Source organism: Pantoea sp. NSTU24, assembly GCF_050157905.1.
Classification (GTDB): Bacteria; Pseudomonadota; Gammaproteobacteria; order Enterobacterales; family Enterobacteriaceae; genus Pantoea.
In genome coordinates this window covers 2169802-2400487 of the sequence record NZ_JBKIWZ010000001.1, presented here as the reverse complement: position 1 = coordinate 2400487, position 230686 = coordinate 2169802, and the positions used below count along the sequence as shown (strand labels likewise).

Sequence of the window (230686 nt, the reverse complement as noted above, 5' to 3'; positions counted from 1 at the left end):
CGATAAAGTCTGCACTTTTTCGTTTTTCATTCGTCTGACTAAACAGAGGTCTCTGATAACCTGGCGAGAGGTCATGATGAAAGAGTGGGATCCCGTGCTGTATCGTAAATTTGAAGCGGAACGAACCCGTCCGGCCCGTGAGCTACTGGCGCGTATCGCGATGGAGCAGGTTGAGCAGGTGACCGATCTGGGATGCGGGCCGGGTAACAGCACGGAGCTGCTCACTGACGCCTGGCCACTGGCACAGGTCACCGGGCTCGACAATTCAGCAACGATGCTGACGCAGGCCAGAGAGCGCCTGCCGCAATGTCGCTTTGTTCAGGCTGATATCCGCAGCTGGCAAGCGGACGCCCCGCAGCAGGTGGTTTACGCCAACGCTTCGCTGCAATGGCTGGATAATCACACCACGCTGTTTCCTCATCTGGTCGCTCAGCTGGCGCCCAGTGGCGTGCTGGCCGTACAGATGCCGGATAATCTGCAGGAGCCGTCGCATCGGCTGATGCGCGAGGTGGCGGCCTCAGCGCGCTGGCGATTACAGATCAACGCAGAGACGGCTGAACGCACGCAGCTGCTTTCCACCGGAGACTATTACGATTTGCTGACGCAGGCGGGTTGTGAGGTCGATATCTGGCGTACGACTTATTATCACGTCATGGCCGATGCGCAGGCAATCATCAGCTGGCTGCGGGCAACCGGTCTCAGGCCGTTTCTGGCAGCCCTGGATGAAACCGGAAAGAGTGACTTTCTGGCCGACTATCATCAGCGCCTCGTCACCGCCTATCCTGCTCAGGCGGATGGGCAGGTTCTGCTCGCCTTTCCGCGTCTTTTTATGATTGCCGTGAAAAAACGGTAAATATGGTGGAAAGTCTGCCGCAAAATTAGCGCAATCGTGGCGAATAACCTTGAAAAAGTGCGCTTTCTGCACCACCTTCAACCCACAGCAAAATGGAGAGAGGCAATGGACGATCAGCAATTGCAGGCGCTCAGCGCCCGGATAGGGGAGCAGCTGAAGCAGCGCAATGCCACTGTCACCTGTGCAGAGTCCTGCACGGGCGGGTGGATTGCCAAGGTGTTTACCGATATCAGTGGCAGTTCCGCCTGGTTCGAACGCGGGTTTGTGACCTACAGTAATGAGGCGAAACAGCAGCTGGTAAACGTTCAGGCGGCGTCGCTGGAACAGGCTGGCGCGGTCAGTGAAGTGGTGGTGCGCGAGATGGCGCTGGGAGCACGCGAGGCCGCCCGGGCCGACTATGCTATCTCGGTCAGCGGCATTGCCGGTCCGGATGGCGGCACCGCAGAAAAGCCGGTTGGTACGGTGTGGTTTGGCTTTGCCGGACCACAGGATAACGTATTGACTTTTCAGCGGCATTTTAGCGGCGATCGCGATGCCGTCCGCCGCCAGTCGGTGGCATGGGCCCTGCAGACACTCTATGGCGAATTTCTGACAAATTAAACTTGATACTGTATGACTATACAGTATAATTACCGGCAACAGAAAGAGTGCAGGCACCCTGAGTGCGTGTTTACCCGGCTTGATTAGGAGTTGAAATGGCGATTGATGAAAACAAACAGAAGGCTTTAGCTGCCGCGCTGGGCCAGATTGAGAAACAATTTGGTAAAGGTTCCATCATGCGCTTGGGTGAAGACCGCTCAATGGATGTGGAAACGATCTCGACCGGTTCGCTGTCGCTGGACATCGCGTTAGGTGCAGGCGGTTTGCCGATGGGACGTATCGTTGAGATCTACGGACCTGAGTCTTCCGGTAAAACCACGCTGACCCTGCAGGTTATTGCAGCTGCACAGCGTAAGGGCAAAACCTGTGCCTTTATCGATGCGGAACATGCGCTGGATCCGGTCTACGCTAAGAAGCTGGGCGTGGATATTGAAAACCTGCTCTGCTCACAGCCCGATACCGGTGAGCAGGCGCTGGAAATCTGTGATGCGCTGGCACGTTCCGGTGCTGTTGACGTCATCATCGTCGACTCCGTTGCTGCGCTGACGCCGAAAGCGGAAATCGAAGGTGAAATCGGTGACTCACACATGGGCCTCGCGGCACGTATGATGAGCCAGGCGATGCGTAAACTGGCAGGTAACCTGAAACAGTCAAACACCCTGCTGATTTTCATCAACCAGATCCGTATGAAAATTGGTGTGATGTTCGGTAACCCGGAAACCACGACCGGCGGTAACGCACTGAAGTTCTACGCCTCTGTCCGTCTTGATATCCGCCGTATCGGCGCGATTAAAGAGGGCGACAACGTGGTCGGCAGTGAAACCCGCGTGAAAGTCGTGAAAAACAAAATTGCTGCGCCATTCAAACAGGCTGAGTTCCAGATCATGTATGGCGAAGGGATCAACACCTACGGCGAGCTGGTTGACCTGGGCGTCAAGCACAAGCTGATCGAAAAAGCCGGTGCGTGGTACAGCTATAACGGCGATAAAATTGGTCAGGGTAAATCGAATGCGGGCAACTTCCTGAAAGAGAATCCTGCCGTGGCAAACGAGATTGATATGAAGCTGCGTGAGATGCTGCTCAACGGCGCGGAAGAAAGTGTGGCAGCGGACAAATCCGCTGACAACGAAAACGCCGAAAGCGAAGCGAACGAAGACTTCTAATCACGATGCGGGAGGGGCGAAAGCCTCTCCCGCTGTTTTTGCCCCCTCAGTTTCCTTTCCCGCCTTTCCTCTGTCCCGTTCTGTCGCCATAATCCCCTCTCTGTTTGTACAAGGTGCGCAGTATGACTGAATCCTCACAGCCTAAGGCTCAACCTAACGTTGTCTCTTACTCACGCCTGCTTGACCGTGCGATGCGTATTCTGGGTCAGCGCGATCATAGCCGTGCCGAACTGGCGCGTAAGCTGCAGCAGTCTGCTCAGCGTGCCGCGTGGGCGCAGAAAAAAGAGCCCGAAATCATCCCGGAAGAGCTGCTGGAGCAGGTGCTGGACTGGTGTCAGGAAAGTGGCTGGCTGAACGACGAGCGTTTTACCGAACGCTTTATTCAGAGCCGAAGCCGCAAAGGTCTGGGATCGCAGCGCGTGCGTCTTGAGCTGGCTCAAAAAGGCATCGACCGTGAGGCTATCGACATTGCGATGGAGGAAACGGAAGTAGACTGGGCGGCGAGAGCGGCACAGATGGCGGAGAGAAAATTTGGCCATCCGCTGCCTGCCGAGTGGAAAGAGAAAGCGAAAGTGCTGCGTTATCTGCAATCCAAAGGCTTTAAGAGCGAAGATATCCAGTCTGTTTTCAGAAATTTTGATGACTAAAAGCCGATGTAATTTTACTTCCCACTGAAGAAATTTTATCTTATTCCCACTTTTTGTTCCTCTGGTCAGGCACCACAAAAAAGTGGCTGCGCCGATCAGAGGGGACGTTCGTTAGCGTGATTCCAGGACATATATGAGCAAGAGCACTGCTGAGATCCGTCAGGCGTTTCTCGACTTTTTTCATAGCAAGGGACATGAGGTTGTAACCAGCAGCTCCCTCGTACCGAATAACGATCCAACGTTGTTGTTTACTAACGCCGGGATGAACCAGTTTAAAGATGTGTTCCTCGGTCAGGACAAACGTGACTACACCCGTGCGACCACCTCGCAACGCTGCGTTCGCGCAGGGGGTAAACACAACGATCTTGAAAACGTCGGTTACACCGCTCGTCACCACACCTTCTTCGAAATGCTGGGTAACTTCAGCTTTGGTGATTACTTCAAGAGAGAGGCGATTGGTTTTGCCTGGGAACTGCTGACGAGCGAACAGTGGTTCAGCCTGCCAAAAGAGCGCCTGTGGGTGACCGTTTATGAAACCGATGATGAAGCCTTCGATATCTGGGCAAATGAAATCGGTGTGCCGCGTGAACGCATCATTCGCATTGGCGATAACAAAGGCAGCGCCTACGCGTCCGATAACTTCTGGCAGATGGGCGACACCGGTCCTTGTGGGCCCTGCAGCGAGATTTTCTATGATCATGGCGATCACATCTGGGGTGGCCCGCCAGGCAGCCCGGAAGAAGATGGCGATCGCTATATCGAAATCTGGAACATCGTCTTCATGCAGTTCAACCGTCAGGCCGATGGCACCATGCTGCCGCTGCCAAAACCGTCGGTTGATACCGGAATGGGTCTTGAGCGTATCTCGGCCGTTCTGCAACACGTCAACTCAAATTATGAAATCGACCTGTTCCAGAAACTGATTCAGGCCGTTGCGAACGTAACTGGTGCAACCGATCTCAGCAATAAATCACTGCGCGTGATTGCTGATCATATTCGCTCCTGCGCATTCCTGATTGCAGATGGCGTGATCCCGTCGAACGAAAACCGCGGCTATGTGCTGCGTCGCATCATTCGCCGTGCCGTACGTCATGGCAACATGCTGGGTGCTAAAGAGGCGTTCTTCTACAAGCTGGTTGCGCCACTGATTGAAGTCATGGGCGCGGCAGGGAAAGAGTTACAGCGTCAGCAGGCTCAGGTCGAGCAGGTGCTGAAAAGCGAAGAAGATCAGTTTGCCCGTACGCTGGAACGTGGCCTGGCGCTGCTGGATGACGAGCTGGAAAAACTGCAGGGCGATACCCTGGACGGCGAAATCGTCTTCCGTCTTTACGATACCTTTGGTTTCCCGGCTGATTTAACGGCAGATGTCTGCCGCGAACGTAATCTGAAAATTGATGAAGCCGGCTTTGAGCAGGCGATGGAACAGCAGCGTCAGCGTGCGCGTGACGCGAGCGGCTTCGGTGCGGACTACAGCAATGTGATTCGCATTGATGCCGCTTCCTCGTTCAAAGGCTATGACCAGCTCAATCTGGCGGCCACAGTCAAAGCACTTTATGTTGCTGGCGAGGCGGTGGATGAAGTGACCGCCGGTCAGGATGCCGTCATCGTGCTGGATGAAACGCCATTCTATGGCGAGTCGGGTGGTCAGGTTGGCGATACCGGTCTGCTGAAAGGGAAGAATGCTGAATTTAGCGTCCAGGACACACAAAAATATGGCCAGGCAATCGGTCATGTCGGTAAGCTGACCGCAGGGCAGTTACGTATTGGTGACCGCCTTGAGGCGCAGGTCGATGCAGCACGTCGTGCGCGTATCCGCCTTAACCACTCTGCGACCCACTTATTACATGCCGCATTGCGTCAGGTTCTGGGCGAGCATGTGGCTCAGAAAGGCTCGCTGGTTAACGACAAATATCTGCGTTTCGACTTCTCGCATTTCGAAGCGATGAAACCTCAGGAAATTCGTCAGGTCGAAGATATCGTCAATGCACAGATCCGCCGCAACCTGCCGGTGGAAACGGAAGTAATGGATCTCGACGCGGCGAAGTCTAAAGGTGCGATGGCACTGTTTGGCGAGAAATATGATCAGCGCGTACGCGTTCTGACCATGGGCGATTTCTCTGTTGAGCTGTGCGGCGGAACTCACACTGCACGGACCGGTGATATTGGTCTGTTTCGCATTCAGGCTGAGTCAGGTACAGCAGCCGGTATCCGGCGTATTGAAGCCATTACCGGTGAAGCTGCGCTGGCGCAGTTTAATGCGCAAAGCAGCCAGCTGCACGATCTCGCGCAACTGGTCAAAGCGAACAGCAGCAACCTTAACGAGAAGGTACGTGGCCTGGTTGACCATGTTCGCGTACTGGAGAAAGAGTTGCAGCAATTACGCGATCAGCAGGCTGCGCAGGAGAGTGCTTCACTGAGCAGTAATGCTGTCAATATTAAAGGCGCGAAACTGCTGGTGAGCGAGCTTAGCAATGTCGAGCCCAAAATGTTGCGTACCATGGTTGATGATCTTAAAAATCAGCTGGGGTCTGCAATTATCGTGCTGGCAACCGTCGCAGACGGTAAAGTGTCGCTGATTGCGGGTGTGACCAAAGACCTGACTGACCGCATTAAGGCAGGCGAGCTGATTGCCGGTCTGGCACAGCAGGTTGGCGGGAAGGGCGGTGGTCGTCCCGATATGGCACAAGCGGGCGGTAACGATGCTGAGGCGCTTAAAGGTGCTCTGGCAGGGGTAGAGAGCTGGGTTAACAGTCGCCTGTAATGAAATAGAATAATGCATTGTCTGAAGCGTCAGAACTCTGGTTCCGGCGCTTTTTAATACAGTGCCAGAGCAGCAAATGACAAAGTCAGGTTGATGTAGTGTATTTCGGCTAAACTAACTATCAGCAGAATGTATTGGCGTATCGATGCGCATTGGTGTCATTCTCAGAGCCAATGTGCAGCGTTAAATGATGGATAATGCCGGGAGCCTGTACAAGCCCGACTCTTTTAATCTTTCAAGGAGCAAAGAATGCTTATTCTAACTCGTCGAGTTGGTGAAACCCTCATGATCGGTGATGAGGTAACTGTAACGGTACTGGGTGTGAAGGGTAATCAGGTTCGTATAGGGGTTAACGCCCCGAAAGAGGTCTCTGTACATCGTGAAGAGATCTATCAGCGCATCCAGGCTGAAAAAACGCAACAAACCAGCGTTTAACGGATTCAGCGTCTCGCATTCCTGCGAGGCGCTACCGCTTTCTGCAAAAAACCTCTCTTTTCTTTGCCTTCCTGCTTCGCACTTTTACTGATACACGCTTCTTTCATTGTTGATAATTCACCCTTTTTGCCGTCATTTTGTCCCAATTGCGTGCGATTTGTGCAATCGAAAAAAGTTTTGGAAAAATTGTTTGACTTAAAAGTCCGGGAAAGTAATATGTGCGCCACGCAGTGCCGATGAGCAGAAACAAGTTCAGAAGCACGGTTCGAAAGAAAGCGTAAGGTGAGGTGGCCGAGAGGCTGAAGGCGCTCCCCTGCTAAGGGAGTATACGGTCAAAAGCTGTATCGAGGGTTCGAATCCCTCCCTCACCGCCATTTTCGATGCATCCATAGCTCAGCTGGATAGAGTACTCGGCTACGAACCGAGCGGTCGGAGGTTCGAATCCTCCTGGATGCACCATCGAAAAGAAATAAAGCGAATTAGCAATTCCTTCATGGTGAGTAGTCAGCACCCTGCGTTGTACAAGAATTTGATTTATGCATCCATAGCTCAGCTGGATAGAGTACTCGGCTACGAACCGAGCGGTCGGAGGTTCGAATCCTCCTGGATGCACCATTCTTCGTAACATCCTCAGGTTGGTTTCTGTCAGTCCATAAAAAGTTATACCCCTCAATGCATCCATAGCTCAGCTGGATAGAGTACTCGGCTACGAACCGAGCGGTCGGAGGTTCGAATCCTCCTGGATGCACCATATTCTCCAATGTGGTTTGTGCCTCAGTGTTTCATGACGTCAATAACGTTCAGGTCACAGGTCACACTAAGCAGGATAACGTTGCTTTAGCAACGGCCCAAAGCGCGAACCAAGCCATTCTTCTGGCTACACCCTTCTTCGCATTATCCTGAGACTGATCTTCAGTCCATAAAAAGTTGTACCCCTCAATGCATCCATAGCTCAGCTGGATAGAGTACTCGGCTACGAACCGAGCGGTCGGAGGTTCGAATCCTCCTGGATGCACCATATTCTCCCGAGCTAAAGCCCCCCTCAGTAAGTCATGGCGTAATCTGCGTTCAGACTGCACTAAGGAGGATAACGTTGCTTTAGCAACGGCCCGCAGGGCGAAGCGCAGGCTGAGTCATCCTCCTGGATGCACCATATTCTCCCGAGCTAAAGCCCCCTCAGCAAGTCATGGCGTAATCTGCGTTCAGACTGCACTAAGGAGGATAACGTTGCTTTAGCAACGGCCCGCAGGGCGAAGCGCAGGCTGAGTCATCCTCCTGGATGCACCATATTCTCCCAAGCTAAAGCCCCCTCAGTAAGTCATGGCGTAATCTGCGTTCAGACTGCACTAAGGCGGATAACGTTGCTTTAGCAACGGCCCGCATGGCGAAGCGCAGGCTGAGTTATCTTCCAGGATGCACCCTGTTCATTCAGCACCTCAGTGCCATGACACGATCCGACTGGACCCATTCTCTTCGTTTTTCCAGCCGCAATCTTACGCGCCGCCAGCGCCACAGAGATAACCTGAATGAGATCTCCCTCAGCTTCCCACTGGCTTTGCCAGCAGGGCATTTATCCCCGATTGTCACCATTAATTCATCACGCTGACTTAAGCGGGCTATGACACCTGCCTGCTGCAATTACATACCCGGTTTTGCCTTCCTGCCCGTCTTCTGCTGCCCGGCGCTGAAAGATTGCTAAAAAATGCTGAAAATTCGTACTGTTATAGCTGGGCGTGGGCGATCACCTTTATCTGAAAAGAAAAATTGTTAATGCTTTCAAAGCATTTGCTGTTCATCCACCCTGGCGACAACCTGTCCACATTAGGCTAAAGTAATGTCTCATTTGGTGAACGTCCGGAGTGACAATGTACGATCAATATGACGCCCTGATTTTCGATATGGACGGCACCCTTCTGGATACCGAGCCGACACATCGAAAAGCGTGGCGTCAGGTACTGGCGCGTTATGGATTGACGCTGGATGAAGCACGTATCATCGAATTCAATGGCGCGCCCGCGTGGCGACTTGCGCAGTTCGTCATTGAATCCAATCAGTCGTCACTCGATCCCCATCTTCTCGCCGCAGAAAAAACAGCGGCCGTGAAAGCGATGCTGCTGGAAAACGTGACACCGCTGCCTCTGCTGGAGGTAGCAAAAGCGTATCAGGGGCGTCGTCCGATGGCGGTAGGCACCGGAAGCGAACATAGCATGGCAGAGGCGTTACTGACGCAACTGGGCGTACGTGCGCTGTTTTCGGCCGTGGTCGGTGCTGACGACGTGGAACATCACAAACCCGAGCCACAAACGTTTTTACGCTGCGCCGAATTACTGGGCGTGGCACCGGCACGCTGCGTGGTGTTTGAGGATGCCGATTTTGGTATTCAGGCAGCAAAAGCAGCAGGCATGGCCGTGGTGGATGTCCGTTTACTGTGAGTGACGTCTTCACCCTTGCCTCGATGTTCGGCAGTAGCTTTTTAAGTGCGACGCTCCTGCCAGGAAGTTCAGAAGCACTACTGATTGCATTTCTGATAGCAAAAAAGACATCAGTTTTCGGGTTGCTTTTGGCCGCATCACTGGGAAACACCCTGGGCGGCTTAACCAACATTATTATTGGTCGCTTACTGCCGTTAAAACGTCAGGGGCGATGGCATGACACAGCAATGACGTGGTTGTACCGACTGGGACCCGCAGCCCTGTTATTCAGCTGGCTGCCGGTGATAGGGGATCTGCTCTGTGTGCTCGCCGGGTGGTTACGTTTCGCCTGGCTGCCCGCGATGCTGTTTCTCGCTGTCGGCAAGACACTGCGTTATATCGTTATCGCGACTGCCACATTACAGGGGCTGGAATGGTGGCATTGATTCGCACAGATTCGAGGCTACGGTTAACATTATGCTGAACAAAAATAAATTATTATCACAGCGGGGGGGTAATGTGATCCCGGACGTATCTAAAGCGCTCTCCTGGCTGGAGGCGCATCCCAATGCACTTAAAGGTATTGGCCGTGGCATCGAGCGTGAAACGCTGCGTGTGCAGGCAAATGGCGAACTGGCAAAAAGTGGCCATCCGGACTCTCTGGGATCGGCGCTGAAACATGACTGGATCACCACCGATTTCGCCGAAACGTTGCTGGAATTTATCACGCCAGTCGATCACAGCATTGATCACATGCTGGCATTCCTGCGAGATATCCATCGTCACGTCGCCCGCGAACTGGGCGAGGAGCGCATGTGGCCATTCAGTATGCCGTGTGTGATCGATGATGCCGATAACATCGAACTGGCACAGTATGGCTCCTCCAATATCGGGCAGATGAAAACGCTCTATCGCGAAGGGCTGAAAAACCGCTACGGCGCGCTGATGCAGACCATCTCCGGCATTCACTATAACTTCTCGCTGCCGCTCTCGTTCTGGCAGGAGTGGGCTGATGTGAAAGATCAGGAAAGTGGAAAAGAGACAATCTCGGCAGGCTATCTGCGCCTGATCCGCAACTATTATCGCTTCGGCTGGGTGATCCCGTATCTGTTTGGCGCTTCACCGGCTATCAGCTCCAGCTTCCTTCAGGGCCGTGAGAGCGCACTGCCGTTTGAAACTAATGACAAAGATACGATGTGGCTGCCGTACGCCACCTCACTGCGTCTGAGCGATCTGGGCTACACCAATAAATCGCAAAGCGCACTCGGTATCACCTTTAATTCGCTGGAAGGCTACGTCACTGCGCTGAAGAAAGCGATCAGGACGCCTTCCGAAGAGTATGCGGCGATGGGGACAAAAGATGCAGATGGAAACTGGCTGCAGCTGAATACCAACGTGCTACAGATTGAAAACGAACTCTATGCACCGATCCGGCCAAAGCGTGTGACGCGCTCGGGTGAAGCACCGTCTGATGCGCTGCTGCGTGGCGGTATTGAATATATCGAAGTGCGTTCGCTGGATATCAACCCGTTCTCTGCTATCGGGGTTGACGAGAATCAGGTTCGCTTCCTCGACCTGTTCCTGATCTGGTGTACGCTGGCCGACGCGCCGGAAATGAGTGCGGATGAGCTGCAATGCACCCGTAAAAACTGGAACCGGGTGGTACTGGAAGGGCGTAAACCGGGGCAGAAGATTGCCGTGGGCTGTGGCGAAGCGGAACATTCGCTGGTCGAAGTGGGTAAAACCCTGTTTGCCGATCTGCGTCGGGTTGCTGAAGTCTTAGACAGTAACAATGAAGATAGCACGGAATATCAGCAGGTCTGCGATCAACTGGTAGCATCGTTTGACGATCCTGAGCTAACCTACTCGGCGCGCATCCTTCAGGCAATGAAGGACAACGGCGTGACCGGCACTGGCGTAGCGCTGGCAGAACAGTATGCGCATCTGCTCTGCGAAGAGCCGCTGGAAGTCCTGACAGAAGACGATTTCTCGCGCCAGGCGCAGGAATCGGTCGCGGCACAGCAGCAGCTGGAAGCGAGTGATAAGCTGGATTTTGAAGCGTATCTGGCGAGCCGGGAAGGGTAGAAAAGAAAAAGGCCACATCAATGTGGCCAAATTAACATCTCTGTTGTCAGGGATGATGATAACAAATGCGCGTCTTTCATATATTCAGACGTTGGGCGAACAGAAAAGTTTCATCGTTTTAAAAAAAATTCTCAGAACAGGAGGTGACGTATGCCACTACTGGACAGTTTTACCGTTGATCACACCATCATGGGCGCACCGGCCGTACGCGTTGCCAAAACCATGAAGACTCCGCATGGCGATACGATTACCGTTTTTGACCTGCGTTTTTGCCGCCCGAACATTGATATCCTCACCGAGCGTGGCATTCATACGCTGGAGCATCTCTTTGCCGGCTTCATGCGCGATCACCTGAACGGTGATGGCGTGGAGATCGTCGATATCTCGCCAATGGGTTGCCGCACCGGCTTTTACATGAGCCTGATTGGCACACCTGACGAGCAGCGCGTAGCAAAAGCGTGGAAAGGGGCGATGGAAGACGTCCTGAAAGTGAAAGATCAGAACCAGATCCCGGAACTGAATGAATATCAGTGTGGCAGCTACAAGCTGCATTCACTGGATGAAGCGCAGCAAATCGCCCGCAATGTGCTGGCGCATGAGATTGGCGTTAACCGTAATGACGATCTGAAACTGCCTGCCGAGAAACTGAAAGCCCTGCAGATCTAGTCCGCGCTTCCTGAAAAAAACGCCGCATCATGACGATTGCGGCGTTTTTTTTGGCTTCAGGAACCGACAGATTTTTTCAGCGGTGTCTTCGGTGTGATACGCACCTGCTTAATCATGTTGTCCTGCACGTCGAGAATGTCGACGTTGTAATGGCCGATCTGCACCCGGGTGGCGATAGCCGGGATCTCCTCCAGCGCTTCCAGCAGCATGCCATTAATGGTGCGCGCTTCCTGCTCCGGCAGATGCCAGTTAAAGGCTTTGTTAATTTCACGTACGTTTGCACTGCCTTCAATCAGGACGGACCCATCATTCTGCGGCATCACTTCTTCGGCCAGTGACGGTGACATTGAAGTGGTGAAGTCACCCACAATCTCTTCCAGAATATCTTCGATGGTCACCAGCCCCTTGATGTCGCCATACTCATCTACCACCAGACCTGCTTTCTTTTTGTTGCGCTGGAATTTTACCAGCTGGGTGTTCAGTGGCGTGCCTTCCGGGATGTAGTAAGTTTCATCGGCGGCGCGCAGCAGGGTCTCTTTGGTGAACTCTTTTTTCTCAGTCATCATGCGCCAGGCTTCGCGTACCCGCAGCATACCGACGCAGTCATCCAGCGAGTCACGAAACAGCACAATGCGGCCATGCGGTGAATGGCTCAGCTGACGCACCACGGATTTCCAGTCATCGTTGATGTTGATGCCGACAATCTCGTTACGCGGCACCATGACGTCATCCACGCTGACCTTCTCCAGGTCGAGCACCGATAGCAGCATATCCTGGTTACGGCGTGACATCAGACTCCGCGACTCATAGACGATGGTGCGCAGCTCCTCCTTGCTCAGCGCCGAGCTGATGGCACCCTCGGTGCGGATACCCACCATTCTCATCAGCAGACGGGTAATCGAGTTGAGCAGCCAGACCAGCGGCAGCATGATGTATTGCATCGGCACCAGCAGCAGACTGCTGGGAAAGGCAACCCGCTCAGGATAGAGGGCGGCCACCGTTTTTGGCAGTACCTCAGCAAAGACCAGCACCACAAAGGTCAGTATGCCGGTGGCGATCGCCACCCCTTCATCGCCGTGCAGGCGCATGCCAACGATGGTGGCCAGCGCAGAGGCCAGGATATTAACGAGGTTATTGCCAATCAGAACCAGGCTCAGCAGCCGATCAGGACGACGCAGGAGTTTCTCTACCCGGCGTGCGGCGCGACTGCCGTTCTTGACCTGATGACGCAGCTTATAGCGATTAAGGGTCATCATCCCGGTTTCCGACCCGGCAAACCAGGCAGAAACCAGTACCATGACGCAGAGAATGATAATCAGCGTGGTGGTTGAAACATGTTCCAACGCAGAACTTCCTTTTTAACGAGAGACAGGGACAAGCAGATGCTGCAGAATGCGACTGCCGAAGTAGGCCATGGTTAACAGCACCGCTCCGCTGCAGTTAAACCAGACGACGCGGCGACCACGCCACCCTTCATGATAGTGCCCCCACAGCAAAACGATATAAACAAACCACGCGATAATCGAGAGGACGGCTTTATCGACGTTTTCAGCACTGAAGAGATCCTGCATATAGAACAGGCCGGTACAGAGCACCAGCGTCAGCAGCACGACGCCCACCTGAGTGATGTGAAACATCTTACGCTCGATGGTCAACAGCGGCGGCATATCCTGCGTAAAGGCCAGGCGCTTGTTTTTCAGCTGGTAATCGATCCACGCCAGCTGCAGCGCATAGAGCGCGGCGATAATCAGCGTCGCATAGGCGAACAGCGACAGGCCAATATGGATCATCATACCCGGCGTGGTTTCAAGATGCGTGATGAACGCGTTAGGAACAAAGGTGGCGAAGGCGAGGTTGATCAGCGCGAAGCTGTAGACGATTGGCAGCAGCAGCCAGCCACGATTACGTGATGCCACAATGGTCATGATGGCGCAGATCAGCAGGCTGACCAGCGAGCCAATATTGAGCAGGCTTAAGTTCTGTCCGCTATCAATGGCGAAAATGCGTTGCTGCAGGGCTACCGCGTGTGTCACCAGCGCCACACAGGCAGAGATCATCGCCATTCGCCGCCAGCCACCATGACGCTTTAGCAGGCTGGGAATGATCAGGGCAAGGCTTAAGGAGTAGGCGAACAGCGCCACTATCGCGAAAACGAACATAGATCCTTTCAGGTTCAGTCAGATAAGGAAAAAGGCAGTATAGCGCCAGCCGGAGCAGGCTCCAAACGATCTGAGGGGCAATTGCAGAGATCGCCGGGGCTTCGTGTTATAATCCGCCGCATTCTGCCGATCAGGCGCCTCGCGATCTTTTTTAAGTGAGAGACCATGTTTGATAATTTAACCGATCGTTTGTCGCAAACCCTGCGAAACATCAGTGGCCGCGGAAGGCTGACTGAAGAGAACATTAAAGAGACCCTGCGCGAAGTGCGCATGGCATTGCTTGAGGCCGACGTTGCGCTGCCGGTGGTACGTGACTTCATCAACCGTGTGAAAGAGAGCGCGGTCGGCCATGATGTGAACAAAAGCCTGACGCCGGGTCAGGAGTTTATCAAGATCGTTCGTAACGAGCTGGTTGCGGCAATGGGTGCGGAAAACAACGCGCTGGATCTGGCCGCTCAGCCGCCTGCGGTCGTGCTGATGGCGGGCCTTCAGGGTGCCGGTAAAACCACCAGCGTCGGTAAGCTGGGTAAATTCCTGCGTGAAAAGCATAAAAAGAAAGTGCTGGTGGTTTCTGCCGACGTCTATCGCCCGGCGGCGATCAAACAGCTGGAAACCCTGGCTCAGCAGGTCGGCGTGGATTTCTGCCCCTCTGATCTGAATCAGAAACCGGTCGACATCGTTAACAATGCGCTGCGCGAAGCGCGTCTGAAGTTCTACGATGTTCTGCTTGTGGATACCGCGGGTCGCCTGCACGTCGACGAAGCGATGATGGAAGAGATCAAACAGGTGCATGCCGCGGTTAAACCGGTAGAAACCCTGTTTGTGGTCGATGCCATGACCGGTCAGGATGCGGCGAACACCGCGAAAGCCTTTAATGAAGCGCTGCCGCTGACCGGGGTTATCCTGACCAAAGTCGATGGTGATGCGCGCGGTGGTGCGGCGCTGTCGATTCGCCACATTACTGGCAAACCGATTAAATTCATGGGTGTCGGTGAGAAGACCGATGCGCTTGAGCCATTCTATCCGGACCGTATTGCGTCACGTATCCTCGGCATGGGCGATGTCCTCTCCCTGATCGAAGATATCGAAAGCAAAGTCGACCGTGATCAGGCCGAGAAGCTGGCGAAAAAGCTCAAGACCGGTGACGGGTTTGATCTCAATGACTTCCTTGAGCAGCTGAAGCAGATGCGTAATATGGGCGGCATGGCCAGCCTGATGGGTAAACTGCCTGGCATGGGACAGTTGCCTGACAATGTGAAGTCGCAGATGGATGACAAAGTGCTGGTGCGCATGGAGGCGATCATTAACTCAATGACCCGCAAAGAGCGTGAGAAGCCAGAAATCATCAAAGGCTCACGCAAGCGTCGCATCGCGAACGGCTCGGGCATGCAGGTACAGGACGTTAACCGCTTATTGAAGCAGTTCGACGACATGCAGCGCATGATGAAGAAAATGAAGAAGGGCGGTATGGCGAAAATGATGCGCGGCATGAAAGGTATGATGCCGCCAGGTTTCCCTGGTCGCTAAGTGTTCCACAAAAAAGCCTGGAAGGACGCGGTTTAGGTTGCTTTTTGCGCCAAAATGAGTAAAATTTTCGGGCTTTTTATATAGCACCCGGACCCGTTCCTCGATGGGGGACCGGGTGTTTTATTAACTGAAGAGGATGTTATGGTAACAATTCGTTTGGCACGTCACGGCGCTAAAAAGCGTCCGTTCTATCAGGTCGTCGTCACTGACAGCCGCAATGCACGCAACGGTCGTTTCATCGAGCGCGTTGGTTTCTTCAACCCGATCGCATCTGGTCAGGCTGAAGCACTGCGTCTTGATATGGATCGTATCGAGCACTGGGTTGGCCAGGGCGCAACGCTTTCTGATCGCGTTAACGCGCTGGTCAAAGAAGCAAAGAAAGCAGCTTAATCTGTCACGGTGGTGAGCATGAGCAGACAACTTGCCGCACAGCCTCCTGTTAACCCAATCGTATTGGGCAAGATGGGAGCCGCCTACGGTATTCGCGGCTGGCTCAAAGTGTTTTCCTCCACTGAAGACGCTGAAAGCATCTTCGACTACCAACCCTGGTTCATCCAGCGCGCCGGCAAATGGCAGCAGGTCGAACTGGAAAGTTGGAAGCACCACAATCAGGACCTGATCATCAAAGTCAAAGGCATTGACGATCGGGATGCGGCAGCGCAGTTAACCAATTGCGAAATTCAGGTTGACTCGACGCAGTTGCCATCGCTGGAAGAGGGCGATTACTACTGGAAAGACCTTATGGGCTGCCAGGTGGTTAACCTCGAAGGCTACGAGATGGGTAAAGTCATCGATATGATGGAAACCGGCTCGAACGACGTTCTCGTTGTTAAGGCAAACCTGAAAGATGCATTCGGTGTTCAGGAGCGGTTAATTCCGTTTCTTGATGAACAGGTTATCAGGAAAGTCGATCTCTCTACTGGCGTCATTGAGGTAGATTGGGATCCTGGTTTTTGATCTCCGAATCGAACGGTAACGTAACGGCGAATACAATGTGGATTGGTGTTATTAGCCTGTTTCCAGAAATGTTTCGCGCTATTACCGATTACGGGGTAACTGGCCGGGCTGTAAAAAACGGTCTGCTCAGCATTCAGAGCTGGAGTCCACGTGACTTCACGCACGACCGGCACCGTACTGTGGACGATCGTCCTTACGGCGGCGGACCGGGGATGCTGATGATGGTACAACCCTTACGGGATGCCATCTCCGCAGCGAAAGCAGCGGCAGGTGAAGGTGCCAGGGTGATTTATCTTTCACCTCAGGGTCGCAAACTGGACCAACAGGGCGTTTGCGAACTGGCGACACGCAACAAGTTAATTCTTGTCTGCGGCCGTTATGAAGGGATTGATGAGCGCGTAATCCAGTCCGAAGTTGACGAAGAATGGTCAATCGGAGATTACGTTCTCAGCGGCGGGGAACTGCCAGCAATGACGATGATTGACGCCGTCGCCCGGTTTATTCCCGGCGTACTCGGCAAGCAGGCGTCAGCTGATGAGGATTCGTTCTCGGATGGATTGCTGGATTGCCCGCACTATACCCGACCTGAAGTGTTAGACGGCGTGGAGGTTCCGGCAGTATTACTGTCAGGCAACCATGCTGATATTCGCCGCTGGCGTCTGAAACAGTCGCTAGGCCGTACCTGGCTGAGAAGACCTGAACTTCTGGAAAACCTGGCTCTGACTGAAGAGCAAGCAAGGTTGCTGAATGAGTTCAAGCGTGAACATCAGCAGCAACAAAACGATGATGCGGAAGAGTAATCTTCCCCGACTATCAGTTTACCCAGGATATGAGATTTAATTATGAGCAACATTATCAAGCAAATTGAACAAGAGCAGATGAAACAGGACGTACCTTCCTTCCGCCCGGGTGATTCCGTGGAAGTGAAAGTATGGGTCGTTGAAGGTTCTAAAAAACGTCTGCAGGCATTCGAGGGCGTGGTTATCGCTATTCGTAACCGCGGTCTGCACTCTGCATTCACTGTTCGCAAAATTTCTAACGGCGAAGGCGTTGAGCGTGTATTCCAGACTCACTCGCCAGTAATTGACAGCATCACTGTTAAACGTCGTGGCGCTGTGCGTAAAGCCAAACTGTACTACCTGCGTGAGCGTACTGGTAAGTCTGCTCGTATTAAAGAGCGTCTTAACTAAGGTATCGCTAACGCGACATCTAAAAGTTAATAGCAAACAAGGGGTTGGCGTGATGCCAGCCCCTTTTTTTGTCCTGATGCCAGCCGGATGGCATGATTAACCGGCCTCCGGCCGCTGGAAATGATAGATCGCGGTATTGACCGGTCCCTCTTTTAACACGATAAGACCATAGCGACAGCCTATAAACTGGCCACCGCATTTCTCCGCCACACCCCGACTGGGCAGATTCTCTTCTGCCGCCAGAATTTCAATCACCCGCGTTTCCGGACGCGAAAATCCCAGCGGCAGCAACGCTGCAACCGCCCGGCTGGCGATCCCCTGACGCTGGGCGTCACTGCGTACCCAGTAGCCGATGGCGCTGGTGTCGCCCGGATGCCGGGCAAAGCGTATCCCCGCGCCGCCCAGCAATTGATCATGCTGATCGACAATCGCAAACTCTTCCGCTTCTTCCCGCATGCGCTGCCAGTGTGTAAAGCGTATCCAGCTTTCTGCCTCATGAGGCTGATAGTCATGATGCGCCCAGGCCATCCAGGGAATCAGGCTGTCCAGCGAAGCGTTAACCGCAGCCGTAAATGCGGGGACATCGGCTAACAGGAAAGGACGCAGATGAAGATTCAGCGGGGAAGGGAGCATGTGATCGACCCGGTCAGTAAAGAATATCCTCATTCTGCCTGCAACGAACCGAAACACCAAAAGCTTTATGTGTAAACCTATATTTACTTTTGTGTGAAGGGCGGATTGGGTGGGGTTTATATTTAAATTGATGTTTTATATGTATTAAATTAAAAATTGTCGAGCCGGATTGTAGCGATGGTAATAAATATGTACACCCTGTCTTGCGCACTGTATCTAATGTGATACAGTGTCTGCATTCCTCAACGAGGAGCCCACGACTGCCAATTCGAGCCAAAGGATCGCCATCATGCAAAAAGACGCGCTGAATAATGTGCATATCGCCGGTGAACAGGTCTTAATTACGCCTGAAGAGCTGAAAGCGAAATTTCCACTGACCGCTGAACAGCAGGAACAGATTGCTGCCTCTCGCCAGACAATCGCTGACATTATCGCTGGCCGCGATCCGCGTCTGCTGGTGGTATGCGGTCCCTGCTCCATTCACGACACGGAAGTGGCCCTGGATTATGCGCGTCGTCTGCAGAGCCTTTCCGAACAGCTCAACGATCAGCTTTATATCGTGATGCGCGTCTACTTTGAAAAACCGCGTACCACCGTCGGCTGGAAAGGGCTGATCAACGACCCTTACATGGATAACTCGTTCGACATGGAAGCGGGCCTGCACATTGCGCGCCAGCTGCTGGTCAGCCTGGTCGAAATGGGCCTGCCGCTGGCAACCGAAGCGCTGGATCCCAACAGCCCGCAATATCTTGGCGATCTGTTCAGCTGGTCCGCGATTGGTGCCCGTACCACAGAATCACAAACACACCGTGAGATGGCGTCGGGCCTGTCGATGCCGGTAGGCTTTAAGAATGGCACCGATGGCAGTCTGGGCACCGCGATCAACGCGATGCGCGCCGCCGCAATGCCGCACCGCTTTGTCGGCATCAATCAGGCCGGTCAGGTCTGTCTGCTGCAGACCCAGGGCAATCCGGATGGTCACGTCATCCTGCGTGGCGGCAAAGCGCCCAACTACGGTCCGGAAGATGTCGCGCAGTGTGAAAAAGAGATGCTCAGGGCGGGACTGCGTCCGGCCTTAATGATAGATTGCAGCCACGGTAATTCGAATAAAGACTACAGCCGTCAGCCTGGCGTAGCGGAATCCGCTATTGCGCAGATAAAAGATGGGAACCGTTCAATCATTGGTCTGATGCTGGAAAGCCACATCAATGAAGGTAACCAGTCTTCTGAGCAGCCACGCAGCGAAATGAAGTATGGTGTTTCCGTTACTGATGCCTGCATCAACTGGGAAGTGACCGAAACGCTGCTGCGTGACATGCATCAGGATCTGCAGGGAGTGCTGTCGGCGCGTCTGTCATAAGAGGTGTAAGAGCAATGGTGGCTGAACTGACCGCGTTACGCGATCAAATTGACAGTGTGGATAAAGCGCTGCTGGAACTGCTGGCTAAACGGCTGGAGCTGGTGGCCGACGTCGGAGAGGTCAAAAGCCGTTACGGTCTGCCTATCTATGTGCCGGAGCGCGAAGCCTCCATGCTGGCTTCCCGCCGCAAAGAGGCAGAAGCGCTGGGTGTGCCACCGGATCTGATTGAGGATGTGCTGCGCCGTGTGATGCGCGAATCCTATACCAGTGAGAATGACAAAGGCTTCAAAACCCTCTGTCCTGAACTGCGTCCGGTGGTGATTGTCGGCGGCAAGGGGCAGATGGGCCGACTGTTTGAAAAAATGCTCGGGCTGTCAGGCTATACGGTCAAAACGCTGGATAAAGAGGACTGGGCGCAGGCCGATGCGCTGCTCAGCGATGCTGGCATGGTGATTATCAGCGTGCCGATTCACCTGACCGAGCAGGTCATCGCTCAGCTGCCACCTCTGCCGGAAGACTGTATTCTGGTCGATCTGGCGTCGGTTAAGAACCGGCCACTGCAGGCAATGCTGGCGGCACATAGCGGCCCGGTGCTGGGGCTTCACCCGATGTTTGGTCCGGACAGCGGCAGCCTGGCAAAACAGGTGGTGGTCTGGTGTGATGGCCGGCAGCCGGAAGCGTATCAGTGGTTCCTGGAGCAGATTCAGGTCTGGGGCGCACGTCTGCATCGCATCAGCGCGGTGGAGCATGATCAGAATATGGCGTTTATTCAGGCGCTGCGTCACTTTGCCACTTTCGCTTACGGCCTGCATCTGGCGGAAGAGAACGTCAATCTGGATCAGCTGCTGGCGCTCTCCTCGCCAATCTACCGGCTGGAGCTGGCGATGGTCGGGCGGCTGTTCGCTCAGGATCCGCAGCTCTATGCGGACATCATCATGTCATCGGAGAGTAATCTGGCGCTGATAAAGCGTTACTATCAGCGGTTTGGCGAAGCGATTGCCTTGCTTGAGCAGGGTGACAAGCAGGCCTTTATTGCCAGCTTCAACCGGATAGAGGAGTGGTTTGGCGATCACGCAAAACGCTTCCTGGTAGAAAGCCGGAGCCTGTTACGCTCGGCGAATGACAGCCGTCCATAACTGAAAAAGGCATCCCTGCGGATGCCTTTTCTCTTTATTCACCCGGCTCTACCGGCACTACATTCTCGCTGGGGTAGCAGCCCAGCACCTTCAGAGAGCGGGTCATGGTTTTCAGTTCCTGAAGCGCCTGCTGCATCCGTTCCGATTGCAGATTGCCCTGCACATCAATGTAAAACATCTCTTCCCACGGGTTGCCATTAATCGGGCGCGACTCAAGCTTACTCATAATCAGGTTATGCTGACGCAGCACCAGAAGCGCATCAACCAGTGCCCCCGCCTGCTGGCCGGTCGCCATAATCAGGGTGGTTTTGGCCGGAACCTGATCGGAGACCTCGATCGCTTTACGCGCCAGCACGATGAAACGGGTATGGTTCTGCTGCTGATTAGCCAGATTACGCTCCAGCACCTGCAGCTGATACAGCTCGCCACCGGCTTCACTGCCCAGTGCTGCGACGGTGGGGGAGTTGAGCGCCGCCACTTTCTCCATCGCCGCCGCCGTACTCTCGGTGTATTCGATTTTCCAGTGCGGGAAGCGGTTAATGAACTGGCTGCACTGCTGGAAAGGCTGAGGATGGCTGTAGACAGTCTCGATCTGCTGTAAATCAGTAGGGCCGTTGACCAGCACGCAGTGGTCGATAGGGAGGGTCAGCTCGCCCACAATAGAGAGGCTGGTCTGTTGCAGCAAATCGTAGACGTCGTTGATCGAACCGGAACTGGTGTTCTCAATCGGCATCACCGCATAGTCAGCGACGCCGTTTTCGACCTGTTTGATGATGTCATGAAACTTCAGGCAGCCTGACTCCACCATGCTGTCAAAATGGCGCGAGGCGTAGTTGCGGGCGGCAAGGTGAGAATAGGAACCTTTCGGGCCCAGGAAGGCGATACGGGCGGCATGCGCATGCGGATGGTTGAGGTTTTTCTGCAGCAGCGCCTGCTGAGTCAGGACGGAATCTTCAATTATCAGCTGAAAGAGGCGGGTAATGTAATGGGCGTCCAGCTTGTGCGCTTTTCCCAGCACGATCAGATTTTCCAGCAGTGCGCGTTCGCGCTCCACATCCCGAATCGGACGATGCGTTGCCAGCTTCGCTTGTGCCACTTCCACGGCCAGCAGACGACGCTCGGCCAGCAGCGTCAGAAGTTTTTTATCCACTGCGCTGATTTTATCGCGTAGCGCCAGCAATGGATTGTCGGGATTCATAGGGCTCACCTGTATGCTATCCAATAAAAAAGCCTCCCGGTTGGGAGGCTTCGTTGTTCGTCTTCGCTTTCATTCTCACACGACGAATGGCCTCCCGTTCAGGGGAAGGTAAAAAAGAAAGCGAAGAAAAACAGGTCAGGTTTCATGGTGACATCCGAAAAGAGAGTGGACTGAGAGTAACCGTACTGCTCAAAAGCTGTCAATAAAAAACGCGCCCGGAGGCGCGTTAGCAAAATCAGGACTCTTCGCCGGCGGGTATGATGTCTTTTACGCTGGCACTGGCACGGCGCGCTTCAGACTTGTGCTGAACCTTATTCAGCTGGCGTTCGAGCTTCGCGATCAAATCGTTGATGGCGGTATACATATCGTCGTGCTTGGCACTGGCTACCAGGGTCCCGTTTGGTGTGTTTATAGTGGCGTCGGCCACAAATTCTTTGGGCTCTTTGGACAGGACAATATGCGGATTAATCAGGTCGGTTTGCCATTTTTCCAGCTTGGCGAGACGGTCTTCAACATGGCTTCGGATTGCCGGGGTAATCTCCATTTGCTTACTGGTAATGTTCAGAATCATTATTCTTACCTCTCTGTCATTTCCGTCTTGGTCCTTTCAGCATAGCGCGAAAAAAAGGTAAATGTGAGATTCCGGTCACGAAAAAATGTCACTTTTTGTCAGCAGGATTATTCTGCGAGAAAGGCAGAAAAACGGGCTGAAATGGCTTGAAGCGAAACGATTAACAGGGCATGCTTGATGGGTTGACACGCAGCGTTCAGATCCAATCCTGACTGTTCTGTGAGCAAAAAAAGCAGCCATCGCAGGCTGCTTTTTTATGTCTGAAAACCAGACGGGCTATCAGCTGTTATTCGCAGCGATGATTTTCGCCACTTTATCGGCTTCAGCGTTCAGTTGCAGTTGGCGATAGGCATTTTCCATCAGCGGCAGGGCATCGTGTGTGGCCTGCGTATCCGGATAATCGCGCATCATCCCTTCAACACGGTTAACAACCGCGACATACGCCTCACGCTTAGTATAGAATTGCGCCACTGAAAGCTCATATTTGGCCAGGCGATCTTTCAGGTAGACCAGTCGTTTTTGCGCATCGGCCGCATACTGGCTGTTGGGGTAGTTGCGCAGCAGCTGGGCAAAATCACGGAATGCGTCACGGGCGTGTGTCGGGTCGCGGTCAGAACGATCAATACCAAAGAAGCCCTGCAGTGCCGAGTCATCCAGCGCCATATCCGTCAGACCTTTCATATAAATGACATAGTCGATGTTCGGATGGGTAGGATTCAGACGCATAAAGCGGGCAATAGCAGCCTGCGCCAGGGGCAGATCGGCATTTTTATAGTACGCGTAGATTAAATCCAGCTGAACCTGCTGCGCATAAGGACCGAACGGATAACGATTATCCAGCGCTTCCAGTTGCTTAATCGCAGCTTTAAAGTTACCGTCCTGCAGCTTTTGCTGCGCTGTGGCATAGATTTCAGAAGGCGGGCTGTCCGGTACCGCGTCATTTGAGCCGGAACAACCAACAAGTGCCAGGCTCAGTGTGGCAGCAGCCACCAGATGTTTCATACGCGTCATGACGAAGTGATTATCCTCAAATGTTATGGCGGAAGCTGTCCGTATAGCTCCCGGTAATGACCAGGTACGATAGCACATTATATTAAACGGCATCGCCGTGAAAACCCAACGTTAACGAAGAAGCTGTATATGGCACAACAAGTTCAACTCACCGCAACGGTATCCGAATCACAACTCGGACAACGCTTAGATCAGACTTTGGCGGAATTGTTCCCTGATTATTCACGTTCTCGCATAAAAGAGTGGATCCTCGACCGTCGCGTGACGGTAAACGGTGTAGTGGTAGAAACACCGAAAGAAAAAGTGTTGGGCGGCGAGCTGGTCGCGATTGACGCTGAGATCGAGGAGGAACAGCGCTGGGAACCGCAGAACCTGCCACTCGACATCGTTTATGAAGATGAAGACATCATTGTCATCAACAAACCGCGTGACTTCGTGGTGCATCCAGGCGCCGGTAATCCGGATGGCACGGTGTTAAACGCCTTACTGCATCACTATCCGGCAATCAGGGATGTGCCGCGCGCGGGCATCGTACACCGCCTGGATAAAGACACCACCGGCCTGATGGTGGTCGCGAAAACCGTTCCCGCTCAGACGCATCTGGTGGACTCGCTGCAGCGCCGCGAAATCACCCGTGAATATGAGGCGGTCGCGATTGGTACGATGACCGCAGGCGGCACGGTTGAGCAGCCGATTAGCCGTCACTCCACCAAACGTACTCACATGGCGGTTCACCCTATGGGCAAACCGGCGGTAACCCATTACCGCATCATGGAGCACTTTCGCGCGCATACCCGTCTGCGTCTGCGTCTGGAAACCGGCCGTACACACCAGATCCGTGTGCACATGTCCCACATCAGCCATCCGCTGGTGGGCGATCCGCTGTACGGTGGCCGCCCGCGTCCGCCAAAAGGTGCGTCAGAAGCCTTTATCAGCGCGCTGCGTGGGTTTGATCGCCAGGCGCTGCATGCCACCATGCTGCGTCTCTATCATCCTATCAGCGGGATTGAAATGGAGTTTCACGCCGCGCTTCCGCAGGATATGGTCGATCTGGTTGCGGCCCTGAAAGCGGATACCGAAGAGTTCAAAGACCAGATGGATTGGTGATGGATCTGATCACGCCCGAGTGGCCTGTGCCATCCCGTGTCCGGGCCTGCTCGACACAACGGCAGGGAGGGGTTAGCGCCTCGCCCTGGTATGCACTGAATCTCGGCGGGCACGTGGGGGATGCTCCCGACGCGGTGGCGCAGAACCGGCAGCGACTGGTGACAGAAGCAGGTTTACCCGCCATGCCGCAGTGGCTGGATCAGGTTCATGGCACGGATGTTGTGCGTCTGACGGCAGGGGACAGTGCGCCATTACGTGCGGATGCCTGTATCACTGACCAGCCCGGCACCGTCTGTGCCATCATGACCGCCGACTGCCTGCCGGTTCTGTTCTGTTCGCAGGATGGACGTGAAGTGGCGGCGGCGCATGCAGGGTGGCGCGGACTCTGCGCGGGCGTGCTGGAAAATACGCTGGCACAGTTTCGTTCGCCGCCCGATCAGATTCATGCCTGGCTTGGACCGGCCATCGGGCCCGATGCGTTTGAGGTCGGCGCCGAGGTGCGACAGGCGTTTGTTGCGCAGGACGCGCGCACCGCAGCGGCATTCCGTCCGGCGGCCGATCGCTTTTATGCCGATATCTGGATGCTGGCCCGGATGCGATTACAGTCCGCGGGCGTACACTCCATCAGTGCCGACACGCGTTGTACCTATACGCAGCGCGACGATTTCTTCTCCTTCCGTCGCGATGGGATAACCGGACGTATGGCAACTTTGATCTGGCTGTTATAACCTTACGCCATAAGACGGTCCAGTCAGCGCATTTTTTACTCAAATCTCAGGTCATTAACCTTGAAAATTTGAGGGATGACCTCATCTAATCTCCAGTAGCATTTTGACCTGTAATGGGAGGAATTATGCGTCTGGATCGTCTTACCAACAAATTCCAGCTGGCTCTCGCCGACGCGCAGTCCCTGGCTCTGGGACACGATAATCAATTCATAGAACCTCTGCACCTGATGAGCGCACTGCTCAGACAGGAGGGCGGATCCGTTTCACCTTTACTGACCTCGGCGGGTATCAACGTCGCGCCATTTGGTACTCAGGTCGAGCAGGCTATCGATCGTCTGCCACAGGTAGAGGGTAGCGAAGGGGATGTGCAGCCCTCATCTGACCTTGTGCGGGTGCTGAACCTGTGCGACAAACTGGCGCAGAAGCGCAACGATAACTTTATTTCATCCGAATTATTTGTTCTGGCTGCCCTGGAATCACGCGGCTCACTGGCCGATCTGCTCAAAGCAGCGGGTGCCACGCGCGAAAAAATCACCAGTGCGATTGAGCAGATGCGGGGAGGGGACAACGTGAACGATCAGGGGGCTGAAGATCAGCGCCAGGCTTTAAAGAAATATACTATCGATCTCACCGAGCGGGCAGAGAAAGGCAAACTCGATCCGGTTATTGGCCGTGATGAAGAGATTCGCCGTACCATCCAGGTGCTGCAGCGCCGGACGAAAAACAACCCGGTGCTGATTGGTGAACCGGGTGTGGGTAAAACCGCGATTGTTGAAGGACTGGCGCAGCGCATTATTAATGGCGAAGTGCCTGAAGGGCTGAAAGGCCGGCGAGTGCTGGCGCTGGATATGGGTGCGCTGGTGGCCGGGGCAAAATATCGTGGCGAATTCGAAGAGCGTCTGAAAGGCGTGCTGAGCGACCTGTCAAAACAGGAAGGCAACGTCATTCTGTTTATCGACGAGCTGCACACGATGGTAGGTGCCGGTAAAGCTGACGGTGCGATGGATGCAGGCAACATGCTTAAGCCTGCGCTGGCAAGGGGTGAACTCCACTGTGTCGGAGCGACGACGCTCGATGAATACCGCCAGTACATCGAAAAAGATGCCGCGCTGGAGCGCCGCTTCCAGAAAGTCTTCGTCGCCGAGCCGAGCGTGGAAGATACCATCGCCATTTTGCGCGGCCTGAAAGAGCGTTACGAATTGCATCATCATGTGCAGATCACCGACCCGGCGATTGTCGCGGCGGCCACGCTTTCTCATCGCTACATCGCCGACCGTCAGCTACCCGATAAAGCGATTGACCTGATCGACGAGGCTGCCTCCAGCATTCGTATGCAGATGGACTCGAAGCCCGAATCGCTGGATCGACTGGAGCGCCGCATCATTCAGCTGAAGCTGGAGCAGCAGGCGCTGAAGAAAGAGGCGGACGATGCCAGCATCAAGCGTCTTGAAATGCTGGAGACGGAGCTTGGCCAGAAAGAGCGTGAATATGCCGAGCTTGAAGATGAGTGGAAGACAGAAAAAGCTTCGCTCTCTGGCACCCAGAATATCAAAGCTGAACTGGAGCAGGCGCGTCTGAATTTAGAGCAGGCCCGTCGCCAGGGCGATCTCGCTCAGATGTCAGAGCTACAGTACGGCAAGATCCCGGAGCTGGAAAAGCAGCTGGCAGCCGCCACCCAGGCGGAAGGCAAAACTATGAAGTTATTGCGTAACCGCGTAACGGATGTGGAAATTGCCGATGTGCTGGCGCGCTGGACCGGTATTCCTGTAGCCCGGATGATGGAAGGGGAGCGCGATAAGCTGCTGCGTATGGAGCAGGATCTGCATGGCCGGGTTATTGGACAGGATGAGGCGGTTGAGGCGGTTTCAAACGCTATCCGACGCAGTCGCGCAGGTCTGTCTGATCCTAACCGGCCTATCGGTTCATTCCTGTTCCTGGGCCCAACCGGGGTAGGTAAAACCGAGCTGTGTAAATCGCTGGCTAATTTCCTGTTCGACAGTGACGATGCGATGGTACGTATCGACATGTCCGAGTTTATGGAAAAACACTCCGTGTCACGGCTGGTGGGTGCTCCTCCCGGATATGTGGGATATGAAGAGGGTGGCTATCTGACCGAAGCGGTGCGTCGTCGTCCTTATTCCGTAATTCTGCTGGATGAGGTCGAGAAAGCACATCCGGATGTCTTTAACATTCTGCTGCAGGTGCTGGACGATGGGCGTCTGACGGATGGGCAGGGACGGACGGTCGATTTCCGTAACAGCGTGGTGATTATGACCTCTAACCTGGGATCGGATCTTATCCAGGAGCGGTTCGGCGACCTCGGCTACCCGGAAATGAAAGAGATCGTCATGGGCGTGGTCGGACAGCATTTCCGTCCTGAGTTCATTAACCGTATCGATGAAGTGGTAGTGTTCCATCCGCTGGCGGAGAAACATATTGCGTCTATCGCGCAGATTCAGCTGCAGCGGCTTTACAAACGTCTGGACGAACGGGGTTATCAGCTGCACATCTCGGATGCGGCGCTGCGACTGCTGGCAGAAAACGGCTATGATCCGGTCTATGGTGCGCGTCCGCTGAAACGGGCGATACAGCAGCAGATAGAGAACCCGCTGGCTCAGCAGATTCTGGCTGGCACGCTGGTTCCCGGCAAAACCATCGAAATGGATGTGGAAAACGACACCATTATTGCTCACCAGTAAGTGTGTGCGACAAAAAACGGGCCGCAGGCCCGTTTTTTTAGCGTTTTGTGGGTGTTTTGCTTACTTTGACCTCGTTTTGGATGCAAAGTGAACGGTTGATTAAAAAGTTGTAGTTTACGCTTGCGCTATCTGAACCGTTCCCTATAATGCGCCTCCATCAACACGGCACACCGGCAACGGGAAGCGTGCTGAGAGGTTCAGGAGACTGACCCGCCGGAGAAAAACTTCTGAAAAAGAGGTTGACTCTGAAGGAGGAAAGCGTAATATACGCCACCTCGCGACAGGACGCTAACGCACTGTTCGCGCTGCTCTTTAACAATTTATCAGGCAATCTGTGTGGGCACTCGCAGGATTGATATCAGCGTCTCCGGACGCAAAAAAATATCAAGTCTCACGAGTGAACACATAATGACATTCATTATGACGTTTTACAGATGAGCATCGCTGCACTGGTTGCAGCAAATCAAACTTTAAATTGAAGAGTTTGATCATGGCTCAGATTGAACGCTGGCGGCAGGCCTAACACATGCAAGTCGGACGGTAGCACAGAGGAGCTTGCTCCTTGGGTGACGAGTGGCGGACGGGTGAGTAATGTCTGGGGATCTGCCCGATAGAGGGGGATAACCACTGGAAACGGTGGCTAATACCGCATAACGTCGCAAGACCAAAGAGGGGGACCTTCGGGCCTCTCACTATCGGATGAACCCAGATGGGATTAGCTAGTAGGCGGGGTAATGGCCCACCTAGGCGACGATCCCTAGCTGGTCTGAGAGGATGACCAGCCACACTGGAACTGAGACACGGTCCAGACTCCTACGGGAGGCAGCAGTGGGGAATATTGCACAATGGGCGCAAGCCTGATGCAGCCATGCCGCGTGTATGAAGAAGGCCTTCGGGTTGTAAAGTACTTTCAGCGGGGAGGAAGGCGGTGCGGTTAATAACCGTGCCGATTGACGTTACCCGCAGAAGAAGCACCGGCTAACTCCGTGCCAGCAGCCGCGGTAATACGGAGGGTGCAAGCGTTAATCGGAATTACTGGGCGTAAAGCGCACGCAGGCGGTCTGTTAAGTCAGATGTGAAATCCCCGGGCTTAACCTGGGAACTGCATTTGAAACTGGCAGGCTTGAGTCTCGTAGAGGGGGGTAGAATTCCAGGTGTAGCGGTGAAATGCGTAGAGATCTGGAGGAATACCGGTGGCGAAGGCGGCCCCCTGGACGAAGACTGACGCTCAGGTGCGAAAGCGTGGGGAGCAAACAGGATTAGATACCCTGGTAGTCCACGCCGTAAACGATGTCGACTTGGAGGCTGTGCCCTTGAGGCGTGGCTTCCGGAGCTAACGCGTTAAGTCGACCGCCTGGGGAGTACGGCCGCAAGGTTAAAACTCAAATGAATTGACGGGGGCCCGCACAAGCGGTGGAGCATGTGGTTTAATTCGATGCAACGCGAAGAACCTTACCTACTCTTGACATCCAGCGAACTTTCCAGAGATGGATTGGTGCCTTCGGGAACGCTGAGACAGGTGCTGCATGGCTGTCGTCAGCTCGTGTTGTGAAATGTTGGGTTAAGTCCCGCAACGAGCGCAACCCTTATCCTTTGTTGCCAGCGATTCGGTCGGGAACTCAAAGGAGACTGCCGGTGATAAACCGGAGGAAGGTGGGGATGACGTCAAGTCATCATGGCCCTTACGAGTAGGGCTACACACGTGCTACAATGGCGCATACAAAGAGAAGCGACCTCGCGAGAGCAAGCGGACCTCACAAAGTGCGTCGTAGTCCGGATCGGAGTCTGCAACTCGACTCCGTGAAGTCGGAATCGCTAGTAATCGTGGATCAGAATGCCACGGTGAATACGTTCCCGGGCCTTGTACACACCGCCCGTCACACCATGGGAGTGGGTTGCAAAAGAAGTAGGTAGCTTAACCTTCGGGAGGGCGCTTACCACTTTGTGATTCATGACTGGGGTGAAGTCGTAACAAGGTAACCGTAGGGGAACCTGCGGTTGGATCACCTCCTTACCTTAAGATACCTTCCCGCGCAGTGCTCACACAGATTGTCTGATAAAAAGTAACGAGCAGAAAAAACCTCTACAGGCTTGTAGCTCAGGTGGTTAGAGCGCACCCCTGATAAGGGTGAGGTCGGTGGTTCAAGTCCACTCAGGCCTACCAAATTCGCACTCACGCTGCGTTATGTCTCCGGCTCGCATAGTTCACTATGCTTCGCGAAGACATGCCTTGCCTGAGCACGAATTGCACTTCTCACGAAGTGTACTCGGTTGAACGTAGTGGTCTCTGCAGTAACTGTATGGGGCTATAGCTCAGCTGGGAGAGCGCCTGCCTTGCACGCAGGAGGTCAGCGGTTCGATCCCGCTTAGCTCCACCATACCGTTTTAACTGTTTTTTCTGAAATACCTCAGAGCGTACCGGCAACGGTGTGCTGTGACGTATTATGCTCTTTAACAATCCGGAACAAGCTGAAAATTGAAACGACGTGTCGCTTTCATTCTCCGTAAATAAGAATGGAAAAGGCGATGCGTACGAGTCTCTCAAATGCTTGCAGTCCGCAGCGTGAAAAACGCCTGTGGGTTGTGAGGTTAAGCGACTAAGCGTACACGGTGGATGCCCAGGCAGTCAGAGGCGATGAAGGACGTGCTAATCTGCGTAAAGCGACGGTAAGGTGATATGAACCGCTACAGCCGTCGATGTCCGAATGGGGAAACCCGGTGCACTCTGTGCATCATTGCAGCATGAATACATAGTGCTGCAAGGCGAACCGGGGGAACTGAAACATCTAAGTACCCCGAGGAAAAGAAATCAACCGAGATTCCCCCAGTAGCGGCGAGCGAACGGGGAGCAGCCCAGAGCCTGAATCAGCCTGTGTGTTAGTGGAAGCGTCTGGAAAGTCGCAGGGTACAGGGTGATACTCCCGTACACAAAAGCACACACGCTGTGAGCTCGATGAGTAAGGCGGGACACGTGGTATCCTGTCTGAATATGGGGGGACCATCCTCCAAGGCTAAATACTCCTGACTGACCGATAGTGAACCAGTACCGTGAGGGAAAGGCGAAAAGAACCCCGGCGAGGGGAGTGAAAAAGAACCTGAAACCGTGTACGTACAAGCAGTGGGAGCCTCTTTTATGGGGTGACTGCGTACCTTTTGTATAATGGGTCAGCGACTTATATTCTGTAGCAAGGTTAACCGTATAGGGGAGCCGCAGGGAAACCGAGTCTTAACTGGGCGTTAAGTTGCAGGGTATAGACCCGAAACCCGGTGATCTAGCCATGGGCAGGTTGAAGGTTGGGTAACACTAACTGGAGGACCGAACCGACTAATGTTGAAAAATTAGCGGATGACCTGTGGCTGGGGGTGAAAGGCCAATCAAACCGGGAGATAGCTGGTTCTCCCCGAAAGCTATTTAGGTAGCGCCTCGTGAACTCATCTCCGGGGGTAGAGCACTGTTTCGGCTAGGGGGCCATCCCGGCTTACCAACCCGATGCAAACTGCGAATACCGGAGAATGTTATCACGGGAGACACACGGCGGGTGCTAACGTCCGTCGTGAAGAGGGAAACAACCCAGACCGCCAGCTAAGGTCCCAAAGTCATGGTTAAGTGGGAAACGATGTGGGAAGGCACAGACAGCCAGGATGTTGGCTTAGAAGCAGCCATCATTTAAAGAAAGCGTAATAGCTCACTGGTCGAGTCGGCCTGCGCGGAAGATGTAACGGGGCTAAACCATGCACCGAAGCTGCGGCAGCAGTAGCGATACTGTTGGGTAGGGGAGCGTTCTGTAAGCCGTCGAAGGTGTGCTGTGAGGCATGCTGGAGGTATCAGAAGTGCGAATGCTGACATAAGTAACGATAAAGCGGGTGAAAAGCCCGCTCGCCGGAAGACCAAGGGTTCCTGTTCAACGTTAATCGGAGCAGGGTGAGTCGACCCCTAAGGCGAGGCCGAAAGGCGTAGTCGATGGGAAACAGGTTAATATTCCTGTACTCGGTGTTACTGCGAAGGGGGGACGGAGAAGGCTATATCGGCCGGGCGACGGTTGTCCCGGTTTAAGCGTGTAGGTGTGTGTTCCAGGCAAATCCGGTTCACTTTACACTGAGGCGTGACGACGAGGCACTACGGTGCTGAAGTGATAAATGCCCTGCTTCCAGGAAAAGCCTCTAAGCATCAGGTAACACAGAATCGTACCCCAAACCGACACAGGTGGTCAGGTAGAGAATACCAAGGCGCTTGAGAGAACTCGGGTGAAGGAACTAGGCAAAATGGTGCCGTAACTTCGGGAGAAGGCACGCTGGCGCGTAGGTGAAGGGACTTGCTCCCGGAGCTGAAGCCAGTCGAAGATACCAGCTGGCTGCAACTGTTTATTAAAAACACAGCACTGTGCAAACACGAAAGTGGACGTATACGGTGTGACGCCTGCCCGGTGCCGGAAGGTTAATTGATGGGGTTATCCGTAAGGAGAAGCTCCTGATCGAAGCCCCGGTAAACGGCGGCCGTAACTATAACGGTCCTAAGGTAGCGAAATTCCTTGTCGGGTAAGTTCCGACCTGCACGAATGGCGTAATGATGGCCAGGCTGTCTCCACCCGAGACTCAGTGAAATTGAACTCGCTGTGAAGATGCAGTGTACCCGCGGCAAGACGGAAAGACCCCGTGAACCTTTACTACAGCTTGACACTGAACATTGAGCCTTGATGTGTAGGATAGGTGGGAGGCTTTGAAGCGCGGACGCCAGTCTGCGTGGAGCCATCCTTGAAATACCACCCTTTAATGTTTGATGTTCTAACGTGGCCCCGTGATCCGGGGTGCGGACAGTGTCTGGTGGGTAGTTTGACTGGGGCGGTCTCCTCCCAAAGAGTAACGGAGGAGCACGAAGGTCAGCTAATCACGGTCGGACATCGTGAGGTTAGTGCAATGGCATAAGCTGGCTTGACTGCGAGAGTGACGGCTCGAGCAGGTGCGAAAGCAGGTCATAGTGATCCGGTGGTTCTGAATGGAAGGGCCATCGCTCAACGGATAAAAGGTACTCCGGGGATAACAGGCTGATACCGCCCAAGAGTTCATATCGACGGCGGTGTTTGGCACCTCGATGTCGGCTCATCACATCCTGGGGCTGAAGTAGGTCCCAAGGGTACGGCTGTTCGCCGTTTAAAGTGGTACGCGAGCTGGGTTTAGAACGTCGTGAGACAGTTCGGTCCCTATCTGCCGTGGGCGCTGGAGAATTGAGGGGGGTTGCTCCTAGTACGAGAGGACCGGAGTGAACGCACCGCTGGTGTTCGGGTTGTCATGCCAATGGCACTGCCCGGTAGCTAAGTGCGGAAAAGATAAGTGCTGAAAGCATCTAAGCACGAAACTTGCCCCGAGATGAGTTCTCCCTGACCCTTTGAGGGTCCTGAAGGGACGTTGAAGACGACGACGTTGATAGGCCGGGTGTGTAAGCGCAGCGATGCGTTGAGCTAACCGGTACTAATGACCCGTGAGGCTTAACCTTACAACGCCAGAGGCGTTTTTGAGAGACGATTTTCAGCCCTGTTTTCCGGATAAGAATTTGCGGAAACGAAAGATTTTGCGGCGTGACAAGGCGCAGAGCGAAGACATCAGCGGGAGCATACTGACGTATGTGACCGGTGTGGCTGAGCGATGGCAACGCGGTCATAACGTAAAAGATTCGTTTCGTGCACCAAGATTTGCCTGGCGGCTTTAGCGCGGTGGTCCCACCTGACCCCATGCCGAACTCAGAAGTGAAACGCCGTAGCGCCGATGGTAGTGTGGGGCCTCCCCATGCGAGAGTAGGGAACTGCCAGGCATTGTATAAGTGAAGAAGCCCCGCACGCGAGTGCGGGGCTTTTTTACGTCTGTACTCTGCTACATTGTGCTGAAATTCTCACTTATTACCCTGCTATCCATTACCGTTATCCCACCAGATTCTGTCATAAAATGCCAGCAACCCGCTGATTTTTCGATAATTAGCGATGCAGCTCACAATAACAATCTCAGAATACCCGGCCTTTACCTTAGGTAGAGTTAAATGCTTTACTCACCTTTTAGACGCTGTTGATCAGCAAGGAGCAGAGGTAAAGCATGACACCCATAAACAATAATATTCAGCCGGATGATGCAAAAAAACGTATCTGGGCGATCGTCGGTGCCTCATCGGGCAACCTGGTCGAGTGGTTTGACTTCTACGTCTACTCATTCTTTTCACTCTACTTCGCGCACATCTTTTTTCCTCAGGGCGATACCACGACGCAGCTGTTGCAGACGGCAGGGGTATTTGCAGCCGGGTTTTTAATGCGCCCGATTGGCGGCTGGCTGTTCGGCTATATCGGCGACAAGCATGGCCGTAAAAATTCAATGCTGGTTTCGGTCTGCATGATGTGTTTTGGTTCGCTGGTGATTGCCTGCTTACCCGGCTATGCAACGATCGGCGTCGCGGCTCCCGTCATTCTGCTGCTGGCGCGTATGTTTCAGGGCTTGTCGGTAGGAGGGGAGTATGGCACCAGCGCCACTTACATGAGCGAAGTGGCACTGGAAGGGCGCAAAGGATTTTATGCCTCTTTCCAGTATGTCACGCTGATTGGCGGTCAGCTGGCAGCGGTCCTGACGGTGGTGGTGCTGCAGTTCCTGCTTACGGATGCTGAGCTGCGAAGCTGGGGCTGGCGTATTCCGTTCTTCCTTGGCGCGCTGCTCGCCGTTGTCGCGCTGTGGTTACGCCGTTCACTGGAAGAAACCTCAGACAAGCGCAGTCGCGAGCATCGCGATGCGGGCAGCGTCATCGGGTTACTGCGCAACCATACCCGACCTTTCCTGATGGTGCTGGGTTTTACCGCGGGCGGCTCGCTGAGCTTTTACACCTTTACTACCTATATGCAGAAGTATCTGGTGAATACTTCAGGTATGGATCCGAAAACGGCCAGCGGTCTGATGACCGGTGCGCTGCTGGTCTTTATGCTTATTCAGCCGGTGGTTGGTGCGCTCTCCGATAAAATCGGACGGCGTACCTCAATGATGATTTTTGGGGCGGGCGCGGCCATCTGTACGGTGCCGATTCTGACCCTGCTGCAAAACGTGCAGAGTCCCGGCGTCGCTTTTCTCCTGATCATGCTTGCCCTGCTGATTACCAGTTTCTACACCGCCATCAGCGGTATTCTGAAAGCCGAAATGTTTCCGCCCCAGGTCCGTGCGCTGGGCGTCGGACTCTCTTATGCGGTAGCGAATGCGATATTCGGTGGATCGGCAGAGTATGTGGCACTGCTGATGAAGCAGCAGGGGATTGAGACGACCTTCTTCTGGTATGTTTCCGCGATGGGCGCGGTAGCGTTTCTGGTGTCGCTGTTACTGCATAAGCGCGGCAAGGGCATCAAACTCTGATACGCCTACTGGCTGAGATTCCACAGGGCGATGCCGCTGGCAGCACCGGCGGCATCCCAGGCGAAATCTTTCCAGCTCCAGCCGCTGCCCGCCGGGCGGCTGTCATATCCCTCTTTAGCCGCTACGAGGCTTAACGAAAACATAAAGCCGATCGTCTGGCTCTGCCGCTCAGAAAGGTGCTGGCGCTGCCCATATTCACTGCCCGCTGCCGCCAGTGCGGCGGAAGCAAAAAAGTGTTCCGCTTTATCGCGTCCGGTCCGCTCATCCTGGGCTACATGGGCACATCCACTACACAACAGCACAGCAAGCAGCACAATTCGCATAGTAGATGCCCATACCCTGCACGTATCAGAGAATACGGCTAATCAGGCGATCGATACGGATCCGGCGCAGACGACGGATCAGTTTCCGTACCTTGGCCGGGTAATCGGCAATGCTCTCCAGTTCACGGAAGTGAGTGACGACCTGGGTGTGCTGCCGGATCAGCGTCAGCTCTTTCTCGCGCTGAGCCGCTAACTGCTGATGAGGATCGTGGATCAGCACCGCATTTTCCAGATCGAGTCGCCACGCGCGCGGGTTGAGGTTATTACCGGTAATAAGCTGCCATTCGTCATCAACCCACATCCCTTTAAGGTGATAGCTGTTCTCGCCATCTTTCCAGAGTCGCACGGTCAGTTGATCGGTGGTGACGTAATATTGCAGGCGGCTCAGGAAGCGACGCAGATTGATTTCATAAAGATAGGGCAGGGCGCCGATAATTTTGAATGGCTGATCGGGCGCAATATAGAAATCATTGGCGGTTTTGTCACCGACGATGATTTCGACCTTTTTGCCCTGCCGCAGCAGATGAATAATATTCCGGACCAGCAGCGCGGGCAGGTTGAAGTAAGGAGTACAGATGACCAGCTTCTCTTCCGCGCAGGGCATCAGATGGAAGATGGTTTTATTGAGGAGGCTATGCTTGCCCAGGCCGACCAGCGGCGTGACGGCCAGCTCTTCATTACCGGCATCCCCTCTAAACTGATAGTTAAAGCCGCGCAGGTCCTGACGAAACTGCCGCGTTTCATTTTTGATTTCAGGACTTGAAGGACGCTCCGCAAAATCCAGCCGGTTCACCGCTTCTGCGGACTTAAGATTGAGGGTGATCCACTCATACATCGTATCAGTCAGCCGGGCATTACGGATAAGCTGGTAGCGGTCGTAACGATATTTGTCGTGCTGCTGCAGATAGACATCATTGATGCTGGCACCGCTGTAGAGCAGTGTGTCATCGATGATAAACCCTTTAAGATGGAGTACGCCCAGCGCCTCACGGGTATTCACCGGGATGCCAAAAACCGGGATGGCGATATCGGGATAGCGGGTCGCCATCTCGCAGTACCAGTCGGCGTTGGTCACGCCCCGCGCGGCACCAATCCGGCCACGCTGTGCCCGGTGCCAGTCCACCAGAATCGAGATATCCAGTTCCGGTCGCGCCTGCTTAGCCTGGTAAAGTGCATCCATAACAGCACGTCCGGCATCATCGTTTTCAAGGTAGAGCGCGACGATACAGATGCGTGTCTGCGCGGCCGCAATCTTTTCCAGCAGCGTCGTGCGGAATTCGGCAGGCGAATAAAGCGTCGACACATCCGCAACGGATTGTGACAGTTTTGGCAACTGTGCGAGGTGTTGTTGATGTTTGTTTCGTTTAAATTTAGACAACATCGCAGTGCGCTTCTTCTCTTTTCATTGTATGGCCTTTTGCCATCAAATCAGGGTTATAACCGTAAATAATAACATCAACTCCGTCGATTCGAACGTTTTTTACCTTTCTCTACAAGGCAGAGCTATCTCATTCTGTAAAGGCAGTTTAAGGCTGACAATACCCTCATCCAGTTGAATATCAACATGAAAGTTCAGTTTTCGGGCCAGCGTAATCATGCCGCGATTATGGGGCATGGTGATACCGTTCAATTGTTGCAAGCCATGATGCCGGGTATAGCGGATCATTTTTTCCAGCAGGCGACGCCCCATGCCTAACCCTTTCAGGTCCGAACGAACCAGTACCGAAAACTCCGCATCAATATTATCGGCATCAGAGATAGCGCGTGTGACGCCGATGATCTCCTGGCCGCCCTGATGGGGACGCACAGCCACTATGGCCATCTCGCGGTCGTAGTCGATCTGCGTCATATTGGCGAGATCCTCATGCGTAAACTCATTGATTTCGCTAAAGTAGCGATAGTAGAGGTCCTCTTTGGTGACCTGACTGATGAAATCACGCAGCAGCGGTTCATCTTCAGGCAGGATTGGCCGGAACAGGCAGAATTGCCCATCCTTTAACTCTACCTGCTCTTCCAGATGCTGAGGATAGGGGCGTATGGCCAGCCGGGCTTCGTTATCGCCATCAAAGGGGGCCAGCGTCAGGGTGACATCCAGCAGGGTGAAATCGTTGCCTGCCGCCAGCAGCGGATGGATGTCCAGTCGCTGGATCTCCGGACAATCCACAACCAGATCCGACACCTGAACCAGCAGCTGGCTCAGTCCGGAAATATCCAGCGGATTAAGCCCGCTGCGGCTGCGGATTTTCCCACTCTTGATCGCCTGAATCACCAGATAGCGTGCCAGCGTCATATTCAGCGGAGGCAGAGCAACGGCTGCCTGCTTATCGGCCTGCCACTCTACGCCGCCTTCGCCCAGCATAATGATCGGGCCAAACAGCGCATCCTGTTCTACCACCACCCGCAGCTCCTGTGCGCCCGCGCGGCTGGCCATGCTTTGTACCAGTAAGCCTTCTATACGCGCCTGCGGCAGCGTCTCGCGTACCCGGTCAAAGATGGCCTCAGCGGCATGCTCCACTTCGCGAGCATTGCGCAGATAGAGCATCACGCCCTGAACCTCTGACTTATGCATAATATCGGGTGAGCGCAGCTTCAGCGCCACCGGATAGCCTATCTGGTCAGCAATCGCCACGGCGGCTGCACTGTCACTGGCAATCCAGGTCGGCAGCGTGGCCAGGCCATAGGCCTGTAACACCGGCTGCACTTCGTGTGTGTCCAGCGCAGTCACCCCGCGCGCCAGTGCCTGTGACAGCAGCCTGTGAGCATGCGCGCTGTCCTGGTTCAGCGTTGCAGGCAGAGCAGGAGTTTCGCGCAGTTGCTTCTGGTTGCGGCGATATTCGACCTGATGCATAAAGGCGGTCACCGTGCCTTCAGGCGTGCGCCAGGTCGGAATGCCCGCCTGGGTAAACGCCCGGCGGGCGGCCTGGGAGGAGAACTCGCCGCACCAGTTGGTCAGCAGGGTGACCAGCTTACCGCGCGGATGACGGGCAAAGGTGTCGATCAGGTGCGTAGCCGTTTCGGTGGCGGGTGCCACCGCGCTGGGCGCATGAATAATCATCAGCGCATCAAACTCATGGCTGTCGAGCAGGATCTCAACGCAGGCAGCATAGCGTTCTGCTGTGGCGTCATCTTTTAAGTCCAGCGGATTGCCGCGACCTGTACCGGCCGGCAGCAGCGCCTCAAGCCGCTGACGGGTCTGCTCGCTGAGCTGCGCCAGCTTGCCGTTGCGGGCATAGAGTTCATCCAGCGCCAGCGCGGCGGGTGCGGCGCCATTACTGATGATCATCAGCCGATCGCCACGCAGCGGCCGCATGTGACTCAGCGACTCCACGGCGGAGAACAGCTCATGGGTGTCCTGCACCCGCAACAGGCCCGCACGCTGAATGGCAGCGTCCCAGGCGGCGTCCAGTCCGCTGTGTGTGCCCAGTAGCGCCTGCGCTTCACGGCTGCGCCCACTCTTGATTACCAGAATCGGTTTATTACGTGAGGCGCTGCGGGAAGCGGAAACAAAGCGCCGCGCATCGCTGAGGTGCTCCAGATAGAGCAGGATCGCGCTGGTCTTACCGTCGCGGGCCAGGAAGTCGAGCAAATCATCAACATCGGTATCCAGACTGTCGCCCAATGCGATAAACCAGGAAAAGCCGAGGTTGCGCTGCTGCGCCCAGTCGAGAATGGTGTTGGAGACGGCGGCTGACTGGGAGATAAACGCAATACGCCCTCTGGCGATCGGCACTGGCGAGAAACTGGCATTTAATCCCTGCCAGGGCGCCAGCAGGCCCAGACTGTTTGGCCCCAGCAGCCGTATCTGCCATTGGCTGGCGCAGGCTTTGAGTTCGGCCAGCTGACTGGCGGGCGCAGAGAGGATAATGCAGGCCTTACAGCCTTTCTCGCCGAGCTGTTGCAGCAGGGTGAGGTTTCGCTTTGAATGGGTGCAGATCACCGTCAGGTCGGGCGCAAAAGGCAGGCTGTCGATCGTGGGCCAGGCCAGCACCCCGCTGACTGCTTTATATTTTGGCGTGACGGGCAGGACGGGGCCGCTGAAGCCGCCCGCCAGCAGGTTACGCATCATAAAATAGCCTGCGCGCCCCGGCGTCACCGAGGCACCAATTACCGCAATTGATTTAGGTCGTAACAGCGCTTCCAGCCCGCGTTGGCTCATCTCACCCTCCAGAGATCGGGATTTGCATGATTGTAATCGCTTTTTGCGGGCGGTGCTTCCGGGCAGATCGCAGGCTGCGTATTGCGATCTGGTTATCGCGGCGGACGGGCAGCCGTCCGCCAGAGATAACGAGGGCAGTTAAGCCTGACCGGCGTGATGCGGTTTACCCGCCAGGTAGGCCGCGCGGAACCGATCGAAATGGTGAGAGAGCGCTTCTGCCGCCCGCGCATCGCCCGCCTGCGCCAGCAGCGCCGCGGCCACCTCAGCAGTACAGTGCTGGCCTTCACCGTGTGCTTCGCGCAGCGTGTAGCGTGAAGGTGCGCTGACCGCCAGCGACATCACCGGAAAGGCATCCAGCCACGGGCTCTTGCGAAACATTTTGCGTGCTTCGGTCCAGGTGCCATCGAGCATAATAAACAGAGGCGGCTTGTCGCCAGCAGGAGGCACTGTCAGTACCTCGCGGCCGGGATCGGCATAGGCGGCCGGGAAGACCACCACCGGCTGATAGTCGGGATGACGCACCGCTGCCAGCAGCAGCGGGTCCGGTTCAGTGCGTGACCAGCCAAACGCTTGAGTGTCTGGCAGAATATCGGCAATCAGACGACCGGTGTTACTCGGTTTCATCGGCTCGGTATCGAACATAACCAGACAGAAACGGCTGCGGGCGGACTGTGGGACAATCTGGCTGCAGAGACAGTGAGCTTCAGGCAGCAGACAGCCCTGACAGCGAACGACCCGATTCCCGCGCGCAAGGAAAGGGCGGGTCGAACGGGCCAGACGTTGGGTGCGCAAGCGCAGAACAGCATTATCAGACATGAGCATTCAGGGCAGGAAAAACGTCAGTGTAATCGAAGCACAGCGGAAAAGGAAAAGGCCAGACAGGCTGGCCTCCGAGGATCAGAGCGATTCATCCAGCCATTCGTTGAAAGGCGCTTTGGGCATTGCCCCATTCAGCATGTCGACCCGCTGGCCATTTTTAAACAGCATGATAGTCGGGATACTGCGGATATTGAAACGGGCGCTCAGGGCCGGTTCCGCCTCTGTGTTCACTTTGATAAAGCGGACTTTGCCGCTGCGCTCGCTGGCGACATCCTTAAACACGGGCGCGAAGTTAACGCACGGCCCGCACCAGGGCGCCCAGAAGTCGATTACCACGGGCAGATCGTCCTGCAGATATTTGTCAAAGTTGGCGCTGGTGGCATTTACCACTTCGCCATCAAACAGGGCATTTCCACAGCGACCACATTTCGCCACGTCGGCAAGGCGATCGTCAGGAACGCGATTGGTTGCCTGACAGGAAGCGCATACCGTATTCATAGGAACCTCTGATGTTGAAAAATGTCAGTCTGGTAATAGTCGGCCATTATGAAAGGGGGCGTATTTTCGCTCAATCTGTATTGCTCTATAGGTTCAATAGTTGATAGCTAAGCGCCAGCACATCAGGTAATCTGCGCGCTCTCAATGCAGGAGGAAGATATGAACGACGAATTTAAAGGTAAGAGCGGTAAAGTTAAGGTGATGTACGTGCGTGGCGAGGACGATAAAAGCGCGCGTGCGTCGAATCCTCGTACAGGCAAAGGTGGTCACTCTGCTGCCCGTCCGGATGATAACCGTCGTTCGTCTGGCTCCCGCACTGAACGCAGCCAGGAAGGGAGCCGCTCTGCCTCTGCGGGTCGTCGCAGCGATGATGCCGGCCGCAGCAGCTCTTCGCGTCGCCCTGAAGGCGGACGTGGCGCTCCGCGTCGCAACGATCGGGGCGATGAGAGCCGCGGTGCCTACGGCAACAGCGATTCACCGTGGCGCACTGTCTCCCGCGCGCCCTCTGCGGACAGGTCGGCTGCGGCTGACACGGATAAGCCGGATCATGGCGGCATCAGCGGCAAGAGCTTTGTCGATCCGGAGCAGATCCGTCGTCAGCGTAACGAAGAGACCCGCGTCTACGGTGAGAACGCCTGTCACGCGCTGTTCCAGAGCCGTCCGGAAGCGATTGTTCGTGCCTGGTTTATACAGGAAGTAACGCCCCGTTTCCGCGAAACGCTGCGCTGGCTGGCGGCCAACCGCAAAGCCTATCACGTGGTTGAAGATGCCGAGATCACCAAAGCCTCAGGCACCGAGCATCACGGTGGCGTCTGCTTCCTGATCAAAAAGCGCATGGGCATGGCCGTAGCGGAATGGCTGCAGCAGGCGAATACCAAAGATTGCGTGCTGGCGCTGGAAGATGTCAGTAACCCGCATAACCTCGGCGCGATTATGCGCAGCTGCGCGCACTTCGGCGTTAAAGGCCTGCTGGTCAACGACGCCTCACTGCTGGAGTCCGGTGCGGCCGTGCGTACCGCAGAAGGCGGTGCTGAGCATGTGCAGGCCATCAGTGGCACAACCTTCAGCGACGGTCTGGAAGCGTTCCGTAAAGCGGGTTATACCATCGTGACCACCTCCAGCCATCAGGGCACGCCGCTGGCGCAGGCATCGCTGCCGGAGAAAATGGTGCTGGTTTTAGGGCAGGAGCGCGAAGGTCTCTCCGATACCGCTTTCCAGCAGGGTGACATGAGCCTGTCGATTGGCGGAACCGGCAACGTGGAAAGCCTCAACGTGTCGGTGGCAACCGGTGTGCTGCTCGCCGAATGGTGGCGTCAGAACGCATAAAAAAACGGGCCGAAAGGCCCGTTTTTCATTTCATTCAGCGTCAGTGCGCGCCACCGCCGCCACCGCCTGCACTAAACGGCGGGCGGGCAAACCAGATCAGCACCAGCAGGATCAGGAAGACGCCAGCCGATGCCCAGAAAATTTCATTCGCTGAAATAATCAGTCCCTGATTGGTAATCTGCTGCGCGATCCAGGCAGAGGCCTGCTGCTGCGTCATCCCCATGCCTTCCAGCTGGCTGTACATCTGCTGCGAATTGACGTTGTAAGGGGTTATCGACTCCGCCAGATAGCTGTGATGCATCGATTCACGATTGGTCCACATGGTGGTGGTGATCGAGGTGCCTATCGAACCGGCCAGCGTACGCACAAAGTTAGACAGGCTGGATGCGGCGGCCAGTCGCTCCGGTGGCAGCCCGGAGAGCGTAATGGTGGTCAGCGGCATAAAGAAGCAGGCCACGGCAAAGCCCTGGATAAACTGCGGCCACGCCGAGGCGCCAAAATCCATGCCCGGTTCAAAGGTATAGGCGCGCCAGTAGAAGCAGACCGCATACATAATGAAGCTAAAGGTCACCAGCCGCCGCATATCGAGTTTATGGGCGAAACGACCAATAATCGGCGACAGGATCACCGGAATAATCCCGACCGGTGCCGAGGCCAGCCCGGCCCATGTGGCCGTATAGCCATAGACCTCCTGAAGCAGTTGCGGCAGCAGAACGATCGAGCCGAAGTAGAGCATATAGGCCAGGCTGATCGACAGGCAGCCGATAGTGAAGTTGCGCGATTTAAACAGTGAGAGATCGACGATCGGATTATCGTCCGTCAGTTCCCAGACCAGCAGCACCGCCAGCGCAATGACGGCCACCACCGCCAGCACGATGATCTCCGTGGAGCTGAACCAGTCGAGCTCTTTACCGCGATCCAGCATCACCTGCAGGCAACCAATCCCCACCACCAGCAGGACCAGACCGACCATATCAATCGGGCGGATCTCGGTTTTAGTTTCGCGACCGCGCAGGGTCTGCAGCGTCAGCAGCACGACCACCGCACCAATCGGCACGTTGATAAAGAAGATCCAACCCCAGTGATAGTTATCGCTGATCCAGCCGCCCAGAATCGGGCCGCAGATCGGCGCGACGATCACCGTCATTGCCCAGAGCGACAGCGCGATGCTGCGCTTCGCAGGCGGATAATTGCTGAGCAGCAGACTCTGTGACAGCGGAATCAGCGGGCCTGCCACGATCCCCTGCAGCACGCGGAAGAAAATCAGCATCTCCAGGCTCTCTGACATGCCGCACGCCCAGGAGGCGACAGCAAACAGAATGGTGGCCCAGGTGAACAGCTTCACTTCACCCACGCGCTTTGCCAGCCAGCCGGTGATCGGGATGGAAATCGCGTTAGCGACGCCAAACGAGGTGATCACCCAGGTGCCCTGTGAGTTAGAGGCACCCAGATTACCGGCGATGGTTGGAATGGCCACGTTGGCGATGGTCGAGTCCAGAACCTGCATGAACGTCGCCAGCGACAGCGCTATGGTCATCAGGACCAGCGGCATTCCTTCAAGCGGTTTTTTTGCCATTACAGCCTCCGCGTCATCATCCGGCGTTGGCACGGACGATATCGGTGATCAGCTGATTGACCGGCGCGAGGTCAATCGCCAGGGCGTTGCTGCTGTAAGCGGCCTGCTGACGGACGCTGGTGGCCAGCGTACTGCCCTCCTGGCTGGTGGTGTCGATTTTAACCAGCGTGGAGAGACCGATGCGCAGGGGATGTCTGGCGATATCCTCCTGATTCAGTTCGATACGCACCGGCAGGCGCTGAACCACTTTGATCCAGTTACCGGTGGCATTCTGTGCAGGCAGCAGAGAAAAGGCGCTGCCGGTACCCATATCCAGACCCACGACTTTGCCATGGTAGACCACATCGTCACCGTAAATATCGGCCACCACGGTGGCGGACTGACCGATGCGTACGCCAGCCAGCTGGGTTTCTTTAAAATTAGCATCCACCCACAGGTTGGTAGCGGGTACAACGGCCATTAGCGGAGTACTGGTGGAAATCTGCGAGCCGACCTGAACGCTGCGACGGGAGACAAAGCCATCCATCGGGCTGCGAATCTCGGTACGCTGCAGCGCCAGCCAGGCGTCGCGCAACTCGGCTGCGCTCTGCTGTACGGCGGGCTGATTTTCCAGCGAGGTGTTAAGGATCATCGCCTGATTCGCATTATATTGCTGAATCGCCACGTCGAGCTGCGCTTTGGCGGTCGCGACGGCATCGCGGGCGTGCTGCAACTCTTCACGACCAATCAGATTAGCCGCACCCAGTGGCTCACGGCGTTTCAGGTCGGCCTGCGCCTGCGCCAGCGCGGTCTGCTGCAGCGTGATGCTGGCCTGATACTGTCTTCCGTTGATCATCAGCTGATGTGTCTGACGGACGCTGGTGGCGAGGGCCGTCTGCGCTTTTTCAAACGCCTGCTCCGCATCGGTCTTATCCAGGGAAACCAGCACATCGCCTTTTTTGACAAAATCGGTGTCTTCAAACCAGACTTTATTCACGCTGCCGGAGACCTGTGCCATCACCTGCACCTGATTACCTGCCACGTAGGCGTCATCCGTTTCCTGAAAATGACGCAGGACCAGGAACCAGTATGCGCCCCAGGCAATACCCGCCAGAACGATGACCAGCGCCAGCACAATCAGCACACTTTTGCGCTTTTTCTTTTTGTTAGCTGACGGTTGCGGGCGTTGTGCTTCTGCCGATGCACTCATGAATTTCTCCACATTTTCCATTTAGTCGGGGGGCAGTCATCCCTGTCCGCCAGCGCCCGAGTCGAAAAAGCCAGCGCCGGAGCGCTGGCCAGATAAAAAAGGAAATTAAAATAACGATTCCGACAGGTGATTGTGTCGCACTTATTGCTATTAGCGGGACAGCGAGGCGATCAGTTGATCTTCATCCATTTTATCGAGACGGTTAAGCAGCTTACGGGTGATCCCTTCCAGCTGAGACTTCTCATCACCGGACAGCGAAGACCAGAGATACTGCAGGCTCTGATGCTGAGGGGGCAGCAGCTGACGCAGGAACTCCATGCCTTTGTCGGTCAGATGCAGATGCAGGCAGCGACGGTCGTGGTCGCTCTCGCGACGTTCAATCCAGCCGCGCTTCTCCAGCTCATCAGCAATGCGCGTGGCATTGGTGCGTGAAGAGCCCAGCGCAGAACTGAGTTCAGAAGGCTGAATGCTGTGGTTCTCCTGCGCATCCAGTGTAATTAACGCCATGAACAGGGTTTCGTTGATCCCCTGTGCTTTCAGCATCTTGTTACGGTTGTCCAGCAGTTTACCCTGCATATGCATACAGAGACGCGTCAGAATAATTTCCTGTAACGGAAAATCCTTATGACGATTGGCACGGATGTTTAGCATCTGCTCAATGGGAGTAAACGAACTTTCCATTAAAAAAAACCTCACTAATTGCAACTTGTATAATAACTGTGGTGACAGGTTAAGCGTAGTCACTTTTTGGCAGGTGAGCGTTGTCGGACGCACGCTACACCCCTTAAGGCATTTCAGACCACTCCCTGGCCCTGGGTCAAAAACCCGTCCGCCCGGCGACAACCACAGGGCCGGGACGCTATCAAAAAGGGGGCAAATTTAATAATATCGCGAGGAAAAATAACTGAAGTGAATAGGTTTGCTACTAACCATAACAAACCTAACCATTTGTGACCAGATGCAATACGCTCTCCGGACAGGGTTCAGGTGATTTTTTCCGGCTCATAGCACGATCCGCTTGCCCAGATCAGCATATTGATCAGCGTCAGCACTACGCCCGCGCCACAGACCCCATACCAGCCCGCCAGGTGGTAAGCGGTGGCGGAAAGTAATGAACCTGCCGCTCCACCCATAAAGTAGCTGGTCATGTACCCCGCATTCAGGCGATTGCGCGCTTCCGGCATCTGCGCATAAATCACACTCTGATTGGTGATATGCACGGCCTGCACCGCCAGATCCAACAGCAGGACACCGATGATCAGTGGTATAAGCTGCTCTGCTCCCCATGCAATCGCGGCCCAGGAAACAAGCATAATCAGCAGGCCCAGCCGGGTTGTCAGCTTCGCTTTGCCTTTATCCGCCAGCGAACCGGCCTGACGAGCCGCCAGTGCGCCAGCCGCACCGACCAGCCCCAGAAGACCAATCTGACCTTCGCTGAAGTGGTAGGGCGCACCAGAGAGCAGAAACGCCATCGACGTCCACAGCAGGCTGAAATTGGCAAAGGAGAGGCAGCCTGTCCAGGCTCGGGTGCGGATCACCCTGTTGCCTGCATACAGGCGAAGAATGGAGGACAGCAGTTGCGGGTAGCGCAGAGGAACAGACTGCCTGACGAGAGGCAGCGAACGCCACAGGGCCAGAGCCATCATGAGCATCAGCAGGCTGGCGGTCCAGTAGACGGTTCGCCAGCCGCCAAGCTGGGCCAGAGCGCCAGCGGCCGTGCGTGCCAGCAGGATCCCGAGCAGCAGACCGCTCATGACCGTTCCAACGATCCTGCCGCGCTGCGCGGGCTCAGCCAGCGTCGCGGCCAGCGGCACCAGCACCTGGGCGGCAACCGAAAACAGGCCGGTCATCACCGTTCCCAGTAACAGCAAGGCGAAAGTGTGCGAAAGGGCAATGATGACCATTCCGGCTGCGGCCAGCAGGATCATCGTCACAATCAGACTGCGGCGTTCAAATCGATCACCCAGCGGCACCAGCAGCAGCAGGCCGCAGGCGTAACCGAGCTGCGCCGTGGTAACAATAAAACCGGCGAGGCTCACTGAGAGATCAAACTGTTGGGCAATGGTATTCAGCAGTGGCTGAACGTAGTAGTTACTGGCGACGCAGAGGCCGGTCGCTACCGACATCAGCATCACTAAGGCAGGCGTCAGCCCCTGGTGAGTCCTGTTCATAAACCGCATCGGTCGCTAATAATCATTTGAGGTTAATAATAACCTAAAAAACTATTTCAGACGTGTGTTTATTGACAGGCCATACCAGTCATAACAAGAGGCGCAACCTGCGGCGGAGGAGATGTGCTCTGAGAAGGTTGTGACCACACAGGGCTCAGCGTCTCACCGACAACGCAGATCGTTAAAGCGATAAGCGCACACGCCTGAAGCAATGCATTGCGGGCGATGGACAAACAGGGCAGGCACATTTTTGAAAAAACACAAAGCGCCGGACCGGGTGCAGGCGTATCTCAGGCATGGGGGCCCCTCACCCGCGCTGAACCCGTCGGGGATCGCCTCTTTCACCTCTTCGCCTGAGACATCCGCTCCCTGTGCCTGCCTCTTACATGCTGTTGCCGATCAGCCTGACAATCCGGCTGATCTGTCCGCTATCAGAAATTCCAGTCCTCATCTTCCGTTTCGACGGCTTTGCCCATCACATAGGAAGAGCCTGAACCAGAGAAGAAGTCGTGGTTCTCATCGGCGTTAGGCGACAGCGCCGACAGAATCGCCGGATTGACCGCTGTCAGCTCCGCCGGGAACAGCGCCTCATAACCCAGATTCATCAGCGCCTTGTTGGCGTTGTAATGCAGGAAGGTTTTCACCTCCTCCACCCAGCCGACCTCGCCATAGAGCGCCTCGGTGTAAGCCACCTCATTCTCATAGAGCGCCAGCAGCAGGTCATAAGCAAACTGCTGCAGCTCCTCACGGCGGCCATCGTCAGTCTCCGCCAGCGCCCGCTGATATTTGTAGCCGATGTAATAGCCATGCACCGCCTCGTCGCGGATGATCAGGCGAATCAAATCGGCAGTGTTGGTCAGCCTGCCCCGGCTCGACCAGTACATCGGCAGCCAGAAGCCGGAATAGAACAGGAAAGACTCCAGGAAAACGCTGGCGATCTTCTTCTTCAGCGGGTCGTCGGCCCGGTACTGCGTCAGAATGATGTGCGCCTTATTCTGCAGCGGCACATTCTCTTCGCTCCACTGATAAGCAGCATCCACATCCTGAGTGTTGCACAGGGTGGAGAAGATCGAACTGTAGGAGCGGGCGTGTACGGCTTCCATGAAGCTGATATTAGAGAGCACGGCCTCCTCATGCGGGGTAATTGCGTCTTCCATTAAACCGGGCGCACCGATCACATTCTGGATGGTGTCGAGCAGCGTCAGCCCGGTAAAAACCCGGATGGTCAGCTGCTGCTGCTGTTTATCCAGCGCCTGCCAGCCGGGCAGGTCGTTGGAGAGCGGCACTTTCTCCGGCAGCCAGAAGTTGCTGGTCAGACGGTTCCACACCTCAAGATCTTTTTCGTCCTGCAGGCGGTTCCAGTTAATGGCCTGTATCTGTTTAAGTTTCGTCATATTTATCACAGGGAGCAGGAGACGCAGCCCTGAACCTCCGTACCCTGAAGCGCCATCTGACGCAGGCGAATGTAATAGAGCGTTTTGATGCCTTTTTTCCATGCGTAGATCTGCGCTTTGTTGATGTCGCGCGTCGTGACGTCATCGCGGAAAAACAGCGTCAGCGACAGCCCCTGATCGACGTGCTGCGTCGCTTCTGCATAAGTATCAATAATCGCCTCCGGCCCAATCTGATAGGCATCCTGATAGAGATGGAGATTGTCATTGGTCATAAACGGCGCAGGATAGTAGACGCGACCGGTCTTGCCCTCTTTACGGATCTCGATCGGGGAGACAATCGGATGGATGCTGGAGGTGGCGTGATTAATGTAGGAGATCGAGCCGGTAGGCGGGATCGCCTGCAGGTTCTGATTAAACAGCCCGTGCTGCATCACCGCCTCACGCAGCCTCTGCCAGTCCGCCTGGGTGGGCAGCGTTACGCCCGCGTCGGCAAACAGCTTCGCTACGCGTGTGGTGCGTGGCAGCCATTCGCGCTGCAGATATTTATCGAAGAAGACGCCGCTGGCGTAGTCCGAGGCCGCAAAACCGTCGAAGGTCTGCTGATGCTCCTGCGCCAGCTGGTTCGACGTAAAGAGCGCATGGAAGGTAATGCAGCAGAAGTAGAGATTAGTGAAATCCAGCGCCTCTGGTGAACCGTAGGCGATTCCTTCACGCGCCAGATAGCCGTGCAGGTTCATCTGCCCCAGGCCAATGGCGTGCGAGCGGCGATTACCTTCGGCGACCGAAGGCACCGATCTGATCTCGCTCATCATCGACACCGCCGTCAGCGCCCGTACCGCCACATCCACGGTGTGGGCCAGATCGCCGGAGTCCATGGCGTGCGCAATATTCAGAGAGCCGAGATTACAGGAGATATCTTTGCCAACCCGGCGATAGCTAAGATCCTCATGGTACTCGCTGGCGCTGTTCACCTGCAGGATCTCTGAGCAGAGGTTGCTCATATTGATACGACCGGCAATCGGGTTACTGCGGTTCACGCTGTCCTCGAACAGGATATAGGGATAGCCCGACTCAAACTGAATTTCAGCCAGCGTCTGGAAGAGGTCGCGTGGCTGGATCCACGTTTTGCGGATGCGATCGTCGGCCAGCATCGCCTCATACTGTTCGCTGATGCTGATATCGCCAAAGGCCTTGCCGGTGACCCGCTCCACGTCATAGGGCGAGAAGAGCGCCATGGGTTTGTTCTCTTTCGCCAGCTGGAAGGTGATGTCGGGGATCACCACACCCAGCGACAGCGTCTTAATACGGATCTTCTCGTCGGCGTTTTCGCGTTTGGTGTCCAGGAAGCGGAGGATATCGGGATGATGCACATTGAGCCAGACTGCGCCAGCTCCCTGACGGGCGCCCAGCTGATTGGCATAGGAGAACGCATCCTCCAGCATTTTCATCACCGGAATCACACCCGACGACTGATTTTCGATACGCTTGATCGGTGCACCGGACTCGCGCAGGTTCGACAGCAGAAAGGCGACGCCGCCGCCCCGTTTTGAGAGCTGAAGCGCCGAATTTACGGCGCGGCCAATCGACTCCATATTATCTTCAATGCGCAGCAGGAAGCAGGAAACCAGCTCACCGCGCTGCTGTTTACCGCAGTTGAGAAAGGTAGGCGTAGCGGGCTGGAAACGGCCGCTGAGGATCTCCTCCAGCAGCGTCCGGGCCAGCGATTCATCACCCCGGGCCAGCGTCAGCGCCACCATGCAGGCGCGCTGCTCAAAGTTTTCCAGATAGCGTTTGCCATCAAAGGTTTTCAGGGTATAGCTGGTGTAGTACTTCCAGGCACCGAGGAACGTTTTAAATTCAAACCCCCAGTTCTCTGCGAACGCATGCAGGGCGATCAGGAAGTCAGGATCGTACTGATTCAGCACCGCTGCCTCGTAGTAGTTCTCCTGCACCAGATAGCGTAACCGTTCGGCGCAGCTGGCGAACGATACGGTATTGGGCTGCACATGCTGCAGATAAAACTGACGCACCGCGTCGCGATCCCTGTCGAACTGGATGCGTCCCTCGGCGTCGTAAAGATTGAGCATGGCGTTAAGAGCGTGATAGTCAGGCGTCACGTCGTTGAAAATCTCTGTTGTTGCCAAAATTGGGTTACTCCCGCTTTAACTTTCGCAATGTCGTCAGGGGTGCCCATCAGCTCAAAGCGATAGAGGCAGGGCACCTGACATTTAGTGGCAATGATGCTGCCGGCCAGGCCGTAGCCGGCACCGAAGTTCCGGTTACCCGCCGCAATCACCCCACGGATGCCACGTCGGTTCGCTTCATCATTCAGAAACTGAATCACCTGGCCGGGCACCGCACCGCGCCGGGCGCCGCCGCCGTAGCTGGGTACCACCAGGATATAGGGCTGGTCGACATGCAGCTGTTGCCCGGCATCGATCGGGATGCGGCGGGCGGGCAGGCCCAGGCGCGTGATAAACCGGTGGGTGTTTTCCGACTGGCTGGAAAAATAGACCAGCGGGAACATACGCTTATCCCCCAACGGCAGAAAGTGGACGCAGAGTGGCGATTTTGTCCGGACGGAAACCGCTCCAGTGATCGCTGCCAGCCATCACCACCGGCACCTGGCGGTAACCGAGGGATTTCAGGGTGTCGGCCGCTTCAGGCTGGCTGTCGAGGTTGATGAGTTGATAGGTCAGGCCCTGACGATCCAGGGCATTTTTTGTTGCCGTGCACTGGACACAGTGATCTTTGGTGTAAATAATAATACGCATGATTCGTATTTACCTTTCTGGGCGGTTTCGGTTCCGGATCGGGAGGCTCAGGTACAGGTCGTGAGCTTCATACCGGCAGAAACGAAAGTGTGTGCTGATGAGGTAAATACTAGATGTAGCGTTTATATTGGTCAAGCCTACCATATATAGGGTTTTGCGATTTGCGTTTGCGTAAACGGCGCAAAGCCAGCGGATAGGCGGATCAGGGGCCAGAAAATTTTTTTCTGCTGCCCGGTCGCTGAAAAAAGCAAAAAAAAAGCCCCGCACATTGTGCAGGGCCTGGGGGTGATTTTTTGCGCTTAGCGGCGTGAGGCCAGCAGGATACCGATAACAATACCGACGGTCGCGCCGATACCTACACCATGCCATGGCTTATCGTGTACATAGGTGTCGACCTGAGCACCGGCGTCGCGCGCGGCCTGTGACACACGGTTGCTGCCACCATTAAGTCTGGAGCGGGTCTGCTTCAGCAATGCCTCTGCCTGACTGCGAGCGGAATCCACTTCATCTTTTGCATCACTGCCATAAGATTTCAGCAGGGCTTCCAGTGAATCAGCCAGCTCATTTACGTCCTGATTGATATCAATGTCATCGTTTTTTACAGTGCGATTGAACATTTTTTAGCTCCCTTTGCATTAAAAACGTAATACTAGTGTAGACGACCCTGAGATAAACGAGACGCGGGAGGGGTTCTTTAGGGAAAATTCCGAATGCCCACTCTGTCATGCTGATGTAAGGTTGCGAAGCTTTTGAAAGAGGAGAGGATCGAGCATGTATTTACGACCAGATGAGGTAGCGCGCGTACTGGAAAAAGCGGGTTTCGAAGTCGACGAAATTACCCCACGGGCCTATGGCTATCGCCGTGGAGAGAACTATGTCTATGTCAATCGTGAAGCGCGTATGGGTCGCATGGCCTTAGTGATTCACCCGACGCTGAAAGAGAAAAGTCAGCCATTCGCTGAACCTGCTTCAGAAATGAAGACCTGCGATCACTATACCCAATTCCCTCTCTACCTGGCGGGTGATTCACAGGAACATTATGGCATCCCGCATGGATTCAGTTCCCGCATGGCGCTGGAACGCTACATTCAGAGCGTTTTCGGCTAGTGCATCAGGCCCCGCCGCGACGGGGCACTGCACCTTCTGTATTGCCTCTCTGTTTGCCTGCCGTTGCAATTCCTGGCTGTGACGCGTATAAAATTGTCCACTATAGATGTTTAGACGTCCATACGGATAAAAGTGATGAGCGAACAGCCAACTCCCTCGCAGGAAAAATTTAAACGCACCATGAAAGTGCGCCATCTGGTGATGTTATCGCTGGGTGGTGTCATCGGCACCGGCCTGTTTTTTAATACCGGCTATATCATCTCAACCACGGGCGCGGCGGGGACCCTGCTCGCCTATCTGATTGGTGCGCTGGTGGTCTGGCTGGTGATGGTCTGCCTGGGCGAACTCTCGGTAGCAATGCCGGAAACGGGTGCCTTCCATGTTTACGCCGCACGCTATCTCAGCCCGGCCACCGGCTACACCGTGGCCTGGCTCTACTGGCTGACATGGACCGTGGCGCTCGGATCCAGCCTGACGGCGGCCGGTTTCTGTATGCAGTACTGGTTCCCGCAGATCCCGGTCTGGACCTGGTGTCTGGTCTTCTGCTGTGCCATCTACCTGCTGAACGTTATCTCAACCCGCTTTTTCGCCGAAGGGGAGTTCTGGTTCTCGCTGATTAAGGTGGTGACCATTGTCGCGTTCATCCTGCTCGGTGGCGCGGCGATGTTCGGCTTCATCCCGATGAAAGATGGCACCCCCGCACCGGGCCTCAGCAACCTTACCGCGCACGGCTGGCTGCCGCACGGCGTCCTGCCGATTCTGATGACGATGGTGGCCGTGAACTTCGCCTTCTCTGGCACCGAGCTGATCGGCATCGCGGCGGGTGAAACGCAGCAGCCGGAGAAAGTGCTGCCGCTGGCGATCCGTACAACCGTCGTCCGGCTGATTATCTTTTTCATCGGCACCGTCTTTGTGCTGGCGGCGCTGATCCCGATGGATCAGGCCGGCATCGTAAAAAGCCCGTTTGTGCTGGTATTTGAAAAGATTGGCATCCCCTATGCCGCGGATATCATTAACTTTGTGATTCTGACCGCGATTCTTTCGGCGGCCAACTCCGGCCTGTACGCCTCCGGGCGGATGCTCTGGTCACTGGCGAATGAAAATACGCTGCCGCGCGCCTTTGCGCGAGTAAACAAACGCGGCGTGCCACTACTGGCGATCACGGTCAGCATGGCAGGCGGCCTGCTGGCGCTGATTTCCAGCGTGGTGGCACCGGATACCGTATTTGTCGCGCTGTCGGCCATCTCAGGCTTTGCCGTAGTCGCCGTCTGGCTCAGCATCTGCGCCTCCCATTATGTCTTCCGTCGCCGTCATCTTAAGCAGGGCAAATCGCTGGCCGAGCTGACCTATCGTGCGCCGTTCTATCCGCTGGTGCCGGTACTGGGCTTTCTGCTCTGCCTGCTGGCCTGTGTGGGACTGGCGTTCGACCCGACTCAGCGCATCGCGCTGTGGTGCGGTATTCCGTTTGTTCTGTTCTGCTATGCCGCTTACCATCTGACCCACAAAGCATCCACCCGGCCTGAGGAGGCTAACGATGTCGCATAACCCTGTCGCGCAGGCTTTAACGGAGTCACCGCTGCTGATTCTGGATGGCGCCCTGGCCACCGAACTGGAGGCCCGCGGCTGTCATCTGGCTGATGCACTCTGGTCAGCCAAAGTGCTGATGGAAAATCCTGAACTAATTTATCAGGTTCACTATGACTATTTTGTTGCCGGTGCGCGCTGTGCCATCACCGCCAGCTATCAGGCGACGCCGCAGGGATTCGCCGCACGCGGTCTGGATGAGGCGCAGTCACTGGCGCTGATTGCACAGAGTGTCGAGCTGGCCCGACGCGCCCGTCAGGACTATCTGGCGGTGCGGCCCGACGCGAAAACGCTGCTGGTGGCGGGCTCGGTCGGCCCCTACGGTGCGTTCCTGGCGGATGGATCGGAATATCGCGGCGACTATGCGCTGCCGGAAGCGGAGATGATGGCGTTTCACCGTCCGCGCGTGCAGGCGCTGCTGGCAGCCGGTGCCGATCTGCTGGCCTGCGAAACCCTGCCATCGTTTGCCGAAGCGAAGGCGCTGGTGAAGCTGCTGACAGAGTACCCTGAGGGCCAGGCCTGGTTCTCGTTCACGCTGCGCGATGCCGGACACATCAGCGACGGCACGCCGCTGACCGAGGTGGTGAGCTGGCTGAATCAGCAGCCGCAGGTGGTGGCGCTGGGTATAAACTGCGTGGCGCTGGAGAGCGTGACGCCCGCGCTGCAGCAGCTGCGCTCACTCACCGACAAGCCGCTGGTGGTCTATCCCAACTCCGGCGAACAGTATGATGCGGGCAGCAAAACCTGGCACTCTGCGCCGTCGGGCTGCACGCTGCATGACAAACTGGATGAGTGGCAGCAGGCGGGCGCCAGGCTGATTGGCGGCTGCTGCCGCACTTCTCCCAACGACATCGCGTCTATCGCCCGCGCTTGTCAACCGCAATAAGCTGGCTGAATCGGGCGATGATAACCCGATTGAGTTGAAGAGGGCGGTCTACACTCTGATCATTGATCACTCTGTGGACCCCTTCATGAAACAGCGAATTCTGGCTCTGGCCGCCGCGCTGCTGCTCAGCGGCTGTGCCACCATCGTCGGCAATGAAACCCAGCTGGTGCGCATCGACTCTCTGCCGCAGGGCGCGCGCTTTACGGTGCAGGATGAGCGTGGCTATGCGGTCGCGCAGGGGTTCACGCCGCAGACCGTTGAGCTGGCAAAATCGACCGGCCGCTACTTCGGCAAAAAGCACTACCTGCTGATGCTGGAAAGTCCTGGCTATGTGCCGGTAACGGTGCCGATCGAAGCCCGCGCCAACCTCTGGTATTTGCTGGGGAATATTCCGCTGGGCGGCTTCCCCGGCTGGCTGCTGGTCGACCCCTTCTACGGCGGCATGTATGACCTCAAGCCGGACCACCCGCGTCCCTATATGAATCCGGTCGGCGCGCGCGGCTGATTACTGCGCGGTGGGCTTCACCATTCCGCCTGGCGTTTTGTGGCGCTCCAGATACTGATGCTGGAAAATGCACATGCGGATGGTGTTGCGGTACGTCCCGTTGATAAAGAACTCATGCTTCAGCACGCCTTCAATCTCGAAGCCGAGCTTGGTGTAGATGTGGATCGCTTTCTCGTTCTCCTGATCGACAATCAGGTAGAGCTTATAGAGATTAAGCACCGAGAAGCCGTAATCCATCGCCAGCTTCGCCGCCTGCGTAGCCAGGCCTTTGCCCTGATGTGCCGGGTCGATAATGATCTGAAACTCGGCGCGGCGATGCACATGGTTAATCTCGACCAGCTCCACAAGTCCCGCCTTCTGCCCGCTATGCTCCACCACAAAGCGACGTTCGGTCTGATCGTGGATATGCTTGTTGTAGAGATCGGAAAGCTCCACGAAAGCCTCATAGGGCTCCTCGAACCAGTAACGCATCACGCTGGCGTTGTTATCGAGCTGGTGGACAAAATGCAGATCTTCCCGCTCCAGCGGACGCAGTTTTACCGTCATGATCGTCTCCTTTTCTGAAAAAATTGCCGCGAGTATACCCCATCTGGCCACTGCTGCGTTTTGACCGCATACATGGAGGGCCTTTCCGGTATCGGGAAAGCGGGAATGTTCGTCAGGAACCTATAGGGAAGGGAAGGGCAAAAACGGGGCAGTGCGAGGTCAGACCGGACGACCTGCGTGGGCCGCCCGGTCTGGGTTCAGGCAGAAATTTGTTCGATAATGCGACCCTGCGCCATCCGCACGGCGCGATCGCACATGTGATCGATCACGTCGGGATCGTGGCTGACCAGCACCATCGTCAGGCCATCCTGGCGTTTCAGATCGTTGAGCAAATTTAAAATCTCCGCCTGCACCGACATATCCAGCGCCGACGTCGGCTCGTCGAGCAGCAGGATTTTCGGTTGCAGCAGCAGGGCACGCACGATGGCGACACGCTGACGCTGACCGCCGGAGAGCTGATGCGGATAGCGGTCGGCCAGCGCGGGATCGAGGCCGACATGGCGGAAGCCCTGGTCAATACGATCGTTGATATTGTCGCGTTTCAGCAGCTTCAGCGGCTCTGCCAGCGTGCGGCGCAGACGGTGACGCGGATGCAGCGAAGCATAAGGGTCCTGAAACACCATCTGTACTTCCTGACGCAGCGCACCGGTAAAGGCTTTGCCGGGTACAGCCTGATGCCCGGCCAGCGCCATCTGCCCCTGCCAGTGCGGATTCAGACCGGCCAGCACCCACAGCAGCGAAGACTTGCCGCAGCCCGATGGCCCGACCAGGCCAAAGCACTCGCCCGCGTTAACCTCCAGGTTAACCTCATGCACAACGGTGCGCAGATCGTAGCCCTGTTTATGGGCGACACTGAGATCGGTCAGCTTAATCATATTTTGCCTCCAGCGCCGCGCGGTCCAGCACCGGCAGTGGCTGACCGTGCGTGGCTTTGCCCGGCCGGCAGGCCCAGAGTGTCCGGGTATAAGGATGGGTCGCACGCGGCAGCTCGGCGGCGGGCAGCGTATCCAGCAGGCGTCCCTTGTACATCACCATCACGCGTTCGCAATGCTCCGAAACCTGCTGCAGATCGTGGCTGATCAGCAGCAGTCCCATATTACGCGCTTCCACCAGGCCGCGGATCAGCGCCAGCACCTGATCGCGCATCGCATGGTCCAGCGCAGAGGTCGGTTCGTCCGCAATTAGAAAGTCCGGATCGGTGATCAGGGCAATGGCCAGCATGACGCGCTGACCCATTCCGCCTGAAAGCTGATGCGGATAGTGCTGCATCAGGCGGCGTGGATCGGGCAGGCCGACCGCATCCAGCATGTCGCACACTTTCTCTTTGCGCTCGGCACGGCTCAGACGGCGATGCAGCATCAGTGGCTCTTCCACCTGCCAGCCAATAGTGCGCGTCGGATTAAGCGCATACTTCGGATCCTGCATCACCATTGCCACGCGATTACCGCGCAGCTGACTCCAGCGACGCTCACTCAGCGTCAGCGCATTTTCACCGGCGACCTGAAGCTGACTGGCCTGCAGATGCAGCGCGGGCGACAGCAGCCCCATCAGGCTGCGGGCGGTGAGGGATTTGCCGGAGCCGGATTCGCCGACCAGCGCAACGCGCTCGCGACCTACGGAAAAACTGATGTGATCGACCAGCAGTGCATCATCGCTGCGGATGGTCAGCCCCTCAGCATGAAGAAGATTATTTTGCATGACGGGTATCCAGTCGGTCGCGCAGGCCATCGCCTGTCAGGTTAAAGGCCAGGCTGGCAAACAGAATCGCCGCGCCCGGTGCGGCGGCGACCCACCACTGGTCGAAGATCACTTTACTGCCTTCGGCCACCATCGAGCCCCATTCGGCGGTTGGCGGCTGAACGCCCATCCCCAGAAAGCCGAGTCCGGCCGCCGCCAGGATAATCCCGCCGAGGCTGAGCGCCGCCCGCACCACGGCCGTCGGCAGGCAGAGCGGCAGAATATGACCGAACATCAGGCGAAAGCCGGTGATGCCCTGCATGCGTGCAGCAGCCAGGTAGTCGCTGCGGCGCAGCGCCAGTGTCTCAGCGCGCGCCTGACGGGCAAAGGGCGGCCAGCTGGTCAGTGCCAGCGCCAGCGCGCCGTTCATCAGGCCGGGCCCCAGGATCGCCACCAGCGCCAGCGCGATGACCAGGTTCGGCAGCGACAGAAAGATATCCGTAATGCGCATCAGCAGGCGTTCCGTCCAGCCGCCGACATAACCGGCGGTAATGCCGATCAGCAGGCCAGCGGGAATGGTCAGCAGCAGAATCAGTGACACCAGCAGCAGCGTTGGCCGCGTGCCATAGATCACGCGCGACAGCAGATCGCGGCCAAAGCCGTCGGTGCCAAACCAGTGCTGCGCCGACGGTGCCAGCAGGCGGCTCGACATGGTCTGCACATTCGGATCGAAAGGCGCAATCAGCGGGGCCAGCAGCGCCATCAGGATAAGAATAGCGACCAGCGTCAGCCCGACAGTTAATGAGGTCACGCGTTGACGGCGGCGACGTGGTCGCACCGTTTCGAGTTCAGAGAGTTGTTGCGTCATCGGGTTCTCGGATCGGTTAACCAGGTTAAAACATCCGCCAGGGTGTTAATCAGGATAAAGCAGGTGCCGATTAACAGGGTCGAGCCCAGAATCGCCGGCACATCGCCGGAAAACAGCGCATTGGTCATGTAGCGGCCAACACCTGGCCAGGCGAAGACGGTTTCGGTCAGCACGGAGCCTTCCAGCAGCGTAGCGTAGGAGAGGGCGATCACCGTCACCAGCGTGCCCAGCACGTTGGGGAAGATGTGGCGCAGCAGAATGCGCACCCGACCCGCGCCTTTAGCGCGCGCCAGCACCACGTACTCTTTGCTGCTCTCTTCCAGCAGCGCCGCACGCAGCAGACGGGTAATGCCCGCCATCGCCAGCAGACCCAGGATCACGACAGGCAGCCAGAGATGAGCGATGGCATTGCGGAACATCTCCGGTTCGCCCGACAGCCAGCTGTCAATCAGCACAAAGCCGGTCTTCGGTTCCAGGGTATAGACCCAGATATCATCCAGCCGCCCCGGCCCGGCGGACCAGTGCAGCACGGCATAGAAGAGCAGCAGGCCCAGCAGACCGAGCCAGAACACCGGCACCGAATAGCCCAGTAGTGAGATAAAGCGGGCGAGGTTATCGATCCAGCTGCCCGGTTTCCAGGCGGCCAGCAGCGCCAGCGTGACGCCAAAAATTACGGCGAAGATCATCGCGCAGGTCGCCAGCTCAATGGTGGCGGGGAAGGTCGTCATCAGATCGCCGCTCACCGACTGATTGGTAAGACGGGAGACGCCCAGGTCGCCCTGCGCTAAATGTTCGATGTAGCGCCAGAACTGCATCAGCACCGGCTGATCGAGACCGAGATCGTGGCGCACCTGCGCATAGGTCGCTTCACTGGCGTGATCGCCGGCAATCTGCTGCACCGGGTCGATCGGTGAGAGATGCGACAGCATAAAGGTAAAGGCAAGCAGGCCGAGCAGCGTGACCAGTAGCGACACTGTGCTACCGACCAGACGCCCGCCTCGCTGCCAAAAAAGCCGGGCGAACCCGGCTAGAGGAACAGACTGTGCCATTACTTAGTGACCTGCGAGTAATACACCATGTCCGGGTTAATGCCCTGAACATAGCCTTTCAGGTTGTCCCGCAGCGCGATCAGGTTCTTCGCCTGCATTCCAATCACGTAAGGGGAGTTCTTCATCACCTCACGCTGCATCGCTTCATACAGGGCGACACGCTTCTTCGGATCGCTTTCGGCCGTGGCGGCAACCACCTGCTTGTTCAGCTCCGGGATATGCCAGTCTGAACGGTAAGCGATGGTTTTGCTGCCATCTTCCGGGTTGTAAGCAAAGGAGGCGGCGTTGGTGTTCGGATCGAAATAGTCGGAACCCCAGGCGTTCAGCGTCGCTTCATATTTATGCGCTTTCACGTTGGTCGACACTTCAGAACTCAGGCCCGGCACCACTTCCACCTTCACGCCGCCTTTGGCGAAGCTGCCCTGCAGCGCCTGCGCGATATCCAGATAAGGCGGCTGGTTGCTGGTAGAGAGTTTGAAGGTGACGTTGTTCAGGCCCGCTTTCTTCAGAATCGCTTTGGCTTTTTCCGGGTCGTAGCTGTAAGGCGTGTCGTTGATCGCGCCCAGGAAACCTTTTGGCAGGAAGCTCTGATGCACGTCGAACTGGCCTTTCAGCAGCTCGTTAGCGATGCCTTTATAATCCCACAGGTAGCGCGCCGCTTCCCAGAAGGCCGGGTTCTTTAGCGTGTCGTTTCCGCCGATGTTGAACTGAATGTAGTAGAGCGACGCCATCGGGATCGCTTCAGTTTTTACGCCCGGCTTGCCGTTCAGCGCCGCAATCTGATCGGCACCCAGGTTACGGGCGATATCAGCATCCCCCTGCTCCAGCAGCAGACGACGCGCCGCAGGTTCCGGGACATTTTTGATCAGGATGTTCTTCATCTTAGGTGCGCCCGCCGGAGAAGAAGGGTTGGCGCTCAGCAGCACGGCCTGATGCAGGACCACTTTACGGATCTGATACGGCCCGCTGCCTGCAGAGTGCGTCGCCAGCCAGGCGTTACCCAGGTCACCGTTCTTCTGGTTAGCCGCCACGGTTTTTTCATCGACGATCGAGGAAACCGGCGCAGAGAGCAGGCTCAGTACGTAGGTCGGGCTGACGTTTGCGGTCCAGCTGATCTGTACATGATTGTCATCGACCTTTTTCAGGAAGCCATCGACGTTATCTTTGGTCCAGCCGAGCTGTGTCAGGATGAAAGAGGGGTCGAGGTTCAGCTTCACGACACGGCCCAGCGAGAAGATGACATCCTCCGGGCGCAGCGGGTTACCGGTCGAGAACTTGGCGTCTTTGCGCAGCTCAAAGGTCAGGCTGCGATTGTCACTGCCCGGTTGCCAGGAGGTCGCCAGCGTCGGCTTCAGATCCACCGGATTCTGCGGGTCAGACTGGACCAGACGCTGATAAATGTTAGTGAAGGCCTGTACGCTGGTGAGTTCAAACCCTTTGGCCGGGTCGAAGCTGTCGGCATCGTCAGTTGACTGGGCAATGACCAGCGTATCTTTAGGTGTTGCGGCCTGGGCTGTGAAAGCGGCAGCCAGCGTCAGCGCCAGCAGAGATGGAATTATAGTTTTCATGAAATTTCCTTGCCTCAAAGAAGTTACGCGAGTTTACGAAAGGGCAGTTATGAAGAATAGTCGAATATAGGCTAACCATATTCCTGAAAGTTATAAAGGATGGGTTGTAGTTATAAGAAGATCGCCATTCCGTTACCGAAGCGGTAACCGGAGCAGAAACAAACCTTCAACGAAGCGTTTATTTATTTCTGAATGGCTTTACCCTGACTGGCCTCTCTTTATAATAGCGGCAAATCATTTCAGGAGTATTCAGTTGGACAGTCACCCTGGTTTAATCCTTATTCTGGCAAGCTGATTCTCTTTTGCTGCTTGCCAACCGGCGAGCAGCGATCCCCACGTTAATTCACGATCGCGCTCTTTGTTTTTCATCCTGTTATCAGCAGGAGTGCGCGTTATGCTGCTGTTTATACTGGCACTTTTTCCTCCGCCTCGATTGGCGTAGCTCTGGCTGCGCCCAAACGTCGATATCAGACCTTTATTGCGCTGTGTGAAACCAGCGTCATTTTCCCCTGCGTGCGTCATTATTTCCTCTGCGGGTGAAAACACATGGTTATTGGTAAAGGTCGCCACAATAAATAACCCGGCTCCGCCAGGTTTATGCCATGCACTTTATTTTTCGTGCAGGACAACACGTGCTTTAAATCAGGGAGATGTCGAAATGAGCGACATGAAACTGGAACAGGTTGCGGCCATTGCATCCGGCAACCGTAACGATAAAAAAAGTAAAAAAATGTACGCTGTGGCGCAGCATGCCGGTCAGCACGTTGAGATGACGCTGGCCGATCTTCGCAGCCATCGCCAGGGGCTGACCCGTGACGAGGCCGCAAAACGTCTGGCCGTCTATGGCCGCAATGAAGTGGCGCATGAGAAAGCGCCACCCGCGCTGGTTCAGCTGCTGATGGCGTTTAATAACCCCTTTATTTATGTACTGCTGGTCCTGGCGCTGGTGAGTCTGTTTACCGACTATATCCTGCCGCTGCGCGCGGGCGAGGAGACCGATCTCTCCGGCGTGATCATCATCTGTACCATGGTGATCCTGAGCGGGCTGCTGCGCTTCTGGCAGGAGTTCCGCACCAACCGGGCGGCGCAGGCTCTGCAGTCCCTGGTTCGCAGCCAGGTGACCGTGTTGCGACGTGAGCCGGGCAGCGAAACCGCTCAGCGGCAGGATGTCGACATGAGTGAACTGGTACCAGGCGATGTCATTTTGCTGAGCACCGGCGATCAGGTGCCTGCCGATGTCCGCCTGCTCAGTTCACGCAATCTGTTTGTCAGTGAAGCCGTGCTGACCGGCGAGTCGCTGCCGGTGGAAAAACAAGGCAGCGAGGCGGGAATCAAAGAGGACGGACAGACCGCTCAGGAGCGCCTCTCATCGGCGAATATCTGCCTGATGGGCACCAGCGTCGCCAGCGGCACCGCCAGCGCAGTGGTGGTCGCTACCGGCGGCGACACCTGGTTTGGCTCGCTCGCCTCATCGCTGGTGGGAAGCCGTCCGCAGACCGCCTTCGATCGTGGGGTCAACAGCGTCAGTAAACTGCTGATCCGCTTTATGCTGGTTATGGTTCCGGTCGTGCTGCTGATCAACGGCTTCACCAAAGGTGACTGGATGGATGCAACCCTGTTTGCGCTGGCCGTTGCGGTCGGGCTGACGCCGGAGATGCTGCCGATGATCGTCAGTGCTAACCTCGCCAAAGGGGCGATTGCGATGTCACGCCGCAAAGTGATCGTGAAAAAGCTCAATGCCATCCAGAACCTGGGCGCAATGGATGTTCTCTGCACCGATAAAACCGGTACGCTGACCCAGGATACCATCCTGCTGGCGCATCATCTGGATGCGCAGGGCCGGAACGATCAGCAGGTGCTGCTGCTGGCCTGGCTCAACAGCGGCAGTCAGAGCGGCGCGAAAAATCTCATGGACCGCGCGGTGCTCTGCGCGGGTGATAACGTGATTTCACCGGCTCAGCGCAGCCAGTTTCAGCTGGTTGATGAGCTGCCGTTCGATTTTACCCGCCGCCGGGTGTCAGTGCTGGTGGAAGATCTGACGCAGCATCGTTCACAGCTGATCTGCAAAGGAGCCGTGGAAGAGATGCTGGCAGTCAGCGTCGCCGTGCGGCTGGACGATAGGGTGGTGGCACTGGATGCGGACCAGCGCGCCGCGCTGATGGCGCAGACCGAGCGCTATCACCAGCAGGGCTATCGCGTACTGCTGGTCGCCACCCGTGACGGCGCGCTGCATGCGTCGCTCAGCGACAGTGATGAGCGCGACCTGATTATTCAGGGGATGCTGACCTTCCGCGATCCGCCAAAAGCCAGCGCAGGCAGGGCGATTAAAACGCTGCGCGACAGCGGCGTGGCGGTGAAAGTGCTGACCGGTGACAATCCGCTGGTCACCCAGCGGGTCTGTGCCGACGTCGGGCTGACCGACCCGGCGATGCTGACCGGCGAGCAGATCGAGGCGATGAGCGATGAGGTACTGGCGCAGGAGGCTGAACGCTGCACGCTGTTTGCGAAACTGACGCCGCAGCAGAAATCCCGGCTGGTGCGCCTGCTGCAGCAGAATGGCCACACCGTAGGTTTCCTGGGCGATGGCATCAACGACGCGCCTGCACTGCGGGCCGCCGACACCGGCATTTCCGTGGACAGCGCGGCGGATGTGGCGAAAGCCTCTTCGGATATCATCCTGCTGGAGAAAGATTTACAGGTGCTGAATGAGGGTGTACTCAAAGGACGCGAGACCTTTGGCAACATCATCAAATATCTCAACATGACCGCCAGCTCGAACTTCGGCAACGTTTTCTCGCTGCTGGTGGCCAGCGCCTTTATTCCGTTTCTGCCAATGCTGTCGATTCATCTGCTGATTCAGAACCTGATGTATGACGTCTCCCAGCTGGCGCTGCCGTGGGACAAAGTGGACCGCGAGTTTCTGAATAAACCGCGCAAATGGGATGCCGGTAACATTAAACGCTTTATGTTGTGGATGGGCCCAACGTCGTCAATCTTTGACGTCACGACCTTTGCGCTGATGTGGTTCATCTTCGGTGCGAATCATGCGGGCGTGCAGTCGCTGTTTCAGTCCGGCTGGTTTATTGAGGGGTTGCTGTCGCAGACGCTGGTGGTACACATGCTGCGTACCCGGAAGATTCCGTTTATTCAGAGTCGCGCCACCTTACCGGTCATGCTGACCACGCTGGCGGTGATGGCGCTGGGCATCCTGATCCCATTTTCACCGCTGGGTACGATGGTCGGACTGGTGCCGCTGCCATGGCAATATTTCCCCTGGCTGCTGCTGACGCTGTTCAGCTACTGCCTGGTGGCGCAGGGCATGAAACAGTTCTATATCCGCCGTTTTGGCCAGTGGTTTTAGGATCGCAGGGAGGCAAAGATGAAAACAAACCGGCTCGACCACGTTTTTGTCGGCGTGATGCTCATCGGCTTCATCCTGATCGCGCTGACGGTGATCGTGCGCTAATCGCCACGTAAACAAAAAGGCAGCGAATGACTTCGCTGCCTTTTTTATTCAGTCGCTGTCGCGCTCCTGACTGGCACGCTGGCGCGCGTAATACTCATCCTCTGCGGTAATGATCTCGTCCAGCAGCGAATCCATATCCACCGCGCGCTCCACTTCCACGAACTGTCCGGTCAGCGGCGTTTCAGGCGTCAGCTTGCCATCTTCATAGCGTTGCCAGATCTCCCGGGCGTAGCGCGTCTTCAGCAGCTGCGGCGCGAACTGGCCGTAGTACGCGGTGATATTATTTACGTCACGCCTGAACATCGACTCTGCATGGTTGTTGGCTGCGGCATTGACCGCCTGTGGCAGATCGATAATCACCGGACCCTGATCATCCAGCAGCACGTTGAATTCAGACAGATCGCCATGCACGATACCGGCACAGAGCATGCGCACGATGTTACCGATCATAGTGTGGAAATCGGCGATCGCCTGCGCTTCGGAGAGAGTGACATCGCTGAGGCGCGGCGCAACCGCGCCATCGCCGTCGGTGACCAGCTCCATCAACAGCACGCCGTCGATACAGAGATAGGGCTGAGGCACGCGAACCCCTGCGTTTGCCAGGCGGAACAGCGCGTCAACTTCGGCGGTCTGCCAGGACTCCTCCTGCTGCTTACGACCAAACTTCGAACCTTTCTGCATGGCGCGGGCGTTGCGGCTGTTTCGGGTTTTTCGGCCTTCCTGGTACTGCACCGCCTGCTTAAAGCTGCGCTGAGTCGCCTCTTTATAGACTTTGGCGCACTGCACTTTGTCGCCGCACAGTACAGTGTAAACGTCTGCTTCCTTGCCGCTTTTCAGCCGCTGCAGGACATCGTCAATCAGGCCGTCATCGACCAGAGGCTGAATTCTGTTTGGGATTTTCATGCGGCTTTAACCCTTATTTCACCCGCTTCATGTATCACTCTGCGATGAGGGAAGCAGAGGTAATTACGTAACAAAGTCTCCGATTCTACCCTGGAAAAGCGCTTTATGGAGATGAACCTTGCTGGGACAGGCTTTTAAGCGTGGTTTTAATCTGATTCGCCGTGCGGGACGGGCGGGATGCTGCCCGCAGACAGCACCCGCGCCATTCTGGGGCGCAGACTGAAAAAAAGTATACGGGCTGGCCGGCTGGCCGGGCGTGTCTGAGCAGGTGTCCGGCCAGCCTGAAGATTACTTCAGGGTTTTGAGCAGCTTAACGGTGCTCTCAACGTCGATCTCATCTTCAGAAAAGATCAGGGTGGTACCCTGGAAGGTGGTGACCGCCAGCTTCTTCAGGGAGCGCATCTCACCTGCTTTAGCGTCAGATTTTGGCCGGATATTATTCAGCAGCAGCCCTACCGACAGCACCGCATTCTCTTTATCAATGCCGGTATCCGCCGGGACCTCTTCGCTGTAGACCAGCCAGGATTTAATCGAGGTGATCTTAAGACGTTCACCGGCGATATAAATATATTTGCTTTCCGGGGCCACTTTCACCGCATAGGCCGACAAGCCTTTGTTGTTGGTGGTCGGCTCAAACGTCACCGCCGCATCTTTCTTAATCAGATCAGGATTGGCGACCTTGATCACATGAAAATAGCGGTTGTCGCCGTTTTCATCTTTGATAAAGCCGAATCCTTTATCTTTAAACCAGGTTGTGATTGTTCCGTTCATCGCCATTTTTATGCCTGCTTGCTCTACTCAGTTTTTTACAGCGCGCAGTGTAAAGCACAAAGCCTGCGCAGACTATATCAGTCTGAATGATAATTTTCGGTGGCGCCAGTGGGCAGGCGGCAAAGAGAAGGGCGGCGGGAAAGCAGGTCGGACGCCATGCAAAACCCGTAGCTGCCCGACCCGGAAAGGAGGTTGCACAGACGCTGACGCACGCTTCAGGCTGCCTGGAGGCGCCGCTGCGACGGCGTCAGGCCGCGATGACGTTACTCATTGCCCCAGCGGTTCAGGAACTCAGCGATATCATCAATACGCTGTTCGTCGATGCCGGCTTCACGCGCCATCTCCTGCTGCGCCGCTTCGCTGATCTCTTCGTTATTCATTAAACGGGTGATCAGCAGCTGAAAGTAATAAGCCAGCGGCGTGCGTTCTGCTTCGCTTACCGGCTTAGCGGACTCTGTCGCATACTCATCGGCAACATCGTAGTATTTGAGAGAAATTTCATTATTCATAAAGGGGTTCGCAGCGTTGAGGTTAGATTCAGGCCACGCCAGCATAAGTGGCCCGGCTTACCGGGGGATTATTTCGCGTTTGAGGCGGGGCTGTAAAGGGAAAGCGGCGACAGAGTAAATGCCTGGGTTGCGGATTTGATAAAGGAAGTCCCAGGCCTTTGCGTCAGCAAAGTAAGCTGGCACTTAAAGCGCCAGGAGCAAACAGAGAGCTTCAAAGGATACGCTTCTGTAAGCAGACTAGACGGACGTTAACATGACGGTGGTAAATATTTGTTGACCAACAATCCGAAAAGCATGCTTTTTCCCGCTAAAGATAAGTCTGCTTTCTTTCTGTCAGTAATTTTTTTAATTTCTTTTAATTGATACATTCAGGCTCACAACCAAATATTTCATCTTCATTTTGAGGTGAGAGCATTTCCTTACTCCCCTGCCACGCAGTAAAAGAGGCAGTTATTTATAGTCTAAAGTAAGTGTGTAATTACTCCTGAAACTACCTGCAGGCTGGGCAGTGGCAGAAGCTAATTTAGGATAAAAACGGATCTCCAGATTATTTTGACCTGTATTTAATTTTTTGACGTAGTTTGAGTTAAAGCTGATAGCTTCCTGGTTATTCCATTTTACCTGCATATTAAGCCCTGACAGCGAAGTAGAGGAAATACCCTGTGCGCTGTTAACTATCTGTCCGTCAGAAGGCGCAAGTCGTACCGATATTTCGGATGCCGAAGGGCAGTTAAGTATAATGCTGGCCGTGCCGTAGGGATTGTCCTGCAGACGGTTATCGAGATTATTTAATGGCACCTCATAAGCTTTCGAGCCCAGATTGCAAGGAAGCGCATCAATACTATAGTAGTAATTGAAGGTAACGACTTGTTCTCTCGGCCCCTGACTCCTCAGAGGCGTCTGATACAGCGTCATTTGCCCCACATATTGCCCGGGTTTTGCCCCGAGGGTATTATTCGCATAGTAGAGTTTAAGACTAAAATACTGGCCTTTCGATAACGCCCGGTAAGTGCAGGTTTGATCTCTGTAACAGTATGTATAGGTGCCACTATCTGCCTCAGATATGGGCGGGAGTGTAGCAGGATACATGAGCGGTGTAACGTTTGTTTCTGCGGTTCCAAATGATGTCCGCTGATAGGTTATTGCCGAGCCATAGGGAATTGAAGTATTCACTAAACACTGAAACTCAATCAGTGTACCATTTGCTATCTGACCGCTTTTGAAATTTCCAAGATTTACCATATCGGTAAAGGGCTGACAGGTGAGTTTCCCCGCAAAAGAACCAACTGACAGAAAAGTAAGTAACAGGAATAAAACTGGTTTATAGAACACAAGGTTACCTTTTTACGAGTGAAGCGTTTTTATAAATTGATCGGTCAGGTTAATAAATGCGGGCTTACGGACATTAATCGTTTTCTGAAGAGTGAAGATATTAAATAATAGTTAGCGCAAACCATCTGCAAAATCATGATCGTTACGCTATTTATAGTTGAAGGTCAGCGTATAGTCAGCGCTGAAACTACCCGTGGGGGCAGCAGAGCTTGACAGCCGCGGAAAGAAATTCAGCCGGTAAGTATTAACCCCCTGTTGAAACACCTGCGTACTGGCCTGATTCAACATCACCGGAGAGCCTTTCTGGTAGACCTGCATGTTTAAACCCGCTAAAGACGTTTTCGACAGACCCTGCGCCGCATTCACAATCTCCTTACCGGAATTGAGTTGTACCTCGACATTAGTCCGTGCCGGACAGTTCACCGTGACCGCCAGCTCGCGGTTGGGATTGTCAGTCAGGCGGTTATCCAGATCGCTAAAGTTAACCGCTAAATTTTTATCAGCGACGGAACAGGGTCTGGCAGCAATGGTATAGATGTAGTAAAAACTGGCGATTTGTTCTGACTGCCCCACAAGGATCCTTGGCGTCTGATATAAATTAACTTTGGCTACGAATGTTCCTGTTCCGGAAAGGTTGGTCAGAACCCGATAACTCAGCGCGAATGAAATTGCTGTATTTTTACTCAATGCGTGATCACAGGTAAAGGTATAAGGGCCAATGCAGAGAGCGGTCGCTTTATTCGCCTGATAGGTGGGTACCGGCTTACCATAAGCCAGGAGAGAAAGAAGCCCGGAGCCCGGGCCGCCTGCTCCTTCGACAGTGTAAGAAAGAGAAGCGCCAATCAGAAAGTCTCTGTTCACCGTACATGTGAAGTAATTAAGATAGCCATCTTTATAGGCATTGAAATCATTGGAAATTCCTTCCTGAAGCACACCTAAATTAACAACCTGATTAGCCGGTGTGCATTGCAGATCGGCCGCCTTACAGTGATAGACAGAAAGTGAGAAAAAAAGAACGATCACGGTTTTTATAAAAGGCACTCTGCACTCCTGGAACATTTTAATAAGACACGATCTGATGGCTTTGCTGTCATATAGTGAATATCAGCGATACTCGATGCTCAGCAGGGCTGATGCAGAATAGCTCCCGGCGGCTGCGCTGCTCTCATCGATAATGACCGGTCTGGTCTTTATGACAAACAGGGCCTCATTCAGCAGTGCGTGATTAATGAGTTCACCAGGTTTAGAGAGTCCGCTCAGGACGCCTGCCTGACTCAGGCCATAGCGCATCTCCAGGCCGATACCACTCAGTTCTGTTTTCACTACACCGGTTTCATCCGTCTGCTCGGTTCGCAGCGCAAAAGTGACCGTGGTCAGCTTGTAGCAGCGTATTTTTATCGTTGCAGAGGTGAATTTACTCTCTCCTTTATAGAGCTGAGCCAGGCTCACCTCGGGAAGCGTAATGAGATTGTCTGCAGGCAGTTCGGCTGTACAGGCTGGGGCAAGTAAATTCCCGCTAACATTCACATCCACCCCCAGTGCGCCGCGGCAGAGCACAATATAAACCGCTGCCGCCATCATCCACTGTTTCATTGATACCACCAGCTGGTCAGTCGTAATTCAATTCAACGGTAAAACTGGCGCTGAAATCACTCACCCCCAGTTCAGCGAGTTTGACCAGTTTTGCTGTCATGGAGAGATCAACCTGACCTGAAAGTCCGCTAAGTGTTCTGTTGCCGGTCAGGCTGACCCGTTGTTGTTGTCCGTTGACCCGGGCCTGATTTCCACTCCACCACAGTTCAACACCCAGATTTGCGTAACTGGTGACCGCTGTTGTCGTTGAGCCATTAGCCAGTGAGGTACCGTTGCCCGGCGAAACCTTAATTGTGACGGATGAACCTGACGGACATTGTAATATCAGTGGAATATTTCCCGAGGCAGTTTCATATTTGTCATAAGTTACGCTCCCCATACTGACATTGATCGTTTTATTGTTACTGTAAGTGCAGGGGGGCTTAGTCAGCGTCCCCGTCACGTTGATCGCTACCGTATCAGCGGCATTAAGCGCATGAAAAGCGGTGAGAACATAAATAAACACTATGCGGAATAGATTTAGCGACATACCGTATTCACCTTTATAACACCTGATTTAGCGGCATGGTCATTACGGGAGGATATTTCTCCGGCGCACCAACGCTCACTGTTAACTTTAATTTCAAAGCGCGCATTGTCGGGCACGCCGGTTATATAGGCGCTGCCATTTTCGGATACCAGCGCGTCTGGAGTCATTTGCTCTTTTTCAGAATTGATAAATACTTCTGCAGCGAAAGGTGCTATCTCTCCTTTGTTATTCACGGCATGCAATATAATTCTGTTGCCTTTCTTACCGGAGAAATCAATGACGCTGAATGCGCCGCGTGTCGGTGTGACTTCGCCGACAAGTTTTTCAATTTCAACGTTGTCGTCCAGCGTATTGGTTCTGACCGACACCCGATTCAGGGTATAAGGCGACGCATTGGTTAACATCGCATAGCCGCTTTTATTGGTTCGACTTTTTGACTGAAAATCAAACCCCACATTTTCGATTTTATTTGTCCGGGCAATAATGTTGGTATCACCCAGCGGGGGCGACGCGATCAGCGATCCCTTATAAAGTGTTAGTCCGCCTTCACCGCCAATATCCAGCTGATTACGCAGATCGCTATGTGACAGGCTGGTTCTCAGATCGCCTTTCGCACCACTATATTGCGCGGAAACCCCATAAGCCTGCGTTTTCTCCCCTTCACCCTGTATTGAAGCCGCATTGGCGCTGTAACTTAAACCCGGCAGGCTGTCCGAGGTATCCGATATCGTGACGTTATTGTTCAGGTTATGCGCGCTGTAACCTGAGGTGGTGTAGAGGCGCGGAGAGTGGTTTGTTGCACTCAACGGCATACTGAAGGAGAGGGCAAACGCCGAGGTTTGCTTCTCCTGCAGATGACTGAATGTCCCTGAAAGCGTAATGCTTGCCCGACCGACGTTAAAGCTATACCCGGTCTGTAGTGTCTGGCGTGCCGGCTGTGACTGCCAGAAATCATCTTTGTTGTAGTTCAGATAAACACTGCTGTTATCGGTTAACCGCTGTGAAACCGTGGCAGAAACGCTGTTTTTCAGGCCGGAGTTTGACAGGATGGCGTCACTGCTTTGCGATGCAACGCGATAATCCTCAAAGGCCTCACTGAATCGCCTGAATCCGCGGGTGTTATATCGATAGCCCGCCAGCGTCAGATTGGTGCCGGTGCCGCTGAAATCTTTTGCATAGCGCAGGCGAAGCGCATTGCCGCGTTGTGTCGTATCTTTTGCGCCCACAGGTTTAAAAACCGACAGGGTCGAATCTGCGGACAGCGCACCATACCCCGCCAGGTTACGTGAAAAACCCAGGTCATAAGCCTGATAGTTACTGTTGAGTAACACGCCGCCAAACAGAGTCGTGTTGCCGCTAAGGCCGTAGCGCGCGGTGCCTGCCACAAAGTAAGGTTCAGGCGCACTGGTTCCCGGATAAAGCGTGCGATATTGACCGGCATTAAATTCGTAAAAGAACTGACCACCACGCACCATGACCGGCAGAGCGGATGCCGGCTGGCGATAAAACTGCTTCTCGCCAGCTTCATTTTCAATCGTGACCAGCAGATCATCCCCTCCACTGACAGAGGGAATGTTGTCGATATTAAACGGGCCGGATGGCACCCAGCGCTCAAAGATCTTGAAACCGTTCTGCGAAACCGACACTTTCGAGCGGCCATTCGCCGTACCGCGCAGGGTAGGCGCGAATCCCTGTGTCTCGGCGGGCAGCATGCTGATATCAGACGCCAGCTGCACGCCGCGATAATTAATGCCCTCCAGGATTTCGCCGTTTGAGTAAACATCGCCAAGACTCAGATTGGCATCAAGCTGCGGCAGTGGGCGCTGTACATAACTCTGTGGCGAGGTGAGCTGTCGCCTGTTCTCGCCATCATCCTGAATATAGGTGACGTTCCTGAAACGCCAGGCACCGTAATTAAAACCATTGTTCAGCGAGATAAACGATGTTTTCTTATGCTTATCGGCCGCACCTTCTGCTGACCAGATTTGAGAGTGACTGAGGCTGTAGCTCGAAAAAAGGACAGTTTCGCCGTTATCCCAGCCCGCCTTGACCCGTGTTCTGTCTGCGTCGTTAAGAAACGCCTGCGGAATAGTGATCAGGAGTTTCTGCCGGGCGAAGTCATAGACAAAGTCAGCCCCGTCTAACGCTTCTGTGAAAGCGGCACAATTACCGGAGTGCTGGAGGCGAGACCACGCATTCTCCTTCAGTCCGGCATTTTTAAAAAACTCGCTGTCAAGGCAGGGCGTAATTTTATCGCGCTTTTTATCGTAGCTGAAATTTACCGACTGCTTCGCATACAGATTTTCGTTGATATAAATTTCAACCCAGTATTCACCGGCAGGCTGCGTGCGGGAGATATTTTCAACCTGCTTTTTAAGGGCATCCATATCCCCCGGGCTGCCATTCAGCTCCAGGAATGAGGTGTTAAAACTGACTTCAGCAAACGAGAGCGTCGTATTAAACAGTAACAAAAAGGCCAGACAGGAGAATTTATTCATGGCGGTAACGTTTCTATTCTTTCTTTATTTTTGTCTTAACGACACCACCGTAGTCATTGATATATTCAATTCCGATGTCGCTGATATTTTTCTTCTGGGTGCTCAGGGTCATCTCGCCTTTTGCCGGCAGATTGCTCTGTGACACCGCTGTCTGGACATGATCAGCGTCTATTCTGGTGATAGCGATATTGAACGGCGTAGGGTTGATCAGTGTGATTGTGTCTCCCGACTGACGCCATGTGACTTTTCCCGCCTCATCTTCCAGCTTCATTTTTTTCATAAATGCCGGGCGGTAAAAGAGCTTGATGCTGGTTTTAATTGCAATCTGCAGCGTGTTCGCTGATTTATCTTTATCGGGTGCTGGCGGAATCGCTTTGACGTTAATTTTAAACAGGCTCTCCCGGTCAGTCGGTAACGCGGAGGAGGTGTCAACGACCCGCAGCAGATTCTCTTCACCCGGCCCCATACGAAATAGCGGGGGCGTCAATAAAAACTGATCGGTTGTTTTATCGTTTTTCGCCGGGTCGCTTATCCAGGACTGCACCAGAAACGGGGTTTCGCTGGCACTGTTTCTGACAAAGAGGGTCACATCTTTGCTGCCCTCATTAAAAACGACACGCGTCACGCCCAGACTGATGCTGGCCTGACAACCCCAGGTGAGGGTGGCAAAAATTAAGCCAATTAAAAAACGCATTGCAAATCTCCGAATCCAGGGGCTGGGCAGCCCCTGTGGGTTTAGTAATATTCTACGTTGACGGCCGCTTCGGCATAGACATCGCCCGGAACAATACCGGGAATAGGGTCGGCATCCTGAACAACGGTATCAGCAATCGTTCTGACCAGACCTGCCTGGAAATTAAAGGCATTTTCCCCGGCACGCATTTCATTGCTAAACGAATTACCGGTAAGGACCTCTTTATTCTGATTTGCAAGCACGACAGCTACGCCTTTAGCCCGTGAAGCACCCGTTAAACCGATATAATCTCCATCTGGCTGAGCAGCCTGGAAAGAAATTTTAATATTGTTTTTAGTCGCTTTACGGCAGTCCGTAAGTGAAATGGTAAATGGTTTCCAGCTATTAGGGTTGATAGCGCCGACGTTAGCGCCAAAATCCGCTGAACGCACTTCCGGCATATCGACTTCAAGGCGTCCGTTTGTGCCGATATTTACCAGGCAGGCGGCATCGTTGACCTTGCCTTTAAAGACGATAGTATTGTCGTCGGCATAGGCGGTATGGATGACCGTTGAAAGAAGTAATGCTGACAGACTCATGCTGAACTTTTTATTCATTTTTTATTCCTTTCGGTTTTTATTAAACACGCTTGTGAGCTGGCGTTTAAGCAGGTTGTTTTGCATGACATGGCATGACAACGCATCCTTTACCCATCTGTTTTGTTCAGAATGATGTTGATGCGGTTCAGAGATGTCTATGCAAACTTAGAAGCTGGCATGATATCGTTCGCCAGGGGCATTGCCAGGCTGCTAAGTTGCGATGAAATTTAAACAAAAATCGGGAGGGTGTCATATTAATTAAAATTTAGTTGTTTTTAATTTTAATTAAATGCAGCGTTTCTTTTAAACCGGCGGGCGAACTGGAAAACTCTTAAGCTCTCTAAGTGACTGTCTTGTAAGTGATTATGGAGTAGTTAAGAGAAGTAAAAAGTGCATCGGCATGGCATCTTTCGCACAGTGGGATGAGTGCAGGGCGCATTTCATCCCGCTGAAATTACGTTAATGGCGGAAGCGTCAGTGCCGTTGCGTACAGACATAATAAGGAATAAATTCACCGGAAAGCATTACCGATTTAATATTGATCCGGGAAATAAAAAGTTCAATCCTGCTTTTTGGCTGACGATAAAATGCCGGAAACCATGCATTCGACGTTTCAGGTGAAAGCTTATCATCTATAGAAGCGAGGACCTCGTCGGAAACCCAGGTATATCGGGATCCGACGTGATGACTGGTAAACACTACCGTCCGGTTAACATTCTCCCGAACGCCATCTGAGCGCGTCACAAAACCGTTCATTGCGAGCGTTCCGCTATTTTCATCGATGTTCAGTTTCGTTGAAAGACGCATAATACCGGCTTCTCTGTGAAAATTAACGTTCCCGGTGCAGGAAAAACCGGACGCGATGCCATATTTATACCAGAGGGTGAAAGCGGTCAGTGTGACGGCCAGACCGACGGTCAAAGTAAACAGGATCCTTTTAATCATAATTGTAACCAGTGTCGTTATAAATAAAATAGTTTGAGTAGCAGATATCATCTGAGAACAGAGAAATTTTTTCACGGCAGTTTATTGCTGAAACCTTGTTGCTATAGGGATAATTGGTCAGATAAAGCACCCTGGGTTCTTTACAAAAACGGCTGAGATAATCCACCAGTTTCAGTTTTTTGAAATCGTAGGCACGGTTATTCTGATAAACCTCGCAGGCTCCAAGTTTCCCGGTATGGACATAATTTCCAGGCGAAAGGGAATAGAAACTTATCAGTGAACAGGTGACGATGAGCAGGAGGCTGAGCAGTAAAACATAGCGCGGCCACGGGAACATTCCTGCGCGCTTATCAGGCCGCACCGTGCCGGACGAATGGTCTGATGGCCTGACAGAGGCTGAATAATTAATCGCAATCACTTTGGGCTGAGTCAGGCCCGGACTGCTGAATGTCTCACTGCTGTTTTTCATCTCAGATTTAGCCTTTGATTCTGTCTCATCGGCCTGACGGGGAGCAGGGCGGATTTCTTTGAACGTATCCTGGTCCTTCGATTCGCGTGAGGCGCTGCTGTTTTCCTGCTCAGCCATGTCATGCGGTGCTGAGAACAGAAAGCCCTCCGCTTCATCACTGTCCTGATCCTGCTCCTCCACCTGCATCGTTTCTTCTTCTTCAGGTGTATCCATCTGGATATAGGTCAGCGCAACAGAAACCTGCAGATTGAAGATAAAGCCACGCCGGTGAATGGTTTCGATAATACCACTGTCAAAATCCCCGGCCTGGTTCAGCATTTTTCGTAAATAGAAAATCGTGTTATGCAGCACATTCAGGGAGGCGGTCATGCCAAAGCGTTCCCAGCCAAATTTATAAAGCTCATCATGTGTAACCAGTTTGCCATGATTTTCAAGCAGTAATAACAGGCAAAAGGCGGCGGATGCCCTCAATTTGACTTTATTGTCATTGTCCAGCCTGACCAGACATTTTTCAGAAAGGATAAATTTGACGTTATCGCCAATAATGTAAATGCGTTTCATTTTTATTAAAGCCCTGGCAGGTGATTAAAACAACGCTCTGTAAAAGGCGTTTTAGTTATCGTTATCGCTGTCACTGTATGTCTAAGAAAATTCTTAACCATTATTTATAATCCATCCGAATGAAAAAAGTAAATATTTTGAGAAATCTACCCGGCCTTATGCTCTGGCCTTCCCGAAAGCAATAGGCGGCCGCGTGTAAATTAAGAACTTAAGCCACTGAATGCAAAGAGATTTTCATGGGTTATTAAAGTAAATAAAATTTAAGATGCTCTGCAGTCAGATTTTCTTAAGATGGGTTTACTTTTTTATAAGAATGACTAAAACCCATGCAACCAGAAAGGTTTTTACCTGAAAGAGCAGAGCAGAATACAATGCGCGTTATTAACACCGCCGGAATTGAAATTCGTTTAAAAAGCCAGGAGGTCTGTATCATCTGGTTTCTTATGACCGGCATGAAACCCAGAGATATCTCGCTTTTCATGCAGATAACCGAGCAGAATGTCAGTTATTACAAAAGAAAAACCATGAAAAAGTTGCAAGTGAAAAACAACTTTGAATTTTTTTCATGGTTTCGGTGTAACAGAAGTGTGTTTAACAGCGAGAAGGCTGAGTCTTATATATTAAAACGCAGTGAATTCTGACAGCATTGATAATTACCGTTATAAATTAATGGGCTTCGAGGGGGCGTAAGATGAGTGAATCTTTTAGTGATGCAGAGAAGAAAATTATCAGTGAGACGATTACGTTCTATGTTGAGAAACTGATCAACGACACTGTTGAGCTTATTCATCAGACCGAACGTGAGGCGGATAAGCGGTTCAGTGAAGCCGGCATTCAGTTTGACCTCTGTTCTCCGGCGAACAGTGATTACCTCACGGCAGTACTGCTCGAGAATCTGTTTGACCGTCTGCACAAAGGCGACCCTGAAACAGCCAGGCTCATTCTGACCATGAACGGTAAGCGTGTGGGCGTCTATAAAGATGAGGAGATAGATTCCTGAAAGGAAGAAGGCGTGTGATGCCCTGTGCCACGCCCTATTCACGCACGCCGGGGCCTGGTGCACCGCGCTGAGAAATCCACCTCAGCATAGCGCGGTCGCTCAGATGCCCTGATGCAGTGCTGACAGGCAATCGCACTCAGCAGATTGCCCTGCTGAACGTTACCGTAAAGCAGGGCATGCTCAGATGACATCGCCGCAGACGCGGGCATTCTGCCTCAGGCGGTGAGACTCTCAATCGGCTCGACGATGCATTCCGGATGCGCCTGCAGCCGTGCCAGCGCCTCGGCATAGGAGGGCATAGAGTCGGCCGCGCCAGCGCGCTCGACACAGAGTGAGGCGAACGCCGCAGCAAAGCGCGCTGCCTGCGGCAGGTCGTCACCGGAAGCGAGCCGGGCGGCGAGCGCGCCGTTAAATGCGTCACCCGCGCCTGTGGTGTCGCGCGGCTGCGCCGGAAAGAGCGGAATGCGTTGCTGCTCGTCAGGCGTGGAAAGCAGGGCGCCCGCGATGCCCAGTGTGATGATCACCTGACGCGCCCCTTTCCGATGCAGCACCGCGGCGGCGCGGCGTGCGCTGTCGAAATCGGTGACGGTTACGCCGCTGAGCTGAGTCGCTTCGGTACTGTTAGGCGTCAGCAGATCGACCTTTGCCAGCAGTGCATCACTGACTTTCTGCCACGGTGCCGGATTGAGGATTACGAAGGTGCCGCTGGCACGGGCGTTATCGATCATACGCTGGATGGCGCTGAGGTTATTTTCCAGCTGCACCAGCAGGATATCTGCGGCGGCGACCGTCGGCTGACAGCGCGTCACCTCTGCGGCAGTCACAGTGGTATTGGCACCGGGATAGACCGAAATCATATTTTCCGCATCATCACCTGCGACGTAAATCAGCGCGTTGCCGGTGGGCTTCTCCTTGCAGGTAAACAGCGTAATAGCGTCAAAGCCAGTTTTTTCCAGATGACGACGTGCAAAGAGGCCGAAATCGTCGTTACCCACTTTGCCAATGTAGTGTACCCGCGCGCCCGCGCGCAGCGCCGCCGTGGCCTGATTCGCGCCTTTACCGCCCGCGCCCATCATGCTGTGATGCGCCGTCAGCGACTCACCCGGTAGCGGAAAGCGACGCATTACAGCCACAACATCGAGGTTAAAAGAGCCGAAAACACACACTTTTCCTTTCATCCTGCGCTCCTGAACAGGCGTTCGGCGGCGAGACAGGCACCGCGACAGCCCGTGTAGTCGGTTGAGTGGCTGAAAATAATCTTCAGGTTTTCGCGTGTGACCGGTGGCCGCAGATGCTGCTGGATCTGGCTGCGCAGCAGGGCCAGTGGAAAATCCGCCATCGCCAGCACGCCGCCGCCGAGGATCAGATATTCCGGGTCGAGTATATTCATCTCGGTGGCAATCAGCTGCGCCAGCCGTCGCACAAACGCCTGAAGTTCCGGCTGCTCCCCATGACGGGTAAACAGCGCGGCGATAGGCGTGTCAGCGGCGTTCAGGGCAGCCCAGTGACTCAGCCAGTGGCCCGAGGTCAGGGTTTCCGCACAGCCGCGATTACCACACGGGCAGGGAAGATCGTTTCCTGCGACCGGGATATGACCCAGTTCGCCTGCACCGCCATGCTCGCCGTGATAAAAGTGACCATTCAGCCACAGGCTGTTGCCCATCCCGGTGCCGGGGTAGAGGCCCACGGCGTTATCCGGCAGCTGCTCCAGCTGCAACAGGTCCCACAGCATCAGATGGTTCACATCTTTGTCCATCGCCACCGGCACGCCGAGCTGCGCCGTCAGACGCGCCGCTACAGGCTGATGATCCAGCGCCTGAATAAAGGGCAGCGAGATCACCTGTTTACGATCGCGGCTGAGGATGCCGGGCAGCCCCAGCATGATGCCGCTGACCGGCTGCTGCTCCAGTGTTTCGTCAATCAGCTGTGCCAGCGCCTGCAGCGCATCGGGATGCTGCGCCCAGCTGGCGGTAGGCACCTTGCGAAAGCTGCTCCAGACGCCTCCCTCTTCCATCAGCTGCAGCCGGGTACCGGTGCCGCCGATATCGATACCGAGCCAGCGTGATCTCATGCGGACACCTGCGTCAGCCCCTGGGCCTCATCAATGCTGTCGCGCATCATCTCCCACGCGGTGGCTAAGTCGTCATGAATGTTGAACAGACCGGAGGTGCCAACAATCAGCACTTCCGCGCCCGCACCGATCAGCTGGTGATAGGTGCGGGTGTTGCAGGAGCCGTCAATCTCGATCAGGTAGTGATAGCCGTGCTGTTCCTTCAGCGCTTTCAGCTCACGCACCTTTTCCACCATCTCCGGAATAAAAGGCTGCCCAGCGTAGCCGGGATCGACCGTCATCACGGTGATCTTATCGAGCAGATGGATATAGTGCTGGATGTAGGAAACCGGGGTGGCCGGATTCAGTACCACGCCCACCTTTTTACCAAAGCTGCGGATCAGATTGATGACGCGAAACGCATCACGGTTGATGGTCTCCGCGTGCGGACAGATATAGTCCGCGCCCGCTCTGGCGACCGCCTCGATAAAATTGGTGGGCTCTTCCACCATCAGATGCACGTCGATCGCCACGCGGGTAAAGGGACGGATCTGCTCAATAAAGAAAGGAGAGAGCGTGATGTTCTTAACGTAGTGACCATCCATGATATCCACATGAAGAAAGTCAGCGCGCGAATCGAGAACCTGCAGCTGGTGCTTGATCTCCATCAGGTTCATACACATCAGTGACGGGGAGATTTGAGTACGCATCATACTTCCTTCTTTTCAGGCAGAGGATTAAGCACCGCGGCCAGCCTGCTGAGCTTTACGGCACGGTGTTCGTTGAATCGGGTTTTGAATTGTTTGAAAGCGAGCACCACAATCAGCACCGCGCCCCACATGGCCAGACTGACGTGCTGGCTGATGTTCATCAGATTGAAACCGGTAGAGAGCACCTGCAGCGCAATCAGCGCCAGCACCACGCCGGTTACACGACCAAAGCCCCCGTTGGGATCGGTGCCGCCGAGAATAATGGCCAGCACGGTCAGCAGCAGATAGGCGTCGCCGTAGCCCATACGGGCGGAGTTGAAGCGCGCCATCATAATCAGCCCGGCCAGTACGCAGAGCAGGCTGGAGATCACATAGACCAGCATCACCATGCGATGGGTATTGATCCCACTGAACCAGGTGGCGTTGATGTTGCTGCCGCCCATATAGATGCATTTACCGGCGCGGGTTTTACCGAGGAACAGCGCCAGCAGCGCCGCGGCAACCAGAAACACCCAGAGCGGCAGCGGCATACCCAGCAGCGTGTCGGCACCCAGCGCCTGCACCACTGGCGGCATACCGCTGACGGCCGCGCCGTGGGTCAGCCAGATTCCGATGCCGTTCAGGGTCATCATCGTTGCCAGCGTCACCAGAATCGGGTGTGCGCCGATCCGCGTTACCATCAGCCCGGTTACCACACCAATGGCAGCCGCGATCAGCATGGCGCCCAGGATGGCAATAAACAGCCACAGCAGCTGCAGCGCCATTCCGGCATCGGCGGGCAGGGCGCTCATCAGCGTCCAGGCGATAAACAGCGCCGTAAGGTTAGCGGTCGCGATAATCGCAAGGTTCAGGCCGCCGCTGAGGATGGCGATAAACATTGCCAGCGTCAGTAAACCGAGTTCCGGCAGCTGAAACGCCATACTCATAAAGGTGGAGTCGGTCAGGAAGCGACCCGGCAGCATGACCGTAAAGGTGGCAAGCGCCAGTGCAATCAGCAGCATCAGGCCAATGTTGGTTCCATCGGGTCGCAGTGCAGTCAGTGATTTCATCATCAGTGCCCTCGGTCACACGAAACTGACGTCAGTTTCTTTGCGTTTTTTGTAGTGGGTCACGGCGATCGCAATCATGATGACGCCGCCTACCACGATGTTCATGAAGTAGTTCGAGACGCCGACCAGGTTGAGGCCGTTCTTCAGGATGGCGATCAGGAAGACCCCCATCAGCGTGCCGCTCACCGTGCCTTTGCCACCCATCAGGCTGGCACCGCCCAGCACCGTGGCGGCCAGCACGTCCAGTTCGCCGCCAACCAGCGCGTTGGGCACCACCTCGCCCATGCGATAAACCTGTACCAGCCCGCCAATCGCCGCCATCGCGCCCAGCCAGCCGTAAGCGAATACGTGAATCAGGCCGACGCGGATACCAATACGGCGGGCCGACTCCGCATCCCCGCCAACGGCGTAGAGCTGGCGTCCAAGGTTGGTTTTATTCAGCAGCAGCGCGGTGACAGCGGCAATCAGCAGCATGGTGACCAGCGGCAGTCCGATCTGAAAACTGTCACCGTGCCAGCTGAACGGCAGTACGTTTCGCAGCGTGATCCACCACTCCGGCAGCGAGTAGAGGCTGCGGCCGCCGGTGACCCACATCAGCAGCCCGAACAGCAGCGACTGCATGCTGATGGTGATGATGATGGAGACTACCCGCAGCGTGGTGATCAGCAGTGCATTGATGACCCCGAACAGCGTGCCGCACATCACGGCCAGCAGAATGCTGAGCAGCGCATTGTCGAACTGGAACTGCACAAACAGCGACGCCAGCAGGTACTGCACCACCGAGGCGACGGCCGCAAACGAGATATCAATCCCGCCGGTGACCAGCACCACAAACAGGCCCAGCGCGAAGATGCCGGTGACGGCGTAGCTTTCGGCCAGATCCAGCAGATTCTGCATGGTAAGAAACTGGTCGCTGGCGACCGAGAAAAACAGAATGAACGCCAGCAGCACCCAGGCGAGCCAGCCCTGACTGGAGTGCGGACGGAAACGGGAAAAGTCAGGCATTGATCACCTCCGCCAGCTGCTGCTGTTCGACGCTATCGGGTTGGTATTCGGCATGGATCGTGCCATCGCGGAAGTGCAGGATCCGGTCGCAGTTGTACCAGACCTCCGGCACCTCATCGGAGATCAGGATGATCGACAGCCCCTCTTTCGCCAGCTCGTGGATCAGCTGATAGATGCTGGCTTTGGCACCCACGTCGACGCCGACGGTGGGGGAGTCCAGGATCAGAATGCGCGGCTGGGTCAGCACCCATTTCGCCAGTACAATTTTCTGCTGGTTGCCGCCAGAGAGGGTGGAGATGGCGAGATTGGGATCGGCGACGCGCACGCCAAGCTGCTGGATCCACTGCAGGATCAGCTTGTTTTTGCGGTACTCATCGATCAGGTGAAAGCGGTTCTGCAGCTTGTCGAGGATCGGCAGCACCATGTTGTCCGCCACCGACTGCTGCTGCACCAGGCCCAGCGTCAGTCGATCTTCGGAGACGTAGCCGATGCCCGCCTTGATCGCATCCTCATGGCCGCGAAAACGCACAGGCTTGCTGTCGAGCCAGATCTTACCGCTGTCGGGACGGGTCATGCCGAACAGCGACAGCGCCAGCTCCGTGCGGCCGGAACCGAGCAGGCCGCAAAGTCCCAGCACTTCGCCTTCATAGAGTTTGAAATTAACGTCGTGATACTGCCCGGCGCGGGTTAACGATTCGATCTCCAGAATGGCGCGATCGCCGTTGCGCGTTGGTGCTTTCAGCTGATAGTCGAGTTTCAGGCCGGTCATCAGTTCCGTCAGATGGTGCGGTGTCATCTCCCGGGCAGGCCAGCAGCCCATCTTACGTCCGTCGCGGATCACCGTGACGCGGTCGGAGATCTCCAGCACCTCATCCAGCCGGTGGCTGACAAACACCACGCAGATGTTTTTGTCCTTCAGGTAGCGCACGGTACGCAGCAGCTGATTGACCTCGGTGCGGGTCAGCGAGGCGGTCGGCTCATCCATAATCACCAGCCGCGCATCGGCGACCAGCGCACGGCAGATCGCCACCTGCTGACGCTGCGCGATAGAGAGCGCCGCGACCTTCTCATCCAGATCGAGGTCAAACTTCAGCTCGGTAATAATATTACGCGCGCTCTCCCGCAGGCGGGCGCGGTGGTGCCAGCGCAGCAGGCCGTTGAGGTTATGCTCAAAGGCGATGTTCTCTGCCACGCTGAGGTTGGGGAACAGCGACAGATCCTGATAAATTACCTGGATACCGAAGTCGCGCGCCTGCCGGGTGGTGAGGCGCGGCAGCGTCGGGCCGTCGCCCAGGGTGATGCGGCTGCCGTTGTCCGGGGCGTGCACCCCGGAGATAACTTTGATCAGAGTGCTCTTGCCACAGCCGTTGGTACCAGCGAGACAGTGCACTTCGCCTGCCAGCAGGGTCAGGGAGATATCGCTCAGCGCGCGGTTACCACCAAATGTTTTCGACAGATTCTCGAGCGCAATCAGTGTCTGTGGAATGACCTCTTGCATATCAGAGCCCCATTTTGACCAGTTTCGGCAGGTTGTCTTTGTCCAGACTTTCGGTGCTGTTGCCCAGAATGGTGTGGGTGGCTTCATCCACTTTGACTTTGCCCAGTCCCTCAATCGTCATGCCGTCGGTGATTGGCTCTTTCTTCTGCATCATGTCGGCGATGCGGACAAAGACTTCGCCGGCAGTCTGCGGGTTCCAGATGTAGCCGCCTTTGATGGCGTTACGCTGCACCAGCGAGGCACCCTGGCCCGGACTGAAAGAGCCAATGACGCAGACCTGGTCGATTTTTTTACGGTTCATGACCGCACGTCCGGCGCCGATAGGGCCCTGTGACCCAAACGCCAGGATCCCTTTCAGGTCGGGATATTTGGACATCAGCTCATTGGTGGTACGGATGGAGTCATCCAGCGATTCGCCGACGCCAAATTTGTCGGTGACCAGCTGCATTTTGGGATAATGTTCTTTCTGATAAGTCAGTGCGGCGTCGGTCCACTGCTGATGCAGCGGCACCGTCAGGCTGCCGACGTACATGGCATATTTGCCTTCGTCGTGCATACAGTTCGCCAGGGCTTTCATGTGGTTGATGCCGTGCGTGGTCGCATCGACCAGTTCGAAGTCCCAGTTGGCGCCCTGCTGGCCGGGTGACTCATGCGTAATCACTTCGATACCCGCGTCACGCGCCCGTTTCAGCACCGGCTCCAGCACTTTCGGGTCGTTAGGCACGACGCCGATGATATCGACCTTTTGCGCAATCAGATCTTCAATGGCACGCACCTGAAGCGCCGGGTCAGCGGCGGTGGGCCCCACCATCCACGCATCGATACCACGTTTGGCGGCTTCGCTTTTAATGCCCGCTTCCATGGCATTAAACCAGGGAATACCGCCTATCTTGACCACAATACCCATACGTAATTTATCGGCGGCCTGCGCACCAGAGGCGGCAAACAGGGCAAGCAGAGAACAGGCGATAAGATGTTTTTTCATACAGACTCCTGGTTAATTTTTAATTAGCTGCATGGATTGATAACGCTGAGCACAGACAATGACGTTGACACCATTCCATGCCAGTTCCTGCTCAAGCTCTTTATCTTTTAATTGGTCGGTAATAAGAAAATCGACATCACGGTAATGACAGATTCGGGCAAAAGAGGGACGCAGAAATTTACTGCCATCCATTAACAGATGTTTTCTTTCTGCGGCCAGCAGCATCTGTTGTTTCAGGTGCGCATTATTCTCATTGCCTTCGCGTAAATATCCGTCGTTACCCAGACTGCTACAGGAAAAAAATATTTTATTAATCTGAAATTCGCGCAGCGGCTGTTCAGCCACCACGCCGTGAAAATCTTCATCGCGATCGGAATATTCTCCACCCAGACAGATTGTGCGGATACTGCCGCGTGCTGCCAGCGTCTGCACGATGCGCAGCGAATTGGTTAATACCGTTAATTCAATGTCCGGCAGCTGTCGCGCCAGATACCAGCAGGTGGTGCTGCTGTCCAGCAGGATGCAGTCGCCGGGGCTGATAAAGTCGAGCGCACGCTTGGCGATGATCATTTTTTCATCAGCGTGCTCATTAATACGCTGCCGGAATGATAATTCGTTCTCTTTAGCGATTCTGTTATTTCCCGCCGTGCCGGTGCTCTGTTTTTTTATCAAAACCGCACCGCCGTGGCTGCGCTGTAATAAACCGCGCTTTTCCAGCAGGCTTAAATCCCGGCGAATAGTTTCCTGTGAAACCTGACACAGCGTAACCAGTTCTGAGACAATTACCCGGCCATTAATATTAATCTCATTAATTATTCTTTGCTGTCTTTCAATCGGCAACATACCTTTCCTCCGATGGAGATAAATTACTGGAAGCGAACACGGGAAAATGTGGACTGGGCAGGAGTCCACGCGGGCAAATAATGACACCCCTTATTAAGTGATGAAGCCGAAATAAATCATGCAAAGCCATGCAGTTAATTGCATTTAATAGTGACGTGTCTCACGTATTTCCGCTCTGCGGGCCGGTGAAAAGAGAATAAGGGACAGACAGATTACACCGCTATTGCCGGAATAACATGACTGTTTATGACCGTTTGTGTGGTTTTGACCGTTTCAGCTCAGGCTTTCACGTTTTCAGGCGGCAGACGACGCACATCAGAAATCGGGAGAGGGTAACATTGGGTGCTGCTCCAAATGTAAATCGAATTGATAATAGTTATCGTTTATTTTATTGTTTGCGCTTCTTCAGGGAAACGTAAAGGAATCGGAAGAAGATGACGACATATCAGAAAACAGGCAAAACGTTTCTGAGCAGACAACTGGCTGCCGGCTTAGTCGGTGTCACGCTGGGTTTGCTCAGCCTTGCGGCGCAGGCGGTTACCGTGACAGACGTGGCGGGGCGCACTGTTACGGTGCCGGACGACATTCAGCGCGTGGTGCTCGGTGAAGGGCGGCTCTTCTTCGCGCTTTCGCTGCTGGAAGGGCAGAAACCTTTCGACCGTATCGTTGGCTGGCAGGGCGATTTCCGCAAGCTGGACCCGCAGACCTACGCCACGTATCGGGCGAAGTTTCCGCAAATCGACAATATTCCGTTGATTGGCACCACCAGCGCCGACACGATCAGCCCGGAAAATGTGCTGAAGCTTAATCCGCAGCTGGCAATTTTTGGCTTATCAGGTCATGGGCCGGGCCGCGAAAGCGAGCTGGTAAAGCAACTGCAGAAGGCGGGCGTGCCAGTGGTGTTTGTCGATTTCCGCACCTCACCGCTGAAAAACACACTGCCGAGTATGGCACTGCTGGGCAAGGTGCTGAACCGCGAGAAGCAGGCACAGGACTATATCCGTTTCTATCAGGAGAACATCAGACGCGTCACCGATATCACGCAGACGATCCCGCAACAGGAAAAACCCACCGTCTTTATCGAGCTGCGCGCCTCTACGGCTGATGAGTGCTGCCGCTCGGCTGGCAAGGGCAACATGGGTGATTTTATCGATCTGGCGGGCGGGGTGAATATCGCCAGACCCCTGCTGCCGGGCCCGCTGGGTCAGGTGAATCTGGAAAAGGTTATCGCTGCGCAGCCGGATGTCTATCTGGTCAGCGGCGGAGCCCGACCGCCAGAAGCGGGCGAGCCGCAACCCACCAGTTTAGTGCTGGGTGCGCAGACTACGCCTGCGCACGCAAGTGCCAGCCTGAAGCCACTGCTGGCGCGTAAAGGCATCAGCACGCTGAAAGCGGTGGAAGCGGGCCGCAGTTTCGGCATCTGGCATAACTACTACAACTCCCCCTACAACGTGCTGGCCGTTCAGCTGTTCGCCAAAGCGTTTTATCCGCAGAAGTTTGCCGATCTCGATCCACAGCAGACACAAAAACAACTCTATAAACAGTTCCTCGCGGTCGAACCGACCGGCACTTACTGGACAGAGTAAAAGGGACGCTGCCCCGGACCGACGGGGCTTTTTACCTCATGGAGACAACAAGCGTGAAAATTTCTATGACACCGGCAGTGAAAGCCGGGCTGTTTGCACAACTGATTGCTGCCGCGATGCCGGTGATGGCGGAAGACGCCCGCGAAGGGAACGACAGTGATGAGCAGATGGTGGTGACAGCGTCTGCCATCGAACAGAACCTGAAGGATGCGCCTGCCAGTATCAGCGTGATTACCCGCGACGATCTGCAGAAAAAACCGGTACAGAACCTGAAAGAGGTGCTGAAAGAAGTGCCTGGCGTGCAGTTGACAAATGAAGGTGACAATCGCCAGGGCGTCAGCCTCCGCGGGCTGGGCAGCAGCTATACGCTGATCCTGGTCGATGGCAAACGCGTCAACTCCCGCAACGCCGTCTTCCGCCACAACGACTTCGACCTGAGCTGGATCCCCGCCGAAGCGATCGAACGCATCGAAGTGGTGCGCGGGCCGATGTCCTCCTTATATGGCTCCGACGCACTGGGTGGCGTGGTCAACATCATTACCCGTAAAGTGGGCACGCAATGGCACGGCACGCTGAGCGCCGACACCACCGTTCAGGCGCACCGCGATCGCGGCGACAGCGGCAACGGAAACTTCTTTACCAGCGGGCCGCTGGTAAAGGATATTCTGGGCGTGAAAGTGTATGGCGCGTTGGGTAAACGCAACAAAGACCACGCCCGTTCCGCCAGCGGCAGTAATAGCACGGATCAGCCGCGTATCGAAGGATCCACCTCGCGCAACGCGAACGTCGAGTTCTCACTGACGCCGGACAAGGATCAGGACATCACTTTCGGCTACGGAAAAGATCGTCAGGATCGGGACTCCGACTCGCTGGATAAAAACCGTCTCGAACGCGAAAACTACTCGCTTGGCCATACGGGCCACTGGGGCGGGACGAATACCGAACTGCGTTTCTACGGTGAGAACATCAAAAATAAAAATGCGAAAACCATTACCTCAAAAAACAACTCACTCGACGGCAAAGTGGTTATTCCGCTGGGCGAATATACTCAGTTCCTGACGTTCGGCGGCGAATACCGCAACGATAAGCTGGAAGACGCCGTAAACATGAAAAACGGCGGCAGCACCCAGGCGAATCAGTATGCGCTTTTCCTGGAAGATGAGTGGCACATCCTGGAAAATCTGGCGCTGACCGGCGGCGTGCGCATGGACGATCACGAAAACTATGGCGTCAACTGGAGCCCGCGTGCGTATCTGGTTTATGACGCGACGGACAGCATCACCATGAAAGGGGGCTGGGCATCTGCATTTAAAGCGCCGTCGCTGCTTCAGCTCAGCCCGGACTGGCAGAGTGCCTCCTGTCGCGGCAGCTGCAATGTCGTCGGCAGTAAAGATCTGAAAGCGGAAACCAGCGAAAGTCTGGAGTTTGGCCTCTATTACACCGGTCAGAAAGGACCGTTTGAGGGCGTCACCGCCAGCGCGACGGTGTTCCAGAACGACATCGACGACATGATCACGGTTATCCGTACCGCCAACCGCGGTCTGGCACCGACCTATCAGAACTTTGCCGGCTTCGATGCCAGCGGCAATCCGGTGTTCCGTTATTACAACGTGAACAAAGCGCGCATCCGCGGGCTGGAAACGGAACTGGGTCTGCCGTTCAGCGACACACTGAATCTGAAGCTGAACTACACCTATAATGACGCCCGCGACCTGAGTAATGGCGGTAACAAACCGTTGTCCGAACTGCCGTTCCACACCAGCAACGCCACGCTCGACTGGACACCGCTGGTGGACTGGAGCTTCTATCTTTCCGCGAACTACAAAGGTAAAAGCCGCACCGTCACCAACGGCAACGCTACGCCAGGGGGGTACACGATCTGGAATGCGGGCGGATCATATCAGGTAAATAAAGCGGTGAAGATCCGGGCTGGGGTGCTGAACCTGACCGATAAAGATCTCAACCGCGACGACTACAGCTACAACGAAGATGGCCGCCGGTATTTTGCGGCGGTGGATTACAGCTTCTAGCGTTAAGTGCTCAGCCGGGACGTCGGGTCCCGGCTGGCTCCTTCCTGTTTACGTTGCCCATGCCATTCAGGCCAGACTTACCGGCGCAGGCCATCACTCAATGCGGCTGATGCTATCCACTTCACCAGACAATCATCTGGCATCCTTATCAGCCCGTCAATCCCCAGCCTGGGCTGACAGCGTCATCTGAGCTTCCCTGTCAGGCCAGATCGCTCGTGCTATGAGGACGGTATTCAGGCTTCTGCTGCGCACGCATAAACCGTGCCCGCCAGGGCTTGAGAACCCATAACGCCAGCCCGGCAGTGATAAAGTCGAAAGTAATCGCGCAGCCAAAGACCAGATGCCAGTTGTGAGTATGCTGATACATCAGCGCCGCCAGCGGACCGCCAAAGATTGCGCCAATACCCTGAGAGATATAGAGCCAGCCATAATTGGCTGAGGCATTTTCGCTGCCGAAGGTGTCGGTGAGTGTGGAGGGGAAAAGCGAGAAGATCTCACCCCAGCCGAAGAAAACGACGCCTGAGAGCAGGACGAACAGCAGCGGATCTTCGCGGCATGCCAGCCACAGCGTCATCGCCACGCCTTCCAGCGCGAAAGCAATAAACATGGTGTTTTCGCGGCCGTAGCGGTCGGAGATAAAACCAAACAGCGGGCGCGTTAAGCCGTTGGTAAAACGATCAATGGTCAGTGCCAGAGGCAGCGCGGCCATACCGAAAACGACGGCCTTGCTGATGCCAAAGTCTTCAGCAAAAATCGCCATCTGCGATGTCACCATCAGTCCCGAGGTCGACATCATCGTCATCATCATGAACATCAGCCAGAACAGCGGCTGGCGCAGCATTTCCCCGGATTTAAACTGGCGCAGGCCCACTACGGGTGCGTCTTTTCTGCTGACCGGTGTCATGCTGGTTTCGGGCAGCCTCAAATTCTGGCTGGCGAGAAAACCCACGGCGGCGAAGATCAGGCCAAAGACTGTCATGGTCTGTTCAAGGCCGTAGGTGTTAAGGGAGATGGAAATGGGAAAGGTGGTAAAAATCGCGCCCATCCCGTAGCCCGCCGCCACGGTTCCGGCGGCAAAACCGCGTTGCTGAGGAAACCACTTCATCACCAGACCGACCACGCCAATATAAACGATCCCCGTACCCAGCCCGCCGAGACAGCCATAGACCAGATAGAGGGAGGCCAGGCTATTAACGTGGGCAGCGATCACCCAGCTGAAGCCAGCCATCAGCGTACCGATTGAGATCAGCAGACGCGGGCCAAAACGCTCGACCAGCCGGCCCTGAAAAGGGGAAAAAAAGGTCTGCAGAATAATCAGCAGCGAGAAGGTTACCTGTAGTTCCGCCAGCCCCACGCCAAGTTTAGCTATCATCGGTTTGGTCAGCAGCGTCCAGACATACTGCGGGCTGGAAATCGCCGTCATGCAAAGTAAGCCCAGCAAGAGCTGCACCCATTTACTGTGTTTCGCTATTACCATCGGTTCGCTAATTGAGGTCATTGCACTTTCTCCAGAATTACTTATGCAGCCAGATTCAGCCTGCTCTGTTTAAAATTGCGGGTGTCGTATACATCCAGACGATTAAGAGCTGGTGCCTGATGTTTGAAATCGTTGACTTACAGAGCTACGTAATTGAGAAGATTGCAGGAACTGTGCCAATAGCGAAGTTGTTTAAAATCAATGGGTAAAAGAAAGTTCGAAGTGATAAGTGTGATGCAGTGCAAAATATCAGTGCGCTGGGTTGGTGCGGGGGAAGGGAGGTGGGTCAGGAAATGCGTTAGCTGTGATGTGGTTCATCTTCTTAACTCACTCAGGGCGCCAAATATTTGGTGCGCTGTGACTTGTGAAAGTAGCGGATGAAAAAATATCGGTATAGACAATTTTGTCGGGGTTATAACCTCTGCGATTTATCAGACTGATAAAATACCTGTATAATTGTCAGGTATCTCTTTTCCACCTGATAAAAACAGTATGCGTGTCAGAATCACAAACGGGTCGCGACGACATCTTAGCTTCAGGCTATAGCCACAGCGAGCGTGCGTATCTGAGCGTTAATACTTTCCGTTTTGCCTAAGAAACATGCGCTATGCGTTTTATTGTACCCATGATAAGCCGTTAAATACGTTAATGATGTCACGATTGAATGCCATTTTATCGGGATATAACGATTTTAATTTTCTTTTCATGATTAAATAGGATGCGGGTTTTTTTCGGGTAGAGAATTACTATCTTAACTATTCAGGTTTATGATCTCCTGCATCTCATGATTATCTGTTTTTATACCGATTTCTTTTATGTAATGCATTTGGCAAGGAAGGCGTAGATTTAGCGCGCATAAAAGTTATCGGTTGTATAAGAAAGTTAATATCAATTTCTCCTGACGAAAAGCATTCATAATGCTGCGACAGCTTGTGCCGCAGACGAACAAGATCTCATAAAAAATTCTTCATTCCCTGCGACACGAAATGTCACAGCGCAATATGAAAATAGCGTTTTCACGAGGAGGGAAATATGAACATTGAGATATCTGCTGAAGCGATTGACGTTGCCGGGATGAATTACCAGGATGCCAAAATGCAACAATGGATTTTGCGGATACTTTTCCGCCTGGGCGCACACAAACAGTTTATTACTCATCATGGGTTCAGCAGCCAGCCGCTGGCTGATTATTTTCACCTTACCCAGGAGCACTCTTATAACGTCAGCCAGCAGGAACACCATTTATTGCTGAGTAAATTGCGCAAATATTATCAGGATACTGAACAGCAAAATTCGCTGACCCATACTTCTGTTTTTCACTCAGCAGTGAACAGGTTTGCCACGCGTATTGGCCTCAACCTTGCGGAAAAAACTATCCTGGAATTCACATTACAATTACATCAGGAACGACTGCTCGATGATGTCACGGAATGGCTTGGGCCGATTACCTCTGTCAGGGTCTACTCTGTGCTGGCAGCAATACTGGATATGCCCGAAATCGATATACGCGATGCACTTGGCCCTGCGAGTACTCTGACGAAAACAGGTCTGATCAGCCTTGAAATGAATGGCGCGCAATTGCTTCGTAATAAGCTTGAGCCATTTTCACCCACTCTGGCAGAACGCCTTTACGCGGGTGAAACGAGTCCAGCGCGGCTATTGCAGGGCATGATTAACAGCTGCGGACCCGCCCAACTGACGTCAGACAACTATGCCCATGTCCCGGCAGTTAATATTCTGCGTCAGTGGTTGCACCACGCGCTTAACACCGATCGTGTGGGGGTAAATATCCTGATTCATGGTCAACCGGGCAGCGGTAAAAGTCAGCTTTGTCGCCTGATGGCAAAGGAATTACAAGCTTCTCTCTATGAAGTCAGCAGTGAAAATGAAGCCCTGCGTCCGTTGAGTGGCAGTCGTCGTCTGCGCGCCTGGCGTGCAGCGCAGCGTCTGTTTGTTGATGAGAAAGCCCTTATTTTGCTTGATGAGGCAGAGGATGTGTTTATCGAGAGTCCTGGACTCTATAACAGCAGCCCACTTCCATTAGCGAAAGCCTGGATAAATCGCCTGATGGAAGAGAATGCAGTCCCCACTTTATGGGTAGCGAATGATATCTGTTCTCTGGAGCCGACTCTGGTGCGCCGCTTTGATATGGTGATTGAGCTCAATGCGCCACCACGTGTGCAGCGGGCTGAGATTATACAGCAAGCCTGCGGCACGATGCTGGCCCCAGAAACCCTCTCTCAGTTAGCTGAAGCGCCTTATCTTGCACCGGCGGTTGTTAGCCGGGCGGCAGGCGTGCTGGCAGGCATCGGCGAAAAAATACCCAAAGAAAATCACCCTCAGACTTTAATGTATTTAATCAATAACACCCTAAAGGCACAGGGGCATCTGCCGATAAAACATCATGTTGAAGCCCAGACATCGTTGCTCTATGACACTTCATTTATTAATAGTGATGTTCCTGCGGGCGAGATTGGAAAAGCCCTGATGCCTGGCCAGCCAGCGCGTTTTTGCCTTTTTGGCCCGCCGGGCACAGGCAAAACTGCATGGGCATACTGGCTGGCGCAGCAGCTGAATATGGGCGTTGTTGAACGTAAAGCCTCACAACTTTTTGGCCGATACATAGGCGAAAGTGAACAGAACATCGCGGCGCTATTTGAACAGGCACACCGTGATAATGCGTTATTGCTCATTGATGAGATTGACAGCTTTCTCGGCACACGCGACCGGCATCAGCATCATTGGCAGGTGAGCTGTACCAATGAGATGCTTAGCCAGATAGCACAGTTCAACGGTGTATTGATCGCCACCACTAACAGGTTTGATGTACTGGATGCCGCTGCGCTGCGTCGTTTCGATCTTAAGATGCGCTTCAGTTATTTGTGTGATGACCAGGCCGTTGCATTGCTGGCCCTTTACTGCCGTGAGCTACAGCTTAATGAGCCACGATCCAGTGATATCAGGGAAATATCAAAACTGGACTATCTGACGCCAGGTGATTTTGTGCTGGTAGCTCGTCAACATCAGTTCAGGCCAGTGAGTTCTGCAGAAGCCTTTGTTGCCGTACTGAAAAATGAGTGCTGGATGAAAAAAGGCAACAAACCAGCGATTAGCTTTTTACAGTAATGAATTTTACAGGGATAAAAATGGCTAAACGACCCGAGACCATTGAAACCACCGTGCTGGCTCTTGAGCTGCTGCGTCGTATTCCACGTGGCAGAAAAATTACGGCGAGAGAGCTGCACGAGCAATTGTTGCATGCGGGAATTGCGCGCGATTTGCGGACTATTCAGCGTAATCTGGAAATGCTTTGCGACCATTTTGATATTGAATGCGATAACCGTAGCCGTCCTTATGGCTATCGCTGGCTGGAGAATGCCAATGGTGTTTCGCTGCCGATGCTTACGCCGCAAGAATCGCTGCTATTAGCGATGGCAGAAGCACATCTGAAGCCTATTTTGCCAAGCCGATTAATTAAGTCCATGACCGGGCTGTTCACTCAGGCGCAACGTAATTTGCACGACAACGGCTCGGGCCGGCTTGAAGCCGAATGGCCGGATAAGGTGCGCATTGTGGCAACCAGCCAGCCATTACTGCCGCCACCGATTGCAGATGGCGTGTTTGAAGCCGTCAGTGAAGCATTATATCTCAATCGCTTATTGCGTATCACATACCGCAACGCGAGCGGAAAAGAGAGTGAAAACACAGTGATGCCATTAGGCCTGGCGCAGCAAGGCCCGCGTCTCTATCTGGTCTGTCGTTTCGAAGGCTACAACAATGAACGCAGCCTGGCGCTTAATCGCATTCTTTCCACCAGTGTCAGCACTTTTACTTTTGAGCGTCCAGTTGAATTCAATCTGAAAAAATATGATGACGATGGCCGCTTTGGATTTGGCGAAGGCCACCAGATATTTCTTACGTTTGAAATTGACCGTACCGCTGGGTTCCACTTGATTGAATCACCGCTTTCACTGGATCAGACACATCGGGAAATAAGCAATGAACGCCTGGAGTTCTCCGCTACGGTGGTAGACAGCGCCATGCTGAAGTGGTTTTTAGCTGCCTTTGGAGAAGCCGTCAGTAACGTTCAACGGCAGCCGATTGTGGAAGTGTAAATCGGAACTGAAATATAAAGGCAATCCAATAGCTCTGCACGGGAATAATTATGGAATCAAACGAGAATTTCACGTTATCGCCTTCTGACAGTAATCAGCAACAACGCGATAAGGTCCAAATCGAGAGCGATAGGAACCGTACAGTGATTGCTGTAGCTGAAGGGGAAATCGTTGAGCGTTTTGGCAATGCAAGCGCCGAATATATTAAAAGCTATCGTGGCGTTGATAACGAAACCGGGCAACGGTTTGCTAAAGGGCTGGCGGATATCGCGAAACATAAAGTGAATCCGGATTATGCAACCCAGAATATCAAGCAGCAGGCGGGTTATTCTGCGGAAATTGCAACCACTGGTCGTGATAACGCAGAAGCGATTATTAATGGCGATACTGTACGAACGATTCGTAGTGACGATTTAAAAGAATATGGTCGTAACCATAACGTTGTCGATCGCGTGAAAATTCAGGACGGCGTGATTGTTGAAGGTTCGCAAAGCCAGATGAAATTTGTTGGCGACCGCGACCAACTATTAAAAAATATCGCCAAGGATGACGGCAAATTCTCCCGCTACCGGGGCGTCAAGCTGGAGTTGCCGTCGGAACAGTATGAAGGTGCGGCGGAACACTGTCGTCAACAAGCGGCAGACCTGCGTCAAAAAGCGATCAAGGCTGAAGCTGCCGGTAAACAGAATGTTGCAGATAAACTTCGCCGTGAAGCAGAGAACTACGATCAACTGGCTGGCAATGTTTGCGACAGTGGTTTAACGACCAGGCAAGCCATTTTTTACCGGGAGCATCCCAGGATTGCAACTGCAGTCGATATTGCACGCACCAGCCACCGCGCCGGTATCGAAGGAGCAAAAACAGGAGCGGCTGTTGGCAGTGCGATTTCACTGGTCGTCAATATCTTTAACATAGCGCAACAGAAGAAAACGCTGGGTGAAGCGGCTGAAGATATCGCTGTTGATACCGCTAAAGCGGCAGTGGTGGGTTATGGCACAGCCTTTGCGGGTTCGGCCATCAAGGCGGGCTTACAACAGTCTGAAAAGCAGGCATTGCGATCCATAGCTGGAACGTCAGCCCCCGCGCTGGTCGTCAATATCTGCCTGTCACTGGGCGTTTCCATCAAGCGTTACGTCAATAATGAAATTGATGAAGCCCAATTGCTGCATGAGATTGGTGAAAAAGGGGCCGGGATGCTTTCCAGTGGAATGATGGCGGCGCTTGGACAAGTAGCTATTCCCATTCCGGTAGTGGGGGCGGCAATTGGCGGCATGATTGGTTACACACTTTCTTCCATTTTTTATCAAAGCGCGCTTGAAGCCGCTCGTGGAGCGGCGCTCTCGCGTGCTCGCCTGGCACAAATCCGCGCTGTAGAAACTGAAGCTCGTGCTTGTATCGCACAACAGCAGGCGTTGCTTGATGAATTTATAGCCCGGGAAATTCCCCAGCTTCATAAAGATACACAGCGTCTGTTTAAAGCCATTTCTGGCGAAGCCGGAAATATTGATGATCTGGCATTTGCGGTTAATGATTTTGCCACTCTGCTCGGCATCCAGCTTCAGTTTCAGACTATGTCTGAGTTCGAAGATTTCATGGACTCAGACAAACCATTAATTTTGTAAAAGGGAACAGGATCACCATGCTAATTAAAATGTTGCCTGCTGATAAGAAGACGCTGCTCGTTGAGCTTGCCAGACTTCTTGCATTGTCCGACAACCCATTGCTGTGGGATGGAAAAACGAAAGATGAATTGAGGTCAGACTCTGACCTGAATAACCTGACTATACAGAAGGATGTTCTTGAAACTGAATTACTGGAAGAGATAGAACAGCACGCGTCAGGCTTTTCTGCTCCGAGAGTTTTTGGTGGGTTTTCCAGCATTTCTGCCGAAAAAAAGCTCATTGAAAAATTGAAAACATATCCACTTTCCATCATTGATGCGCCAGAAACGCGTATTCAGGCTGCAACCTCAGTATTGAAAAATCTGCTTGAGCATCACACGATGGAAAATATCACGACACCAAAAGTCATTATTTTCCAACTTTTTTTGGTCGCGTTACGGGATGGCCATATTTCCAGCATTGAATGGATGTTGCTGAAAGAAATACAGTTTGCATTCAAAGTTACGGACTTTATTTTTAAAGACCTGCTGGAACATGCTGAGTCGTTAAACAATGAAATGAGTAAATTACTCGCTTTGATACTTGAATAAAGGAGTTATGACATGCCAATTCCAATTATTATCGGTGCGGTAGCCGCTGCTGCAGGAATTTACGGTATTGCTAAAGGGGCTGGAGGTGCAAAAGACCACAGTAATGCAAAAAACATCAATGAAAACGCACAGAGCATGGTTGATAACGCTGGCGCTCGGATTGAGTCAAGCCGCGAAGCCACCAATAAAGTCATTGAAGACTACGGTCAGCGCAAGCTTCGTGCATTCAACGGCGTGATTAACGATTTTATCGTTAACTTTGGTCGCCTTAAAAACGTCGAACTGGCTGACAGCGTTGAGCTGGAAAAACTCAATGCGGGTGATTTTACCAGCTCAACCCTGTCGGGTCTGAAGCAGGATTATCAGATGCTGAAAGATGCCGGTCTGGGTATTGGCGCGGGGATGGGAAGTGGTGCAGCGCTGGCATTTGGTGCCTATAACGGCACGATGCTGCTGGCAACAGCAAGCACAGGAACGGCGATCTCCTCTCTGTCCGGCGTAGCAGCAACCAATGCCACGCTCGCATGGCTTGGCGGTGGTTCACTGGCAACAGGTGGATTTGGCATGGCTGGTGGAATGATGGTATTAGGCGGGATTGTTGCTGGACCGGCTCTGGCTATTTTTGGCCATATTCTGGGCAATAGGGTGAGGAAGCATTAAACAACGCACGCAGTAACCTGGAACAGGCTAAAACGATCCGCGACCAAAGCGCATTAATGGTGGATAAACTCCAGGCTATCGAAAAGGTCACGACGCTGGCAAATAATGCTTTTTCCATGACGAGTGGTCGCCTTCGCGGTAGCGTTCACGACATGAAGAATGCCCTGAAAAGCTACGGTGAAAATTTCCATGACTTCCCACAGGAGAGCAAAGAAGCCGTATTTATGTCAGTCAAGTATGCGCAGTTATTAAAAGCGATGATTGATACGCCGCTTCTGGATCAGGAGGGGAATCTGGTGCTTTCCACTGAACGACGGATTATTGATATTGCAGCCGTTGCTGAAGGCAAAAAAGACAAGCTGGATACTATTGCTGCGTAAGCTTAAACCAGGCTCGCGTCTGTTCGCGAGCCTGATAACGAGTGATGAAAATGTCCTGCTACAGTAACCTTTCACCTTTTCCATGCGTTCAGTGTGGCCTTTGTTGCCAGCGCGTCAGTCTGGCAGAGGAGACGCGTTCTCTGGATCGTGGTGACGGCACATGCCTGCATTATGACGCAGCCACTAAAGGTTGCCGCATATACAATGATCGTCCTGAGATTTGTCGGGTCGATCTGCAATTTGAACGTCATTATTCACAGCACTACAGCTGGGAAGGTTTTGTTGAGCTGAACCTAACGGTGTGTCACCAGCTAATCGCGGAAGAAGCATACAAACAACAGCCTGATATCGGTTATTGCTGATATCAGAAGACGGAATTGTAGTGGCTGACTGAAACGGGTAAGAGATTGTGTCAGGTGAAATTAATGTGATCTGTCATGCCAGTTAAAACGATGAGTTCAGGCGGGATGTTTACTTCACGGTCAGCTCTGGCATGGCTCTTATCAGACAGCACTATTATGCTCATGGGCGATTTCAACGGCGTTGACAGACTTCAGAACGGCAATAATCTGGTGTTCAGTGAATCAGAGCTTACATATAGCGATCTTCTAAGGGGACCGGCATCACGTTTATTAATACACGATGTCAGACATGTCTTCATAAGCCACATGAAGACAAGCTTATGAAGAAGCGTTTTCCGGCAAACAGCTCATCAGTCTCCTCCGCGAGGCCGAAGCCGCGATTTCTGCGTGTAAACGCTGCCGTGAGTATGCTATCTCAGATGCTGCTTTCTAGACCCGACGAAAAAAATCTGATGGCATGGAAGTTTCCAGGGTAAAGTGGCTTAAGTCACCTGAAGAGGAGAATACGCGCATAAGGAAGCTGCCTGCCGAAGCCATGCTGGAGAAAGAGGCGCTTTATGTGGCTCCCTCATTTAGAAAGGACTTCATGAAAATTTTGTTATTTTTCAGTGGGATATAATGCAGGCATGTAAGATGGATGCGTTTATTACTATTTCCCCGTGAGAGAAAACGAACTTATTCACCTTCAATTTTCAATATTTCACCATTTGTTTTCAGACGATATTCGCTATCGTTTCCTGTAAACATAGTCCCTCTGTTTTTGCTGAAGCTGACTGAAAATACTCTCTCCTTTTCAATACAGTTTACTGGCGGCTTCATATCATCAAAGCAAAGCCTGTCATATTTACCTGACTCTTTATAACCATCACCAAACAACCAAACGATAAGATAAAAATGGCCGTTTTCGTCAGTTTTTGGAATGCCATATTTATCGTTCAACATTTCCTTGTTTTTAACCACCAGTTGATCTTTCCTGTATCAGTCGGCGGAAAACTATCAACCAGAAGATCACTGAAACCACTGCTTCTGTGATGAATGGCTATAATTTCTACGGGACGTTGAGACAACCATAGCCACCAGCTAAGCAGCACGCAGCCGTCCAGACAAAGTGGAGCGATAATTTTCTTATTATTTAGTCTCATTTGCGGGTTCCTGTAATTTTCAGGATTGCTTCCATATTTATCATGAATGGTTTAAAGCCAAACTGATTGTATCGTTGTAACACGAACCAGATATGAAAAAAATGGAACTGACTGAATCTTGTGTTCAAGATATCATCATTATCCAGGCCGAAATGGTCCTGAACATTTGTAATGTACCGCAGCCCGGAAACGATTATTATCAATATGCACTCAACATTTTTGGCATAGCAAAATTCGCACATTTGCGAGTATGCCGGGGAGTAGGTAACAGCAGGTCCAAAATTTCAGGGGGGTAATTTTACCAAAAGGAGTTGAGGCAGGCGCTAAGGCGTTGCCGCTTTTCTCTCCGTCAAGATAGCCTCTGGTGAGCGATTTTGCTACATTTATGGGCAGAAACGGTTTTATTCAGCCTTGTCTTTTGCAATCTGCCCGTTTTTTTTCATACGATATATACCGCGACTGGTATTGAATGAAATACCCATATTTCGGCTGTGATTTGCTGAAAAAACCCTATTTTTATCAATGCAGTTTAATGGTGGATGCATATCATCAAAGCATAACCTATCGTAACCATCCGTTTCTTTGTAGCCATCGCCGAATAGCCAGAAAATCACAGTAAAATTACCATCTTTTTCAGGTTGCGGAATATTATATTTATCCTTAAACATGTTCTTGTTTTTCAGCCACCAGCTCATTTTACCTTTATCAGTAAACGGGAAGTTTTTTACCAGGACATCACTGGAATTACCATCTTGATGCACTGCAACAATTTCTACCGGACGCAACGATAACCAAATAAAATAACCGAAAATCCCTACCGCAACCAATAGAAGCGTGTAAAGGTTTTTTTTAATTTTTGTTTTCATTGCGGTTTCCCGTAATTTCTATGGTGGTTTCCATGTTGGTCATGAAGGGCTTAAAACCAAACTGGTTGTATCGCTGGAGAACAAACCAGATACGGAAAAAGCGGAACTGGTTGAACTTGAATTTTGAAATATCGGCAACATCAAGGCCAAAGTGATCCTGGACTTTGTAATGCAACACTGCCCGGAAAGAACCATTATCAATATGCAGAGATTTTATAGTGATATGCGTCGCCCAGGTATCATGGACGGTTATCCCCATACCGTTGAAATTATCCTTGAGTCTGTCAAATTTGGGAAGCCTGCCTTTAAGTATTGCCTTGCGTAATTCATCTCTATCTTTTGTCGGGTAATTCTTATTTTCCCAGTCAACATTGACCCTGATAGCCTCTTTTAAAAGAAGGCGCGTACTGTTTCCTGTCGAATTATCTCTGAGAATATGCTCCTTCAAAGCACTGTCCAGATGCATGCTGCTGAAGGGTGAACCGTTGCCATGTTGCATATAGGTGATCATCTGTTTAATCAGATGGCTGTAAGGGCTATAAACAGAAAAAGCCTGTGACAGATGGCGGAATTCATCAAACAGAATAGTAGCGCACTGCTGGCGTGTAATTTTCTCCCCCTCTCCACGGGAGCCGTAAAACATCGACTGTGGCTGAGTGAACGGGGTAATTTTCGTCAGGGTGTAAGGGTTGGCCCGGGTGGAGATATCCAGCAAATCAAAATGTGTTTTTAACTGTGATTCTGATAAATCCCCGTAGTGCATATCCTTAGCGCCGTAGTCGTCCATCCTGTTTTGCGTTTGAAAAATAGAGCAGGGAAACTGTAGTGCGACCATGGTGATACATTCCTTGTGTAACCGTCCGTTGAGGTCTTTGCAGGGAATAATACGCGGAGACTGGTGGGAGTGTAAATCATACACTAATCCTGCCCGTAATTTTTTGCAGATTCCGGGTAAGGTGATCTGATTATACGCTACGCTATCAGCCCATCAGTTTGATAAAGGCATTGGTCACGTTAATCGCGGTGCCTGTTCCGGCGTTAGCCGTAGTGCCTGAAACAGAATGCGAGTGTGCACCAATAGCGACTGTGGTCTTTTGGCAAGGCACGTAAGCACAACAAGGCCAGAAACAAAAAGCGTAGATATCCCCCTCCACGGTGATTCGCAAAAAATTACCAGTTCCAATAACTGTACAGCCTGCTTAGAGCAGGCTGATTTGTTTAGCGTTCGAATAGTGTTTCTATCGCTTGCGTAAACATCTATTCAACGCAGGAGGATCACGCGATGGACGAGCAGGTATTAACTGAATATGAAGTCATGGCCGCACTGAAATATAAATCTGTGAGGGGTTTTACACCTTCTGTAAGCGAACCCCAGATTTCCCTAAAAGCTTTCCGTTAGAGTTGCGCCGGGTGGGTTGATTAAAGCGAGAGGTGGACGCTTATATCGTTAAGAAAATGAACGAACGTAATACCGTGGAGGTGTGATTATGGCTAAAAGCCGTTCCGGCCGTGTTGATCCTTCACGCATTGGCACGATGCAAAAATGCTATGCAGTAAAAGGCAAAACCTTTTCCTGTGATTTATCCCGTGAAGTCGTTATTGGCGATATGCGTTATATCGACGAGGAATGGGCTAACCGCTCAGTAAGACGGCGAATTAAAGCGCTGGAGCGGGGTGAACGATAATGGCATCAATACGCTATTCCCGTGGAGTTAAACGCAACGCAAAAATCGTAGAGCAGTGCAGCGCCACCAGCGAAGACGAGTTTATTAATAAAATTCTGGCTGACATGGCAAGTGCCAAATACCAGCAGTTCTTTTGTGCGCCGGTACGGAAAAGTGTACATCCTAAAGGTGCGAAAGACTCAGGTTATCAGGGAGAGAAATAATGGCGCTTGTCGGCTCACGTTGAACCGTGGCGAATGGCGCGATTCGATTGTGACGGCTTCGACAGCCTACAGACTTTCGAAGCGCTAAAAGCCTACCTGACTAAATTTAAGGGTTTTCTGTACACCACCAATTATACGCCTACCGCTCCCCGGTGCAGGTTCGTTATTTTGCTTGAAAGTATTAAAGCAAAATGGGTAGCGACGCTTTAGAAGCTGCCCATTTAACCACTATTGTAAGAGCGGTTTAAGATCAGATATGACGTCCATATTCATTGAAGATCGCCGGTCATCCACTTGATTTAGCCATTTTAGCTGATCAACAATCTCTGCCAAATTGATATTGGCATCTCTCACCAGGATTTTAATCGCCTCTGTATTTGCGTTGTTACGAATTGCACTGGACAACATCCCGGCCAGATCATTTATGTCGGAGTGGTAATATTCCAGATAATCCTGAAAATCAGGCTTTTCAGCGGAAGGAAAGAGTGACTGCTGTGCTTTGTCCATTAACGAACCATCCCATATAACCCGTCTCAAACAGAGGTGCAGAAAAAGTTGCTTTAAGTGCTTTATATTTATGGTGTCATCAACTGACATCATCTCCCTCACGGCAAAATGTAGATATCGATGCATGTCCAGAAAACTCTGGGGGGGACTTAACTTGTCTTCTTCAAGTTGTGCGGACATCTTGACCTGCTCCCCGTTGATTAATACATCGCGATGTTAGTAATGTCTTCATAAGCCACATGAGGACATCCCCATGAAGAAGCGTTTTTCTGACGAACAGATCATCAGTATTCTCTGCGAGGCTGAAGCCGGCGTTTCTGCCCGGGAACTCTGCCGTAAGCACGCCATTTCCGACGCCACGTTTTATACCTGGCGTAAGAAGTATGGCGGCATGGAGGTGCCTGAGGTTAAGCGCCTGAAGTCACTTGAGGAAGAGAACGCCAGACTCAGGAAGCTGTTCGCCGAGGCCATGCTGGATAAGGAGGCGCTGCAGGTGGCTCTGGGGCGAAAGTACTGACGACAGACCAGAAGCGCGAAGTCGTGGTGTTGATGTGTGATGCGACCGGTCTGTCGCAACGTCGTGCCTGCAGACTCACAGGTTTGTCCCTGTCGACCTGCCGTTATGACGCTCAGCGCCCGGCGGCTGATGCCCATTTATCAGGGCGCATTACTGAACTGGCACTGGAGCGCAGGCGTTTTGGCTACCGCCGCATGTGGCAGTTGCTGCGCCGTGAAGGGCTTCTGGTTAATCACAAGCGTGTGTACCGCCTTTATCATCTGAACGGACTGGACGTTAAACGCAGACGTCCTCGTAAAGGCCTGGCAACAGAACGTCTGCCGCTGCTCCGCCCGGCGGCGCCCAACATGACCTGGTCGATGGATTTCGTCATGGATGCGCTGGCTACTGGTCGCAGGATCAAGTGCCTTACCTGCGTCGATGACTTCACAAAGGAATGCCTGACGGTCACTGTTGCCATCGGGATTTCAGGCGTGCAGGTCACGCGTATTCTGGACAGCATTGCGCTGTTTCTTGGATATCCGGCTACGATAAGAACCGATCAGGGCCCGGAGTTTACCTGCCGCGCGCTCGATCAGTTGGCCTTTGAGCATAGAGTGGAGCTGCGACTTATCCAGCCCGGCAAGCCGACACAGAACGGATTTATTGAGAGTTTTAACGGACGCTTTCGCGATGAATGCCTGAATGAGCACGGGTTCAGCGACGTCAGTCATGCCAGGAAAACCATCAGCGAATGGCGTCAGGATTATAATGAATGTCGTCCGCACTCCACGCTGAATTATCAGACGCCGTCTGAATTTGCAGCGAGCTGGAGAAAGGGTAATTCTGAGAGTGAAGGATCCGGCATTACTAACTGAGTTTTGTATTTAATCCTGGGGGCAGGTCAGTGCCTACCAAGGTGCCTAAAAGGTTCGGAATTAGTTAGTTGAGTTCAGACTTCGGGGGACAAACTGAGGACAAAAAAAGCCCGCAAGGTTTTCACCTTGCGGGCTTTAAGGACTTCGTTGAAGGTTCTGGTGACCATCAACCAAGAATTTTGGTGGGCTGGCGGAATCTGAATAGATTTCGCAAGCTTATGAAATTAATGGTTTTTATACAATTCAACTTTGGGTTGTGTACCTAAGCGTGTACCAATTATTGGATCTCATACCTCGGAACGGCAGGGTTAACAAATACCCGGCGCTCGATCTAAAATAAAATGATTTTAGAGAAAAGTGTTCACACTGTTCACTTTTGTTTTTTATGTATTAACTTCATAAAGTTAGACAGTGAAGGGATGGAGATAGGATGTTCACAAGTGTACACTCGGAGTGATCACTTTCAATCAGACATCGTAAAGGGAAGATGGAATGGGGTACTCGGCGCGCAATGCATTCAAAATAGTTGTAACGCTCAGTGGCAATCTGAAGATACAAACCGAGCAGCACACTCTTCAATATAAATTTTCTAGAAGTCATACGGATACTTTAACAATATCCTCAAATACTATTACGATTTCTGGGACACGCTCTCAGAAACCTAATTTCGATGACGTTTTTAAAAACAATAAAAGTGAGGTTTATCTTCAATTCATTAAATCATATGTTTACTATTCAATTTCTAATGGTGTTATCCCTAAAATAAAGTCAATAACTTGCTATGACAAAAATAATGATGTTGAGATAACGTACACTAAATACGATATTGTAAACCTGAAACCAAAAACTAGCACATCGATTTTAAAAAAAATAAGCAGAACTAAGCTTACGGTTATATTTAAGTCAACAAACGAAGGTTTAAAGTATTTATACGCAACAACCACTTTAATTCGCTCTCTTTGCAGTGATGATTATAATGATGTTTTTGAGAAGCTATGGAAGTCATACAATTCTATATACAGAGTGTTAAGCACTAGATCCCAAGAGTGGCAATGCCTTGAGGATATGGGGAATATTATGTTAGGGAATCCTTCTGACTTCCCCCTCTCATTAGCTCATGCAGCTACTTTGACCAAGAGTGATGTCTTAAGCAAAACTCGCTGGTATGCCATGCTTGAAAACAAATTCATAACAAGAATGAATTTGAATAGCAGAGAGAGTAGGTTTTCATCGTTTCTAACGAAATACCATGATCATCGATTAGTTGAAATGGCAAATGACACTATTGATTTTAAGAAAAACTTCTGGACATCGCAGATAACACGAACTAATACCTTAACAACAATACAAGCAAGATTGGCTACCCCAGCCCAAGTAGACATAGAGATAGTTGATGTGCTAAGTAATTACTACATGTATTATTTGAGGAACAAAATTTTACATGGAGAGCAAGCCGACTATTCTTTTAGGTTTATACCTTATAACAAGGAATCAATAACTTTACAGTTTTCGTCAGAATTATTGATTTTAATTATTTTTGATTTAATAAATAACAATAATTTCTAATTTTTAGGTGGTTGGTGGAGTAAGGTTATTTCAAAGGTTGAATTAATATTTTTACTGATTATAAATAGGTGTGCTTTTATGGTTTGGTTGTTCCAGTAGACAAAAATATTAGAGAAATATCTTGGGTAAAAATATTAAACCGGCCTGAGCCGGTTGGTTTTCAAGTGATTTGCTGACTACATGCTGGTAGCCAATCAGCGTCGCTGTCCTCATGCAGCGTGAGGTTGGTCTGGACGCCGTTATTTGTCCTGCGCTTCAGCAGGGTGCGCTCATACTCCTTCAGCGTCTGCGGAACCGCCTGGCCGAACGCGGTCAGGCTCAGCGGGTGCTGATGGCCGCGCGATTCCATAAACGACAGATATGCATGGTACAAATAGCGCTTAGGATTTAACGGGCGGATATTTGCGTTACCAATAAACATCCCGTTCGGCGTGCTCTGCGGCATCAGGTAGCCACAGAAATCGACCAGCGGATCGGCCTGTCGCTTTATCTCCAGCGCCTCGCCGGATGACTGCTGTGCCTGCAACAGCTCGCGCGCTTCATCGGGTGACGTGAAGCGCTGCATCAGATGACGAACAATCACGGCCAGTTCGGTACTGATTTTGTCCAGTAGCTGCGGATCGCGCTCTTTTGCCGGTATCACTTCGGGGAACGTCAGGATAACCCGGCGACGTGACACGCCGCCGCTGCGATCGCTGAAGCGCATCGGATTGTTGTTCACCGCCAGAATGACCGCCGGGATGTGCGTTGAATAGGCGTCGCGATATTTTGGATCGATGGCTACTGCGTCGCCGCCGGTAATCGCCTTGATGCCTGCGCCGTCTCCGCTCCATTTTTCCTGATCAGGCAGGATAATGAGCGAAAAACCCACCACGCTGGCGCGCTCGCGGGAGGATTCCAGCGTGTCGATAGTGGCGGACGTGGTGTTGTCTTTTCCGGCCAGCAGAGTGGCTATTGAGGCCATCACACTTTTACCGCTACCGCCGGGGCCGGTCACCTCAAGAAACATCTGCCAGTCATAGCGGTTTGCCAGCACCATAAATAACGCCGCGAGAATGCGCTCCTGCTTATCGTGATTATGCACGGCGGCCCGCGTTAACCAGCGCCAGAAAGCCGGGGCGTGGTCTGCAAGGTTTTCACCTGGACGTGGCGCGGTGTAGTTCACACTGTTGACGGTGCGCAGCCAGTGCTCGCGGCGGTGCGGGCTGAAGGTGCCTGTTGTGGTGTCATACACGCCGTTGCGAAAGCCAATCAGGCGGCGGGACGGTTCACCCATCTGTGGCACCATCAGCTTGAGCGTGTCCAGCACGCTGCCGATACCGGCAGCGGAGAACGGTGCGCGCACCTTCTGAAACAGCGCGGCGATTTCCCTGCGCAGCGTCTTCGCTTCCATCACCTGCCATGCGCCGTTCTCATAGCGGCAGATTTCCTCCCCGACCGGCGGCACGGCCAGCGCCTCCCCGTAATGGGCAACCAGCAACTCGGCTTTCTGGCTGGCGCTCATGGCCTTCAGGTCAGCTTCGCTGACGGATTCAAACGGGCTGAGTGGCTGCGGCTGGGTGAAAGTGGTGAGCTGCGCCTGCGTGGCGATATCACCCTGCGCCTGCCACACGTCGTTCCAGTCACCCGCAACCAGCGGCAGGGCTGTTTTGCCGTCGCAGGCTTTCGCTGCTTCCTCTGCCTTTAACTGGCCGGTGCCGTTGTCGTCACGGTCGGCGGCAATCATCATCAGCGCGCCGGGGTGTGATTCACGCAGCCGCTTTGCCAGCTTGGGCAGGTTGTTGGCGCTCAGTGCCACGTATACCGCCTGCCCGGTCAGCCGGTGCACGGTCAGGCCGGTGGCGTAGCCCTCAGTGAGCCACAGCGTTTTGCCGTCCGGCTCGCCTGCAAGCCAGTACGTGCCTTTCACCTGCCCGCCGGGCAGGGTGCGCTTGTCGCCTGCGGCGCTGATGAGCTGCACGTTAACGGCCGTGCCGTCTTCGCCGGTCAGCGGGATGAGCACATCCCCGGCGGCAAAGCGGATACCACCACAGCGTAGCGCATCAGCAAGCGTGAGCGCCTGCGTACCATGCAGCCCTTTCGATGAAAGGTAGGCGTTGTCCGTGCGGCTGATGGCGGCGGCGATAAGTGCCTGCGCCCGTGCGGCGGCGTCTGCCTGCGCGCGGCTTTTGTCTGCGGCTTCATAATGCATAAACGGGGCTGACTCCGGCAGCGTGCCGAGCATTCCGGCCACCTTCATGGCGGCCTCTTTAGCGCTGATACTGAGCGCCTTTTCCACCAGGTTAAGGCCGTCACCGGCCCCGCACTGGTTACAGAGCCACGTTCCGCGCCCGTCCTGATTGTCAAAACGGAAGCGGTCTTTACCGCCGCACGCCGGGCAGGCACCGTGTCGCCCCCCGGCGAGCACGCTGATACCGAGGGCAGGCAGAAGCTGCGGCCAGAATCCGGTGGCCGCCTTTACGGTGTCAGAGACGATATGTTTCATCTGCATGTTCTCCCTTAGTGCAGCGTGATGCGGCTGGCGGCCGCAAGCTGGCTGCGGAAAAGTTCATCCATCATGGTGACGCCGAGCTGCGTCAGGCGCGGCGGCGCGGTCAGCAAATCAGGCTCAACCATATCGCCCAGCATGGTGCAGGCCATCTCCATGCCCGCATCGGGGCCGTGACGGCGCACATAAAAGTTTTCCAGCTCAAGGGCGATGGTCATCTGAAGCTCATCGAGCGTGGCTGACACGTCAATGCCGAGGTTTTTGCAGGCATTCAGATAGCCCTGCGCCAGCGCGCGGCGGTAAACGGCGGTGCGTACTTCAACGGGCAGGCAGGAGTGATTAGCGGTCATGATGGCGGGCCTCCGTGGCTAACATCCGGGATTCACAGGTTTCAACGACTTTACCGAGCTGGTCGGTGAGCAGGGCGACGACCGAGGCAAGCGCCGCGCCGTCCGGCACGCAGCCGCGCGCGCTCAGGCAGTTCACCGAGTCGAACATATCGAGCACGGTCACGCCGACCTTGTGCGCGTGCAGCAGACGCAGATAGTCAGCGTGGGGAATGGGGTAGGTGTCATGGTTATTCAGGTGTTGAGAAAGGGTATTCATGCCGCCACCGCCTTAACCGGCAGACGACCGGCAAAGGACAGGACGTAATCACGGGTGAGGCTGGCGCGGGCGCTGCGCTCATCGCCTGCTACAGTGCGCAGCATGCAGGGACGGGCGGCGGCATCGGTGCGGCGCACGGCGGCAAAAATAAATGTGAATTCGGGGTGAGCGGCAGTGAGGGCCGTTGTCATGAGGACAATCTCCATCGAGTAGCGGTTGCTGCTACCACCGGAGTTCCTACGCTCATGGGTGGTAGCCCGGACGGGGGTAGGAATACCGGCCTCAATGGATACCGGCCAGCCCGGAGGCTGCCCCGCCCGGGCCACCATTACGCAGGCGGCGCAACGGCCAAAGAACCGTTGCCCGGATAATGGGTGCACCGAGGCATAGACACAAAAAAAGACGCATGGCGCGTCTAGTGTCGCCATTGAGTAACTCGGGTTCCTACGCCCGGCTGCCGATTTTGCGGCAGCACAAAAACTGTATAACGGCCGCTCGCCAGAGAAAAGCCTTTTTTCACTCATCGGGGCGTTTTCCTCAGCAACCGGTCAGGACGTGATCGGATTGCGGCGAATTTGATCGGAATTTCCCGTCTTCTTTCTTTGCGCCCTGCGTGACAGGCTTCGCTTTTTTACTCAGCACGGAAATATGGCCGTGCATCCCGCTGGTAAAAGCCGGTGTCGTGGCGGGTTTGCCGCTGACCGCCGCCTTCAGACTTTCCGCGACAAAGGCGGCTTCTTCGCGGGTGAGCGGAAAGGTTTTTGTGCCGACATTCAGCCTAATCATGCTGTACCTCCGGCGCGCTGTGCGATGCGGGCCTGCATCCAGCCGTCAATCTCTGACGCCAGCCAGGCGACGTTTTTACCGCCGAGGGAAATCTGCGACGGGAACTGCTCCCGGCTGATTAAGTCGTAAATGGTTGAGCGTGAGAGGCCGCAGGTGCTGATGACTTCCGGCAGGCGCATGAAGCGGTCGCGCGGGAAAACGGCGTCGCGGATTGCGGTAATGGCGGGAGCCGGTACGGATGAAACTGCGTGCATGGTGTTACCTCATTATGAGTCCGGCCGGTACTGTCCGGTTCCGGTAGCGTCTTCAGGTAACCCCCTATTCTGAGAATATTTTTCGGTAAGTAAACAAGTGTCCGGCTTGCTGAGATAAGTACGAGTGATTATTTTTTAACCATCGTTTGCCATTAAATTGCAATGAACTGCAAACATTTGCCATTTGCAAGCTTAAGGCAATCAAAAGGATGTTATTGATAGGATTAAACGCTGGAAAAGGCTCGCCAGAAAAAAGCTGTTGTCTAAGACTGTGTGAACACTGGTGAATACTCTGTGAAGACTTAACTTAAAAGTGTTCACTGCATTAATTACTGTATTTATTATCTTTTTTATCTCAGTGAATACCAGTGAACAGTTATATAAGAAATATCATCAGTTAGGGGGCCATCCCGTACCGGTTTTGCCCTTGTTTGTTCATCGACAGGCGGAAAGCAATGAAATGCGCTGTCCTGTGGTACACGACAGAATGGCCTCATCCTTTACAGACGATGAGAGACAACCATGACCATGCTTGAACAGAAACCTGCATCACTGGAACGCTTCGAGAAAGCCCGCGCTGAACATACCGAAAGGATGAAAGCCTATAACGGTATCTGCGCCGATATCGCCCGCTGTGAAAAAGAGCAGCAGGCAGCCATCGAGGCAGGGAAAGAAGCCGAGAGCAACTGGCGCACGAGCTTTCGCAACCTGCGAGGCAATCTCACCGACGAGCTGCGTGCCGAACATTCTCAGCGCATCGCCAGCCGGGAACTGGCCGATGAGTTCGGCGGGCTGCTGAAAGAGCTGGCGCTGGATAAGCAGGAGGCGATGCTGAAATGCTGCGGCAGTGGGAAAGAGTATGTTGAATCGCACCGGGAGGCTTTTACCGGGTTCGCGGATGCGCACTGGCAGTCAGCCCTGCGTAACGTAAGTCCGTCGCTGCTGTGGGCCATTAAGCTGCGTCTCCGTCGCGAAGAGCTTTCCCCGACGTTTGCCGGAGACGACCGGGACAGTATTAAGGACGTGGCTTATCTGATCGGTGAAGCGCTGACGCGGGCTGCTGCTGCTCTGCCAGACAGCATACTAAGTGAGGCTCCGCTGCTGGAGAATGTTGGTCTGTATCGTCCGCCGCTTACCGGTATTGATATGGAGCTTTACCGCCATCCTATGCGCCGCCAGAAGCTGGCTGAATCAATCCGGGCGCAGCGTGCAAAACTTCAGGAGGGCAGCCAGAAATGATGCACTGTCCCTACTGCAAAAGCGCGGCACATACCAAATCGAGCCGCTATATGTCAGAGCAGGTAAAAGAGCGTTATCACCAGTGCACTAACCTGGACTGCTCCTGTACCTTCAAGACGAATGAGAGCATCACTAAGGTCATCACCGCACCGCCACTGCCGGAAAACGTACCGGAAGCACCGCCGGAACCTGCAAGAGAACGCCAGACGCTGGGCCGTTATGGCTCAGCATTCCGCCAAGTTCATTAATCCCTCACACTGCCGCTGTATAACCAGCGGCTTTTTTATTGCTGTCCTTTGTCTTACTGAAGCCTTTTTTCTGGCGAGCCGCTTTGTAAAGAGCCGTGCATGCATAGCGTGCATGGATCTGCATGCAAAATCATCCCTTGCTTTCCACCGTTCAGTCCATACCGGGCGCGCCTCTGCACTTATTATGCACCTGCATGAAAAGCGATGCATAAAGCGGGCAGGCGTGGCGGGGATAGCATTGCGCGCTGCCCGATGTTAAAGAAATAATTACCGCTTACGCGATTGTCTTCTCAAAGACTCGACTGCATTGCTGATCGAGTCTTCCCTTGCTTCAAGCGTTCCCCATTCATTCCAAAATGCTCTAGTAGCACTGTCAGGTTTGAGCTTAGGCACGTGCAACTTGATTCTCGAGGGCAATAGAACTGAGTCGCCAAGAACTATAGCCTCACCAGTGTCAAGAATGGGAAGTATTGATGTTAACGAGCTTAATGAATCAGGCATTAGACGACTTACGACTTGTTGATCTCTATAGTTGCTTAATCTGAGTGAAATAATATTATTACATTGACTCAATATTGTACGGCTAACATCAGAAGGTCTTTGGCTTACTACTAATAAAGAAACTCCGTATTTTCTTCCTTCTTTTGCTATTTTTTCAAAAATTGAAAGAGATATTTTTGTTTCCGCATCGCTGGTGTCTGCTGTTGGAAGGTATATGTGAGCCTCATCGCAAACAAATGCTATAGGAGTACGTTCGCTTTCCTCTCTCCAAAACTGAATGTTGTATAAAAATCTAGTTAAAACACCTATTACTATGGGCATGATGTCGGAAGGAACTTCTGAGAAATCTATTATTTTAATGCCGTGACTAGAGCTGTCTGATTTTAAAATGCTACAAGCATATCTGGCTAGCCAATCATAATGGTCATGCTCTGGTTTACTTGAGAAAAGGAAACAGTTTCTCTTGTCATCTATTTTTGTTCTTAGTCTGCTAATAAATCTTGTCAGTTTTCCGTTCCAATCTCCTTTTATTTCCTTGCTTCCAGCGCCTGATTTCATTCCTTCATCATCGGCGATTAACCTATCAATTAAACTTTCAATGGAGTAGGGTATTGGTGCGTCCACAGTTAAACAGTCTGCTAACTGATCTATCCCATTTTTCGAAATATATTCACTTTTTAATTCTCTAACATGATGAGTGAATCTTGCTGACTGATTTGGGGCGTTACTATCACTTCTGTCCAGCAGTAATGATAACATTTCCTCTTTATTCAGTAGCCAGTGTGGAACGTAAATACTATTCGCATCATCTAAATTGCTAGGGCTAGCGATTTTGAAGTAATCGGCAATGCTTGGGTATTCAGACTTGTTATATGGTTCTGATAGAGTTTTATATTCTCCATGAAGATCATAAAGAACAATGTTGTTATATTTTAATTTTTCTGCTTGTTCTAATAATGAAGCAACAGTCCAGCTTTTACCTGAGCCAGTGCTTCCTAAGAGAGCTGCATGCCTTTGAAATAATTTATCCCCATTCGCCACTGCTCTTGAGTTGGTGTTGCCGTAATTACCAAGGATGAGCTTTATTTCCTCTGGAGTATCATTGTCAACTGCAGACATCAGCTTTTCTAAGCTGCTTTTTTTTATAAGGAAAGCTTTTTTCTCGACTTTAGGGAAATATTGAGCCCCCCTTTTGAAAACTTTCCTTTTATCACCAATGACCTCCCAGAACGTTCCAATCAAAGCAACTTGGATAATATCATGATCGATTGAATAAGCCTGAAACTCAACATCCTCATCGCTATCCTCATTCTCACCATCTGGGTTTTCAACGGGGTGAGGTGAGCCTATTGAGCGTTTTACCTTTTCAATAATACCAACAAGATATTCGCTAGGGCTATTTCCTGCGATTGCTACTAAATCAAAAACAGTCAGTTCTTGTATGATTTCTGATGACTCTGAAATGATAATTGCTCGGTCAGTGTCAACATTAGCAATTCTTCCAATCAGGCAACTCTCATCGGTATCTATGACTAAATCAACCATTATATTAGCACCTCGTTGATGAACTCGTTTAATGACCAAATATTCTTCTCAAACTTGTATTTTTGACCATCAATACAAATTATAGAACTATCTTTATCAGAAATAATGTATGTAATAGATGAGTTTGCATTACATATTTTTTGAGCGTTTGGCGTTAAGCTATGCGTAATGAGCAAGACTGGTATTTTTTGGTTAATTTTTTTAATTAAGTGAACCTCAAGTTGTTCATCGTTAAATCCATAACCAATTATAAGTAATGATTTCGCTCTATTAATATGATGATTGGCTTTCTCTCTATGCCAATCAAAAGGTTCTTGATAGCCTGCTCTAAATTTGCTGGTTCCCGGTGTTATTATCAAACGATTGTGTTCATTCTGGAAGTTAGTTCTAATTATTTTGTCTCCTGATTTGAACCAATCTAAGCTTCCGTGCGGTTTAAATATTTTAACGTGTTTTTTAGTTTTAACGATAACCTCAGGTTTGCCTGCTCTTGTTCGTCGCGTTTCAATTATTCTAAATTTATGCAAGTCAATTTCTGGATTGTTTATACAGTGATAATTATTAATGAATCCAGTGGCGACTTCTAAATTTGCGAATTCGCAAGCTAACTCTATAAGTCTGTCATAATTCGGGGTAATTATAACTAATTCATCCTGATTAAATGTCAAATGATTAAGTAAATCCGTAAGTGCTAAATTCTTGCTCCCATTAATGACGGATGAAATTACAACTCCCTCATCTTTTAGAATTAAATGCGCAGTGTTTTTAACAATTAACGGGATCAGCTCACTCTCATCTTGCAGAAATGCCATTGCAGACTCTAACCCCATACCATCCTTCAACTTATTACTTATTTCAGTCCATTCCTCAACAAGATCTCCATCAATTAATTTCGGTATGGTATTATTAAGATGCTCTCCTAATTCACCCATACCAGAAATTCCCTCACCAAGTGAAAGGCCAGAACCAATCAGGACAGTTGGGCTAGAGGCGAAAAATTGCTGTAAATGAGATTTTAAAGCATCTATATCCATTGATGATTCCTTTCAAAAATGAGCTTTATAAGCGAAAATGCCCCACCAATTCATCATTTCTTTACGTTGTTCAAGATAAGTCGAACGGTTATAGGCTCTTCTGACTTCATTTTTATCGCTATGTGCAAGAGCTGATTCTATAACATCAGGATTAAAGCTGGCTTCGTTAAGTGCTGTGCTTGCTATGGAGCGGAGACCATGAGCAACTAACTTACCACCATAGCCGATTCTTTTTAAAGCAGCATTAGCAGTTTGGCTGTTCATTGGTTGCTTGGGGTCGTTCCTACTTGGAAAAACATACTGTCGGCTGGCGCTTATAGGACGCATAACCTCAAGAATCTCCAGAGCTTGTTTCGACAAAGGAACGACATGTTCTCGCTTGGCCTTCATGCGATCAGCAGGAATAACCCAAAGTTTCATATCGAAGTCGATTTCTTCCCATTGTGTTCCGGAGGCTTCTGCTGGTCTTACTAAGGTAAGAAGCTGCCACTCGATTAAACAGCGGGTGGCGACTGAGAGATTGGACATCACTAATGAGCGCATCAGCTTGGGCAGTTCTTCCGGCCGTAATGTTGGCATGTTTTGTTTTTTTGGCTTTTCGAAAGCCATCCCGACGCCAGAAGCTGGGTTTGCATCGATCAAACCGGTATTAACCGCGTAAATCATAATCTCGTTAATGCGCTGCACTAAGCGGCGAACCGTCTCAAGCGCACCGCGAGCTCTAATCGGCTCCAATGCTTCAACGATCGTTCTGGCTTTGAGTGTTTGAACAGGAATCTCACCAATAGAAGGGAAGATGTCTTTCTCCAGCGATCGCCAAATATCCTTCGCGTAATCCTCAGTGACGCTTTTGCTTTTAAGCAGAAACCATCTCCCGGCCACAACCGAGAAAATACTATCCAGCTCGATTTGTCGTTGCTCAGAAACTTCCTCTTGCTGCTTCTGCGGGTCAATCCCTTGCGCAAGCATCGAAAGATATTGGTCACGCATCTGGCGTACGACAGCGAGCGTTAGGGCAGGGTAAGAGCCAAGGCTGAGATTTGTGCGACTGCTGCTATTTGGTCGCTGGTAGCGAAAACGCCACAGCTTCTTACCTGATGTTTTGACGAGCAGGAAAAGACCGTCACCATCATGCAGTGTGAAGTCTTTCTCTTGAGGCTTAGCTTTGAGGATTTCGTTATTGGTGAGGGGGCGTGTCATCCGCGCCATGACTGATTTCCGTCCATAATTGGTACACGTTTTTGGTACACATTATAGCGTGTACCAATTCGTGTACCAATTATCTCTGGATTCAGGCGGATCATCTCGGAAGGTTACAGACACAAAAAAGCCCGCAGGGCTTGTGCCATGCGGGCTTTCAGGACTTCTGCGGATGGCACTGGAACCATCTTTGAAGAATTTTGGTGGAGCTGGCGGGAGTTGAACCCGCGTCCGAAATTACTACACCGTCGGCACTACATGCTTAGTCAGTTTTTACATTCGCCGGTTAGCTGCGAACAGACACGCCACTAACAGACTATCCTGATTGGATTTAACGCTTCAACCCCAGGCAAGGCATCCACGCGATCTCTTTTGGGTTTGACCTCTCTTGATCCCCGTCTTAAGAGCGGAAGCTAGGGAGAGAGGGCTCAGAGCAGGTTATTAAGCTGCTAAAGCGTAGTTTTCGTCGTTTGCGACTATTTTTTTGCGGCTTTTTACGAGGCAAACCGCCCCTCGGCATGCTCCTAAGGCTTCACAATCCCGTCGAGTCCAGAATCAGCCCCAGAACTTCAAATATTAGCAACTAAACAGCTTAAAATCCAGTGGTTAGCGCGCTGAATTCTTCATAATACGTGCTTTATCCAGCTTCCATTCGCGGTCTTTGATATCGTCACGCTTGTCGTGCTCTTTCTTACCGCGCGCAACACCAATCTTCAGTTTGCACCAGGCGTTCTTCCAGTACAGCGACAGCGCCACGATAGTATAACCTTCGCGGTTAACGCGGCCATAAAGGGAGTCGAGCTCACGTTGCTTCAGTAGCAGCTTACGGCTGCGCGTTGGGTCACAGACCACATGGCTGGAGGCAACGGCTAAAGGTTGAAAGGTTGAACCGAACAGAAAGGCTTCGCCATCGCGCAGCAGAATATAACTGTCGCTGATGTTGGCTTTACCGGCACGAAGCGATTTCACTTCCCATCCTTGTAACGATAATCCCGCCTCATACTCCTCTTCGATGAAGTATTCGTGACGGGCGCGTTTGTTCATGGCAATAGTGGCAGAACCGGGTTTGTGTGCTTTTTTCTTTGTCATAGTGCGGCGTATTTTACATCACTTAGTCGGTTATCGCATCCCCAGTCCAGCAGGGCGGCAGGAAACGGGATATTCTAGCACACCCTTACTCAGGGACATTTTTGTTTAATCGCTGAAAATGCTATTATTCAGCGGTTTCGTGATGAACAGGAACCATTATGGCTCAGATTAGTCGTTCGGCGCTGGTCCCGTTTAGTGCCGGGCAGATGTACCAACTTGTAAATGATGTGGATGCCTATCCGCAATTCCTGCCGGGTTGCACCGGTAGTCGCGTACTGGATGCGTCTGAAAATGAGATGACCGCATCGGTGGACGTGTCGAAAGCGGGCATCAGCAAAACATTTACCACCCGCAACACACTGACCGATAACCAGAGCATTCACATGCAGCTGGTTGACGGACCGTTCCGCAAGCTGACCGGCGGCTGGAAGTTCGTCTCGCTTGGCGATGACGCCTGCAAAGTTGAGCTTAGTCTTGAGTTCGAATTCACCAATATGCTGGTTGAGATGGCCTTTGGACGCATCTTCAAAGAGCTGGCTAACAGCATGGTGCAGGCGTTCACTCAGCGCGCCAAAGAGGTCTACCGTGCCTGATATCACTGTCGAGGTGGTCTATGCGCTGCCCGATAAGCAGTATCAGCGCTATGTAAAGGTGGAGCAGGGCAGCACGGTCGAACAGGCCATCAGAGAATCCGGACTGCTTGAGCTGCGTCGTGAGATCGATCTCGCCAGCAACAAAGTCGGCGTTTATAGCCGGCCGGTGAAACTGGATGACGTGATTAACGAAGGCGATCGTATCGAGATTTATCGTCCGCTGATAGCCGACCCGAAAGAGCTGCGGCGTCAGCGCGCAGAGCGCGCGGCGGAAAGCAAAAAGTAGGGCAGTGTTGCGCCAGTGCTGGCGGATAACGGCCATAAAAAAGGCGCTCATCGCGCCTTTTTGCTGTCTGACGTGCAGACTATCCGGGATGCAGACGGCCTGCTGTTCGATCAGCTGCCGCTCTGGGAGAGATTCTGCTTGTTATCGATATTGGTCAGTACACCGTTGCCATCGAAGGTCAGCGTCAGCGTCTGCTGTTTCACATCTTCATGACCCGGTTCCTGACGGAAAATGTAATACCAGACGTTGCTGCCGAACGGATCTTTCATCATCGGTGTGCCCAGCGTATAGGCCACCTGCTGCTGTGTCATACCGTTATGGATCTTGGCCACATCGTTGGCAACCAGGTAGTTGCCCTGGTTAATATCAGGACGATAGACCACGCGCTCTAAGGTGGAACATCCGGCGGTCATCATTAACATTACCACTGCCGCGGCAGTCAGCGTTTTACAGCGCATCTAAACATTCCTTTTCCGGGGCCAAACGCCTTTTACAGGCGATTTTCTTGCCATCAAAATCTGAACTCTGCCTGCGGCAGGCTTTATTACTCTGGCGACATAAGTGCCGATGATAATAAACCTTTTCGCTGTTGGGAACCTCTACAGAGCAAGCATAAGACCACGGTGGGTTAAAAAAGTGCGCTGCTAAGCGGCTAAAAGTTCTTTTGCGTTCGCCAGGGTATTGCGGGTGACCTCGCTGCCGCCCAGCAGTCGTGCCAGTTCCTGCAGGCGGGCCCGCTTATCCAGCGGCTGCATGTGCGTTTCGGTCATCGCGCCATCGGTCTCTTTGCTCACGAAGAAGTGCTGATGACCGCAACCCGCGACCTGCGGCAGGTGGGTCACACACATGACCTGCGTGGACTCGCCCAGCTGACGCAGCAGTTTACCGACCACCGCAGCAGTCGGGCCGCTAATCCCGACATCGACTTCGTCGAAAATCATCGCCGGGGTTTCCATTTTCTTCGCGGTAATTACCTGAATGGCCAGCGCGATACGGGACAGCTCACCACCGGAGGCGACTTTGCCCAGCGGCTGCAGAGGCTGGCCCGGGTTGGTCGTCACCTGGAAATCGACGCGGCTGGCGCCGTCTGCGGTGAGCTGGTCCGGATTAAAGGTCAGGGCGATGCGGAACTGACCGTGCGGCATGGAGAGCAGATGCATACTCTGGGTAATCAGCTGTTGCAGTTCATCGGCATAGTGGCCGCGCTGCTGATGCAGCTGCTCCGCGCTTTTCAGTGCGGCCTGATAGTGCTCGCCAACCAGCGACTGCAGACTCTCCTGGTCGCTCTCATGCTGCGACAGTAACTCGGCTTCGGCCAGCAGCTGCTGGTACAGTTCAGGCAGACCTTCCGGCGTGACGTGATGCTTGCGCGCCAGAGCAATCTGACGCGAAATACGTTGTTCCAGTTCATACAGGCGATTCGGATCCAGATCCAGGCTGTCGCAGTAATGACGCAGCTCGTCGCTGGCTTCGCTCAGCTGAATCGCTGCCTCTTCCAGCAGGTTGTGAACGCCGTTGAGCTTCTCATCCAGCGAGGTGAGTTCAGCGATCATCTCACGCGCGCTGTAGAGCAGGCTGTGAAGGTTGTTGTCATCGCTGTCGGCTAACAGCTGCAATGCCTGCTGACTGGTGGAGAGCAGCTGTCCGCTGTTGGCCAGACGCTTATACTCCTCGTCAATCTGCTCATATTCACCCTGCTGCGGCGCAAAGTCATTCAGCTCTTTCAGCTGATACTGCAGCAGCTCGCGACGCGCTTCGCGCTCCTGCGCCTGCTGCTGATGCAGCGCCAGGGTGCGGCAGCTCTGGTGCCAGGTGTGATAGCTGGCACGCATCCGCTGCAGCAGATCGTCGTGACCGGCATAGGCATCCAGCAGATGTTTCTGGTGATCGGGTTTAGTCAGAAGCTGATGAGCGTGCTGTCCGTGGATCTGAATCAGTAACTGGCCCAGATCGCGCAGCTGAGAAAGCGGTACGGCCGTTCCGTTAATAAAGCCACGGGAACGACCATCTGCGCTGATGACGCGGCGCAACAGACATTCGTTGCCGTCATCCAGATGATTTTCCGTCAGCCAGCGCTGAGCGGAAGGGGAAAATTTAAGCTGAAAGCGGGCGCAGAGATCGGCCCGGCTGGCACCCTGACGCACCATATCGGCATCGGCACGACCGCCCAGACATAATCCCAGCGCATCAATCGCGATGGACTTACCGGCACCGGTTTCACCCGTGATTGCTGTCATACCGCGTTGGAAATCAATGTCGAGCTCACGAACGATAGCAAAGTTACTGATGGTCAGTTGGGCCAGCATAGGTTCACCTGTATGGAAAAACAGATATGGTTTTTCATACAGTATAAACTGGTTTTTTATCCAGTAAAGAGGGGAGACTGGTTTTCAGAACAATTTTTTTGACCAGCCCAGTTTAGAACTCAGCGTGTTGAAATAACTGTAATTTTTGGGATGAATCAGATTGAGATGATGGGCGCTGCGCCGGATAAGCACATCCTCACCTTCCTGAATCGGCAACGCAATCTGACTGTCGCAGCTGATTTCCAGGTCACTGCGGCGTGAAGAAAAGCGCAGGCGAATGGTACTGCTGCTGTTGATCACCAGAGGTCGCGCCGACAGCGTATGCGGGAACATTGGCACCAGCACGATGGCTTCCAGAGAAGGTGTCAGAATCGGCCCGCCAGCGGAAAGCGAGTAGGCCGTCGAACCGGTCGGCGTTGAGATAATCAGCCCATCGGAGCGTTGAGAGAATGCAAAGACTTCGTCGATATACACTTCGAATTCAATCATGTGCGCGACTTTACCGGGATGCAGTACTACCTCGTTGATAGCTGAACCGATGCGCGGCGAGCAGTCCGATTTGCACACCTGCGCCTCCAGCAGAAAGCGGCTCTCGACGAAATAGTTGCCCTGCAGCACCTCATCCAGCTGCTGCTGCGCATTATCCGGGTCCAGGTCAGTCAGAAAGCCCAGGTTACCACGGTTAATGCCGATCACTTTGATGTCATAACGCGCCAGCACCCGCGCCGCGCCAAGCATGTTGCCGTCACCGCCGACCACGACGGCTAAATCAGCCTGCTGACCTATCTCCGCCAGCGTGCCCGTCTCTACGTCGTGAAGCGACAGCTCCTGCGCAATCTGCTTCTCAACGATCACTTGATAACCTTTGGCCGTTAGCCAGCGCCAGAGCATCTCATGCGTGGTTAACGCGGTGGGATGGCGCGGATGACCCACAATACCAATGCAGTTAAAGTGTTTGTTCATCTGGTCGGTGTTCCTTATAAGCCAAAACGGCAAGGCAATGTGATAGGTTCCCTTGAATCCGTCATACCAATCCCCATAATAAGCCAACCAGCGAAATGAATGTGCAAAACGCGGAGAAATTCATGAGTAGTAAAGAACAGAACACCCCAAACGAGCAAGTCTCAGACGAAATTCAGCAGGATCAGCAGCAACCTCAGGAAGCGGAGACAGCAACAGAGGTGGATCCGCGTGATGAGCGTATTGCTCAGCTCGAAGCTGAATTAGCGCAGTCGCAGACTGGCGTACGCGATGCCCAGCTGCGTGCGCAGGCTGAAATCGAGAACATTCGTCGTCGTACCGAGATGGACGTCGAGAAAGCGCACAAGTTCGCGCTGGAAAAGTTTGCTAACGAACTGCTGCCGGTTATCGACAGCCTGGAACGTGCGCTGGAAGTCGCTAACAAAGAAGACCCACAGCTGGCGTCGATGATTGAAGGGATTGAGCTGACTCTGAAAGGCCTGCTGGGTGCCGTGCGTAAGTTCGGTGTCGAAGTGGTTGGTGAAACGGGCGTGCCGTTCAACCCGGAAGTGCATCAGGCGATGTCGATGATGGAGTCTGAAGAGTTCGAGCCGAACCATGTCATGCTGGTGATGCAGCGTGGCTATACGCTGAATGGCCGCCTGCTGCGTCCGGCAATGGTCGCCGTTGCCAAAGCCAAAGGCTGATTCATCTCTGAATCCTGTCACACGGCCGCGCACTGACGCGGCCGTGTGCGTTCTGGCGTTAAGCCGGTAAGACCGGCGTCCAGTCCACCGGCTTTTTGCCGGCAGCGGTCAGCAGTTCATTGGTTCTGGAAAAGTGTTTGCTGCCGAAAAAGCCGCGGTGCGCAGAGAGTGGCGAGGGATGCGGTGCCTGCAGCACATGATGACGCTGACGATCGATGATGCTGCCTTTTTTCTGTGCGTGAGATCCCCACAGCAGGAAAATTACCCCTTCACAGTGCTCATTGATCGCCGCGATCACGTTGTCCGTAAACGTCTCCCAGCCGAATTTCGCATGCGAATGCGCTTTCCCCGCCTCAACGGTTAACACCGTGTTCAGCAGCAGTACGCCCTGTTTAGCCCAGCTTTCGAGAAAGCCGTGGTCGGGTTTCTCAAAACCGGGAATATCCTGCACCAGCTCTTTGTAGATGTTCTGTAGCGAGGGAGGCACCTGCACGCCGGGCAACACCGAGAAAGCCAGGCCATGCGCCTGATGAGGACCGTGATAAGGGTCCTGGCCCAGGATGACGACGTTAACGCCCCCCAGCTCCGTCAGGCGGAAGGCATTGAAAACATCTTTCTGCGGCGGATAGACGGTCACGCCCGCCGCGCGTTGGTCGGCGACCTGTTTCAGCGTCCCGACAAAATAGGGTTTCTCTTTCTCTTCGGCCAGCACGTCGTGCCAGGTCAGCTTCTCAGCCATCGTTAACTCCCTTAATGTTGTTGTCAGTAAGCTTAGCGGTTCCACGCAGAGAGCTGAAGGTAAAATAATTTGAAAAAATGCAGATTCAGTTGAAGGTGAGGACTTAGTGAGATCAAGGGGTTAGCGTGCAAGGCGATTTTGTGGCTGATTAATATTGATACAGGTCAAAGCTGTCAGAAATTCAGGGTGGTATACCGGGACCTCTTAATCAATTTATTCACCTATTACCCGGGAGTCGCAATCATGATCACTGGAATCCAGATCACGCAATCCAGCAATCCACAATTACTGAACTCATTCTGGCTGCTGGATGAAGAGAAAGGCGAAGCACGCTGCCTCTGTGCTAAAGCGGGCTATGAAGAAGATCAGGTCGTCGCCATCCGTGAACTGGGTGAATTCACTTACCGTGACGTGCCGGTGGAAATCAAGCCTCAGGTACGTGTGGAAGGCGGACAGCATCTGAATGTCAACGTTCTGCGCCGCGAAACGCTGGAAGATGCCGTTAAGCATCCTGAAAATTATCCTCAGCTGACCATCCGTGTTTCAGGCTATGCGGTGCGCTTTAATTCCCTGACGCCAGAACAGCAGCGTGACGTCATTACCCGTACCTTTACAGAAAGTCTTTAAGCCCCTGATTGAAAAGGTGCTGAAAAAGAACGCAAAGCACACACAGCAATTTTTAGCCCTTAAATTAAGGGGATAGCGCGTCTGACGCTTGACGCCCAGCGGGCACTCTTTTAAAGCGCTTACGCTGACCGTGAAAACGGGATGAAAGGGCTGTTACTCTCTGTTAAATAGAAAAAATCGCCTCCTGGGAGGCGATTTTTTTATGGCGGCGACGATTTATTCCGCAATCTTATCCGCTGGTGCACTGCCGCTTGCCTTGCGGCGTTTACCAACATTTTTAGCGTCGCGATGGCGTTTTTTCACGCGTGGTTTCTCCGTTTCGCTCGCTTTCTTCTCGGCACGCTTCGCCAGTGCCTTTTTCGACGGTTTTCCGGTGGTTTTAGGACTTGGCGCGCGCGTTACCGGGCGCAGCTCATCAATCACACGCGCTTTGATAGGCTCGTTCACATAACGGGTGATTTTGCCCAGCAGAACAAAGTCATGCGCCTCAACCAGTGAAATGGCGATGCCTTTACGGCCCGCGCGACCGGTACGGCCGATGCGGTGCAGATAGGTATCAGCGGTGCGTGGCATGTCGTAGTTAAAGACGTGGCTGACATCTTCAACATCGATACCGCGGGCGGCGACATCAGTTGCCACCAGCACGTTTACGCGGCCTTCGCTCAGACGCTTAATCGCTTCGTTACGCTTGGCCTGCACCATTTCGCCTTCGAGATAGCTGGTGCGAATCCCCGCTTCGTGCAGCCAGCTCACCAACTCATGCAGACGTTCACGCTTGCGTACGAACACGATGCTGCGCGTGACATCCGGCTGTTTCAGCAGATGAACCAGTAATTTGGTCTTGTGGTCCAGATCGTCCGCGCGGTAGTACCACTGCTGGATCTTTTTGCGCTCGCGGCGGCTTGGATCGGCCTCCAGCTCCACCGGTTCGTTCAGCAGACGCTCGGCGAAGTCGCGGATATTGTCGCCTTCCAGCGTGGCGGAAAAGAGCAGCGTCTGTTTGCGCCAGCGGGTTTCCGCCGCGATGGTCTCGATGTCCTGAGCAAAGCCCATATCGAGCATACGGTCCGCTTCATCCAGCACCAGCGTTTCAACGGCGCGGCAGTCGAAGTTCTCTTCTTTAATGTACTGCAGCAGGCGGCCAGTGGTCGCGACCACGATGTCCTGGTTTTCGCTGAACACTTCGGCATGGTTCATATAGGCCACACCGCCCGTGATGGTGGCGATATCCAGATGGGTATGCTTTGCCAGCTCACGCGCATGGTCGGCGACCTGCATCGCCAGTTCGCGGGTCGGAACCACGATCAGGATACGTGGCGGACCGGATTTCTTGCGCGGGAAATCAAGCAGGTGCTGCAGTGCCGGTAACAGGTACGCGGCCGTTTTCCCGGTCCCGGTAGGTGCCGAACCCAGAACGTCGCGGCCCTCCAGTGCGGGCGGAATTGCAGCAGCCTGAATCACTGTTGGGCGCGTAAAGCCTTTTTCCTGCAACGCTTGTAGCAGGCTTTCGTCAAGTTCGAGTTCGGAAAATGTGGTTACTGTCATGGTCTACCTCAGTTTGGGGCGCTGATTATAGACAGATCAGACTGAATCTTCATCTGTTAATCCGTTTCGGCTGTGCACGGCGTTGTCTGTTACGTGAAATCACGCTGTTGTCACGTTACACTCATGCGCTGCCGGACGGCAGGAAAAATCAATGGTAGTGACGAATGATGCAGGATAAGCCGCGCAAACGGCCACAGTTAAACAATAACGGATTTACCTTTAAACAATTTTTTGTCGCACACGATCGCTGTGCGATGAAAGTGGGCACCGACGCCATCCTGCTGGGTGCCTGGGCACCGGTCGCCGGGGTCAGGCGCATTCTCGATATCGGCAGCGGCAGCGGGCTGATCGCGCTGATGCTGGCGCAGCGCACGCCGACAAACGTCGCTATTGATGCGGTTGAACTGGATGCCGACGCCGCGCAGCAGGCGCAGGAAAATGTGCAGCAGTCACCCTGGCCGGGGCGTATCTCGGTTCATCAGCAGGATATCGCCAGCTGGGCGGAAGCGTGCGATAAACGTTATTCGCTGATTGTGAGCAATCCTCCCTATTTTGCGCCTGGCGTTGCCTGCGCCAGCGCGGCGCGCGACAGCGCCCGCGCCACGGCCTCGCTGGGCCATCAGACGCTATTGCGCAGTGCGGCGTTACTGATTGAAGAGGAGGGGATGTTCTGCGTGGTGCTGCCTGTAGACATTGGTCAGACATTTATTACCCTGGCGCAGGCTGATGGCTGGCATCTGCGCTTCCGGCTGGATGTGGCGGAGTATGCTCATCGGCCACCACATCGCGTCGTGCTGGGACTCTCGCCGCAGGCCGGAGAAACGCTGCTGGAGCGCCTCGCTATCCGTGCGCCTGACACCCGCTATTCGGATGAGTGGTGCGGCCTGACGCAGGCGTTCTACCTCTTTATGTAGCCAGCAGGGGCCAGCACGGTCGGCAGCGCTTCCGGCAGTAATGCCGGATAGTCGCGGATAAAGTGCAGGCCGCGACTCTCTTTCCGCGCCAGCGCACAGAGCACCATCAGTTCCGCCACCTGCACCAGATTCCGTAGCTCCAGCAGATTGTTGGAGAGGCGAAAATGACGATAATATTCATCTATCTCCTGCTGAAGCAGCGTAATGCGGCGCAATGCCCGCTCCAGTCGCCGGGTCGTGCGGACAATGCCGACGTAATCCCACATAAACAATCGCAGCTCGTGCCAGTTGTGCTGGATCACCACACGCTCATCCGCATCATCTACCTGACTTTCATCCCAGGCGGGCAGTTCCGTAACGGCCGCGATGGCGGGCAGGGTACGCATCAGCTCTTCGGCCGCCGACCAGCCGTAGACCAGACACTCCAGCAGTGAATTGGACGCCATGCGGTTCGCGCCATGCAGGCCGGTATAACTTACCTCACCGATGGCAAACAGACCGCTGATGTCCGTCTGTCCATGCTGATCGACGACCACACCGCCACAGGTGTAATGCGCGGCGGGCACAATCGGGATCGGCTCCCTGGTGAGATCAAAGCCAAAGGTCAGCAGCTTCTCGTAGATCATCGGGAAATGGGCGCGCACAAAGGCTTCGGGCTGGTGGCTGATATCCAGATACATACAGTCGACGCCGAGCCGCTTCATCTCATGGTCGATAGCGCGGGCGACGATATCGCGCGGGGCCAGTTCCGCGCGTTCATCGAAGTCGGGCATAAAGCGGCTGCCGTCGGGACGTAACAGCCAGGCCCCTTCACCGCGCAGGGCTTCAGTTAACAGGAAACTCTGCGCCTGCGGATGAAACAGGCAGGTCGGATGAAACTGATTGAACTCCAGATTAGCGACCCGGCAGCCGGCCCGCCATGCCATCGCGATGCCATCACCAGAGGCGATATCGGGGTTGGTCGTGTATTGATAGACTTTGGCCGCGCCGCCGGTGGCGACGACTACGGCCCGCGCCTGACAGGTTTCGACCTGCTCGCGGTTCCGGTTCCAGATCCAGGCCCCAATCACCCGGCGAGGACCAGGCAGGCCACTTTTGTCTGAGAGGATCAGATCGACCGCGTTGGTACGCTCCAGAATCCGGATATTAGGGTGGCTCAGCGCCTGGCTTACCAGCGTGTTTTCCACCGCGTGGCCAGTGGCGTCAGCGCTGTGCAGGATACGGCGATGACTATGGCCGCCTTCGCGCGTCAGGTGATAACGCATGTCGCCCGCCGCCTGAGGATCGAGGTCAAAGGCCACGCCATTGTCGATCAGCCACTGCACGCAATGACGCGCATTGCTGGCCACAAAGGAGACGGCCTCGCGGTCGCATAATCCCGCGCCGGCAATCAGCGTATCGTCAATGTGCGACTCGATGCTGTCCGTCTCATCAAATACTGCTGCAATGCCACCCTGCGCATAGAGCGTCGAGCCCTCATTAACCTGCGCTTTACTGAGAACTGTTACCTGATACTGTCTGGCCAGCCGTAACGCCAGCGACAGTCCGGCGGCGCCGCTGCCAATAATTAAAACATCACACTGATAATCCGGGGTTGCTTTCATCATAATGTTTAATTTACTAAACAAACTGTGGTCTGAGCATAAGCCTGAACGGGTTTTCTGTGAAGTATTTTAAACGGAGGAGCGGTTTTTTGGTGAAACTGTTCCTGAAATGACCTGTAATCAAGGAGTTAAAATGGTACGCCTGTTTGTCAGGTTTTTTATAGCAGACACATAAAACCTGATTGATTTAATGATGAAAAAGCTGTCGTCATAGGTTAATCTGCCTGCGATTTGTGCTCCTTACACTGAACGAAAACGAACAACCCGTGTAGCGGCCACTGGAGCAGTAAATATCAGGGCGAAAAGTGAACTTCGCACCACATCACAACTCTAAGCGCATGCTTGCTCAGAATAATGAGATGTGCTGGCAGTTACTTTATGCATTCAGAATTTGGGGAGACATTACCTCGGATGAGCGAGCAGTTAACGGATCAGGTCCTTGTCGAGCGGGTACAGAAGGGAGATCAAAAGGCGTTTAACTTACTGGTGATTCGTTACCAGCACAAAGTGGCGAGTTTGGTTTCACGCTATGTTCCTTCGGGCGACGTGCCAGACGTAGTACAGGAATCCTTTATTAAAGCGTATCGCGCGCTGGACTCATTCCGGGGCGATAGCGCGTTTTATACCTGGCTGTACCGCATTGCGGTTAACACAGCGAAAAATTACCTGGTTGCTCAGGGGCGACGTCCGCCATCCAGTGATGTGGATGCAATTGATGCGGAAAATTTCGAAAGTGCGAGTGCATTAAAAGAAATTTCGAACCCTGAGAACTTAATGTTGTCTGACGAATTGAAACAAATTGTCTTTCGTACCATCGAGGCGCTACCCGAGGATTTGCGTATGGCAATTACCCTCAGGGAACTGGACGGTCTGAGTTATGAAGAGATCGCCGTCATTATGGATTGCCCGGTAGGCACTGTTCGATCACGTATATTTCGTGCGCGAGAGGCCATTGATAACAAAGTTCAACCGCTTATCCAACGTTAGTGATAACGGCTACTGGAAGGGTACACAGGCATGCAGAAAGAAAAACTTTCCGCTTTAATGGATGGTGAAACTTTAGATAACGAGCTGTTTTCCGCCTTATCTAAGGACGCAGAATTACAGAAAAGCTGGGCGAGCTATCATCTCATTCGTGACACGATGCGCGGCGATGTCGGCGAGCATCTGCATTTTGATATCTCTGCGCGCGTCGCGGCCGCCATTGAAAAAGAACCGCTGCGTACGGTAACCACGCTGATTCCGGAAGCGCAGCCAGAACCTTCCCGCTGGGAAAAGATGCCATTCTGGAAAAAGGCCCGTCCGTGGGCTGCGCAACTAACTCAGGTGGGCGTCGCGGCCTGTGTTTCTCTGGCAGTGATTGTAGGCGTTCAGCACTACAACCAGCCACAGGACAGCGCCACGCAGACCTCCGATTCGCCGGTTTTTAACACGCTGCCCATGATGGGCAAAGCCTCTCCGGTCAGCCTGGGCGTGCCGTCTGATGCGTTCGATACTAACAGCGCGAATCAGCAGGTTCAGGACCAGCGCCGCCGTGTGAACGCCATGCTGCAGGATTATGAACTCCAGCGTCGCCTGCATGCGGATCAGCTGCAGTTTGAAACCGGTGCGCCAAAACAGGCACAGGTTGATGTTCCCGGAAACCAGTCATTAGGACAGCAGCAGCAGTAATGAAGCCGCTTTGGTATGCTGTTAGCCTGCTGGCAGGCAGCCTGTTATGGTCCTCTGCTGCCCCGGCGCAAAATTCTGCGTCCGGGGCACTCTTACAGCAGATGGAGCAGGCGAGCCAGAACCTCAATTACGAATTCGCCTATATCAACGTCTCACGCATCGGCATTGAATCGCTGCGTTATCGTCATGCAGTGATCGATAACCGTATATTTGCGCAGCTGCTGCAGATGGACGGGCCGCGTCGGGAAGTCATCCAGCGTGGCAACGATATCAGCTACTTCGAACCCGGGCTCGATGCCTTTTCCCTTCCCGGCACGCACATCATCGATGCATTACCTTCGGTGATTTTCGCTGATTTCGCCAGGCTATCCTCTGCCTACGATTTCATCACGGTGGGGCGTTCGCGCATCGCCGATCAGATGTGTGATGTGCTGCGCATCGTGTCGCGTGATGGCACCCGCTACAGCTATGTGGTCTGGCTGGATGTGGATACCAGGCTGCCGCTGCGCATAGATCTGCTCGATCGCGATGGTGAAACGCTGGAGCAATTCCGCGTCATCAGTTTTGCGGTGGATGAAGGGGTGCGTAACCTGATGCAGGGACTGGAAAAGGCTAATCTGCCGCCGTCGCTTTCCGTGCCGAAAGGCGACGCGGTGACGCTCAGCTGGCAGCCCGGCTGGATACCCGCCGGGATGTCGCTGGTGTCGCAGAACCGTCGTACGCTGCCGGGACTGAACAAGAATATGGAGTCGAAGCTCTACAGCGATGGCCTGTTTAGCTTTGCGATTAACGTGACGCCAGCCGATAAAACCAGTAACACGCAGACATTGCGCACTGGGCGTCGCACGGTCCAGACCGTTGTGCGCAATAATAGCGAAATTGCGGTGATCGGCGAACTGCCGCCGTCCACTGCCAAACGTATTGCGGATAGCATCGACCTGGGGTCACAAAAATGATGAGAGAATGGGCCACTGTGGTGGCATGGCAGGATGGCATTGCCACGCTGCACACTGAAGCAAAAACCTCCTGTAACAGCTGCCAGGCACGCAAAGGCTGCGGCAGCCACATGCTCAACAAGCTTGGTCCAAAGAATGCGCATGTGATGCAGATCGCCAGCAGCAAACCGCTGCAGCCGGGTCAGCGCATCGAGCTGGGCATTAAAGAGAGCAGTCTGCTTGGGTCAGCACTGCTAGTCTACATGACACCGCTTTTTGGGCTTTTCCTGGTGGCGGGCCTGTTTCAGTCCCTCTTCGGCAGCGACCTGGCTGCCGCCTGCGGCGCACTGCTGGGCGGCATCGGCGGTTTCATCGTCGCGAAAGGCGTTTCGATGAAATTTGGCGACCGTGAAGCCTTTCAGCCTGTGATTCTCAACATCGCCTTACCGCCCGATGCGCTGCGTGTTGAAAGCGAAGCGTAACCTGCGTCCAGGCCGCGCATCCCGCGGCCCTTGTCTGTTCTGTCCTGCGCTGATTTCTGTTTCGCTTCCACCACGTTCCATTCTTTTATGCGCGGCGTTAACAGTGTAATATGCGTCGTCATTAATGAGGCTGACAGGATTGTGGGTAAAGAGCGATCTTCCTGAATGTGTCTGTGCTCAGATTTTCAACTGAATTTTAAGCGAAGATATCTCAATAAATGAAGCACATAAGAAATTTCTCCATCATCGCTCACATCGACCATGGCAAATCTACGCTCTCTGACCGCCTTATTCAGATTTGTGGTGGCCTCACTGACCGTGAGATGGCTGCGCAGGTTCTCGATTCAATGGATCTGGAGCGAGAGCGTGGCATTACCATCAAAGCCCAGAGCGTGACACTCGATTACCACGCGAAAGACGGCGAAACTTACCAGCTCAATTTCATCGATACCCCAGGCCACGTCGACTTCTCTTATGAAGTTTCCCGCTCACTGGCAGCCTGTGAAGGTGCACTGCTGGTGGTGGATGCCGGTCAGGGTGTTGAAGCGCAGACACTGGCGAACTGCTACACCGCGATGGAGATGGATCTGGAAGTGGTGCCGGTTCTGAACAAAATCGACCTGCCCGCCGCCGATCCCGAACGTGCCGCGCAGGAGATTGAAGATATCGTTGGTATCGATGCCGCCGATGCGGTGCGCTGTTCCGCCAAGACCGGCGTTGGCGTACCGGATGTGCTGGAACGCCTGGTGCGCGATATTCCGCCGCCGGAAGGCGATCCGGATGGCCCGCTGCAGGCCCTGATCATCGACTCCTGGTTCGATAACTACCTGGGTGTTGTCTCGCTGGTGCGTGTGAAAAACGGCACCATGCGCAAAGGCGACAAGATTAAAGTCCTGAGCACCGGTCAGACCTACAACGCTGACCGCCTGGGGATCTTTACGCCGAAACAGGTCGATCGCACCGAACTGAACTGCGGTGAAGTAGGCTGGCTGGTCTGTGCTATCAAAGATATCCTCGGCGCGCCTGTGGGCGATACGCTGACCACTGCGCGTAATCCGGCAGACAAAGCGCTGCCTGGCTTTAAAAAAGTGAAGCCGCAGGTGTATGCCGGTCTGTTCCCGATCAGCTCTGATGACTATGAAGCCTTCCGTGACGCGCTCGGCAAACTGAGCCTGAATGACGCCTCCCTGTTCTATGAGCCAGAGAGCTCAACGGCGCTGGGCTTTGGTTTCCGCTGTGGCTTCCTGGGTCTGCTGCACATGGAGATCATTCAGGAACGTCTGGAGCGCGAATACGATCTCGACCTAATCACTACCGCACCGACGGTCGTGTATGAAGTTGTGACCACCAGCGGCGAAGTCGTGTATGTCGACAGCCCCTCTAAGCTGCCGCCGCTGAACAACATCGAAGAGCTGCGTGAGCCGATTGCCGAATGTCACATGCTGCTGCCGCAGGAGTATCTGGGCAACGTCATCACGCTCTGTATCGAGAAGCGTGGCGTGCAGACCAACATGGTTTATCACGGCAAGCAGGTTGCGCTGACCTACGAAATTCCGATGGCTGAAGTGGTACTCGACTTCTTCGACCGTCTGAAATCGACTTCACGCGGTTACGCCTCGCTGGATTACAACTTCAAACGCTTCCAGCCTTCTGACATGGTGCGTGTTGACGTTCTGATTAACTCTGAGCGTGTGGATGCGCTGGCGCTGATCACTCACCGCGACAATGCCCCTTATCGCGGACGCGATCTGGTTGAGAAGATGAAAGACCTCATTCCGCGTCAGCAGTTCGACATTGCCATTCAGGCGGCCATCGGCAACCACATCATCGCACGTTCAACGGTGAAACAGCTGCGTAAAAACGTGCTGGCCAAATGTTATGGCGGTGACGTCAGTCGTAAGAAGAAACTGTTGCAGAAACAGAAAGATGGTAAGAAGCGCATGAAGCAGGTAGGTAACGTTGAGCTGCCACAGGAAGCGTTCCTCGCCATTCTGCATGTCGGTAAGGACAGCAAATAAGGATTTCTGATGGCTAATATGTTCGCCCTGATTCTGGCGATAGCGACGCTGATTACTGGCATCGTCTGGGTTATTGATCGCTTTAAATGGGCACCTGAGCGTCGTGCGAAACAGGCGGCGGCTCAGGCGCAGGCCGGCAATACGCTCGACAGCAAAACGCTGGCGAAGGTCTCTTCTCAGCCAGGCTGGGTGGAAACCACCGCTTCCGTATTTCCGGTGCTGGCCGTGGTCTTCATCGTGCGGTCGTTTATCTACGAACCCTTCCAGATCCCATCGGGTTCCATGATGCCGACCCTGCTGATTGGCGACTTTATCCTGGTGGAGAAGTTTGCCTACGGTATTAAGGATCCGATTACCCAGACCACGCTGATCCCAACCGGTCAGCCAAAACGCGGTGATATCGCGGTATTCAAATACCCGAAAGATCCAAGTCTGGACTATATTAAGCGCGTTATTGGCCTGCCGGGCGACAAAGTCATCTATGATCCTTACAGCAAAACGCTGACGGTGAAACCGGCCTGTGCCGATGAAAAAGCCTGCGTGTCGGCGTTACCGGTGACCTACACTGACGTTGAGCCGAGCAACTTCATTCAGACCTTCAGCGGCTTTGATGGCAACGAAACCGGCAACGGCTTCTATCAGGTGCCGCAGGGCGATACGCTGCGCGGCGGACTGCGCCTGGGCACCCGTAAAGAGACGATCGGTAACGTCACGCATGACATTCTGCTGGTTAACGAAGCGCAGAGTCAGGCGGGCATGTATTATCAACAGCCGGGTCAGCCACAGGCGACCTGGGTGGTGCCGAAAGGGCAATACTTCATGATGGGCGATAACCGCGATAACAGCGCCGACAGCCGTTACTGGGGCTTTGTCCCGGAGCGTAATCTGGTCGGCAAAGCAGTCGCTATCTGGATGAGCTTTGAGAAACAAGAAGGGCAGTGGCCAACCGGCGTACGATTCAGTCGCATCGGCGGTATCCACTAAATCATTGTCTGATTAACAGGCAAATCGGGTGGCCTCCTCAGGGAGGCCACTGCACACCAAACGGAACGTGCTGGACTGCCAGCCCCGTTTGGTATGCAGAGTCACAGACGCAACAAAGAACTGGAATCGCATGAATCCCATCCTGATTAACAAGCTTCAGCGCAAACTGGGCTACACTTTTACTCATTCGGAACTGTTACAGCAGGCCCTGACTCACCGCAGTGCCAGCAGTAAGCACAATGAACGCCTGGAATTTCTTGGCGACTCTATTCTTAGCTATGTGATTGCGAATGCGCTTTATCACCGCTTCCCGCGGGTTGACGAAGGTGACATGAGCCGCATGCGTGCCACGCTGGTGCGTGGCAATACGCTGGCAGAGATGGCGCGCGAATTTGATCTCGGCGAGTGCCTGCGCTTAGGGCCGGGTGAGCTGAAAAGCGGCGGTTTCCGTCGCGAATCGATTCTGGCCGATACGGTGGAGGCGCTGATTGGCGGTATTTTCCTCGACAGCAGTATCGAACGGGTCGAGCAGCTGATCCTCGACTGGTATCAGACCCGCCTCGACGAAATCAGTCCGGGCGACAAGCAAAAAGATCCAAAAACGCGACTGCAGGAATATCTGCAGGGACGTCATCTGCCACTGCCCAGCTATCTGGTAGTACAGGTCCGTGGCGAAGCTCACGATCAGGAATTTACCATTCACTGTCAGGTGAGTGGCATGGCCGAGCCGGTTGTCGGTGTCGGCTCCAGCCGTCGTAAAGCTGAGCAGGCAGCAGCGGAGCAGGCGCTGATAAAATTAGGTCTCGAATAGCTCTGCCAGCGTAACAGCGCCTGATGAGGCGCGATAACACCGGACACAGAGCTGTCCCGGCGTCAGCAGACGCTGAATGACACACGATTCAAATAGCACGCTTTCAGCGTCTTTTCCGGCGCTGAACAATTCAGGACTCGAATGAGCGAAAACGTTACTTATTGCGGCTTTGTCGCGATTGTTGGCCGACCCAACGTCGGTAAATCCACCTTACTGAACCAGTTGCTGGGGCAGAAGGTGTCGATCACCTCACGCAAGCCGCAAACCACGCGCCACCGTATCATGGGCATTCACACCGAGGGTGACTATCAGGCGATCTACGTCGACACCCCGGGTTTGCACATGGAAGAGAAGCGCGCGATTAACCGTCTGATGAACCGCGCAGCCAGCAGTTCGATCGGCGACGTCGAGCTGGTGATCTTCGTGGTCGAAGGCACGCGCTGGACACCCGATGATGAGATGGTGTTGAACAAACTGCGCGACAACAAGGTGCCGGTGGTGCTGGCGGTCAACAAGGTTGACAACATCCAGGATAAAACTGTCCTGCTGCCGCATCTGCAGTTCCTCAGTCAGCAGATGAACTTCCTTGATATCGTGCCAATCTCGGCGGAAAGCGGCAAGAACGTTGACACCATCGCGGCAATTACCCGTAAGCATCTGCCACAGGCCGATCATCACTTCCCGGAAGATTACATCACCGACCGCTCTCAGCGTTTCATGGCTTCGGAGATCATCCGTGAGAAGCTGATGCGCTTCCTGGGCGCGGAACTGCCTTACTCTGTGACAGTGGAAATCGAGCGTTTCGTCACTAACGAACGTGGCGGCTATGACATCCATGGCCTGATTCTGGTTGAGCGCGAAGGCCAGAAGAAGATGGTGATTGGTAATAAAGGTACCAAAATCAAAGTCATCGGAACCGAAGCGCGCAGGGACATGGAAGAGATGTTTGAAGCGAAAGTGCATCTCGAACTGTGGGTGAAAGTGAAATCCGGTTGGGCAGACGACGAACGTGCGCTGCGCAGTCTGGGTTATACAGACGATCTCTGATTCAATGGAAGGCTGGCAACGCGCCTTTGTGCTGCATAGTCGTCCCTACAGTGAAACCAGTCTGCTGCTCGACCTGTTCAGCGAAAGCGAAGGGCGGGTGCGGGTACTGGCCAAGGGCGCCCGGTCGCGGCGCTCGCAGCTGAAAGGTGCGTTACAGCCTTTTACTCCGCTGCTGGTCCGCTGGAGCGGGCGTGGCGAAGTCAAAACCCTGCGCAATGCCGAAGCGGTGTCGCTGGCCTTACCGCTTAGTGGCATCACACTCTACTGCGGTCTTTACGTCAATGAACTGGTCTCCCGCGTGTTGCAGCAGGAGTTTCCCTTCTCCGAACTCTTCTTCGATTATCTCAACTGCCTGCAGGCATTAGCCTCCACTCACGGCCAGCCGGAACCGGCACTGCGCCGCTTTGAACTGGCGCTGCTCGGTCATCTGGGATACGGCGTTGACTTCCTGCACTGCGCCGGTAGCGGTGAGGCGGTGAGTGATGAGATGACCTACAGCTACCGTGAAGAGCGCGGGTTTATCGCCAGCCTGGTAGCCGGCCAGCGCAGCTTTACCGGTCGCGAGCTGCGCGCCCTGTATGAGCGGGAATTCCCGGATGCTGCCACGCTGCGCGCCGCCAAGCGATTTACCCGCATCGCCCTGAAGCCCTATCTGGGCGGCAAGCCGCTGAAAAGTCAGGAGCTGTTCCGCCAGTTTGTTCCAAAAAGAAAGCCTGAACAGGCAGATGAATAGCGCGGGTCGTACCGCCCCTGTTTGCGCGGTACACTCAACACTACGATGGAAAAGAAGTGAGGATGGTCATGGCTGAGTTGCTGTTAGGCGTCAATATCGATCACATTGCCACGGTACGTAACGCCCGTGGTACAAACTATCCCGATCCGGTGCAGGCGGCGTTTATCGCCGAGCAGGCGGGCGCGGATGGCATTACCGTTCACCTGCGCGAAGATCGTCGTCACATCACCGATCGCGATGTGCGCATCCTGCGTGACACCATCCAGACGCGTATGAATCTGGAGATGGCGGTCACCGATGAGATGATCGGCATCGCCTGTGACATCCGTCCCCATTTCTGCTGCCTGGTGCCGGAAAAACGTCAGGAAGTAACGACCGAAGGCGGTCTGGATGTGGCCGGGCAACAGGAGAAGATGAATGCAGCCGTACGACTGTTGAGCGACGCAGGCATTCTGGTTTCGCTGTTTATTGATGCCGATCATCGCCAGATCGAGGCAGCGGTGGCCAGCGGTGCGCCCTACATTGAGATTCATACTGGTGCCTACGCCGAAGCACCCGAGGGGCTGGCACGCGACACCGAGCTGGCGCGGATTCGTCACGCCGCGACCTTTGCCGCCAGCCTGGGGCTGAAGGTGAATGCCGGACACGGTCTGACCTACCACAATGTGCTGCCGATTGCGGCGCTGCCGGAGATGCACGAGCTGAATATCGGCCATGCCATTATTGGCCGTGCAGTGATGAGTGGCCTGCCGGATGCCGTCAGAGAGATGAAGCAACTGCTGCGTGAAGCCCGTCGCTGATGGCTATTCTGGGGCTGGGCACCGACATCGTTGAGATCGAACGCATCGCCGGGGTGATTGAACGCACCGGTGACAGGCTGGCGCGTCGGGTCCTGAGCGAAACGGAATGGCAGCAGTATCAGACCCACCATCAGCCGGTGCGCTTCCTTGCCAAAAGATTTGCAGTTAAAGAGGCAGCGGCAAAAGCCTTTGGCACCGGCATTCGCGGGGGGCTGGCGTTTAATCAGTTTGAAGTTTACAACGACGAGCTGGGCAAACCGGGATTACGTTTTTTTCAGCATGCGGCGGAAGTGGCGCAGAAGCTGGGGGTGAACCAGGTTCACGTGACGCTGGCTGATGAACGTCACTACGCCTGTGCCACAGTGATTATTGAAAGTTAACCGTGCAGCAGCACAAACTTCTCCCACAGCGCATCGCGTGATTCGATGTGCTGTGGGTCAGTGATGATGGTGTTATCGATAGGGCAGACCTGCTGACAGGTCGGCACCTCATAGTGACCGACGCATTCGGTACAGCGGCTGGCATCGATTTCATAGATCGCATTACCCAGCGAAATGGCCTGGTTCGGGCACTCCGGTTCACACATATCGCAGTTAATGCATCGGGTCGTAATCAACAGCGCCATCTTTCCTACCTGATAACAACAGAAAAAGCGCGGGTATTATACGCGCTGTCGCTGATCAGACCAGCTTTTTCACCAGTGCCTCGCTGTGGCGGATATGGCTGGAAGCGCGTTCCGGATCGTTCTGCACCAGCGCCATAAACAGCAGATCGGTCAGGGCCAGCTGCGCCGTGGTAGAGGAGATTGCCGCGCTGCGGGTGCTCTGCTCTTCAGCGACCGTGTAGAGACAGTAACCGGCGCTCTGCTGCAGCGAGTTGGGCGTGAAGCCGGTAAAGGCCACCACATCGGCTCCCACCTGCACGGCTTCCTGCGCCGCCAGGTTGATCTCGCGTCGCTCGCCGGTGTAGGAGATGGCGAGCAGTACATCGCCAGGCCCCATTGCCTGAACGCTGGCCAGCAGTGCATGCATGTCCTGCTCGGCGACCGCATTGATGCCAATTTTCATCAGCTTCCAGGAAAAATCTTTTGCCACCAGCCCTGAGGCGCCGATACCCACCAGCAGAATACGTCGGGCATTTTTCAGCAGCTGCAGCACGTCATTAAGCTTTTCTTCGCTGTTAATATCCAGCGTGGCCCGGATCGCCGACAGCTTTTCGGTCAGCAATTTCTCGCCTACCATCTTGAGCGGGTCGTCGCTGAGAATATGGTTATGCACGGTTATGGCATCCTTGTCCGCCAGTGACTCACTCAGGGCCAGCTTCAGCGCCGGAAAACCTTTGTATCCCAGCTTCTGGGCAAATTTGACGACACTCGACTGGCTGACGCCGGACTCTTCCGCCAGCTTCTGTGAACTCAGATGGCGCGCCCGATCGGGTTGTGACAGTAAAAAATCCGCCAGCCGACGCTCGTTCAGGGCCAGACGCGGATAAAGCTGGCGAATGCGCAGCAGTGAACTCATGCCCAATCCTCATCATTCAGAAATAATCGGAGAAGAATAAACTATTCATCAGGCATTGTAGTCATCGGAATTAAAAATGACACGCATCGCCGAGCCGCCTGATGATGGCTACACTACTCTTTATCATCCCGGAATCTGTCTGAAGGAGAGCTGTTTGACCAGGGGAACACATCGTCGCATTGTATTTTTTGACCTGGATGGCACATTGCACCAGCAGGACATGTTTGGCACCTTTATGCGCTATCTGCTGCGTCGCCGCCCGCTTAACCTGGTGCTGGTGGTGCCACTGCTGCCGGTGGTCGGAATTGGTCTGCTGCTGAAGGGGCGGGCCGCCCGCTGGCCCATGAGCCTGCTGCTCTGGTCGATTACCTTTGGCCGTTCAGAAGAGACCCTGCTGCGACTGGAAGCCGAATTTGCGCAGTGGTTCCGTCTGCGCGTTACAGCCTTTCCGGTAGTGCAGCAACGCCTGACGGAATACCTGGGCAGTGACGATGCGGATGTCTGGCTGATCACCGGATCGCCGCAGTCGCTGGTGGAGCAGGTCTATTACGACTCGGCGTTTCTGCCGCGGGTAAAACTGATCGCCAGCCAGATGCAGCGCGGCTGGGGTGGCCGGGTGCTGTCGATGCGCTGTCTGGGTCATGAAAAGGTCGCTCAGCTTGAAGAGAAAATCGGCACGCCATTGCAGCTTTATAGCGGTTACAGCGACAGCAAGCAGGACAACCCGCTGCTGTTTTTCTGTCAGCATCGCTGGCGCGTGACGCCCGCGGGTGAGCTGCAGCAGCTGGAATAAGTTTCGACAGGCAGGAGGAGATCGCTATAATGCGCCGCTTTTCAGTCGCCCGGAGTGGTCTGCATGAAACAACAAGATGAATACTGGATGCGCCATGCGCTTGACCTGGCGCGCCGTGCCTGGGCGCAGGGCGAGGTGCCGGTCGGTGCCGTGCTGGTGCAGAATGATCGGGTGATAGGGGAAGGGTGGAACCGGCCCATTGGACAGCACGACCCTACGGCGCATGCGGAGATTATGGCACTGCGGCAGGGCGGCAAGGTACTGGAAAATTATCGTCTGCTGGATACCACGCTCTATGTCACGCTGGAGCCGTGTGTGATGTGCGCGGGTGCGATGGTACACAGCCGTATTACCCGGCTGGTTTATGGAGCCCACGATATTAAAAGCGGGGCGGCGGGGTCGCTGCTGGATGTGCTCGGCCATCCCGGCATGAACCATCAGGTTGAGCTTCACAGTGGCGTGCTGGCGGAGGAGTGTGCCGCGATGCTGAGCGACTTCTTCCGTATGCGTCGCGAGCAGAAAAAAGCGCTGCGTCAGGCGCAGCGCCAGGGTTAGTTCATGGCGATCGCAGGTTCGACCGCCGGATAGCCCCTGGCCAGCTCCGCCTGCACTTCGGCCTGCCGCGCCAGGCGCTTCTCCTGCTCCTGCAGGTAGCCCACCAGGCTTATCTGATATTTGCGGATATTCTCCACATAGTTATAGGCTTCGTGTCCGCGTGCGTAACCATACGTCGTCTGCGCGTAGTAGCGCTTCTGACTCAGCATCGGCAGACGCAGCTTCACATCTGCCCAGCTGTCGGGATTACCGCCCTGGCGGGCCGTCAGCTTGCGCACATCCAGCATGTGGGCATAGCCCATGTTATAAGCCGCCAGCGCAAACCAGATGCGCTCATCTTCCGGGATGGTCTGCGGCACCTTCGACATCATATCCTGCAGGTACTGGCTGCCGCCGCGAATGCTCTGTTCCGGATCGGTCCGGTCGCCCACGTCCAGACTGTCGGCGGTGTTGCGGGTCAGCATCATCATGCCGCGCACGCCGGTCGGTGAGGTGGCCTGAGGATTCCAGTGCGACTCCTGATAGGCGATCGCTGCCAGCAGCCGCCAGTCGATGCTGGTGGCATACTTCTCAAAAAGCGGTTTGATGTCGGGCAGCGTATTGTCGATGGCGCGCAGGAAGGTGCGGGTATCCACATAATCGAAGGTGCCGACATGGCCGAGATATTTCTCCTCCAGCCGCGCCATCGCCCCTTCCTCGCCCATACCATTAAAGAAGTCGAGCATCGCGGCATTCAGGCTGTCATCGTCGCTGTGCCGTACATACCAGGTGACCGGCTCTTCATCGGTCACATCGAACGCTACTGCCAGTTGCGGATAAATGCGCTGCAGCAGGGCGATCGTCACGGAGTCGCCAATCGTATAATCCAGCTTGCCGTCGGCCACCGCTTCCAGCAGGGCTTTAGGACTCTGATCGGTGGCGATTGCCCAGTCCAGATCGGGGAACTGACTGGAACGCGCGCTCTTCAGTGTGGAGAGATAAGCTGAACCGGAGGCGACCGTCAGCCGCCCCTTTAAATCACCGAGGTTTTTAGGCCGTGGCTTATCCACACGGTAGACCAGCTGCTGTGAAACGTTGTAGTAACCCGGCCCGGTCTGATAGCGGGTCAGGCGCTCACGGTTGTAGTTCAGGCCCGCAGCCAGCACATCAGCTTTGCCATCATCCAGATCGTCAAACAGGTCGCTCAGGTTAGGACGAACCGTTACCTTCAGTTTAACGCCCAGATAATCGGCAAAGCGTTTTGCCAGCTCATAATCCATCCCGGCCGGAGAGTGGTTCACTGTGTAGTAAGTTAACGGGGAATTGATGGTACTGACACGCAGCACTCCCCGTGATTTGATCTGTGAAATCGCGTCCTGACCGCCCCCATACCAGGGCACGGATGGCCACAGAGCCAACGCGAGCAGCACGGCAACCAGACCGATAAACAGATAATTAAATTTTAGGCGTTTCAAATAGTTATCTCTCGCTGGCTCTAAGGCCTCTGTCTTTTAAAGGCAGTATTTATCTTCTTTGAACTCCCAGAGCGAGGGGCATTCTGCGCAACAAAATGACGCTGAGCAACTTTTATAGCAGCTTTTGCGCAAAATTCAGGCAAATCCGGGTCGCCAAAAATTCTGCGCAAACGGTTTCGTCGCGAGGTCGCTTTCTCTATAATACGGCCCGTTTTCCCTGTTGCGCCCAATTTGCGTCGCCCGGCGCCCTGACGAGAGACTTATTAATGGAAATTCTGCGTGGTTCGCCCGCCCTGTCGGCATTTCGTGTAAACAAACTGCTGACCCGCTTTCAGGACGCTCATCTGCCGGTGAGTGATATTTACGCTGAGTACATCCATTTTGCTGATGTCAGCACGCCCTTAACCGCCGACGAACAGAGCCGTCTGCAGCGCCTGCTGAAATATGGTCCCTCTCTGGCTGAACATGTCCCGCAGGGGCGTCTGCTGCTGGTCACGCCACGTCCCGGCACCATTTCCCCCTGGTCATCCAAAGCTACCGATATCGCCCACAACTGCGGACTGCCGCAGGTGCGTCGTCTGGAGCGCGGCCTGGCCTTTTATGTACAGGCACCGCAGCTGACGGAAGCGCAGTGGCAGACGCTCGGTACGCTGCTGCACGATCGAATGATGGAAACGGTCTTCAGCGATCTGGCACAGGCTGAGCAGCTCTTTGCGCACCATACGCCGCAGCCGGTGAAAAGTGTGGATCTGCTGGGTAGAGGCCGTGAGGCGCTGGTTCAGGCAAACACCACTCTGGGGCTGGCGCTGGCCGACGATGAAATCGACTACCTGGTGGCGGCGTTTACTGCCCTGGGCCGTAATCCGAACGACATCGAACTCTATATGTTTGCTCAGGCGAACTCGGAGCACTGTCGTCACAAGATCTTCAACGCCGATTGGGTGATTGACGGCGAGAAGCAGCCAAAGTCGCTGTTTAAGATGATTAAGAATACGATGGAGCAGACGCCGGACTACGTGCTTTCTGCCTATAAAGATAACGCCGCCGTTATGGAGGGCTCAGAGGTGGGCCGCTTCTTTGCGGATGCCGGAGAAGATGAGTACCGCTGGCATCAGGAAGCCGCACACATCCTGATGAAGGTTGAAACGCACAACCACCCGACGGCGATCTCGCCATGGCCGGGTGCGGCGACCGGTTCCGGTGGTGAAATCCGTGACGAGGGCGCAACCGGACGCGGCTCCAAGCCTAAAGCGGGCCTGGTGGGCTTCTCGGTTTCAGACCTGCGTATCCCGGGCTTCGAACAGCCGTGGGAAGAGGACTTCGGCAAACCAGCCCGCATCGTCAGCGCGCTGGAGATCATGACCGAGGGCCCACTGGGCGGTGCGGCGTTTAACAACGAATTTGGTCGTCCTGCCCTGAACGGTTACTTCCGTACTTATGAAGAGCAGGTGACCAGCCACAACGGCACTGAACTGCGCGGCTATCACAAGCCGATCATGCTGGCGGGTGGTATCGGTAATATTCGTGCCGACCATGTGCAGAAAGGCGAAATCTCCGTAGGCGCGAAGCTGGTTGTGCTGGGCGGTCCGGCCATGAATATCGGTCTGGGCGGCGGCGCGGCCTCATCAATGGCCTCGGGTCAGTCGGATGCCGATCTCGATTTCGCCTCAGTGCAGCGCGACAACCCGGAGATGGAACGTCGCTGTCAGGAAGTGATCGACCGCTGCTGGCAGCTGGGCGACAAAAACCCGATTCTGTTTATCCACGACGTGGGCGCTGGCGGTCTCTCCAACGCCATGCCGGAGCTGGTCAGCGACGGTGGCCGCGGCGGCCGCTTCAACCTGCGCGACATCCTGAGCGATGAGCCTGGCATGAGCCCGCTGGAAGTCTGGTGCAACGAATCGCAGGAACGCTATGTGATGGCGGTGGCCCCCGACCAGCTGGCGCAGTTTGAGGCAATCTGCCAGCGCGAGCGCGCGCCGTTCGCGGTCATTGGCGAGGCAACCGAAGAGCTGCATCTGAGCCTGGAAGACAGTCACTTTGGCAATAAGCCGATCGACATGCCGCTCGATGTCCTGCTGGGCAAAACGCCGAAGATGACGCGGGATGTGGTCACCCGGCAGGTTCAGGGCGTGGCCCTGCAGCGTGACGGGATCACGCTGGTTGATGCGGTGAACCGTGTCCTGCATCTGCCCGCTGTGGCAGAGAAAACGTTCCTGATCACCATCGGTGACCGCAGCGTAACCGGCATGGTGGCGCGCGACCAGATGGTCGGTCCGTGGCAAATCCCGGTGGCCAACTGTGCGGTCACTACCGCCAGTCTCGACAGCTACCACGGCGAAGCCTTCGCGCTGGGCGAACGTTCGCCAGTGGCGCTGCTGGACTTCGCGGCATCGGGACGTCTGGCCGTCGGTGAAGCCCTGACGAACCTTGCCGCTACGCAGATTGGTTCGCTGAAGCGTGTGAAGCTTTCTGCAAACTGGATGTCCGCAGCCGGTCATCCGGGTGAAGATGCCGGGTTATATGCGGCGGTGAAAGCGGTCGGCGAAGAGCTTTGCCCGGCGCTGGGGATCACCATCCCGGTCGGCAAAGATTCGATGTCGATGAAAACCCGCTGGCAGGAAGGCACCGAGCAGCGTGAGATGACCTCGCCGCTGTCGCTGGTCATCACCGCCTTCGCGCGTGTCGAAGATGTCCGCCGCACGGTGACGCCTCAGCTGCAGGCCGATCAGGATAACCTGCTGCTGCTGATCGACCTCGGTAACGGTGCCAACACGCTGGGCGCCACTGCGCTGTCGCAGGTCTATCGTCAGCTCGGCGACAAGCCGGCCGACGTGCGCGATGCCGCGCAGCTGGCCGGTTTCTTCAATGCGATTCAGACGCTGGTCGCGGAGCAGAAACTGCTGGCCTATCACGACCGGTCCGACGGCGGTCTGCTGGTGACGCTGGCGGAGATGGCCTTTGCGGGTCACTGCGGCGTCGACGTGGATATCGCCGCGCTGGGCAGCGATGCCCTGGCCGCGCTGTTCACCGAAGAGCTGGGCGCGGTGATCCAGATCAACGCCGCCGATCGCGCGGTGGTTGAGCAGATCCTGGCAGATCATGGTCTGGCGGCTTGCACGCATCTGCTGGGCAGCGCACAGCCGGGCGATCGCTTTGTGATCCGTGCCGGCGAGAGTGCAGTCTACAGCGAAAGCCGGACGACGCTGCGCACCTGGTGGGCCGAAACCACCTGGCAGATGCAGCGCCTGCGCGACAACCCGACGTGTGCCGATCAGGAGCACGAGGCGAAGAAAAACGACAGCGATCCTGGCCTGAACGTCCATCTGACCTTTAATCCGCAGGAAGATGTGGCGGCACCGATGATCGCGACGGGGGCACGGCCAAAAGTGGCGGTGCTGCGTGAGCAGGGCGTTAACTCCCATGTGGAGATGGCGGCCGCCTTCGACCGGGCCGGTTTCACCGCGATTGACGTGCACATGAGCGATCTGCTGGCCGGACGCCGCGAACTGGACGGGTTCCAGGCGCTGGTCGCCTGCGGCGGCTTCTCTTATGGCGACGTGCTGGGGGCCGGTGAAGGGTGGGCGAAATCGATTCTGTTTAACCCGCGTGTGCGTGATACCTTCGAAACCTTCTTCCACCGTCCGCAGACCCTGGCGCTGGGCGTCTGTAACGGCTGCCAGATGATGTCGAATCTGCGCGAGCTGATCCCGGGCAGCGACCTCTGGCCGCGCTTCGTCCGTAACCAGTCAGAGCGGTTTGAAGCGCGCTTCAGCCTGGTTGAAGTGGCTGCCAGTCCTTCGCTGCTGCTGGACGGCATGGCCGGTTCACACATGCCGATTGCCGTTTCCCACGGTGAAGGCTTCGTTGAGGTGCGTGATGCGGCGCATCTGGCCGCGCTGGAAGCGAAAGGTCTGGTGGCGCTGCGCTTTGTCGATAACTTCGGCAAGGTGACAGAAACCTATCCGGCTAACCCGAACGGCTCGCCAAACGGTATCACGGCCGTGACGAACGAAAGTGGTCGCGTCACCATTATGATGCCGCATCCGGAGCGCGTGTTCCGTACCGTCAGTAACTCCTGGCATCCGGCAGAGTGGGGCGAAGATGGCCCATGGATGCGCATTTTCCGTAATGCGCGCAGGCAGCTGGGCTGATTTTTCCCGCTGAAAAAAACAGGAGGCCAGTGTGCCTCCTGTTTTTTTGTGATGCTGTTGGCAAACAGCGACAGCAGGCACGAATCACTGTCGCTGTATGGCGACAACTATCTTCTTGATTTTTAATGTCAGTGAAAATGCCGGGGATTTATGTCGTCTGGCGGAGACAAATTGGACGGCTGCCATCGGAATTTTCGCAACGTCCGTCTGTCAGGCTGATTCAATCAGCTGAAAAATATAATGTTTTATTTCCTGGCACGGAAGTTGCTATAATCCTGTCACTGCTCATTCACCTGTTTATGATTGCCCCGCCTGGCGGAAAAGAGCTCATAAAGCCCGAATGACGCACCAAACGGAGCCTGCCGTCCACCTGACCGATAATCGCTTGCGTTATCAAACACCGGACGTAACGTTGAGTAAGGCTCCACCCATTTTTACGCGATGCATCACGCGTCGTGTCTGCGGCAGGCCATTGAGCCTGCCGTTTTCTTTTCTTCCCCTTTCTTCCGCCGACAGAGTTCGCTAGCATCCAGACAGCAAATTTCTGAGGAAACGGCTGCGTGAAAAAATGGCGTTTATTTCCCCGCTCGCTGCGCCAGCTGGTGCTGATGGCCTTTGTGCTGGTCCTGCTGCCTCTGCTGGTGCTGGCCTGGCAGGCGTGGGAGAGTCTCTCTGCGTTAAGCGAACAGGCCGCGGATACCAACCGCAACACTTTCACCGACGTGCGCAGAAGTGAGGCGATGGCACGAACGGCTGTTGAGCTGGAGCGCAGCTATCGCCAGTATTGCGTGCTGGATGATGCTTCGCTGGCACGCCTCTATCAGACTCAGCACACCCGCTACAGTCAGATGCTGAATTCGCACAGCGCCAGCCTGCCCGAACTGCCGGTGTTCCGGATTCTGCAGGCGACTCTGCCGCTACTGATGCCGCTGCAATGTGATAACGGCAACCCGGTTCCGCGCGCCGCAGAGGCGCTGGATCGCTTCTCCGCCACCAATGCGCAGATGGTGCAGGATACGCGTGAAGTGGTCTTTTCGCGCGGCCTGCAACTGCAGCGAGAAATTGCCGATCGCGGCCAGTTCTTTGGCTGGCAGGCGCTGATCCTGTTTATCATCAGTCTGGCGCTGATGCTGTTGTTTACCGGCATGATTATCGGCCCGGTCAAGCGCATCGAACGGATGATCAACCGGCTGGGAGAAGGCCGGGAGCTGGGCAACAGCGTGAAATTCCGTGGCCCGCGTGAGCTGCGCTCGCTTGGGCAGCGCATCGTCTGGCTCAGCGAACGGCTGCAATGGCTGGAATCACAACGCCACGAGTTTCTGCGCCATCTTTCTCACGAGCTGAAAACACCGCTGGCCAGCCTGCGCGAAGGCACCGAGCTGCTGGCAGATGAGGTCGCCGGATCGCTGAACGCCGACCAGAAAGAGGTGGTGATGATTCTCGACAGCAGCAGCCGCCATTTGCAGCAATTGATCGAGCAGCTGCTGGATTACAACCGCAAGCTGGCGGATGGCCCGATTCAGCTGGAACCGGTCAGCGTGACGGAGATTGTAGAGAGTGTGGTAAACGCCCACGCGCTCTCGGCGCGCGCCAAGATGATGCAGACGGTGGTCGATCTGCGAATCGGCCACTGTCTTGCCGAACCGATGTTACTGATGCGGGTCATTGATAACCTCTATTCGAACGCCGTGAACTACGGCAGCGAATCCGGTACCATCTGGCTGCGCAGTCAGCAGCAGGACGATCGGATATGGATTGAGGTCGCAAACAGCGGCACGCCGATCCCGCCGGAAGAGCAGGCGATGATTTTCGAGCCCTTCTTCCAGGGCAGCCAGCAGCGCAAAGGGCCGGTGAAAGGCAGCGGGCTGGGACTGAGTATTGCCAAAGATTGTCTGCGCCGGATGCATGGCGACCTGACGCTGGTCCCCTGCGGGCAGGCTGACGTCTGTTTTCGAATTGAACTGAACACCACAGCCGGGAATGTCTGACCAATGAAATATTTACCCGCTTTGCTGCTGAGCACGCTGCTGCTCTGCAGCTGTACAACCTCCCCGGTTACCTCCTCTCTGCCGTCAGGCCATCAGGTGGCGGAACCCGAGGTCAGCGTGGCTGATTATCTGGCGATCCGCTGCAGCGACCTGTGGCCGGTGGAGAAGGGCGAGGCGCTGGATAATCCGCTGTACTGGATGCGGGCGATCGACTGCGCGGAGCATCTTTCTCCTGCTGAGGCCCGGGCAGAAGCCCATCGCTGGCCGGCAGAAAGCTGGTCGCGCGCCTTTAAGCAGGGCGTACTGATGTCCAACGGCAACGTTACGCCCGTCGAGCGTCGTCGCTATGTGGAAACCCTGGATCGCTACAGCAGCGACTTTCCGTCCTCTTTGCGCCCGTTAATTCAGCTCTGGCGCAGCAACCAGACGGCGCAGCTCGATCTCAGCGAAGCGCGCACCCGTTATGCGCATCTGCAGCAGAGCAGCGATGCTCAGCTCGAGGCGACACGCCAGCAGATGATGAAACAACAACAGCAACTCAGCGACACACAGCATAAGCTGGAGCGGCTGACTGACATTGAGCGTCAGCTCTCTTCACGTAAAGCGCCGGATGTTTCTGACAATGGTCACGGCACAGCGCTGCCGCAGGATGAGGAACAGTAATGGTCAGACAGGCGGCAAAACTGCTGTTGGTGGATGACGATCCCAGCCTGCTCAAGCTGCTGGGGATGCGTCTGCGCAGCGAAGGTTATCAGGTCACTACGGCGGCCAGCGGACCCGAAGCGTTACGTCTGCTGCAGAAAGAGAAAATCGAACTGGTGATCAGCGATCTGCGGATGGATGAAATGGATGGTCTGGCGCTGTTTGGCGAGATCCAGAAACGCCACACTGGCCTGCCGGTAATTATTCTGACCGCGCACGGCTCCATCCCGGACGCCGTTTCTGCCACCCAGCAGGGCGTGTTCAGCTTCCTGACCAAACCGGTGGATCGGGATGCGCTCTATAAGGCGATTGATGAGGCGCTGGCACAGCAGGCACCGGTCAGTGACGACCGCTGGCGGGAGGCGATCGTTACCCGCAGTCCGCTGATGCTGCGGCTGCTTGAGCAGGCGCACATGGTGGCACAGTCCGATGTCAGCGTACTGATTAACGGCCAGAGCGGCACCGGTAAAGAGATACTGGCGCAGGCGATCCACGCCGCCAGCCCGCGCAACGGCAAACCCTTTGTGGCGATCAACTGCGGCGCTCTGCCGGAGCAGCTGCTGGAGTCCGAGCTGTTCGGACACGCGAAAGGGGCTTTCACCGGGGCGGTCAGCGCCCGTGACGGCCTGTTTAAAACCGCAGGCGGCGGCACGCTCTTTCTGGATGAAATCGGCGACATGCCTCAACCGCTGCAGGTTAAGCTGTTGCGGGTGTTACAGGAGCGCAAGGTCAGGCCGCTGGGCAGCGATCACGATATCGACATTGATGTGCGCATTATCTCCGCGACGCACCGCGATCTGCCCAGGGCGATGGAGAAAAAAGAGTTCCGGGAAGATCTCTTCTACCGCCTCAATGTGGTGAACCTGAAAATACCGGCACTGCATCAGCGCACGGAGGATATTCCGCTGCTGGCGAACCATCTGCTGCGTCAGGCCGCCGAACGGCATAAACCCCAGGTGCGCAGTTTTTCGGTCGACGCGATGAAACGTCTGATGGCTGCCAGCTGGCCGGGCAACGTTCGCCAGCTGGTCAACGTAATTGAGCAGTGCGTCGCGCTCAGCTCATCGCCTGTCATCAGTGATGCGCTGGTGGAGCAGGCGTTAAGCGGCGAAAACAGCGCCCTGCCGACGTTTGCCGAGGCGCGCAACCAGTTCGAGCTGAATTATCTGCGAAAACTGCTGCAGATGACCAAAGGCAACGTCACCAACGCCGCACGCCTGGCCGGACGCAACCGCACGGAGTTTTATAAGCTGCTGTCCCGTCATGAACTGGATGCCAGCGATTTTAAAGAGTAGCCCGTGCAAAATCTCTGCTCTGGCGGGGCCTGCCACGCCCCGTATCAGAGGGCAACACCCGGCTTAATCTGACAGCGCTTGCGGCCGCCCGAAGAATCCCGGATATTACCGCCCGACAGCGCCGGCAACATTTATACTTGAGATACCCTCTGACCATAGAGGGAGTGAAAAAGGGTCTGACATGAAAAAGATTGATGCGATTATTAAACCATTCAAACTCGATGATGTTCGTGAAGCCTTAGCGGAAGTCGGCATCACCGGGATGACCGTCAGCGAAGTAAAGGGCTTTGGCCGTCAGAAAGGGCACACAGAGCTTTATCGCGGCGCAGAATATATGGTCGACTTCTTACCGAAAGTGAAAATTGAGATGGTGGTTGGCGACGACATCGTTGATACCTGCGTCGAGACCATTATGCGCACCGCACAGACCGGAAAAATCGGTGACGGTAAGATCTTCGTCTTCGACGTGGCACGCGTCGTGCGCATCCGTACTGGCGAAGAGGATGAAGAGGCGATCTGATTCACGCTTCAGCTGAACAAAAAAGCCCGCGCTGCGGGCTTTTTTTATGGGACCATCACATCCCTTTGTGCGGGCCAAAGCGTTCGTAGTGGATATGCGTCTCTGTTATACCGGCATCCCGCAGCTGTGCCACCACATGCTGCATAAAGGCCAGCGGGCCACAAAGGTAAAAATGGGTGTCGGCTGAGGCGAGCCGCGCAGAGAGCTGGCTGATATCCATTACACCCTGAGCGTCATAGCGACCGGCATCGTCATCTATGGGATGGCGATACCAGACCCGGCTGGCGAAATCGCTGAGCAATGCGCCCGTGTCGCGCACCTCTTCCGTAAAGGCGTGCTGTCTGCCATTCTCTGCCGCGTGCAGCCAGCTGACAGGCGCCGGATGGTGAGCGGCCGCCAGGGCATGCAGCATCGCCAGCATCGGCGTCTGTCCCACGCCCGCAGAAATCAGCGCCACCGGGGTGACAGGATCGACTTCCAGGAAGAAGTCGCCGTGGGGGGCGGCCAGCTGCAGCACATCGCCCACTCTGCCGTGTTCATGCAGCCAGCCGGAGACCGTACCCTGCGCCTCACGTTTTACCGCGATACGATAATCTTTGCCGTTACTGAGGTGCGTCAGCGAATACTGACGAATCTGATGATAGACGAAGCTGGCGGGCTGCAGATGCACTGTCAGATACTGACCCGGTTTAAAGGCGGCAACCGGACCTCCATCGACCGGTGAAAAGGTAAAGCTCTTGATCGCCTCGCTCTGCGGCGCAATAGCGCTGATGCGAAAGGCCCGGGTGCCGCGCCAGCCGCCGCTCTGCTGTTCCGTCGCCTGATAGATCTCCTCTTCCCGCCGGATAAACAGATCCGCCAGCACGTTATAGGCCCGCCCCCATGCAGCCAGAACCTCATCGCCCGGATTCAGCAGCTCTTGAATGGTCGCCAGCAGGTTTTCGCCAACGATGGCGTACTGTTCAGGCTGAATATTGAGGCTGGTGTGCTTCTGGGCGATTTTCTCCACGGCCGGCAGCAGGGCGGCCAGATTCTCCAGGTTAGCGCCATAGGCGCAGATCGCATTGAACAGCGCTTCGCGCTGGTCGCCATTGCGCTGGTTGTTCATGTTAAAGACATTTTTGAGTTCGGGATGGTGCGACAGCATACGGTCATAGAAGTGTGCAGTCAGCGCCGGGCCGCAGGCGGCAATGGCAGGCAGGGTCGATTTAACGGTGGCGATAGTCTGTGCATCAAGCATAAGAATGAACCTCACGGTAAAGATGTATTTCAAATGCATCTTATGGCTGCTCTGCTCATCCTGTAAATATGCCGTTCGTTTTTTCCATCATCGGAGTGGCAACTTTTATGTGCATAATGAGAAATGATGGTTTCCGTCGGCAGGCAAACGCCGCAGGATGGGACAGACAAAAAGTGTAAAAAAGCGATGCCATCTGCCAGCCAATCGTTTGCGTAAAAAGAGGCGGTTCACCCTACCTTCACCTGTTAAAACGGTTTACACTGTGGACCTTCGCCCCTGAGAGGGGGTAAATACCGTCAGAAAGTTAGCTGAGTCAGGAGATCCGGATGTTAAAGCGTGATATGAACATTGCCGATTACGATGCCGAGTTATGGCAGGCAATGGAGCAGGAGACAGTGCGTCAGGAAGAGCACATTGAACTGATTGCTTCTGAAAACTACACCAGCCCGCGTGTTATGCAGGCACAGGGTTCTCAGCTCACCAACAAATACGCTGAAGGTTATCCAGGCAAACGCTACTACGGCGGTTGTGAATACGTTGATATCGTTGAGCAACTGGCTATCGATCGCGCTAAAGCCCTGTTTGGCGCCGATTATGCTAACGTGCAGCCACACTCCGGTTCACAGGCTAACTTCGCGGTTTACACCGCGCTGCTGCAGCCGGGCGATACGATCCTTGGCATGAACCTGGCGCACGGCGGACACCTGACCCATGGCTCACCGGTTAACCTGTCAGGTAAACTCTATAACGTCGTGGCTTACGGTATTGATGAAGCCGGTAAGATTGACTACGACGAACTGGCGGAACTGGCGAAAACTCATAAGCCAAAAATGATCGTCGGTGGCTTCTCGGCCTATTCCGGCGTCTGCGACTGGGCGAAAATGCGCGAGATCGCGGACAGCGTCGGTGCATGGCTGTTTGTCGATATGGCACACGTTGCGGGTCTGGTGGCTGCTGAGGTCTACCCGAGCCCGATCCCACATGCGCATATCGTTACCTCTACCACGCACAAAACCCTGGCGGGTCCGCGTGGCGGCATCATCCTGGCGAAAAACGGCGACGAAGATTTTTACAAGAAACTGAACTCGGCAGTTTTCCCTGGCGGTCAGGGTGGCCCTCTGATGCACGTTATCGCCGGTAAAGCGGTTGCCTTTAAAGAGGCAATGGAGCCGGAATTCAAAACCTACCAGCAGCAGGTGGCAAAAAATGCCAAAGCGATGGTTGAGGTGCTGATTGCGCGCGGCTACGACATCGTGTCTGGCGGAACGCACAACCATCTGTTCCTGATTGATCTGGTAAGCAAAAACCTGACCGGCAAAGAGGCGGATGCGGCACTGGGCCGTGCCAACATTACCGTGAACAAAAACAGCGTGCCAAACGATCCGAAAAGCCCGTTTGTCACCTCCGGTATTCGTATCGGTACCCCTGCAGTGACCCGTCGTGGCTTCAAAGAAGCCGACGTGCGCGAGCTGGCGGGCTGGATCGCCGACGTGCTGGACAACATCAATGACGAAGCGACCATTGAGCGTACCAAACAGAAAGTGCTGGATATCTGCAGCCGTCTGCCGGTTTACGCATAATCGCTAACCTGTTGTGAAACAGCATCAAAAGGATGGCTTCTGCCATCCTTTTTTATTGCCTGTCCCGCAGCGCTCTGCCAGAGTAGCGCCCACTTATGCTGCCATGCGGCACACCTGCTGGAGGGAATATGGCAATCGCGTCTGCCAGATGGCTCGGACTGGGCTACTTCACTTACTTCTTCTGTTACGGCATCTATCTGCCCTTCTGGGGCGTGTGGCTGAAAGGCACCGGTCTGGATGCGGAAAAGATTGGCCTGCTGCTGGGCTGCGGTATGGTGGCGCGTTTTGTCGGCAGCCTGCTGATCGCCTCTCAGGTCCGTAATCCCGACCGGCTGATCACCGCACTGCGTCTGCTGGCGCTGATGACCTGCCTGTTTGCCGCCGGTTTCTGGGCAGGGGAGCAGTGGATGTGGCTGCTCAGCGTAATGATCGGTTTTAATCTCTTCTTTTCGCCGCTGGTGCCGCTCAGCGATGCGCTGGCCGCCACCTGGACGCAGCAGATTGGCCTGGCTTATGGGCCGGTCAGACTATGGGGTTCCCTGGCCTTTGTGGTCAGTTCGGCGTTAACCGGCGTGCTGGTCAGCGCTTACTCCTCTCAGGCGATCCTGCTGCTGCTGTCCATAGGCGTCATCGCCATGCTGGGTGGCATGATGCTGAATCCCGCGACTCAGCCGCACGGCAGCGAACGACAGAGCGCCGCAGGCGGCGGCTGGGCGGTCTGGCGGGACCTGCTGCGGGAAAAGGCGGTCTGGCGATTCATGCTCTGCGTGACGCTGCTGCAGGGCGCGCATGCTGCCTATTATGGCTTCAGTGCGATCTGGTGGCAGGAGAGCGGCTATTCTGCCTCAATGGTGGGCTATCTCTGGTCGCTGGGCGTGGTAGCGGAAATTATCATTTTCGCCCTGAGCAACCGCCTGTTCCGCCGCTGGAGTGCGCGCGATCTGCTGCTGCTTTCAGGCATTTGTGCGCTGATCCGCTGGAGCCTCATGGGGGCCAGCACCGCGCTGCCGCTGCTGATTGTGGCGCAGATCCTTCACTGCGGCAGCTTTACCGTCTGTCATCTGGCGGCGATGCGCTTTATCGCGACACGCCAGGGCGCGGAAGTCATCCGGCTACAGTCACTCTATTCGGCGCTGGCGATGGGGGGTGGGATTGCAATCATGACCATGATCTGCGGGGTGCTGTTCGCCCATCTGCAGGGGCATCTTTTCTGGGTGATGGCGCTGGTGGCACTGCCTGCGCTGTTTCTGCGTCCGGGCTACGACTCCAGTAAATAACGAATACGCTGCTGATGGTGTAATGTCAGCGGCAGTTCAGCATGCACCAACGGTGGCGAGAACAGCGGCAGTGAGGTTGGGTAAGGCGAAATGATAATGTCTACATCCCGCGGCGCACCCTCACGCTGAAACAGTTTTACGTCCTGATACGTAATATTGACGGGCAGCAGGGTAATTTCCCGGATCTGCTGCTCAACATCCTGTTCCAGCTCAGCATCGTCACCGGTCAGCAACAGCACCTGCTTCTCCTGCAAAGCGCTGCCCTGCATCAGCCAGGCACCAAAAATAATGGTAACTAAACTCACCTCTTCCTGAGAAAAGGTCACCTGATAGTGCTGCTCAAACCGCTGCAGCGCCTGCTGTGTGGTGCGCAACAGGCGGGGATAGAGGCGGCTGACATCCAGGGCCACACTATTATCGATACCGATACTGAAATGCGTGCGGTCCAGTGCCTGGGTCAGGTGAGGGTAGAGCTGGCGCAGTAACTCGTCGCGATCGGCGAAAGTAATTCCGGCACACTGCTCAAAATCATCGATCAGCTGCTGGATCGCCTGCATAAGCTGCTCTTCCGCAGGATGGGTGGCCGTCTCCACGCCAGGCGTATGGATCTGGCTGAACAGCAGCGTCCAGAAGTCCGCCTCACTGACGGGCGGGGCAGGATGACAGCGTTTGCGCCAGTGATGGATCACATCCTCCGCCGCCTGCCGTTCCGCTTTATGCTGCAGCCACGCGCGCTGAGTTTCACTGAACAGCACCGGCTGACGCTCACACAGGCCATACTTCATATAGATCTGCAAAAACAGCCGATCGCGATCGCTGAAATCACGCTTCATGCGCAGGCTGCAGTGCTGGATCAGCGCCTGCAGATTGATCTCATCCCACAGCGCTTTTTCAATTTTCATGACTTTCAGACGCTGACGCAAGGGCGCGGCAAACTGCTCGCAGACGAAATCCGGCGACAGACGCAGACTGCGTCGCAGGTTGTGCAGCAGACAAAGGCGGCGATCCAACTCTGTACCATGGAGGCGAAAGCTGCCATCGACCATCTGGTGCAACTCCAGCTGGTGATATCGCTGTATCTCAAGGCCCACATCCGCGATATCCTGTCGGGCAACAGCAGGATCGACACCATTCAGCTGGCAGACTTTTTCAAGTGTAAGCGCGGGTGTTGGCAGAAATAACAGCAACAAAAGATGGCACTGACGCTGTGAACGGGTGAAGAGTGGTGCCAAAGGGGGAGCAGAACTCATCAATCAGATTTCCAGCAGGCTATTTTCAGCTAAGAATAGTCACCCCCGTCAGCAGTTGCGCGGTTTGTGCGGTTTATTTACCTGAGGTTTAAGGCCGGTCACAAAATTTAGTTACCTGTAGATCCTTTTCATCGGAAACGTTACTTTATAACATTATGAAACGTGCGCTTTTTCTTTTGCTGATGACCATGAGTCCGGCTCTGCTGGCCCATCCACACAGCTTCATCGACATGAAAACCGAGCTGGTGGCGAAGGATGACACCTTTACCGGCCTGAAGATGATCTGGACCATGGATGAGATTACCTCTGCCGACCTGCTGTATGACGCGGGTGAGGCGAAACCTGGCAGCGTGGTGTGGAAAAAGCTGGCAGCGGAGGTGATGGCCAACGTGCTGGGGCAGCACTACTTTTCGGAAATCTGGCACAACCAACAGCGGGTAAAGTTTTTGAATCTGCCAACGGAATACAACCTGTCGCGCAGCGGCCATAAGGCGGTACTGGAGTTCATCCTGCCGCTGGCGGAACCGCCGACGCTGACCGGTCAGCGCTTTGAGATCCTGACCTTCGACCCCACCTATTTTGTCGATATGTTCTATGACAATCCGGGCGCGCTGACGCTGCCGCCAGCACTGCAGACGCGCTGCCGGTTTACCCTTAACACGCCAAAGCCTGACGATGCGCTGAAGCAGTATGCGCTGTCACTGGATAAAGCGGATGCGCCGGCTAAAGAGCGCGATCTGGGTCGCCAGTTTGCGCAGACGGTGGTGCTGACATGTCAGTAATTTCTCCGTCGATCCGGACTGCCCGGCGCTGGCCGCTCTGGCTGCTGGCGGTCCTGTTTATCAGCGTTGCGGGGCTGACCTGGCTCTGCTGGCCGCAGATAATGCTGCAGAGCGTGCTGTGGCAGAAAAATCTGCACCAGCAGATGACCTGGCTGTTACAGCAGGTGGCGGAACAGCCTCATCAGGCAGGCCTTTCGCTGGTGGTCTTCAGCCTGCTCTATGGCGTGCTGCACGCGCTGGGGCCGGGCCACGGCAAAGTGGTGATCACCACCTTTCTGGCAACCCATCCGACCCGCGTGAAAACCAGTATCAGGCTCACGCTGCTCGCTTCCCTGCTGCAGGGCTCGGTGGCGATCGCGCTGGTGACGGTAATGCTGGTATTACTGAAAACGTCGTCACGTCAGCTGCATCTCAGCAGTTTCTGGCTGGAGAAGGGCAGTTATCTGCTGGTGATGGGGCTGGGAATGGTGATGGGATATCGGGCACTGCGTGCGCTGTGGCGGGCGTTGCGTCCGCCAGTGGCACCGCAGTTTCGCGCGTTCCAGCCGCTGACGCCGCATTCCCCTCACCATCAGCACAGCGATCGGTGCGGATGCGGGCATGCACACCTGCCGACACCGCAGCAGATGAGCGGGAGTATCAGCATGAAAACTCAGCTGCTGGTGGTGGTGTCGATGGGGCTGCGGCCCTGTTCCGGCGCGATTATGATGCTGCTGTTTGCCAAAGTAATCGGCGTCTATTTCTGGGGCGTTATTTCCGCTGCGGTGATGGCGCTGGGCACGGCGCTGACGATTTCGGCTATTGGCCTGCTGGTTCAGCAGGCGCGTACGGTGGCACAGCGGCTGGCCCGGTCACGCGGAGACACCGGGAAGTCCCGTTTAGTGATGCCGCTGCTGACGCTGAGCGGCAGCCTGATTTTAATCGTCGCCGGGCTGGCATTATGGCAGGCCGCCCAGCTGGCGCCTGCCGGTGGCATTCGTCCTTTCTAGCAAAAAACGCAGCGGGAATTAAATTCCCGCTGTCTCAGGTCCTCTGTTAATTATCTTTAAATTCACTTCGTTAATTTTTCTCTATTCGCTTTAGTGGAGAAAAAACTATTCCCTGTCTACGCTGTTAATACCAAAACGGCATTCCGCCGTCAGGATGATAAAAGTTCAGATCTGCTTTCTGTTTATTGTGAGGAGTCTATTTCATGGCTGATACCCGTTTTAATAATGGCTACACCGAAACCCTGGCGACCGGGCCCGCTGGATTACCGTTAAAGCGTATTTCCTGGAGCGCTGTGTTCGCCGGTGTTATTTGTGCGTTAATCGTTCATGTCATCCTGACGCTACTGGGGACGGCTATTGGTGCCACCACCATTGATCCGATGAAAGAACAGAATCCCCTTGACGGCATCGGCACGGGCGCACTGGTCTGGACAGCCATTGAAATGCTGGTCGCGATGGCGGCAGGGAGCTATGTTGCAGGCCGACTGGCTCAGCGTGAAGGCGCAATGCACGGCTTACTGATGTTTGGTGTTAGCACAATTTTCACTATTTACCTGGCCATTGCGCTGGCGACCAGTGTATTAGGCGGGGCCATGAATATTCTCGGTTCCGGTTTCCAGGCGCTGGGCAGTGGTATTTCCGCCGCCGCGCCATCCGTGACGCAAATGGCGAAAGAGAAGCTGCAGGAAAATAATATTAATCTGGACAGCCTGCAGAATGAACTGGAAACGACTTTACGTCAGACCGGTAAGCCGGAATTACAGCCAGAGAACCTGAAGCAGGACGCGAATAATGAAGCGCAGAACGCTGAAAACCAGGCAAGTAATACCGCGAATCATCCTGAGACAGCTGATACTGATCTGACTAACTGGTTAAAAGGTGTGATGGATCGTCATTCAGATACGCTGCAGGCTGCTGACCGTGATGCACTGAAAAATATTATCAAAGCCCGTACCGGCAAAAGTGATGAGGAAGTTGACCAGATCGTTGCCAAAGCCGAGCAGAACTATCAGCAGGCTATGCAGAAATATCAGGAACTGAAACAGCAGGCAGAACAGAAAGCGCGCGAAGCCGGTGAGAAAGCGGCTGCCGCAACAGCTAAAGCAAGCTGGTATGCCCTGATTCTGTTGATTATCGAAGCGGTGCTGGCTGGCGTGATGGGAATGGTGGGTCGTCGTACTCAGCCTCGCCAGGTGCTGTCACACGAACGTCGTTAATCGTTCTTAACAGGCAATAAAAAAGGCGGCCAGCAGGCCGCCTTTTTTGTTCTGCAACTTAGCGTTTTAACGCTTCGCTCAGCTCATCGCGCATGCCTGACAGCATCGCTTTCACGACGCGCGGGTTGCCTGCAACCAGGTTACCTGACAGCAGGTAGCCGTGGTTTCCGGTGAAGTCGGTGACCAGACCGCCTGCTTCACGAACCAGCAGTTCGCCCGCGGCAAAATCCCACGGCTTCAGGCCAATTTCAAAGTAGCCATCTACACGACCGGCGGCCACATAAGCCAGATCCAGCGCAGCAGAACCGGTGCGGCGGAAATCAGCACACTGGGTAAAGAGCTTAGTGAGGATGTTCATGTAAGCAGGCGCATGCTGCTTCATTTTGAATGGGAAACCGGTCGCCAGAACGGTGCCGTCCAGATCGCGGGCAATGCTGCCGCGCAGACGATAGCCGTTCAGCTGTGCACCCTGTCCACGGGAAGAGGTGAAGAGTTCATTACGCATAGGATCGTAAACCACCGCAACTTCAGTACGGCCTTTGATGCGCACAGCGATAGAGACGGCAAAGTGAGGTAAACGTTTAATAAAGTTGGAGGTGCCATCCAGCGGATCGATAACCCATTGAACGTCCTGATCTTCACCCGCCAGTTCACCGCTTTCTTCGGTGATGATGGTGTGTTTTGGATAGGATTTACGAATAATTTCGATAATCAGGCGTTCTGCTTCGCGGTCAACATTGGTTACGAAGTCGTTGCTGCCTTTCTGGCTGGCTTCGACGGCGTCCGGGGTTTCATAATATTTGGCAATTAAATTTCCGGCCTTACGCGCTGCGCGCACGGCAATGTTGAGCATTGGATGCATCGGTATCTCTCGCTGGATGTTAAAGAACGGGGAAAACGGCGCGGAGTATAGCAGTGTGTTCGGTAAATGTCCTGCTTTATGTTAGGATTCTCTCCACTGATTTTACTGACCTGTTTCTGAGTATCCCTAATCATGTTGCAAAATATCCGTATCGTGCTGGTCGAAACTTCCCATACCGGTAACATGGGCTCTGTGGCGCGCGCCATGAAAACCATGGGGTTAACCAACCTCTATCTGGTGAATCCGCTGGTCAAGCCTGATTCCCAGGCGATCTCCCTGGCGGCCGGTGCCAGCGATGTGATCGGCGACGCTAAAATTGTCGACTCCCTGGATGAGGCGATTGCAGGTTGCAGCCTGGTCGTGGGCACCAGCGCCCGTTCCCGTTCGCTGCCCTGGCCGATGCTGGATGGACGCGAATGTGGCGTGAAAAGTGTGGAAGAGGGCCAGCAGGCACCGGTTGCGCTGGTCTTTGGTCGCGAACGTGTCGGCCTGACCAACGAAGAGTTGCAAAAATGCCACTATCACGTCGCGATTCAGGCTAACCCGGAATACAGTTCGCTGAACCTGGCGATGGCGGTGCAGATTATTGCCTATGAAGTACGCATGGCCTGGCTGCAGTCGCAGGCGCAGGCGACACCGCAGCCGACGTATGACGAATCGCCGTATCCGCTGGTCGATGACCTCGAACGCTTCTATCAGCACATGGAGCAGATGATGCTGAGCAGCGGCTTTATCCGTGAAGCGACGCCAGGCCAGGTGATGAGCAAACTGCGTCGTCTCTACACCCGTGCGCGTCCGGAACGCGACGAACTGAATATCCTGCGCGGGATGCTGTCGTCGTTTGAAAAGCCGAAAAGCGATAAAAAATAAGCAGATAATAGTTGAGTAAATTACCTGGTTAAATACCTGACTGATTTACCAGGTTAAATAGTTGACCAATTTACTCAGGAATGTCAGACTTCATCGCATCTGTTGCTAATCCTCCGATAACCGGACGCTATTGAGGTCGTATGCTATGAGACTGACATCCAAAGGACGTTATGCCGTTACTGCCATGCTGGACGTTGCCCTTCATTCTCATGAAGGCCCCGTTCCGCTGGCTGATATTTCTGAACGTCAGGGCATTTCGCTCTCCTATCTGGAGCAGTTATTCTCGCGGCTGCGTAAAAACGATCTGGTTTCCAGCGTCCGTGGTCCGGGCGGCGGTTATCTGCTGGGTAAAGCGTCTGACACCATCTCTGTCGGAGAAGTGATCACCGCCGTGGATGAGTCCGTCGATGCCACGAAATGTCAGGGCAAAGAGGGTTGCCAGGGCGGCGAACGTTGCCTGACCCACGTCCTGTGGCGTGACCTGAGCGTGCGCATCAGCGATTTCCTGAATAACATTACGCTGGCTGAGCTGGTGAATAATCAGGAGATTCTGGATGTGGCTGACCGGCAGAATGCGATTGATAATCGCCGCTTCCAGAGCCCGCGCGCTCAGGAAATTAACATCAACCAGCGCGCCTCCTGATCCCCGCTATTCCGGCCCTAACTGCTAACGCGGTCAGGGCCGAATCTGCTATAAAGACGTATGATTTTTAATACGGAGCTGTAGCGCAATGAAATTACCGATTTACCTGGATTATGCCGCCACCACGCCGGCCGATCCGCGTGTGGCCAGCAAAATGATGCAGTTTCTGACGCTGGATGGCACGTTTGGTAATCCGGCCTCGCGATCGCACCGTTTTGGCTGGCAGTCTGAAGAGGCGGTGGATGTCGCCCGCAATCAGATCGCCGACCTGGTCAACGCCGATCCGCGCGAAATTGTCTTTACATCTGGCGCCACCGAATCGGATAACCTTGCGATCAAAGGGGCGGCCCATGCCCATCAGACGCGCGGCAGACATATCATCACCAGCCGGACAGAACATAAAGCAGTGCTCGACAGCTGCCAGCAGCTTGAGCGCGAAGGCTTTACGGTTACCTGGCTGACACCGGCTTCAGACGGCATTATCACGCCCGACCAGCTGCGTGCGGCGCTGCGGGATGACACCATTCTTGTTTCCCTGATGCAGGTGAATAATGAAACCGGCGTGATTCAGGATATTGCCGCCTTTGGTGAACTCTGCCGCGAACGGGGAGTTCTGTTTCATGTGGATGCGACCCAGAGCGTTGGCAAACTGCCGATCGACCTGAGTGTGCTGCCTGTCGACCTGATGTCCTTCTCAGCCCACAAACTCTACGGCCCGAAAGGGATTGGTGCGCTCTACGTGCGGCGTAAACCGCGCGTGCAGATTGCGGCCCAGATCCATGGCGGCGGTCACGAACGCGGTATGCGTTCCGGTACGCTGCCGGTGCATCAGATTGTCGGAATGGGGGAAGCCTTTCGCATCGCCGCCGAAGAGCGTGAAACCGAAATGGCGCGACTGCAGGATCTGCGCCTGCGTTTATGGGAAGGAATCAGCGCGCTGCCCGGCGTTTCTCTCAATGGCAGTCTCCGGCAGGGCGCGCCGAACATTCTCAACCTCAGTTTTGCTGACGTTGAGGGGGAATCCCTGATTATGGCGCTGAAAGATCTGGCGCTCTCTTCCGGCTCTGCCTGTACGTCGGCCAGCCTGGAGCCTTCCTATGTCCTGCGGGCGATGGGGCTGGATGAGGAGCTGGCGCACAGTTCGCTGCGCTTCTCGCTGGGTCGCTTCACCACAGAAGACGAGATTGACTACGCTATTGCCCTGGTGCAGAAATCGGTGACCCGCCTGCGCGCTGCCATGAAATCCTGATACCCGGTCATAATCCGGAAACGGCATCCTGCAATGCACTTTGCTGGCAACCGCTGACGGAATCTGTTATCAGGTCTCTGCGAGTTACATTAACATCTTATTAAAGCCGTTATAACAATCAGGCTGGATGAAACAGATAACGACTATGGAGCTTTTTGATGACCACACAACCGATGAACATTACGCTTAGCAGCCAGCCCGCCGATGCGCGCTGGGGCGAAAAAGCGATTCTCAGCAGCAACGACAGCGGCATGACGCTGCACCTGACCGGCACCGACGCGCTGAATACCATCCAGCGTGCGGCGCATAAAATCGACAGCCAGGGGATCCGCCACGTGGCGCTGATCGGCGAAGGCTGGCACCTTGAGCAGTGCTGGGCATTCTGGCAGGGCTTCCGTGGCCCGAAAGGCCAGCGTCAGGTTGAATGGCCTGAGCTGGGTGAGCACGAGCAGGCCGAGTTTGAGCGTCGCCTGAAAATCGTCGACTGGGTGCGCAATGTCATTAACCTGCCAGCAGAAGATCTGGGGCCGGAGCAGCTGGCACACAACGCCATCGACCTGATCAGCGACGTGGGCGGCAGCGCGGTCAGCTACCGCATCACCAAGGGCGAGGATCTGCGTGAGCAGGGCTATATGGGTCTGCATACCGTTGGCCGCGGTTCAAATCGTCCGCCGGTCTTCCTGGCGCTCGACTATAACCCGACCGGCGACGACAACGCCCCGGTCTACGCCTGTCTGGTCGGTAAAGGCATCACTTTTGACACGGGCGGCTATAGTCTGAAGCAGAGCAGCTTCATGGATTCGATGAAATCGGATATGGGCGGCGCGGCAACGGTCACCGGCGCGCTGGCGATGGCGATTTCACGCGGCCTTAACAAGCGCGTAAAACTCTATCTCTGCTGTGCTGACAACATGGTCAGCAGCAATGCCTTTAAGCTGGGTGATATCATTCGTTATCGCAACGGTAAATCGGTGGAAGTGATGAACACCGACGCGGAGGGGCGTCTGGTACTGGCCGATGGGTTGATCGACGCCAGCGAACAGAATCCGACGATGATTATCGACGCCGCCACGCTGACCGGTGCCGCCAAAACCGCGCTGGGCAACGACTACCACGCGCTGTTTACCTTTGATGAGGTGATGGCGCAGTCGCTGATGGGCAGTGCGGTAAGTGAGAACGAACCCTTCTGGCGTCTGCCGCTGGCCGAGTTCCATCGCAGCCATCTGCCGTCTAATTTCGCCGATCTTAATAACATTGCCAGCCCCTCTCATGCGGCGGGTGCCAGCAGTGCGGCGGCCTTCCTCTCCTATTTCGTCAGCAACTATCAGCAGGGCTGGCTGCATATCGACTGCTCTGCGACCTATCGTAAAGGCGCGGTCGATCAATGGGCGGCGGGTGCAACCGGTCTGGGCGTGCGCACGATTGCCAATCTGTTACTGAAATAAGCCGAACTCAGCGGTGGCCGGGGTCACCGCTGTTCAGAGGGGAAGTATGAACCGTCTTGAAGAGGTGCTGAAGCTGGCGGCGACCGAGCCCGCCCATCGGCCCGAATTTTTTCAACTGCTGCTGGAATCGGATGTCTGGGTACCGGGCGAAAGCACCCTGCAGCAGTTTGATGCCAGCACGCCCGTTGATCTGCAGCACTGGGAAAAGGAGGATGGCAGCAGCGTCATTCCTTTTTTCACCTCGGAAGAGGCGATGAGCGAAGCGGTCAAGGGTGAACAGGCCTGGCTGCGTCTGCCGGTGCGGACGCTGTTCGGGATGACGCGCGGCGAAACGCTGTTTCTCAATCCCAGACTCCCTTCCGGCAAGGAGTTTACCGCGTCCGAGATTGCACATCTTCTGGCGGAAGAGGGCAGTGCGCTGACCCAGCAAACCGTGCTGGAGGGGGGCACTTCGCTGCTGCTTTCTGAAGTGGCGGAACCCCCCGCGCAGATGATCGATTCGCTGACGCAGCTGTTCAGCAAGCACAAGCAGGTGCGTCGTGCGTTTATTGCCTCCCTTCGTGAGCAGGCCGACGAGGCGCCTAATCTGTTGATCGGGATCGAAGCGGACAGCAACATTGACGCGATTATTCAGGCGGCGGGCAGCGTAGCAACCGACACGCTGCCGGATGATGCGCCGATCGATATCTGTGAGGTGACGGCAGAGGATCGTGGCATCAGCCACTTCTTCACCGCCCACATTACACCCTTTTATGAACGTCGCTGGGGCAGTTTCCTGCGTGACTTTAAGGGCAGCGAACGGATTATCTGACAGGTAAAAAAAAGAGGCGGCTCAGGGGCCGCCTCTTTTATTTTGCGATCGGTAAGTCGTCGCGACTACCCCATTCACCCCAGGAACCGTCATACAGCGTGGCATCCCGTACGCCCAGCGCGGTCAGCGCCAGAATCAGCACCACCGCCGTGACGCCCGAGCCGCAGCTGGCGACCACCGGGCGGCTGATATCCACCCCCGCGTCGGCAAACAGTCGGCGCAGTTCGTCATCTGGCTTCAGTTTGCCCTGCTCAACCAGCGTATTCCACGGCACGTTCAGGCTGTTGGGAATATGTCCGCGATGCAGGCCGGGACGCGGCTCATCCACTTCTGCGTTGAAGCGGTTAGCAGCACGTGCATCAATAATCTGTGCGCCGCCTTCATGGCTGATCAGCAGCACATCCGTCAGGCGTTTCACACGGCTGTCATCCGCATGCGCCCTAAATTCACTTTCTGGCAGATTCACCGGGCCGGTTGCCAGCGCATAACCGGCCGCTTTCCAGCCCTGCAGTCCCCCTGCCAGAATTGACACCCGGGACACACCAAAGGTGTGCAGCATCCACCAGGCGCGCGGAGCGGAAAAGAGATTTCCCTCGTCATAAACAATCAGGTGTTTGTCGCTGCTGATGCCCAGCTCGCGCATTGCGACGGCAAAAGCCTCGGCGCGTGGCAGCATGTGCGGATAGGGGCTGGTGTGATCGGAAAGCGCTTCAATATCGAAGTAGGGCGCATCCGGCAGATGCGCCGCCAGATATTCAGCCTGAACATCCCGCACTGCCTCCATACCTGGCGGCAGCAGTCGGGCATCCATCACCTGAAGCTCTTCATCATTATAGTGCTCATGCAACCAGTCGGCGGACACAAACAGGGGAGTCGTCATAACAACCTCATCTCAGCAATCTGTCCTGCCAGTGTCAGGGAATGTGCGCCCCATCTCAAGAGACACGTTGATTAAATGCGTCTCCTGAGATGAAATTTCCCTGCGTCATTCCCAGACACACTCTGCGTCCCGGTAAAGGTAATACCCTTGAAAACGCATTAACCGACGGCGGCTAAACATATTGTCCGGCTGCTGGCAGTATCCCTGTTTCCCGTTCAGCCGCTCCAGGCGGCTGAGGCGCACGCGGCCACTCAGGTCAGCAAGCCGCTGACGACCAGCGATCTTTCAGAACGGCAGATCGTCAGGCCGCTGCCGGGCTGTGGTTCGCTGACCCGACCGGTGGCGGTGCAGGACGGGCAGGGCACACGTCGCGGGTGATGTCTGAATAGCGAACCGCTGGTGACTCAGGAGGCCGCAACCCGCCTGTCGCTGCCGGGCGCTCAGTCTGGTGAGTATCCGCATGGCGTCATGGATGAAAGAGAGGAATTGGCCCGGTCATTTTTCGCCTTGATTGCCGATTTTTTGCGCTAAATCATAACTTTGGTGCGTCTGCTTCGACTCAGATCAAGAATTTTCATCAAATTAGGGATCTCTGATAGGCAACGCCGGACTCAGCCCCTATAATCGGCGCCGTTTCTTAACCGGGGCGGATGCCACCGGTTTCTTCAGAACGTCAAGACAGAGGTCATCATGGCAATCGAACGTACTTTTTCTATCATCAAGCCAAACGCCGTCGCTAAAAACGTGATCGGTGCTATCTACAACCGTTTTGAAAGCGCAGGCTTCAAAATCGTTGGCGCAAAAATGCTGCAGCTGAGCAAAGAGCAGGCTGAAGGCTTTTACGCTGAGCACCAGGGCAAGCCATTCTTCGATGGCCTGGTTGAATTCATGACCTCTGGTCCGGTTGTTGTTTCCGTACTGGAAGGTGAAAATGCCGTTCAGCGTCACCGCGACCTGATGGGGGCTACTAACCCGGCAAACGCACTGGCTGGTACACTGCGTGCTGACTACGCTGACAGCTTCACCGAGAACGCGACCCACGGTTCAGATTCTGCTGAATCAGCGGCACGCGAAATCGCCTACTTCTTCGGCGAAAACGAAATCTGCCCACGTACCCGTTAATCGCCTGGCGATAAACGTTACAGCGGCTTTACAAAAATCTGCCTGGGGGAGGTGACTCCCGCCTGTTATCAGGCCGCAGATGTTGTACAATATTGCGCCTTCATTGACTCCGCTTAATGAAGGCGCAATTTTTTCACCTATCCCTGAACAGCGCCATAACGTGTAACAACGAGGCCAGAGAATATTATGTCCGAACAGATTGTGACGCCTGCGTCCACATCCCCTATTGTCGTTTCCCCGAAAAGCCAGAAAATTAACCTGCTTGATCTTAACCGTCAGCAGATGCGCGAATTCTTTCAGTCGCTGGGCGAAAAGCCGTTCCGCGCTGACCAGGTCATGAAGTGGATCTATCACTACTGCTGCGATGATTTCGAGCAGATGACCGATATCAACAAAAAGCTGCGTAACCGGCTGATGGAACTGACAGAAATCCGTGCGCCTGAAGTGGCGGAAGAGATGCGTTCCACCGACGGCACCATTAAATGGGCGATTCGCGTGGGCGATCAGCTGGTGGAAACGGTGTATATCCCGGAAGGGGACCGCGCCACGCTCTGTGTCTCTTCCCAGGTAGGATGTGCACTGGAGTGCAAATTCTGTTCGACCGCACAGCAGGGCTTTAACCGTAACCTGCGGGTGTCAGAAATTATTGGTCAGGTGTGGCGTGCGGCGAAGATTGTCGGCGCAGCCAAAATCACCGGTCAGCGTCCTATCACCAACGTTGTGATGATGGGCATGGGTGAGCCGCTGCTTAACCTCAACAACGTGGTGCCGGCGATGGAAATCATGCTGGATGACTTCGGCTTTGGTCTGTCGAAGCGTCGTGTGACCCTCTCCACCTCGGGTGTGGTACCGGCCCTGGATAAACTGGGTGATATGATCGATGTCGCGCTGGCGATCTCCCTGCATGCGCCTAACGACAAACTGCGTGACGATATCGTGCCGATTAACAAAAAGTACAATATCGAAACCTTCCTGGCGGCGGTAAAACGCTACATTGGCAAATCCAACGCCAATCAGGGGCGCGTAACGATTGAGTATGTGCTGCTGGATCACGTCAACGACAGCACAGATGATGCGCATGAGCTTGCCGCATTACTGAAAGAAACACCGTGTAAGATCAACCTGATTCCCTGGAACCCCTTCCCGGGCGCGCCTTATGGTCGTAGCTCTAACAGCCGCATTGACCGCTTCTCCAAAGTGCTGATGGACTATGGTTTTACCACTATCGTCCGTAAAACCCGTGGCGACGACATCGATGCGGCCTGCGGTCAGTTAGCCGGAGAAGTCATTGACCGTACCAAACGGACGATGCGGAAAAAGATGGCGGGTGAAGCCATCTCTGTGAAGGCGCTCTAGAAGCACGACCGCAGACGTTTCCTGAAGAGATGACGCATGGCAGGCTGCTGCCTGTCAACGTCAAACGGAAGGAAACGATTATGCGTAACGGATTACTGCTGGCGCTGTTAGTTGTAAGCGGGTGTGTCAGTCAGCCTCATCAGCCTGGCGCTGCCGAGGTGCGTCTGCAACTCGGCATGCACTATCTGGCAGGAGGGGACTACGCAGCGGCAGAGCGAAACTTTCTGCGCGCGCAGGCCGCCGCACCTGAGGATTACCGGGTCTCGCTTGCGCTGGCACGACTGGCGCAGGTGCAGGGTAATCAGACCGCGGCGCAGGCACACTTTATAGTGGCGCAGCAGCAGGCGCCGGATAATGGTTTCGTTGCTAACAATTACGGTGCGTTTCTCTGCGCTTTAAGGCAGTATGATGAAGCGCATCAACAGTTTAGTCGGGCAAATGCAGCACAGCAGTCTGATGCACGTAATGACGCGCTTGAACTGGCAGGATATTGTTATCTGCAGGCTGGCAATATGCACGCGGCCCGCAGGACGCTACAGCTGGCCATCGGGACAGACCGTCGCAAAGCGGACGCGCTGCTGGCAGAAGCTGAAAAGCAGATGGCTGATAACCATCTGACAGCCGCGCAGATTTTGCTCGAAGTTTACCAGCACTCACTGCCCGAAACGGCACAAAGTCTGGCGTTACACTTACGTTTCGCCGCGCTACAGGGAGATGCCGCTGACGTTTTACGTTATGGCGACCAGTTAGCGCGACGTTTTCCGCAATCGATACAGTACCAGCGTTATTTAGCTAATGAATACTGAAGCCACTCAAGAAAACTCTGCACTACACTCTACAGGTGAACGCCTGCGTCTGGCCCGTGAGCAGATGGGGCTGACGCAGCAGAATGTTGCTGAACGCCTGTGCCTGAAACTGACCACCGTGCGTGACATCGAGGAAGATAAATCGCCTGTCGATCTCGCCTCGACATTTTTGCGCGGTTACATCCGCTCCTATGCGCGTCTGGTGCACATTCCTGAAGAGGAACTGCTGCCGATGATGGCGAAACAGACGCCGGTCCGGGCAGCAAAAATTGCGCCGATGCAAAGCTTCTCTCTTGGCAAGCGCCGTAAGAAACGTGATGGCTGGCTGATGATTTTCACCTGGCTGGTGCTGTTTGTTGTCGTGGGGCTGACCGGCGCCTGGTGGTGGCAGAATCACAAGGCGTCGCAGGATGATCTGGTGTCGGTGACTGACCAGAACGGCAGCGGAGACAACAGCCAGTCTATTCCGCTGGGTGAAACCAGCGGTGACAGCGCGACCCCCGCTGCGCCTGACGAAAGCAACAGCGCCGCCGGCGACAACAGCGCGGCCAGCACGCCTGCCACTGCGGCACCGGCTGCCAGCGCCAGCAACAGCACCACTCAGCCGGATGCGGCCAGCAACACCGTCGTCTCGCCGAGCCAGGCTCCGGCAGAGAACACGGCGGCGGCGCCTGCTGCGACCAGCAGCACTGGCTCCGCCTCTCAGATGCCTGTAGGCGCAGCTGCGGTCAGTGAACCTGCGGCTGACCCGAATGCGGTCGTCATGACCTTCAGTGCTGACTGCTGGCTGGAAGTCAGCGATGCCACGGGCAAAAAACTGTTCAGCGGCACGCAGCGCAGTGGTGGTAAACTCAGCCTGGCGGGCACACCTCCGTATCGTCTGAAAATTGGCGCGCCATCGGCAGTTCAGGTGCAATATCAGAATCAGCCCGTTGATTTAAGTCGTTTTATCCGTAATAACCAGGTTGCTCGCCTGACATTGGGTGCGCAATAACAGCGTATTCTGTACCGGGCAATTGTGGAGAAGAAATATATGCATAACGAAGCACCCATTATCCGTCGTAAATCTAAACGCATTTACGTCGGCAAGGTGCCGGTCGGTGACGGCGCCCCAATCGCTGTTCAGTCGATGACCAACACCCGCACCACGGATGTGGAAGCGACGGTAAATCAGATCAAAGCCCTTGAGCGCGTCGGTGTCGACATCGTGCGTGTTTCGGTGCCGACCATGGATGCCGCAGAAGCATTCAGGCTGATCAAACAGCAGGTAAACGTTCCGCTGGTTGCCGATATTCATTTTGACTACCGCATCGCCCTGAAAGTGGCTGAGTATGGCGTCGACTGTCTGCGCATCAATCCCGGTAATATCGGGAATAATGAGCGTATCCGCTCGGTCGTTGACTGCGCACGCGACAAAAATATTCCTATCCGGATTGGCGTTAACGCCGGTTCGCTGGAAAAAGATCTGCAGGAAAAGTACGGCGAACCGACGCCGCAGGCGCTGCTGGAATCGGCCATGCGCCACGTCGATCATCTTGACCGCCTCAACTTCGACCAGTTTAAAGTCAGCGTAAAAGCCTCTGACGTCTTCCTGGCGGTCGAATCCTATCGTCTGCTGGCCAGACAGATTGAGCAGCCGCTGCATCTTGGCATCACTGAAGCGGGCGGCGCGCGGGCAGGTGCGGTGAAATCCGCGATCGGACTTGGTCTGCTGCTTTCCGAAGGCATCGGCGATACGCTGCGTATCTCGCTGGCGGCGGATCCGGTGGAAGAGGTCAAAGTTGGCTTCGATATTCTGAAGTCACTGCGCATCCGCTCTCGCGGGATTAACTTCATCGCCTGTCCGACCTGTTCACGTCAGGAGTTCGACGTTATCGGCACGGTCAACGCGCTGGAGCAGCGTCTGGAAGATCTGATCACCCCGATGGATGTCTCTATCATAGGCTGTGTGGTCAACGGACCCGGTGAAGCGACGATCTCGACGCTGGGTGTCACCGGTGGCAGCAAGAAAAGCGGCTTCTACGAGGATGGCGTGCGTCAGCGCGATCGCCTCGACAACGACGATATGATCGACCAGCTGGAAGCGCGTATTCGTGCTAAAGCGTCGATGCTGGATGCCAGCCGTCGTATTGATGTGCAGCATCTGGAAAAATAATGGCGTGCGCGGCCTGCGTACGTGACTTTTTTGACTGAACCTGTGCGGTTTCATCCTCATAAGGTATGATGCCGGACAGGTTTTTTTGCATTAAGAGATTTTAACGTGGCGAAGAATATTCAGGCGATTCGCGGGATGAACGACTACCTGCCTGCGGATACGGCCCTCTGGCAACGGATTGAAGGCGTGCTCAAGCAGACGCTGGCGAGCTACGGTTACAGCGAAATTCGCTTACCGCTGGTGGAGCAAACCCCACTGTTTAAACGCGCCATCGGTGAAGTCACCGATGTGGTTGAAAAAGAGATGTATACCTTCGAGGACCGCAACGGCGAAAGCCTGACGCTGCGTCCGGAAGGCACCGCAGGCTGCGTGCGCGCCGGTATCGAACACGGCTTACTCTATAACCAGGAGCAGCGCCTCTGGTACATGGGACCGATGTTCCGCTATGAGCGTCCGCAGAAAGGCCGTTATCGCCAGTTCTACCAGATCGGCGTGGAAGTCTTTGGTCTGCAGGGCCCGGATATCGATGCCGAGCTGATTATGCTGAATGCCCGCTGGTGGAAAGCGCTCGGGATTGCCGATCACGTTCGTCTGGAACTTAACTCTATTGGTTCACTGGAAGCCCGTGCAAACTACCGTGATGCGCTGGTCGCGTTCCTCGAACAGCACAAAGCGTCGCTGGATGAGGATTGCAAACGTCGCATGTACAGTAATCCGATGCGCGTGCTCGACAGCAAAAATCCTGAGATTCAGCAGCTGCTGAACGATGCGCCGCAGCTTGGCGACTATCTGGACGACGAATCCCGCGAACACTTCAGCGGCCTGTGTGCCCTGCTGGACGATGCCGGTATCGGCTACACCGTCAATCAGCGTCTGGTGCGCGGACTGGATTACTACAATCGCACTGTGATTGAGTGGGTCACCGACAGCCTGGGCTCTCAGGGCACAGTCTGCGGCGGCGGTCGCTACGATGGTCTGGTCGAACAGCTCGGCGGTCGCGCCACGCCAGCCGTAGGTTTTGCGATGGGAATGGAGCGTCTGGTGTTGCTGGTTCAGGCCGTTAACCCGGAATTTGAACCGACGAGCAATGTGGATGTCTATGTAATCGCTTCCGGTCAGGGCGTGCAGTCTGCTGCGATGCAGCTGGCTGAGAAATTGCGCGACGAAGCACCGGAACTGCGGCTGATGACAAACTTCGGCGGCGGCAACTTCAAGAAACAGTTTGCCCGTGCTGACAAGTGGGGCGCACGCGTCGCGCTGGTGTTAGGCGAAGATGAAGTCAAAGCGGGTCAGGTCGTGATTAAAGATCTGCGCCGTGGCGAGCAGCAAACGCAGGATCAGGCAGAGGCTGCTGCTGTATTACGTACGCTATTGCAGTAAGCGTGACGCAGCACCAACCATAGAAAGGAGAAGGATTGCGTGGAAGTGTATAGCAATGAAAACGAGCAGACCGAAGCGCTGCGCAACTTTTTTGCCAACAATGGTAAAGCATTAGCCATTGGCGTGGTAATCGGCATTGCTGCGCTGGGGGGCTGGCGTTACTGGAGCAGTCATCAGGACGATACAGCGAAGACAGTCTCCGCAGAGTATCAGCAGCTCACCACCGCCATGCAGGCGGGCAAGCCTGAGACGCTGGAAGCGGTTAACCGTTTTGCCAGCGAAAACAGCAATACCTACGGTGCGCTGGCCGCGATGGACCTGGCGAAGCAGTATGTTGACGCCGGTCAGCTCGATAAGGCCGCAACGCTGCTGCAAAACGGACTGAAAGATACTAAAGATGCCAATCTGCAGGCGGTGATTAACCTGCGCCTGGCACGCATTCAACTGCAACAGAATCAGGCGGACGCGGCGATTAAGACCCTTGACGGTGTGAAGGGTGATGGCTGGACAGCCATTGTGGCCGATATCCGCGGCGAAGCGCTGCTGACCAAAGGCGACAAGCAGGGCGCGCGCGATGCCTGGAGTAAAGGCGTGGAATCTGACGCCTCGCCGGCACTGAAGCAAATGATGCAGATGAAGATGAATAACTTAAGCTAAGCCAGTCAAGAGAGAGCGCATGGAATTACGTAAATACCTGCTGCCGGGACTGATTTCAGTCACTTTGCTCAGCGGTTGTTCGCTGTTTAGCGGCGAAGAAGATGTAGTGAAAATGGCCCCGTTGCCTCAGGTGGAAAATCAGTTTACGCCACAGAAAGTGTGGAGCACCTCGGTAGGCGATGGCGTCGGTGATTTTTACTCCAACCTGCATCCTGCCTGGCAGGACAGCACAGTTTACGCTGCTGACCGCTTTGGCATCGTCAAAGCGCTGGATGCCGCAGACGGTAAAGAAAAATGGAAAGTCGACCTCTCTGAGAAAACCGGCTTCTTCTCGAAAAACCGTTCCGCGCTGTTATCTGGCGGCCTGACGGCAGATGGTGACCGCGTCTATGTCGGCAGCGAACGTGGCCAGGTTTATGCGCTGAACAGCAGTGATGGCAGCCTGGCGTGGCAGACCAAAGTGGCCGGTGAAGCAATGTCGCGTCCGGTCGTCAGCGATGGTCTGGTGCTTATCCATACCAGCAACGGTATGCTGCAGGGGCTTGACCAGAGTAGCGGCGTCGTGAAGTGGAGCGTCAACCTGGATATACCTGCGTTGTCTCTGCGTGGTGAATCTGCCCCGGCAGTCGCCTTTGGTGGCGCTATCGTCGGTGGCGACAACGGCCGCGTCAGCGCGGTTGTGATGAACCAGGGTCAGCTGATCTGGCAGCAGCGTATTTCCCAGGTGAGCGGTGCCACGGAGATTGACCGTCTGAATGATGTCGACACCACGCCGGTCATCGTCAACGGCGTGGTTTATGCGCTGGCTTACAACGGTAACCTGACGGCACTGGATTTGCGTTCCGGCCAGATTTTGTGGAAACGCGAAATTGGTGGTGTGAAAGATCTGATCGTTGATGCAGGCCGCATCTACCTGGTGGACCAGGATGACCGAGTGATCGCACTGAACGCTGACGGCGGCGTGGCGATCTGGCGTCAGAGCGACCTGCTGCATCGCAATCTGACCTCACCGGTGCTCTACAACGGCTATCTGGTCGTCGGCGACAGCGAAGGCTATCTGCACTGGCTGAACACCACCGATGGTCGTTTTGTCGCGCAGCAGAAGCTGGACAGCTCAGGCTTCCAGACCGAACCGGTGGTCGCCAGCGATAAGCTGCTGATCCAGTCGAAAGATGGAGAGGTTTATGCGATTACCCGCTAACGGGTAAACGTCTGGCAGGTAAAACCCTCCGTTCTGGCGGCTCCTGATTTCATCAGGGGCCGTTTCGTTTTTAGTCAGGCATGGTATTCTTTGCGCCTTAAGCCTGAACTTGACGGCCAGAGCCGTTATAATCACGCCATTCGGGCGATTCATTTTCAATTGAGGCATTTTGTTATGGTACCTGTGGTCGCGCTGGTTGGGCGTCCCAATGTGGGAAAATCTACGCTATTTAACCGCTTAACCCGCACACGTGATGCGCTGGTAGCGGATTTTCCTGGACTGACTCGCGATCGCAAATATGGTCGCGCCGAAGTGGAAGGGCGCGAATTTATTGTTATCGATACCGGCGGTATCGACGGCACCGAAGAGGGTGTCGAAACGCGGATGGCTGAGCAGTCACTGCTGGCGATTGAAGAAGCGGACGTCGTGCTGTTTATGGTCGACGCGCGTGCCGGAATGATGGCGGCCGATCAGCAAATCGCAAAACACCTCCGTTCCCGTCAGAAAGCGACCTTCCTGGTGGCGAACAAAACGGATGGACTGGATCCGGATCAGGCGGTCATCGACTTCTACTCCCTTGGCCTGGGCGAAATCCATGCGATTGCCGCGTCCCACGGTCGTGGCGTCACCAGCCTGATTGAAACGGCGCTGCTGCCGTGGATGGAAACGGTTGAGCAGGTCGAACTCACCGAAGAAGAAGAGAACCAGGCTTACTGGGCGGCGCTGGACGCCGAAGAGTCGGCGGAACAGCAGGCTGCAGAGGAAGAAGAGAACTTCGACCCGACGGGTCTGCCGATCAAACTGGCGATTGTTGGCCGTCCGAACGTAGGTAAGTCAACGCTTACTAACCGTATCCTCGGTGAAGACCGCGTCGTGGTCTATGACATGCCGGGTACTACCCGCGACAGCATCTATATTCCGATGGAGCGCGACGAACGTGAATACGTTCTGATCGACACCGCTGGCGTGCGTAAGCGTGCCAAAATCTCAGACACCGTAGAGAAATTCTCGGTCATCAAGACGCTGCAGGCGATCGAAGATGCCAACGTAGTCATGCTGGTCATCGATGCCCACGCCGGTATTTCCGATCAGGACCTCTCGCTGCTGGGCTTTATCCTCAACAGTGGTCGTTCGCTGGTGATTGTGGTCAACAAATGGGATGGCCTGTCGCAGGAAGTGCGTGATGAAGTCAAAGAGACACTGGACTTCCGTCTGGGCTTTATCGATTTTGCGCGTATTCACTTCATCTCTGCGCTGCACGGCAGCGGCGTCGGTAACCTGTTCGAGTCCATCACCGAAGCCTATGATTGCTCGACCCGTCGCGTAAATACCTCGCTGCTGACCCGCATCATGAACATGGCAGCAGATGACCATCAGCCACCACTGGTGCGCGGCCGTCGCGTGAAGCTGAAGTATGCGCATGCCGGTGGTTATAACCCGCCTATCGTCGTGATCCACGGTAATCAGGTTAAGGATCTGCCGGATTCTTACAAACGCTACCTGATGAACTATTTCCGTAAATCACTGAACGTAATGGGAACGCCCATCCGCATTCAGTTCAAAGAGGGTGAAAACCCGTATGAAGGCAAGCGCAACCTGCTGACACCGACTCAGCAGCGTAAGCGTAAGCGTCTCATGGCGCACATGAAAAAGAACAAGCGTTAAACAGAGAGGGCCAGCAGGCCCTCTTTTTTTGCCCGAACCCGGCTAGCGGCGGTGCAGAATGTGTGAGCGTTGTGAAACCTGTCAGCAACCGCTGTCGCTCCGCAACGGCGAATTTATCTGTCCTGGCTGTGGAGCCCATTTCTCCGCGCAGCCCTGCTGCCCGACGTGCCAGGCCCTCACTGAGGTGCTCAGAGCCTGTGTCCCAGCGGACTCTTTCTGGCAACGGGCATGGCCTGATCGCCCGTGCGCGCCTGCTTTTCCGCTTACCGACTCACTGAACTCACTGTCCACACTCTGCCGCTGCAGGGCGAACTCACACTTTTTTGTAGCAAAAATGCTATTGCATCGTAACAAACGGGTTGAATATGTTCACTCTGTAATGTACCAGGTGGTACAATCCTGCCGCGTCGTGGGAGGGGTAGCGCAATTCATGCTCTTCCGGCCCACAGAAATTCATGGACGCGGGTCTGTTTATATTCGATTTGAAACCGAGCGATGCTCTGTGCCGCACTAATCGCGTGGCGGAGTCCGGATGCCTGCTGTCCGGCCGCTCTGTTTATTCAGGAGAGTAAGTGTTATGGCTGAAACATCCTCCCGCTCCGGAAAGGGGCTGGGAATTGCATCCGTACTGCTCGGGCTGGTGCTGCTTGCCATCGGTCTGTTTTTTGCCATCGGCGGCGGTAAGCTGGTCGCCCTTGGTGGCAGCGGGTACTTTTTAATCGCGGGTATTGTCACGATCCTCTCCGCAATTCAGTTCTTCCGCCGCAAATCGTCGGCAGCGGTTCTGTTCCTGCTGGTCTTCGTCGGCACCCTGATCTGGTCACTGTTCGACGCGGGTCTGGAGTTCTGGCCGCTGGTTTCCCGTCTGATGGTGCCTGCCGGAATGACGCTGCTGGCCTTCCTGATCTGGCCTTCACTGCGCAAGCGTGAGGGTAAGCCCTCACTGGCGAAACCCGCTTATCTCTTCTCTGCGCTGCTGGCGGCCGGCATGGTGGCGACGCTGGTGCAGATGTTCCAGCCGCATCCGACCGTGGCAGGCACAGGGGAAGAGCTGCCGCTGATCCCGGTGGATAAGGCGAAACAGCAGAAAGACTGGGATAATTACGGCAATACCCCCGAAGGCAGCCGCTTCGTCGCGCTGGATCAGATCACCCGCGACAACGTGAAAGATTTGCAGGTCGCCTGGACCTTCCATACCGGTGATACCCCTATCAGCCCGACCGGTAACGGCGCAGAAGATCAGCAGACCCCTCTGCAGGTCGGCAACACCCTTTATCTCTGCACACCGCATAACAACGTCATCGCCGTTGAAGCCAATACCGGCAAGCAGATCTGGAAGCGTGAAATCAACGCACAGGCGGAAGTCTGGCCACGCTGTCGTGGTCTGGCTTACTTTGATGCGACTAAACCGCTGCAGCAGCCAGACAAGCCTGGCTCCACGCCAGTGCCTGCCGCTGTGCTGACCGCCGGAGACAGCTGTCAGCGCCGTATCCTGATGAACACCATCGATGCGCGTCTGATTGCCATCAACGCGGACAACGGTGAATTCTGTGAGAACTTTGGTAATCACGGCACTGTCGATCTCAAAGCGGGCCTGGGTAAGGCACCGGATCCGCAGTATCAGCTGACGTCCGCGCCAACTCTGGCGGGCACCACCGTGGTAGTAGGCGGTCGCGTTGCTGACAACGTGCAGACCGATATGCCGGGTGGGGTGCTGCGTGGCTTCGACGTCATCACCGGTCAGATGCGCTGGGCGTTTGACCCGGGCAATACGGACCCGAATGCGATCCTGATGCCGGGCAAAGATTACACCCGCAGTACGCCGAACTCCTGGGCACCGATGTCTTATGACCCGGCAATGAACACCGTGTTTATTCCGATGGGCAGCTCGTCGGTTGACCTCTGGGGCGCGAATCGTACCGAACTGGATCACAAATATGGTGCGTCGATTCTGGCACTGGATGCGACGACCGGTAAAGAGAAGTGGGTCTATCAGACGGTTCACAACGATCTGTGGGACTTTGACCTGCCGATGCAGCCCAGCCTGATTGATTTCCCGCAGAAAGATGGCAGCACCACGCCAGCGGTCGTCATTGGTGGCAAAACCGGCATGATCTTCGTGCTTGACCGTATGACCGGCAAGCCGCTGACCAGAGTCGAAGAGCTGCCGATGCCACAGGGCCATATCCCGAACGAGCAGTACACCAAAACACAGCCACACTCGACCGGCATGCCGCAGATTGGCAATCAGACGCTGAAAGAGTCCGATATGTGGGGCGCGACGCCGTTTGATCAGCTGGCGTGTCGTATTGCGTTCAAATCAATGCGCTACAATGGCCTGTTCACCGTGCCGGATACGGACAAGTCTCTGAGCTTCCCGGGTTCGCTGGGGGGAATGAACTGGGGCAGCATGTCAATGGATCCGAACAACCATCTGCTGTTCGTCAATGACATGCGTCTGGGCCTGTGGGTGCAGATGATCCCGGCTGACACCAACAGCATTTCACGTGGCAGTAACGGTGGTGAAGCGATTAACACCGGTATGGGTGCGGTTCCGCTTAAAGGTACGCCTTACGCCGTGAACAAAAACCGCTTTATGTCACCGCTGGGCATCCCTTGCCAGAAACCACCATTCGGTACGCTGTCAGCGATCGATATGAAAACCCAGAAAATCGTCTGGCAGGTTCCGGTCGGCACCGTGCAGGACACCGGTCCGTTTGGTATCAAGATGCGCATGAAAATGCCAATCGGTATGCCAACGCTGGGCGGTACGCTGGCTACGCAGGGTGGCCTGGTGTTTATCGCCGGTACGCAGGATTACTATCTGCGCGCCTTTGATGCCTCAACCGGTAAAGAGGTGTGGAAAGCGCGCCTGCCGGTCGGCAGCCAGGGCGGCCCGATGAGCTACGTTTCACCGAAAGATGGCAAGCAGTACATCCTGATCTCGGCGGGCGGCGCACGTCAGTCACCGGATCGGGGTGACTATGTGATTGCTTACGCGCTGCCAGACAGCAAATAATTACTGACAAGCAAAAGGGCCGACATTGTCGGCCCTTTTTTATTTCCCGTCACGCCAGAGCGCCTGCAGTTCAGGTGGCGCCACCTGTTCCGGGATCAACAGCACAATGGTGCCTGACTCCCGACGGGTCGCATACTGAATCTGAATGCGAAAATAGCGCTGGTCGCCGCTGCCCACCTGCGCGGCCTTTTCCTCGGGTTCCCCCAGGGGCATGGCCTGCTCCAGTGCATGGCAGACCCGCTGTTTTTCAGGCGGAGGCAGTTCGCCCAGCATAAAGCGCCGCTCGGCGCGCAGCCCCGGAATAAAAGCCATGCCACCTTCCCGTGCGACGACGACGGTAGCATCATCGGTAAGTTCGGGCAGGTTACTCATAGCACGCCGACCTCCTTCCACGCCTGTTCGATAGCCCGGCTGACCGTCTGATTAAACCGTTTTTCGCCGTGCTGAACCGTGAAGCGGGCAAAGGTTTTGAAGTCCGCATCCTGCGGGAGTTCGTTGTCACACAGAGTGTCGTACCAGGCGTAACCCGCCTGTTCCCATGCATAGCCGCCCAGCGCCGTGGCCGCCAGGTAGAATGCCTGGTTAGGAATGCCGGAGTTGATATGCACGCCACCATTATCCTCGCGCGTCTTCACATAGTGATCCATGTGCGCAGGCTGTGGGTCTTTGCCCAGCATCGGGTCATCATAGGCGGTGCCCGGATCAGACATCGAGCGCAGGCCACGTCCGTTGATGCCGTTTGCCAGCAGACCTTCGCCAATGATCCAGTCCGCCTCATCAGCACGCTGCTTTTTACTGAACTGCTTCACCAGCGAGCCGAAGACATCCGACAGTGATTCGTTCAGCGCACCCGCCTGCTCGAAATAGATCAGCCCGGCTTCATTTTCTGTGACGCCGTGCGCCAGTTCATGTGCCACCACGTCGATCGCGATCGTGAAGCGATTGAAGATCTCGCCGTCACCATCACCAAAGACCATCTGCTGACCGTTCCAGAAGGCGTTCTGATACTTGTCACCGTAGTGGATGGTGCCCAGCAGCTTCAGGCCCTGACCATCCAGCGAGTTACGCTGATAGGCCTGCCAGAAGAAATCATAGGTGACGCCCAGATAGTCCCAGGCTTCGTCCGCCGCCACATCGTCGTTGCCCGGCTGGCCCTCCTGACGAATCAGCTTACCCGGCAGGGTCTGCTGACGTTGCGCATCATAAATTTCACGATCCACATGGCCGCCTGCGGCCGTTTTTGCCACCGCCGGCTTCTGCCAGTGCTCAGCCATCAGGTGCTGAACGTGTGTCAGGGTGCGGCGCGCCTGCGCCTGCTGGTGGCCGGAACCGTGAGCGATGATCTTACGAAGGATATAAGGAGGAATAACGCAGTAAGCCATGTGAGACTCCCTGGCATCAGGAATGGTCCGGAAAGTATAGACTCTCTGGCGGGATAGGCCTCATCAGTGAGGCCAGCGTTAATCAGGGGAAACGGGCAGGGCGGTGTTATCAGGTGAGATTTGTGCGACGGCGTTTTTTCTCCGGCACTAACTGCGTGACCTGGCTTTCGACCCAGCCATCATCGAGACGGGTACGCAGCAGGTCGCCGCTCTGAAGCTGTCCGGTGTTTTTCACCACCTGACCGGCGGTGTCGGTGGTCACGCTGAAACCCCTCGCCAGCGTGGCCAGCGGACTGACGCCTTCCAGCTGAGCGACCCGCTGACCAAAGATCTGTTTACGGCTGTTCAGCTGTTTTTCCATGCTCTGCTGCAGACGATAGTGCCAGCTCTGCAGCTGTTTCTGCGCCTCAAACAGACGCTGCTGCGGCTGCTGTGCACTGAGACGATGAAGCAGGCGATCCTGCTGGCGCGTGGCGTGGCGCAGACGATTTTCTACCGCTTCACCCAGACGCTGCTGCAGGCGGAACAGGGCGGTCTGCTGGCGTGCCAGGCGCAGCTGAGGGTGCTGCTGTTGCAGACGATGCTCAAGACGGCTGTAGTGCCGCTGCTGACGGGCCAGATAGTAATCCATCGCCATCTCCAGCCGCTGCTGTTGCGACTGCAATTGACGCAGCAGCTCAACCTGATTCCGGCTGACCAGCTCGGCAGCGGCGGATGGCGTTGGCGCACGCAGATCCGCCACAAAGTCGGCAATGGTCACGTCCGTTTCATGGCCGACCGCGCTAACGATGGGAATACGGCTGGCAAAAATGGCGCGTGCAACGCGTTCGTCGTTAAAGCTCCACAAATCTTCCAGCGATCCGCCGCCGCGACCAACAATTAACACGTCGCATTCGTTGCGCAGGTTGGCGATTTCGATCGCCCGGACGATCGCCGCCGGGGCATCAGCGCCCTGAACCACAGTGGGATAGATCACGACGGGCAGGGAGGGATCGCGACGATGCAGCACGCGTAACACATCGTGCAGCGCCGCGCCGGTGGAGGAGGTGATCACCCCGACCTGACGCGCCGGGTCCGGCAGTGGTTGCTTGTGCTGCGGCTCGAACAGGCCTTCGGTTGCCAGCTTTGCCTTCAGCAGTTCGAACTGCTGCTGAAGCAGACCTTCGCCCGCCGGATGCATGCTCTCGGCAATCAGCTGATAGTCGCCGCGAGGCTCATAGAGTGTGATATTGGCGCGGACCAGCACCTGCTGACCATGCTGAGGCCGGAAGGTCACACGTCGGTTGCTGTTGCGGAACATGGCACAGCGCACCTGCGCGCCATCATCCTTCAGCGTGAAGTACCAGTGACCGGATGCTGGCTGAGTGAAATTGGAGATCTCGGCGCTGATCCAGACAAGGCCCATCTCTTTTTCCAGCAGCTGACGCACTGTCGTATTGAGACGGCTGACGGTAAAAATAGTGGCGTTCGGAGGCAGCGACATGTGACGAAGATCAAATTCCAAATCAGGAGGTTAATTCATCGATACTACAGTCCTGTCAGAGCGGATCAAGAGTTTTTCGTAAAAAATAGTGGAGGCAATCGATTACGGCCTGTATAATGCCGCGGCAATATTTTATCTAATCTCAATCACCCGAGGTGGAGTATTGCCATGTTAAGAATCGCTAAAGAAGCACTCACTTTTGACGACGTTCTGCTCGTTCCTGCTCACTCCACCGTCCTGCCAAACACGGCCGACCTCAGCACGCAGCTGACCAAAAATATCCGTTTAAATATTCCTATGCTTTCCGCCGCGATGGACACCGTGACCGAAGCAGGCCTGGCGATTGCGCTGGCACAGGAAGGCGGTCTGGGTTTCATCCATAAAAACATGTCGATTGAACGCCAGGCGGATGAAGTGCGCAAGGTGAAGAAACACGAGAGCGGCGTCGTGACCGAACCGCAGACCGTTCTGCCGACCACGCCACTGTCTGACGTTAAAGCGCTGACCGAGCGTAACGGTTTTGCGGGCTATCCGGTGGTGAACGGCGACAACGAACTGGTGGGTATCATCACCGGTCGTGACGTGCGTTTTGTCACCGATCTCTCTCAGCCTGTTTCCGCCGTTATGACCCCGAAAGATCGCCTGGTTACGGTGAAAGAGGGCGAAGCGCGCGATGTTGTCCTGCATAAAATGCATGAAAAACGCGTTGAGAAAGCGCTGGTGGTGGATGACAGCTTCCATCTGCTGGGCATGATCACCGTTAAGGACTTCCAGAAAGCCGAACGTAAACCTAACGCCTGTAAAGATGCGCAGGGTCGTCTGCGCGTCGGTGCGGCTGTGGGTGCCGGTGCCGGCAACGAGGAGCGTATCGATGCGCTGGTCGCAGCGGGTGTTGACGTGCTGCTGATTGACTCTTCTCACGGTCATTCCGAAGGCGTGCTGTCACGCATCCGCGAAACCCGCGCGAAGTATCCGGACCTGGAGATCGTCGGCGGTAACGTGGCGACCGGTGCGGGTGCACTGGCGCTGGTTGAAGCAGGCGTGAGCGCAGTTAAAGTAGGTATCGGCCCGGGCTCTATCTGTACGACCCGTATTGTAACCGGCGTGGGTGTACCGCAGATCACGGCTGTTTCTGACGCCGTCGCCGCGCTGGAAGGCACCGGCATCCCGGTCATTGCCGATGGCGGTATCCGTTTCTCTGGCGACATCGCGAAAGCGATCGCTGCGGGCGCATCCTGTGTGATGGTCGGTTCGATGCTGGCGGGAACCGAAGAGTCGCCGGGTGAGATCGAACTCTATCAGGGTCGTGCATTCAAATCTTATCGCGGTATGGGTTCACTGGGCGCGATGTCCAAAGGCTCCTCTGACCGCTACTTCCAGACCGATAACGCCGCAGACAAACTGGTGCCGGAAGGCATCGAAGGCCGCGTCGCCTATAAAGGCCGCCTGAAAGAGATCGTCCATCAGCAGATGGGCGGACTGCGTTCGTGCATGGGCCTGACCGGTTGCCCGACCATTAATGACCTGCGTACCAAAGCGGAGTTTGTCCGCATCAGCGGCGCGGGCATCAATGAGAGCCACGTGCATGACGTGACCATTACTAAAGAGTCACCGAACTACCGCATGGGTTCATAATCCCGATTTCCCGCCCGGCTTTTAGCCGGGCGCTTTTATTGTTCAAGTCACCGTTCTGGAAAACCCTCAATGACGACGGAAAATATCCATAAGCACCGCATTCTGATTCTCGATTTCGGCTCACAATATACTCAGCTGGTCGCACGCCGCGTGCGCGAACTCGGCGTCTATTGTGAACTCTGGGCATGGGATGTCACCGAAGAGCAGATCCGCGCGTTCAACCCAAGCGGCATCATCCTTTCCGGTGGCCCGGAAAGCACCACTGAGCTGAACAGCCCGCGCGCGCCTGAATATGTTTTCAGTGCGGGCGTGCCGGTGCTGGGCGTCTGCTACGGTATGCAGACCATGGCGATGCAGCTGGGCGGTAAAGTGGCGGGCTCAACCGAGCGTGAGTTTGGTTATGCGCAGGTGGAAGTCACCACGCCAAGCGCCCTGGTGCGTGATATCGAAGATGCGATCAGCGCCGCCGGTAAACCGCTGCTGGATGTCTGGATGAGCCACGGCGACAAAGTTACGGCTATCCCGGCGGACTTCGTGACCGTTGCCAGCACAGAAACCTGTCCGTTTGCCATCATGGCCAATGAAGAAAAGCGTTTCTACGGCGTGCAGTTCCACCCGGAAGTGACTCATACCCGCCAGGGTCTGCGGATGCTGGAGCGCTTCATCATCGACATCTGTGAATGTGAAGCTCTGTGGACGCCAGCCAAAATCATCGAAGATGCCGTTGAGCGTCTGCGCGAGCAGGTTGGCAACGACAAAGTGATCCTCGGTCTGTCTGGCGGTGTGGACTCCTCCGTGACGGCGATGCTGCTGCATCGTGCGATTGGCGACCGTCTGACCTGCGTGTTTGTGGACAATGGCCTGCTGCGCCTGAACGAAGCACAGCAGGTGATGGATATGTTCGGCGACCACTTTGGTCTGAACATCATCCATGTCCCGGCTGAAATGCGCTTCCTGGATGCGCTGGCGGGCATCGACGATCCGGAAGCGAAGCGTAAAACCATCGGCCGCGTCTTTGTGGAAGTGTTTGACGAAGAAGCGCTGAAGCTGCAGGACGTGAAGTGGCTGGCGCAGGGCACTATCTATCCGGACGTGATCGAGTCGGCGGCGTCAGCCACCGGTAAAGCGCACGTCATTAAATCGCACCACAATGTCGGCGGCCTGCCGAAAGAGATGAAGATGGGCCTGGTTGAGCCGCTGAAAGAGCTGTTCAAAGACGAAGTGCGTAAGATTGGTCTGGAGCTGGGCCTGCCGTACGACATGCTGTTCCGCCATCCGTTCCCGGGTCCGGGTCTGGGCGTGCGTGTGCTGGGCGAAGTGAAAAAAGAGTATTGCGACCTGCTGCGTCGTGCCGATGCTATCTTCATCGAAGAGCTGCACAAAGCGGATCTCTACAACAAAGTCAGCCAGGCATTCACCGTCTTCCTGCCGGTTCGTTCGGTCGGTGTAATGGGCGATGGCCGCAAATATGACTGGGTTGTCTCGCTGCGTGCGGTGGAAACCATCGACTTTATGACCGCACACTGGGCGCACCTGCCGTATGATTTCCTGGGCCGCGTCTCTAACCGCATCATCAACGAAGTCGATGGCATCTCCCGCGTGGTGTATGACATCAGCGGTAAGCCACCGGCGACGATTGAGTGGGAATAATCCCACGCCCGCTGGTTAACGCCTGAGCCTCCTGAAGCCCGCTGACCCGCGGGCTTTTTTATTGGCTTAATCTCCCGCAACGCCTGTTTTAACCTTTCAGCACATCCACACGCTTCGCTGGTGATTTTCTGTTCTTTTTACCGGAAGTTACGCTATTCTCGATGCAGTAAAAGCCTGTACCTGCTTCCTGTTGAGTCCTGCTTTTATCCGCCGCTTCGATAATCCGTATCCTCAAGCCGCTTACTGAAATGCCTGCTGATCGGGCACGTCGTAATCCTTACGCCATCAGGAATGTTGTCATGCTCTCACTGAAAGTGTTCAGCCTGTTTTTTGTTGCCGTGCTGCTGTTATCACTCGGAGCCAGCATTGCGCAGGCGACGCGCCACGGCGAAACCGCAGAGCGGGGCGGCTGGGTGACGGCCCGCCGCGATTCGGCTGGCATTGCGCCCGATCCGCGCGCGCTATACACCCTGGCTGTCGTGCAGGTCTACGCGGCACCGACCTATGGCTGGAAAGGGCGGGTGGCGGTGCACCCCTGGATCATCTTCAAGCGTGCCGGTGAAACGCGCTACACGCGCTATGAAGTCATAAGCTGGGGCAGCGGCGACAAAGTCCGGCGCAATTCCAACCTGCCGGATGGCTACTGGTATGGCGCAAAACCCAGGCTGCTGGTGGATCACCGTGGGCCAGAAGCGCAGGCGATGATCCCGCAGATTGAAGCGGCAATTAAATCCTATCCCTGGCCGACCACCTACCGCGCCTGGCCGGGGCCGAACAGCAACACCTTTCTGGCACATATCGGACGGGAAGTGCCCGCCCTGAAGCTTGATCTGCCCGCGAACGCGCTGGGTAAAGATTACCGGCCACTGTGGCGTCCGGTCGGACTGCCGCCCTCCGGACGCGGCGTGCAGGTGTCGATTCTGGGTGTGGCGGGCGTGACGCTGGGCGCGGAAGAGGGGTTTGAAGTGAATCTGCTGGGGCTGAATATGGGCCTCGATTTTATGCCGTTCCGGCTGCGGCTGCCGTTCATCGGCGGTCTGGGCAGTGACAATCTTCAGCAGGACAAACCCTGACACTCAGGCCCCGACAGGGGCCATTTCATGTCAGCAGACGCCAAAGTCACCCTCTTCGTGATAGAGGTTGACGCTCTCTGCGTTAACTTCTATTTCCTTCTTCGTTGCATCATCGACCCGTGCACACCACAGGGTGTCGCCTTCAACCCGAAGCACCTGCATTTTAGGGCCGCCAGTTTTCGACTGCACAAAATCCTCTGCTTTAAACATTCTGCCTCCGTTGTTTGCTCCAGATGTCGCCAGACGAAACGTGCCGCTGACGATTTTTTGCGTACCGTTTTCCAGTTTATACCCTGGCAGTTTTACTGCGAGAAAAAGTCTGCGCATGCTGCGTCGCACGAAGACATTTTTGCTGAGTTGTCAGTTGACAACTGTTCGGTTCGGCGTCAGGATAGGGACAAAATATGGCAAGGAAACGGCATCCCAACAAAGAGATTGAAACGGCATTGCGCTATGCCGAATCACTTGGCTGGCTGGTGGTCACCAGCGGTCATCACGCATGGGGAAAAATGTACTGCCCGAAAAATCTGCTGACGTGCCGATGCGGGGAATTTTGTCTGACCTGTATCTGGAACACACCCGGAAACGCACATCAGCATGCCTGCGCACTGCGGCGCGTGGTTGATAACTGCCACTATCTGAAGTCCTGATGCAGCATAAGGAGAGGTCCATGGAATATTGTTTTACACTGCGGTTCAGCCTGCCGGAAGGGCATGTGCCAGCAGATGAAATGCTGGAAACGCTGGCTGCGGCAGGCTGTGATGATGCGCTGATAGGCCTGGGGATGCCGGGCCGGATCGCTCTGGAGTTTACCCGGGAAGCGGACTCGGCAATGGCGGCCCTGATTCAGGCGGAAGAGGATGTGCAGCGCGCCATTCCGGGTGCCACCCTGGTGGAGGCTGCGCCCGATTTTGTCGGCTTAACAGACGTGGCTGAGATCGTTGGTATGACCCGGCAGAATATGCGCAAGCTGATGCTGAGCCATCGTCCACCGTTTCCGCTGCCGGTGCATGATGGCAAAACCGCCATCTGGCATCTGTCGGATGTGCTGGAGTGGCTGAGCCAGCGCGGTGACTATGCGCTGCCTGCCGCGACCCGCGAGCTGGCCCGAGTCACGCGGCAGCGCAACCTCAACGGATCGCTGCAACGCTACGGTATACAGTCCTGATTAGTGCGGCAGCAGGAAGAGCGTCGCCAGCCCCAGGAAGATAAAGAAGCCGCCGGTATCGGTCAGTGCAGTGATAAGGACGCTGGAGCCCACCGCCGGATCGCGCTTCATTTTGGTCATGACCAGCGGCACCAGAACGCCCATCAGTGCAGCCAGCAGCAGATTCAGCGCCATCGCCAGCATCATCACGCCGCCGAGCGCCATATTGTCATACATCAGCCAGGTAATCGCGCCCATGATGCCGCCCCAGAACAGGCCGTTGATTAGCGCGACGCCGAGTTCACGAACGATCAGAAACGAGAAGTTACCCGGTTCGACCTGATGTAAGGCCAGCGCCCGCACAATCATGGTTATAGTCTGGTTGCCGGTATTGCCGCCGATACCGGCGACGATGGGCATCAGCGTCGCCAGGGCCACGATCTGGGAAATGGTGCCTTCAAACAGGCCGATAACCCGTGAGGCAACAAAGGCGGTGCAGAGGTTAATAGCCAGCCAGGCCCAGCGTTTACGCACCGATTTGCGTACCGGCGCAAACACGTCCTCTTCCTGACTGATACCGCCCATTTTACGGATGTTGCTTTCGTTTTCGGCATTCACCAGGTCGATGATGTCTTCGATGGTGACGCGGCCAATCAGTTTGCCCTTTGCATCAGTGACGGCGGCAGAGATCAGGTTATAACGTTCAAAGGCGCTGGCCGCATCTTCGGCTTTGTCGTTGAGCTGAAAGGTGGTTGGCCGCGGGTTCATCACGTCGCTGACCCGCGTGGTGGGTTTATTCAGCAGGATATCGGTCAGCATCAGCTCGCCCAGCAACTGATTCTGTTTATTGGTGATAAAGAGTTTATCGGTACCGCCGGGCATGCTTTTGCGCTTGCGCAGAAAACGCTGCACGGTCGCCAGCGTGACATCATCGCGCACCGTCAGGATATTGAAATCCATGACGCGGCCGACGCGGTCACGGTCAAGCTGCACCATGCTCAGCATACGGGCACGCAGTGCAGGCTCGACGGTCGCCAGCAGGCGTCCGGTCAGGTCGCGAGGCAGATAACGCGCCAGCCAGACCTGATCGTCGATATCCAGCGGCTGGATGGCGCGCAGGATATCACGGTCGCTCATCTCTTCGGTGAGACTCGCCCAGACCGTTTCAGAGGCTTCTACCAGCACATGGCCGCGCCGTTCATTCGGCACCAGCCGCCAGAGCGCCTGACGCTCCTCTTCGGGCAAGGCTTCGAGAATATCCGCGAGGTCAGCGGCGTGCAGTTGCAGAATGTCCTGTTCCAGCGCATCGCGCCGGACCGCATTTTCACGTTGCTGCTCAGGGCTGAGATCGCCGGATTTCTCCAGCAGCGCATCAACCAGATCGTGCTCGTTGAGCAGCAGCGTCAGAATGCGATGACGTATTTCACTTAAACGTTGAGAGTGAGAGGCAGACACAATTGATCCCTTTAGTCTGAAAGCACCAGCACGAAGTGTAGCGTTTCGCCTGAAAAAGGGATGCAAAAAAGCGTCCGGTTGTCTGGATTATGGTCAGGTTTCAGGCGAAAAAATCACGATTCGTTAGCGCGTATCACCTGTTGTGATAACAACCGGCTCGGGGATCGTTTTCTGTTGCTGATGATGCTCGAAGGCAGCAGGCAGGATAAAAATCAGGCGACTAAAAAGAATGATAAAACTGATCAGCAACACAATACGGGTCATGGTGCCGGTTTTCTGACGTCTTCGGGGAGAAATAGCGCTGTTCACGCGGGGTGGTTCCTGTAATGACCCATGCAGGGCGACTGCAATATTTAGTCACAGTCGCCTGATGAAATCAATCGCTGTAGAAAAAAACAGCAGATAAAGATCAGTAGCTCGCTTTCTGCGCCAGCAGCGTAGCGAAACGACAGGTAATACGGTTACCGTTTTCGTCGGTGCGATGCAGCTGACCGGGATGCTCGTTGTACTTCACGATATGCCAGTTGCGGTAGTAGTGGCTGAGCTCACCCGACTTAAACGCAAAGGCGAAATCTGACGGGCAGGGCATATCCGGCGTGTTCATCGCCGCAACAATCAGGTTATAGCCGTTTCTGACGGTACAGGCCTGCATATCGGCAATCAGCTGAGGAATGGTCTGCGGCTGCAGAAACATCATCACCACGGTCGACAGTACGAAGTCGAAGCCGCCATTGAAGCGCGTATTATTCAGGTCACGCTGTTCGGTATGAATGCCGCTCAGTGACTCCTGCTCAACAATGGTCTGCAGGCGCGCCAGGCTCTGCGGATTGTGATCCCACGCCGTGACGTCAAAACCGTGCTGATTCAGAAACAGCGTATTGCGGCCCACGCCGCAGCCCAGGTCAAGTGCCTTGCCGACGGTCAGCTTAGGCAGCGCCGCCACCACTTCAGAGTGGGGCGGCGTCAGGCCATAGGTTTCGGCGAAATAGTTATCGCCGGAAATCGGTGCGGTTGGTTGTGTCATCGTCTTCAGTTCAGTTAAAAGGGCGCCAGGCGCCCAGGTCATCAGGCTTCTTCTTCGAGGATCAGTTTCCATCCCGTCACGTCATTCCAGTAAACCTGCTCACGTTCAAGGTCGAGCTGGACCAGGTTGTTCTGGCTGAAGTAGCCCGCCGGGAAAACCAGCGTCCAGTGGCCGTCATCACACTTCAGGGTTAAGGAGTCGGGACGGGTAGTGGCCTGGCGCTGATTATTCAGCAGCGTACCCAGACGCAGCAGGAAAATCAGCGGCACAAACTGCTTTTTCTTAAACAGCGTGACGCGCGGCAGCTCATCGAGCTTCACCGCTTTACGGTGGAATCTGACCAGTGCCGCCAGCAGCATCTGCTGATCCTGATTGAAACCCGGCAGGTTGGTATTTTGCAGGATATAGGCTGAATGGCGTTGCAGAGCGCTGTGATTGATGGTCAGGCCCACCTCATGCAGCATCGCCGCCCATTTCAGCAGGGCAGCCAGCTGCGGATTGGCCAGTTTCGGGTTCTGCTCGCGCCACTGCAGATAGAGCTGCTCGGTGGTTTCCAGCACCCGACGCGCCTGATCGCTGTCGATAGCGTAATGGTTCGCCAGGCTCTGTGCGGTCCTGCTGCGAATATCCTGATGACGGAAACGGCCTTCCATCTCATACAGCACGCCTTCACGCAGCGCGCCGTCGGAGAGGCGCAGCTCGCGAATCGCCAGCGCATCAAACACACCACACAGAATCGCCAGCCCCGGTACAAACACGCTTTTGCGCTCTTCGGAGAGGCCCGGCAGACTCAGGGCCGCAAAAGATTTGTGTTTCATCACCTCGTCATAAAGCTTGTCGAGACGCTCGGGCGTGATCAGCTTCTCTTTCTCATCCATCGCCTGTAACACCTCGCAGGCGGCTTTGATGGTGCCGGAGGCGCCCAGCGCGTACTGCCAGCCGTGAAGACGATATTGCCAGGCCAGGGTTTCCAGCTTCTGGGCCGCCGCTAAACGGGCGCGGCGGAAGTTTTCACGGCTGATTTCGCCTTTCGGGAAGTAGAGCTGAGCGAAGCTGACGCAACCCATACGGCGGCTTTCGACCAGTTGCGGTTCAAAATCCTCACCAATGACCAGTTCGGTGGAGCCGCCACCGATATCAATCACCAGCTTTCGGCCTTTTTCCGGCTGCGTGTGCTCCACGCCCATAAAGATCAGACGCGCCTCTTCATGGCCCGAAATCACTTCGATAGGATAGGGGATCACCTCGGCAGCACGCTGCAGGAAGGTTTCGGCGTTGACCGCTTCACGCAGCGTATGGGTGCCGACGATCGTCACGTTGCTGGGACTGAACCCCTGCAAACGCTCGGCGAACAGGGCAAGGCAGGCCAGCCCGCGCTCCATTGCCTCCTCGCTGAGGTTGTGCTGCGCATCCAGCCCGTCAGCCAGATGAACGCGCTGTTTAAGGCGACCCAGTACCTGCATCGCACCATCGACAACCCGCGCAATCACCATGTGGAAACTGTTCGAGCCCAGGTCAATCGCCGCAAACTCCTGGGGTTTTGGCGTACTTTTATGAGAAATTGGCATAGGATTTATTCAGGTTGTTCCAGGTTCTTGATGTAATCATAAATCGCCAGCTGCGAGCGCACTTTACGACGATTGCCGCGCTGGACGTAGTGATTACTCAGCTCTTTATCGACGATGCGGGCTTTCACCGTATCACTCAACTGAATGGCAATGATATCGAGTATGCGCTGCCGGATGCGGGGATCGAGGATCGCCACGGCCACTTCAATGCGGTAATCAATGTTACGCGTCATCCAGTCAGCGGAGGAGAGGAACACCTTTTTATCGCCGCCATTCTCAAAAATATAGACGCGATCGTGTTCCAGATAACGGTCAACAATACTGATGACGCGAATATTTTCGCTGATCCCGGGCAGGTCAGGGATCAGTGAGCACATTCCGCGCACCAGGAGGTTCACTTTCACTCCTACGCTGGAGGCTGTATAAAGCCGATCAACCAGCCCTTTGTCCACCAGATTGTTGATTTTCAGAGTAATGCCGCTGGGCTTATTCTGCTGGGCGTTGGCGATTTCGGTATCGATCAGTTCATACAGCATGCGGCGCGAGTTCTGCGGTGACACCATCAGGTGATCAAAGGTCACAGGCCGATAGGGGTTTTCGATAAAGTTGAAGACCCGGCGCACCTCATTGGTAATGCGCGCGTCTGCCGTCAGCAGGGAGTAATCTGTATAGAGTCGTGCGGTTTTCTCGTTAAAGTTGCCGGTGCCGATATGTGCGTAGCGCACAATCTCTTCGCCCTCGCGGCGCGAGATCAGGAACAGCTTGGCGTGAATCTTCAGACCTGGCGCAGAAAAAATGACGTGGACGCCGGCTTCGGTCAGACGCTTGGCCCAGTAGATATTGGCCTCTTCATCAAAGCGCGCCTGCAACTCAACGACCACCGTCACCTTTTTACCGTTATAGGCGGCATGGATCATCGCATCCATGATGCGCGAATGTTTCGCGACGCGGTAGATGTTGATTTTGATCGCCAGCACGCTGGGGTCAAACGACGCCTGACGCAGCAGTTCCAGCACATGCTCAAACGTGTGATAGGGATAGTAGAGCAGCACGTCGCGGTTGCGAATCGCATCGAAGCCATTGCGGAAGCCATCAAAGCCAATGTGACGGATCTGCGGCAGCGGGCGGTTAATCAGGTTGTTTTTGCCGACGTTCGGGAAGCCGATAAAGTCTTTGAAGTTGTGGTAGCGGCCGCCCGGCAGTATAGAGTCAAAATTCGAGATGGAGAGCTTGTGGCACAATAACTCAACCATCGCTTCCGGCATGTCGCGCTGATAGACGAAACGCACTGGCTCGGCGGTCAGGCGTTGTTTAAGGCTGGAGGACATCAGCTCCAGCAGGCTGGACTCCATCTCCGTCACCAGATCGTACTCCGCGTCACGCGTCATTTTCATCGAATAGGCGTTAAGCGCGTCATAGTCATAGAAGCCTTTGAAGATGTCATCCAGGCAGTAACGCAGAATATTGTCCAGCAGGATCATCGGCTTGCGGCGGCGCGGCGGCTCTGCCGGCAGGTTAATAAAGCGCGGCACCTTATCGGATGGGATCTCCAGCAGCGCATAACGGATGTCGTCACCGCGAATAATCTCTACCGCCAGATAGGTGTAATCATCTTTAAGGAACTCGGTCAGGTCGGTTTCATGGGTGATCAGAATCGGCGAGATATGCTGACGCAACTCATGTTTGAAATAGTGGCGCAGCCACGCCTGCTGGTTAAGGGAGAGCTGACGTTCGTTGATCAGGAAGATCTGATTACGCGCCATCTCCAGCAGCAGCTCATTATAAAGCGCATCAAATTCCTGATCGGACTTCATTACCCGCTGCTGGATTTTCTTAAACAGATGGCGTGGCGTACTGGCAGACCCCTGCTCTTCACCAATCAGGATACGGCGTTTGAGATCGGCAAACCGCACTTTATAGAATTCGTCGAGATTGTTGGAGTAGATGCCCAGAAAGCGCATCCGCTCAATCAGTGGATTGCTTTTATCTGCGGCTTCCTGCAAAACCCGTTCATTAAAAGATAACCAGCTTAATTCTTTTTCAATGTAAAGCTTTACCTGACCCATTCTCACTCCATTTAGCGGTTGCAGGACTGAAGATCCAGTATCCATCAACATTATGGCGAGAGTATGGCAGCGTTGTCCAACGCCAGCAGTTGTCTTATCAATCGGCTACGGGCAACATAGCGGCTTATTTTGGCCCTGTTTCCGGAACCGCATGAGCGTAAACCACATTCCTGTCCAATTCAGCGATCGTAAGCGTCGTGCCGTAGATCGGCTGACGCGGCGGCTGATCACCTGCTGTGGTGTGGCGATCCTGCTGTTAATGCTGCTGCTGTTTTGCTGGCTGATTGGCGTGGTACTTCCGCTGTTCAGTGCGCCAGGCGTGCAGATGATGCCCAGCCAGCAGCTCTGGGATCGTGCGCCCGCTGTCGCGACAGGGAATCAGGGCCGGCTCGGCTGGCGTATCAGCAGCCAGGGCGCTGCCCGGTTTATTCCGCTGGATGGCCAGCCTGCTGAACCGGCGCTGGCGCTGACGCCGCCGCCTGATGAGGTGGTGCGGAGCAGTGATGAACAGACGTTGCTGCTGAACATGCAGGGGGCGCTGACACTGATGCAGCCCACCGCTGACGGGCAGTGGCATTTTCCGCTGGGTGACCAACCTTTTCATCTGCCTGAAGGCGGCGTAACGAAGATGGCGCTGGCAACGCGTCACGCCGGTCAGTGGCGCATTGCGGCACTGACGGCAGCCGGACTCCGGGTGCTGACGCTCGGCACCGATCGGCAGGCCTCGGTGTTCTCACTGCCGCAGGATCGGCTGGATCAGCTGGCACTCTCTCCGACAGGCGATCTGCTCTATACCACGGAAGGCAGCCTGCTGCGGGTCTGGCAACTGGATGACGATCGGGCTCACCTGCGCGAAACCCACACGCTGGCGCAGCCCCCGCAAAGCCTGCATCTGCTGGTGGGCGGCAGAACGCTGCTGATTCAGGATCGCACTGGTGTCACACAGTGGTTCGCTATTGCCAGCGGGCAGGGGCCGCGCCTGCAGCGTATCCGGACGTTTGCCGACAGCAGGAGCGATGACGGCACGCTACTGGTGACAGAATCACAACGGCGGGTGTTTGCGACGATCAGCAAACAGGGGCTGCTACGTCTGTTTGCCAGCAAGCAGCCCGGTCCGATTCTGCAGCGTCAGCTGGCGCCCGGCATCGTACAGGCGCAGTTTTCCCCTGAGGGCGACAGCCTGCTGATTGAGCGGGCGGGAAGCTGGCAGCTCCTCCGGCTCGATAATCCCTGGCCGGACGTCACCTGGCGCAGTTTCTGGCAAAAAATCTGGTATGAAAATTATCCCGGTCCGGACTGGGTCTGGCAGTCCACGGCGGCGGGCGACAGCTATCAGGCCAAGTTCAGCCTGATGCCGATGGTGACAGGAACGTTAAAAGCGGCCAGCCTGGCGCTGCTGTTTGCCACCCCGCTGGCGCTGGCCGCAGCGATGTACACCGCATGGTTTATGTCGCCCGGATTACGGCGCTGGGTAAAACCGGCCATCGAGATGATGGGCGCGCTGCCGAGCGTGGTGGTGGGGCTGATTGCCGGGATCTGGCTGGCACCGCATATCGGACAGGCGCTGGTGGGCGTCCTGCTGCTGCCGCTGACGCTGGCGGGCACGTTACTGCTGTGCGGTGTACTCAGCGCACGGTTACCGTCGCGCTGGCGGCAGCCGGGCCGTGAGGTGCTGATTCTGCTGCCGCTGCTGTTGCTGGTCACGTTGCTGACGCTTTGGCTGCCCACGTTGTTTATCCCGGATGCGGGCGACTGGCTGCCCCATTATGAGCAGCGCAATCTGCTGGTCGCGGCGCTGGCGATGGGCTTTGCGCTGGTGCCCCTGATTTTCACGCTCGCCGAAGATGCCCTCTTCAGCGTACCGGCTGCGCTGGGGCAGGGTTCGCTGGCGCTGGGGGCCACGCCGTGGCAGACCCTGACCCGCGTCGTCCTGCCGGGTGCCTCCGCCGGGATTTTTGCCGCGCTGATGATCGGACTGGGACGTGCCGTAGGCGAAACCATGATTCTGCTGATGGCGACCGGGAATACGCCGCAGAGCGAAGGCGGGCTGTTCAGCGGTCTGCGTGCGCTGTCGGCGAATATCGCCATTGAGATGCCCGAAGCGGTGGCGGGCAGTGCGCATTATCGCGTGCTGTTTCTCAGCGCCCTGATGCTGCTTATCTTTACGCTGGTGATTAACACCGTGGCCGAACTGATTCGTCAGCGGCTGCGTCAGCGTTACAGTCAGCAGGAGGAACAGGCATGAAGGCAATGCGACAGAACGACCGCTGGCGCTGGTTAACCGCCGGGGCCGTCACGGTCTGCCTGCTGGCCTTTACGCTGCTCATCGGGCTGCTGGCCTGGCAGGGTATTCGGGCTTTCTGGCCGCAACGCGTGGATCTCTACACATTCAGTCAGCCGGAAGGGGGCGAGACACGTCTGCTGGGCGAAACCCTGGAACATCAGCGCCATTTTCCGACCCCGGTGGGGGAAGAGGGCAACAGCGGCGGACAGGTTCATCGCTACCTGGTGAAAACCGGTAACCGCGACTGGGACGCCCCTGACTTCCGGGTCATCTACAGCCGTACCGCAGCGCAGGTCAGCCAGCCAGCGGACATCATGGTGTTGCAGCGGCGCAGCCACGGCCTGGCCTACGGCTGGTTTGTCGGCCTGCGGGAAGACAATGACGAGTTAACCGCGCAGCATCCTGATGCGCTGCTGCATCAGCGACTGGCGCAGGTACAGACGCTGGTGCGACAGGCCAGTCAGATCCGGCGGGTCGATATGGCGCGCCTCAACAACCAGCGTGAAGATCTTGATGAGCAGGCGGCCAGAAACCGCGCTGCCGGGCACTTCGATCTGCAGGCCGAATCGGAATATCAGGCCAATCAGGCCGCTCTGCAGCGCCGCTTTAATCAGCTGAGCGAGACGCTCGCGGCCCTGCAACTGCAGAGTCAGCGCGATCTGCTTATCCTGCGTGACGTCAAGGGCACCGAACATGCGATTCCACTGACCGAAATCGTCGACAGCTGGCAGCCAAACGCCATGACCCTGAGCGGTAAAATGGGGCATTTTCTGCATCAGCTGTGGCGTTTTGTCAGCGACTCGCCCGCCGAAGGCGAGAGCGAGTCCGGGGCGTTTCCGGCTATCTTTGGCACGGTGCTGATGGTGCTGCTGATGTCGGTGGTGGTGATGCCGCTGGGCGTCGTTGCCGCCATCTGGCTGCATGAATATGCCGGGCGTCACGCGCTGACGCGGCTGGTGCGTATTGCGGTGGTCAATCTGGCAGGCGTGCCCTCCATCGTCTACGGCGTCTTTGGCCTGGGATTCTTTGTCTGGCTGGCGGGCGGCACAATCGATCGGCTGTTTTTCGCCAGCGCGCTGCCGAACCCCACATTTGGTACGCCCGGCTTGCTCTGGGCGTCGCTGACGCTAGCCCTGCTGACGCTGCCCGTGGTGATTGTGGCGACCGAAGAGGGGTTATCCCGCATTCCCAACAGCCTGCGTCAGGGTTCACTGGCGCTGGGGGCCACTCAGGCGGAAACGCTGTGGAACGTAGTTCTGCCAATGGCGGTGCCTGCCATGCTGACCGGCCTGATTCTGGCTGTCGCGCGGGCCGCCGGAGAAACCGCACCGCTGATGCTGGTGGGCGTGGTCAAGATGGTGCCGGAGTTACCGGTGGACGCGGTGTTTCCTTATCTGCATCTGGACCGCAAGTTCATGCATCTGGGCTTCCAGATTTACGATCTGGCGTTTCAGAGTCCGAATATTGAGGCAGACCGGCCGCTGGTCTTCGCAACCGCACTGCTGCTGGTGCTGATTATTCTCTCTCTGAATCTGCTGGCGATGGGGCTGCGTCACCGTCTGCGTGAACGCTACCGTCTTATGATTCAATAACAGGTTATGACTATGACGTCCGACACGGATATCGCGCTGATCGTTAACCATCTGTCGCTGTGGTATGGCGAGCGCCAGGCGCTGCAGAATATTTCGCTGCAGGTGCCTAAAAACAGGATTACCGCGCTGATTGGGCCTTCTGGCTGCGGCAAGTCAACGCTGCTGCGCTGCTTTAATCGCATGAACGATGTGATCGATCACTGCCGGGTCGAGGGTGACGTGCTACTGGGATCGCAGTCGATCCTGCGCCCTGAGCAGGATCTCTCGGCACTGCGCCGACGGGTGGGCATGGTGTTCCAGCGGCCCAATCCCTTTCCTAAATCGATCTATGAAAACGTGGTCTACGGGCTGCGTCTGCAGGGCGTGCGCGATCGGCGGGTGCTGAACGAAGCCTGCGAGCGGGCGCTGCGGGCGGCCGCGCTCTGGAGTGAAGTGAAAGATCAGCTGTCGCAGAATGCGCTGACGCTCTCTACCGGCCAGCAGCAGCGTCTGGTCATCGCCCGCGCCATCGCGATTGAGCCGGAAGTGCTGCTGCTGGATGAGCCGACCTCCGCGCTGGACCCTATCTCTACGCTGGTGATTGAAGAGCTGATGACCACGCTCAGGCAGCATTTTACGCTGGTGCTGGTGACGCATAATATGCAGCAGGCGTCACGCGTCTCCGATTACACCGCATTTATGCATCAGGGCACGTTAGTGGAGTTTGACGAGACCGACCGCATCTTTACCGCGCCGAAACAGCGCCGGACCGAAGATTATATTACAGGGCGCTACGGCTGAATCAGCCTCGGGAAAGGGGCGGTCTGCAGGACGATGACACCGGCTCAGGGAGCCTGTGTCCTGGGTAAAGACGCAAAAGACGCCCTTCCTGGCAGGCTCAGCGCGGGCCATCCATGGCCCGCGCTGCTTTACTCCGGACACAGGCCCACATCACTTTACGTTTGTCAGCCGTCTGTGGAAAACTCCTGACGGCTTCCAGTACATCAGTCGTTAGCATAGCCCTGCGGCGGCAGCGGTTCGCCATCCAGCCAGGCTTTGCCGTCGCGCATCGTCAGACGGCCCTCAACAAACCAGCCGATCACCAGCGGATAGATGGCATGCTCCTGATGCTGAACCCGCTCCGTGATCTCTGCCTCCGTGTCGCCGGGAAAAACCGGGACTTTCGCCTGCAGGATCACCGGGCCACCATCCAGCTCTTCGGTGACAAAATGCACGGAGGTGCCATGTTCGCTGTCGCCATTCTCCAGCGCCTGACGGTGCGTATGCAGGCCCGGATACTTCGGCAGCAGAGAAGGGTGGATATTCAGCAGGCGATCGTGAAAATGGGCCACAAAAGCGGAGCTGAGAATCCGCATATAGCCGGCCAGCACAATCAGATCGGGCGAATACGCCTCGATTTCCGCGATGAGCTGGCGGTCGAAGGCTTCACGGTCAGCGAAGTCGCTGGCGGCAAGCGCATGGGCGGGAACGCCCGCCTCCTGCGCCCGCGTCAGGCCATACGCGGCGGCACGGTTGCTGAACACGGCAGCCACGCTGCCGTGAATCCGCCCGCTTGCGCAGGCGTCAAGGATGGACTGAAGGTTACTTCCGTTGCCGGAAATCAGCACAACCAGCTTTTTCATCCGTTAATAACCACACGCTCTTCAGCATCAGACGCTTTGATCACACCCAGCTTCCAGGCTTTTTCGCCCGCCGCCTGCATCAGCGCAATCGCCTTATCCGCATCGGCCGGGCTCAGGACAATGACCATGCCGACGCCGCAGTTAAAGGTGCGATACATCTCGAAACGGCTGACGTTGCCCGCCTGCTGCAGCCAGCTGAAGACGGCCGGCCACTGCCAGCTCGTCTCGTCGATGACTGCCTGGGTGTTGTCTGGCAGCACGCGTGGAATGTTTTCCCAGAAGCCGCCGCCGGTCAGATGCGCAATCGCATGTACATCGACCTGCTCAATCAGGCTCAGGATGTTCTTCACATAGATGCGGGTTGGTTCCAGCAGATGGTCGGCCAGCGGTTTGCCTTCCAGCTGTTCAGACAGCGGATCGGTATTGCTGACTTCCAGAATTTTGCGCACCAGCGAGTAGCCATTGGAGTGCGGGCCGCTGGAGCCGAGGGCGATCAGCACGTCGCCATCCTGCACCTTGCTGCCATCAATGATTTCTGACTTTTCTACCACGCCGACGCAGAACCCGGCCACGTCATAATCTTCGCCGTGATACATGCCTGGCATCTCGGCGGTTTCACCGCCCACCAGCGCACAACCTGACTGCAGACACCCTTCAGCGATACCGGTAATCACCGCAGAGGCCGTTTCCACATCCAGTTTCCCGGTGGCGTAATAGTCGAGGAAGAAGAGCGGCTCGGCACCCTGAACCACCAGATCGTTAACGCACATCGCAACCAGGTCAACGCCGATGGCATCGTGACGTTTGAGATCCATCGCCAGACGCAGCTTGGTGCCCACGCCATCGGTGCCGGAAACCAGCACGGGTTCACGGTATTTCTGCGGCAGCGCGCAAAGCGCACCAAAACCGCCCAGTCCACCCATCACTTCCGGGCGACGCGTCTTTTTCACTACGCCTTTAATACGGTCAACCAGAGCGTTACCAGCATCAATATCAACACCGGCGTCTTTGTAACTGAGAGAGGTTTTGTCGGTCACTGCGAGGTCCCCACGCGAGTTGCGGTTGGTGGTTTAAAATAAAGCGCGGCAATTCTATCAGTGCAGGCAAACGTTTGCGAGTCCGGGATTGCGCATCGGCCGAATTTCATCAATCCTCTGTTTATCCCTGTAAAAGCCGCGGTATTGCGCAAGGAGAGGTGGCGCGCCGTCCAAAAGGCGGTATAATCCCGCGATTTTTTTTTAGCTCAACTCATTCCGGGAGAACACCAATGAAGATCGTGGAAGTCAGACACCCGCTGGTCAAACATAAACTGGGCCTGATGCGTGAGCATGATATCAGTACAAAGCGTTTTCGCGAGCTGGCGTCTGAAGTGGGCAGCCTGCTGACCTACGAAGCGACCGCCGATCTGGAAACAGAGCGCGTAACCATTGAGGGCTGGAACGGCCCGGTAGAGATCGATCAGATCAAAGGCAAAAAAATCACGGTGGTGCCGATTCTGCGTGCCGGTCTTGGCATGATGGAAGGGGTGCTGGAGCACGTTCCCAGCGCCCGTATCAGCGTGGTGGGCGTCTACCGTGATGAAGAGACGCTGGAGCCAGTGCCTTACTTCCAGAAGCTGGTGTCTAACATCGAAGAGCGCCTGGCGCTGGTCGTCGATCCGATGCTGGCTACCGGTGGCTCCATGATCGCCACCATTGATCTCCTGAAGAAAGCGGGCTGCTCCAGCATTAAGGTGCTGGTGCTGGTTGCTGCGCCGGAAGGGATCGCGGCGCTGGAGAAAGCGCATCCGGATGTTGAGCTCTACACCGCGTCCGTGGATCAGGGGCTGAACGAAAAGGGTTATATCATTCCTGGACTCGGCGATGCCGGGGACAAAATTTTCGGAACCAAATAAATCGTATAGCCGACCAGAGAGTCGGCTTTTTTTTGGCAAAAAAACGTTCCCGTAACCGGTCGGGTCTGCCGTCAGGCTGACCGGCGCACCTGCTGCTGTGGCAGCGGCGCGGACCTGCGGGAGAGATAACCTAAGGGGATAAATGATGACTCGTCGCGCCATTGGCGTCAGTGAACGACCGCCGTTACTGCAAACCATTCCGCTCAGCCTGCAACACCTGTTCGCGATGTTTGGCGCCACCGTACTGGTGCCAATTCTGTTCCATATCAACCCGGCTACCGTGCTGCTGTTCAACGGGGTGGGCACACTGATTTATCTCTTTATCTGTAAAGGCAAAATTCCCGCCTATCTGGGATCGAGTTTTGCATTTATCTCGCCGGTCCTGCTGTTGCTGCCGTTGGGCTATGAGGTAGCGCTGGGCGGGTTTATTCTGTGCGGCGTGCTGTTCTGCATTGTGGCGCTGATTGTTAAACGCGCCGGAACCGGCTGGCTCGACGTCATGTTCCCGCCCGCAGCAATGGGGGCGATTGTCGCCGTCATCGGTCTGGAGCTGGCGGGCGTGGCCGCCAACATGGCGGGCCTGCTGCCCGCTGAAGGCAGTACGCCTGACAGTAAAACAGTGCTGATCTCGCTGGTCACGCTGGCGGTAACGGTATTCGGTTCAGTGTTATTCCGCGGTTTTCTGGCGATCATCCCGATTCTGGTTGGGGTAGTCGTGGGGTATCTGCTCTCCGCCTTTATGGGTATCGTGGACTGGAGTGGAGTAGCACGCGCGCCGTGGTTTGCCCTGCCAACTTTCTACACGCCGCGCTTTGAGTGGGTAGCAATGCTGACGATTCTGCCTGCGGCGCTGGTCGTCATTGCCGAGCATATCGGCCATCTGGTAGTGACCGCGAACATCGTGAAGAAAGATCTGATCCGTGACCCGGGCCTGCATCGTTCAATGTTTGCCAACGGCTTATCGACGGTGATCTCTGGTTTCTTTGGTTCCACGCCAAACACCACATACGGCGAGAATATTGGCGTGATGGCGATTACCCGTGTCTACAGTACCTGGGTCATCGGCGGCGCGGCGATTCTGGCAATCCTGCTCTCCTGCATCGGCAAGCTGGCGGCGGTAATCCAGGCGATTCCGGTGCCGGTAATGGGCGGCGTCTCACTGCTGCTGTATGGCGTGATTGGCGCATCCGGTATCCGCGTGCTGATCGAATCTAAAGTCGATTACAACAAGGCGCAGAACCTGATCCTCACCTCAGTGATTCTGATCATTGGCGTCAGCGGCGCGAAGGTGCATATCGGCGCGGCGGAGCTGAAAGGCATGGCGCTGGCGACGATCGTGGGTGTCGGCCTGGCGTTGATCTTCCGTGTGATCTCGTTGCTCAGACCGGAAGAAGTGGTACTGGACGCTGACGAACCGCGTAAACCGTGATCCCGGGCTGAGTCACGGGATCGGGGCAGGGACGCCCCATTCATCTCTTTCTGAAAACTGTGTTAGACTTCCCTCGATTTTTTGCTTGTTCTCTTGCTGAGGTGCTTCTGAACACGCCGGCACAATTGTCATTGCCACTCTATTTACCAGACGACGAAACCTTTTCCAGCTTCTGGCCGGGGGAAAACCCGTCGCTGATTGCCGCACTGAAAGGTGCTCTTAACCAGCAACATGGCAGCTATCTCTACTTCTGGTCACGTGAAGGGGGAGGCCGGAGCCATCTGCTGCACGCCGCCTGCGCAGAGATGTCAGCGCGCAATGAAGCAGTCGGCTATGTTCCGCTTGATAAACGCACCTGGTTTGTGCCGGAAGTGCTGGAAGGGATGGAGCAGCTGTCACTGGTCTGCATCGATAACATTGAATGCATTGCCGGTGAGCCGGAGTGGGAAATGGCGATCTTTGATCTCTATAACCGTATTCTGGAAACCGGCAACACACGGCTGTTAATCACTGGCGATCGACCTCCGCGCCAGCTTAATCTGCAACTGCCTGACCTCGCGTCGCGACTGGACTGGGGACAGATCTATCGCCTGCAGCCGCTTTCCGACGAAGACAAACTGCAGGCACTTCAGCTGCGCGCCGGACTCCGCGGTTTTGAACTGCCGGAAGATGTGGGCCGCTTCCTGCTGAAGCGGCTGGACCGTGAAATGCGCACGCTGTTCGATACGCTGGATCGACTCGATCGTGCCTCTATCAGTGCTCAGCGTAAACTCACCATTCCGTTCGTGAAAGAGACGCTCGGCCTTTAAAGGATGTCGAGCACCGCTTCCGGCGGACGACCGATTCGCGCCCTGTCACCCCTGATCACGATCGGTCTTTCGATCAGCACCGGATTGTCCACCAGCGCATCCAGCAGCGCACTTTCGCTTTTATCGCTGAGTGCCAGCTCGCGATAGATCGTCTCTTTGGTCCGCATTAACTCCCGGGCACTCTGCATCCCCAGCTTCTGCAACAGGATTTGCAGCGTTTCACGATCGGGCGGCGTCTGCAGATAGAGCACGACCTTCGGCTCAATCCCGCGGGCGGTCAGCAGCGCCAGCGTTTCGCGGCTCTTGCTGCAGCGCGGGTTGTGATAAATCGTCACCATCCTGATTCTCCTTATAGGGCGGTGGACTTCACCCTTTCTGATACTGTTTAAAGCGCTGCTGTAACTGGCGCAACTGGTCGATACGGGCGTCGTAGCGCGCCTGCTTCAGGCTGCCGAGCGGCACCTGGGCGCTGGCACTGCTGAGGGTCGTGATCGCCTGGTCGAGCTGGCCATTCAGCGCCAGGCTCTCCGCCCGTGCAGAGAGCTCTTCATCATTCAGCCCCTGTCCGGCAGAGGCCTGAGCCAGCAGATCCCAGCCGTTGGGATCCTCTTTGTTGGTCCAGGTGTAGCGATTCAGAATCCGGCTGGCGCTGGCATACTGCTTCGCTTCAACGTAGGCATTGGCAAGGTTGAGCTGGATGACCGGGCTGTTTTTAGCTCCGCTGGCAGCGCTCAGCAGCGCGATGGCCTGCTGTGGCTGGTTCAGGCCGATGTCGATGTCCGACATGATGTCCAGGAACCAGACATTGCCGGGCTGCTTCGCCAGTAACGGCGTCATGATGCGCTTCGCATCGGCAAAGCTTTTCGCCTGCAGAAACTGTATGGCTTTGCCATATTGCGATGCCATCTGCTCACGGGCATTGCCGCCCGCGTACTGGCTCAGCAGCTCGTCGGTGAGCTGATTACGCCCTGTCGGGTACATCCCAAGCGCACGCACTTTTGCCAGATAAAAATCTTCCGTCGACTGCACCACCACGGGCCGCATCTGGTTCGCCCGGTTACGGGCATCCGCCAGACGGCTGTCAGGCAGGGGATGCGTCAGCAGGATTTCAGGCGGTTTCGAGGAGAAGCGACTCTGGTCGGCCAGTTTCTGCAGGAAGTCTGGCATCGCCTGCGGATCGTATCCGGCACGCTGCAGAACCTGAATCCCGATACGGTCAGCCTCCTGCTCATTGCCCTGAGTAAAGCTGATGATACCCTGCTGCGTCCCCGCCAGAGTGCCGGTCAGGGCAGCCATCCCTGCCTGCGGGCTGGCCATTGCCAGCAGAATCGAGCCCAGCGCGCCAACCCAGGTCAGTGGCGCATTGCGTTTCTGGTCTTCCATTGCGCGTGCCAGATGGCGCTGGGTAACGTGTGAAATTTCATGTGCCATCACAGATGCCAGCTGGCTTTCGTTTTCGGTAAAACGAAACAGCGCCGAGTGCAGCACCACGTTGCCACCAAAGAAAGCAAAAGCGTTAAGCTCATCATTCTGGATCAGAAAGAAATGGAAGGGCGTTTTTACGGCGTCAGCATGTGAGACCAGGCGCTGACCGAGCTGATTAATGTACTGATTCAGTAGCGGATCGTTAATCAGCGGGGCACTGGCGCGCAGCTGGCGTACATAGAAGTCGCCCATCTGCAGCTCCTGATTGATCGACAGCGTGGAACCGGCCGTGGTACCGATATCGGGCAGCGAATCACTGACATCGGCGTAAGCCGGTGACAGCGTCGTAAAAATAAGTGCCGGAAGGAGCGCGGCGATCAGCGTTTTCTTTAACCGGTTCAACATGCCTTAATCCTGTAGAGAGGCTCTGAGAGTGGACAGGTGCGCAGCGGGAACGTTCCCTTTTTCACAGACAACAGCGATCCGGCCCTATCTTAACCACAGCACTAAAAGAAAGAAACGGCGTTTCTGTCAGCTGCCCTGCGTAATTTGGGCAATATCGTGGATTTTGGCGAAAAAAATTGAACATCATGGCAACTTAAACGGCAGGTAAACGATATGAGTTCCAAAAGCATTACCGCGAGGGTGAGAGGGAATAGGGCGCGTTATCTAAGGGATCCCATTATGCTTCGACGGAATAAAGAAGATTCTGCTGTCAGTTAATAAAAAAGAAGGTGCCGCATTGTTTAAAGTTATGTAAATTTGCTCAAAAAAACTGAAGATGGCACGTTTTTTTCCAGGTCTACTCTGAAAAAAACACGGCAAAGATGCCCTGACCCTCCTGTTTAACATCGACAAATTAAATCGTTAATTGATTAGCAGGATTATTAATCCAGCTAAGTATGGCTGCAATTTATTCATTCATACGGACCGCACATGAGATGCAAGGGGGATTTATCAGAGCCAGATTTTAAAAGACCCTTTTTTTCGCTAAATGAAACTTTTCGATTAATTTTGCCTGCGAATCATTTTTGGATGTTATTACTGTTGTGCTGACCTGAATTTACACAGGCGTGAATTACACCGGTGCTGTGATATAGATAGCCGACCCGATTCAGTCCTGAATCTGCCAGACATTATTTGATTTGCTGGAGAGAAGTAATATGCGTTCAGTGGTTTCATACGCGTTAATCGCCATTATTGGCGGCGTCGTTGGTGCGGCTGTCACTCAGAGTGGCGATATTTATGACAAAGTCTCACGCCATTTTGCAACCGAGCCTCAGGAAGCCGAAGGATTCTGGAGCACACCCGCCATCGAAGGATACGGCAAAATTCATTATGAGCCTGATGCCGCGTTTAAGCCGGTCGCGGGCCTCAGCAACAAAATCGTTTTCCAGATCACCCGCAGCGACGGCGCCATGACCGCCCCCAATCTGGGACTGGAGCGCGTGGCGCGCGTGGTGAATTTATATATCGCCTCGGGTGTGCCAGCGGATCAGCTGAAGTTTGTGGTTTCTGTCACCGGTGATGCGACCCCGGCCATGCTCGATAACGCCCATTTCAGACAGTTTTACGGCATCGACAATCCAAACCTGAAGCTGATCAATGAGCTGAATCAGGCGGGTGTGAAAGTTTCAGTCTGCGATCAGTCTGTGGCCTTCCATCACTACCCCAATAACTGGATTGATAAATCGGTCATCCATGCGCTTTCCAGTCCGACCACCGTTTCAACCCTGCAGAATCAGGGTTACGCATGGCTGGCAATGTAAATAGCTTAATTAACCAGGAGAAGAGTGAATGCGTCCAGCAGCATTAGTCGTCATGGCAGCCGTAGCCGGATTTATTGGGGGCAACGTTTTACAGTTGCCCGCGTTATTTGACAAAGTCAGCGGCAAAGTAGCAGAGAATAAAACTGAGCCCGCTGATTTCTGGAGTACGCCAGCGATTGAAGGTTACGGTAAAATACACTATGTGGATACGCCCGCATTTAAACCTGGCACCACCGCAGGTCTGAGTAATAAAATTGTGTTCCAGATCAACCATAATGACGGGGATATCCGCAAGCCAAATCTGGGGCTGGAGCGCGTGGCACGCGTCACTAACCTTTATTATGCGGCGGGGGTGCCACTCGACCAGCTGAAGTTTGTGGTTTCAATTAATGGCGATGCGGTCTCTTCGGCCCTGAATAATGCACAGTTCAGTAAAGCCTATGGAGTTGATAACCCGAACCTGAAGCTGATTAGCGAACTGAAAAAAGCGGGCGTTCAGGTCACTATCTGCGACCAGTCCGTGGCGTTTCATCAGCTTGAGCGCAACTGGATCGATCCAATGGTCACACACACCATCTCCAGCGGCACCACCGTGGCGACGCTGGAAAACAGCGGCTACGCCTTCCTGATGCTGTAAACCTCTGACAGCGGCGTCACTGCCGCTGTCACCGGCTGGCCTTCCGGACCGTTCACTCTCTGACAACGCACTCCTGCACAATCCTGCCTTTTCCTTGTGGTTTCAGCCCGTGCAGCCTGCTGTTGCCGGTTGTTAATGACTGGGGCAGGGCGCAAAGCCAGACATATTTCCCCTTCATCTTTATGCGCTGACGATGTGGCATAACAGGAATCAGGGCCAGGCTAATCTGCACTCTGTGCGGTAAAATTTGTCTTAATACTGCTTAAAAGAGGTGACACCGTGTAAACTTATGTCCGGACCTCAGGGCTTCTGACACAGTAAAACAATCAGGCATTCAGGACATGACACTCTTCTTCAGGGCGGCGACGCCATGCTAAAGCTCTTTCGGTTCAAAGCCGATTTGCGCAATCTGATCGCCCTGCTGGTGATTGCCAGCATCGTTATCACGCTGACAAACACCCTCTACGCCACCTGGCGCGTACAGCGGCAGGTGCTGATTGATACCACGCTCGAAGCTAACCGGGCCTATGCCGCCAAGCTGGCCTCAACCAGCGAAATTTTCTTTCAGCTGGCGCAGTCCCAGCTCCACTACAGCGCCAGCCAGCTGAGCCGTGACTTTAACAATGAGACGCTGCTGAAGAGCGAGGTTAACCGCCTGCGCGAACAGACCACCAGTTTCAACTCGGTGGCGGTGGTGGACGCGCAGGGGGTGGTCAAAGCAATCTCCCCGGAATCACTGACGCTGAAAGGGATGCATCTGACCAGTGATGCCTCGCGCGAAGCGCTGACTCTGCGGCAGCCAATCGTCAGTAAACCGACGCTTTCGGCTGCCAACAACCTGCTGGTGTTTGTCTCCTGGCCTGTCTGGAATGCGGACGGTGACTATCTCGGCTATGTCGGCGGCACAATCTATCTGAAGAAAAAAAGCATTCTGAATACGCTGCTGGGAGAGCAGTTCTATCGGGATGGTACCGCGGTTTATGTGCTCGACAGCAATAATGAGGTGCTGTATCACCAGAATCGTCAGCTGATTGGCAAAATTCTGCCCGCTATCGTCAGCCCGCATGATGAGCAAACCAATGGTTCGCTGATACTCAGCAGGTCAGGGGAATCCATGCAGCTGGCCGGGTTTGCGGTGGTGCCGACCACGGGCTGGACGGTGGTGGCACTCAAGCCGATCAATGCCACGCTGAATCCACTCTCAGGCCTGTTAATGAAAGTGCTGAAGAATTCGGTCCCCTTAGCACTGGTGACGCTGCTGGTCGCCGTGTTACTGGCGCGGCTGATTGCCCGTCCGCTTTTCCAGCTGGCCCGTAAAGCCAGTCAGATGGATGTGCAGGGCGTGTCGAAAGAGATTGGTGGCATTACCGCGTGGTATTTCGAGGCCGCGCAGGTTAAGCGGGCTCTGCTTACCGGCATCGGTCTGGTGCAGGATAAGATTGGTCGCCTCAACTCGGAAGCGCAGACCGATCCGCTGACCCGGTTGCTGAATCGCCGGGGCCTCAACGCGGTGCTGGAGTACTACCGCACGCTGCGTCAGCCCTTTGCGGTACTGGCGCTGGACATCGATCATTTTAAAAGCGTTAACGATAGCTGGGGCCACGACGTAGGCGATCGGGTCATTCAGCAGGTGGCGAGCACGCTGCGCGCCAGCGCCCGCCAGTCTGATGTCGTATGCCGCAACGGCGGAGAGGAATTTCTGATGCTGCTGCCGGGAACGTCACTGGAAGAGGCACAGATTATCGCCGAGCGAGTGCGGCTCGGCATCGCAGAAGCGTGGCTTACCGATGTCGGCAGGATCTCTCTTTCAATCGGTGTGGCAGCTTGGAACGGTTCAACGGAAGGCGGGCTGGAAAGCAGCTTAAAACGGGCAGATGCGGCGCTCTATCAGGCAAAAAATGCCGGACGAAACTGCGTCATTGTCGCAGACGCCTGAGGGCCAGACCGTCACAGGATAATCAGTGTAAAGGTACTGCAGGGCAGGCGGGGCACAGCAGCAACGCTGCCGTGCCCCTGAACATCAGGCTGACTTAACGTACTCCAGCACCATGTCGTGATGATTTGAGGTTTTAAAGTTATCAAAGACTTTTTCAACCTTGCCCTCAGCATCGACCAGGAAGCTGATGCGATGAATGCCGTCATAGGTTTTCCCCATGAACGTTTTTTCACCCCAGACGCCAAACGCCTGGCAGACTTCATGGTTTTCATCTGAGAGCAGGGTAAAGTTCAGCAGCTCTTTTTCAGCAAAGCGTGACAGTTTTTCTGGTTTGTCAGTGCTGATGCCCAGCACTTCCACGCCCGCTTTTTTCAACTCATCCATATTGTCACGCAGACCGCACGCCTGCACGGTGCAGCCCGGTGTCATCGCTTTCGGGTAGAAGTAAACCAGAACGCGCTGTCCCTGGAAGTCGGTCAGATTCACGTGTTCGCCATCCTGATCGGGCAGGCTAAATGCGGGTGCGGTATCTCCGGCTTTCAGTGGATTCATCACATCTCTCCATTTTTTTTGTTCAGGCTGTGGGTAATACACTATCCGGCCAGAAACGGCCAGAGGCTAAATAACTTTCGCGGTGTATTTCACCACATAGCTGCGCGCCTGGCCGCCAGCAAAGTGGAGAAACAACGCCGGTTTCAGACCAGAGCTTAGCGTACCGGGCTGACAGATTCGCTGCTGTCGGCGTCTGACGCGCTATAGAAGCGCAGTGACCCCTGCGCATTCAGTTCCTGACACAACGCATTAAAGGCCTGCTCAAATGTTGTACCGCGGGTTCGCGTCGGGCTATGGGCTGTCATTTGAATATAGAGCGTCGGCGGCAAATCGTGTTGCGCGGGCGTAATTCGCGACACCAGCTCCGCCACATTCATCTGATGTTTATCGATCAGATCGGTAAAGCGTTCAATAGTATGAGGCGAATCAGCGACCTCAACCTGAATAAACGCGGTATCGGGCATGGGTGGACGCAGCCGGGCATTGGTGCGCTTCATCACGATCAGCAGTTCCAGCTCTGCGCCTTTTAACGGCAGCGTCGACTCAATCAGCGTAATGGCGTTCCAGCTACCTGACAACAGCATAATAAAGGTGAACTCATCCCCAAGCATGGCAAGACGGCTATCTTCGATATTGCAACCGCAGCTGCTGACGTGTCGGGTAATGGTATTGACGATACCCGGCCGGTCAACACCGAGTGCGGTGATGACCAGATGATGGGGCTGAGATGGCGACAAAATGGCTTTTCCTCTGCTTTCGCTAATAACCATAAGGTAAACATAAAAAAAACTGCTGACAAGCGCGGGAATGGCGTGGCTGGCTTGCTTTTCCCTAAGTGTAAAACGTACCATGAAGCACTTGTTTGTCGAGGGGATCGCCAATGTTTACGGGAAGTATTGTTGCACTCGTTACGCCAATGGATGACAGCGGTAATGTCTGCCGGTCGAGTCTGAAAAAACTGATTGATTATCATGTCGCCAGCGGCACCGCGGCGATCGTTTCCGTGGGCACCACAGGCGAATCCGCTACCCTTAGCCATGAAGAACATGGTGATGTGGTGATGCTGACCCTGGAGCTGGCCGATGGCCGTATTCCGGTGATTGCCGGTACCGGCGCCAACGCTACCGCTGAAGGCATCTCTCTGACGAAGCGTTTTGAAAATTCTGGTGTGGTGGGCTGTCTGACCGTCACGCCTTATTATAACCGTCCGACCCAGGAAGGGTTGTTCCAGCACTTCAAGGCTATCGCGAACAGCACCAGTCTGCCGCAGATGCTCTACAACGTGCCTTCGCGCACCGGTTGTGACATGCTGCCGGAAACCGTCGCGCGTCTGGCCGAAATCAAAAATATTATCGGAATCAAAGAGGCCACCGGGAACTTATCACGGGTTAGTCAGATCCAAGAGCTGGTTGATGACGATTTCATTCTGGTCAGTGGCGATGACGCCACTGCTCTGGACTTTATGCAACTGGGCGGTAAAGGCGTCATTTCGGTGACGGCTAACGTGGCAGCACGTGAAATGGCTGAACTGTGTCAACTCGCACAGCAGGGCAATTTCATCGAAGCCCGCCGTTTGAATCAGCGTCTGATGCACCTGCACCAGATGCTTTTCTGTGAACCCAATCCTATCCCGGTGAAATGGGCTGCGAAACAGCTAGGATTAATCGCTAACGACACGCTGCGTCTGCCAATGACGCCACTGACTGCAGCCGGCCAGCCGAAAGTGGAGCAGGCGCTGGTGAAAGCGGGTTTGCGATAATTTAGGGAGTTTGAATGAATTACTCAGTAAAGCGGTCAACAGTCGCCACAGTAGTGGGCCTTTCTACTCTGATGCTGTTGTCGGCCTGTTCAAGCGATCAGCGTTATAAGCGCCAGGTCAGCGGCGACGAATCTTATCTTGAAGCCAGCCAGTTGAGCGAACTCAAAGCACCTGCCGGAATGATCCTGCCAGTGCAGCGCGGTGACTACGACGTGCCGCGCACCGCCAGCCAGGCGCCTGTCGGCAAACAGCTCGACATCCGTCCGCCAGCCCAGCCGCTGGCGCTGATGAACGGTACCCGCGCGCAGTTCAGCAACAACAGCGGCGCCCTGATGATTGAAAACAGCCGGGGTTCAGTCTGGCCTCAGCTCGTTAACGTTGTGCAGTCTTATAAGTTCCCTATCGCTTCACGTAATGACGCTGGCCAGCAGTTGACGACCGACTGGGTGCAGTGGAACCGCGCCGATGAAGACCAGCAGTACCGTGGGCGCTACCAGATCAGCGTGCAGTCGCAGAGTTATCAGCAGCAGGTCACCGTGCGTCTGCTGGAACTGCAACAGGCCGGTAAAACCATTACCTCGCCGGTGCAGATCCAGCGTTATACCGCGCAGATGCTGAACGATCTCAGTACCGGTATGGATAAAATTGAAACCGCCAGCGAAAACGCAGCGTCCGGTCGTGTGACCGGCGCGATCGACGTGCAGAGCGGCGCAGATGATACCGGTCTGCCGATGCTGATCCTGCGCACGCCGTACAACGTAGCCTGGCAGCGTCTGCCGGACGCCATGAAGCGTGTCGGAATGGAGATTACGGATACCACCCGCTCAACCGGCAGCCTGAAAGTGACCTACAAATCACTGAGCAGCAGCGACTGGGATGCGATTGGCGCGAAAGATCCGGAATTGCCGAATGGCGATTACAAGGTCCAGGTCGGCGATCTCGACAACCGCACCAGTCTGCAATTCATCGACCCGAAAGGGCATGTGCTGACCCAGTCGCAGAATGATGCGCTGGTGGCCGTGTTCCAGGCGGCGCTGAACAAATAAAGTTGCCTCAGGCCGGAGATTCTCCGGCCTTTTTTTTGTTTTTGGCATAATAGCGCGCGGCGAAGTAAACGATTGCGTCAAGGCAATCGCCGCAGCGGCACTGGCCGCTGACCACCCGTTATTTCAAGTCTGGAGTGAACAAGATGCAAAAGCGAGCTGAGTTGTATCGCGGTAAAGCGAAAACCGTATACAGCACCGATAACCCGGATCTGCTGATACTCGAATTCCGCAACGATACGTCAGCAGGTGATGGCGCCCGAATCGAGCAATTTGATCGTAAAGGGATGGTTAACAACAAGTTTAACCACTTCATTATGACCAGACTGCAGGAAGCGGGGATCCCGACCCAGATGGAAGCGCTGCTGTCGGATACCGAAGCACTGGTGAAGAAACTGGAGATGGTACCCGTAGAGTGTGTGGTGCGTAATCGTGCCGCAGGCTCGCTGGTGAAGCGTCTGGGTGTGGAAGAGGGGATGGTGCTCAATCCGCCGCTGTTTGATCTTTTCCTGAAAGATGATGCAAAGCATGACCCGATGGTCAACGAATCCTACTGCGAAACCTTCGGCTGGGTCAGCAAACAGAACCTGGCGCGTATGCAGGAGCTGACTTTTAAAGCCAATGAGGTGCTGAGCAAACTGTTTGACGACGCGGGGCTGATTCTGGTCGACTTCAAGCTGGAGTTTGGTCTGTTTAACGGCGAAGTGACGCTGGGCGATGAGTTTTCGCCAGACGGTGCGCGCCTGTGGGACAAAGAGACGCTCGACAAAATGGACAAAGACCGTTTCCGTCAGAGCCTCGGCGGCGTGGTGGAAGCCTATGAAGCCGTCGCGCAGCGACTGGGTGTCACACTCGACTGAGTCTGCTGCCCCACAACATCAGGAGGAGAGCCCCGGCTCTCCTTTTTTCATTTTGGCGTAAAGCTGGTGATTGTGTTGTCACACAACTAAAATCATGCCATCTGAAAATGTCTGAGGGAATACAGCATGCGCTGGCAAGGGCGTCGCGAAAGCGACAATGTAGAGGACCGTCGTGGTCAATCGTCCGGTTTTGGAGGCGGAAGCCGCCAGATTCGTCTGCCGCGCGGCAAAGGCGGCATTGTGCTGCTGATTGTGGTGGCCGTGGCGGGTTATTACGGTTACGACCTGACCGCGCTGCTGACGGGCGGCGACGTGGCACCGACCAGCCAGCAGCAGACGCGCAGCGTCAGCGCCAATGATGAAGAGGCCGCGAAATTCACCAAAGTGATCCTGGCGACCACCGAAGATACCTGGGACAAACTGTTCCAGCAGATGAACAAACAGTATGTTGCCCCGAAGCTGGTGATGTATCGCGGCGCAACCCGCACCGGCTGCGGCACCGGACAGTCGGTGATGGGGCCGTTCTACTGTCCTGCCGATCAGACCGTCTACATCGACCTCTCCTTCTATGACGAGATGAAAACTAAACTCGGCGCGGGCGGCGATTTTGCGCAGGGCTATGTCATCGCGCATGAAGTGGGCCATCACGTCCAGAAGCTGCTGGGTATCGAACCGAAAGTACGTGAGATGCAGCAGGGTGCCAGTCAGAAACAGGTCAATCAGCTCTCTGTGAAGATGGAGCTGCAGGCAGACTGTTTTGCCGGTGTCTGGGGACACTACATGCAGCAGCAAAATATTCTGGAAGCGGGCGATCTGCAGGAAGCACTGAATGCCGCCGAGGCGATTGGCGATGACCGTCTGCAGCAGAAAGGTCAGGGCCGCGTCGTGCCGGACAGTTTTACTCACGGCACCTCAGAGCAGCGCTACACCTGGTTTAAGCGAGGATTTGACGGGGGTAATCCGGGGCAGTGCGATACCTTCGCCAGCAACTGATGCCTCTGCAGCAGCTGACGCAGGCGATGGAACAGGCCGGTATACGTCGTCTGGCGGTGATCAGCGGCGACCCGGCCTGGTGTTTATGGCAGGCGTCAGCGTGGTGTAACACGCTCACGGGAGACTGGCTGACCGTCAGTCCGGCACCCTTGTTTGCGGACCTGACTGACGCGCCGGTTCTGCACGTACAGCCTGCGGCGGTACGCACGCTGCTTGGCCGTGAGTTTCGTCATGCCCTGTTTGACGCCCGCCACGGCTTTCACGCCGAGGCCTTTGCTGCGCTGGCCGGTACGCTTACCGCCGGGAGCTGGCTCCTGCTCATGGTGCCGCCCTGGGATCAATGGTCTCAGCAGCCCGATGCCGATAGCCTGCGCTGGGCGGACGTCGCCGGGCCGATCCCCACGCCGCATTTCATTCACCATCTGCAGCAGTGCATCATGGCGGACGACCAGGTTCTTTTAGCGTGTCAGCATCAGCCCTGCCGGATGCCGCCCCGGTCCGCAGGGCCGCCCTGGCACTGTCAGGCTCCCCAGCAGCAGCAGGCGATACTCAATAAGCTGATGGCGCTGCCTTCAGGTGTGGCAGTGCTGACCGCTGCCCGTGGCCGCGGTAAATCGGCGCTGGCGGGAATGCTGGCGCGACAGGCAGGTGCCTGTGTGGTGACGGCGCCCGCGAGAGCCTCCACAACGGTACTGGCTGCCTTTGCCGCGGAGCAGTTTCACTTTATGGCACCGGATGCATTGCTGGCGCTGGAGACGCCGCCTGCAGGACAATGGCTGATTGTGGATGAGGCCGCGGCCATCCCGGCACCGCTGCTACAGGCGCTGGTGAGCCGCTACCCCCGCGTTCTGCTGACGACCACCGTTCAGGGCTACGAAGGGAGCGGGCGCGGCTTTATCCTGAAATTCTGCGCCGGACTGGCGGACGTGCACTATTTTACGCTGGATGAGCCGCTGCGCTGGTCGCGTGCCGACCCGCTGGAGCAGTGGCTGAACCAGGCGCTGCTGTTTGAGGATAGCGTGACGGTTGAACCGGCATCCGCGGCGCCGGTCACGCCGCAGCGGGTCGCGCAGGGAGATTTCAATGCGCTGGAAGCCGCTTATCGTCTGCTCACCAGTGCCCACTATCGCACCTCGCCGATTGATCTGCGCCGCCTGCTGGATGCGCCCGGTATGCAGTTGTGGCGCGCTGGCGCGCTTTCAGCTCTGCAGGGCGCGCTCTGGCTGGTGGAGGAGGGCGGGCTTGAACCGGAACTGGCGCAGGCCGTCTGGGCGGGAACCCGGCGACCCCGGGGCAATCTGGTGGCGCAATCACTGGCAGCGCATGCGGGACTGCCGGAGGCGGCGACCCTGCGATCGCTGCGGATCAGTCGTATTGCCGTAATGGCGGAGAGCCGGCGTCAGGGCATCGGTCAGCAGCTTGTGGCGACCGCCGCCAGTGCCGCGACCGGGCACGACTATCTCTCCGTCAGCTTCGGCTACACTCAATCACTCTGGAGTTTCTGGCGCGCCTGTGGCTTTACGCTGGTCCGGATAGGAACTCAGCGTGAAGCCAGCAGTGGCTGTTACGCCGCGATGGCGATACGGCCCTGTTCGGCGGCGGGCGAGGCCTTACAGCGTCGTGCAGCCGCGCAGCTGGCGCGCGACTGGCCACGAATGCGGCACGTTACCGACCTGGAACTGGTGCTGGAAGCGGTCGCGGACGATGGCCTCAATGATCAGGATATTCAGCTGGCCGCCGGATTTGCCTGGGCGCAGCGGCCCCTGGAGGCGAGCCTGCCGGCGCTGCAGCGCCTGGTGGAGACCGTCGCCACACCCGACCCGCTGCTGGCGGCGGCGGTGACAGCCCCTGAGGCGCTGAGTAAACAGGCTCAGCAGGCAGGGGTCAGCGGACGTAAAGCGCTGATTGCCGTACTGCGCCAGCGTGCTGCCGCCGGACTCGACACCCTGGGCGTGACGGCGGATAGGCTCTGCCTGCCGTTGAAATAATTTGACCAACGGGTTCAGATAATCCCCCTGTCATTTTGCGCCAGGCGGCGTAAAGTGGCTTCAGGAGGTCAACATGACACTGAAATATGTAATTGTTCAACAGCCAGCCACCACCGCTCAGCTTTTTCTGCTCTATCACGGTGTCGGCGATAATCCTGATTCAATGGGTGAAATCGGCAGCTGGTTTGCAAAAACCTTTCCCGACGCGCTGGTGGTTTCCGTCGGCTCACCTGGCGCAGTGCGTCAGTGGTTTGGCGAAACTGACCTGCACGATCAGACCATTCAGCAGCGAGTGGATGCGGCGATGCCGCAGTTCGTGGAGTCAGTGCGTCACTGGCAGAAAAAGAGTGGCGTGCGGTCAGATGCGACAGCGTTAATCGGCTTTTCGCAGGGCGGTAGCATGGTGCTGGAAGGGGTGAAGGCGCATGCCGACCTCGCGAGCCGTGCGGTGATCTTTAACGGGCGGTTTATCACGCTGCCGGAGAAGGCCAGCACCCGTACTACCATTCATCTGATTCATGGTGATTATGATGAGCAGATCCCGCTCTTTCATGCACAGCAGGCGGAACAGCGTTTGATCGCCCGTGGCGGCGACGTGACGCTGGATATTGTCGACGATCTGGGACACGCGATTGACCATCGCAGCATGGAACTGGCGCTCAACCATCTGCGTTATACCGTGCCGAAACGCTACTTCGATGAGGCGCTGAGCGGCGCAAAACCTGGCGACGATGATGTGATCGCGATGATGTAAAAAAAGCCCCTGCATGACAGGGGCTTTTTTCATTTATTTCTTCTTCGGCCAGTCGTCTTCGTCATCCCACTTATCGTTGAAATCACGGTGCGGCGGCAGATCCGGTTTGTTATCCATAAATTTTTTATGATCGATGCGTTTCAGATCTTTATAGACGTTCATCAGCACGCCAACCATCAGCAGGATCACCAGGATCCACCAGTAATCTTTAATAAATTCCATTTGCTGCTCCTTGAAACCGCCATCAGGCGATCAGTTGTTCCATGATGCGTTGGTACATCCGGCTCAGCATCTGCAGATCAGAGGCTTTCACACACTCATTGATTTTATGAATGGTGGCATTCACCGGCCCCAGTTCCACCACCTGCGCACCCATCCGGGCGATAAAGCGGCCATCGGAAGTGCCACCCGTGGTCAGCAACTGCGGCTTTATTTCATTATAGTGCGCTACGGCTTTCACGACGGCATCAACCAGCTTGCCGCGTGCGGTCAGAAAGGGCTGACCGGAGAGTTTCCACTCGATGGTGTAACGCAGCTGGTGACGATCCAGCAGCTCTGCGACCCGCTGACGGATCAGCGCATCGGTCAGTTCAGTGCTGAAGCGGAAGTTAAACTGCACAAACAGCTCGCCAGGGATAACGTTGTTGCTGCCCGTGCCCGCCTGCACGTTGGCAATCTGCATGCTGGTCGCCGGGAAGAACTCGTTGCCCTGATCCCACTCGGTTGCCACCAGCTCATTCAGCGCAGGCATCGCGCGATGCACCGGGTTATCCGCCAGGTGCGGGTAAGCGACGTGACCCTGCACACCGTGAATAGTCAGGTTGGCGGTGACTGAACCGCGGCGGCCATTCTTCACCACATCACCGACGACTTCCGTGCTGGAGGGTTCCCCGACCAGGCAGTAGTCGAGCCGTTCCCGGCGCGCCATCAGCCGTTCCACCACTTTCACCGTGCCGTTAGCGCCGCTGGCCTCTTCATCTGAGGTGATCATAAAGGCAAGGCGTCCTCTGTGATGCGGACGCGCCGCCACAAAGCGTTCGGCCGCAACGACCATCGCCGCCAGCGACCCTTTCATATCGGCAGCGCCACGGCCAAACAGCATGCCATCGCGGATGGTGGGTTCAAACGGGGGATTGATCCAACGGCTGGCATCGCCTGGCGGCACCACATCGGTATGGCCGGCAAAGGCCAGCGTTTCCCCTTCACCCCGGGTGGCCCAGAAGTTCAGGGTGTCGTCGATGTTCATGGTTTCTACTTTAAAACCAATGGCTTCAAGACGGGCGATCAGCAGAGCCTGACAGCCGGCATCATCGGGGCTGAGAGAGGGACGACGAATAAGCTGCTGCGTCAGCTCAATGACCGGGCAAAACATATTATGACTTCTCCTGGATAGCATTCTGATAGGTGGCTTCGCTAAAACCGGCGAGCAGGGTGCCATCCGGAGCGCGCAACAGAGGACGCTTGATCATGGCGGGATGAGCCAGCATCAATGTGCGGGCGCTGCTGGCGTCGGTGACGGCTTCACGCTCAGCCTCGGGCAGCTTGCGCCAGGTGGTGCCACGGGTGTTGAGCAGCGCCTCATAGCCCAGCGCATCGATAAATGACTGCAGCAGGGGCTCGCTCAGGCCATCGGCACGGTAATCATGAAAGTGATAGTCGATACCCGCCGCCGTTAAAAAACGCCGGGCTTTTTTAATGGTGTCGCAATTTTTAATTCCGAACATCACCCACTGCGTGCACATCGCCTGATCCTTATTGTCATGTAGAGCATTAAGCTGAAAAAAGCAGCCAGTGCGCGAGTTTAGCATAGTGTGATCCGTTGCGGCATCTATGCAGGCGCGGGAAAAGAACCAAATTAAATCCGTGTACACGCGGGAAGTTCCACGGGTAAACGCTATCAATTTCATTCGTAATCATTTCAATGCTCATCATTGCTGCTTTAAGAATTTCGCTATGTTGAAAAAATCGTCTACCGCTGAGCTTAAAAAAAATAACTTAAGCTGCTTCAGTAGGTTGCTGAAATGTGCGTCAGCTTACAAAATCAGCAATATTCATGTTTTTCGACCCGTTGCCGATAACATTAACAGGTGTAACCGTATTCACCTGATTAAAAAAAAGGCGTAACATAGCCATTACAATAAGAGAGGGCATTATGATTGACACCGAAATGGGAACCTGGAAAGAATTTATCGAAGCGATGTTACGTAACAAGTAACCCGTTCTGAAAAAAGCAGGACTATCCCACTTGCTGGAATTCTTACCACACACAGAAACAAGGCGGTCACTGATTTCAGTGGCCGCTTTTTATTGGGCGTCAGTCGTGCGGCTTCTCTTTTAACGGGAAACGACGGCGGACCAGCACAAAGAACAGCGGCACAAAGAAAATTGCCAGCAGGGTGGCAGAGATCATTCCGCCCATCACGCCCGTTCCGACGGCATGCTGGCTGCCGGAACCTGCACCGCTGCTGATGGCCATCGGCAGCACCCCGAAGATAAAGGCCAGCGAGGTCATCAGAATTGGCCGCAGACGCTGACGCGATGCCTCCAGGGTTGATTCCACCAGCTCACGGCCTTTACTGTTAATTTCGTTGGCAAATTCCACGATCAGGATGGCATTTTTGGCGGAGAGGCCTACGACGGTCAGCAGGCCAACCTGGAAGTAGACATCGTTCTCCAGCCCGCGCATCCAGGTGGCAAGCAGCGCGCCAGCCACGCCCAGTGGCACCACCAGCATCACCGAGAAGGGGATCGACCAGCTCTCATACAGCGCGGCCAGACAAAGGAACACCACCAGCAGTGAAATCGCATAGAGCGCCGGCGCCTGGGAGCCAGAGAGCCGCTCCTGATAAGAGGCGCCGGTCCACTGGAATCCGACGCCCAGCGGCAGAGCGTTCACCAGCTTCTCCATCTCATCCATCGCCGCACCGCTGCTGACGCCACTGGCCGCCTCGCCGACAATCTCCAGTGAGGCGTAGCCATTGTAGCGTTCAAGCCGCGGTGAGCCGGTTTCCCAGTGGCTGGTGGCGAAGGCGGAGAAGGGCACCATGCCGCCGCTGTTGTTGCGCACGTACCATTTGTTGATGTCATCCGGCAGCATGCGGAATTCGGCGGCGGCCTGCACATAGACCTTCTTCACGCGGCCACGATCCAGGAAGTCATTGACGTAACTGGAACCCCAGGCGGTGGTCAGGGTATCGTTGATGGTGTCCAGCGACACGCCCAGCGCCTGCGCTTTGCGCGCATCCACATCAATCTGCAGCTGCGGACTGTCATCAAGGCCATTGTGACGCACCCGCGACAGCGCCCGGTCGTTACCGGCCATCTCCAGCAGCCGGTCGCGCATCGCCATCAGCTGAGCATGGCCGATACCCGCATGATCCTGCAGTTGCAGATCAAAGCCGGAGCTGCTGCCCATGCCGGTAATAGCGGGCGGGCTGCTGGCAATCACCCGCGCCTCGGTAATCTTCTGAAACGCCCGGGTCGCGCGGTCGATAATCGCGAAAGAGGTGCGATCGGCGCCAGGCCGCGCTTCCCAGTCTTTCAGCCGCACAAACAGACGCGCCACGTTCTGTCCATTACCACCCGGACCGGCGCCGATGGTGGCAAAGACCGACAGCACGTTCGCCTTCTCCTCAGTCAGGTAATAGTTCTCGACCTTAGCCACCACGCTGGCCGTCTGCTCAAGCGTGGCGCCTGCCGGAAGCTGAACCTGCGTCAGGAAGACGCCGCGATCCTCCAGCGGCAGAAATGAGGTGGGCAGCCGCAGAAACAGAAAGGCCATCAGGCCGATAAGGGCAAGATAGAGCAGCAGCCAGCGACCGCCCCGGCGCAGCAGCGCCGCCACGCCGCGCTCGTAGCGGTCTGCGTTGCGATTGAAGTGACGGTTAAACCAGCCGAAGAAGCCGCGCCGTGCGTGCGGCTCGCCCTGGGCGATCGGTTTCAGCAGTGTGGCACACAGCGCCGGGGGCAGGATCATCGCCACCAGCACGGAGAGCACCATCGCTGAGACGATGGTAATGGAGAACTGACGGTAGATGGCCCCAACGGTGCCGCCGAAAAACGCCATCGGCACAAATACCGCAGAGAGCACCAGCGCGATACCGACCAGCGCGCCCTGAATCTGCCCCATCGATTTTCGCGTGGCGGCGCGGGGCGAGAGTCCCTCTTCCTGCATGAGACGTTCCACGTTCTCCACCACCACGATGGCGTCATCCACCAGCAGCCCGATCGCCAGCACCATGGCAAACATGGTCAGGGTATTGATGCTGAACCCGCAGGCGTAGAGCACGCTGAAGGTGCCGAACAGCACTACCGGCACTGCGATTGTCGGGATCAGGGTGGCGCGGAAGTTCTGCATAAACAGATACATCACGCCAAATACCAGCACGATAGCCTCCAGCAGCGTCTTCACCACGTCCTTAATCGACGCCTTAACGAACGGTGAGGTTTCGTAGGCAATTTTTGCTTCCAGCCCGTGCGGGAAATAGTGCGATAACTCCTCGATGCGCGCCCGTACCAGCTTGTCGGTGTTCATTTCGTTGGCCCCGGAGGCGAGCTTCACCCCCAGACCGGAGGCGGGCTGACCGTTATAGCGGCTCAGATAGTCATACTTTTCGGCGCCCAGCGCCACGCTGGCGACATCTCCCAGCGTCACCACGGAACCATCGGGATTGTTTTTGAGAGTAATCGCCCGAAACTGTTCGGGCGTCTGCAGCATCGACTGGGCGTTGACCGTGGCGTTCAGCGCCTGCTTCTCCACCGACGGCAGACCACCGACCTGACCCACAGCCACCTGACTGTTCTGTGACTGAATGGCGCTGACCACATCACTGGTTGTGAGCGCATAGGCAATCAGTTTGTTGGGATCAAGCCAGATGCGCATCGCATACTGCGAGCCGTAGGCGTCAACCTGTCCCACGCCGTCGATGCGGCTCAGCGGATCCTGAATATTACTGGCCACATAGTCAGAAATATCCTGCTTATCCATGCTGCCATCGGTGGAAACAAAGGCCACCATCAGAATGTTGCTGTCGCCGGTTTTGTTGACCGTAACGCCCTGCGACTGCACCGCCTGCGGCAGTTTTCGCAGCGCCGACTGCAGCTGATTCTGCACCTGCTGACGGGCTTCATCAGGGTTAGTGCCAGCACGGAAGGTGAGGGTGATTTGCGCCTGGCCAGTATTGCTGCTGTTCGACGACATATACATCAGGTTATCAATACCGGTCATGTTCTGCTCGATCACCTGGGTAACCGTATTTTCCAGCGTCTGAGCTGACGCACCCGGATAGCTGGCGGTAATGCGTACGTTAGGCGGCGCCAGGTCGGGATACTGTTCCACAGGCAGCGACAGGATCGACAGCAGCCCGCACAGGCAGAGCAGAATCGCCAGCACCCAGGCAAAGATGGGGCGGTCGATAAAGAAATTCGACATTAAATCGACACTCCTCAGTACTTATTATACTCGGTCAGCCCCACCAGCCACGGGCGCACTGGCAGACAATCGCATGGTCTTTGCCACGATTCGCCTCCGCCATTTACTCTACGTGCGTCGGCGGGGGAAATCGTGGAGAAATTGAGGAGAAAATGTAAATTCGTTGGCTATTTGCGGCTTTCCAGCCACATCACCGTGGCCGCCACGCGTGAGCGGACATCCAGCTTGCGCAGCAGGTTGCGGATATGCACTTTGACGGTCTCTTCTGAGATATGCAGATTGGCGGCAATCTCTTTGTTTGACAGGCCGCGTGCCACCTCCTGCAGAACATCCTGCTCGCGTTCGGTGAGCTGACGCAGTGGATCGGTGCTGTGCGGGCGTTGAGCCAGATAGCTGGCGACGCTTTCGCTGAATACCTTTTCGCCGCGCGAAGCCTGAAGGATATGTTCCAGTAAAATATCAGGCTCGCAATCTTTAAGCAGATAGCCATCGGCTCCGGCATCTACCATGGCAAAAATATCGCTGCGTGCGTCGGAAACCGTCAGCACCAGAATGCGTGAATGAATGCCATCGTGACGCAGCGCCTTCAGTGTATCCAGACCGGACATGCCTTTCATGTTCAGATCGAGCAGAATCAGGTCAGGCTCCTGACGGCGCGCCTCTGCCAGCGCCTCGGTGCCATTGCTGGCTTCAGCGATGACCGTTAAGCGGGGCGCTAGCGCCAGCAGCTGACGCACACCGCGGCGCATCAGCGGATGGTCATCCACAATCATCAGGGTCAAAGCAGGCTGTTGCATAGTTTCTCCTTTTATTGATGTCAGACGCTGGCGGGCCTCCGCCTGTCCGGTTCCGCCATCTCTGCTGCCATAAACCTTTAATAAATCGGGATCTGACGCGTTACTCCGGTGCGCGTGCGGGCTGTGCTGGAAAGCGCAGCCTGACCTCTGTACCGCACTCCCGGGCGAGGAGGGTCAGCTCGCCCCCAAGCCGCTGGGCGCGTTCCGTCATGATCGTCAGTCCGTAGTGGCCGGGCGGTTCATCTGTACTGCCGATGCCAATGCCGTCATCTGTAATCGTCAGTAAGTGCTCACCATTTTCGCTGTGCTGATACTCCACCCGGATACGCGTTGCGCTGGCGTGCCGGATGGCATTCAGCAACGCCTCACGGGCAATCTGCAGAACATGCACCTGCTGCTGGGCTGCCAGGCTCCGAAGGCCATGCTGATGGCGGAAGGTGATTACTGCGGCGCTTTTCTCCTGCAGCGAAGCGATCATCGCCTCCATCGCCGCGACCAGATCTGCCTGCTCGATGGTGAGGCGGAAGGTGGTCAGCAGCTCACGCAGCTGGCGACAGGCGTCAGCCAGCGCCTGGTCGAAATCAGCAATAATGGTGTGCGCAGCGTGATCCTCTTTATTCACTGTGCGGCGCAGCAGCGTCAGCTGGATGCGTAAGAAAGAGAGCGACTGCGCCAGCGAATCATGTAACTCGCGGGCGATAGTGGTGCGCTCTTCAATCAGCAACATCTGCTGGTGCTGCTGTTGTGTCTGCCAGATCCAGAGTGTTCGTCCCAGCATCCCCGCCAGGCTACGCATCAGCGCGTCCGACGGAGAGCGGTCAGTGGTCTGCCAGCGCAGTTCGCCGGAAGGGGGGGCGGCCTGCTGTAACGGCAAGGCATACCACTGGCCAGGGACCTGTTCATCACCGGCACTGAATGAAAACGGCGGGCTGTCGATCCGGATAGCCGTCAGCTTCTCGCGCTCCAGCACGGTGGTTAACACCGCTTCAAACAGCGCCGGATGCAGCGGGCTGGCGGTCAGCATCTGCGAGCTTTCATACAGCAGCGACAGGGTGCGATTGGCCTCGGTCAGCTCTTCCGTTTTCGTGCGTACCGTGCTTTCCAGTAGCTGATAGTGCGAGTGCAGACGTGCCGCCATGCCGCTGAAGGCGTGAGAGAGCACCCGCAGTTCACTCTGCTGCTCAACCTGCAGCGGCGGAAACGCAAAATTGCCGCTCTCGACATACCGGCTGGCTGTGACCAGCGCATTCAGAGGGCGCACCACCTGCTGGCGGGTAAAACGGATCGTCATCAGTGCCAGCGCCACAATCGCAATCACCCCCGCCAGGCTGCTGGCGGCCACCAGATGCATCTTCAGTTCGGTATAGCGTTGCAGACCCAGCACAAAGCGGTCGATTTCGCTGACGTAGAGCGGGATCTGCTGCTCGTAGTCCATGATGTTGCCCCGCTGTAGCTGCTGCTGCAGCGCGGGCCACGCGGCACGCAGTCGCTGATAGCGAATGCTTACTTCACGAGGCACCCAGGGCCGATCCAGTTTCTGCAGCACCGGCGCATCCAGCGTCTGCTGATAGCGCACCAGATGGTCAGACAGGTTCTGCGGCTGACGGCTGGCATCCCAGGCCATGCGATAGCTCTGCATACGCAGGGAGCCCGCCAGATTGATGGCCTCAGCATCACGCTGGCTGCTGAGCAGCGTGATGAGTGCCAGGCCGGTTGTCAGCAGCGACAGCAGAACGATGGCGATGAGCGCCTGAGCGATGCTTTGCGTTACGGAACGTTTAACAATCACATGAATAGCCCTGTGTAAAGTGCGGGAATTATAAGAGTGCAGTCACGTTACGCCAATGATCCCTTCCCGGTTTATCGCACACCACCTTACATATCGCACATAAAGTGACCGCAACTGACAGTTCCCAGGAATGGCTGCGGTTCGAAGGTTAAAAAAAGAACAGGTTTACACCGGCCCGATGTTGCTTTTCATTGCAGCACCAATAATTTCTCCAGTCATCACTGAGTACCCGAATCCCCGAATGCAGATTAAGGAGCATCCAATGAAAAAACTGACTGTTGCACTGGCGGGCGCACTTTTGGCTGCCACCTCATTTGGTACATTTGCCGCCGCGCCGGTCGATCCTTCTCAGGCGCAGAACATGCAGAGCATCGGCAGCGTGTCCGTATCCGGAGTTCGTGGTTCGCTGGATGACGCCAGCCGCCAGCTGTCGCAAAAAGCGGAGGAGATGGGTGCCAGCCACTACCGTGTAATCGGTGTCGATAATCCCGGCGATTCAAGCCTGTGGAGCGGCACCGCAGAGATCTACCGCTAAGTCTGCCTTCCTGTTTCCATCCCTGTAGCGTTTACCGGCCTGATTTGGCCGGTTTTTTTGTTTTTGTGCATCAGGATGGATTCTTACAAATCAGCCTGTGCATCCGCCCGGTATATTTTGCTTCGTTCTTGCAGAACGGGTAGGATTCATCGCCGTAAATTCCCGCGTTACCTGGCCCTCACTCACAGGCCAACGCATAGAGGAAATCACCTCATTTCACGGGGCATTATGCCTGCGCTGGGGTGGCAACGACTGATGGTTCGGACAAACAGGAATGCTATGAAATCTAACAAGAAAACCCCAAGCGAGATGCGCGCTGCGAAACGACGCTGGCTCAACTCTCATGATGCCGGTTACCAGAAAGCGATGGGTAACCGTCACGTACAGATGATTGCGATCGGCGGTGCCATCGGTACCGGTTTGTTCCTGGGCGCAGGTGGCCGTTTACAGGCTGCCGGCCCTGCATTAGCCATTATCTATCTGGTCTGTGGCATTTTCTCCTTCTTTATTCTGCGCGCACTGGGCGAACTGGTGTTACACCGTCCGAGCAGTGGCAGCTTCGTTTCTTATGCCCGTGAGTTCCTGGGTGAGAAGGCCTCCTACGTGGCAGGCTGGATGTATTTCGTCAACTGGGCCATGACCGGTATTGTCGACATCACCGCGGTGGCGCTCTACATGCACTACTGGGGCGCGTTTGGCGATGTGCCACAGTGGGTCTTTGCGCTGGGGGCGCTGGCGATTGTTGGCACCATGAACATGATTGGCGTGAAGTGGTTTGCTGAGATGGAATTCTGGTTCGCGCTGGTTAAAGTGCTGGCGATTGTGGTCTTCCTGGTGGTAGGCGTCGTGTTCCTGGGCACCGGCAAACCGCTGGATGGCAACAGCACCGGCTTCCATCTGATTACTGATAATGGCGGTCTGTTCCCGCACGGCCTGCTGCCTGCGCTGGTGCTGATCCAGGGCGTGGTGTTCGCGTTTGCCTCTATCGAGCTGGTGGGCACGGCCGCAGGGGAGTGTAAAGACCCGAAGACCATGCTGCCGAAGGCGATCAACAGCGTGATCTGGCGTATCGGCCTGTTCTATGTGGGCTCAGTTGTTCTGCTGGTGCTGCTGCTGCCGTGGAACGCTTACCAGGCGGGTCAGAGTCCGTTCGTGACCTTCTTCTCAAAGCTCGGCGTGCCTTACATCGGCAGCATCATGAACATCGTGGTGCTGAGCGCGGCGCTCTCCAGCCTTAACTCGGGCCTCTATTCAACCGGACGTATCCTGCGCTCCATGTCGATGGGCGGTTCTGCGCCGAAATTCATGTCAAAGATGAACGGTCAGCAGGTGCCTTACGCCGGTATTCTGGTCACCATCTGCGTCTACGTGATCGGTGTGGTACTGAACTACTACGTGCCCTCTCAGGTATTTGAGATCGTCCTGAACATCGCTTCACTGGGCATCATCTCTTCATGGGCCTTTATCGTGGTCTGCCAGCTGCGTCTGCGCAAAGCGATCAAAGAGGGCAAGGCGGACGACGTCAGCTTCAAGCTGCCGGGCGCGCCGTTTACCTCATGGCTGACGCTGCTGTTCCTGTTCAGCGTGCTGGTACTGATGGCATTTGACTACCCGAACGGCACCTATACTATTGCCTCCATTCCATTGATCGCCGTGGTACTGGTTCTGGGATGGTTCGGTGTGCGTAAGCGGGTGAACGCGATTGCTGCGACAGAACACGATCATCACGAAGAGGATGCGAAGCCTGCACAGCTGGCTGACGACACCGCTCGCTGATCGACTCCGTTGTCATCAGGCCAGCCTCCGGGCTGGCCTTTTTTACGGGCGCAGCATCCCGCGCGCCAGACGAAAATAGGATAGTTTTCCCGCCTGCCACCCCCTATGATGAAAGGCTCCCTTTGTGTGGTAGCGGAGTCATCGTGTCGTTAAAGATCAACATCATCAAAGACAAACTCCTGTCTGAAAACTGGTTTGTACTGCGCAACTACACCTACGAGATCGCCGATCGCCGGGGTGAACCAATCCGCCATAAGCGTGAGGTTTACGACCGCGGAAACGGGGCGACTATTCTGCTCTACAACCGTGAAAAGAACAGCGTGGTACTGACGCGCCAGTTCCGCATCGCCACCTACGTCAATGGAAACGACAGCGGCATGCTGATCGAAGCCTGTGCCGGTTTGCTGGACGATGACTCCCCGGAAGAGTGCATCCGTAAAGAGGCGATTGAAGAAACCGGTTATGCGCTGGGCGAGGTGGAAAAGCTCTATGCCTGTTACATGTCGCCGGGCGGTGTGACGGAGCTGATCCACTTTTTTGCTGCCGAATATAATGAATCGCTACGCGAAAACGCAGGCGGGGGCGTCGACGATGAGGCGATAGATGTGCTGGAGCTGCGCTTTCCCGATGCGCTGGCGATGGTCGCTGATGGTCGTATTCGTGATGGCAAAACGGTAATGCTGTTACAGCATGCGCTGATCGCGGGCTGGCTGACGCCATGATCCTCATGCTGAGAAGGACACAAAAAGAACGTTATCCTTTTATGTACGCTTTTTAAGCAGTTAACTGCGCTTTTTGCACCGGTTCACAGATTGCGAACTCTGACAGGCCCATTGATGCGCTATCCTCTTCTCTCTGGCTATTCGGAGATCAATCTTCTTAATGTCGTACTGGATGAAGTCGCTGTGGCTGTTGCCGTCTTTGTGGGTTGCCTCTGTTCAGGCAGAACCACTGCAAAAGTCATTCAACGACTGGCAAATTACCTGTAACAACCAGGCGTTTTGCGTGGCGCGCAATATACCGGGCGATAAAGGGCTGGTGATGACGATTTCGCGCCATGCGGGCGTCAACGATCGTCCGTTACTGCGAATCGACTATGGCAGCGCCTACAGTGGCGCCTTACCCGGCGGTCCGCTCAGGGATAATCTGCTGCTCGATCAACGCCGCCTGCAACCTGACCTCAAACACTGGACAGTCGAACCTCACCATCTCGCGACCAGCAACGCCATCGCCATCGACGAATTTTTTGATCTGGTGATGGAGGCGAAAGCCCTGCAGCTCACCTACAACCCTGATGCGCTCATCTCACTACGGGGCATGAAGGCAGCTCTGCTGCTGATGGATGATACGCAGGGACGGGTCAACAGCATGAGTGCCTGGATCAGGCGTGGCGAACGCGCCAGCTGGGACGTTCCGCCGCCGCCTGCGCTACCCCCTCTGCCGCCTGCCGTTATGTCGCCCGCAGCACTGACGCGCGAGGAAACCAGCGGATTAATCGATTACGGGACCTGGCGTGTAAATAGTGACGCCTGCTCTCTGGACCCGCTGCGCCGCGAAGTCAGCGTGGCACCCCTGACTGACCAGCGCGCGCTGCTGCTGGTCAGCTGTGAGAGGGGAGCCTATAACGTCATCGATCTGGCGTTTGAAGTGACGCGCAGCCCGCCTTATGTGGCGCGCGGCATCACTCTGACCCTGCCGTTCACGCCACCGGGCGCCAGTGACCGGCAGATGGAGCTGATTAACGCCGACTATGATGCGGCCAGCGGCCAGCTTTATACGTTCGGTAAAGGACGAGGACTGGGAGATTGCGGCACTGCCACTCGCTGGCAGTTCGATGGCACCCGCTTTGTGTTAGCGGAGTATGCGGAAGAGTCCACCTGTGACGCCTGGCACAGCAGTGACGACTGGCCAACCCTGTGGGTCAGCCAGCCTGATAGCGATGTTCAGCAGCGTTAGCGGATCGCCTGCACCATCATTGGTGAGCCGGACTGATTGCCGACCAGTTCGGCCAGCATATTATTCACGCCGTCGCTCATTGGCGTAAAGCGGGTCAGCGGCGAGCGGGTCACCACGACAAAGACGCCCACGTTATGCTGCGGCACCATCGCCATATAGGTGATGAATCCGCCGCCACCGCCGGTTTTCTGAATAATGCCGGGACGGCCGTTTCGGGGGCCCATATAGACCCAGCCCATACCCAGCGCGTCCGCTTTGCCTGGCACATCCATACCTTCCACTTTATTCAGCTGGTCGCGACGATAAATCAGCGTCTGCAGACGGTCGATCTGCGGGGTCCGGTGGTTAACTGAAGAGTTTAAAAACTGCTGCATCCAGCGGCCCATATCATCCGGCGTAGAGTACACGCCGCCGCTGCCAATCGCTGCCAGAGTGTTGTTACAGGGACTGGCGCCTTTTTCCGCTACCATCAGGCGCCCACACTGCTCTGGTGACGGCGTAAAGGTCGTATCTTTCATACCGAGCGGGCGGGTGATCAGCTGCTGAAACAGGGCAGGATAGGGGGTGCCGCTGGCGCGCGACAGGGCATCGCCGAGCAGATCATAGCCCAGATTGGAATAGGCGGCACTGCTGCCCGGGGCCGCTTTGAGGTTTGCATGTGACAGCCAGCTCCAGCGTTCGCTGCGTGTCGGCCAGACAAACACCGGCCGCTGCGCTTTGCCGCCTGGCTGCTCACGTGGCAGTCCACTGGTATGGGTCGACAGGTTAATCAGGCGAATGGGCTGACCATTCCAGGCGGGAACGCGGGTGCCGGGAGGCGCATATTTGCTCAGAGGATCGTCAAGGCGAATCTGCCCGCGCTCTGCCAGCTTCACCATCACTTCGCTGGTCATCAGCTTACTCAGAGAGGCGATGCGAATCAGTGAATCTTTTTGCGGACGGACATTGTTGCCGGGACGGGTTTCACCAAAGCTGGCAAAGACCCGCTGATTGCCATCAATCGCCACCAGCGCCATGCCGGTTGCGCCACTGCCGTAGAAGATATGCTCGGCATAGCGATCGACAATCTGTGAAGCCAGCAGCGGATCGGGCGCGACCTGCGCCATGCTTTTTAAGGGAAGCAGTGAAACTATCAGGGCCAGTAAATAGGGGGTGCGCATGTTCAACGGAGGTGGCTTCGCTCTAAAATTCAGTGAAAATCTGCCTTGATCCGGCGGGAACCGATCCGGTCAGCAGGGAGTTATTCCTGCGAAATAACTGCAGGAACAGACGCACAGCCATGCAGAGGCAGCATTAAACAGGTGCTCTATAGTAATCAGTTTGCACAGGGCGTGAAGAGGGGCAGGAAGATTTTTTTCTGTGGCGGGCAATAAGCTGAAAACGCCCTTCCCGCAGCGACGGGAAGGGCCAGTGTATTACGCAGGTTTCAGTAGAGCTTCTGCATGGCTGACGATGTTCTCTACCGTGAAGCCAAACTCCGCGAAGAGATCGCCTGCTGGCGCGGATTCGCCGAAGGTCGTCATACCGACGATCGCGCCCTCCAGACCGACATACTTGAACCAGTAATCGGCAATGCCCGCTTCGACCGCCACGCGCGCTTTCACGCCAGAAGGCAGAACGGATTCGCGGTATGCGGCATCCTGCGCATCAAACAGGTCAGTAGATGGCAGTGACACGACACGGACCTTGTGACCGCCCGAGGTGAGCTTCTCCGCCGCACCCAAGGTGATTTCAACCTCTGAACCGGTAGCGATCAGAATGACGTCTGGCATGCCCTCACAATCCTTCAGCACATAGCCACCGCGTTTGATGTTGTCGATCTGCTCCGGGGTACGTTCCGGCTGCAGCAGGTTCTGACGGGAGAGGATCAGCGCGGTCGGGCCATGGTGGCGTTCGATCGCTGCTTTCCATGCCACCGCGGTTTCCACCTGATCGCAGGGACGCCAGACGCTCATGTTCGGCGTCAGGCGCAGGCTGGCGATTTGCTCTACCGGCTGGTGCGTCGGGCCATCTTCGCCCAGGCCGATGGAGTCATGAGTGTAAACCAGAATCTGGCGGGCCTTCATCAAGGCCGCCATACGAGCGGCGTTACGCGCATATTCCACAAACATCAGGAAGGTTGCGGTGTAGGGAACAAAGCCGCCGTGATGCGCGATGCCGTTACCAATTGCCGTCATCCCGAATTCACGCACACCGTAGTGGATATAGTTACCGGCCGGGTCCTCTTTGATCGATTTTGAGCCTGACCAGATGGTGAGGTTACTCGGTGCAAGGTCAGCGGAACCGCCCAGAAATTCCGGCAGTAATTTACCGTAGGCTTCCAGTGAGTTCTGCGACGCTTTACGGCTGGCAATTTTTTGCGGGTTGGCCTGCAGTTCCTGGATGAAGCGGGTTGCTTCAGTTTCCCATGTGGAAGGCATTTCGCCATTCATGCGGCGTTCATACTCTTTCGCCAGCTCAGGATGGGCCGCTTTATAGGCCGCAAATTTCGCATCCCAGGCTTTTTCGCGCTCGGCGCCAGCGGCCTTGGCATCCCACTGCTGATAGATTTCAGCCGGAATCTCAAACGCCGGGTAGTTCCAGCCGAGCTGCTTACGGGTCAGGGCGACTTCGGCCTCACCCAGCGCCGCGCCATGTGACTCCTCTTTACCGGCCTTGTTTGGTGAACCGAAGCCGATAATGGTGCGGCAGATAATCAGCGACGGCTTATCGGTCACGCTCTGCGCTTCCTGGATTGCCGCACGGATAGCGTCGGCGTCATGACCATCGATGTCGCCAATTACATGCCAGTTGTAGGACTCGAAGCGTTTGCGGGTGTCGTCGGTAAACCAGCCTTCCGTTTCACCGTCGATAGAAATACCGTTGTGGTCGTAGAAGCCGATCAGCTTGCCCAGACCCAGGGTGCCAGCCAGTGAGCAGACCTCGTGTGAAATCCCCTCCATCAGAC

General features: G+C 55.2%; 211 protein-coding genes, 7 tRNA genes, 3 rRNA genes, 1 other RNA gene, 5 pseudogenes and 1 other annotated feature (1 of these 228 cut by a window edge). Of the genes and pseudogenes, 125 read left to right on the top strand and 102 right to left on the bottom strand.

Annotated features, from left to right (window positions below):
• The first annotated feature begins 76 nt into the window (after positions 1 to 76).
• The 15 genes from tam to luxS all read left to right on the top strand — a co-directional run bounded on the left by tam (position 77) and on the right by luxS (position 11621).
• Positions 77 to 853, top strand: a complete 777-nt coding sequence (gene tam / locus ACLHDD_RS11405; protein ID WP_427105204.1) for a trans-aconitate 2-methyltransferase — start codon at positions 77 to 79, stop codon at positions 851 to 853.
• Between the two features lie 105 nt (positions 854 to 958).
• Positions 959 to 1453: a nicotinamide-nucleotide amidase gene (gene pncC, locus ACLHDD_RS11400; RefSeq protein WP_427104194.1), complete on the top strand. Its 495-nt coding sequence runs from the start codon at positions 959 to 961 to the stop codon at positions 1451 to 1453.
• Between the two features lie 95 nt (positions 1454 to 1548).
• Complete coding sequence (gene recA / locus ACLHDD_RS11395) at positions 1549 to 2616, top strand: recombinase RecA (RefSeq protein WP_427104193.1); 1068 nt, start codon at positions 1549 to 1551, stop codon at positions 2614 to 2616.
• Positions 2617 to 2738: 122 nt separating this feature from the next.
• On the top strand, positions 2739 to 3263 hold the full coding sequence (locus ACLHDD_RS11390; protein ID WP_427104192.1) for a regulatory protein RecX: 525 nt from the start codon (positions 2739 to 2741) through the stop codon (positions 3261 to 3263).
• A gap of 133 nt (positions 3264 to 3396) precedes the next feature.
• Positions 3397 to 6024, top strand: a complete 2628-nt coding sequence (alaS, locus tag ACLHDD_RS11385; protein WP_427104191.1) for an alanine--tRNA ligase — start codon at positions 3397 to 3399, stop codon at positions 6022 to 6024.
• Positions 6025 to 6273: 249 nt separating this feature from the next.
• The gene (csrA, locus tag ACLHDD_RS11380; protein ID WP_008927091.1) at positions 6274 to 6459 is read left to right on the top strand and encodes a carbon storage regulator CsrA; all 186 of its coding nucleotides are present in this window, start codon (positions 6274 to 6276) and stop codon (positions 6457 to 6459) included.
• A 281-nt stretch (positions 6460 to 6740) separates the two neighbouring features.
• Positions 6741 to 6833: transfer RNA gene (locus tag ACLHDD_RS11375), tRNA-Ser, on the top strand.
• Between the two features lie 8 nt (positions 6834 to 6841).
• Positions 6842 to 6918 (top strand) — tRNA-Arg (locus ACLHDD_RS11370).
• Between the two features lie 79 nt (positions 6919 to 6997).
• Positions 6998 to 7074, top strand: a tRNA-Arg gene (locus ACLHDD_RS11365).
• A 59-nt stretch (positions 7075 to 7133) separates the two neighbouring features.
• Positions 7134 to 7210, top strand: a tRNA-Arg gene (locus ACLHDD_RS11360).
• A 190-nt stretch (positions 7211 to 7400) separates the two neighbouring features.
• Positions 7401 to 7477: transfer RNA gene (locus ACLHDD_RS11355), tRNA-Arg, on the top strand.
• An 847-nt stretch (positions 7478 to 8324) separates the two neighbouring features.
• Complete coding sequence (gene yqaB, locus ACLHDD_RS11350; protein WP_427104190.1) at positions 8325 to 8891, top strand: fructose-1-phosphate/6-phosphogluconate phosphatase; 567 nt, start codon at positions 8325 to 8327, stop codon at positions 8889 to 8891.
• Between the two features lie 23 nt (positions 8892 to 8914).
• A complete protein-coding gene (locus ACLHDD_RS11345) occupies positions 8915 to 9316 on the top strand; it encodes a YqaA family protein (protein WP_427105203.1) in 402 nt (133 codons plus the stop codon).
• 31 nt (positions 9317 to 9347) lie between these two features.
• Positions 9348 to 10955 carry a glutamate--cysteine ligase gene (gene gshA / locus ACLHDD_RS11340; protein ID WP_427104189.1) on the top strand — a complete coding sequence of 536 codons (1608 nt, stop codon included), beginning with the start codon at positions 9348 to 9350 and terminating at the stop codon, positions 10953 to 10955.
• A 150-nt stretch (positions 10956 to 11105) separates the two neighbouring features.
• Positions 11106 to 11621 (top strand): S-ribosylhomocysteine lyase, encoded by a 516-nt coding sequence (luxS, locus tag ACLHDD_RS11335; RefSeq protein ID WP_128085950.1) that lies wholly within the window; start codon positions 11106 to 11108, stop codon positions 11619 to 11621.
• 56 nt (positions 11622 to 11677) lie between these two features.
• Here luxS and ACLHDD_RS11330 read toward each other — a convergent pair whose 3' ends face one another.
• Positions 11678 to 12964, bottom strand: a complete 1287-nt coding sequence (locus ACLHDD_RS11330) for an HlyC/CorC family transporter (protein ID WP_427104188.1) — start codon at positions 12962 to 12964, stop codon at positions 11678 to 11680.
• A 15-nt stretch (positions 12965 to 12979) separates the two neighbouring features.
• Positions 12980 to 13780 (bottom strand): cytochrome C assembly family protein, encoded by an 801-nt coding sequence (locus ACLHDD_RS11325; protein WP_313654669.1) that lies wholly within the window; start codon positions 13778 to 13780, stop codon positions 12980 to 12982.
• A 165-nt stretch (positions 13781 to 13945) separates the two neighbouring features.
• Between ACLHDD_RS11325 and ffh the strand changes: the two genes are divergently transcribed.
• From ffh to rplS, 5 genes are all read left to right on the top strand, one after another.
• Entirely contained in the window at positions 13946 to 15307 is a 1362-nt protein-coding gene (gene ffh / locus ACLHDD_RS11320; protein WP_313654668.1) for a signal recognition particle protein, read from the top strand.
• A 141-nt stretch (positions 15308 to 15448) separates the two neighbouring features.
• Positions 15449 to 15697, top strand: coding sequence for a 30S ribosomal protein S16 (gene rpsP, locus ACLHDD_RS11315; protein WP_111141450.1), 249 nt, complete (start codon positions 15449 to 15451; stop codon positions 15695 to 15697).
• An 18-nt stretch (positions 15698 to 15715) separates the two neighbouring features.
• Positions 15716 to 16264: a ribosome maturation factor RimM gene (gene rimM, locus ACLHDD_RS11310; RefSeq protein ID WP_111141451.1), complete on the top strand. Its 549-nt coding sequence runs from the start codon at positions 15716 to 15718 to the stop codon at positions 16262 to 16264.
• Positions 16265 to 16299: 35 nt separating this feature from the next.
• Complete coding sequence (trmD, locus tag ACLHDD_RS11305; RefSeq protein ID WP_427104187.1) at positions 16300 to 17064, top strand: tRNA (guanosine(37)-N1)-methyltransferase TrmD; 765 nt, start codon at positions 16300 to 16302, stop codon at positions 17062 to 17064.
• 42 nt (positions 17065 to 17106) lie between these two features.
• A complete protein-coding gene (gene rplS, locus ACLHDD_RS11300) occupies positions 17107 to 17454 on the top strand; it encodes a 50S ribosomal protein L19 (protein ID WP_031374778.1) in 348 nt (115 codons plus the stop codon).
• A gap of 96 nt (positions 17455 to 17550) precedes the next feature.
• On the opposite strand, the gene ACLHDD_RS11295 is transcribed toward rplS, so the two are convergent.
• Positions 17551 to 18087, bottom strand: coding sequence for a GNAT family N-acetyltransferase (locus ACLHDD_RS11295; RefSeq protein WP_427104186.1), 537 nt, complete (start codon positions 18085 to 18087; stop codon positions 17551 to 17553).
• Between the two features lie 289 nt (positions 18088 to 18376).
• Here ACLHDD_RS11295 and ACLHDD_RS11290 point away from each other — a divergent pair, with 289 nt between their 5' ends.
• Positions 18377 to 19447, top strand: a complete 1071-nt coding sequence (locus ACLHDD_RS11290; protein WP_427104185.1) for a 3-deoxy-7-phosphoheptulonate synthase — start codon at positions 18377 to 18379, stop codon at positions 19445 to 19447.
• Between the two features lie 14 nt (positions 19448 to 19461).
• Complete coding sequence (gene tyrA, locus ACLHDD_RS11285) at positions 19462 to 20583, top strand: bifunctional chorismate mutase/prephenate dehydrogenase (protein WP_427104184.1); 1122 nt, start codon at positions 19462 to 19464, stop codon at positions 20581 to 20583.
• 34 nt (positions 20584 to 20617) lie between these two features.
• Here the strand turns inward: tyrA and pheA are convergent, their stop codons facing one another.
• From pheA to bamD, 4 genes are all read right to left on the bottom strand, one after another.
• Entirely contained in the window at positions 20618 to 21781 is a 1164-nt protein-coding gene (gene pheA, locus ACLHDD_RS11280; RefSeq protein WP_427104183.1) for a bifunctional chorismate mutase/prephenate dehydratase, read from the bottom strand.
• Between the two features lie 22 nt (positions 21782 to 21803).
• Positions 21804 to 21928: a sequence feature (Phe leader region), on the bottom strand.
• Positions 21880 to 21927 (bottom strand): pheA operon leader peptide PheL, encoded by a 48-nt coding sequence (gene pheL / locus ACLHDD_RS11275; RefSeq protein WP_193555295.1) that lies wholly within the window; start codon positions 21925 to 21927, stop codon positions 21880 to 21882. Its footprint overlaps the feature before it by 48 nt.
• A gap of 88 nt (positions 21929 to 22016) precedes the next feature.
• The gene (gene raiA / locus ACLHDD_RS11270) at positions 22017 to 22352 is read right to left on the bottom strand and encodes a ribosome-associated translation inhibitor RaiA (RefSeq protein WP_111141458.1); all 336 of its coding nucleotides are present in this window, start codon (positions 22350 to 22352) and stop codon (positions 22017 to 22019) included.
• Between the two features lie 279 nt (positions 22353 to 22631).
• Positions 22632 to 23363, bottom strand: a complete 732-nt coding sequence (gene bamD, locus ACLHDD_RS11265) for an outer membrane protein assembly factor BamD (RefSeq protein WP_427104182.1) — start codon at positions 23361 to 23363, stop codon at positions 22632 to 22634.
• 129 nt (positions 23364 to 23492) lie between these two features.
• Here bamD and rluD point away from each other — a divergent pair, with 129 nt between their 5' ends.
• The 9 genes from rluD to ACLHDD_RS11220 all read left to right on the top strand — a co-directional run bounded on the left by rluD (position 23493) and on the right by ACLHDD_RS11220 (position 35268).
• Positions 23493 to 24470, top strand: coding sequence for a 23S rRNA pseudouridine(1911/1915/1917) synthase RluD (rluD, locus tag ACLHDD_RS11260; protein WP_427104181.1), 978 nt, complete (start codon positions 23493 to 23495; stop codon positions 24468 to 24470).
• Positions 24470 to 25198 (top strand): purine nucleoside phosphorylase YfiH, encoded by a 729-nt coding sequence (gene yfiH, locus ACLHDD_RS11255; RefSeq protein ID WP_427104180.1) that lies wholly within the window; start codon positions 24470 to 24472, stop codon positions 25196 to 25198. Before rluD ends, yfiH begins: the two co-directional genes overlap by 1 nt.
• Before the next feature lie 125 nt (positions 25199 to 25323).
• Entirely contained in the window at positions 25324 to 27897 is a 2574-nt protein-coding gene (gene clpB, locus ACLHDD_RS11250) for an ATP-dependent chaperone ClpB (RefSeq protein ID WP_427104179.1), read from the top strand.
• Positions 27898 to 28369: 472 nt separating this feature from the next.
• Positions 28370 to 29911: ribosomal RNA gene (locus ACLHDD_RS11245) — 16S ribosomal RNA — on the top strand.
• Positions 29912 to 29984: 73 nt separating this feature from the next.
• A tRNA-Ile gene (locus ACLHDD_RS11240) sits at positions 29985 to 30061 on the top strand.
• Positions 30062 to 30199: 138 nt separating this feature from the next.
• Positions 30200 to 30275: transfer RNA gene (locus tag ACLHDD_RS11235), tRNA-Ala, on the top strand.
• 209 nt (positions 30276 to 30484) lie between these two features.
• Positions 30485 to 33388: ribosomal RNA gene (locus ACLHDD_RS11230) — 23S ribosomal RNA — on the top strand.
• A gap of 199 nt (positions 33389 to 33587) precedes the next feature.
• Positions 33588 to 33703 (top strand): 5S ribosomal RNA (gene rrf, locus ACLHDD_RS11225).
• Together the 16S, 23S and 5S rRNA genes with 2 tRNA genes alongside form the textbook arrangement of a ribosomal RNA operon.
• 275 nt (positions 33704 to 33978) lie before the next feature.
• Positions 33979 to 35268, top strand: a complete 1290-nt coding sequence (locus ACLHDD_RS11220; protein ID WP_427104178.1) for an MFS family transporter — start codon at positions 33979 to 33981, stop codon at positions 35266 to 35268.
• Positions 35269 to 35273: 5 nt separating this feature from the next.
• On the opposite strand, the gene ACLHDD_RS11215 is transcribed toward ACLHDD_RS11220, so the two are convergent.
• The 5 genes from ACLHDD_RS11215 to trxC all read right to left on the bottom strand — a co-directional run bounded on the left by ACLHDD_RS11215 (position 35274) and on the right by trxC (position 41064).
• Positions 35274 to 35591: a YfiM family lipoprotein gene (locus tag ACLHDD_RS11215; protein WP_427104177.1), complete on the bottom strand. Its 318-nt coding sequence runs from the start codon at positions 35589 to 35591 to the stop codon at positions 35274 to 35276.
• Positions 35592 to 35616: 25 nt separating this feature from the next.
• Positions 35617 to 36972 (bottom strand): CDP-diacylglycerol--serine O-phosphatidyltransferase, encoded by a 1356-nt coding sequence (gene pssA / locus ACLHDD_RS11210; protein WP_427104176.1) that lies wholly within the window; start codon positions 36970 to 36972, stop codon positions 35617 to 35619.
• Between the two features lie 99 nt (positions 36973 to 37071).
• Positions 37072 to 39747: a GNAT family N-acetyltransferase gene (locus ACLHDD_RS11205; RefSeq protein WP_427104175.1), complete on the bottom strand. Its 2676-nt coding sequence runs from the start codon at positions 39745 to 39747 to the stop codon at positions 37072 to 37074.
• A 138-nt stretch (positions 39748 to 39885) separates the two neighbouring features.
• Entirely contained in the window at positions 39886 to 40563 is a 678-nt protein-coding gene (locus tag ACLHDD_RS11200) for a tRNA-uridine aminocarboxypropyltransferase (protein ID WP_427104174.1), read from the bottom strand.
• Between the two features lie 81 nt (positions 40564 to 40644).
• Positions 40645 to 41064 carry a thioredoxin TrxC gene (trxC, locus tag ACLHDD_RS11195; protein WP_111139911.1) on the bottom strand — a complete coding sequence of 140 codons (420 nt, stop codon included), beginning with the start codon at positions 41062 to 41064 and terminating at the stop codon, positions 40645 to 40647.
• 159 nt (positions 41065 to 41223) lie between these two features.
• Here trxC and ACLHDD_RS11190 point away from each other — a divergent pair, with 159 nt between their 5' ends.
• On the top strand, positions 41224 to 42390 hold the full coding sequence (locus ACLHDD_RS11190; RefSeq protein WP_427104173.1) for a tRNA/rRNA methyltransferase: 1167 nt from the start codon (positions 41224 to 41226) through the stop codon (positions 42388 to 42390).
• 40 nt (positions 42391 to 42430) lie between these two features.
• Here ACLHDD_RS11190 and emrB read toward each other — a convergent pair whose 3' ends face one another.
• The 9 genes from emrB to ACLHDD_RS11145 form a co-directional block, all read right to left on the bottom strand.
• A complete protein-coding gene (gene emrB / locus ACLHDD_RS11185) occupies positions 42431 to 43966 on the bottom strand; it encodes a multidrug efflux MFS transporter permease subunit EmrB (protein WP_427104172.1) in 1536 nt (511 codons plus the stop codon).
• Between the two features lie 16 nt (positions 43967 to 43982).
• On the bottom strand, positions 43983 to 45155 hold the full coding sequence (emrA, locus tag ACLHDD_RS11180; protein WP_427104171.1) for a multidrug efflux MFS transporter periplasmic adaptor subunit EmrA: 1173 nt from the start codon (positions 45153 to 45155) through the stop codon (positions 43983 to 43985).
• 150 nt (positions 45156 to 45305) lie between these two features.
• Positions 45306 to 45836: a transcriptional repressor MprA gene (gene mprA / locus ACLHDD_RS11175; protein WP_111139914.1), complete on the bottom strand. Its 531-nt coding sequence runs from the start codon at positions 45834 to 45836 to the stop codon at positions 45306 to 45308.
• A 302-nt stretch (positions 45837 to 46138) separates the two neighbouring features.
• Complete coding sequence (locus ACLHDD_RS11170) at positions 46139 to 47326, bottom strand: MFS transporter (RefSeq protein ID WP_427104170.1); 1188 nt, start codon at positions 47324 to 47326, stop codon at positions 46139 to 46141.
• A 431-nt stretch (positions 47327 to 47757) separates the two neighbouring features.
• Positions 47758 to 48720 carry a class 1b ribonucleoside-diphosphate reductase subunit beta gene (nrdF, locus tag ACLHDD_RS11165; RefSeq protein WP_427104169.1) on the bottom strand — a complete coding sequence of 321 codons (963 nt, stop codon included), beginning with the start codon at positions 48718 to 48720 and terminating at the stop codon, positions 47758 to 47760.
• A 5-nt stretch (positions 48721 to 48725) separates the two neighbouring features.
• Positions 48726 to 50864 (bottom strand): class 1b ribonucleoside-diphosphate reductase subunit alpha, encoded by a 2139-nt coding sequence (gene nrdE / locus ACLHDD_RS11160; protein ID WP_427104168.1) that lies wholly within the window; start codon positions 50862 to 50864, stop codon positions 48726 to 48728.
• Entirely contained in the window at positions 50834 to 51247 is a 414-nt protein-coding gene (gene nrdI, locus ACLHDD_RS11155; RefSeq protein ID WP_427104167.1) for a class Ib ribonucleoside-diphosphate reductase assembly flavoprotein NrdI, read from the bottom strand. The genes nrdE and nrdI overlap by 31 nt, the downstream gene beginning before the upstream one ends.
• Before the next feature lie 4 nt (positions 51248 to 51251).
• The gene (gene nrdH, locus ACLHDD_RS11150; protein ID WP_427104166.1) at positions 51252 to 51494 is read right to left on the bottom strand and encodes a glutaredoxin-like protein NrdH; all 243 of its coding nucleotides are present in this window, start codon (positions 51492 to 51494) and stop codon (positions 51252 to 51254) included.
• A gap of 299 nt (positions 51495 to 51793) precedes the next feature.
• Positions 51794 to 52111 (bottom strand): DUF883 family protein, encoded by a 318-nt coding sequence (locus tag ACLHDD_RS11145; protein ID WP_313655365.1) that lies wholly within the window; start codon positions 52109 to 52111, stop codon positions 51794 to 51796.
• Between the two features lie 154 nt (positions 52112 to 52265).
• Here ACLHDD_RS11145 and ACLHDD_RS11140 point away from each other — a divergent pair, with 154 nt between their 5' ends.
• The 4 genes from ACLHDD_RS11140 (at position 52266) to ACLHDD_RS11125 (ending at position 55576) form a co-directional block, all read left to right on the top strand.
• Positions 52266 to 52601, top strand: coding sequence for a DUF2002 family protein (locus ACLHDD_RS11140; protein ID WP_003850360.1), 336 nt, complete (start codon positions 52266 to 52268; stop codon positions 52599 to 52601).
• Positions 52602 to 52736: 135 nt separating this feature from the next.
• Positions 52737 to 54146 carry an S-methylmethionine permease gene (gene mmuP / locus ACLHDD_RS11135; protein WP_427104165.1) on the top strand — a complete coding sequence of 470 codons (1410 nt, stop codon included), beginning with the start codon at positions 52737 to 52739 and terminating at the stop codon, positions 54144 to 54146.
• Positions 54136 to 55071, top strand: coding sequence for a homocysteine S-methyltransferase (mmuM, locus tag ACLHDD_RS11130; protein WP_427104164.1), 936 nt, complete (start codon positions 54136 to 54138; stop codon positions 55069 to 55071). Before mmuP ends, mmuM begins: the two co-directional genes overlap by 11 nt.
• An 85-nt stretch (positions 55072 to 55156) precedes the next feature.
• Entirely contained in the window at positions 55157 to 55576 is a 420-nt protein-coding gene (locus ACLHDD_RS11125; protein WP_128085597.1) for a hypothetical protein, read from the top strand.
• On the opposite strand, the gene speG is transcribed toward ACLHDD_RS11125, so the two are convergent.
• The 7 genes from speG to ACLHDD_RS11090 all read right to left on the bottom strand — a co-directional run bounded on the left by speG (position 55577) and on the right by ACLHDD_RS11090 (position 61854).
• Positions 55577 to 56122 (bottom strand): spermidine N1-acetyltransferase, encoded by a 546-nt coding sequence (gene speG, locus ACLHDD_RS11120; protein WP_427104163.1) that lies wholly within the window; start codon positions 56120 to 56122, stop codon positions 55577 to 55579. It lies immediately after the preceding gene.
• A 197-nt stretch (positions 56123 to 56319) separates the two neighbouring features.
• The gene (locus ACLHDD_RS11115) at positions 56320 to 56997 is read right to left on the bottom strand and encodes an ABC transporter ATP-binding protein (protein WP_427104162.1); all 678 of its coding nucleotides are present in this window, start codon (positions 56995 to 56997) and stop codon (positions 56320 to 56322) included.
• The gene (locus tag ACLHDD_RS11110) at positions 56990 to 57820 is read right to left on the bottom strand and encodes an ABC transporter ATP-binding protein (protein WP_427104161.1); all 831 of its coding nucleotides are present in this window, start codon (positions 57818 to 57820) and stop codon (positions 56990 to 56992) included. Before ACLHDD_RS11110 ends, ACLHDD_RS11115 begins: the two co-directional genes overlap by 8 nt.
• Positions 57810 to 58667 (bottom strand): ABC transporter permease, encoded by an 858-nt coding sequence (locus tag ACLHDD_RS11105; RefSeq protein ID WP_111139926.1) that lies wholly within the window; start codon positions 58665 to 58667, stop codon positions 57810 to 57812. Before ACLHDD_RS11105 ends, ACLHDD_RS11110 begins: the two co-directional genes overlap by 11 nt.
• Positions 58664 to 59716: an ABC transporter permease gene (locus ACLHDD_RS11100; RefSeq protein WP_427104160.1), complete on the bottom strand. Its 1053-nt coding sequence runs from the start codon at positions 59714 to 59716 to the stop codon at positions 58664 to 58666. The genes ACLHDD_RS11105 and ACLHDD_RS11100 overlap by 4 nt, the downstream gene beginning before the upstream one ends.
• Positions 59716 to 61284, bottom strand: coding sequence for an ABC transporter substrate-binding protein (locus ACLHDD_RS11095; protein ID WP_427104159.1), 1569 nt, complete (start codon positions 61282 to 61284; stop codon positions 59716 to 59718). The genes ACLHDD_RS11100 and ACLHDD_RS11095 overlap by 1 nt, the downstream gene beginning before the upstream one ends.
• Before the next feature lie 261 nt (positions 61285 to 61545).
• The gene (locus tag ACLHDD_RS11090; RefSeq protein ID WP_427104158.1) at positions 61546 to 61854 is read right to left on the bottom strand and encodes a hypothetical protein; all 309 of its coding nucleotides are present in this window, start codon (positions 61852 to 61854) and stop codon (positions 61546 to 61548) included.
• A gap of 88 nt (positions 61855 to 61942) precedes the next feature.
• Between ACLHDD_RS11090 and mgtA the strand changes: the two genes are divergently transcribed.
• Complete coding sequence (gene mgtA / locus ACLHDD_RS11085; RefSeq protein WP_427104157.1) at positions 61943 to 64645, top strand: magnesium-translocating P-type ATPase; 2703 nt, start codon at positions 61943 to 61945, stop codon at positions 64643 to 64645.
• An 18-nt stretch (positions 64646 to 64663) separates the two neighbouring features.
• On the top strand, positions 64664 to 64750 hold the full coding sequence (gene mgtU, locus ACLHDD_RS11080) for a magnesium transporter protection protein MgtU (RefSeq protein WP_427105202.1): 87 nt from the start codon (positions 64664 to 64666) through the stop codon (positions 64748 to 64750).
• A gap of 48 nt (positions 64751 to 64798) precedes the next feature.
• On the opposite strand, the gene ACLHDD_RS11075 is transcribed toward mgtU, so the two are convergent.
• The 13 genes and pseudogenes from ACLHDD_RS11075 to ACLHDD_RS11015 form a co-directional block, all read right to left on the bottom strand.
• On the bottom strand, positions 64799 to 65653 hold the full coding sequence (locus ACLHDD_RS11075) for a PA4780 family RIO1-like protein kinase (protein WP_427104156.1): 855 nt from the start codon (positions 65651 to 65653) through the stop codon (positions 64799 to 64801).
• 288 nt (positions 65654 to 65941) lie between these two features.
• A complete protein-coding gene (locus ACLHDD_RS11070; protein WP_427104155.1) occupies positions 65942 to 66430 on the bottom strand; it encodes a cold-shock protein in 489 nt (162 codons plus the stop codon).
• A 257-nt stretch (positions 66431 to 66687) separates the two neighbouring features.
• Positions 66688 to 66933, bottom strand: coding sequence for a YmjA family protein (locus ACLHDD_RS11065; protein ID WP_427104154.1), 246 nt, complete (start codon positions 66931 to 66933; stop codon positions 66688 to 66690).
• Between the two features lie 450 nt (positions 66934 to 67383).
• The gene (locus ACLHDD_RS11060) at positions 67384 to 68265 is read right to left on the bottom strand and encodes a hypothetical protein (protein WP_427104153.1); all 882 of its coding nucleotides are present in this window, start codon (positions 68263 to 68265) and stop codon (positions 67384 to 67386) included.
• Positions 68266 to 68412: 147 nt separating this feature from the next.
• Complete coding sequence (locus ACLHDD_RS11055; RefSeq protein ID WP_427104152.1) at positions 68413 to 69306, bottom strand: hypothetical protein; 894 nt, start codon at positions 69304 to 69306, stop codon at positions 68413 to 68415.
• 63 nt (positions 69307 to 69369) lie between these two features.
• Positions 69370 to 69858 (bottom strand): hypothetical protein, encoded by a 489-nt coding sequence (locus ACLHDD_RS11050; protein ID WP_427104151.1) that lies wholly within the window; start codon positions 69856 to 69858, stop codon positions 69370 to 69372.
• 16 nt (positions 69859 to 69874) lie between these two features.
• Positions 69875 to 70387, bottom strand: a complete 513-nt coding sequence (locus ACLHDD_RS11045; RefSeq protein WP_427104150.1) for a fimbrial protein — start codon at positions 70385 to 70387, stop codon at positions 69875 to 69877.
• Positions 70378 to 72885 (bottom strand): fimbria/pilus outer membrane usher protein, encoded by a 2508-nt coding sequence (locus ACLHDD_RS11040; protein WP_427104149.1) that lies wholly within the window; start codon positions 72883 to 72885, stop codon positions 70378 to 70380. Before ACLHDD_RS11040 ends, ACLHDD_RS11045 begins: the two co-directional genes overlap by 10 nt.
• 13 nt (positions 72886 to 72898) lie before the next feature.
• Positions 72899 to 73579, bottom strand: coding sequence for a fimbrial biogenesis chaperone (locus ACLHDD_RS11035; RefSeq protein ID WP_427104148.1), 681 nt, complete (start codon positions 73577 to 73579; stop codon positions 72899 to 72901).
• Positions 73580 to 73620: 41 nt separating this feature from the next.
• Positions 73621 to 74175 (bottom strand): fimbrial protein, encoded by a 555-nt coding sequence (locus ACLHDD_RS11030; RefSeq protein ID WP_427104147.1) that lies wholly within the window; start codon positions 74173 to 74175, stop codon positions 73621 to 73623.
• A gap of 456 nt (positions 74176 to 74631) precedes the next feature.
• Entirely contained in the window at positions 74632 to 75102 is a 471-nt protein-coding gene (locus tag ACLHDD_RS11025) for a hypothetical protein (protein WP_427104146.1), read from the bottom strand.
• The gene (locus ACLHDD_RS11020) at positions 75095 to 75784 is read right to left on the bottom strand and encodes a hypothetical protein (protein WP_427105241.1); all 690 of its coding nucleotides are present in this window, start codon (positions 75782 to 75784) and stop codon (positions 75095 to 75097) included. The genes ACLHDD_RS11025 and ACLHDD_RS11020 overlap by 8 nt, the downstream gene beginning before the upstream one ends.
• A 48-nt stretch (positions 75785 to 75832) precedes the next feature.
• Positions 75833 to 76132, bottom strand: a pseudogene (locus tag ACLHDD_RS11015) (winged helix-turn-helix domain-containing protein); the annotation flags it as partial.
• Between the two features lie 326 nt (positions 76133 to 76458).
• On the opposite strand from ACLHDD_RS11015, the gene ACLHDD_RS11010 reads away from it, so the two are divergent.
• On the top strand, positions 76459 to 76773 hold the full coding sequence (locus ACLHDD_RS11010; protein WP_427104145.1) for a LuxR C-terminal-related transcriptional regulator: 315 nt from the start codon (positions 76459 to 76461) through the stop codon (positions 76771 to 76773).
• Between the two features lie 50 nt (positions 76774 to 76823).
• Complete coding sequence (locus ACLHDD_RS11005) at positions 76824 to 77132, top strand: hypothetical protein (RefSeq protein WP_427104144.1); 309 nt, start codon at positions 76824 to 76826, stop codon at positions 77130 to 77132.
• Positions 77133 to 77347: 215 nt separating this feature from the next.
• On the opposite strand, the gene ACLHDD_RS11000 is transcribed toward ACLHDD_RS11005, so the two are convergent.
• From ACLHDD_RS11000 to ACLHDD_RS10965, 8 genes are read right to left on the bottom strand one after another with little or no spacing between them, the layout of a single operon-like run.
• On the bottom strand, positions 77348 to 78310 hold the full coding sequence (locus ACLHDD_RS11000) for a ribokinase (protein ID WP_427104143.1): 963 nt from the start codon (positions 78308 to 78310) through the stop codon (positions 77348 to 77350).
• Positions 78307 to 79203 carry an allose kinase gene (gene alsK / locus ACLHDD_RS10995; protein ID WP_427104142.1) on the bottom strand — a complete coding sequence of 299 codons (897 nt, stop codon included), beginning with the start codon at positions 79201 to 79203 and terminating at the stop codon, positions 78307 to 78309. The genes ACLHDD_RS11000 and alsK overlap by 4 nt, the downstream gene beginning before the upstream one ends.
• Complete coding sequence (gene alsE, locus ACLHDD_RS10990) at positions 79200 to 79892, bottom strand: D-allulose 6-phosphate 3-epimerase (protein ID WP_427105201.1); 693 nt, start codon at positions 79890 to 79892, stop codon at positions 79200 to 79202. The genes alsK and alsE overlap by 4 nt, the downstream gene beginning before the upstream one ends.
• Entirely contained in the window at positions 79892 to 80941 is a 1050-nt protein-coding gene (locus tag ACLHDD_RS10985; protein WP_427105200.1) for an ABC transporter permease, read from the bottom strand. The genes alsE and ACLHDD_RS10985 overlap by 1 nt, the downstream gene beginning before the upstream one ends.
• Before the next feature lie 15 nt (positions 80942 to 80956).
• On the bottom strand, positions 80957 to 81946 hold the full coding sequence (locus tag ACLHDD_RS10980) for an ABC transporter permease (RefSeq protein ID WP_313655385.1): 990 nt from the start codon (positions 81944 to 81946) through the stop codon (positions 80957 to 80959).
• Positions 81939 to 83444, bottom strand: coding sequence for a sugar ABC transporter ATP-binding protein (locus tag ACLHDD_RS10975; RefSeq protein WP_427104141.1), 1506 nt, complete (start codon positions 83442 to 83444; stop codon positions 81939 to 81941). The genes ACLHDD_RS10980 and ACLHDD_RS10975 overlap by 8 nt, the downstream gene beginning before the upstream one ends.
• Position 83445: 1 nt before the next feature.
• The gene (locus ACLHDD_RS10970; protein WP_427104140.1) at positions 83446 to 84429 is read right to left on the bottom strand and encodes a substrate-binding domain-containing protein; all 984 of its coding nucleotides are present in this window, start codon (positions 84427 to 84429) and stop codon (positions 83446 to 83448) included.
• A gap of 12 nt (positions 84430 to 84441) precedes the next feature.
• The gene (locus ACLHDD_RS10965) at positions 84442 to 85272 is read right to left on the bottom strand and encodes a DeoR/GlpR family DNA-binding transcription regulator (RefSeq protein WP_427104139.1); all 831 of its coding nucleotides are present in this window, start codon (positions 85270 to 85272) and stop codon (positions 84442 to 84444) included.
• A gap of 434 nt (positions 85273 to 85706) precedes the next feature.
• Between ACLHDD_RS10965 and ACLHDD_RS10960 the strand changes: the two genes are divergently transcribed.
• Together ACLHDD_RS10960 and cirA are read left to right on the top strand one after the other, a co-directional pair.
• Complete coding sequence (locus tag ACLHDD_RS10960; protein ID WP_427104138.1) at positions 85707 to 86858, top strand: ABC transporter substrate-binding protein; 1152 nt, start codon at positions 85707 to 85709, stop codon at positions 86856 to 86858.
• A gap of 65 nt (positions 86859 to 86923) precedes the next feature.
• On the top strand, positions 86924 to 88888 hold the full coding sequence (gene cirA / locus ACLHDD_RS10955) for a catecholate siderophore receptor CirA (RefSeq protein ID WP_427105199.1): 1965 nt from the start codon (positions 86924 to 86926) through the stop codon (positions 88886 to 88888).
• A gap of 199 nt (positions 88889 to 89087) precedes the next feature.
• On the opposite strand, the gene oxlT is transcribed toward cirA, so the two are convergent.
• Positions 89088 to 90386 carry an oxalate/formate MFS antiporter gene (oxlT, locus tag ACLHDD_RS10950; protein WP_427104137.1) on the bottom strand — a complete coding sequence of 433 codons (1299 nt, stop codon included), beginning with the start codon at positions 90384 to 90386 and terminating at the stop codon, positions 89088 to 89090.
• A 1011-nt stretch (positions 90387 to 91397) separates the two neighbouring features.
• Between oxlT and ACLHDD_RS10945 the strand changes: the two genes are divergently transcribed.
• The 8 genes and pseudogenes from ACLHDD_RS10945 to ACLHDD_RS10910 form a co-directional block, all read left to right on the top strand.
• Positions 91398 to 93491, top strand: a complete 2094-nt coding sequence (locus tag ACLHDD_RS10945) for an AAA family ATPase (RefSeq protein ID WP_427104136.1) — start codon at positions 91398 to 91400, stop codon at positions 93489 to 93491.
• A gap of 20 nt (positions 93492 to 93511) precedes the next feature.
• A complete protein-coding gene (locus ACLHDD_RS10940; RefSeq protein WP_427104135.1) occupies positions 93512 to 94480 on the top strand; it encodes a helix-turn-helix transcriptional regulator in 969 nt (322 codons plus the stop codon).
• Between the two features lie 50 nt (positions 94481 to 94530).
• Positions 94531 to 96102, top strand: coding sequence for a hypothetical protein (locus ACLHDD_RS10935; RefSeq protein WP_427104134.1), 1572 nt, complete (start codon positions 94531 to 94533; stop codon positions 96100 to 96102).
• Between the two features lie 17 nt (positions 96103 to 96119).
• Entirely contained in the window at positions 96120 to 96692 is a 573-nt protein-coding gene (locus ACLHDD_RS10930) for a hypothetical protein (protein ID WP_427104133.1), read from the top strand.
• A 12-nt stretch (positions 96693 to 96704) separates the two neighbouring features.
• Positions 96705 to 97319, top strand: a pseudogene (locus ACLHDD_RS10925) (hypothetical protein); the annotation flags it as partial.
• Between the two features lie 89 nt (positions 97320 to 97408).
• A complete protein-coding gene (locus ACLHDD_RS10920; RefSeq protein WP_427104132.1) occupies positions 97409 to 97732 on the top strand; it encodes a hypothetical protein in 324 nt (107 codons plus the stop codon).
• A 44-nt stretch (positions 97733 to 97776) separates the two neighbouring features.
• Positions 97777 to 98094, top strand: a complete 318-nt coding sequence (locus ACLHDD_RS10915) for a YkgJ family cysteine cluster protein (RefSeq protein ID WP_427104131.1) — start codon at positions 97777 to 97779, stop codon at positions 98092 to 98094.
• A 349-nt stretch (positions 98095 to 98443) separates the two neighbouring features.
• Positions 98444 to 98659: pseudogene (locus tag ACLHDD_RS10910) on the top strand (IS3 family transposase); the annotation flags it as partial.
• Positions 98660 to 98769: 110 nt separating this feature from the next.
• Here the strand turns inward: ACLHDD_RS10910 and ACLHDD_RS10905 are convergent.
• From ACLHDD_RS10905 to ACLHDD_RS10890, 4 genes and pseudogenes are all read right to left on the bottom strand, one after another.
• Positions 98770 to 99236, bottom strand: a pseudogene (locus tag ACLHDD_RS10905) (DUF943 family protein).
• Positions 99233 to 99446 (bottom strand): annotated as a pseudogene (locus ACLHDD_RS10900) (DUF3289 family protein); the annotation flags it as partial. The pseudogenes ACLHDD_RS10900 and ACLHDD_RS10905, both read right to left, overlap by 4 nt.
• Positions 99447 to 99637: 191 nt before the next feature.
• On the bottom strand, positions 99638 to 100102 hold the full coding sequence (locus tag ACLHDD_RS10895; protein WP_427104130.1) for a DUF943 family protein: 465 nt from the start codon (positions 100100 to 100102) through the stop codon (positions 99638 to 99640).
• On the bottom strand, positions 100086 to 100937 hold the full coding sequence (locus ACLHDD_RS10890) for a YPO3983 family protein (RefSeq protein ID WP_427104129.1): 852 nt from the start codon (positions 100935 to 100937) through the stop codon (positions 100086 to 100088). The genes ACLHDD_RS10895 and ACLHDD_RS10890 overlap by 17 nt, the downstream gene beginning before the upstream one ends.
• Positions 100938 to 101589: 652 nt before the next feature.
• Between ACLHDD_RS10890 and ACLHDD_RS10885 the strand changes: the two genes are divergently transcribed.
• Both ACLHDD_RS10885 and ACLHDD_RS10880 read left to right on the top strand, forming a co-directional pair.
• On the top strand, positions 101590 to 101787 hold the full coding sequence (locus tag ACLHDD_RS10885; RefSeq protein ID WP_427104128.1) for a hypothetical protein: 198 nt from the start codon (positions 101590 to 101592) through the stop codon (positions 101785 to 101787).
• Complete coding sequence (locus tag ACLHDD_RS10880) at positions 101787 to 101990, top strand: hypothetical protein (protein WP_427104127.1); 204 nt, start codon at positions 101787 to 101789, stop codon at positions 101988 to 101990. The genes ACLHDD_RS10885 and ACLHDD_RS10880 overlap by 1 nt, the downstream gene beginning before the upstream one ends.
• 228 nt (positions 101991 to 102218) lie before the next feature.
• Here the strand turns inward: ACLHDD_RS10880 and ACLHDD_RS10875 are convergent, their stop codons facing one another.
• Entirely contained in the window at positions 102219 to 102677 is a 459-nt protein-coding gene (locus ACLHDD_RS10875; RefSeq protein WP_427104126.1) for a hypothetical protein, read from the bottom strand.
• A 73-nt stretch (positions 102678 to 102750) separates the two neighbouring features.
• Here ACLHDD_RS10875 and ACLHDD_RS10870 point away from each other — a divergent pair.
• Both ACLHDD_RS10870 and ACLHDD_RS10865 read left to right on the top strand, forming a co-directional pair.
• Positions 102751 to 103871 (top strand): IS3 family transposase gene (locus ACLHDD_RS10870; protein ID WP_427104125.1). Its coding sequence is split into 2 segments (ribosomal slippage): positions 102751 to 103009 and positions 103009 to 103871, totalling 1122 coding nucleotides; the frame shifts between segments, so codons are not numbered across the junction.
• Positions 103872 to 104363: 492 nt separating this feature from the next.
• Positions 104364 to 105437, top strand: a complete 1074-nt coding sequence (locus ACLHDD_RS10865) for a hypothetical protein (protein ID WP_427104124.1) — start codon at positions 104364 to 104366, stop codon at positions 105435 to 105437.
• Between the two features lie 160 nt (positions 105438 to 105597).
• Here the strand turns inward: ACLHDD_RS10865 and ACLHDD_RS10860 are convergent, their stop codons facing one another.
• From ACLHDD_RS10860 to ACLHDD_RS10835, 6 genes are read right to left on the bottom strand one after another with little or no spacing between them, the layout of a single operon-like run.
• Positions 105598 to 107922 carry a primase-helicase zinc-binding domain-containing protein gene (locus ACLHDD_RS10860; RefSeq protein ID WP_427104123.1) on the bottom strand — a complete coding sequence of 775 codons (2325 nt, stop codon included), beginning with the start codon at positions 107920 to 107922 and terminating at the stop codon, positions 105598 to 105600.
• Between the two features lie 14 nt (positions 107923 to 107936).
• Positions 107937 to 108278, bottom strand: coding sequence for a DUF5375 family protein (locus ACLHDD_RS10855; protein ID WP_427105198.1), 342 nt, complete (start codon positions 108276 to 108278; stop codon positions 107937 to 107939).
• A complete protein-coding gene (locus ACLHDD_RS10850) occupies positions 108265 to 108531 on the bottom strand; it encodes a hypothetical protein (RefSeq protein ID WP_427104122.1) in 267 nt (88 codons plus the stop codon). The genes ACLHDD_RS10855 and ACLHDD_RS10850 overlap by 14 nt, the downstream gene beginning before the upstream one ends.
• A complete protein-coding gene (locus ACLHDD_RS10845; protein ID WP_427104121.1) occupies positions 108528 to 109055 on the bottom strand; it encodes a host cell division inhibitor Icd-like protein in 528 nt (175 codons plus the stop codon). Before ACLHDD_RS10845 ends, ACLHDD_RS10850 begins: the two co-directional genes overlap by 4 nt.
• 13 nt (positions 109056 to 109068) lie before the next feature.
• A complete protein-coding gene (locus ACLHDD_RS10840) occupies positions 109069 to 109317 on the bottom strand; it encodes a hypothetical protein (RefSeq protein WP_427104120.1) in 249 nt (82 codons plus the stop codon).
• Positions 109314 to 109571, bottom strand: a complete 258-nt coding sequence (locus tag ACLHDD_RS10835) for a helix-turn-helix transcriptional regulator (RefSeq protein ID WP_115757892.1) — start codon at positions 109569 to 109571, stop codon at positions 109314 to 109316. Before ACLHDD_RS10835 ends, ACLHDD_RS10840 begins: the two co-directional genes overlap by 4 nt.
• Positions 109572 to 110093: 522 nt before the next feature.
• On the opposite strand from ACLHDD_RS10835, the gene ACLHDD_RS10830 reads away from it, so the two are divergent.
• Together ACLHDD_RS10830 and ACLHDD_RS10825 are read left to right on the top strand one after the other, a co-directional pair.
• The gene (locus ACLHDD_RS10830) at positions 110094 to 110810 is read left to right on the top strand and encodes a hypothetical protein (protein ID WP_427104119.1); all 717 of its coding nucleotides are present in this window, start codon (positions 110094 to 110096) and stop codon (positions 110808 to 110810) included.
• Positions 110807 to 111058: an ogr/Delta-like zinc finger family protein gene (locus ACLHDD_RS10825; protein WP_427104118.1), complete on the top strand. Its 252-nt coding sequence runs from the start codon at positions 110807 to 110809 to the stop codon at positions 111056 to 111058. The genes ACLHDD_RS10830 and ACLHDD_RS10825 overlap by 4 nt, the downstream gene beginning before the upstream one ends.
• Before the next feature lie 267 nt (positions 111059 to 111325).
• Here ACLHDD_RS10825 and ACLHDD_RS10820 read toward each other — a convergent pair whose 3' ends face one another.
• The 5 genes from ACLHDD_RS10820 to smpB form a co-directional block, all read right to left on the bottom strand.
• Positions 111326 to 113104: an ATP-binding protein gene (locus tag ACLHDD_RS10820; protein ID WP_427104117.1), complete on the bottom strand. Its 1779-nt coding sequence runs from the start codon at positions 113102 to 113104 to the stop codon at positions 111326 to 111328.
• On the bottom strand, positions 113104 to 114138 hold the full coding sequence (locus ACLHDD_RS10815; protein ID WP_427104116.1) for an SIR2 family protein: 1035 nt from the start codon (positions 114136 to 114138) through the stop codon (positions 113104 to 113106). Before ACLHDD_RS10815 ends, ACLHDD_RS10820 begins: the two co-directional genes overlap by 1 nt.
• A gap of 12 nt (positions 114139 to 114150) precedes the next feature.
• Positions 114151 to 115347 (bottom strand): integrase domain-containing protein, encoded by a 1197-nt coding sequence (locus ACLHDD_RS10810; RefSeq protein ID WP_427104115.1) that lies wholly within the window; start codon positions 115345 to 115347, stop codon positions 114151 to 114153.
• A 192-nt stretch (positions 115348 to 115539) separates the two neighbouring features.
• Positions 115540 to 115901: a transfer-messenger RNA gene (gene ssrA / locus ACLHDD_RS10805) on the bottom strand.
• Between the two features lie 43 nt (positions 115902 to 115944).
• Positions 115945 to 116427: an SsrA-binding protein SmpB gene (smpB, locus tag ACLHDD_RS10800; protein ID WP_111140615.1), complete on the bottom strand. Its 483-nt coding sequence runs from the start codon at positions 116425 to 116427 to the stop codon at positions 115945 to 115947.
• A 158-nt stretch (positions 116428 to 116585) separates the two neighbouring features.
• On the opposite strand from smpB, the gene ACLHDD_RS10795 reads away from it, so the two are divergent.
• Positions 116586 to 117020, top strand: coding sequence for a type II toxin-antitoxin system RatA family toxin (locus ACLHDD_RS10795; protein ID WP_111140614.1), 435 nt, complete (start codon positions 116586 to 116588; stop codon positions 117018 to 117020).
• Entirely contained in the window at positions 117013 to 117306 is a 294-nt protein-coding gene (locus ACLHDD_RS10790) for an RnfH family protein (protein ID WP_427104114.1), read from the top strand. The genes ACLHDD_RS10795 and ACLHDD_RS10790 overlap by 8 nt, the downstream gene beginning before the upstream one ends.
• A gap of 110 nt (positions 117307 to 117416) precedes the next feature.
• On the opposite strand, the gene bamE is transcribed toward ACLHDD_RS10790, so the two are convergent.
• From bamE to nadK, 3 genes are all read right to left on the bottom strand, one after another.
• Positions 117417 to 117764, bottom strand: coding sequence for an outer membrane protein assembly factor BamE (bamE, locus tag ACLHDD_RS10785; protein ID WP_427104113.1), 348 nt, complete (start codon positions 117762 to 117764; stop codon positions 117417 to 117419).
• A 186-nt stretch (positions 117765 to 117950) separates the two neighbouring features.
• Positions 117951 to 119612 carry a DNA repair protein RecN gene (recN, locus tag ACLHDD_RS10780; protein WP_427104112.1) on the bottom strand — a complete coding sequence of 554 codons (1662 nt, stop codon included), beginning with the start codon at positions 119610 to 119612 and terminating at the stop codon, positions 117951 to 117953.
• 84 nt (positions 119613 to 119696) lie between these two features.
• Positions 119697 to 120575: an NAD(+) kinase gene (gene nadK / locus ACLHDD_RS10775; RefSeq protein WP_313655405.1), complete on the bottom strand. Its 879-nt coding sequence runs from the start codon at positions 120573 to 120575 to the stop codon at positions 119697 to 119699.
• A 122-nt stretch (positions 120576 to 120697) separates the two neighbouring features.
• On the opposite strand from nadK, the gene grpE reads away from it, so the two are divergent.
• Positions 120698 to 121279, top strand: a complete 582-nt coding sequence (grpE, locus tag ACLHDD_RS10770; protein WP_427104111.1) for a nucleotide exchange factor GrpE — start codon at positions 120698 to 120700, stop codon at positions 121277 to 121279.
• Between the two features lie 58 nt (positions 121280 to 121337).
• On the opposite strand, the gene ung is transcribed toward grpE, so the two are convergent.
• Entirely contained in the window at positions 121338 to 122018 is a 681-nt protein-coding gene (ung, locus tag ACLHDD_RS10765) for a uracil-DNA glycosylase (protein WP_427104110.1), read from the bottom strand.
• Positions 122019 to 122261: 243 nt separating this feature from the next.
• Between ung and grcA the strand changes: the two genes are divergently transcribed.
• Entirely contained in the window at positions 122262 to 122645 is a 384-nt protein-coding gene (gene grcA / locus ACLHDD_RS10760; RefSeq protein WP_427104109.1) for an autonomous glycyl radical cofactor GrcA, read from the top strand.
• A gap of 216 nt (positions 122646 to 122861) precedes the next feature.
• Here the strand turns inward: grcA and srmB are convergent, their stop codons facing one another.
• Positions 122862 to 124190: an ATP-dependent RNA helicase SrmB gene (gene srmB / locus ACLHDD_RS10755; protein ID WP_427104108.1), complete on the bottom strand. Its 1329-nt coding sequence runs from the start codon at positions 124188 to 124190 to the stop codon at positions 122862 to 122864.
• A 164-nt stretch (positions 124191 to 124354) separates the two neighbouring features.
• On the opposite strand from srmB, the gene trmN reads away from it, so the two are divergent.
• Positions 124355 to 125104, top strand: coding sequence for a tRNA(1)(Val) (adenine(37)-N(6))-methyltransferase TrmN (trmN, locus tag ACLHDD_RS10750; protein ID WP_427104107.1), 750 nt, complete (start codon positions 124355 to 124357; stop codon positions 125102 to 125104).
• On the opposite strand, the gene nadB is transcribed toward trmN, so the two are convergent.
• Positions 125089 to 126711, bottom strand: coding sequence for an L-aspartate oxidase (gene nadB, locus ACLHDD_RS10745; RefSeq protein ID WP_427104106.1), 1623 nt, complete (start codon positions 126709 to 126711; stop codon positions 125089 to 125091). The two genes, trmN and nadB, sit on opposite strands and share 16 nt — an antisense overlap.
• Before the next feature lie 408 nt (positions 126712 to 127119).
• Between nadB and rpoE the strand changes: the two genes are divergently transcribed.
• The 11 genes from rpoE to acpS all read left to right on the top strand — a co-directional run bounded on the left by rpoE (position 127120) and on the right by acpS (position 136569).
• A complete protein-coding gene (gene rpoE / locus ACLHDD_RS10740) occupies positions 127120 to 127695 on the top strand; it encodes an RNA polymerase sigma factor RpoE (protein WP_111139166.1) in 576 nt (191 codons plus the stop codon).
• A gap of 30 nt (positions 127696 to 127725) precedes the next feature.
• Positions 127726 to 128379, top strand: a complete 654-nt coding sequence (gene rseA / locus ACLHDD_RS10735) for an anti-sigma-E factor RseA (RefSeq protein WP_427104105.1) — start codon at positions 127726 to 127728, stop codon at positions 128377 to 128379.
• The gene (gene rseB, locus ACLHDD_RS10730; RefSeq protein WP_427104104.1) at positions 128379 to 129335 is read left to right on the top strand and encodes a sigma-E factor regulatory protein RseB; all 957 of its coding nucleotides are present in this window, start codon (positions 128379 to 128381) and stop codon (positions 129333 to 129335) included. The genes rseA and rseB overlap by 1 nt, the downstream gene beginning before the upstream one ends.
• On the top strand, positions 129332 to 129796 hold the full coding sequence (rseC, locus tag ACLHDD_RS10725) for a SoxR-reducing system protein RseC (RefSeq protein WP_128084396.1): 465 nt from the start codon (positions 129332 to 129334) through the stop codon (positions 129794 to 129796). Before rseB ends, rseC begins: the two co-directional genes overlap by 4 nt.
• A gap of 218 nt (positions 129797 to 130014) precedes the next feature.
• Positions 130015 to 131814 (top strand): translation elongation factor 4, encoded by a 1800-nt coding sequence (gene lepA / locus ACLHDD_RS10720; protein WP_111139117.1) that lies wholly within the window; start codon positions 130015 to 130017, stop codon positions 131812 to 131814.
• Between the two features lie 9 nt (positions 131815 to 131823).
• On the top strand, positions 131824 to 132798 hold the full coding sequence (gene lepB / locus ACLHDD_RS10715; protein WP_427104103.1) for a signal peptidase I: 975 nt from the start codon (positions 131824 to 131826) through the stop codon (positions 132796 to 132798).
• A gap of 130 nt (positions 132799 to 132928) precedes the next feature.
• Positions 132929 to 133609, top strand: coding sequence for a ribonuclease III (rnc, locus tag ACLHDD_RS10710; RefSeq protein ID WP_010257656.1), 681 nt, complete (start codon positions 132929 to 132931; stop codon positions 133607 to 133609).
• A 141-nt stretch (positions 133610 to 133750) separates the two neighbouring features.
• Entirely contained in the window at positions 133751 to 134656 is a 906-nt protein-coding gene (era, locus tag ACLHDD_RS10705; RefSeq protein ID WP_427104102.1) for a GTPase Era, read from the top strand.
• Between the two features lie 4 nt (positions 134657 to 134660).
• Positions 134661 to 135389: a DNA repair protein RecO gene (gene recO / locus ACLHDD_RS10700; protein ID WP_427104101.1), complete on the top strand. Its 729-nt coding sequence runs from the start codon at positions 134661 to 134663 to the stop codon at positions 135387 to 135389.
• 68 nt (positions 135390 to 135457) lie between these two features.
• On the top strand, positions 135458 to 136189 hold the full coding sequence (pdxJ, locus tag ACLHDD_RS10695; protein ID WP_427104100.1) for a pyridoxine 5'-phosphate synthase: 732 nt from the start codon (positions 135458 to 135460) through the stop codon (positions 136187 to 136189).
• A complete protein-coding gene (gene acpS / locus ACLHDD_RS10690; protein WP_427104099.1) occupies positions 136189 to 136569 on the top strand; it encodes a holo-ACP synthase in 381 nt (126 codons plus the stop codon). The genes pdxJ and acpS overlap by 1 nt, the downstream gene beginning before the upstream one ends.
• Here acpS and ACLHDD_RS10685 read toward each other — a convergent pair.
• Positions 136566 to 136814: a YfhL family 4Fe-4S dicluster ferredoxin gene (locus tag ACLHDD_RS10685; protein WP_427104098.1), complete on the bottom strand. Its 249-nt coding sequence runs from the start codon at positions 136812 to 136814 to the stop codon at positions 136566 to 136568. The two genes, acpS and ACLHDD_RS10685, sit on opposite strands and share 4 nt — an antisense overlap.
• 55 nt (positions 136815 to 136869) lie before the next feature.
• On the bottom strand, positions 136870 to 137709 hold the full coding sequence (locus ACLHDD_RS10680; RefSeq protein ID WP_427104097.1) for a MurR/RpiR family transcriptional regulator: 840 nt from the start codon (positions 137707 to 137709) through the stop codon (positions 136870 to 136872).
• A 154-nt stretch (positions 137710 to 137863) separates the two neighbouring features.
• Here ACLHDD_RS10680 and yfhb point away from each other — a divergent pair, with 154 nt between their 5' ends.
• Both yfhb and tadA read left to right on the top strand, forming a co-directional pair.
• Positions 137864 to 138502 carry a phosphatidylglycerophosphatase C gene (gene yfhb / locus ACLHDD_RS10675; RefSeq protein WP_427104096.1) on the top strand — a complete coding sequence of 213 codons (639 nt, stop codon included), beginning with the start codon at positions 137864 to 137866 and terminating at the stop codon, positions 138500 to 138502.
• A 63-nt stretch (positions 138503 to 138565) separates the two neighbouring features.
• Positions 138566 to 139057 (top strand): tRNA adenosine(34) deaminase TadA, encoded by a 492-nt coding sequence (tadA, locus tag ACLHDD_RS10670; RefSeq protein WP_427104095.1) that lies wholly within the window; start codon positions 138566 to 138568, stop codon positions 139055 to 139057.
• Here the strand turns inward: tadA and mltF are convergent.
• Complete coding sequence (gene mltF / locus ACLHDD_RS10665; protein WP_427104094.1) at positions 139054 to 140511, bottom strand: membrane-bound lytic murein transglycosylase MltF; 1458 nt, start codon at positions 140509 to 140511, stop codon at positions 139054 to 139056. The two genes, tadA and mltF, sit on opposite strands and share 4 nt — an antisense overlap.
• Positions 140512 to 140777: 266 nt before the next feature.
• Here mltF and purL point away from each other — a divergent pair, with 266 nt between their 5' ends.
• The 5 genes from purL (at position 140778) to glnB (ending at position 149170) form a co-directional block, all read left to right on the top strand.
• Positions 140778 to 144665 carry a phosphoribosylformylglycinamidine synthase gene (gene purL / locus ACLHDD_RS10660; protein ID WP_427104093.1) on the top strand — a complete coding sequence of 1296 codons (3888 nt, stop codon included), beginning with the start codon at positions 140778 to 140780 and terminating at the stop codon, positions 144663 to 144665.
• A gap of 560 nt (positions 144666 to 145225) precedes the next feature.
• A complete protein-coding gene (locus ACLHDD_RS10655; RefSeq protein WP_427104092.1) occupies positions 145226 to 146653 on the top strand; it encodes a HAMP domain-containing sensor histidine kinase in 1428 nt (475 codons plus the stop codon).
• A gap of 3 nt (positions 146654 to 146656) precedes the next feature.
• Positions 146657 to 147316 (top strand): two-component system QseEF-associated lipoprotein QseG, encoded by a 660-nt coding sequence (gene qseG / locus ACLHDD_RS10650; RefSeq protein WP_427104091.1) that lies wholly within the window; start codon positions 146657 to 146659, stop codon positions 147314 to 147316.
• Positions 147316 to 148650, top strand: a complete 1335-nt coding sequence (gene glrR / locus ACLHDD_RS10645; RefSeq protein WP_427104090.1) for a two-component system response regulator GlrR — start codon at positions 147316 to 147318, stop codon at positions 148648 to 148650. Before qseG ends, glrR begins: the two co-directional genes overlap by 1 nt.
• Positions 148651 to 148831: 181 nt before the next feature.
• A complete protein-coding gene (glnB, locus tag ACLHDD_RS10640) occupies positions 148832 to 149170 on the top strand; it encodes a nitrogen regulatory protein P-II (protein ID WP_003848647.1) in 339 nt (112 codons plus the stop codon).
• Between the two features lie 55 nt (positions 149171 to 149225).
• On the opposite strand, the gene hmpA is transcribed toward glnB, so the two are convergent.
• Positions 149226 to 150410, bottom strand: coding sequence for an NO-inducible flavohemoprotein (hmpA, locus tag ACLHDD_RS10635; RefSeq protein WP_427104089.1), 1185 nt, complete (start codon positions 150408 to 150410; stop codon positions 149226 to 149228).
• A gap of 326 nt (positions 150411 to 150736) precedes the next feature.
• On the opposite strand from hmpA, the gene glyA reads away from it, so the two are divergent.
• A complete protein-coding gene (gene glyA / locus ACLHDD_RS10630; RefSeq protein WP_128084409.1) occupies positions 150737 to 151990 on the top strand; it encodes a serine hydroxymethyltransferase in 1254 nt (417 codons plus the stop codon).
• Positions 151991 to 152118: 128 nt separating this feature from the next.
• Positions 152119 to 153267, top strand: a complete 1149-nt coding sequence (locus tag ACLHDD_RS10625; protein WP_427104088.1) for a 3-phenylpropionate MFS transporter — start codon at positions 152119 to 152121, stop codon at positions 153265 to 153267.
• Here the strand turns inward: ACLHDD_RS10625 and csiE are convergent.
• Positions 153249 to 154517, bottom strand: coding sequence for a stationary phase inducible protein CsiE (gene csiE / locus ACLHDD_RS10620; RefSeq protein ID WP_427104087.1), 1269 nt, complete (start codon positions 154515 to 154517; stop codon positions 153249 to 153251). The two genes, ACLHDD_RS10625 and csiE, sit on opposite strands and share 19 nt — an antisense overlap.
• Before the next feature lie 155 nt (positions 154518 to 154672).
• Here csiE and ACLHDD_RS10615 point away from each other — a divergent pair, with 155 nt between their 5' ends.
• The 3 genes from ACLHDD_RS10615 (at position 154673) to ACLHDD_RS10605 (ending at position 157505) form a co-directional block, all read left to right on the top strand.
• The gene (locus tag ACLHDD_RS10615; protein ID WP_427104086.1) at positions 154673 to 155299 is read left to right on the top strand and encodes a DUF1007 family protein; all 627 of its coding nucleotides are present in this window, start codon (positions 154673 to 154675) and stop codon (positions 155297 to 155299) included.
• Positions 155290 to 156288: a nickel/cobalt transporter gene (locus ACLHDD_RS10610; RefSeq protein WP_427104085.1), complete on the top strand. Its 999-nt coding sequence runs from the start codon at positions 155290 to 155292 to the stop codon at positions 156286 to 156288. Before ACLHDD_RS10615 ends, ACLHDD_RS10610 begins: the two co-directional genes overlap by 10 nt.
• A 203-nt stretch (positions 156289 to 156491) precedes the next feature.
• Positions 156492 to 157505, top strand: a complete 1014-nt coding sequence (locus ACLHDD_RS10605; protein ID WP_427104084.1) for a hypothetical protein — start codon at positions 156492 to 156494, stop codon at positions 157503 to 157505.
• 58 nt (positions 157506 to 157563) lie between these two features.
• Here the strand turns inward: ACLHDD_RS10605 and suhB are convergent, their stop codons facing one another.
• A complete protein-coding gene (gene suhB / locus ACLHDD_RS10600; RefSeq protein ID WP_111139139.1) occupies positions 157564 to 158367 on the bottom strand; it encodes an inositol-1-monophosphatase in 804 nt (267 codons plus the stop codon).
• Positions 158368 to 158499: 132 nt separating this feature from the next.
• Between suhB and trmJ the strand changes: the two genes are divergently transcribed.
• From trmJ to sseB, 5 genes are all read left to right on the top strand, one after another.
• Positions 158500 to 159237: a tRNA (cytosine(32)/uridine(32)-2'-O)-methyltransferase TrmJ gene (gene trmJ, locus ACLHDD_RS10595; RefSeq protein WP_427104083.1), complete on the top strand. Its 738-nt coding sequence runs from the start codon at positions 158500 to 158502 to the stop codon at positions 159235 to 159237.
• Between the two features lie 145 nt (positions 159238 to 159382).
• Positions 159383 to 159880 (top strand): Fe-S cluster assembly transcriptional regulator IscR, encoded by a 498-nt coding sequence (gene iscR / locus ACLHDD_RS10590; protein ID WP_313655445.1) that lies wholly within the window; start codon positions 159383 to 159385, stop codon positions 159878 to 159880.
• Positions 159881 to 159968: 88 nt separating this feature from the next.
• A complete protein-coding gene (locus tag ACLHDD_RS10585) occupies positions 159969 to 161129 on the top strand; it encodes an IscS subfamily cysteine desulfurase (protein ID WP_427104082.1) in 1161 nt (386 codons plus the stop codon).
• 158 nt (positions 161130 to 161287) lie between these two features.
• Positions 161288 to 162574 carry an aminopeptidase PepB gene (gene pepB, locus ACLHDD_RS10580; protein ID WP_427104081.1) on the top strand — a complete coding sequence of 429 codons (1287 nt, stop codon included), beginning with the start codon at positions 161288 to 161290 and terminating at the stop codon, positions 162572 to 162574.
• 46 nt (positions 162575 to 162620) lie between these two features.
• Entirely contained in the window at positions 162621 to 163385 is a 765-nt protein-coding gene (gene sseB / locus ACLHDD_RS10575) for an enhanced serine sensitivity protein SseB (RefSeq protein WP_427104080.1), read from the top strand.
• 37 nt (positions 163386 to 163422) lie between these two features.
• Here the strand turns inward: sseB and sseA are convergent, their stop codons facing one another.
• Positions 163423 to 164265, bottom strand: a complete 843-nt coding sequence (gene sseA, locus ACLHDD_RS10570; RefSeq protein WP_427104079.1) for a 3-mercaptopyruvate sulfurtransferase — start codon at positions 164263 to 164265, stop codon at positions 163423 to 163425.
• 690 nt (positions 164266 to 164955) lie between these two features.
• Here sseA and ndk point away from each other — a divergent pair.
• The 11 genes from ndk to ACLHDD_RS10515 all read left to right on the top strand — a co-directional run bounded on the left by ndk (position 164956) and on the right by ACLHDD_RS10515 (position 177626).
• Positions 164956 to 165387 (top strand): nucleoside-diphosphate kinase, encoded by a 432-nt coding sequence (gene ndk / locus ACLHDD_RS10565; protein ID WP_003848684.1) that lies wholly within the window; start codon positions 164956 to 164958, stop codon positions 165385 to 165387.
• Positions 165388 to 165573: 186 nt separating this feature from the next.
• Positions 165574 to 166743, top strand: coding sequence for a bifunctional tRNA (adenosine(37)-C2)-methyltransferase TrmG/ribosomal RNA large subunit methyltransferase RlmN (locus ACLHDD_RS10560; RefSeq protein ID WP_427104078.1), 1170 nt, complete (start codon positions 165574 to 165576; stop codon positions 166741 to 166743).
• A gap of 80 nt (positions 166744 to 166823) precedes the next feature.
• Complete coding sequence (gene pilW, locus ACLHDD_RS10555; RefSeq protein ID WP_427104077.1) at positions 166824 to 167549, top strand: type IV pilus biogenesis/stability protein PilW; 726 nt, start codon at positions 166824 to 166826, stop codon at positions 167547 to 167549.
• A complete protein-coding gene (gene rodZ, locus ACLHDD_RS10550; RefSeq protein WP_427104076.1) occupies positions 167539 to 168543 on the top strand; it encodes a cytoskeleton protein RodZ in 1005 nt (334 codons plus the stop codon). Before pilW ends, rodZ begins: the two co-directional genes overlap by 11 nt.
• Positions 168544 to 168582: 39 nt before the next feature.
• Positions 168583 to 169704, top strand: coding sequence for a flavodoxin-dependent (E)-4-hydroxy-3-methylbut-2-enyl-diphosphate synthase (ispG, locus tag ACLHDD_RS10545; protein ID WP_427104075.1), 1122 nt, complete (start codon positions 168583 to 168585; stop codon positions 169702 to 169704).
• A gap of 105 nt (positions 169705 to 169809) precedes the next feature.
• Positions 169810 to 171084, top strand: coding sequence for a histidine--tRNA ligase (gene hisS / locus ACLHDD_RS10540; RefSeq protein WP_427104074.1), 1275 nt, complete (start codon positions 169810 to 169812; stop codon positions 171082 to 171084).
• Between the two features lie 39 nt (positions 171085 to 171123).
• A complete protein-coding gene (locus tag ACLHDD_RS10535) occupies positions 171124 to 171741 on the top strand; it encodes a YfgM family protein (RefSeq protein WP_427104073.1) in 618 nt (205 codons plus the stop codon).
• 19 nt (positions 171742 to 171760) lie between these two features.
• Positions 171761 to 172942, top strand: a complete 1182-nt coding sequence (gene bamB / locus ACLHDD_RS10530) for an outer membrane protein assembly factor BamB (protein WP_427104072.1) — start codon at positions 171761 to 171763, stop codon at positions 172940 to 172942.
• Positions 172943 to 173116: 174 nt separating this feature from the next.
• Positions 173117 to 174607 carry a ribosome biogenesis GTPase Der gene (gene der / locus ACLHDD_RS10525; protein WP_128085695.1) on the top strand — a complete coding sequence of 497 codons (1491 nt, stop codon included), beginning with the start codon at positions 173117 to 173119 and terminating at the stop codon, positions 174605 to 174607.
• Positions 174608 to 174665: 58 nt separating this feature from the next.
• On the top strand, positions 174666 to 175121 hold the full coding sequence (locus ACLHDD_RS10520) for a zinc-ribbon domain-containing protein (protein WP_427104071.1): 456 nt from the start codon (positions 174666 to 174668) through the stop codon (positions 175119 to 175121).
• Positions 175122 to 175184: 63 nt separating this feature from the next.
• Positions 175185 to 177626, top strand: a complete 2442-nt coding sequence (locus ACLHDD_RS10515; RefSeq protein WP_427104070.1) for a glucose/quinate/shikimate family membrane-bound PQQ-dependent dehydrogenase — start codon at positions 175185 to 175187, stop codon at positions 177624 to 177626.
• A 39-nt stretch (positions 177627 to 177665) separates the two neighbouring features.
• Here the strand turns inward: ACLHDD_RS10515 and ACLHDD_RS10510 are convergent, their stop codons facing one another.
• From ACLHDD_RS10510 to xseA, 3 genes are all read right to left on the bottom strand, one after another.
• A complete protein-coding gene (locus tag ACLHDD_RS10510) occupies positions 177666 to 177998 on the bottom strand; it encodes a protealysin inhibitor emfourin (RefSeq protein WP_427104069.1) in 333 nt (110 codons plus the stop codon).
• Positions 177995 to 179008: a M4 family metallopeptidase gene (locus ACLHDD_RS10505; RefSeq protein ID WP_427104068.1), complete on the bottom strand. Its 1014-nt coding sequence runs from the start codon at positions 179006 to 179008 to the stop codon at positions 177995 to 177997. The genes ACLHDD_RS10510 and ACLHDD_RS10505 overlap by 4 nt, the downstream gene beginning before the upstream one ends.
• Before the next feature lie 109 nt (positions 179009 to 179117).
• Positions 179118 to 180491, bottom strand: coding sequence for an exodeoxyribonuclease VII large subunit (xseA, locus tag ACLHDD_RS10500; RefSeq protein WP_427104067.1), 1374 nt, complete (start codon positions 180489 to 180491; stop codon positions 179118 to 179120).
• Between the two features lie 168 nt (positions 180492 to 180659).
• On the opposite strand from xseA, the gene guaB reads away from it, so the two are divergent.
• The 3 genes from guaB (at position 180660) to ACLHDD_RS10485 (ending at position 184849) form a co-directional block, all read left to right on the top strand.
• Complete coding sequence (guaB, locus tag ACLHDD_RS10495) at positions 180660 to 182126, top strand: IMP dehydrogenase (protein WP_111139159.1); 1467 nt, start codon at positions 180660 to 180662, stop codon at positions 182124 to 182126.
• A 69-nt stretch (positions 182127 to 182195) separates the two neighbouring features.
• Positions 182196 to 183776 carry a glutamine-hydrolyzing GMP synthase gene (guaA, locus tag ACLHDD_RS10490; protein ID WP_427104066.1) on the top strand — a complete coding sequence of 527 codons (1581 nt, stop codon included), beginning with the start codon at positions 182196 to 182198 and terminating at the stop codon, positions 183774 to 183776.
• A gap of 299 nt (positions 183777 to 184075) precedes the next feature.
• Positions 184076 to 184849, top strand: a complete 774-nt coding sequence (locus ACLHDD_RS10485) for a DUF3750 domain-containing protein (protein ID WP_427104065.1) — start codon at positions 184076 to 184078, stop codon at positions 184847 to 184849.
• Between the two features lie 30 nt (positions 184850 to 184879).
• Here ACLHDD_RS10485 and ACLHDD_RS10480 read toward each other — a convergent pair whose 3' ends face one another.
• Positions 184880 to 185059 (bottom strand): DUF2158 domain-containing protein, encoded by a 180-nt coding sequence (locus tag ACLHDD_RS10480; protein ID WP_128085702.1) that lies wholly within the window; start codon positions 185057 to 185059, stop codon positions 184880 to 184882.
• 194 nt (positions 185060 to 185253) lie between these two features.
• On the opposite strand from ACLHDD_RS10480, the gene ACLHDD_RS10475 reads away from it, so the two are divergent.
• Positions 185254 to 185499, top strand: coding sequence for a hypothetical protein (locus ACLHDD_RS10475; RefSeq protein WP_427104064.1), 246 nt, complete (start codon positions 185254 to 185256; stop codon positions 185497 to 185499).
• Positions 185500 to 185519: 20 nt separating this feature from the next.
• Positions 185520 to 186017, top strand: a complete 498-nt coding sequence (locus ACLHDD_RS10470; protein WP_427104063.1) for a helix-turn-helix transcriptional regulator — start codon at positions 185520 to 185522, stop codon at positions 186015 to 186017.
• Here the strand turns inward: ACLHDD_RS10470 and mgtE are convergent, their stop codons facing one another.
• The 5 genes from mgtE to ppk1 form a co-directional block, all read right to left on the bottom strand.
• Entirely contained in the window at positions 186018 to 187451 is a 1434-nt protein-coding gene (gene mgtE, locus ACLHDD_RS10465) for a magnesium transporter (RefSeq protein WP_427104062.1), read from the bottom strand.
• Positions 187452 to 187574: 123 nt separating this feature from the next.
• A complete protein-coding gene (locus ACLHDD_RS10460; RefSeq protein ID WP_111142250.1) occupies positions 187575 to 187760 on the bottom strand; it encodes a YfgG family protein in 186 nt (61 codons plus the stop codon).
• Positions 187761 to 187860: 100 nt separating this feature from the next.
• Entirely contained in the window at positions 187861 to 188475 is a 615-nt protein-coding gene (gene tehB / locus ACLHDD_RS10455; protein ID WP_427104061.1) for a tellurite resistance methyltransferase TehB, read from the bottom strand.
• A 41-nt stretch (positions 188476 to 188516) separates the two neighbouring features.
• A complete protein-coding gene (gene ppx / locus ACLHDD_RS10450) occupies positions 188517 to 190043 on the bottom strand; it encodes an exopolyphosphatase (RefSeq protein WP_427104060.1) in 1527 nt (508 codons plus the stop codon).
• A 5-nt stretch (positions 190044 to 190048) separates the two neighbouring features.
• Positions 190049 to 192109 carry a polyphosphate kinase 1 gene (gene ppk1 / locus ACLHDD_RS10445; protein ID WP_293772886.1) on the bottom strand — a complete coding sequence of 687 codons (2061 nt, stop codon included), beginning with the start codon at positions 192107 to 192109 and terminating at the stop codon, positions 190049 to 190051.
• A 151-nt stretch (positions 192110 to 192260) separates the two neighbouring features.
• Here ppk1 and ACLHDD_RS10440 point away from each other — a divergent pair, with 151 nt between their 5' ends.
• From ACLHDD_RS10440 to pstB, 3 genes are read left to right on the top strand one after another with little or no spacing between them, the layout of a single operon-like run.
• Positions 192261 to 194354, top strand: coding sequence for an ABC transporter permease subunit (locus ACLHDD_RS10440; protein WP_427104059.1), 2094 nt, complete (start codon positions 192261 to 192263; stop codon positions 194352 to 194354).
• Positions 194351 to 195985, top strand: a complete 1635-nt coding sequence (gene pstA / locus ACLHDD_RS10435) for a phosphate ABC transporter permease PstA (RefSeq protein WP_427104058.1) — start codon at positions 194351 to 194353, stop codon at positions 195983 to 195985. Before ACLHDD_RS10440 ends, pstA begins: the two co-directional genes overlap by 4 nt.
• Before the next feature lie 12 nt (positions 195986 to 195997).
• Positions 195998 to 196765, top strand: a complete 768-nt coding sequence (gene pstB, locus ACLHDD_RS10430) for a phosphate ABC transporter ATP-binding protein PstB (RefSeq protein WP_427104057.1) — start codon at positions 195998 to 196000, stop codon at positions 196763 to 196765.
• Positions 196766 to 196968: 203 nt separating this feature from the next.
• Here the strand turns inward: pstB and purN are convergent, their stop codons facing one another.
• Both purN and purM read right to left on the bottom strand, forming a co-directional pair.
• Entirely contained in the window at positions 196969 to 197607 is a 639-nt protein-coding gene (purN, locus tag ACLHDD_RS10425) for a phosphoribosylglycinamide formyltransferase (protein WP_427104056.1), read from the bottom strand.
• Positions 197604 to 198644, bottom strand: a complete 1041-nt coding sequence (gene purM, locus ACLHDD_RS10420) for a phosphoribosylformylglycinamidine cyclo-ligase (RefSeq protein WP_427104055.1) — start codon at positions 198642 to 198644, stop codon at positions 197604 to 197606. Before purM ends, purN begins: the two co-directional genes overlap by 4 nt.
• A gap of 230 nt (positions 198645 to 198874) precedes the next feature.
• Here purM and upp point away from each other — a divergent pair, with 230 nt between their 5' ends.
• The 3 genes from upp to hda all read left to right on the top strand — a co-directional run bounded on the left by upp (position 198875) and on the right by hda (position 201739).
• Positions 198875 to 199501, top strand: a complete 627-nt coding sequence (upp, locus tag ACLHDD_RS10415; protein ID WP_111139322.1) for a uracil phosphoribosyltransferase — start codon at positions 198875 to 198877, stop codon at positions 199499 to 199501.
• Positions 199502 to 199646: 145 nt separating this feature from the next.
• Positions 199647 to 200930, top strand: a complete 1284-nt coding sequence (gene uraA / locus ACLHDD_RS10410) for a uracil permease (protein ID WP_427105197.1) — start codon at positions 199647 to 199649, stop codon at positions 200928 to 200930.
• Between the two features lie 107 nt (positions 200931 to 201037).
• Positions 201038 to 201739, top strand: a complete 702-nt coding sequence (gene hda, locus ACLHDD_RS10405; RefSeq protein WP_313655542.1) for a DnaA inactivator Hda — start codon at positions 201038 to 201040, stop codon at positions 201737 to 201739.
• Here the strand turns inward: hda and arsC are convergent.
• Entirely contained in the window at positions 201736 to 202077 is a 342-nt protein-coding gene (gene arsC, locus ACLHDD_RS10400) for an arsenate reductase (glutaredoxin) (protein WP_427104054.1), read from the bottom strand. The genes hda and arsC overlap by 4 nt on opposite strands.
• Before the next feature lie 28 nt (positions 202078 to 202105).
• On the bottom strand, positions 202106 to 203569 hold the full coding sequence (locus tag ACLHDD_RS10395; RefSeq protein WP_427104053.1) for a M48 family metalloprotease: 1464 nt from the start codon (positions 203567 to 203569) through the stop codon (positions 202106 to 202108).
• Positions 203570 to 204327: 758 nt separating this feature from the next.
• Here ACLHDD_RS10395 and ACLHDD_RS10390 point away from each other — a divergent pair.
• The 3 genes from ACLHDD_RS10390 to ACLHDD_RS10380 all read left to right on the top strand — a co-directional run bounded on the left by ACLHDD_RS10390 (position 204328) and on the right by ACLHDD_RS10380 (position 207506).
• Positions 204328 to 204933, top strand: a complete 606-nt coding sequence (locus tag ACLHDD_RS10390) for a DsrE family protein (RefSeq protein WP_111139327.1) — start codon at positions 204328 to 204330, stop codon at positions 204931 to 204933.
• Positions 204934 to 204961: 28 nt separating this feature from the next.
• Entirely contained in the window at positions 204962 to 205570 is a 609-nt protein-coding gene (locus ACLHDD_RS10385; RefSeq protein ID WP_427104052.1) for a DsrE family protein, read from the top strand.
• A gap of 370 nt (positions 205571 to 205940) precedes the next feature.
• Positions 205941 to 207506 carry a sensor domain-containing diguanylate cyclase gene (locus ACLHDD_RS10380; RefSeq protein ID WP_427104051.1) on the top strand — a complete coding sequence of 522 codons (1566 nt, stop codon included), beginning with the start codon at positions 205941 to 205943 and terminating at the stop codon, positions 207504 to 207506.
• A gap of 84 nt (positions 207507 to 207590) precedes the next feature.
• Here the strand turns inward: ACLHDD_RS10380 and bcp are convergent, their stop codons facing one another.
• The gene (gene bcp / locus ACLHDD_RS10375) at positions 207591 to 208058 is read right to left on the bottom strand and encodes a thioredoxin-dependent thiol peroxidase (protein ID WP_111139330.1); all 468 of its coding nucleotides are present in this window, start codon (positions 208056 to 208058) and stop codon (positions 207591 to 207593) included.
• A 155-nt stretch (positions 208059 to 208213) separates the two neighbouring features.
• Positions 208214 to 208795, bottom strand: coding sequence for a glycine cleavage system transcriptional repressor (locus ACLHDD_RS10370; RefSeq protein ID WP_313655490.1), 582 nt, complete (start codon positions 208793 to 208795; stop codon positions 208214 to 208216).
• Between the two features lie 143 nt (positions 208796 to 208938).
• Here ACLHDD_RS10370 and dapA point away from each other — a divergent pair, with 143 nt between their 5' ends.
• From dapA to ypfH, 6 genes are all read left to right on the top strand, one after another.
• A complete protein-coding gene (gene dapA / locus ACLHDD_RS10365) occupies positions 208939 to 209817 on the top strand; it encodes a 4-hydroxy-tetrahydrodipicolinate synthase (RefSeq protein WP_427104050.1) in 879 nt (292 codons plus the stop codon).
• A 14-nt stretch (positions 209818 to 209831) separates the two neighbouring features.
• The gene (gene bamC, locus ACLHDD_RS10360) at positions 209832 to 210863 is read left to right on the top strand and encodes an outer membrane protein assembly factor BamC (protein WP_427104049.1); all 1032 of its coding nucleotides are present in this window, start codon (positions 209832 to 209834) and stop codon (positions 210861 to 210863) included.
• A 143-nt stretch (positions 210864 to 211006) separates the two neighbouring features.
• Entirely contained in the window at positions 211007 to 211720 is a 714-nt protein-coding gene (gene purC, locus ACLHDD_RS10355; RefSeq protein WP_427104048.1) for a phosphoribosylaminoimidazolesuccinocarboxamide synthase, read from the top strand.
• A gap of 126 nt (positions 211721 to 211846) precedes the next feature.
• Entirely contained in the window at positions 211847 to 212713 is an 867-nt protein-coding gene (ypfJ, locus tag ACLHDD_RS10350) for a KPN_02809 family neutral zinc metallopeptidase (protein WP_427104047.1), read from the top strand.
• Positions 212713 to 214701, top strand: coding sequence for a tRNA(Met) cytidine acetyltransferase TmcA (locus tag ACLHDD_RS10345; RefSeq protein WP_427105196.1), 1989 nt, complete (start codon positions 212713 to 212715; stop codon positions 214699 to 214701). The genes ypfJ and ACLHDD_RS10345 overlap by 1 nt, the downstream gene beginning before the upstream one ends.
• 73 nt (positions 214702 to 214774) lie before the next feature.
• Complete coding sequence (gene ypfH, locus ACLHDD_RS10340) at positions 214775 to 215455, top strand: esterase (protein WP_427104046.1); 681 nt, start codon at positions 214775 to 214777, stop codon at positions 215453 to 215455.
• Positions 215456 to 215488: 33 nt separating this feature from the next.
• On the opposite strand, the gene ACLHDD_RS10335 is transcribed toward ypfH, so the two are convergent.
• From ACLHDD_RS10335 to narQ, 6 genes are all read right to left on the bottom strand, one after another.
• Positions 215489 to 215677, bottom strand: coding sequence for a YpfN family protein (locus tag ACLHDD_RS10335; protein ID WP_009088805.1), 189 nt, complete (start codon positions 215675 to 215677; stop codon positions 215489 to 215491).
• A gap of 22 nt (positions 215678 to 215699) precedes the next feature.
• Positions 215700 to 216827: a succinyl-diaminopimelate desuccinylase gene (dapE, locus tag ACLHDD_RS10330; RefSeq protein WP_427104045.1), complete on the bottom strand. Its 1128-nt coding sequence runs from the start codon at positions 216825 to 216827 to the stop codon at positions 215700 to 215702.
• 1 nt (position 216828) lies between these two features.
• Positions 216829 to 217197, bottom strand: coding sequence for an ArsC family reductase (locus ACLHDD_RS10325; RefSeq protein ID WP_427104044.1), 369 nt, complete (start codon positions 217195 to 217197; stop codon positions 216829 to 216831).
• Positions 217198 to 217769: 572 nt separating this feature from the next.
• Positions 217770 to 220886 (bottom strand): multidrug efflux RND transporter permease AcrD, encoded by a 3117-nt coding sequence (gene acrD, locus ACLHDD_RS10320; RefSeq protein ID WP_427104043.1) that lies wholly within the window; start codon positions 220884 to 220886, stop codon positions 217770 to 217772.
• A gap of 167 nt (positions 220887 to 221053) precedes the next feature.
• Positions 221054 to 221683 carry a two-component system response regulator NarL gene (gene narL / locus ACLHDD_RS10315; RefSeq protein ID WP_427104042.1) on the bottom strand — a complete coding sequence of 210 codons (630 nt, stop codon included), beginning with the start codon at positions 221681 to 221683 and terminating at the stop codon, positions 221054 to 221056.
• Positions 221684 to 221783: 100 nt separating this feature from the next.
• Positions 221784 to 223472 carry a nitrate/nitrite two-component system sensor histidine kinase NarQ gene (gene narQ / locus ACLHDD_RS10310; RefSeq protein ID WP_427104041.1) on the bottom strand — a complete coding sequence of 563 codons (1689 nt, stop codon included), beginning with the start codon at positions 223470 to 223472 and terminating at the stop codon, positions 221784 to 221786.
• Positions 223473 to 223734: 262 nt separating this feature from the next.
• On the opposite strand from narQ, the gene ACLHDD_RS10305 reads away from it, so the two are divergent.
• The 5 genes from ACLHDD_RS10305 (at position 223735) to ACLHDD_RS10285 (ending at position 227739) form a co-directional block, all read left to right on the top strand.
• A complete protein-coding gene (locus tag ACLHDD_RS10305; protein WP_427104040.1) occupies positions 223735 to 224007 on the top strand; it encodes a YdgH/BhsA/McbA-like domain containing protein in 273 nt (90 codons plus the stop codon).
• A gap of 279 nt (positions 224008 to 224286) precedes the next feature.
• On the top strand, positions 224287 to 225783 hold the full coding sequence (gene ansP / locus ACLHDD_RS10300) for an L-asparagine permease (RefSeq protein WP_427104039.1): 1497 nt from the start codon (positions 224287 to 224289) through the stop codon (positions 225781 to 225783).
• Positions 225784 to 225926: 143 nt separating this feature from the next.
• Entirely contained in the window at positions 225927 to 226505 is a 579-nt protein-coding gene (nudK, locus tag ACLHDD_RS10295; RefSeq protein WP_427104038.1) for a GDP-mannose pyrophosphatase NudK, read from the top strand.
• Positions 226506 to 226619: 114 nt separating this feature from the next.
• Positions 226620 to 226772, top strand: a complete 153-nt coding sequence (locus ACLHDD_RS10290; RefSeq protein ID WP_427105240.1) for a hypothetical protein — start codon at positions 226620 to 226622, stop codon at positions 226770 to 226772.
• Complete coding sequence (locus tag ACLHDD_RS10285) at positions 226735 to 227739, top strand: DUF1176 domain-containing protein (protein WP_427105195.1); 1005 nt, start codon at positions 226735 to 226737, stop codon at positions 227737 to 227739. The genes ACLHDD_RS10290 and ACLHDD_RS10285 overlap by 38 nt, the downstream gene beginning before the upstream one ends.
• Here the strand turns inward: ACLHDD_RS10285 and ampH are convergent.
• Positions 227736 to 228899: a D-alanyl-D-alanine-carboxypeptidase/endopeptidase AmpH gene (gene ampH / locus ACLHDD_RS10280; RefSeq protein WP_427104037.1), complete on the bottom strand. Its 1164-nt coding sequence runs from the start codon at positions 228897 to 228899 to the stop codon at positions 227736 to 227738. The genes ACLHDD_RS10285 and ampH overlap by 4 nt on opposite strands.
• A gap of 255 nt (positions 228900 to 229154) precedes the next feature.
• A protein-coding gene (gene tkt, locus ACLHDD_RS10275) for a transketolase (protein ID WP_427104036.1) crosses the window boundary here: on the bottom strand, positions 229155 to 230686 show its 3' portion. Its footprint extends 469 nt past the window's final position; only the last 1532 of its 2001 coding nucleotides appear in the window; its start codon lies beyond the right edge, outside the window; the stop codon is at positions 229155 to 229157.

Bases quoted from the DNA above. Each gene is read 5' to 3' on its own strand.
- ACLHDD_RS11170 (WP_427104170.1), bottom strand. From the start codon at position 47,326: ATGAACAGGACTCACCAGGGGCTGACGCCTGCCTTAGTGATGCTGATG.
- yqaB (WP_427104190.1), top strand. From the start codon at position 8,325: ATGTACGATCAATATGACGCCCTGATTTTCGATATGGACGGCACCCTT.
- mmuM (WP_427104164.1), top strand. From the start codon at position 54,136: ATGTCGCATAACCCTGTCGCGCAGGCTTTAACGGAGTCACCGCTGCTG.
- ACLHDD_RS10335 (WP_009088805.1), bottom strand. From the start codon at position 215,677: ATGGAATTTATTAAAGATTACTGGTGGATCCTGGTGATCCTGCTGATG.
- ACLHDD_RS10930 (WP_427104133.1), top strand. From the start codon at position 96,120: ATGCTAATTAAAATGTTGCCTGCTGATAAGAAGACGCTGCTCGTTGAG.
- ACLHDD_RS11075 (WP_427104156.1), bottom strand. From the start codon at position 65,653: ATGAAAATCCCAAACAGAATTCAGCCTCTGGTCGATGACGGCCTGATT.
- narL (WP_427104042.1), bottom strand. From the start codon at position 221,683: ATGCAACAGCCTGCTTTGACCCTGATGATTGTGGATGACCATCCGCTG.
- dapE (WP_427104045.1), bottom strand. From the start codon at position 216,827: ATGTTTTGCCCGGTCATTGAGCTGACGCAGCAGCTTATTCGTCGTCCC.
- ACLHDD_RS11125 (WP_128085597.1), top strand. From the start codon at position 55,157: ATGAAACAGCGAATTCTGGCTCTGGCCGCCGCGCTGCTGCTCAGCGGC.
- ACLHDD_RS10860 (WP_427104123.1), bottom strand. From the start codon at position 107,922: ATGAAACATATCGTCTCTGACACCGTAAAGGCGGCCACCGGATTCTGG.
- pheA (WP_427104183.1), bottom strand. From the start codon at position 21,781: ATGAATCCCGACAATCCATTGCTGGCGCTACGCGATAAAATCAGCGCA.
- hmpA (WP_427104089.1), bottom strand. From the start codon at position 150,410: ATGCTTGATGCACAGACTATCGCCACCGTTAAATCGACCCTGCCTGCC.
- ung (WP_427104110.1), bottom strand. From the start codon at position 122,018: ATGGCTGAGAAGCTGACCTGGCACGACGTGCTGGCCGAAGAGAAAGAG.
- pncC (WP_427104194.1), top strand. From the start codon at position 959: ATGGACGATCAGCAATTGCAGGCGCTCAGCGCCCGGATAGGGGAGCAG.
- ACLHDD_RS10290 (WP_427105240.1), top strand. From the start codon at position 226,620: ATGCGCTATCCTCTTCTCTCTGGCTATTCGGAGATCAATCTTCTTAAT.
- ACLHDD_RS11345 (WP_427105203.1), top strand. From the start codon at position 8,915: ATGTTCGGCAGTAGCTTTTTAAGTGCGACGCTCCTGCCAGGAAGTTCA.
- rimM (WP_111141451.1), top strand. From the start codon at position 15,716: ATGAGCAGACAACTTGCCGCACAGCCTCCTGTTAACCCAATCGTATTG.
- ACLHDD_RS11100 (WP_427104160.1), bottom strand. From the start codon at position 59,716: ATGGCACAGTCTGTTCCTCTAGCCGGGTTCGCCCGGCTTTTTTGGCAG.
- emrB (WP_427104172.1), bottom strand. From the start codon at position 43,966: ATGGCAAAAAAACCGCTTGAAGGAATGCCGCTGGTCCTGATGACCATA.
- tyrA (WP_427104184.1), top strand. From the start codon at position 19,462: ATGGTGGCTGAACTGACCGCGTTACGCGATCAAATTGACAGTGTGGAT.
- ACLHDD_RS10440 (WP_427104059.1), top strand. From the start codon at position 192,261: ATGAGCGTAAACCACATTCCTGTCCAATTCAGCGATCGTAAGCGTCGT.
- alsK (WP_427104142.1), bottom strand. From the start codon at position 79,203: ATGAGATCACGCTGGCTCGGTATCGATATCGGCGGCACCGGTACCCGG.
- glrR (WP_427104090.1), top strand. From the start codon at position 147,316: ATGGTCAGACAGGCGGCAAAACTGCTGTTGGTGGATGACGATCCCAGC.
- tam (WP_427105204.1), top strand. From the start codon at position 77: ATGAAAGAGTGGGATCCCGTGCTGTATCGTAAATTTGAAGCGGAACGA.
- ACLHDD_RS10890 (WP_427104129.1), bottom strand. From the start codon at position 100,937: ATGGTCGCACTACAGTTTCCCTGCTCTATTTTTCAAACGCAAAACAGG.
- trmD (WP_427104187.1), top strand. From the start codon at position 16,300: ATGTGGATTGGTGTTATTAGCCTGTTTCCAGAAATGTTTCGCGCTATT.
- ACLHDD_RS11095 (WP_427104159.1), bottom strand. From the start codon at position 61,284: ATGAAAACTATAATTCCATCTCTGCTGGCGCTGACGCTGGCTGCCGCT.
- tadA (WP_427104095.1), top strand. From the start codon at position 138,566: ATGAAACAACAAGATGAATACTGGATGCGCCATGCGCTTGACCTGGCG.
- bamB (WP_427104072.1), top strand. From the start codon at position 171,761: ATGGAATTACGTAAATACCTGCTGCCGGGACTGATTTCAGTCACTTTG.
- bcp (WP_111139330.1), bottom strand. From the start codon at position 208,058: ATGAATCCACTGAAAGCCGGAGATACCGCACCCGCATTTAGCCTGCCC.
- ACLHDD_RS10395 (WP_427104053.1), bottom strand. From the start codon at position 203,569: ATGTTGAACCGGTTAAAGAAAACGCTGATCGCCGCGCTCCTTCCGGCA.
- ispG (WP_427104075.1), top strand. From the start codon at position 168,583: ATGCATAACGAAGCACCCATTATCCGTCGTAAATCTAAACGCATTTAC.
- glnB (WP_003848647.1), top strand. From the start codon at position 148,832: ATGAAAAAGATTGATGCGATTATTAAACCATTCAAACTCGATGATGTT.
- ypfH (WP_427104046.1), top strand. From the start codon at position 214,775: ATGACACTGAAATATGTAATTGTTCAACAGCCAGCCACCACCGCTCAG.
- ACLHDD_RS10975 (WP_427104141.1), bottom strand. From the start codon at position 83,444: ATGCAAGAGGTCATTCCACAGACACTGATTGCGCTCGAGAATCTGTCG.
- upp (WP_111139322.1), top strand. From the start codon at position 198,875: ATGAAGATCGTGGAAGTCAGACACCCGCTGGTCAAACATAAACTGGGC.
- ACLHDD_RS10965 (WP_427104139.1), bottom strand. From the start codon at position 85,272: ATGTTGCCGATTGAAAGACAGCAAAGAATAATTAATGAGATTAATATT.
- ACLHDD_RS10560 (WP_427104078.1), top strand. From the start codon at position 165,574: ATGTCCGAACAGATTGTGACGCCTGCGTCCACATCCCCTATTGTCGTT.
- ACLHDD_RS10385 (WP_427104052.1), top strand. From the start codon at position 204,962: ATGCGTCCAGCAGCATTAGTCGTCATGGCAGCCGTAGCCGGATTTATT.
- ACLHDD_RS10615 (WP_427104086.1), top strand. From the start codon at position 154,673: ATGAAACGTGCGCTTTTTCTTTTGCTGATGACCATGAGTCCGGCTCTG.
- pdxJ (WP_427104100.1), top strand. From the start codon at position 135,458: ATGGCTGAGTTGCTGTTAGGCGTCAATATCGATCACATTGCCACGGTA.
- ffh (WP_313654668.1), top strand. From the start codon at position 13,946: ATGTTTGATAATTTAACCGATCGTTTGTCGCAAACCCTGCGAAACATC.
- ACLHDD_RS10510 (WP_427104069.1), bottom strand. From the start codon at position 177,998: ATGAGTAACCTGCCCGAACTTACCGATGATGCTACCGTCGTCGTCGCA.
- pepB (WP_427104081.1), top strand. From the start codon at position 161,288: ATGACCACACAACCGATGAACATTACGCTTAGCAGCCAGCCCGCCGAT.
- yfiH (WP_427104180.1), top strand. From the start codon at position 24,470: ATGGATCTGATCACGCCCGAGTGGCCTGTGCCATCCCGTGTCCGGGCC.
- pstB (WP_427104057.1), top strand. From the start codon at position 195,998: ATGACGTCCGACACGGATATCGCGCTGATCGTTAACCATCTGTCGCTG.
- speG (WP_427104163.1), bottom strand. From the start codon at position 56,122: ATGACGGTAAAACTGCGTCCGCTGGAGCGGGAAGATCTGCATTTTGTC.
- ACLHDD_RS11050 (WP_427104151.1), bottom strand. From the start codon at position 69,858: ATGAAACAGTGGATGATGGCGGCAGCGGTTTATATTGTGCTCTGCCGC.
- ACLHDD_RS10795 (WP_111140614.1), top strand. From the start codon at position 116,586: ATGGCTCAGATTAGTCGTTCGGCGCTGGTCCCGTTTAGTGCCGGGCAG.
- ACLHDD_RS10685 (WP_427104098.1), bottom strand. From the start codon at position 136,814: ATGGCGCTGTTGATTACGACCCGATGCATTAACTGCGATATGTGTGAA.
- rpoE (WP_111139166.1), top strand. From the start codon at position 127,120: ATGAGCGAGCAGTTAACGGATCAGGTCCTTGTCGAGCGGGTACAGAAG.
- ACLHDD_RS11115 (WP_427104162.1), bottom strand. From the start codon at position 56,997: ATGATTAAGCTGACCGATCTCAGTGTCGCCCATAAACAGGGCTACGAT.
- luxS (WP_128085950.1), top strand. From the start codon at position 11,106: ATGCCACTACTGGACAGTTTTACCGTTGATCACACCATCATGGGCGCA.
- ansP (WP_427104039.1), top strand. From the start codon at position 224,287: ATGAAATCTAACAAGAAAACCCCAAGCGAGATGCGCGCTGCGAAACGA.
- mmuP (WP_427104165.1), top strand. From the start codon at position 52,737: ATGAGCGAACAGCCAACTCCCTCGCAGGAAAAATTTAAACGCACCATG.
- rnc (WP_010257656.1), top strand. From the start codon at position 132,929: ATGAATCCCATCCTGATTAACAAGCTTCAGCGCAAACTGGGCTACACT.
- dapA (WP_427104050.1), top strand. From the start codon at position 208,939: ATGTTTACGGGAAGTATTGTTGCACTCGTTACGCCAATGGATGACAGC.
- ACLHDD_RS10830 (WP_427104119.1), top strand. From the start codon at position 110,094: ATGACCATGCTTGAACAGAAACCTGCATCACTGGAACGCTTCGAGAAA.
- guaA (WP_427104066.1), top strand. From the start codon at position 182,196: ATGACGACGGAAAATATCCATAAGCACCGCATTCTGATTCTCGATTTC.
- pstA (WP_427104058.1), top strand. From the start codon at position 194,351: ATGAAGGCAATGCGACAGAACGACCGCTGGCGCTGGTTAACCGCCGGG.
- purC (WP_427104048.1), top strand. From the start codon at position 211,007: ATGCAAAAGCGAGCTGAGTTGTATCGCGGTAAAGCGAAAACCGTATAC.
- ACLHDD_RS10625 (WP_427104088.1), top strand. From the start codon at position 152,119: ATGGCAATCGCGTCTGCCAGATGGCTCGGACTGGGCTACTTCACTTAC.
- ppx (WP_427104060.1), bottom strand. From the start codon at position 190,043: ATGCCAATTTCTCATAAAAGTACGCCAAAACCCCAGGAGTTTGCGGCG.
- ACLHDD_RS10475 (WP_427104064.1), top strand. From the start codon at position 185,254: ATGGCAAGGAAACGGCATCCCAACAAAGAGATTGAAACGGCATTGCGC.
- lepB (WP_427104103.1), top strand. From the start codon at position 131,824: ATGGCTAATATGTTCGCCCTGATTCTGGCGATAGCGACGCTGATTACT.
- era (WP_427104102.1), top strand. From the start codon at position 133,751: ATGAGCGAAAACGTTACTTATTGCGGCTTTGTCGCGATTGTTGGCCGA.
- ACLHDD_RS10815 (WP_427104116.1), bottom strand. From the start codon at position 114,138: ATGGATATAGATGCTTTAAAATCTCATTTACAGCAATTTTTCGCCTCT.
- nrdI (WP_427104167.1), bottom strand. From the start codon at position 51,247: ATGTTCCCGCTGGTCTATTTTTCCAGCCAGTCGGAAAACACCCACCGG.
- ACLHDD_RS10470 (WP_427104063.1), top strand. From the start codon at position 185,520: ATGGAATATTGTTTTACACTGCGGTTCAGCCTGCCGGAAGGGCATGTG.
- ACLHDD_RS10305 (WP_427104040.1), top strand. From the start codon at position 223,735: ATGAAAAAACTGACTGTTGCACTGGCGGGCGCACTTTTGGCTGCCACC.
- ppk1 (WP_293772886.1), bottom strand. From the start codon at position 192,109: ATGGGTCAGGTAAAGCTTTACATTGAAAAAGAATTAAGCTGGTTATCT.
- sseA (WP_427104079.1), bottom strand. From the start codon at position 164,265: ATGACGACTCCCCTGTTTGTGTCCGCCGACTGGTTGCATGAGCACTAT.
- mgtU (WP_427105202.1), top strand. From the start codon at position 64,664: ATGAAAACAAACCGGCTCGACCACGTTTTTGTCGGCGTGATGCTCATC.
- ACLHDD_RS10915 (WP_427104131.1), top strand. From the start codon at position 97,777: ATGAAAATGTCCTGCTACAGTAACCTTTCACCTTTTCCATGCGTTCAG.
- der (WP_128085695.1), top strand. From the start codon at position 173,117: ATGGTACCTGTGGTCGCGCTGGTTGGGCGTCCCAATGTGGGAAAATCT.
- rodZ (WP_427104076.1), top strand. From the start codon at position 167,539: ATGAATACTGAAGCCACTCAAGAAAACTCTGCACTACACTCTACAGGT.
- grpE (WP_427104111.1), top strand. From the start codon at position 120,698: ATGAGTAGTAAAGAACAGAACACCCCAAACGAGCAAGTCTCAGACGAA.
- bamD (WP_427104182.1), bottom strand. From the start codon at position 23,363: ATGACGCGTATGAAACATCTGGTGGCTGCTGCCACACTGAGCCTGGCA.
- ACLHDD_RS11205 (WP_427104175.1), bottom strand. From the start codon at position 39,747: ATGAGCCAACGCGGGCTGGAAGCGCTGTTACGACCTAAATCAATTGCG.
- purL (WP_427104093.1), top strand. From the start codon at position 140,778: ATGGAAATTCTGCGTGGTTCGCCCGCCCTGTCGGCATTTCGTGTAAAC.
- oxlT (WP_427104137.1), bottom strand. From the start codon at position 90,386: ATGACCTCAATTAGCGAACCGATGGTAATAGCGAAACACAGTAAATGG.
- ACLHDD_RS10845 (WP_427104121.1), bottom strand. From the start codon at position 109,055: ATGAGTGAAAAAAGGCTTTTCTCTGGCGAGCGGCCGTTATACAGTTTT.
- csiE (WP_427104087.1), bottom strand. From the start codon at position 154,517: ATGAGTTCTGCTCCCCCTTTGGCACCACTCTTCACCCGTTCACAGCGT.
- ACLHDD_RS10585 (WP_427104082.1), top strand. From the start codon at position 159,969: ATGAAATTACCGATTTACCTGGATTATGCCGCCACCACGCCGGCCGAT.
- ACLHDD_RS10680 (WP_427104097.1), bottom strand. From the start codon at position 137,709: ATGAGTTCACTGCTGCGCATTCGCCAGCTTTATCCGCGTCTGGCCCTG.
- alaS (WP_427104191.1), top strand. From the start codon at position 3,397: ATGAGCAAGAGCACTGCTGAGATCCGTCAGGCGTTTCTCGACTTTTTT.
- pssA (WP_427104176.1), bottom strand. From the start codon at position 36,972: ATGTTGTCTAAATTTAAACGAAACAAACATCAACAACACCTCGCACAG.
- ACLHDD_RS10485 (WP_427104065.1), top strand. From the start codon at position 184,076: ATGCTCTCACTGAAAGTGTTCAGCCTGTTTTTTGTTGCCGTGCTGCTG.
- ACLHDD_RS10970 (WP_427104140.1), bottom strand. From the start codon at position 84,429: ATGAAAAAACATCTTATCGCCTGTTCTCTGCTTGCCCTGTTTGCCGCC.
- ACLHDD_RS11295 (WP_427104186.1), bottom strand. From the start codon at position 18,087: ATGCTCCCTTCCCCGCTGAATCTTCATCTGCGTCCTTTCCTGTTAGCC.
- ACLHDD_RS10920 (WP_427104132.1), top strand. From the start codon at position 97,409: ATGGTGGATAAACTCCAGGCTATCGAAAAGGTCACGACGCTGGCAAAT.
- trmJ (WP_427104083.1), top strand. From the start codon at position 158,500: ATGTTGCAAAATATCCGTATCGTGCTGGTCGAAACTTCCCATACCGGT.
- xseA (WP_427104067.1), bottom strand. From the start codon at position 180,491: ATGTCGCTGCCTCCGAACGCCACTATTTTTACCGTCAGCCGTCTCAAT.
- grcA (WP_427104109.1), top strand. From the start codon at position 122,262: ATGATCACTGGAATCCAGATCACGCAATCCAGCAATCCACAATTACTG.
- ACLHDD_RS10865 (WP_427104124.1), top strand. From the start codon at position 104,364: ATGGGGTACTCGGCGCGCAATGCATTCAAAATAGTTGTAACGCTCAGT.
- ACLHDD_RS10480 (WP_128085702.1), bottom strand. From the start codon at position 185,059: ATGTTTAAAGCAGAGGATTTTGTGCAGTCGAAAACTGGCGGCCCTAAA.
- trxC (WP_111139911.1), bottom strand. From the start codon at position 41,064: ATGAATACGGTATGCGCTTCCTGTCAGGCAACCAATCGCGTTCCTGAC.
- ACLHDD_RS10885 (WP_427104128.1), top strand. From the start codon at position 101,590: ATGGCTAAAAGCCGTTCCGGCCGTGTTGATCCTTCACGCATTGGCACG.
- ACLHDD_RS11110 (WP_427104161.1), bottom strand. From the start codon at position 57,820: ATGCAAAATAATCTTCTTCATGCTGAGGGGCTGACCATCCGCAGCGAT.
- pilW (WP_427104077.1), top strand. From the start codon at position 166,824: ATGCGTAACGGATTACTGCTGGCGCTGTTAGTTGTAAGCGGGTGTGTC.
- nadK (WP_313655405.1), bottom strand. From the start codon at position 120,575: ATGAACAAACACTTTAACTGCATTGGTATTGTGGGTCATCCGCGCCAT.
- ACLHDD_RS10980 (WP_313655385.1), bottom strand. From the start codon at position 81,946: ATGCCTGACTTTTCCCGTTTCCGTCCGCACTCCAGTCAGGGCTGGCTC.
- qseG (WP_427104091.1), top strand. From the start codon at position 146,657: ATGAAATATTTACCCGCTTTGCTGCTGAGCACGCTGCTGCTCTGCAGC.
- ACLHDD_RS10505 (WP_427104068.1), bottom strand. From the start codon at position 179,008: ATGGCTTACTGCGTTATTCCTCCTTATATCCTTCGTAAGATCATCGCT.
- ACLHDD_RS11010 (WP_427104145.1), top strand. From the start codon at position 76,459: ATGCAACCAGAAAGGTTTTTACCTGAAAGAGCAGAGCAGAATACAATG.
- ACLHDD_RS11045 (WP_427104150.1), bottom strand. From the start codon at position 70,387: ATGTCGCTAAATCTATTCCGCATAGTGTTTATTTATGTTCTCACCGCT.
- sseB (WP_427104080.1), top strand. From the start codon at position 162,621: ATGAACCGTCTTGAAGAGGTGCTGAAGCTGGCGGCGACCGAGCCCGCC.
- trmN (WP_427104107.1), top strand. From the start codon at position 124,355: ATGATGCAGGATAAGCCGCGCAAACGGCCACAGTTAAACAATAACGGA.
- purN (WP_427104056.1), bottom strand. From the start codon at position 197,607: ATGAAAAAGCTGGTTGTGCTGATTTCCGGCAACGGAAGTAACCTTCAG.
- ampH (WP_427104037.1), bottom strand. From the start codon at position 228,899: ATGCGCACCCCCTATTTACTGGCCCTGATAGTTTCACTGCTTCCCTTA.
- ACLHDD_RS10895 (WP_427104130.1), bottom strand. From the start codon at position 100,102: ATGAAAACAAAAATTAAAAAAAACCTTTACACGCTTCTATTGGTTGCG.
- ACLHDD_RS10515 (WP_427104070.1), top strand. From the start codon at position 175,185: ATGGCTGAAACATCCTCCCGCTCCGGAAAGGGGCTGGGAATTGCATCC.
- ACLHDD_RS11140 (WP_003850360.1), top strand. From the start codon at position 52,266: ATGTATTTACGACCAGATGAGGTAGCGCGCGTACTGGAAAAAGCGGGT.
- ACLHDD_RS11215 (WP_427104177.1), bottom strand. From the start codon at position 35,591: ATGCGAATTGTGCTGCTTGCTGTGCTGTTGTGTAGTGGATGTGCCCAT.
- mprA (WP_111139914.1), bottom strand. From the start codon at position 45,836: ATGGAAAGTTCGTTTACTCCCATTGAGCAGATGCTAAACATCCGTGCC.
- ACLHDD_RS11000 (WP_427104143.1), bottom strand. From the start codon at position 78,310: ATGAAAGGAAAAGTGTGTGTTTTCGGCTCTTTTAACCTCGATGTTGTG.
- ACLHDD_RS11220 (WP_427104178.1), top strand. From the start codon at position 33,979: ATGACACCCATAAACAATAATATTCAGCCGGATGATGCAAAAAAACGT.
- ACLHDD_RS10825 (WP_427104118.1), top strand. From the start codon at position 110,807: ATGATGCACTGTCCCTACTGCAAAAGCGCGGCACATACCAAATCGAGC.
- bamE (WP_427104113.1), bottom strand. From the start codon at position 117,764: ATGCGCTGTAAAACGCTGACTGCCGCGGCAGTGGTAATGTTAATGATG.
- ypfJ (WP_427104047.1), top strand. From the start codon at position 211,847: ATGCGCTGGCAAGGGCGTCGCGAAAGCGACAATGTAGAGGACCGTCGT.
- ACLHDD_RS11145 (WP_313655365.1), bottom strand. From the start codon at position 52,111: ATGTTCAATCGCACTGTAAAAAACGATGACATTGATATCAATCAGGAC.
- ACLHDD_RS11040 (WP_427104149.1), bottom strand. From the start codon at position 72,885: ATGAATAAATTCTCCTGTCTGGCCTTTTTGTTACTGTTTAATACGACG.
- tehB (WP_427104061.1), bottom strand. From the start codon at position 188,475: ATGACACAACCAACCGCACCGATTTCCGGCGATAACTATTTCGCCGAA.
- guaB (WP_111139159.1), top strand. From the start codon at position 180,660: ATGTTAAGAATCGCTAAAGAAGCACTCACTTTTGACGACGTTCTGCTC.
- ACLHDD_RS11290 (WP_427104185.1), top strand. From the start codon at position 18,377: ATGCAAAAAGACGCGCTGAATAATGTGCATATCGCCGGTGAACAGGTC.
- nrdH (WP_427104166.1), bottom strand. From the start codon at position 51,494: ATGCGTATTATTATTTACACCAAAGATCACTGTGTCCAGTGCACGGCA.
- mgtA (WP_427104157.1), top strand. From the start codon at position 61,943: ATGAGCGACATGAAACTGGAACAGGTTGCGGCCATTGCATCCGGCAAC.
- ACLHDD_RS10380 (WP_427104051.1), top strand. From the start codon at position 205,941: ATGCTAAAGCTCTTTCGGTTCAAAGCCGATTTGCGCAATCTGATCGCC.
- bamC (WP_427104049.1), top strand. From the start codon at position 209,832: ATGAATTACTCAGTAAAGCGGTCAACAGTCGCCACAGTAGTGGGCCTT.
- ACLHDD_RS11325 (WP_313654669.1), bottom strand. From the start codon at position 13,780: ATGTTCGTTTTCGCGATAGTGGCGCTGTTCGCCTACTCCTTAAGCCTT.
- smpB (WP_111140615.1), bottom strand. From the start codon at position 116,427: ATGACAAAGAAAAAAGCACACAAACCCGGTTCTGCCACTATTGCCATG.
- ACLHDD_RS10935 (WP_427104134.1), top strand. From the start codon at position 94,531: ATGGAATCAAACGAGAATTTCACGTTATCGCCTTCTGACAGTAATCAG.
- ACLHDD_RS10605 (WP_427104084.1), top strand. From the start codon at position 156,492: ATGGCTGATACCCGTTTTAATAATGGCTACACCGAAACCCTGGCGACC.
- srmB (WP_427104108.1), bottom strand. From the start codon at position 124,190: ATGACAGTAACCACATTTTCCGAACTCGAACTTGACGAAAGCCTGCTA.
- ACLHDD_RS11065 (WP_427104154.1), bottom strand. From the start codon at position 66,933: ATGAATAATGAAATTTCTCTCAAATACTACGATGTTGCCGATGAGTAT.
- ACLHDD_RS11020 (WP_427105241.1), bottom strand. From the start codon at position 75,784: ATGGATACACCTGAAGAAGAAGAAACGATGCAGGTGGAGGAGCAGGAT.
- ACLHDD_RS10850 (WP_427104122.1), bottom strand. From the start codon at position 108,531: ATGAATACCCTTTCTCAACACCTGAATAACCATGACACCTACCCCATT.
- ACLHDD_RS11035 (WP_427104148.1), bottom strand. From the start codon at position 73,579: ATGCGTTTTTTAATTGGCTTAATTTTTGCCACCCTCACCTGGGGTTGT.
- ACLHDD_RS11025 (WP_427104146.1), bottom strand. From the start codon at position 75,102: ATGATTAAAAGGATCCTGTTTACTTTGACCGTCGGTCTGGCCGTCACA.
- ACLHDD_RS10325 (WP_427104044.1), bottom strand. From the start codon at position 217,197: ATGTGCACGCAGTGGGTGATGTTCGGAATTAAAAATTGCGACACCATT.
- ACLHDD_RS10840 (WP_427104120.1), bottom strand. From the start codon at position 109,317: ATGATTAGGCTGAATGTCGGCACAAAAACCTTTCCGCTCACCCGCGAA.
- recO (WP_427104101.1), top strand. From the start codon at position 134,661: ATGGAAGGCTGGCAACGCGCCTTTGTGCTGCATAGTCGTCCCTACAGT.
- ACLHDD_RS10985 (WP_427105200.1), bottom strand. From the start codon at position 80,941: ATGAAATCACTGACTGCACTGCGACCCGATGGAACCAACATTGGCCTG.
- ACLHDD_RS11070 (WP_427104155.1), bottom strand. From the start codon at position 66,430: ATGGCGATGAACGGAACAATCACAACCTGGTTTAAAGATAAAGGATTC.
- ACLHDD_RS10960 (WP_427104138.1), top strand. From the start codon at position 85,707: ATGACGACATATCAGAAAACAGGCAAAACGTTTCTGAGCAGACAACTG.
- ACLHDD_RS10520 (WP_427104071.1), top strand. From the start codon at position 174,666: ATGTGTGAGCGTTGTGAAACCTGTCAGCAACCGCTGTCGCTCCGCAAC.
- glyA (WP_128084409.1), top strand. From the start codon at position 150,737: ATGTTAAAGCGTGATATGAACATTGCCGATTACGATGCCGAGTTATGG.
- ACLHDD_RS11390 (WP_427104192.1), top strand. From the start codon at position 2,739: ATGACTGAATCCTCACAGCCTAAGGCTCAACCTAACGTTGTCTCTTAC.
- alsE (WP_427105201.1), bottom strand. From the start codon at position 79,892: ATGCGTACTCAAATCTCCCCGTCACTGATGTGTATGAACCTGATGGAG.
- ACLHDD_RS10820 (WP_427104117.1), bottom strand. From the start codon at position 113,104: ATGGTTGATTTAGTCATAGATACCGATGAGAGTTGCCTGATTGGAAGA.
- raiA (WP_111141458.1), bottom strand. From the start codon at position 22,352: ATGATTCTGAACATTACCAGTAAGCAAATGGAGATTACCCCGGCAATC.
- rseA (WP_427104105.1), top strand. From the start codon at position 127,726: ATGCAGAAAGAAAAACTTTCCGCTTTAATGGATGGTGAAACTTTAGAT.
- ACLHDD_RS10390 (WP_111139327.1), top strand. From the start codon at position 204,328: ATGCGTTCAGTGGTTTCATACGCGTTAATCGCCATTATTGGCGGCGTC.
- emrA (WP_427104171.1), bottom strand. From the start codon at position 45,155: ATGAGTGCATCGGCAGAAGCACAACGCCCGCAACCGTCAGCTAACAAA.
- rplS (WP_031374778.1), top strand. From the start codon at position 17,107: ATGAGCAACATTATCAAGCAAATTGAACAAGAGCAGATGAAACAGGAC.
- nrdF (WP_427104169.1), bottom strand. From the start codon at position 48,720: ATGACGAAACTTAAACAGATACAGGCCATTAACTGGAACCGCCTGCAG.
- csrA (WP_008927091.1), top strand. From the start codon at position 6,274: ATGCTTATTCTAACTCGTCGAGTTGGTGAAACCCTCATGATCGGTGAT.
- uraA (WP_427105197.1), top strand. From the start codon at position 199,647: ATGACTCGTCGCGCCATTGGCGTCAGTGAACGACCGCCGTTACTGCAA.
- ACLHDD_RS10940 (WP_427104135.1), top strand. From the start codon at position 93,512: ATGGCTAAACGACCCGAGACCATTGAAACCACCGTGCTGGCTCTTGAG.
- ACLHDD_RS11030 (WP_427104147.1), bottom strand. From the start codon at position 74,175: ATGAATAAAAAGTTCAGCATGAGTCTGTCAGCATTACTTCTTTCAACG.
- recA (WP_427104193.1), top strand. From the start codon at position 1,549: ATGGCGATTGATGAAAACAAACAGAAGGCTTTAGCTGCCGCGCTGGGC.
- ACLHDD_RS10880 (WP_427104127.1), top strand. From the start codon at position 101,787: ATGGCATCAATACGCTATTCCCGTGGAGTTAAACGCAACGCAAAAATC.
- ACLHDD_RS10875 (WP_427104126.1), bottom strand. From the start codon at position 102,677: ATGTCCGCACAACTTGAAGAAGACAAGTTAAGTCCCCCCCAGAGTTTT.
- lepA (WP_111139117.1), top strand. From the start codon at position 130,015: ATGAAGCACATAAGAAATTTCTCCATCATCGCTCACATCGACCATGGC.
- rluD (WP_427104181.1), top strand. From the start codon at position 23,493: ATGGCACAACAAGTTCAACTCACCGCAACGGTATCCGAATCACAACTC.
- nadB (WP_427104106.1), bottom strand. From the start codon at position 126,711: ATGATGAAAGCAACCCCGGATTATCAGTGTGATGTTTTAATTATTGGC.
- suhB (WP_111139139.1), bottom strand. From the start codon at position 158,367: ATGCATCCAATGCTCAACATTGCCGTGCGCGCAGCGCGTAAGGCCGGA.
- rseC (WP_128084396.1), top strand. From the start codon at position 129,332: ATGATGAGAGAATGGGCCACTGTGGTGGCATGGCAGGATGGCATTGCC.
- ACLHDD_RS11200 (WP_427104174.1), bottom strand. From the start codon at position 40,563: ATGTCTGATAATGCTGTTCTGCGCTTGCGCACCCAACGTCTGGCCCGT.
- acpS (WP_427104099.1), top strand. From the start codon at position 136,189: ATGGCTATTCTGGGGCTGGGCACCGACATCGTTGAGATCGAACGCATC.
- ACLHDD_RS10610 (WP_427104085.1), top strand. From the start codon at position 155,290: ATGTCAGTAATTTCTCCGTCGATCCGGACTGCCCGGCGCTGGCCGCTC.
- ACLHDD_RS11005 (WP_427104144.1), top strand. From the start codon at position 76,824: ATGAGTGAATCTTTTAGTGATGCAGAGAAGAAAATTATCAGTGAGACG.
- ACLHDD_RS11105 (WP_111139926.1), bottom strand. From the start codon at position 58,667: ATGACGCAACAACTCTCTGAACTCGAAACGGTGCGACCACGTCGCCGC.
- arsC (WP_427104054.1), bottom strand. From the start codon at position 202,077: ATGGTGACGATTTATCACAACCCGCGCTGCAGCAAGAGCCGCGAAACG.
- clpB (WP_427104179.1), top strand. From the start codon at position 25,324: ATGCGTCTGGATCGTCTTACCAACAAATTCCAGCTGGCTCTCGCCGAC.
- ACLHDD_RS10835 (WP_115757892.1), bottom strand. From the start codon at position 109,571: ATGCACGCAGTTTCATCCGTACCGGCTCCCGCCATTACCGCAATCCGC.
- iscR (WP_313655445.1), top strand. From the start codon at position 159,383: ATGAGACTGACATCCAAAGGACGTTATGCCGTTACTGCCATGCTGGAC.
- gshA (WP_427104189.1), top strand. From the start codon at position 9,348: ATGCTGAACAAAAATAAATTATTATCACAGCGGGGGGGTAATGTGATC.
- acrD (WP_427104043.1), bottom strand. From the start codon at position 220,886: ATGTCGAATTTCTTTATCGACCGCCCCATCTTTGCCTGGGTGCTGGCG.
- ACLHDD_RS10810 (WP_427104115.1), bottom strand. From the start codon at position 115,347: ATGGCGCGGATGACACGCCCCCTCACCAATAACGAAATCCTCAAAGCT.
- ACLHDD_RS10945 (WP_427104136.1), top strand. From the start codon at position 91,398: ATGAACATTGAGATATCTGCTGAAGCGATTGACGTTGCCGGGATGAAT.
- recN (WP_427104112.1), bottom strand. From the start codon at position 119,612: ATGCTGGCCCAACTGACCATCAGTAACTTTGCTATCGTTCGTGAGCTC.
- rseB (WP_427104104.1), top strand. From the start codon at position 128,379: ATGAAGCCGCTTTGGTATGCTGTTAGCCTGCTGGCAGGCAGCCTGTTA.
- ACLHDD_RS11190 (WP_427104173.1), top strand. From the start codon at position 41,224: ATGAACGACGAATTTAAAGGTAAGAGCGGTAAAGTTAAGGTGATGTAC.
- ndk (WP_003848684.1), top strand. From the start codon at position 164,956: ATGGCAATCGAACGTACTTTTTCTATCATCAAGCCAAACGCCGTCGCT.
- rpsP (WP_111141450.1), top strand. From the start codon at position 15,449: ATGGTAACAATTCGTTTGGCACGTCACGGCGCTAAAAAGCGTCCGTTC.
- ACLHDD_RS10345 (WP_427105196.1), top strand. From the start codon at position 212,713: ATGCCTCTGCAGCAGCTGACGCAGGCGATGGAACAGGCCGGTATACGT.
- cirA (WP_427105199.1), top strand. From the start codon at position 86,924: ATGACACCGGCAGTGAAAGCCGGGCTGTTTGCACAACTGATTGCTGCC.